At 57.6% G+C, this 230,686-nt stretch carries 191 protein-coding genes, 8 pseudogenes and 2 riboswitches (1 of these 201 cut by a window edge); of the genes and pseudogenes, 102 read left to right on the plus strand and 97 right to left on the minus strand.

What is annotated here, in order from left to right:
- Positions 1-282 precede the first annotated feature (282 nt).
- The 7 genes and pseudogenes from ABLU88_RS08495 (at position 283) to ABLU88_RS08525 (ending at position 7,816) form a co-directional block, all read left to right on the plus strand.
- Positions 283-1,284: an LLM class flavin-dependent oxidoreductase gene (locus tag ABLU88_RS08495; protein WP_348836308.1), complete on the plus strand. Its 1,002-nt coding sequence runs from the start codon at positions 283-285 to the stop codon at positions 1,282-1,284.
- Entirely contained in the window at positions 1,281-2,402 is a 1,122-nt protein-coding gene (locus ABLU88_RS08500; protein WP_064357553.1) for an amidohydrolase, read from the plus strand. The genes ABLU88_RS08495 and ABLU88_RS08500 overlap by 4 nt, the downstream gene beginning before the upstream one ends.
- Positions 2,403-2,432: 30 nt before the next feature.
- Positions 2,433-4,706 (plus strand): annotated as a pseudogene (locus ABLU88_RS08505) (NtaA/DmoA family FMN-dependent monooxygenase).
- An 11-nt stretch (positions 4,707-4,717) separates the two neighbouring features.
- Positions 4,718-5,227 (plus strand): GNAT family N-acetyltransferase, encoded by a 510-nt coding sequence (locus ABLU88_RS08510; protein WP_348836423.1) that lies wholly within the window; start codon positions 4,718-4,720, stop codon positions 5,225-5,227.
- A 9-nt stretch (positions 5,228-5,236) separates the two neighbouring features.
- Complete coding sequence (locus tag ABLU88_RS08515; protein WP_014229255.1) at positions 5,237-6,163, plus strand: amino acid ABC transporter permease; 927 nt, start codon at positions 5,237-5,239, stop codon at positions 6,161-6,163.
- Positions 6,147-6,926: an amino acid ABC transporter ATP-binding protein gene (locus ABLU88_RS08520; protein ID WP_014838408.1), complete on the plus strand. Its 780-nt coding sequence runs from the start codon at positions 6,147-6,149 to the stop codon at positions 6,924-6,926. Before ABLU88_RS08515 ends, ABLU88_RS08520 begins: the two co-directional genes overlap by 17 nt.
- Positions 6,923-7,816 carry an ABC transporter substrate-binding protein gene (locus tag ABLU88_RS08525; RefSeq protein WP_029946963.1) on the plus strand — a complete coding sequence of 298 codons (894 nt, stop codon included), beginning with the start codon at positions 6,923-6,925 and terminating at the stop codon, positions 7,814-7,816. The genes ABLU88_RS08520 and ABLU88_RS08525 overlap by 4 nt, the downstream gene beginning before the upstream one ends.
- Before the next feature lie 65 nt (positions 7,817-7,881).
- Here ABLU88_RS08525 and ABLU88_RS08530 read toward each other — a convergent pair whose 3' ends face one another.
- The gene (locus ABLU88_RS08530; RefSeq protein ID WP_048263002.1) at positions 7,882-9,192 is read right to left on the minus strand and encodes an MFS transporter; all 1,311 of its coding nucleotides are present in this window, start codon (positions 9,190-9,192) and stop codon (positions 7,882-7,884) included.
- Positions 9,193-9,410: 218 nt separating this feature from the next.
- Positions 9,411-10,607 (minus strand): L-talarate/galactarate dehydratase, encoded by a 1,197-nt coding sequence (locus tag ABLU88_RS08535; protein ID WP_025107872.1) that lies wholly within the window; start codon positions 10,605-10,607, stop codon positions 9,411-9,413.
- Positions 10,608-10,911: 304 nt separating this feature from the next.
- On the opposite strand from ABLU88_RS08535, the gene ABLU88_RS08540 reads away from it, so the two are divergent.
- The 3 genes from ABLU88_RS08540 to pptA all read left to right on the plus strand — a co-directional run bounded on the left by ABLU88_RS08540 (position 10,912) and on the right by pptA (position 12,956).
- The gene (locus ABLU88_RS08540; RefSeq protein ID WP_029946962.1) at positions 10,912-11,916 is read left to right on the plus strand and encodes a LacI family DNA-binding transcriptional regulator; all 1,005 of its coding nucleotides are present in this window, start codon (positions 10,912-10,914) and stop codon (positions 11,914-11,916) included.
- Between the two features lie 125 nt (positions 11,917-12,041).
- Positions 12,042-12,659, plus strand: coding sequence for a glutathione S-transferase family protein (locus ABLU88_RS08545; RefSeq protein ID WP_134898031.1), 618 nt, complete (start codon positions 12,042-12,044; stop codon positions 12,657-12,659).
- Positions 12,660-12,728: 69 nt separating this feature from the next.
- Positions 12,729-12,956 (plus strand): tautomerase PptA, encoded by a 228-nt coding sequence (gene pptA / locus ABLU88_RS08550; RefSeq protein WP_004850668.1) that lies wholly within the window; start codon positions 12,729-12,731, stop codon positions 12,954-12,956.
- A gap of 243 nt (positions 12,957-13,199) precedes the next feature.
- Here the strand turns inward: pptA and ABLU88_RS08555 are convergent, their stop codons facing one another.
- Genes ABLU88_RS08555 through ABLU88_RS08565 form a run of 3 tightly spaced genes read right to left on the minus strand, consistent with a single transcriptional unit; the run spans position 13,200 to position 17,829 of the window.
- Positions 13,200-14,804, minus strand: coding sequence for a carbohydrate porin (locus tag ABLU88_RS08555; RefSeq protein WP_048263006.1), 1,605 nt, complete (start codon positions 14,802-14,804; stop codon positions 13,200-13,202).
- Between the two features lie 44 nt (positions 14,805-14,848).
- Positions 14,849-16,231, minus strand: coding sequence for a glycoside-pentoside-hexuronide (GPH):cation symporter (locus ABLU88_RS08560; RefSeq protein WP_154905563.1), 1,383 nt, complete (start codon positions 16,229-16,231; stop codon positions 14,849-14,851).
- A gap of 26 nt (positions 16,232-16,257) precedes the next feature.
- On the minus strand, positions 16,258-17,829 hold the full coding sequence (locus ABLU88_RS08565) for a family 78 glycoside hydrolase catalytic domain (RefSeq protein WP_154919035.1): 1,572 nt from the start codon (positions 17,827-17,829) through the stop codon (positions 16,258-16,260).
- 254 nt (positions 17,830-18,083) lie between these two features.
- Between ABLU88_RS08565 and ABLU88_RS08570 the strand changes: the two genes are divergently transcribed.
- Positions 18,084-18,854: a helix-turn-helix domain-containing protein gene (locus tag ABLU88_RS08570; RefSeq protein WP_348836310.1), complete on the plus strand. Its 771-nt coding sequence runs from the start codon at positions 18,084-18,086 to the stop codon at positions 18,852-18,854.
- A 145-nt stretch (positions 18,855-18,999) separates the two neighbouring features.
- On the opposite strand, the gene ABLU88_RS08575 is transcribed toward ABLU88_RS08570, so the two are convergent.
- Positions 19,000-19,581 carry a flavin reductase family protein gene (locus ABLU88_RS08575; RefSeq protein WP_004850682.1) on the minus strand — a complete coding sequence of 194 codons (582 nt, stop codon included), beginning with the start codon at positions 19,579-19,581 and terminating at the stop codon, positions 19,000-19,002.
- Between the two features lie 210 nt (positions 19,582-19,791).
- On the opposite strand from ABLU88_RS08575, the gene ABLU88_RS08580 reads away from it, so the two are divergent.
- The 4 genes from ABLU88_RS08580 to nhoA all read left to right on the plus strand — a co-directional run bounded on the left by ABLU88_RS08580 (position 19,792) and on the right by nhoA (position 24,195).
- Positions 19,792-20,496, plus strand: coding sequence for an ABC transporter ATP-binding protein (locus ABLU88_RS08580; protein WP_160740895.1), 705 nt, complete (start codon positions 19,792-19,794; stop codon positions 20,494-20,496).
- Positions 20,493-21,461: an ABC transporter substrate-binding protein gene (locus ABLU88_RS08585; RefSeq protein ID WP_200913541.1), complete on the plus strand. Its 969-nt coding sequence runs from the start codon at positions 20,493-20,495 to the stop codon at positions 21,459-21,461. The genes ABLU88_RS08580 and ABLU88_RS08585 overlap by 4 nt, the downstream gene beginning before the upstream one ends.
- Before the next feature lie 156 nt (positions 21,462-21,617).
- Positions 21,618-23,273 carry an iron ABC transporter permease gene (locus ABLU88_RS08590; RefSeq protein WP_348836311.1) on the plus strand — a complete coding sequence of 552 codons (1,656 nt, stop codon included), beginning with the start codon at positions 21,618-21,620 and terminating at the stop codon, positions 23,271-23,273.
- Positions 23,274-23,349: 76 nt separating this feature from the next.
- Entirely contained in the window at positions 23,350-24,195 is an 846-nt protein-coding gene (nhoA, locus tag ABLU88_RS08595; protein ID WP_032693479.1) for an N-hydroxyarylamine O-acetyltransferase, read from the plus strand.
- Positions 24,196-24,343: 148 nt separating this feature from the next.
- Here nhoA and narI read toward each other — a convergent pair whose 3' ends face one another.
- The 6 genes from narI to ABLU88_RS08625 form a co-directional block, all read right to left on the minus strand.
- Complete coding sequence (gene narI / locus ABLU88_RS08600) at positions 24,344-25,024, minus strand: respiratory nitrate reductase subunit gamma (RefSeq protein ID WP_014838419.1); 681 nt, start codon at positions 25,022-25,024, stop codon at positions 24,344-24,346.
- Complete coding sequence (gene narW / locus ABLU88_RS08605) at positions 25,021-25,716, minus strand: nitrate reductase molybdenum cofactor assembly chaperone (protein ID WP_014229273.1); 696 nt, start codon at positions 25,714-25,716, stop codon at positions 25,021-25,023. Before narW ends, narI begins: the two co-directional genes overlap by 4 nt.
- Positions 25,716-27,260 (minus strand): nitrate reductase subunit beta, encoded by a 1,545-nt coding sequence (narH, locus tag ABLU88_RS08610; RefSeq protein WP_004101903.1) that lies wholly within the window; start codon positions 27,258-27,260, stop codon positions 25,716-25,718. The genes narW and narH overlap by 1 nt, the downstream gene beginning before the upstream one ends.
- Positions 27,257-30,997 (minus strand): nitrate reductase subunit alpha, encoded by a 3,741-nt coding sequence (locus ABLU88_RS08615; RefSeq protein ID WP_348836315.1) that lies wholly within the window; start codon positions 30,995-30,997, stop codon positions 27,257-27,259. Before ABLU88_RS08615 ends, narH begins: the two co-directional genes overlap by 4 nt.
- 93 nt (positions 30,998-31,090) lie before the next feature.
- Positions 31,091-32,479, minus strand: coding sequence for a NarK family nitrate/nitrite MFS transporter (locus ABLU88_RS08620; RefSeq protein ID WP_025108243.1), 1,389 nt, complete (start codon positions 32,477-32,479; stop codon positions 31,091-31,093).
- A 189-nt stretch (positions 32,480-32,668) separates the two neighbouring features.
- Positions 32,669-33,244 (minus strand): TetR family transcriptional regulator, encoded by a 576-nt coding sequence (locus tag ABLU88_RS08625; RefSeq protein ID WP_049069852.1) that lies wholly within the window; start codon positions 33,242-33,244, stop codon positions 32,669-32,671.
- A gap of 118 nt (positions 33,245-33,362) precedes the next feature.
- Here ABLU88_RS08625 and ABLU88_RS08630 point away from each other — a divergent pair, with 118 nt between their 5' ends.
- Positions 33,363-34,853 (plus strand): MFS transporter, encoded by a 1,491-nt coding sequence (locus ABLU88_RS08630; RefSeq protein WP_348836317.1) that lies wholly within the window; start codon positions 33,363-33,365, stop codon positions 34,851-34,853.
- Positions 34,854-34,856: 3 nt separating this feature from the next.
- On the opposite strand, the pseudogene ABLU88_RS08635 reads toward ABLU88_RS08630, so the two are convergent.
- A pseudogene (locus ABLU88_RS08635) lies at positions 34,857-35,694 on the minus strand (IclR family transcriptional regulator C-terminal domain-containing protein).
- 172 nt (positions 35,695-35,866) lie between these two features.
- Here ABLU88_RS08635 and ABLU88_RS08640 point away from each other — a divergent pair.
- The 7 genes from ABLU88_RS08640 to benD all read left to right on the plus strand — a co-directional run bounded on the left by ABLU88_RS08640 (position 35,867) and on the right by benD (position 42,121).
- Positions 35,867-37,033 (plus strand): muconate cycloisomerase family protein, encoded by a 1,167-nt coding sequence (locus ABLU88_RS08640; RefSeq protein ID WP_254539484.1) that lies wholly within the window; start codon positions 35,867-35,869, stop codon positions 37,031-37,033.
- Between the two features lie 12 nt (positions 37,034-37,045).
- The gene (catC, locus tag ABLU88_RS08645) at positions 37,046-37,336 is read left to right on the plus strand and encodes a muconolactone Delta-isomerase (protein ID WP_348836319.1); all 291 of its coding nucleotides are present in this window, start codon (positions 37,046-37,048) and stop codon (positions 37,334-37,336) included.
- A gap of 70 nt (positions 37,337-37,406) precedes the next feature.
- Positions 37,407-38,333, plus strand: coding sequence for a catechol 1,2-dioxygenase (gene catA / locus ABLU88_RS08650; RefSeq protein ID WP_046878381.1), 927 nt, complete (start codon positions 37,407-37,409; stop codon positions 38,331-38,333).
- Positions 38,334-38,438: 105 nt separating this feature from the next.
- Positions 38,439-39,821, plus strand: coding sequence for a Rieske 2Fe-2S domain-containing protein (locus ABLU88_RS08655; protein ID WP_046878380.1), 1,383 nt, complete (start codon positions 38,439-38,441; stop codon positions 39,819-39,821).
- Positions 39,821-40,306, plus strand: coding sequence for an aromatic-ring-hydroxylating dioxygenase subunit beta (locus ABLU88_RS08660; RefSeq protein ID WP_025108250.1), 486 nt, complete (start codon positions 39,821-39,823; stop codon positions 40,304-40,306). Before ABLU88_RS08655 ends, ABLU88_RS08660 begins: the two co-directional genes overlap by 1 nt.
- 9 nt (positions 40,307-40,315) lie before the next feature.
- Positions 40,316-41,332, plus strand: coding sequence for a benzoate 1,2-dioxygenase electron transfer component BenC (gene benC, locus ABLU88_RS08665; protein WP_025108251.1), 1,017 nt, complete (start codon positions 40,316-40,318; stop codon positions 41,330-41,332).
- A 9-nt stretch (positions 41,333-41,341) separates the two neighbouring features.
- Positions 41,342-42,121 carry a benzoate diol dehydrogenase BenD gene (gene benD / locus ABLU88_RS08670; RefSeq protein ID WP_047723862.1) on the plus strand — a complete coding sequence of 260 codons (780 nt, stop codon included), beginning with the start codon at positions 41,342-41,344 and terminating at the stop codon, positions 42,119-42,121.
- Here the strand turns inward: benD and yddG are convergent.
- Positions 42,118-42,996, minus strand: a complete 879-nt coding sequence (gene yddG / locus ABLU88_RS08675; protein WP_004850709.1) for an aromatic amino acid DMT transporter YddG — start codon at positions 42,994-42,996, stop codon at positions 42,118-42,120. The genes benD and yddG overlap by 4 nt on opposite strands.
- A 226-nt stretch (positions 42,997-43,222) precedes the next feature.
- Here yddG and fdnG point away from each other — a divergent pair, with 226 nt between their 5' ends.
- The 4 genes from fdnG (at position 43,223) to araJ (ending at position 49,311) form a co-directional block, all read left to right on the plus strand.
- Positions 43,223-46,270, plus strand: coding sequence for a formate dehydrogenase-N subunit alpha (gene fdnG, locus ABLU88_RS08680; RefSeq protein WP_348836322.1), 3,048 nt, complete (start codon positions 43,223-43,225; stop codon positions 46,268-46,270).
- 11 nt (positions 46,271-46,281) lie between these two features.
- Entirely contained in the window at positions 46,282-47,166 is an 885-nt protein-coding gene (gene fdxH / locus ABLU88_RS08685; RefSeq protein WP_014838425.1) for a formate dehydrogenase subunit beta, read from the plus strand.
- Entirely contained in the window at positions 47,159-47,815 is a 657-nt protein-coding gene (gene fdnI / locus ABLU88_RS08690) for a formate dehydrogenase-N subunit gamma (RefSeq protein ID WP_004120645.1), read from the plus strand. Before fdxH ends, fdnI begins: the two co-directional genes overlap by 8 nt.
- Before the next feature lie 344 nt (positions 47,816-48,159).
- Positions 48,160-49,311, plus strand: coding sequence for an MFS transporter AraJ (gene araJ / locus ABLU88_RS08695; protein ID WP_348836324.1), 1,152 nt, complete (start codon positions 48,160-48,162; stop codon positions 49,309-49,311).
- 16 nt (positions 49,312-49,327) lie between these two features.
- On the opposite strand, the gene ABLU88_RS08700 is transcribed toward araJ, so the two are convergent.
- Genes ABLU88_RS08700 through ABLU88_RS08725 form a run of 6 tightly spaced genes read right to left on the minus strand, consistent with a single transcriptional unit; the run spans position 49,328 to position 56,441 of the window.
- Positions 49,328-50,419, minus strand: a complete 1,092-nt coding sequence (locus tag ABLU88_RS08700) for an alkylhydroperoxidase domain protein (RefSeq protein ID WP_148849961.1) — start codon at positions 50,417-50,419, stop codon at positions 49,328-49,330.
- 9 nt (positions 50,420-50,428) lie between these two features.
- A complete protein-coding gene (locus ABLU88_RS08705; protein ID WP_025108257.1) occupies positions 50,429-51,418 on the minus strand; it encodes a putative FMN-dependent luciferase-like monooxygenase in 990 nt (329 codons plus the stop codon).
- Positions 51,415-53,019, minus strand: a complete 1,605-nt coding sequence (locus tag ABLU88_RS08710; protein ID WP_014229286.1) for an ABC transporter ATP-binding protein — start codon at positions 53,017-53,019, stop codon at positions 51,415-51,417. The genes ABLU88_RS08705 and ABLU88_RS08710 overlap by 4 nt, the downstream gene beginning before the upstream one ends.
- Complete coding sequence (locus tag ABLU88_RS08715) at positions 53,016-53,867, minus strand: ABC transporter permease (protein WP_348836327.1); 852 nt, start codon at positions 53,865-53,867, stop codon at positions 53,016-53,018. The genes ABLU88_RS08710 and ABLU88_RS08715 overlap by 4 nt, the downstream gene beginning before the upstream one ends.
- Positions 53,864-54,808, minus strand: a complete 945-nt coding sequence (locus tag ABLU88_RS08720) for an ABC transporter permease (protein WP_348836328.1) — start codon at positions 54,806-54,808, stop codon at positions 53,864-53,866. Before ABLU88_RS08720 ends, ABLU88_RS08715 begins: the two co-directional genes overlap by 4 nt.
- 10 nt (positions 54,809-54,818) lie before the next feature.
- Positions 54,819-56,441: a TIGR04028 family ABC transporter substrate-binding protein gene (locus ABLU88_RS08725; RefSeq protein WP_025108260.1), complete on the minus strand. Its 1,623-nt coding sequence runs from the start codon at positions 56,439-56,441 to the stop codon at positions 54,819-54,821.
- Between the two features lie 207 nt (positions 56,442-56,648).
- Between ABLU88_RS08725 and ABLU88_RS08730 the strand changes: the two genes are divergently transcribed.
- A complete protein-coding gene (locus ABLU88_RS08730) occupies positions 56,649-57,218 on the plus strand; it encodes a hypothetical protein (protein WP_014229290.1) in 570 nt (189 codons plus the stop codon).
- A 42-nt stretch (positions 57,219-57,260) separates the two neighbouring features.
- Here the strand turns inward: ABLU88_RS08730 and adhP are convergent, their stop codons facing one another.
- Complete coding sequence (gene adhP / locus ABLU88_RS08735) at positions 57,261-58,271, minus strand: alcohol dehydrogenase AdhP (RefSeq protein WP_004120604.1); 1,011 nt, start codon at positions 58,269-58,271, stop codon at positions 57,261-57,263.
- A gap of 256 nt (positions 58,272-58,527) precedes the next feature.
- On the opposite strand from adhP, the gene ABLU88_RS08740 reads away from it, so the two are divergent.
- The 6 genes and pseudogenes from ABLU88_RS08740 to ABLU88_RS08765 all read left to right on the plus strand — a co-directional run.
- Positions 58,528-59,127, plus strand: coding sequence for an inorganic diphosphatase (locus ABLU88_RS08740; RefSeq protein ID WP_014229291.1), 600 nt, complete (start codon positions 58,528-58,530; stop codon positions 59,125-59,127).
- 260 nt (positions 59,128-59,387) lie between these two features.
- Positions 59,388-59,861, plus strand: a pseudogene (locus ABLU88_RS08745) (recombinase family protein).
- A 38-nt stretch (positions 59,862-59,899) separates the two neighbouring features.
- Entirely contained in the window at positions 59,900-60,592 is a 693-nt protein-coding gene (locus tag ABLU88_RS08750; RefSeq protein WP_348836331.1) for a hypothetical protein, read from the plus strand.
- A 2-nt stretch (positions 60,593-60,594) separates the two neighbouring features.
- Complete coding sequence (locus ABLU88_RS08755; RefSeq protein WP_042927132.1) at positions 60,595-60,783, plus strand: hypothetical protein; 189 nt, start codon at positions 60,595-60,597, stop codon at positions 60,781-60,783.
- 54 nt (positions 60,784-60,837) lie between these two features.
- Positions 60,838-61,317: a type VI secretion system tube protein TssD gene (gene tssD, locus ABLU88_RS08760; RefSeq protein ID WP_042934095.1), complete on the plus strand. Its 480-nt coding sequence runs from the start codon at positions 60,838-60,840 to the stop codon at positions 61,315-61,317.
- 77 nt (positions 61,318-61,394) lie between these two features.
- Positions 61,395-61,901: pseudogene (locus ABLU88_RS08765) on the plus strand (GNAT family N-acetyltransferase); the annotation flags it as partial.
- 37 nt (positions 61,902-61,938) lie between these two features.
- Here the strand turns inward: ABLU88_RS08765 and ABLU88_RS08770 are convergent.
- The 4 genes from ABLU88_RS08770 to ABLU88_RS08785 all read right to left on the minus strand — a co-directional run bounded on the left by ABLU88_RS08770 (position 61,939) and on the right by ABLU88_RS08785 (position 67,083).
- Positions 61,939-63,651 carry an ABC-F family ATP-binding cassette domain-containing protein gene (locus tag ABLU88_RS08770; protein ID WP_025108264.1) on the minus strand — a complete coding sequence of 571 codons (1,713 nt, stop codon included), beginning with the start codon at positions 63,649-63,651 and terminating at the stop codon, positions 61,939-61,941.
- Between the two features lie 321 nt (positions 63,652-63,972).
- A complete protein-coding gene (locus tag ABLU88_RS08775) occupies positions 63,973-65,670 on the minus strand; it encodes an NAD-dependent malic enzyme (RefSeq protein WP_049083649.1) in 1,698 nt (565 codons plus the stop codon).
- A gap of 184 nt (positions 65,671-65,854) precedes the next feature.
- A complete protein-coding gene (gene sra / locus ABLU88_RS08780) occupies positions 65,855-65,995 on the minus strand; it encodes a stationary-phase-induced ribosome-associated protein (protein ID WP_004101955.1) in 141 nt (46 codons plus the stop codon).
- 236 nt (positions 65,996-66,231) lie between these two features.
- Positions 66,232-67,083: a Vmh family MBL fold metallo-hydrolase gene (locus ABLU88_RS08785; protein WP_048263040.1), complete on the minus strand. Its 852-nt coding sequence runs from the start codon at positions 67,081-67,083 to the stop codon at positions 66,232-66,234.
- A gap of 114 nt (positions 67,084-67,197) precedes the next feature.
- Between ABLU88_RS08785 and ABLU88_RS08790 the strand changes: the two genes are divergently transcribed.
- From ABLU88_RS08790 to ABLU88_RS08820, 7 genes are all read left to right on the plus strand, one after another.
- Positions 67,198-68,100 (plus strand): LysR family transcriptional regulator, encoded by a 903-nt coding sequence (locus tag ABLU88_RS08790; protein WP_025108266.1) that lies wholly within the window; start codon positions 67,198-67,200, stop codon positions 68,098-68,100.
- On the plus strand, positions 68,100-68,579 hold the full coding sequence (locus ABLU88_RS08795) for a GNAT family N-acetyltransferase (protein WP_032695032.1): 480 nt from the start codon (positions 68,100-68,102) through the stop codon (positions 68,577-68,579). Before ABLU88_RS08790 ends, ABLU88_RS08795 begins: the two co-directional genes overlap by 1 nt.
- 80 nt (positions 68,580-68,659) lie before the next feature.
- A complete protein-coding gene (locus ABLU88_RS08800) occupies positions 68,660-69,091 on the plus strand; it encodes an OsmC family protein (protein ID WP_004138064.1) in 432 nt (143 codons plus the stop codon).
- A 114-nt stretch (positions 69,092-69,205) separates the two neighbouring features.
- Positions 69,206-70,075: an oxygenase MpaB family protein gene (locus ABLU88_RS08805; protein ID WP_348836334.1), complete on the plus strand. Its 870-nt coding sequence runs from the start codon at positions 69,206-69,208 to the stop codon at positions 70,073-70,075.
- 199 nt (positions 70,076-70,274) lie between these two features.
- Entirely contained in the window at positions 70,275-71,183 is a 909-nt protein-coding gene (locus ABLU88_RS08810) for a cation diffusion facilitator family transporter (RefSeq protein ID WP_049104245.1), read from the plus strand.
- A gap of 203 nt (positions 71,184-71,386) precedes the next feature.
- The gene (locus ABLU88_RS08815) at positions 71,387-72,304 is read left to right on the plus strand and encodes a bestrophin family ion channel (protein WP_014229301.1); all 918 of its coding nucleotides are present in this window, start codon (positions 71,387-71,389) and stop codon (positions 72,302-72,304) included.
- 193 nt (positions 72,305-72,497) lie between these two features.
- A complete protein-coding gene (locus ABLU88_RS08820; protein WP_025108271.1) occupies positions 72,498-74,798 on the plus strand; it encodes an FdhF/YdeP family oxidoreductase in 2,301 nt (766 codons plus the stop codon).
- Between the two features lie 44 nt (positions 74,799-74,842).
- Here the strand turns inward: ABLU88_RS08820 and ABLU88_RS08825 are convergent, their stop codons facing one another.
- A complete protein-coding gene (locus ABLU88_RS08825) occupies positions 74,843-75,460 on the minus strand; it encodes a LysE family translocator (RefSeq protein ID WP_014229303.1) in 618 nt (205 codons plus the stop codon).
- 85 nt (positions 75,461-75,545) lie between these two features.
- Positions 75,546-76,346, minus strand: a complete 801-nt coding sequence (locus tag ABLU88_RS08830; RefSeq protein WP_049104247.1) for an AraC family transcriptional regulator — start codon at positions 76,344-76,346, stop codon at positions 75,546-75,548.
- A 156-nt stretch (positions 76,347-76,502) separates the two neighbouring features.
- Here ABLU88_RS08830 and ABLU88_RS08835 point away from each other — a divergent pair, with 156 nt between their 5' ends.
- Complete coding sequence (locus ABLU88_RS08835) at positions 76,503-77,408, plus strand: LysR family transcriptional regulator (protein ID WP_014229305.1); 906 nt, start codon at positions 76,503-76,505, stop codon at positions 77,406-77,408.
- On the opposite strand, the pseudogene ABLU88_RS08840 reads toward ABLU88_RS08835, so the two are convergent.
- Both ABLU88_RS08840 and ABLU88_RS08845 read right to left on the minus strand, forming a co-directional pair.
- A pseudogene (locus ABLU88_RS08840) lies at positions 77,405-77,599 on the minus strand (LysR substrate-binding domain-containing protein); the annotation flags it as partial. The gene ABLU88_RS08835 and the pseudogene ABLU88_RS08840 sit on opposite strands and share 4 nt — an antisense overlap.
- 17 nt (positions 77,600-77,616) lie before the next feature.
- Complete coding sequence (locus tag ABLU88_RS08845) at positions 77,617-79,026, minus strand: MFS transporter (protein WP_025108275.1); 1,410 nt, start codon at positions 79,024-79,026, stop codon at positions 77,617-77,619.
- 288 nt (positions 79,027-79,314) lie between these two features.
- On the opposite strand from ABLU88_RS08845, the gene ABLU88_RS08850 reads away from it, so the two are divergent.
- The 5 genes from ABLU88_RS08850 (at position 79,315) to mgtU (ending at position 84,061) form a co-directional block, all read left to right on the plus strand.
- Entirely contained in the window at positions 79,315-79,854 is a 540-nt protein-coding gene (locus tag ABLU88_RS08850; RefSeq protein ID WP_032749146.1) for an anti-virulence regulator CigR family protein, read from the plus strand.
- 412 nt (positions 79,855-80,266) lie between these two features.
- Positions 80,267-80,962, plus strand: coding sequence for an MgtC family protein (locus ABLU88_RS08855; protein ID WP_025108277.1), 696 nt, complete (start codon positions 80,267-80,269; stop codon positions 80,960-80,962).
- A gap of 155 nt (positions 80,963-81,117) precedes the next feature.
- Positions 81,118-83,850, plus strand: a complete 2,733-nt coding sequence (gene mgtA, locus ABLU88_RS08860; RefSeq protein WP_025108278.1) for a magnesium-translocating P-type ATPase — start codon at positions 81,118-81,120, stop codon at positions 83,848-83,850.
- A gap of 18 nt (positions 83,851-83,868) precedes the next feature.
- The gene (mgtR, locus tag ABLU88_RS08865) at positions 83,869-83,961 is read left to right on the plus strand and encodes a protein MgtR (RefSeq protein ID WP_014229313.1); all 93 of its coding nucleotides are present in this window, start codon (positions 83,869-83,871) and stop codon (positions 83,959-83,961) included.
- A gap of 13 nt (positions 83,962-83,974) precedes the next feature.
- The gene (gene mgtU, locus ABLU88_RS08870) at positions 83,975-84,061 is read left to right on the plus strand and encodes a magnesium transporter protection protein MgtU (protein WP_251009858.1); all 87 of its coding nucleotides are present in this window, start codon (positions 83,975-83,977) and stop codon (positions 84,059-84,061) included.
- A 50-nt stretch (positions 84,062-84,111) separates the two neighbouring features.
- Here the strand turns inward: mgtU and katG are convergent, their stop codons facing one another.
- Entirely contained in the window at positions 84,112-86,295 is a 2,184-nt protein-coding gene (gene katG / locus ABLU88_RS08875; RefSeq protein WP_032695023.1) for a catalase/peroxidase HPI, read from the minus strand.
- 265 nt (positions 86,296-86,560) lie between these two features.
- Complete coding sequence (locus tag ABLU88_RS08880) at positions 86,561-87,493, minus strand: LysR family transcriptional regulator (RefSeq protein ID WP_348836336.1); 933 nt, start codon at positions 87,491-87,493, stop codon at positions 86,561-86,563.
- A gap of 99 nt (positions 87,494-87,592) precedes the next feature.
- Between ABLU88_RS08880 and ABLU88_RS08885 the strand changes: the two genes are divergently transcribed.
- From ABLU88_RS08885 to ABLU88_RS08895, 3 genes are all read left to right on the plus strand, one after another.
- Positions 87,593-88,027: a DMT family transporter gene (locus tag ABLU88_RS08885; protein ID WP_004850792.1), complete on the plus strand. Its 435-nt coding sequence runs from the start codon at positions 87,593-87,595 to the stop codon at positions 88,025-88,027.
- Between the two features lie 9 nt (positions 88,028-88,036).
- Positions 88,037-88,504 carry a DMT family transporter gene (locus tag ABLU88_RS08890; RefSeq protein WP_348836338.1) on the plus strand — a complete coding sequence of 156 codons (468 nt, stop codon included), beginning with the start codon at positions 88,037-88,039 and terminating at the stop codon, positions 88,502-88,504.
- Between the two features lie 149 nt (positions 88,505-88,653).
- Entirely contained in the window at positions 88,654-89,286 is a 633-nt protein-coding gene (locus ABLU88_RS08895; protein ID WP_014229317.1) for a LysE family translocator, read from the plus strand.
- Positions 89,287-89,332: 46 nt separating this feature from the next.
- Here ABLU88_RS08895 and ABLU88_RS08900 read toward each other — a convergent pair whose 3' ends face one another.
- Positions 89,333-90,025, minus strand: a complete 693-nt coding sequence (locus tag ABLU88_RS08900) for a B3/4 domain-containing protein (RefSeq protein WP_154905551.1) — start codon at positions 90,023-90,025, stop codon at positions 89,333-89,335.
- 43 nt (positions 90,026-90,068) lie between these two features.
- On the opposite strand from ABLU88_RS08900, the gene ABLU88_RS08905 reads away from it, so the two are divergent.
- The 10 genes from ABLU88_RS08905 (at position 90,069) to ABLU88_RS08950 (ending at position 103,611) form a co-directional block, all read left to right on the plus strand.
- Positions 90,069-90,671, plus strand: a complete 603-nt coding sequence (locus ABLU88_RS08905) for an XRE family transcriptional regulator (RefSeq protein ID WP_014229319.1) — start codon at positions 90,069-90,071, stop codon at positions 90,669-90,671.
- A 212-nt stretch (positions 90,672-90,883) separates the two neighbouring features.
- Positions 90,884-90,982, plus strand: a riboswitch (guanidine-I (ykkC/yxkD leader).
- A 57-nt stretch (positions 90,983-91,039) separates the two neighbouring features.
- A complete protein-coding gene (locus ABLU88_RS08910; RefSeq protein WP_014838452.1) occupies positions 91,040-92,098 on the plus strand; it encodes a putative urea ABC transporter substrate-binding protein in 1,059 nt (352 codons plus the stop codon).
- A gap of 24 nt (positions 92,099-92,122) precedes the next feature.
- Entirely contained in the window at positions 92,123-92,938 is an 816-nt protein-coding gene (locus ABLU88_RS08915; protein ID WP_009652192.1) for an ABC transporter permease, read from the plus strand.
- A complete protein-coding gene (locus ABLU88_RS08920; RefSeq protein ID WP_009652163.1) occupies positions 92,935-93,711 on the plus strand; it encodes an ABC transporter ATP-binding protein in 777 nt (258 codons plus the stop codon). Before ABLU88_RS08915 ends, ABLU88_RS08920 begins: the two co-directional genes overlap by 4 nt.
- A 4-nt stretch (positions 93,712-93,715) precedes the next feature.
- Positions 93,716-94,444, plus strand: coding sequence for an urea amidolyase associated protein UAAP1 (locus tag ABLU88_RS08925; protein WP_038424496.1), 729 nt, complete (start codon positions 93,716-93,718; stop codon positions 94,442-94,444).
- A gap of 10 nt (positions 94,445-94,454) precedes the next feature.
- Positions 94,455-95,090: an urea amidolyase associated protein UAAP2 gene (locus ABLU88_RS08930; RefSeq protein ID WP_009652130.1), complete on the plus strand. Its 636-nt coding sequence runs from the start codon at positions 94,455-94,457 to the stop codon at positions 95,088-95,090.
- Positions 95,091-95,258: 168 nt separating this feature from the next.
- Positions 95,259-98,864 carry an urea carboxylase gene (gene uca / locus ABLU88_RS08935; protein WP_154905550.1) on the plus strand — a complete coding sequence of 1,202 codons (3,606 nt, stop codon included), beginning with the start codon at positions 95,259-95,261 and terminating at the stop codon, positions 98,862-98,864.
- A complete protein-coding gene (gene atzF, locus ABLU88_RS08940) occupies positions 98,861-100,657 on the plus strand; it encodes an allophanate hydrolase (protein ID WP_348836343.1) in 1,797 nt (598 codons plus the stop codon). Before uca ends, atzF begins: the two co-directional genes overlap by 4 nt.
- Before the next feature lie 186 nt (positions 100,658-100,843).
- Entirely contained in the window at positions 100,844-102,763 is a 1,920-nt protein-coding gene (mrdA, locus tag ABLU88_RS08945; RefSeq protein WP_004850811.1) for a penicillin-binding protein 2, read from the plus strand.
- Positions 102,764-102,867: 104 nt separating this feature from the next.
- The gene (locus tag ABLU88_RS08950) at positions 102,868-103,611 is read left to right on the plus strand and encodes a glutamine amidotransferase (RefSeq protein ID WP_025108285.1); all 744 of its coding nucleotides are present in this window, start codon (positions 102,868-102,870) and stop codon (positions 103,609-103,611) included.
- A 2-nt stretch (positions 103,612-103,613) separates the two neighbouring features.
- Here ABLU88_RS08950 and ABLU88_RS08955 read toward each other — a convergent pair whose 3' ends face one another.
- The gene (locus ABLU88_RS08955) at positions 103,614-104,162 is read right to left on the minus strand and encodes a TetR/AcrR family transcriptional regulator (protein WP_025108286.1); all 549 of its coding nucleotides are present in this window, start codon (positions 104,160-104,162) and stop codon (positions 103,614-103,616) included.
- Between the two features lie 116 nt (positions 104,163-104,278).
- On the opposite strand from ABLU88_RS08955, the gene ABLU88_RS08960 reads away from it, so the two are divergent.
- Complete coding sequence (locus ABLU88_RS08960; protein WP_032719072.1) at positions 104,279-105,067, plus strand: SDR family oxidoreductase; 789 nt, start codon at positions 104,279-104,281, stop codon at positions 105,065-105,067.
- A gap of 187 nt (positions 105,068-105,254) precedes the next feature.
- On the opposite strand, the gene ABLU88_RS08965 is transcribed toward ABLU88_RS08960, so the two are convergent.
- The 9 genes from ABLU88_RS08965 to ABLU88_RS09005 all read right to left on the minus strand — a co-directional run bounded on the left by ABLU88_RS08965 (position 105,255) and on the right by ABLU88_RS09005 (position 115,210).
- Positions 105,255-106,736, minus strand: coding sequence for an aspartate aminotransferase family protein (locus tag ABLU88_RS08965; protein ID WP_177950435.1), 1,482 nt, complete (start codon positions 106,734-106,736; stop codon positions 105,255-105,257).
- Positions 106,737-106,745: 9 nt separating this feature from the next.
- Complete coding sequence (locus ABLU88_RS08970; protein WP_009652210.1) at positions 106,746-108,131, minus strand: diaminobutyrate--2-oxoglutarate transaminase; 1,386 nt, start codon at positions 108,129-108,131, stop codon at positions 106,746-106,748.
- Positions 108,132-108,438: 307 nt separating this feature from the next.
- Positions 108,439-109,374, minus strand: coding sequence for an ABC transporter substrate-binding protein (locus ABLU88_RS08975; RefSeq protein WP_048263072.1), 936 nt, complete (start codon positions 109,372-109,374; stop codon positions 108,439-108,441).
- 24 nt (positions 109,375-109,398) lie between these two features.
- Complete coding sequence (locus tag ABLU88_RS08980; protein WP_004850829.1) at positions 109,399-110,139, minus strand: ABC transporter permease; 741 nt, start codon at positions 110,137-110,139, stop codon at positions 109,399-109,401.
- Complete coding sequence (locus ABLU88_RS08985) at positions 110,136-110,864, minus strand: ABC transporter ATP-binding protein (protein ID WP_032695014.1); 729 nt, start codon at positions 110,862-110,864, stop codon at positions 110,136-110,138. Before ABLU88_RS08985 ends, ABLU88_RS08980 begins: the two co-directional genes overlap by 4 nt.
- Positions 110,861-111,556: a TenA family protein gene (locus ABLU88_RS08990; RefSeq protein ID WP_064374962.1), complete on the minus strand. Its 696-nt coding sequence runs from the start codon at positions 111,554-111,556 to the stop codon at positions 110,861-110,863. The genes ABLU88_RS08985 and ABLU88_RS08990 overlap by 4 nt, the downstream gene beginning before the upstream one ends.
- 69 nt (positions 111,557-111,625) lie before the next feature.
- A riboswitch (TPP riboswitch) is annotated at positions 111,626-111,727 on the minus strand.
- A 153-nt stretch (positions 111,728-111,880) separates the two neighbouring features.
- Positions 111,881-113,053 (minus strand): Gfo/Idh/MocA family oxidoreductase, encoded by a 1,173-nt coding sequence (locus ABLU88_RS08995; protein ID WP_025108379.1) that lies wholly within the window; start codon positions 113,051-113,053, stop codon positions 111,881-111,883.
- Positions 113,054-113,067: 14 nt separating this feature from the next.
- Positions 113,068-113,991, minus strand: a complete 924-nt coding sequence (locus ABLU88_RS09000; RefSeq protein ID WP_348836349.1) for a TIM barrel protein — start codon at positions 113,989-113,991, stop codon at positions 113,068-113,070.
- A gap of 184 nt (positions 113,992-114,175) precedes the next feature.
- Entirely contained in the window at positions 114,176-115,210 is a 1,035-nt protein-coding gene (locus tag ABLU88_RS09005) for a LacI family DNA-binding transcriptional regulator (protein WP_209419929.1), read from the minus strand.
- A gap of 168 nt (positions 115,211-115,378) precedes the next feature.
- Between ABLU88_RS09005 and ABLU88_RS09010 the strand changes: the two genes are divergently transcribed.
- On the plus strand, positions 115,379-116,521 hold the full coding sequence (locus ABLU88_RS09010; protein WP_049083673.1) for an alpha/beta hydrolase: 1,143 nt from the start codon (positions 115,379-115,381) through the stop codon (positions 116,519-116,521).
- 60 nt (positions 116,522-116,581) lie between these two features.
- Here ABLU88_RS09010 and ykgR read toward each other — a convergent pair whose 3' ends face one another.
- Entirely contained in the window at positions 116,582-116,683 is a 102-nt protein-coding gene (ykgR, locus tag ABLU88_RS09015; RefSeq protein ID WP_004137159.1) for a small membrane protein YkgR, read from the minus strand.
- A 200-nt stretch (positions 116,684-116,883) separates the two neighbouring features.
- Between ykgR and ABLU88_RS09020 the strand changes: the two genes are divergently transcribed.
- Positions 116,884-117,309 carry a hypothetical protein gene (locus tag ABLU88_RS09020; protein ID WP_049079855.1) on the plus strand — a complete coding sequence of 142 codons (426 nt, stop codon included), beginning with the start codon at positions 116,884-116,886 and terminating at the stop codon, positions 117,307-117,309.
- 5 nt (positions 117,310-117,314) lie between these two features.
- A complete protein-coding gene (locus ABLU88_RS09025) occupies positions 117,315-117,875 on the plus strand; it encodes an RNA polymerase sigma factor (protein WP_014229338.1) in 561 nt (186 codons plus the stop codon).
- Between the two features lie 57 nt (positions 117,876-117,932).
- Here the strand turns inward: ABLU88_RS09025 and ABLU88_RS09030 are convergent, their stop codons facing one another.
- The 5 genes from ABLU88_RS09030 to ABLU88_RS09050 form a co-directional block, all read right to left on the minus strand.
- On the minus strand, positions 117,933-118,550 hold the full coding sequence (locus ABLU88_RS09030) for a TetR/AcrR family transcriptional regulator (RefSeq protein WP_025108375.1): 618 nt from the start codon (positions 118,548-118,550) through the stop codon (positions 117,933-117,935).
- Positions 118,551-118,561: 11 nt separating this feature from the next.
- Positions 118,562-121,669, minus strand: coding sequence for a multidrug efflux RND transporter permease subunit (locus ABLU88_RS09035; protein ID WP_348836356.1), 3,108 nt, complete (start codon positions 121,667-121,669; stop codon positions 118,562-118,564).
- A 16-nt stretch (positions 121,670-121,685) separates the two neighbouring features.
- Complete coding sequence (locus ABLU88_RS09040) at positions 121,686-122,108, minus strand: hypothetical protein (RefSeq protein ID WP_348836358.1); 423 nt, start codon at positions 122,106-122,108, stop codon at positions 121,686-121,688.
- A gap of 126 nt (positions 122,109-122,234) precedes the next feature.
- Positions 122,235-122,687: a nuclear transport factor 2 family protein gene (locus ABLU88_RS09045; protein ID WP_207172774.1), complete on the minus strand. Its 453-nt coding sequence runs from the start codon at positions 122,685-122,687 to the stop codon at positions 122,235-122,237.
- A 51-nt stretch (positions 122,688-122,738) separates the two neighbouring features.
- Complete coding sequence (locus ABLU88_RS09050; RefSeq protein WP_165795118.1) at positions 122,739-124,028, minus strand: glycoside hydrolase family 10 protein; 1,290 nt, start codon at positions 124,026-124,028, stop codon at positions 122,739-122,741.
- Positions 124,029-124,336: 308 nt separating this feature from the next.
- Here ABLU88_RS09050 and ABLU88_RS09055 point away from each other — a divergent pair, with 308 nt between their 5' ends.
- Both ABLU88_RS09055 and nqrE read left to right on the plus strand, forming a co-directional pair.
- Positions 124,337-125,863: a cyclic diguanylate phosphodiesterase gene (locus ABLU88_RS09055; protein ID WP_348836359.1), complete on the plus strand. Its 1,527-nt coding sequence runs from the start codon at positions 124,337-124,339 to the stop codon at positions 125,861-125,863.
- Between the two features lie 129 nt (positions 125,864-125,992).
- Entirely contained in the window at positions 125,993-126,604 is a 612-nt protein-coding gene (nqrE, locus tag ABLU88_RS09060; protein ID WP_009652200.1) for an NADH:ubiquinone reductase (Na(+)-transporting) subunit E, read from the plus strand.
- Between the two features lie 88 nt (positions 126,605-126,692).
- Here the strand turns inward: nqrE and ivy are convergent, their stop codons facing one another.
- Together ivy and ABLU88_RS09070 are read right to left on the minus strand one after the other, a co-directional pair.
- A complete protein-coding gene (gene ivy / locus ABLU88_RS09065; RefSeq protein ID WP_285925001.1) occupies positions 126,693-127,133 on the minus strand; it encodes an Ivy family C-type lysozyme inhibitor in 441 nt (146 codons plus the stop codon).
- Between the two features lie 57 nt (positions 127,134-127,190).
- Positions 127,191-127,352 carry a YqaE/Pmp3 family membrane protein gene (locus ABLU88_RS09070; RefSeq protein WP_004102047.1) on the minus strand — a complete coding sequence of 54 codons (162 nt, stop codon included), beginning with the start codon at positions 127,350-127,352 and terminating at the stop codon, positions 127,191-127,193.
- Positions 127,353-127,670: 318 nt separating this feature from the next.
- On the opposite strand from ABLU88_RS09070, the gene ABLU88_RS09075 reads away from it, so the two are divergent.
- Positions 127,671-127,901 carry a hypothetical protein gene (locus ABLU88_RS09075; protein WP_348836361.1) on the plus strand — a complete coding sequence of 77 codons (231 nt, stop codon included), beginning with the start codon at positions 127,671-127,673 and terminating at the stop codon, positions 127,899-127,901.
- Positions 127,902-127,954: 53 nt separating this feature from the next.
- Here the strand turns inward: ABLU88_RS09075 and ABLU88_RS09080 are convergent, their stop codons facing one another.
- Both ABLU88_RS09080 and ABLU88_RS09085 read right to left on the minus strand, forming a co-directional pair.
- Complete coding sequence (locus ABLU88_RS09080; RefSeq protein WP_134898058.1) at positions 127,955-128,839, minus strand: SDR family oxidoreductase; 885 nt, start codon at positions 128,837-128,839, stop codon at positions 127,955-127,957.
- 116 nt (positions 128,840-128,955) lie between these two features.
- Positions 128,956-129,483 (minus strand): GNAT family N-acetyltransferase, encoded by a 528-nt coding sequence (locus ABLU88_RS09085; RefSeq protein ID WP_025108366.1) that lies wholly within the window; start codon positions 129,481-129,483, stop codon positions 128,956-128,958.
- Positions 129,484-129,627: 144 nt separating this feature from the next.
- Here ABLU88_RS09085 and treZ point away from each other — a divergent pair, with 144 nt between their 5' ends.
- The 3 genes from treZ to glgX are packed head-to-tail and all read left to right on the plus strand — an operon-like array spanning position 129,628 to position 136,030.
- Positions 129,628-131,415: a malto-oligosyltrehalose trehalohydrolase gene (gene treZ, locus ABLU88_RS09090; protein WP_348836363.1), complete on the plus strand. Its 1,788-nt coding sequence runs from the start codon at positions 129,628-129,630 to the stop codon at positions 131,413-131,415.
- Positions 131,412-133,955 carry a malto-oligosyltrehalose synthase gene (gene treY / locus ABLU88_RS09095; RefSeq protein ID WP_348836364.1) on the plus strand — a complete coding sequence of 848 codons (2,544 nt, stop codon included), beginning with the start codon at positions 131,412-131,414 and terminating at the stop codon, positions 133,953-133,955. Before treZ ends, treY begins: the two co-directional genes overlap by 4 nt.
- A gap of 5 nt (positions 133,956-133,960) precedes the next feature.
- Complete coding sequence (gene glgX / locus ABLU88_RS09100) at positions 133,961-136,030, plus strand: glycogen debranching protein GlgX (protein ID WP_221841956.1); 2,070 nt, start codon at positions 133,961-133,963, stop codon at positions 136,028-136,030.
- A 44-nt stretch (positions 136,031-136,074) separates the two neighbouring features.
- Here glgX and lpdA read toward each other — a convergent pair whose 3' ends face one another.
- Genes lpdA through ABLU88_RS09120 form a run of 4 tightly spaced genes read right to left on the minus strand, consistent with a single transcriptional unit; the run spans position 136,075 to position 140,979 of the window.
- Positions 136,075-137,472: a dihydrolipoyl dehydrogenase gene (gene lpdA / locus ABLU88_RS09105; protein WP_348836366.1), complete on the minus strand. Its 1,398-nt coding sequence runs from the start codon at positions 137,470-137,472 to the stop codon at positions 136,075-136,077.
- Complete coding sequence (locus tag ABLU88_RS09110) at positions 137,456-138,985, minus strand: 2-oxo acid dehydrogenase subunit E2 (RefSeq protein ID WP_348836368.1); 1,530 nt, start codon at positions 138,983-138,985, stop codon at positions 137,456-137,458. The genes lpdA and ABLU88_RS09110 overlap by 17 nt, the downstream gene beginning before the upstream one ends.
- A 3-nt stretch (positions 138,986-138,988) precedes the next feature.
- The gene (locus ABLU88_RS09115) at positions 138,989-140,008 is read right to left on the minus strand and encodes an alpha-ketoacid dehydrogenase subunit beta (protein ID WP_014229353.1); all 1,020 of its coding nucleotides are present in this window, start codon (positions 140,006-140,008) and stop codon (positions 138,989-138,991) included.
- 11 nt (positions 140,009-140,019) lie between these two features.
- Entirely contained in the window at positions 140,020-140,979 is a 960-nt protein-coding gene (locus tag ABLU88_RS09120; protein ID WP_162557587.1) for a thiamine pyrophosphate-dependent dehydrogenase E1 component subunit alpha, read from the minus strand.
- A 253-nt stretch (positions 140,980-141,232) separates the two neighbouring features.
- On the opposite strand from ABLU88_RS09120, the gene ABLU88_RS09125 reads away from it, so the two are divergent.
- On the plus strand, positions 141,233-143,986 hold the full coding sequence (locus ABLU88_RS09125; protein WP_049084061.1) for a LuxR C-terminal-related transcriptional regulator: 2,754 nt from the start codon (positions 141,233-141,235) through the stop codon (positions 143,984-143,986).
- 178 nt (positions 143,987-144,164) lie between these two features.
- Here ABLU88_RS09125 and ABLU88_RS09130 read toward each other — a convergent pair whose 3' ends face one another.
- Positions 144,165-145,079 carry an AraC family transcriptional regulator gene (locus tag ABLU88_RS09130; protein WP_348836371.1) on the minus strand — a complete coding sequence of 305 codons (915 nt, stop codon included), beginning with the start codon at positions 145,077-145,079 and terminating at the stop codon, positions 144,165-144,167.
- 209 nt (positions 145,080-145,288) lie between these two features.
- On the opposite strand from ABLU88_RS09130, the gene ABLU88_RS09135 reads away from it, so the two are divergent.
- Positions 145,289-146,377 carry an alpha/beta hydrolase gene (locus ABLU88_RS09135; protein ID WP_162557583.1) on the plus strand — a complete coding sequence of 363 codons (1,089 nt, stop codon included), beginning with the start codon at positions 145,289-145,291 and terminating at the stop codon, positions 146,375-146,377.
- Positions 146,378-146,461: 84 nt separating this feature from the next.
- Positions 146,462-146,833, plus strand: coding sequence for a DUF2255 family protein (locus ABLU88_RS09140; RefSeq protein ID WP_025108357.1), 372 nt, complete (start codon positions 146,462-146,464; stop codon positions 146,831-146,833).
- 116 nt (positions 146,834-146,949) lie between these two features.
- On the opposite strand, the gene ABLU88_RS09145 is transcribed toward ABLU88_RS09140, so the two are convergent.
- The 3 genes from ABLU88_RS09145 to ABLU88_RS09155 are packed head-to-tail and all read right to left on the minus strand — an operon-like array spanning position 146,950 to position 149,521.
- Positions 146,950-147,795: a pirin family protein gene (locus ABLU88_RS09145; protein WP_049070633.1), complete on the minus strand. Its 846-nt coding sequence runs from the start codon at positions 147,793-147,795 to the stop codon at positions 146,950-146,952.
- 13 nt (positions 147,796-147,808) lie between these two features.
- On the minus strand, positions 147,809-148,861 hold the full coding sequence (locus ABLU88_RS09150; RefSeq protein ID WP_122117936.1) for an LLM class flavin-dependent oxidoreductase: 1,053 nt from the start codon (positions 148,859-148,861) through the stop codon (positions 147,809-147,811).
- Between the two features lie 45 nt (positions 148,862-148,906).
- Positions 148,907-149,521 carry an NAD(P)H-dependent oxidoreductase gene (locus tag ABLU88_RS09155; RefSeq protein ID WP_025108354.1) on the minus strand — a complete coding sequence of 205 codons (615 nt, stop codon included), beginning with the start codon at positions 149,519-149,521 and terminating at the stop codon, positions 148,907-148,909.
- A 135-nt stretch (positions 149,522-149,656) separates the two neighbouring features.
- Here ABLU88_RS09155 and ABLU88_RS09160 point away from each other — a divergent pair, with 135 nt between their 5' ends.
- Both ABLU88_RS09160 and ABLU88_RS09165 read left to right on the plus strand, forming a co-directional pair.
- Positions 149,657-150,559 carry a LysR family transcriptional regulator gene (locus tag ABLU88_RS09160; protein ID WP_025108353.1) on the plus strand — a complete coding sequence of 301 codons (903 nt, stop codon included), beginning with the start codon at positions 149,657-149,659 and terminating at the stop codon, positions 150,557-150,559.
- A gap of 53 nt (positions 150,560-150,612) precedes the next feature.
- Positions 150,613-150,692 (plus strand): annotated as a pseudogene (locus tag ABLU88_RS09165) (flavodoxin family protein); the annotation flags it as partial.
- Positions 150,693-150,732: 40 nt separating this feature from the next.
- Here ABLU88_RS09165 and ABLU88_RS09170 read toward each other — a convergent pair.
- The 9 genes from ABLU88_RS09170 to ABLU88_RS09210 form a co-directional block, all read right to left on the minus strand.
- Positions 150,733-151,302, minus strand: a complete 570-nt coding sequence (locus ABLU88_RS09170) for a histidine phosphatase family protein (RefSeq protein ID WP_064374975.1) — start codon at positions 151,300-151,302, stop codon at positions 150,733-150,735.
- A gap of 4 nt (positions 151,303-151,306) precedes the next feature.
- Entirely contained in the window at positions 151,307-152,062 is a 756-nt protein-coding gene (locus tag ABLU88_RS09175; protein WP_148842233.1) for a CbtA family protein, read from the minus strand.
- Positions 152,063-152,072: 10 nt separating this feature from the next.
- The gene (locus tag ABLU88_RS09180) at positions 152,073-152,282 is read right to left on the minus strand and encodes a CbtB-domain containing protein (RefSeq protein ID WP_004850884.1); all 210 of its coding nucleotides are present in this window, start codon (positions 152,280-152,282) and stop codon (positions 152,073-152,075) included.
- Positions 152,279-152,749: a nitrile hydratase accessory protein gene (locus ABLU88_RS09185; protein ID WP_064374977.1), complete on the minus strand. Its 471-nt coding sequence runs from the start codon at positions 152,747-152,749 to the stop codon at positions 152,279-152,281. Before ABLU88_RS09185 ends, ABLU88_RS09180 begins: the two co-directional genes overlap by 4 nt.
- Complete coding sequence (gene nthB / locus ABLU88_RS09190) at positions 152,746-153,399, minus strand: nitrile hydratase subunit beta (protein ID WP_025108349.1); 654 nt, start codon at positions 153,397-153,399, stop codon at positions 152,746-152,748. Before nthB ends, ABLU88_RS09185 begins: the two co-directional genes overlap by 4 nt.
- A gap of 15 nt (positions 153,400-153,414) precedes the next feature.
- Positions 153,415-154,023 carry a nitrile hydratase subunit alpha gene (gene nthA, locus ABLU88_RS09195; RefSeq protein ID WP_009652266.1) on the minus strand — a complete coding sequence of 203 codons (609 nt, stop codon included), beginning with the start codon at positions 154,021-154,023 and terminating at the stop codon, positions 153,415-153,417.
- Positions 154,024-154,046: 23 nt separating this feature from the next.
- Positions 154,047-155,561, minus strand: a complete 1,515-nt coding sequence (locus ABLU88_RS09200; RefSeq protein ID WP_049083579.1) for an amidase — start codon at positions 155,559-155,561, stop codon at positions 154,047-154,049.
- Positions 155,562-155,696: 135 nt separating this feature from the next.
- Positions 155,697-156,233 carry a group 1 truncated hemoglobin gene (locus ABLU88_RS09205; RefSeq protein ID WP_224262171.1) on the minus strand — a complete coding sequence of 179 codons (537 nt, stop codon included), beginning with the start codon at positions 156,231-156,233 and terminating at the stop codon, positions 155,697-155,699.
- Positions 156,234-157,127 carry a transporter gene (locus ABLU88_RS09210; protein WP_047723909.1) on the minus strand — a complete coding sequence of 298 codons (894 nt, stop codon included), beginning with the start codon at positions 157,125-157,127 and terminating at the stop codon, positions 156,234-156,236.
- Between the two features lie 400 nt (positions 157,128-157,527).
- Between ABLU88_RS09210 and ABLU88_RS09215 the strand changes: the two genes are divergently transcribed.
- On the plus strand, positions 157,528-158,526 hold the full coding sequence (locus ABLU88_RS09215) for an AraC family transcriptional regulator (RefSeq protein WP_014838485.1): 999 nt from the start codon (positions 157,528-157,530) through the stop codon (positions 158,524-158,526).
- A gap of 308 nt (positions 158,527-158,834) precedes the next feature.
- Positions 158,835-159,389, plus strand: a pseudogene (locus ABLU88_RS09220) (ISNCY family transposase); the annotation flags it as partial.
- Between the two features lie 117 nt (positions 159,390-159,506).
- Here the strand turns inward: ABLU88_RS09220 and ABLU88_RS09225 are convergent.
- Positions 159,507-159,860 (minus strand): nuclear transport factor 2 family protein, encoded by a 354-nt coding sequence (locus ABLU88_RS09225; protein ID WP_038423437.1) that lies wholly within the window; start codon positions 159,858-159,860, stop codon positions 159,507-159,509.
- Positions 159,861-159,936: 76 nt separating this feature from the next.
- Between ABLU88_RS09225 and ABLU88_RS09230 the strand changes: the two are divergent.
- Together ABLU88_RS09230 and ABLU88_RS09235 are read left to right on the plus strand one after the other, a co-directional pair.
- Positions 159,937-160,038 (plus strand): annotated as a pseudogene (locus ABLU88_RS09230) (amino acid ABC transporter substrate-binding protein); the annotation flags it as partial.
- Positions 160,039-160,183: 145 nt separating this feature from the next.
- The gene (locus ABLU88_RS09235) at positions 160,184-160,999 is read left to right on the plus strand and encodes an APH(3')-I family aminoglycoside O-phosphotransferase (protein WP_348836375.1); all 816 of its coding nucleotides are present in this window, start codon (positions 160,184-160,186) and stop codon (positions 160,997-160,999) included.
- 136 nt (positions 161,000-161,135) lie between these two features.
- Here ABLU88_RS09235 and ABLU88_RS09240 read toward each other — a convergent pair whose 3' ends face one another.
- Positions 161,136-161,825 (minus strand): LysR substrate-binding domain-containing protein, encoded by a 690-nt coding sequence (locus ABLU88_RS09240; RefSeq protein ID WP_348836376.1) that lies wholly within the window; start codon positions 161,823-161,825, stop codon positions 161,136-161,138.
- On the opposite strand from ABLU88_RS09240, the gene ABLU88_RS09245 reads away from it, so the two are divergent.
- The 3 genes from ABLU88_RS09245 (at position 161,813) to ABLU88_RS09255 (ending at position 163,672) form a co-directional block, all read left to right on the plus strand.
- Positions 161,813-162,181, plus strand: coding sequence for an MFS transporter (locus ABLU88_RS09245; RefSeq protein ID WP_046877578.1), 369 nt, complete (start codon positions 161,813-161,815; stop codon positions 162,179-162,181). The genes ABLU88_RS09240 and ABLU88_RS09245 overlap by 13 nt on opposite strands.
- A gap of 135 nt (positions 162,182-162,316) precedes the next feature.
- Entirely contained in the window at positions 162,317-162,814 is a 498-nt protein-coding gene (locus tag ABLU88_RS09250; protein WP_202019583.1) for a lipocalin-like domain-containing protein, read from the plus strand.
- 270 nt (positions 162,815-163,084) lie between these two features.
- Entirely contained in the window at positions 163,085-163,672 is a 588-nt protein-coding gene (locus ABLU88_RS09255; protein ID WP_048262783.1) for a TetR/AcrR family transcriptional regulator, read from the plus strand.
- A gap of 26 nt (positions 163,673-163,698) precedes the next feature.
- Here ABLU88_RS09255 and ABLU88_RS09260 read toward each other — a convergent pair whose 3' ends face one another.
- The 8 genes from ABLU88_RS09260 to ABLU88_RS09295 all read right to left on the minus strand — a co-directional run bounded on the left by ABLU88_RS09260 (position 163,699) and on the right by ABLU88_RS09295 (position 171,268).
- Complete coding sequence (locus tag ABLU88_RS09260; RefSeq protein WP_053074116.1) at positions 163,699-164,481, minus strand: BPL-N domain-containing protein; 783 nt, start codon at positions 164,479-164,481, stop codon at positions 163,699-163,701.
- Between the two features lie 544 nt (positions 164,482-165,025).
- Entirely contained in the window at positions 165,026-166,048 is a 1,023-nt protein-coding gene (locus ABLU88_RS09265; protein ID WP_044112287.1) for an acyl-CoA--6-aminopenicillanic acid acyl-transferase, read from the minus strand.
- 19 nt (positions 166,049-166,067) lie between these two features.
- Positions 166,068-166,790: a glutamine ABC transporter ATP-binding protein GlnQ gene (gene glnQ / locus ABLU88_RS09270; RefSeq protein ID WP_348836424.1), complete on the minus strand. Its 723-nt coding sequence runs from the start codon at positions 166,788-166,790 to the stop codon at positions 166,068-166,070.
- A 2-nt stretch (positions 166,791-166,792) separates the two neighbouring features.
- Positions 166,793-167,449, minus strand: a complete 657-nt coding sequence (glnP, locus tag ABLU88_RS09275) for a glutamine ABC transporter permease GlnP (protein ID WP_001008622.1) — start codon at positions 167,447-167,449, stop codon at positions 166,793-166,795.
- Positions 167,450-167,501: 52 nt separating this feature from the next.
- Positions 167,502-168,254: a glutamine ABC transporter substrate-binding protein GlnH gene (gene glnH / locus ABLU88_RS09280; protein ID WP_316548036.1), complete on the minus strand. Its 753-nt coding sequence runs from the start codon at positions 168,252-168,254 to the stop codon at positions 167,502-167,504.
- 132 nt (positions 168,255-168,386) lie between these two features.
- Positions 168,387-168,938, minus strand: a complete 552-nt coding sequence (locus tag ABLU88_RS09285) for a hypothetical protein (RefSeq protein ID WP_004850921.1) — start codon at positions 168,936-168,938, stop codon at positions 168,387-168,389.
- Complete coding sequence (locus ABLU88_RS09290) at positions 168,935-170,278, minus strand: aspartate aminotransferase family protein (RefSeq protein ID WP_014229371.1); 1,344 nt, start codon at positions 170,276-170,278, stop codon at positions 168,935-168,937. The genes ABLU88_RS09285 and ABLU88_RS09290 overlap by 4 nt, the downstream gene beginning before the upstream one ends.
- 132 nt (positions 170,279-170,410) lie before the next feature.
- Positions 170,411-171,268 (minus strand): MurR/RpiR family transcriptional regulator, encoded by an 858-nt coding sequence (locus ABLU88_RS09295; RefSeq protein ID WP_049070604.1) that lies wholly within the window; start codon positions 171,266-171,268, stop codon positions 170,411-170,413.
- A 329-nt stretch (positions 171,269-171,597) separates the two neighbouring features.
- Between ABLU88_RS09295 and ABLU88_RS09300 the strand changes: the two genes are divergently transcribed.
- On the plus strand, positions 171,598-172,035 hold the full coding sequence (locus ABLU88_RS09300) for a helix-turn-helix transcriptional regulator (protein ID WP_102802882.1): 438 nt from the start codon (positions 171,598-171,600) through the stop codon (positions 172,033-172,035).
- Positions 172,036-172,108: 73 nt separating this feature from the next.
- Here the strand turns inward: ABLU88_RS09300 and ABLU88_RS09305 are convergent, their stop codons facing one another.
- From ABLU88_RS09305 to pgtC, 5 genes are all read right to left on the minus strand, one after another.
- Positions 172,109-173,476, minus strand: coding sequence for an L-serine ammonia-lyase (locus tag ABLU88_RS09305; protein ID WP_348836381.1), 1,368 nt, complete (start codon positions 173,474-173,476; stop codon positions 172,109-172,111).
- Positions 173,477-173,539: 63 nt separating this feature from the next.
- Complete coding sequence (locus ABLU88_RS09310) at positions 173,540-174,823, minus strand: HAAAP family serine/threonine permease (protein ID WP_014229376.1); 1,284 nt, start codon at positions 174,821-174,823, stop codon at positions 173,540-173,542.
- Between the two features lie 349 nt (positions 174,824-175,172).
- Positions 175,173-176,423 carry a two-component system response regulator PgtA gene (pgtA, locus tag ABLU88_RS09315; protein ID WP_348836425.1) on the minus strand — a complete coding sequence of 417 codons (1,251 nt, stop codon included), beginning with the start codon at positions 176,421-176,423 and terminating at the stop codon, positions 175,173-175,175.
- Positions 176,413-178,419, minus strand: a complete 2,007-nt coding sequence (pgtB, locus tag ABLU88_RS09320; protein WP_102802915.1) for a two-component system sensor histidine kinase PgtB — start codon at positions 178,417-178,419, stop codon at positions 176,413-176,415. The genes pgtA and pgtB overlap by 11 nt, the downstream gene beginning before the upstream one ends.
- On the minus strand, positions 178,419-179,672 hold the full coding sequence (gene pgtC, locus ABLU88_RS09325; protein ID WP_201993955.1) for a phosphoglycerate transport regulator PgtC: 1,254 nt from the start codon (positions 179,670-179,672) through the stop codon (positions 178,419-178,421). Before pgtC ends, pgtB begins: the two co-directional genes overlap by 1 nt.
- A 373-nt stretch (positions 179,673-180,045) precedes the next feature.
- Here pgtC and pgtP point away from each other — a divergent pair, with 373 nt between their 5' ends.
- Positions 180,046-181,437 (plus strand): phosphoglycerate transporter PgtP, encoded by a 1,392-nt coding sequence (pgtP, locus tag ABLU88_RS09330; protein WP_009652152.1) that lies wholly within the window; start codon positions 180,046-180,048, stop codon positions 181,435-181,437.
- Positions 181,438-181,506: 69 nt separating this feature from the next.
- On the opposite strand, the gene ABLU88_RS09335 is transcribed toward pgtP, so the two are convergent.
- From ABLU88_RS09335 to ybtP, 4 genes are read right to left on the minus strand one after another with little or no spacing between them, the layout of a single operon-like run.
- Positions 181,507-182,817: a salicylate synthase gene (locus ABLU88_RS09335; protein WP_025106343.1), complete on the minus strand. Its 1,311-nt coding sequence runs from the start codon at positions 182,815-182,817 to the stop codon at positions 181,507-181,509.
- Positions 182,818-182,844: 27 nt separating this feature from the next.
- Positions 182,845-184,125 (minus strand): yersiniabactin-associated zinc MFS transporter YbtX, encoded by a 1,281-nt coding sequence (gene ybtX / locus ABLU88_RS09340; RefSeq protein WP_025106342.1) that lies wholly within the window; start codon positions 184,123-184,125, stop codon positions 182,845-182,847.
- Positions 184,118-185,920 (minus strand): yersiniabactin ABC transporter ATP-binding/permease protein YbtQ, encoded by a 1,803-nt coding sequence (gene ybtQ / locus ABLU88_RS09345; RefSeq protein ID WP_348836382.1) that lies wholly within the window; start codon positions 185,918-185,920, stop codon positions 184,118-184,120. The genes ybtX and ybtQ overlap by 8 nt, the downstream gene beginning before the upstream one ends.
- A complete protein-coding gene (ybtP, locus tag ABLU88_RS09350; RefSeq protein WP_064378011.1) occupies positions 185,907-187,619 on the minus strand; it encodes a yersiniabactin ABC transporter ATP-binding/permease protein YbtP in 1,713 nt (570 codons plus the stop codon). The genes ybtQ and ybtP overlap by 14 nt, the downstream gene beginning before the upstream one ends.
- A 256-nt stretch (positions 187,620-187,875) precedes the next feature.
- Between ybtP and ybtA the strand changes: the two genes are divergently transcribed.
- The 7 genes from ybtA to fyuA all read left to right on the plus strand — a co-directional run bounded on the left by ybtA (position 187,876) and on the right by fyuA (position 210,305).
- Complete coding sequence (gene ybtA, locus ABLU88_RS09355) at positions 187,876-188,835, plus strand: yersiniabactin transcriptional regulator YbtA (protein ID WP_025106339.1); 960 nt, start codon at positions 187,876-187,878, stop codon at positions 188,833-188,835.
- Between the two features lie 183 nt (positions 188,836-189,018).
- Positions 189,019-195,117: an amino acid adenylation domain-containing protein gene (locus tag ABLU88_RS09360; RefSeq protein ID WP_348836384.1), complete on the plus strand. Its 6,099-nt coding sequence runs from the start codon at positions 189,019-189,021 to the stop codon at positions 195,115-195,117.
- Positions 195,118-195,202: 85 nt separating this feature from the next.
- Positions 195,203-204,679 (plus strand): yersiniabactin polyketide synthase HMWP1, encoded by a 9,477-nt coding sequence (gene irp1 / locus ABLU88_RS09365; protein ID WP_348836385.1) that lies wholly within the window; start codon positions 195,203-195,205, stop codon positions 204,677-204,679.
- Complete coding sequence (locus tag ABLU88_RS09370) at positions 204,676-205,773, plus strand: Gfo/Idh/MocA family oxidoreductase (RefSeq protein ID WP_025106336.1); 1,098 nt, start codon at positions 204,676-204,678, stop codon at positions 205,771-205,773. Before irp1 ends, ABLU88_RS09370 begins: the two co-directional genes overlap by 4 nt.
- Positions 205,770-206,573, plus strand: coding sequence for an alpha/beta fold hydrolase (locus tag ABLU88_RS09375; RefSeq protein ID WP_348836387.1), 804 nt, complete (start codon positions 205,770-205,772; stop codon positions 206,571-206,573). Before ABLU88_RS09370 ends, ABLU88_RS09375 begins: the two co-directional genes overlap by 4 nt.
- Positions 206,574-206,576: 3 nt before the next feature.
- Positions 206,577-208,154 (plus strand): yersiniabactin biosynthesis salycil-AMP ligase YbtE, encoded by a 1,578-nt coding sequence (gene ybtE / locus ABLU88_RS09380; RefSeq protein WP_049079754.1) that lies wholly within the window; start codon positions 206,577-206,579, stop codon positions 208,152-208,154.
- Between the two features lie 129 nt (positions 208,155-208,283).
- Complete coding sequence (gene fyuA, locus ABLU88_RS09385) at positions 208,284-210,305, plus strand: siderophore yersiniabactin receptor FyuA (RefSeq protein ID WP_148849666.1); 2,022 nt, start codon at positions 208,284-208,286, stop codon at positions 210,303-210,305.
- Between the two features lie 168 nt (positions 210,306-210,473).
- Here fyuA and lysM read toward each other — a convergent pair whose 3' ends face one another.
- From lysM to ABLU88_RS09405, 4 genes are all read right to left on the minus strand, one after another.
- Positions 210,474-210,923 carry a peptidoglycan-binding protein LysM gene (gene lysM / locus ABLU88_RS09390; RefSeq protein ID WP_025106332.1) on the minus strand — a complete coding sequence of 150 codons (450 nt, stop codon included), beginning with the start codon at positions 210,921-210,923 and terminating at the stop codon, positions 210,474-210,476.
- A 245-nt stretch (positions 210,924-211,168) separates the two neighbouring features.
- Positions 211,169-211,729: a nucleotidyltransferase family protein gene (locus tag ABLU88_RS09395; protein WP_049083927.1), complete on the minus strand. Its 561-nt coding sequence runs from the start codon at positions 211,727-211,729 to the stop codon at positions 211,169-211,171.
- 97 nt (positions 211,730-211,826) lie between these two features.
- Positions 211,827-212,471: a TenA family protein gene (locus tag ABLU88_RS09400; RefSeq protein WP_109240371.1), complete on the minus strand. Its 645-nt coding sequence runs from the start codon at positions 212,469-212,471 to the stop codon at positions 211,827-211,829.
- Positions 212,471-213,316, minus strand: coding sequence for a BtpA/SgcQ family protein (locus tag ABLU88_RS09405; RefSeq protein ID WP_348836389.1), 846 nt, complete (start codon positions 213,314-213,316; stop codon positions 212,471-212,473). The genes ABLU88_RS09400 and ABLU88_RS09405 overlap by 1 nt, the downstream gene beginning before the upstream one ends.
- Positions 213,317-213,342: 26 nt before the next feature.
- Between ABLU88_RS09405 and ABLU88_RS09410 the strand changes: the two genes are divergently transcribed.
- The gene (locus tag ABLU88_RS09410) at positions 213,343-214,215 is read left to right on the plus strand and encodes a PfkB family carbohydrate kinase (protein ID WP_348836390.1); all 873 of its coding nucleotides are present in this window, start codon (positions 213,343-213,345) and stop codon (positions 214,213-214,215) included.
- Between the two features lies 1 nt (position 214,216).
- On the opposite strand, the gene ABLU88_RS09415 is transcribed toward ABLU88_RS09410, so the two are convergent.
- Entirely contained in the window at positions 214,217-215,170 is a 954-nt protein-coding gene (locus tag ABLU88_RS09415) for a substrate-binding domain-containing protein (protein WP_014229396.1), read from the minus strand.
- 345 nt (positions 215,171-215,515) lie between these two features.
- Between ABLU88_RS09415 and ABLU88_RS09420 the strand changes: the two genes are divergently transcribed.
- From ABLU88_RS09420 to tolA, 7 genes are all read left to right on the plus strand, one after another.
- On the plus strand, positions 215,516-216,538 hold the full coding sequence (locus tag ABLU88_RS09420; protein ID WP_348836392.1) for a LacI family DNA-binding transcriptional regulator: 1,023 nt from the start codon (positions 215,516-215,518) through the stop codon (positions 216,536-216,538).
- Between the two features lie 381 nt (positions 216,539-216,919).
- Entirely contained in the window at positions 216,920-217,666 is a 747-nt protein-coding gene (locus ABLU88_RS09425) for an ATP-binding cassette domain-containing protein (protein ID WP_162557591.1), read from the plus strand.
- Positions 217,667-217,684: 18 nt separating this feature from the next.
- Entirely contained in the window at positions 217,685-218,686 is a 1,002-nt protein-coding gene (locus ABLU88_RS09430; protein ID WP_014229399.1) for an ABC transporter permease, read from the plus strand.
- A 3-nt stretch (positions 218,687-218,689) separates the two neighbouring features.
- A complete protein-coding gene (locus ABLU88_RS09435; protein WP_014229400.1) occupies positions 218,690-219,769 on the plus strand; it encodes a phosphotriesterase-related protein in 1,080 nt (359 codons plus the stop codon).
- A gap of 13 nt (positions 219,770-219,782) precedes the next feature.
- Positions 219,783-220,538, plus strand: coding sequence for a glutamine amidotransferase (locus ABLU88_RS09440; protein ID WP_014838512.1), 756 nt, complete (start codon positions 219,783-219,785; stop codon positions 220,536-220,538).
- Positions 220,538-221,650 carry a M20 family metallopeptidase gene (locus ABLU88_RS09445; protein ID WP_348836393.1) on the plus strand — a complete coding sequence of 371 codons (1,113 nt, stop codon included), beginning with the start codon at positions 220,538-220,540 and terminating at the stop codon, positions 221,648-221,650. Before ABLU88_RS09440 ends, ABLU88_RS09445 begins: the two co-directional genes overlap by 1 nt.
- Before the next feature lie 144 nt (positions 221,651-221,794).
- On the plus strand, positions 221,795-222,223 hold the full coding sequence (gene tolA, locus ABLU88_RS09450; protein ID WP_348836395.1) for a cell envelope integrity protein TolA: 429 nt from the start codon (positions 221,795-221,797) through the stop codon (positions 222,221-222,223).
- A 50-nt stretch (positions 222,224-222,273) separates the two neighbouring features.
- On the opposite strand, the gene ABLU88_RS09455 is transcribed toward tolA, so the two are convergent.
- From ABLU88_RS09455 to ttrS, 4 genes are all read right to left on the minus strand, one after another.
- Positions 222,274-224,271 carry a TonB-dependent receptor gene (locus ABLU88_RS09455; RefSeq protein ID WP_086073937.1) on the minus strand — a complete coding sequence of 666 codons (1,998 nt, stop codon included), beginning with the start codon at positions 224,269-224,271 and terminating at the stop codon, positions 222,274-222,276.
- 9 nt (positions 224,272-224,280) lie between these two features.
- On the minus strand, positions 224,281-225,339 hold the full coding sequence (locus ABLU88_RS09460) for a YncE family protein (RefSeq protein WP_348836396.1): 1,059 nt from the start codon (positions 225,337-225,339) through the stop codon (positions 224,281-224,283).
- Positions 225,340-225,509: 170 nt separating this feature from the next.
- Complete coding sequence (ttrR, locus tag ABLU88_RS09465; RefSeq protein ID WP_014229406.1) at positions 225,510-226,097, minus strand: tetrathionate respiration response regulator TtrR; 588 nt, start codon at positions 226,095-226,097, stop codon at positions 225,510-225,512.
- Positions 226,072-227,844, minus strand: a complete 1,773-nt coding sequence (ttrS, locus tag ABLU88_RS09470) for a tetrathionate respiration histidine kinase TtrS (RefSeq protein WP_348836397.1) — start codon at positions 227,842-227,844, stop codon at positions 226,072-226,074. Before ttrS ends, ttrR begins: the two co-directional genes overlap by 26 nt.
- Before the next feature lie 177 nt (positions 227,845-228,021).
- Here ttrS and ttrB point away from each other — a divergent pair, with 177 nt between their 5' ends.
- The 3 genes in view from ttrB to ttrA are tightly spaced (each overlapping or abutting the next) and all read left to right on the plus strand, a layout consistent with a single transcriptional unit that may run on beyond the window.
- Positions 228,022-228,750, plus strand: a complete 729-nt coding sequence (ttrB, locus tag ABLU88_RS09475; RefSeq protein WP_025106318.1) for a tetrathionate reductase subunit TtrB — start codon at positions 228,022-228,024, stop codon at positions 228,748-228,750.
- Positions 228,751-229,773, plus strand: coding sequence for a tetrathionate reductase subunit TtrC (gene ttrC, locus ABLU88_RS09480; protein WP_025106317.1), 1,023 nt, complete (start codon positions 228,751-228,753; stop codon positions 229,771-229,773).
- Positions 229,766-230,686, plus strand: the start of a protein-coding gene (ttrA, locus tag ABLU88_RS09485; RefSeq protein ID WP_348836398.1) for a tetrathionate reductase subunit TtrA. Its footprint extends 2,145 nt past the window's final position; 921 of the gene's 3,066 nt are visible here — the first part of the coding sequence; its start codon is at positions 229,766-229,768; its stop codon lies off the right edge, out of view. The genes ttrC and ttrA overlap by 8 nt, the downstream gene beginning before the upstream one ends.

Here is a 230,686-nt window from a genome sequence, read left to right on the forward strand (position 1 = left end):
TGGTAACCCGTAGCCCGGGTAAGGCGTTTACGCCGCAACCCGGGGAATATGCCGTAACTTGGCATTGCTGCGGCTTCTTCCCGGCTTGCACAGCTCCTGCCCGGGCTACAGGCCCACAGATTGCTGAGGACGCGTAGCCCGGACAGATGCGCAGCATCGCCTCCGGGGCAGTTACCTCACCGCATATCTAATTTCCGGCAGAGCACATGTAAATAAATTGTTTCTCACCAGCCGCGGGCGCTTCTAATAATGCAGACATGTTAATCCACATGAGCCTGCGAAATGTCTTATCGAATCAGTATCCTGGATAAAAGCCCGCTGGCAGCCGGAGAAACGGCTGCCCAGGCGCTGGCGCGTACATTAACGCTTGCGCAACAGGCGGAAGCCTGGGGCTATCATCGCTTCTGGATAGCCGAACACCACAATACTGACCAGCTCGCCAGTCCGTCGCCAGAGCTGGCCATTGCCTGGATCCTTGGCCAGACCCGCAGGATTCGCGTTGGCTCCGGCGGCGTCATGCTGCAGCACTACAGCCCGTATAAAGTGGCGGAAAACTTCAATATGCTGGCTTCCCTCGCTCCGGGCCGCGTGGATCTGGGCGTGGGCAAAGCCCCTGGCGGACTGCCGCTCTCCACTCGCGCGTTACAGCAGGGGCTTGACCCCCAGCAAAAGGGGCGTTTTGCCGACCAGCTGGCGCAGCTCGACAACTGGCTGTCGCTGACCGAAACCGACGGTGAGGAGAGCGTCCGCGCAACGCCGATCCCGCCGCGTCGCGCCGACGGCTTTCTGCTCGGCGCCAGCCTGGAGAGCGCGCAGCTGGCGGCGCAGCTGGACTGGAACTTCGTCTTCGCCGCCCATCTCAACGGCGATAAGCAGCTGCTGCGCGAGGTGTTAACCCGCTGGCGTGAACTGAGCCGTCGAGACGCGATTATTGCCGTCCAGGTCATCGTGGCCGAAGAGGACGCGACGGCGGCGGAGCTGGCAAAATCCGTCGAAACGTGGGGCGTTGAGCTGGAAAACGGCCAGCGGGTCACCGTCGGCAGCGAAGCGCAGGCGGCCGCCTTTGCCCGTCAGGCGGGCAGCAGGCCGATGCGCATCGCCCGGCGGGAATCGGCGGTGCTGTTCGGCACCCCGGAACAGGTGAAAGCGCAGCTGGATGCCCTGCAGTCGGGCTGGAACATCGACGAATTTATTATCGACACGCCCATTAACGATGGCGCGGCGCGCCTTAACTCCCTGCGCCTGCTGGCCCGGGCGCATTTGAGCGCGGAGGTGCAGCCATGAGCCTTTCCGAACAGTTAATTCGCTGGCGGCGCGAACTGCACCAGTACCCGGAGCTCTCGCTGCAGGAGGTCGACACCACCGCACGTATTCGCGACTGGCTGCAGAGCGGCGGCATCAGCCTGCTGCCTTATGAACTGAAAACCGGCGCGGTTGCCGAAGTGGGCAGCGGCGATAAGGTGATAGCCCTGCGTGCCGATATCGATGCGCTGCCTATCGAAGAGGCGGCCAGCGTGCCGTTTCGCTCGCTGAATGCCGGCGTGATGCACGCCTGCGGGCATGATATTCATACCAGCGTGATCCTTGGCGCGGCCTTACTGCTGAAACAACGCGAAGCGCAGCTGGCGGGACGCGTCCGTATTCTGTTCCAGCCGGCGGAGGAGAGCTTCGGCGGCGCGAAAACCCTGATTCGCGCCGGCGTGCTGGAGGGCGTTTCCGCCATTTTCGGTATGCATAATGAACCGGGTCTGCCGGTGGGCGAATTCGCCACCCGAGGCGGCGCGTTTTACGCCAACGTCGATCGCTTTGTATTTAAGGTGACCGGCAAAGGCGCTCACGCCGCCCGGCCTCATGAAGGGAAGGACGCCATTCTGCTGGCCAGCCAGCTGGTGACCCTGCTGCAAAGCGTCGCCAGCCGCGAAGTGAATACCCTCGATTCCGTGGTGCTTAGCGTCACGCGGATTCAGGGCGGCAATACCTGGAACGTCCTGCCGGAAAGCGTCGAGCTGGAAGGTACGCTGCGCACCCACAGCAGCGCAGTCCAGCAGCGGGTGAAAGCGCGGGTAAGCGAGATTGCCGCCGGCTTCGCCAGCGCCTTTGGCGCGCAGATCGATGTCTTCTGGTACGCCGGGCCGACCGCGCTGGTTAATGATGAGCGCTGGGCCGCTTTCGCCAGCGACGTGGCCGATAAGTCCGGCTACCGCACGCACCATGCGGATCTCCATCTCGGCGGGGAGGATTTTGCCGTTTATCTTCAGCATATTCCCGGCGCGTTCGTCAGCATCGGCAGCGCCAGCGAATTTGGTCTTCACCATCCGGCGTTTAACCCGGATGAGCGTTTAATCGCCCCGGCGGCGCACTACTTTGCCGATCTGGCAGAGCAGGCATTACAAGCACTTTAATTATTCAGGGTCATTGACTAAGGATTAACGATGTCTGAACAACGGCAGCTGCGCATTGGTACCATATTACACGGCGCATCGGGAAATATGTCGGCCTGGCGTCATCCGGCCGCGCTGGCCGACGCCAGTATTAACTTTGAGTTCGTCAAGCAGACGGCGTTAAAAGCGGAAGAGGGCAAGCTCGATTTTATTTTTGTTGCCGATGGCTTATATATTAATGAAAAATCGATCCCGCATTTTTTAAATCGTTTTGAACCGCTCACCGTATTATCCACCCTTGCGGCGGTAACTTCGCGTTTAGGCCTGGTCGGTACCCTGTCGACCTCCTACAGCGAACCCTTTACCACCGCCCGCCAGTTCGCCAGCCTCGATCATCTGAGCGGCGGCCGCGCGGGCTGGAACGTGGTCACCTCGCCGCTGGAAGGTTCAGCAAAAAACTTCTCCCGCGCCCAGCATCCCGATCATGCGCTGCGCTACCGTATTGCCGATGAATATCTGCAGGTTGTCAAAGGCCTGTGGGACTCCTGGGAGCAGGACGCGTTTATTCGTAATAAAGAGAGCGGCCAGTTCTTTGATAAAAACAAGCTGCACACGCTTAATCATCACGGCGATTTCTTTAAAGTAGCCGGTCCGCTAAATATTGCCCGCACGCCGCAGGGCCGGCCCATTATCTTTCAGGCGGGCGCCTCCGATGACGGTAAAAAGTTAGCCGCCAGCCACGCAGACGCTATTTTTACCCATCAGGAGTCGCTGGCGGAGGCGCAGGCCTTTTATCGCGACGTCAAAAGCCAGCTTGCAGCGCACGGCCGCCGGGAGAGCGAACTGCATATCTTCCAGGGCGTCAGCGTCATCGTTGGCGACAGCGCCGACGATGTGGAGCAGCAATACCAGACCACCGCTGCGCTGGTGTCGATTGAAGACGCGCTGAATTATCTCGGCCGCTATTTTGAACATCACGACTTTGCTCAGTATCCGCTGGATGAGGCGTTCCCGGATATCGGCGACCTCGGGCAGAACAGCTTTCGCAGCACCACCGACGAGATAAAACGCAATGCCCGCGAACGCGGCCTGACGCTGCGCCAGGTGGCGCTGGAGGCGGCCAGCCCGCGACCGCGCTTTGCCGGAACCGCTGAAGAGGTGGCGGATGGTCTGCAGCAGTGGTTTGAACAGCGCGCGACGGACGGTTTTATTATCCAGGGCGGTACGCCGGATACCTTCCCGCGCTTTGTGGATCAGGTGGTACCGATTCTTCAGCAGCGCGGACTATTCCGCCGGGAATATCCCGGCACCACGCTGCGCGAAAGCTTAGGGCTGGCAGAGCCCGTGAATCAATTCCAAAAACAATAATAGAGAACACCCGCTATGCAGAAAACGCAGAAAAAATCGCTATTACTGGCGCTGGCGCTGGCCGTTAGCGCGTCATCCTGGGCGCAGAACGTCACGATCAACGGCACCGGCGTGAGCCTCGAAGCCAACAAAACGCCGATTCATACGGCGAAAAACCCGCAGGCTATCGCGCAGCTGCCGAAAGGTCTCCACCTGGCGGTGCCGGGTAAGCTGACGGTCGCGGTCGCCGCGCTGAACTCACCGCCGCTGACCGTGTTTTCTGACGATAACAAAACCCTGCTCGGCAGCGAGGTGGATATCGCCCGCCTGGTGGCCGACAGCCTCGGGCTGGAGCTGAATGTGGTACCCACCTCGTGGGAGGACTGGCCGCTCGGCGTCGCTTCCGGCAAATATGATGCGGCGGTCAGCAATATCACCGTGACCAAAGAGCGCAAAGAGAAGTTTGATTTCGCCACCTACCGCAAAGATTCGCTGGGTTTTTACGTCAAGAGCACCAGTCCGCTGAGCAAAATTGAAAAAGCGGAAGATATTGCCGGGCTGCGGATTATCGTCGGCTCCGGCACCAATCAGGAAGCCATTTTGCTGGCGTGGAACGCCGAGAATCTCAAGAAGGGGCTGAAGCCGTTTACGCCGGTCTACACCAAAGACGACGCCGCCCAGACCCTGGCGCTGCAGTCCGGGCGCGCCGACGCCTTCTTCGGTCCCAACGTGATCGGCGCGTGGAAAGCGGCGCTGACCGGCAAAACCAAGCTGGTAGGCAGCGTTGACGGCGGCTGGCCGAAGGCGGCGCATATTGCCGTGACGGTGAAAAAAGGCAGCGGTCTGGTAGAACCGGTACAGACGGCGCTGAACGGCGCAATCCGCAGCGGCGACTACGCGAAGGTGCTGAACCGCTGGGGGGAAGGCGTGGAGAGCATTCCGCAATCGGAAATCAACCCGGCCGGACTCGGCGACTAACAGGAGGCATGATGAGCGATCTATTCCGCGATGTCTCCCCGGAAGCGCCGGAGCTGCAGCCGATTATTGAGGGCCTGTTCGGCGAGTACGCCGCACGCTACGGCGACTATTTCTCCCGCGATGCCGAAATCGAGCTGACTGAATGGTATCTGGCGCCGCAGGGGCTGTTTATCGTGCTGGAGCGCGAAGGGGACATTATCGCCACCGGCGCGTACAAACCGAAAGATGCCCATACGGCAGAAATCAAACGTATCTGGACCCATCGTCGTCTGCGCCAGCAGGGGCTGGCGGCGAAAGTGGTGCAGGAGCTGGAGCGACGGGCGCTGCTCGCAGGCTACAGCCATATCTATCTGACCACCGGTTTTCGGCAGCCGGAAGCGGTGCGGCTCTACCTGAGCCAGGGCTACGAGGCGCAGTTTGACCTCAGCCGCGATCCGGAAGAGTACAGCCTGCCGCCGTTCGATGGTCGACTGCGCTTTACGAAAGCGCTGGCGGTCAGCGCGCTGAGCCAGAGCGCTTAAGGAGCCAATATGCATACCCAGGAAACGATTAAGGTTGTCCCCGCGCGCTATCCGCTGCGGGCGGTAGGCGCGCTGCTGGCGCTGCTGGTGCTGGCGGTGGTGATTCAATCGGTCGCCTTTAACCCGCGCTGGGAGTGGCGCGTCTTTGCCCGCTGGTTCTTTGACCCGGTGATCCTTGAAGGTCTCGGGCAGACGCTGCTGCTGACCCTGCTGGCGACGGCGCTGAGCGTTATTCTCGGCGGCCTGCTGGCGCTGGCCCGGCTCTCCAGTTCATGGCTGCTGAGCAGCCTGGCCTGGGGCTATATCTGGCTGTTCCGCTCGCTGCCGCTGATCGTGGTGCTGATTATTCTCTACAACTTCTCCTATCTTTACGACACGCTAGCGATAGGCATTCCGTTCACCGCGATTCGCTGGGCCAGCTTTGAGACCATCAACGTACTGGGGCAGTTTTCTACCGCCGTTGTCGGCCTGACCCTGGTGCAAAGCGCCTACACCGCCGAAATTATCCGCGGCGGCTTTCTCGGGGTCGATCACGGGCAGTATGAAGCGGCGGCGGCGCTGGGGCTTCCGGCCAGCCGTCGGACCCTGCGCATTATTCTGCCGCAGGCGCTGCGCACCATTTTACCGGCGGGCTTTAACGAAATTATCAGCCTCGCCAAGGGGACGGCGATGGTTTACGTGCTGGCGATGCCGGAGCTGTTTTACACCATCCAGATGATCTATAACCGCACCCAGGAAGTGATCCCGCTGCTGATGGTCGGCGCCGCATGGTATCTGGCGATCACCAGCGTGCTGTCGCTGATCCAGTATCTGGTCGAGCGCGGACTGGCCCGCAGCGAACGCCGCTCGGCGGTCAATAGCGCCCGCAGCAGCCGCCGCGTTGAGTCCATTCGTCGCCCACAACCCCAGGAGTCCGCCCATGCCCAACTCTCGTAACGGCCATATCTCCATCACCGGCGTCAGCAAATATTTTGGCCGCCATAAAGCGCTTGATGACGTATCGCTGGAAATCGAACCCGGCACGGTGACGGTGATCCTCGGGCCGTCCGGTTCGGGAAAATCGACGCTGCTGCGGGCGATTAATCATCTGGAGCGCGTGGATGAAGGCTTTATTCAGATCGATGGCGACTATATCGGCTATCGCCGTAAAGGCGACAAGCTCTACGAGCTGAAAGAGAAAGAGATCCTCCGCCAGCGGGTTAACGTCGGCTACGTATTTCAGAACTTCAACCTGTTCCCGCATCTGACGGTGCTGGAAAATCTGATTGAAGCCCCCATCGCCCATAAGCAGGCGACCCGCAAAGAGGCGATCGCGCGGGCGTATGAACTGCTGGACGTGGTCGGACTGCGCAATAAAGCCGAGGCCTGGTCGCGGCACCTGTCCGGCGGCCAGCAGCAGCGCATCGCTATTGCCCGGGCGCTGGCGCTTAACCCGCGGGTAATGCTGTTCGATGAACCGACCTCCGCGCTCGACCCTGAGCTGGTGGGGGAAGTGCTGGACGTGATTAAAAAGCTGGCGCGCTCCGGCACCACGCTGGTGGTGGTCACCCATGAAATCGGTTTTGCGAAAGAGGTGGCGGACCGGGTGGTGTTTATGGTCGACGGCAAGATAGTCGAGCAGGGCAGCAGCGACGCCGTGCTGAACCAACCGCAGCATCCGCGTACGCGGCAGTTCTTATCGAGGGTATTAGCGGCATGAGAAACGGACTTTTGGCCCTGACACTACTCTCTTTATCTGCGGCATCGCAGGCGGCTATCGACCTGCGCGCCAACGAGCAGCCGCTGCCGGTGACCCGCGATGAGCAGGCGATCGCGAAGATCCCGGCAAATTACGCCTTCGTCGAGCCGGGTACCTTAACGGTGGCGATTTCGGCGCTCAATTCGCCGCCGCTGGCGCTGTTGGCCAGCGATAACCGCACGCGTATCGGCAGCGACCCGGATATTGCCCGGCTGCTGGCCGGCAGCCTCGGGCTGAAGCTAAAGCTGGTGCCCACCGCCTGGGAGGACTGGCCGCTGGGGATTACTTCCGGACGCTACGACGTCGCGCTGGTCAATATTGCGGTGACCGAGCAGCGGAAAGAGAAGTTTGATTTTGCCACCTATCGCGTTGACTCTCTGGCCTTTTCCGTGAAATCAACCAGCGATATCGCCCGCGTGAGCGGTCCGGCGGATCTCGCGGGTAAAAAAGTGATCGTCGGGTCCGGGACTAACCAGGAGCGGATTTTGCTCGGCTGGAACGCCGAAAACGAAGCCGCCGGGCGGCAACCCGCGCTGCCGGTCTACCTGACCGATGACGCCTCGGGTAACCTCTATATTCAGTCCGGTCGCGCGGACGTGTTCTTTGGGCCGCAGTCGGTGGCGGCCTATAAAGCGGCGCTCAGCGGCAAAACCAAAGTCGTCGGCCTGGGGCCGAAAAAAGCGTACGTTGCCACCACGACCAAAAAGGGCAACGGCCTGGCTCCGGCGCTGCAGGCGGCGCTGAACGGCGCGATTGCTCGCGGCGAGTATCAGAAAGTGCTGGCGCGCTGGGGAGAGCAGGGCGAAGAGGTGACGCAATCGGAAGTGAATCCGCCGGGGATAACCTACTAAAAAACCGCTGTTTCGCAGGAGTGTGATGCGAAACAGCGGAGGCGAATGCTCGCCAGGGTTTTAAATCAGGCGGCGCGCGGGGTCAGCGTCAAACGATCCAGCGGCCCGACGATAAACAGATAGGAGAACAGGCCCAGCACGCCCATGGAACCGACGTACAGGATGGCGTAATCAAAGGAGTGGGTATTAGCGAGGATCACGCCGATAACCAGCGGCGTGATAATACTCGCCAGGTTGCCGCACATGTTGAACACCCCGCCGGCAATTCCCAGCATTTCCTTCGGCGAGGTGTCGCTCAGCACGCACCAGCCGAGGTTACCGAAACCTTTAGCAAAGAAGGCCAGGCTCATGGCGGCGATCACCACCACTTCCGAGGTGGTGTAGTTGGCGACGACAATCACGCAGGAGAGCAGCATGCCGCAGATCACCGGCAGCTTGCGGGCGGTCGTCAGGCTGTAGCCGCGTTTGAGCAGCCAGTCTGAGAATACCCCACCGAGCAGTCCGCCGATAAATCCGGCAATGGCCGGGATACTGGCGACAAAACCGACCTTGAGGATCGACATACCTTTGGCCTGGTAGAGATAGGTGGGAAACCACGTCAGGAAGAACCAGGTAATGGACGTTACGCAGAACTGGCCGATATACACGCCGATCATCATGCGATTAACGCAGACGCTTTTAATCTGCGCGAGGGTTAATTTCTGCTGCGTTTTTTTCGTCCCTAATTCCGGCTCGCCGCCGCCTTCGCGAATATAGTCGAGCTCCTGTTGGTTAATTTTTGGATGATGAGAGGGATCTCTTACTTTTACCAGCCAGAATATTCCCAGCACCACGCCGATAGCGCCAATATAATAAAATACGTAGTGCCAGCTTAAATTATGCAGAATAATCGTCATTAGCGGCGTAATAATTCCCAGGGAAATATACTGCGCGGCCTGATAGACCGAGGTGACGAATCCGCGCTCTTTATTGGGAAACCACTGTACGCTGAGACGGCTGTTAGCGGGGAAGGCGGGGGCTTCAATCGCGCCCATCATCAGGCGCAGAATCACCAGTACGATCAATGGGCTGGCGAACAGATAGATCGTTCCCTGAAACATGGTGACGATCGACCAGCCAATCAGCGCGCAGCCGTAGACCAGCCGCGAACCATATTTATCCAGCAGCCAGCCGCCGGGTATTTGCATAATGACGTAGGAGATACCAAAAACTGAAAAGGCCAGCCCCATCGCCTCGGGATCAAAGCCTAGCTCTTTGCTCATAATAGGCGCGACGACGGACAGCGTTGCCCGGTCGGCATAATTAAATACGGTAGCCAGAAATAAAAACAGTAATATGCCGTAACGCACGTTGCTGCGTTTTAAGGGGGTAGTCATCTTCAACTCCTTTGCAGGGTTGTTTATTGTGGGTACAGTCAATAAGTGGTATTTCCCCGGCAGGGCTACAGGTTTTCAGTCATCTGCGGACCGGTAGCCCGGACAGATGCGCCGCATCGCCTCCGGGAAAACGCGATATTCTCCCGGGGGCGGCGCTTGACGCGCCTTGCCCGGGCTACGGAGCCTTTAGCCCTTGTGCCGCCATCCGGGGAATTCGGTTAAGGGCGTTTACCAAACTCGCAGCTTTGCTGGGTCCAGCGGCGGGCCTGTTCGCTCAGGGTAAAGCCCAGACCGTGGCGTTCGGAAACCCACATCCGCCCGTCGCGCAGCTCCAGCTGTTCGTTAAACAGCGGGTTCAGCCACTCGAAGTGCTCCAGCCACGGCTCGAGCGGGTAGGCGGCGGCGAGATGCAGGTGTACCTCCATCGCAAAGTGCGGGGCCAGCTTGCGACCGTGCTTCGCCGCCAGATCCATAATCTTCAGGAACGGGGAGATCCCGCCGACGCGCGGCGCATCCGGCTGGACAAAGTCGCTGGCGTTGCCGAGGATAAGCTGCTCATGTTCGCGGAAGCTGGTCAGCATCTCGCCGGTGGCAATCGGCGTATCCAGCGCGGCGGCGAGCTGCGCGTGGCCTTCAACATCGTAGGCGTCGAGGGGCTCTTCAATCCAGATCAGATTGAACTGCTCCATTTTGCGCCCCATGCGGATGGCGGTTTCGCGATCCCACTGCTGGTTGGCGTCCACCATCAGCGGGAAGTCATCGCCCAGCACCTCACGCACCGCCGTCAGGCGACGAATATCTTCGGCGGTATTCGGCTGACCGACCTTCAGCTTAATCCCGCCAATTCCGTTCTCACGGGAGATAGCCACGTTTTTTAACACCTGATCCAGCGGCGTATGCAGGAAGCCGCCGGAGGTGTTGTAGCACTGAACGGAATCGCGGTGCGCGCCGAGCAGTTTCGCCAGCGGTAGTCCGGCGCGTTTGGCTTTCATATCCCACAGCGCAATATCAAGAGGGGAGATGGCCTGTACCGCCATACCGCTGCGGCCAACGGATGCGCCGGCCCACAGCAGTTTGGTGTAGATCTTGTCGATATCGTTCGGATCTTCGCCGAGCAGATTATCGGCGATCTCTTTGGCGTGGGCGTAAATGCCCTGGCCGCCCGCACGCTTGGAATAGCTGAAGCCAACGCCTTCAAAGCCGTCCCGGGAGCGGATTTCCGCGATAACGATCGCTACTTCGGTAAGCGGTTTTTGCCGACCGGTCAGAACCTTTGCATCGCTAACGGGGGTCGCCAGCGGCAGAAAGGCCAGCGACAGTTTGACGTGTTCAATGCGGTCGCCGGTTTCAGCGGCGGTTTTGACGCCGGAAGCTTTGGCGTAGGTCACGGACTCGGAATTAGCGCTCGAGGTCATAGTCAGTTCCTTTTCAGTGGTAAAATGTTTGCGCTAACATTTTTAATCGTGAAATTGTCCTGGCGCTACGACAGTGATTTTAATTTGTACAAACGATCACAATTAGCGGTTATAAAGGGTAAAATTATGCAGCTCAGGTCACGATCCAAAAATGTTTGTGAAAAATCACAAATCAAAATGATAGCGATAACATTTTGTGTTTCAGGTATTTGATTCTATTGAGGATGTCGAGGTGAGCGCTGGCAATTGCGCGGGCCATCATCAATAATGCCCACAGAAAACGACTCAACACAGGGGCTTAGTCGTGAAAAGCAGAAAACCGACGCGCGCGCCGACGCTGGATGACGTAGCCCGTAGCGCCGGATTGTCGTCGATGACGGTCAGCCGGGCGCTGAATACGCCGCAGCTGGTGAGGCCAAAAACGGTCGAGAAAGTGATGCAGGCGGTGCAGGCAACGGGCTATATCCCTAACGCGCTGGCCGGCGGCCTGGCCTCCAGGCGCAGCAAGCTGGTGGCCGTGGTGGTGCCGCAAATCAATAACAATATGTTTGTCGATACCATCCAGGCGCTGAGCGATACCCTGGCGGCGCGCGGCTACCATATGCTGCTGTGCGTGGCTGGCTACAGCCGACAGACCGAAGCCGAGCTGGTAGCAACCTTACTCTCCCGGCGTCCGGATGGCGTGGTATTGACCGGCATTCAGCACGCCCCGGCGTTGAAGAAGACGATCCTCAACGCCGCCACGCCGGTGGTGGAAATCTGGGATCTCACCCCGACGCCACTGGATATGCTGGTCGGTTTTTCGCATGAAAAAGTCGGCGAAACCATTGGCGAGTACCTGCTGGAGAAAGGCTACCGCCGCCCGGGTCTGCTGTGGGCCGGCGATGCGCGCGCGACGTTGCGAAAGCAGGGGCTCCGCGCCCGGCTGGCCAAAAACGGCATTGACGATGCGCCGCAGGTCGAGGTGCCGCTTCCGGCATCGCTGGCGCTGGGGCGTCGCGGGCTGGCCGAGCTGCTCGCCGGCGGCGAGTTTGACGTTATCGTCTGCAGCTCCGATACCCTTGCCCAGGGGGCGATTATGGAAGCCGAAAGCCGGGGGCTGCGCGTGCCGCAGGATCTGGCGGTGATCGGTTTTGGCGATCTGGACTTCGCCGCCAGCAACCGTCCGGCCATCACCACCGTCAGCGTCGACCGTCATGCCATCGGCGAGCAGGCGGCCACGCTGCTTGCCGACCGCATAGAAGGCGGAGAAGAAGGGGAAGCGATTATTGATATCGGCTTTCACCTGGTGGCGCGAGAGTCGGCGTAGCTCTGCCGTTTCGCATGTGCGAGGGGGCCTCAATAGCGGCATGGCGTAATCAAATCTATACTGCAAAATTGCTAAACCCGTCGCCGCTCTGTTCCTGAGCGGCAAATTCATCGAGGGCGCAGAATATGATCACCGTCTATGGCGTACCCGGCTGGGGCTCAACAATTAGCGAACTGATGCTGACGCTGGCCGATATCCCGTATCATTTTGTTAACGTTGAGGGCTTTGACCAGCCGGGCCCGCAGCGCGACCGCCTCAAAAAGATAAACCCGCTGTGTCAGGTGCCGACCCTGACGCTTGCAGACGGCAGCGTGATGACCGAATCCGCGGCGATTGCCCTGATGATCCTCGACGTTCGACCGGATCTGGCTCCGGCGCCGGGATCGCCGCAGCGGCATGCCTTTCAGCGTCTGCTCATCTGGCTGGTGGCGAACGTCTATCCCACCTTTACCTTTGCGGATTACCCGGAGCGCTGGGCCGCCGATGCGCCAGAACAGCTGCGGGAAAGCTGCATCAGCTATCGCAAATCGCTCTATCTGTGGCTGGAGGAGCAGCTTGCCGCCGCGCCGTATGCGCTGGGGGCGGAGATAACCCTGCTGGACTGCTATATTGCGGCGATGTGCGCCTGGGGCCCGCGCCGGGAGTGGTTTGCGGCGCAGACGCCAAAATTCTTCGCCGTGGCGGATGCGGTGTATCGCCATCCCAAACTCGAAGCCGTTCTGCGCCGCAACGAGCTGATTTAAAGCACAAAAAGCGATCCGGATGACGCGGGTTATGCTAGTTTTATCGTCCAGACAATAAAGGAGCCTGCTATGCCGCACGTTGATATTAAATGTTTTCCCCGCGACCTGAATGATGAACAAAAAGCGGCGCTGGCCGCCGATATTACCGAGGTGTTGATTCGCCACCTCAACAGCAAAGAGAGTTCAGTGAGCGTGGCCCTGAAGCAGGTTGAGCCGAGCGACTGGCAGCAGGTGTGGGACAGCGAAATCGCCCCGCAGATGGAACAGTTGATTAAGAAACCGGGCTATAGCATGTAACCCGGTTTCTTTCCCGGAGGCGATGCTGCGCATCTGTCCGGGCTACGCGTTCCCGGCGGTTTGCAGTCCGGTAGCCCGGGCAGGCGCTCTGCGCCGCCCCCGGGAGAGAGCGCGGAGTGGCAGAATTTCCCGGAGGCGATGCTGCGCATCTGTCCTGGCTACGCGTTCCCGGCGGTTTGCGGCCCGGTAGCCCGGGCAAGGCGCTCTGCGCCGCCCCCGGGAAGAAGCGCGTGGGCTGCTGTATTAAAACCAAATCTCCGTCTGCACGCCGAAGTTCCAGTTCCCCCCGGCGGTAAAGCCTTTACTGCCGAAATCATCGTTGATCGCGTAGCGATCCAGATCTTTATCCCAGTTCATCCACGTAACAAAGAAACGTATCTCCGGCCGCGCTTTAATATCCAATACATCGCCCACTTTAAACGTCGGGGCGAAGGTCAGCTTGTAAAAATCGCCGCTCACCGCCTGGTATTGATGCACGCCGCTGTCGTAGCGATAGGTTCGGCCGTTGGGATTCAGGTCCATATATTGCCAGGACGCCTCGTACAGCAGGGCGAAGTTGCGGGTGATCCCCTGGGAAACCCGCAGGTTGAAGGTTGCCCAATCGTAGCGGTCCCCGTCGCGATAGCGGTCTTCGCTATGCTGGGCGATAACCGATGGCGCAAGCTGCCAGTTTTTCCCCAGCGGCAAAATACCGTATGACGCAAAGCGCAGAGATTTGGCGTTTTCGGTAAGATCGCCGTCGCTGCCCGGCTGCCGCGCTTCGGCGCCCAGCCCGCCGCCGTACTGCAGGGCGCTCTCCGATACGCCCGGCGCCAGGCCATAAAACCGCTGCTTGTCGTGATACGCCAGCATCGCGTAGTAGCCGTTTTTCGCCGTATTATCGCTGCGCAGGGCGTAGCTGCCGGTCGTCGACGTCGTATCTTTCAGGTCATCGTTACCCTGGGCGGTCATCGCCGTGGTCATCAGCTGCCAGTTGTTCCAGAAGTGGTTGGCGGTAAACATCAGGTTTTGTATATCGTTATCCTGATAGTTATCGCTGCCCAGATCGCCAAAGCTGCGCGCATAGACCGAGTAATCGCCGCGCAGCGTACTGTTCCAGTTGACGTCATTGATCCCGCCGCCTGTACCGCCGAGGAACATAATATCGCTATCGGTAAAGTGGATATCGAAGTTATCGCGGTCGAAACGCTTGCCCGCCCAGATGGAGGCGCTCCTGAACGGCCCGGAAAAATCGGCGAAATTACCCATCTCGACGTACAGCTGGCGCACGTTCAGATGGTGGCTGTCGTTATCCTGCACCCACGGATCCGGGTTGGTCGCGCCGTCGGCAAGCATGGTTTTAAAGTGCGCCCACGACCCGTCGCTGAAGGTCATTTTTTTGCCGAAGCTGAGCTCCACGTAGTTATCTTTCTCATTACCGAGACGGCCAACGTGGGCGTCACCGTTGAGCGAACTGGCCGGCGAGATCCCCGGGCCGCCGCGCGCGCCTTTGCCGTGGCTGTTGACCAGCATTCCGGAGCGGGCGTAGGCGTTAAATTCAAAGCCGTCGGTAAGGCGGGTTTTCGCCAGCTGTTTGTCGGCAGCCTGCTGCTTTTGCTCCGTGGCATCGGTGCGCTGGCTTAACGTCTGCACCTGTTTTTCCGCCGCCGCCGCACGCTGTTCTGCCGCGCTGGTGCGCAGCTCCGCCTGCTGCGCCCGACGTTTAGCCTCTCCGGCCTCCTGCTCCGCATGATTAAGCCGGGCCTCCAGCAGCGCCAGCCGTTGTTCGACGGTGAGCGGAGCCGCATTTGCGCCGTAAGCCGAAAAAAGGGCGCAGCAAACCGCCGCGCTAATCAAAGAGATACGCATATTAATCCTTATTTTTTTCAGAGGTATGAAGGGTGTGCTGCGCCTTACAGGGCGTGGTTTTCTCCGGCGACTGACGACGAGTCCGACGGCGCGCGGCGTCCGGCATCAAGGTCGGCGCGGATCTGTTCATACTGGTCGTCGAGGCGATAGAAGCGGCCAATCCACAGCATTGAGGCGACAATCAGCAGCGCCGGGATATAGAGGTAGCAGGCTTTTATCGCCAGCATCGCGCCGTCGCTTTGGGCCTGATTGGCGATATAGCCGCCGTATGAGAGCAGTACCCCGGTAATAGCGCCCGCGCCCGCCATAGCCACTTTGCCAAGAAAGCCGTTGATAGAGGTTAAGATGCCGGCGGTATTGATGCCGGTTTTCCACACCCCGTAATCCACCGGATCGGCCTGCATGGAGAAGTAAATTGCCGTGCGCTGTCCGGCGCCAAGCGATAGCACCACCGCACCGGCAACCAGGCCCCAGCTGTTAACGCCTGCCGCCATCATCATGCCCATGCCGACCAGGTTGATCGCGCTGGCGACCAGATAAACGTGGCGCTTTTTCATCCGGCTGGCGAGCAGCGGCACGGTGAGGGTACCCAGCAGAGGCACGAAGGTAGAGATCCCGGCGACGATCGCCGTGAGATCGTTATTGCCGACGTAATAATGGAAAAAGTAGACCAGCGCCCCGGTCTGGAAGAAAAACGCGCCCCACATCAGGAAAATATTGATGGCGAAGACGAACCACGGCCGGTTGGCGCGCAGGCTGACCCAGGCGCGTTTTAAGGTCATGCGCTCCTGCGTAATGCTGATATTTTCCTTAACGTTCCGGAAGCTCACCAGCAGGAAGAAGGTGGCAATAACGCCGAAAACCACCGCCGTGTAGAAGAAGCCGTGCTGCTGATTGCCTTTCCCCAGCGCGCCAACCAGCGGCAGAGTGGCGACCGCGACGATGGTCGCGCCGAGCGAACCGAGCAGAATACGCACCGCCGACAGCGTGGTGCGTTCCCGCGAGTCGTTCGTCAGAAACGGCAGCATGGCGCAGAACGGAATGTTGACGATGGTATAGAGAAACGACAGGCACAGATAGGTGACAAAAGCGTAGATCAGCTTACCGGTGGTGCCGAAATCCGGCACGTAGAAGGCCAGAATACACAGCAATCCGAAGGGGATCGCGCCAATAAGCAGATACGGACGACAGCGTCCCCAGCGGGTGGCGGTATTGTCGATAACCAGCCCCATCAGCACGTCGGCAACGCCATCCACCAGACGCGTCACGAGAAACATCAGGCCAACGTAATAGGCGGGCAGGCCCATCACGTCGGTGTAAAAGAACATCAGATAAAGAGAGATCATCTGCCACACGAGGTTGCAGGAGAGGTCGGCGATGCCATAGCCAAGGCGCTGCCGCCACAGGGTAAAGGTTGTTTCTGCCATAAAAATACACTCGCTTATCGTTGTTGTTAAAGTCCGTACTGGCGAATAAACCAGGCCGGGGTGCAGCTCCACGCATGGCAATAACTGTTTATCAGTTTGCTGCCATAAGGGGAAAAATCAGGATGCGCCGGGTCGAAGATTTCCCAGAAGGTATCGGCGCCGTAGTCGACCATGGCTCCCCAGTAGGCTTTGATCTGCGCAATTGCCTCGTCGCGCAGCCCGCACTGCAGAAGGGCGGCGATATAGTGATGACGCAGGTAGGGTGTATTCATGGCGACAGCGGGGGGATTTTTCTCCAGGTTGCGCATGATCTCCCGGCGCTGCTGCGGCGTGCCGACTTCCGCCAGCACCAGCCAGATTTGCGATGCCCAGGAGACCTGCCGCCGGGCGCCGCTGACGTAAAAGCCCTGCTGCGGGTCCCATAACGCATCGAGGGCCGCCGCTTTGAGCTGCTGTAAACGCTGGCGATAGCTTGCGGCCAGCTCAGGTTCGAAACGCTCCGCCAGCCAGACGGCGCGCTGCAGGCAGTAAATCAGTACCCCCTGCGCCGCCGCCTGTTTATTCAGCGACGCCTGCCAGTCGATAAACACCCACCAGTCGTCGCTATCGCGCACAACGCCGGAGGCGTCGCAGCGGGTCAGCGCCAGTTCTACCTGACGACGCGCCGTGGGCCACAGCTCGCGGGCCGTGGCCATATCCTCCGCGCTTTGCAGATAGTTGTAGAGGACGTCGACAAAAAACAATGAATAATCAAAAAGAAAGGTATCGTCCGCAATGACATCCGGCTGCACGAACACGTTGGCCGATACCATGCCGTCCTCGCGAGTATGCCCGGCAAAAAGGTACAGGCAGCGGCGCACCAGATCGTGGCGTGCGAAGGTGACATCGTTGACCAGCGCCTGCAGACGTAAATCGCCGAGCCACAGGCGGCGGTCGCGTTTGGGGCCATCTTCAAACACTTCCTGCATGCAGTTTTGCAGGGTCAGCACGGCAACGTTATCGATGGTCCGGAGCTGCGGGTCGGAGGTTGTCGCCGCCGGGCATGCGCCGCTGGCCGAGGTGACCGCGTTAACCTCAATCTGGGTGAACTGCAGGCGAAACTTGCGCGAAACGGCTTTGACCTCCACCTTCAGATAGCGGAAGCAGTAGCGGCGCGGCAGGTCAATTTCGGCGGGCAGGACATCAAGCCACAGATCCTGCTGCTGCAGCCAGCTGCTGCTGAGCCAGCCCTGATAGTCGCTGAACGGTTCGCACACTTCGCTCAGCGTTTCGCCGAAGGTCAACTGCAGATGGGCCGGAGCGTCCGGCGGACTCCCGGCGCTCTGGCAGAGAAAATGCAGGTAGCCAACGTAGTGGCTGCCAAAATCAATAATGACGCTATCGCCGCTGCTCAGCTCGCGCTGGTAAAGCGCGGCCAGGGTGCTCACCGGCTCGGCGCGCCAGCCGAAGAGCGCCGCGGCGTCGGCGTGGGCTTCGACTACCGCGATCGGCGGGTGTGCCTGACGACTCAGCGCGGGCCGGAGCGCCTCGGCGGTACGTAAAAAATTCGGGTGGCGGGTCATCATGACCTGAGAATTATGCTGAATTGCCTGTGACATACTGCGTCCTCTGTGTTGATTTGTCCGCAGCATAAGACGCCGCCGCCCGCGGCAACCACTCTGGCAATGCCAATGCATCTGGCAAAATGGCACTGATAATGAGATGAGCGGGTCGCCGATCACAATTCCATAAATCTTGCTCGTGGCGGCCGGTTAAATGCATTATCTTGCCCCTGCGCCGTATGCCGTTTTGGACCCGATCGATGATGCTAACCGTTGAGTAATATTTCACCCATCCGCAGGATAAGCTGGGAATGTACGCCAGCGATCCGGAAGATAATAGCCATGAACATAGTCACGAGTTTGCTGAACTGGTGATCGTTGAAGAAGGACACGGCTTACACGTTATTAATGGCCGGCCATTATATATACAGCAGGGTGACGTTTTTTACGTTCAGCCGGGCGATGTTCACTATTATGATGAGCTGGGAACGCTTAAGTTAATTAACGTATTAATTAACCCACTGGTAGAATTTCATTATTTACAGCCTCTCGACATCTTATTGCAGACGTTCTCCGCACGAAAGGCTTCCTGCTACGGCTGGCTGGCGCCGGATACCCGCCATATCTGCAAGGAACTGGTAGATAAAATATTTTCTGCCGAGCTGCGGCGGGGGCAAAATATTGCCATGCGCGAAGCCGCCTTTTTCCAGCTGGTGACGACGATTCTGCATGCGGAAACCGAAGCCGAATATAGCACCACCAAATATAAGCTGCATAAATTGCTGACCTGGCTACAGGAGCATTGTTTTGAAGAACATAACTGGCCGCAGCTGGCGGAGAAATTCCACCTGACCACGCGGACCGCTTTTCGCCATATTAAAGAGGCGACGGGATTGACGCCGGATAATTATTTAAAGCGTCTGCGCTTAGTTTCGGCGCGCGTCAAATTACGCGAGACCGATATGACGATTACCGAAGTGGCTTATTTATGCGGTTTTGCCAACAGCAACCACTTTACCACCTTATATAAAAAGGTCTTTGGCCTGACGCCCAGCGAAGATCGGCGGCGTTTGCTGCGCTAGTTCACCTCCCGGAGGCGATGCTGCGCATCTGTCCGGGCTACGCGCCCTCAGCGGTCTGCGGTCCGGTAGCCCGGGCAAGGCGCTGTGCGCCGCCCCCGGGAGAGACGCGCAGGGTGGTGAAGAATTGCCCCGGAGGCGAGCGGGGCTATTCTTCCGGGGTATTGGCGCGGACGTGGCGGCCGCTGGCAACAAAGTTGCCGGTGCCGAGATGATGGAGGGTATTGATCTTATCGTCGTCGAACTGCCAGCGTCCGCTGACGAACGCGCGCTCATCGGCGGCGGCGGAAACCACTTCGCCAAACAGCGTATCGTACTGCTCCTGAGCCGCCGTTGCCGGCAGCAGTCGGCACTCCATCCATGCAAGACACTTCTCTTCAATCAGCGGCAAGCCCAGCTCCGGACCTTGCACGACCGGGATGCCGTAAGCGTTAAATTTATCCTCATCGCGTCCGCTGATGCTGCCGACCGCGTAGGTCCAACTGGCGGCCTCGACGCCGGGAACGACGATGCCAAATGCGCCGTTGCGCTCAATAATTTCCCGCGTCCAGGCGCTTTTATCTACCACGATGGCCAGCCTCGGCGGAGCGAACTCCACCGGCATCGACCACGCGGCGGCCATGACGTTGCGGCGTTGAGAGTGGGCGTCATAGCTGGTTATCAAAATTGTTGGGCCATGGTTGAGCAGGCGACTGGCGTACTGAAGTTCCACGTGGCGAAAACGGCTCATATGCGTTCCTTGGTAAATGGGTCTGATGCCAGACAACACGTTAATCCGCAATGAAAATGTAATCAATACGTCATCGAGGGTCCCTATAGTCGGCGTCACTAAGTCCCAAAGAGGATAACAATATGTTAGCTCCCCTGAATTTGTCTCAGGTGAGCGCGCGCCGGCGGATGTTGACCGCGGGCAGAGTCTCGCTTTCCCAACGGGAGGGCGATAATGCGCGCGCTTACCAGCATTAAACTCGACGGCGTTTCTTTCGCCTTCGGCGCTCACACCGTGCTTAATCAGATCGATCTGCATATCGATGCGGGCAGCATTGTTGCGCTGCTGGGGCCTTCTGGCTGCGGTAAAAGCACGCTGCTGCGCCTGCTCGCCGGATTAACCGTACCCGCCAGCGGCAGCATTCACTTTGGCGATCGCCTGGTGGCGAAAACCGGCTGGGGCTTGCCGCCGGAGCAGCGCGATCTCGGCATGGTCTTTCAGGATTACGCCCTGTGGCCGCACATGACGGCGGCGCAGAACGTGGCTTTCCCGCTGCGTATGCGCGGCGTCGGGCGTCAGCAGCGACAGCAACGGGTCGAGGAGGCGCTGGCGATGGTCGGTCTCAGCGGCTTCGCCGACCGCAAACCGTCGGGTCTTTCCGGCGGTCAGCAGCAGCGCGTTGCGCTGGCCCGCGCCATCGTCGCAGAACCGCGCGTGCTGCTGTTCGATGAGCCGCTCTCCAATCTCGACAGCGAGCTGCGCGAGTCGCTGTGCCTCGAAATGAGCCGCCTGCTGCGCCAGCTGGGCATCACTGCCGTCTACGTCACCCACGACCGTCGCGAAGCCGAACTGCTGGCCGACAAGATTATTCATTTATCTGCGGGCTGCATTGCCGCCGTCCGCGCCGTGACTTCAACCTCAGGGGAATCCGTATGAAAACCGTTATCACCGTTACCAAAGGAGCCGCGCTCGCGATGATGTTGTCCGCCACCACGATCTCCAGCGCCCAGGCGCTCACCGTCTACACCGCTGGGCCGGGCTCGCTGGCGAAAAACCTTGCCAGCGGCTATGAGAAGAAAACCGGCGTTAAGGTGAATATTTTCCAGGCCACCACCGGTAAGGTGATGGCGCGTCTCGAGGCCGAGCAGGCTAACCCGCAGGCGGATGTGCTGATTTCCGCCTCGTGGGATACGGCGGAAGATTTGCATCACCGCGGCTGGCTGCTGCCGTATCAGAGCGCCAATGCCGATAAGGTCCCGGCGAACCTGAAATCCACCGATTACGTTGCTCAGGGTATTTCGGCCCTGGGGATCGTCTGGAATACCAAAAGCGGCACCCCGGAGCCGAAAGAGTGGCGCGACCTGACCGAAGCGGCGTTCAAAGACAAAGTGACGACGCCGGACCCGGCGCTTTCCGGCGCGTCGCTGGATTTGCTGATCGGGTTACAGAATGGCATGGGCGATAAAGCCTGGGCGCTGTTTGATGCGTTAAAGAAGAATGACATGGTGGTCAGCGGGCCGAACGCCCAGGCGGTAACGCCGGTGATGCAGGGGGCGAAAGCGGCGGTATTCGGCGCGGTTGATTATGTCTCTTACGGCAATATCCATCAGGGCGAATCGCTAAAGGTGATTTTCCCGGCCAGCGGCACGGTCATTGCACCGCGGCCGATGATGATCCTCAAAACCAGCCAGCATGCTGACGACGCAAAAGCCTTCGTTGATTATGTGCTGTCGCCGGAAGGCCAGGCGCTGGTCGCCGACGCCTGGCTTATGCCCGCCCGCAGCGATATTCCGGCGAAGCGCCCGCTGCTCAACGAGCTGAAAATTCTGCCGACCGCAGGCGATGGCAATAGCGAACGTAGCGCGGTGCTTTCCCGCTTTAATACGCTTTTCGCCCAGTAAACCGACTTTTCCCCCGGGCTTCGAAAGTTGGCTCGGGCACATTCCCCGGAGGCGGCGCTGGCGCGCCTGTCCGGGCTACCGGACCGCAGACGGCTGTGACCCGTAGCCCGGCTAAGCGCAGCGCGAGCCGGGTAAGATCGTATCCAGGAATATACCGTGAAACAGAGACTTATTTCAGCGGGCACGCTGGCGGCGCTGCTGGTGCTGGTGGCATTGCCGCTGCTGTTTATTGTCCTCCAGGCAATTTTTCCCCAGTTTAGCGCCGGTTCGCTGGGCGGCGCGTTTAGCGGCGTATCAACGCTGATTGCCGACCCGCAGCTGCCGACGATGCTCGGCGGTACCCTGTGGGTGGCCTGCGGCGTGGCGCTGATGAGCGTGGTCATCGGTCTACCGCTGGGCGTCTTGCGGGGATTGTTTACTATCCCGCTGCCGCGGCTGTGGGATCTGCTCTTTCTGATCCCGTTTCTGACGCCGCCCTATATTGCCGCGCTGTCGTGGATGCTGATGCTGCAAAGTCATGGCTACCTCCAGCAGCTGACTGGCTGGGATCTTAACGATCTGCTTTTTAGCCGCATCGGGATCGTGCTGGTGATGACCCTCAATATCTTTCCGGTGGTCTACTTTGCCGTCTCGCGCAGCCTGTTGGCCAGCGGTCAGCGGCTGGCGATTGTCGCCCGGGTGCACGGCGCCAGCGCCTGGCGAGCGTTCTGGCACATCACGCTGCCGATGCTTTCTCCGGCTCTGGCGGCGGGGATGCTGCTGGCGTTTACCCTGGCCATTGAAGAGTACGGCGTTCCGGCGGCACTGGGGTCGCGGGCAGGGCTGGTCATGCTGACCGTAGGCATTGAGAAAAAGCTCGCCGACTGGCCTGTCGATCTGCCCGGCGCGTCGCTGCTTTCGCTGCTGCTGATCGCGGTGGCGCTGCTGGCCTGGTGGCTGCAAAAACGGCTGACTGGCGATAAAGAGGTCACCAGCGTCCCCGGCAAGCCGGGAGAGAATAGCGGGGCGGAGTTGGGCTGGCTGACGCTTCCGGCGGTGCTAGTGATGGCGGGCGTCGGGGGGCTGGCGGTGGTGATGCCGGGCGCGTCGATGGTGCTGACCAGCCTGATGAGCACGCTGTCGGGCGGTATCCACGCTGACAATGTTACCCTTCGTCATTTTGCCGCGCTGTTTGCTCAGCAGGGCGACGCGCTGTCGGCACTGGCAACCAGCCTTTCGCTGGCGCTGGCTTCGGCAGGGGTTGTCGGCCTGGTGGGGCTGCTCGCCGCCTGGCTGGTTGTGGTGCAAAAAATGAAGGGGAGCGCCTTTGTTGATGCGCTATCGCTGCTACCGGCGGCGCTGCCGGGCGTGGTGGTGGGCGTCGGGCTGATTCTGCTGTGGAACCAGCCGTTCTGGCCGGTGTCCCCCTACAACACCTGGTTTATGCTGCTGCTTTCCTACTGCTGTCTGCTGCTGCCCTGGCCGGTGCGCTACGTCAGCAGCGCGCTGCGTCAGCTTGGCAATAATCTCGAACCCGCGGCGCGGGTGCACGGCGCAACGGCACTGCAGGCGCTGCGACTGATCGTTCTGCCGCTGGTCTTTCCCGCGCTGCTGGCGGCGATGCTGATGGTGTTCGCCGTTGCCTCCCGCGAGCTGGTGACCTCGTTGCTGCTTGCGCCGGCCGGGACGCAAACCGTCTCGGTGTTTATCTGGCGCCAGTTTGAGCAGGGCTCGGCGGGAGAGGGAATGGCAATGGCATCGCTGACGCTCTTTACCGGTCTGGGGCTGATGCTCTGCGCGCTGGCGCTGATGCAGCGGGGCACGCGCGGATAAATACGATCGCACAAAATAGCTGGTCAGGCGAGAAAAACAGGCTATAAATGTCGGACACCGATTGCTGGAGGCATTGATGAGTCCCTTTTTAAGCGCCTATTTTTCTCGTCTGGGCTGGACGGGCACCCCGGACGTTTCACTTCACACCCTGCGCGAACTGCATATTCACCATAACGGCGCGATCCCCTTTGAAAATCTGGATGTGCTGCTGCCCAGAGAGATACATCTCGACGATCGCACCCTCGAAGAGAAGCTGATTCACGGTCGTCGCGGCGGCTACTGCTTCGAGCAAAACGGCCTGCTGGAAAGAGCGCTGCGCGAGATCGGCTTTCCCGTGCGCAGCCTTCTGGGGCGCGTGGTGCTGGCCAATCCGCCGCATATGCCGCCGCGTACCCATCGGCTGCTGCTGGTGGAGGTGGAGGGGGAACGCTGGATTGCCGACGTTGGTTTCGGCGGCCAGACCTTGACCGCGCCGATTAAGCTGCTGGCGGATATAGAACAATCCACCCCGCACGGCGAATATCGCCTGATTTACGAAGGGGAAGAGTGGGCGCTGCAGTTCAGCCATCACGGGCACTGGCAGTCGATGTACCATTTTGATTTAGGTCGCCAGTACGCTTCCGACTATGTGATGGGCAACTTCTGGTCGGCGCACTGGCCGCAGTCGCACTTCCGCCATCATCTGCTGATGTGCCGCCACTTGCCGGACGGCGGCAAAATGACGCTGACCAATTTCCACTTTACCCATTGGGATAAAAACCACGTTGTCGAAAAGCTCGATTTAGCGGACGTTCCGGCGCTGTATGAGGCGCTGCAAACGCGTTTTGGCCTCGGCGTGGATGATGCCAAATACGGCTTTAGCGAAGCGGAGCTGGCGGCGGTGATGGCGGCGTTTGATACCCATCCCGAGGCCGGAAAATAAATATCGTACAGGAACCGTTGGCTGGATAAGGGATGACTGTCAAACGGGGATGTTACCCGGCTTGCGCTACGCTTAGCCGGGCTACGGGGCGCTCCTGTCGCCCGGGTTAGGCGTTTTTGCCGCGACCCGGGATGATTGCGGATTTTGCTCAGCGTCTTGAACGTACCACCTGGTAGCGGCGGGTGAAATATTCAAACGGCGCGCTCCAGACGTGAACCAGCCGGGTGAACGGGAACAGCAGGAAAATCGTCATCCCCAGCACCAGATGCACGCGGAAAACAAAGGCCACGCCGCTGAGCATTTCTGACGAGCCGCCGCGGAAGGTGACGATGCCCTGCGCCCAGCCCACCAGCTTCATCATTTCACTGCCGTCCGGATACTGCGCCGAGAAAGGGATGGTGCTCAGCCCGAGCAGGCACTGAATCAGCAGAATGCTCATGATGATGATATCCGGCGCGGTCGAGGTGGCGCGAACGCGCTGGTTGGTCAAACGACGCCAGAGCAAACCGGCGCCGCCAATCAGCGTCAGGACGCCGCAGACGCCGCCGAGCACCATCGCCATCTGCTGCTTGACCGCAATGGGTAAAAACCAGGCATACATCCAGTGCGGCGTTAACATGCCGAACAGATGGCCAAAGAAAATGCCGAGTATGCCGATATGGAACAGATTCGACCAGATCACCATCCCGCGTTTATCCAGCATCTGGCTGGAGGAGGCGCGCCAGGTGTACTGGCCGTAGTCATAGCGCAGCCAGCTGCCGAGAAAAAAGACCGTCGCGCAGATGTAGGGGTAGATGTCGTAAAAAAAGACGTTCAGATACTGTATCATTTCGGGCCTCCCGCGCTGACGTCGACGTACTGCGGCGCCACGTCCTGGCTAAAGCGTCGTTGATATTGCTGTAACGGTGAGCTGTCACAGGCCGTGGCGTTGTCTTCGATAAATTTCACCTGTTCTTCTTCCCAGACCGCATCCAGCGCCTGCCGGGTGTCATCGCGGGACTCGTTGTTGACCTGCTGCGTGACACTGTCACTTGATAGCGGGATCCCGCCGAGGCTCAGCAGGGCGTCAAACAGCTGATACCAGGGGACACCGCGCTGCTTCAGCCGCCCGCCCAGCAGCGCCAGAATCGGCGCGACGTTTTGCAGACCTTCGCGCGCTTCGTTTTCCGGCAGGATGCTGAGGTATTCCAGATACAGCGGCAGATGGTCGGGAAGCTCGCGACAGTTGAGCACCAGGCCCGCCTTTTCATACTGAGCGAGCAGATCGACCATTGCCTGACCGCGGTCGCGAGACTCGGCGTGCACGTGTTCAAACAGCAGCAGCGACGTGGCGCGGCCCCGGTCGAACACTTCGCACCATTCGGCCTGCTTGTCCAGCAGCGGGGCATTCAGCATCTCCGCGGCGAAGTCGTTGAGCACAGGGGCGTCGTGACGCACCATGCTCAGCACCTCGTCCTTGCACTGCCAAAGAAACTCATCCGGATACTCCATCAGCAGGCCGATCGCTTTGAGGATTTGCATTATTCCCCCTCCGCTTTATCGCGTACTTCGGTGATGTTGATGGCGTCAATGCGGCTACTGTTGAACAGGTTGAATTTGGTGTCGGAGCCGTGGCAGCCGTCGCCGAAGGTAAAGCCGCAGCCGTTGCGCTCGGGGAAGGCGTCGCGCGCCATTTCGCGGTGGCTGGTCGGGATCACGAAGCGGTCCTCGTAGTTGGCGATCGCCAGATAACGGTACATCTCCTCGACCTGCTCAACGCTCAGGCCCACCTCCTCGATGGCGCGAGTATCGGTGACGCCTTCCACCGTTTGCGAGCGCATGTAGTGACGCATCGCCATCATGCGCTTCAGCGCGCGCAGTACCGGGCCGGTATCGCCCGCGCTGAGCATATTGGCGAGATACTGCACCGGAATACGCAGGCTTTCGATGGCCGGAAGCACGCCGTCGCTTTTCGGCAGACCGCCGGCGTCGGCGTAGGACTGAATCGGCGACAGCGGCGGCACGTACCAGACCATTGGCAGGGTGCGGTATTCCGGATGCAGCGGCAGCGCCAGCTTCCAGTCCATCGCCATTTTGTACACCGGCGAGCGCTGGGCGGCATCAATCACGTTTTGTGGAATCCCCTGTTTCAGCGCTTCTTCAATCACCGCCGGGTCGTGGGGGTTGAGGAACACCTCGCACTGCCGCTCGTAGAGGTCGGTTTCGCGCTCGGTGCTGGCGGCCTCTTCAATGCGGTCTGCGTCGTACAACAGCACGCCGAGGTAGCGGATACGTCCCACGCAGGTTTCTGAACAGACGGTGGGCTGTCCGGACTCGATACGCGGGTAGCAGAAGATGCACTTCTCCGATTTGCCGCTTTTCCAGTTGAAGTAGATTTTCTTGTACGGGCAGCCGCTGATGCACAGACGCCAGCCGCGGCATTTGTCCTGGTCGATCAGCACGATGCCGTCTTCTTCACGCTTGTAGATGGCGCCGCTGGGGCAGGTGGCGACGCAGCTCGGGTTCAGGCAGTGCTCGCACAGGCGCGGCAGATACATCATGAAGGTATTTTCAAACTGGCCGTACATCTCCTTCTGAATCTTGTCGAAGTTTCGGTCGCGGGCGCGCTTTTCAAACTCGCCGCCGAGCAGCTCTTCCCAGTTGGGGCCCCAGATGATTTTATCCATCCGCTTGCCGTCGATAAGCGAACGCGGACGGGCGGTGGGCAGGTGTTTTCCCTCCGGCGCGTTGTGCAGATGCTGGTAATCAAAGGTAAAGGGTTCATAGTAGTCGTCGATCTGCGGTATCACCGGATTGGCGAAAATTTTGGTGATGACGCCCATTTTGCCGCCCAGACGCGGGCGTATTTTGCCATTAACATCGCGCACCCAGCCGCCTTCCCACACCTCCTGATCTTCCCAGTTTTTCGGATAGCCAATGCCCGGTTTGGTTTCGACGTTGTTAAACCAGGCGTATTCCATCCCTTCGCGTCCGGTCCAGACGTTTTTACAGGTGACGGAGCAGGTGTGGCAGCCGATGCATTTATCGAGATTGAGAACCATACCGACCTGTGAACGTATTTTCATTTTTTCGCCTCCTGTACCCCATCGCGACCTTCGTCATCCAGCCAGTCAATATTTTTCATTTTGCGGATCATGATGAACTCGTCGCGGTTGGAGCCGACGGTGCCGTAGTAGTTGAAACCGTAAGCCAGCTGGGCGTAGCCGCCAATCATATGGGTCGGTTTCGGGCACACGCGGGTGACCGAGTTATGGATCCCGCCGCGCCGTCCGGTGACTTCCGAGCCCGGAATATTCATCAGGCGCTCCTGCGCGTGGTACATCATGGTCATCCCCGGCGGTACGCGCTGGCTGACCACCGCGCGGGCGGTGAGCGCGCCGTTGGCGTTGAAGGCCTCGATCCAGTCATTATCTTCAATACCCAGCTCGCGAGCGTCGGTTTCGCTGATCCACACGATCGGCCCGCCGCGCGACAGGGTCAGCATCAGCAGGTTTTCGCTGTAGGTGGAGTGGATGCCCCATTTCTGGTGCGGCGTCAGGAAATTGAGCGCTTTTTCCGGGAAGCCGTTAGGCGGAATCGCTTTCATCTGGCTGACGCTGCGGGTGTCAATGGGCGGACGATAAACCACCAGGCTTTCGCCAAAGGCGCGCATCCAGGGGTGATCCTGATACAGCTGCTGGCGGCCGGAAAGGGTACGCCAGGGGATCAGCTCGTGGACGTTGGTATAGCCGGCGTTGTAGGAAACATGCTCGCTCTCGAGGCCGGACCAGGTCGGGCTGGAGATAATTTTGCGCGGCTGGGCCTGAATATCGCGGAAGCGAATTTTTTCATCCTCTTTATTCAGCGCCAGGTGCGTATGCTCGCGGCCGGTAAACTCGCCGAGCGCTTGCCAGGCTTTGACCGCCACCTGGCCATTGGTTTCCGGGGCGAGGGCGAGGATCACTTCCGAGGCGTCAATGGCGCTGTCGATGCGCGGGCGACCTTTGGCCGGGCCGTCCAGCTTGACGTAGTTAAGCTTGCCGAGGAAGTCGACCTCGTTCTGGGTGTTCCAGGTGATGCCTTTACCGCCGTTGCCCAGTTTGTCGAGCAGTGGCCCGAGGGAGGTAAAGCGCTCATACGTCGCCGGATAATCGCGCTCAACGACGGCAATCGACGGCGCGGTTTTACCCGGCGTCAGCTCGCATTCCCCTTTCCGCCAGTCCAGCACGTCGAAGGGCTGCGACAGCTCCGCCGGGGAGTCGTGCTGCAGCGGCACCAGCACAACGTCGGTCTCTTTATCGAGGTGGCCGACGCAGACCTCGGAGAAGGTTTTGGCGATATCTTTGTAAATTTCCCAGTCGCTTTTCGCCTCCCAAGCCGGGTCAACGGCGGCGGAGAGCGGGTGGATAAACGGATGCATATCCGAGGTGTTCATATCGTCTTTTTCATACCAGGTGGCGGTCGGCAGAACGATATCGGAGAACAGGCAGGTACTGGACATGCGGAAATCGAGCGTCACCAGCAGGTCGAGCTTGCCTTCGATGGCCGCGGTCTGCCACTCCACCTCTTCGGGCTTCACGTCATCGCTGGCGCCCAGCTCATCGCCCTGAATACCGCTGTCGGTGCCCAGCAGATATTTGAGCATATACTCGTGGCCCTTGCCGGAAGAGCCCAGCAGGTTGGAGCGCCAGATAAACAGATTACGCGGATGATTTTTGCCGTTATCCGGCTGTTCGCAGGCGAAGCGGATCTCGCCGGACTTCAGCGCCCGGGCGGTGTAGTCGGCGGGAGTCAGTCCGGCCGCGGCGGCCTGCGCCTTGATGGTCAGCGGGTTGACGCCCAGCTGCGGCGCGGAGGGCAGCCAGCCCATGCGCTCGGCGCGAACGTTAAAGTCGATCAGATGGCCGCTGAATTGGCTGGCATCGGCCAGCGGCGACAGCAGCTCCCGGGCGGTCAGCTTTTCATAGCGCCACTGGCTGGCGTGATTGTAAAAAAAGGAGGTGCTGTTCATCTGGCGCGGCGGACGATTCCAGTCAAGGGCGAACGCCAGCGGCAGCCAGCCGGTTTGCGGACGCAGCTTCTCCTGGCCGACATAGTGCGACCAGCCGCCGCCGCTCTGGCCGACGCAGCCGCAGAACACCAGCATATTGATCATCCCCCGGTAGTTCATATCCATGTGGTACCAGTGGTTGACGCCGGCGCCGAGGATAATCATCGACCGTCCGTGGGTTTTATGCGCGGTATCGGCAAATTCACGGGCGATCTGCTCGATGTGCTGGCGCGGGACGCCGGTAATCTGTTCGGCCCACGCCGGGGTATAGGCTTTCATCTCACTGAAGTCCTGCGCGGCGTTGGGATCGTCTAAACCGCGATCGAGTCCGTAGTTGGCGAGAATCAGATCGTAGACGCTAACCACCAGGCCGGATTCACCGTTGGCCAGCGGGAGCTGCTTAACCGGCAGCTGATGCAGCGTCACCGGATCCTGCTTGATGCTGCGAAAGTGCGGGTTTTCGTTGCCGCCGAAGTAGGGAAAGCCCACCGTCACCACGTCGTCAAGGCTATCCAGCAGCGATAGTTTGAGTTCAATGGCTTGCCCGGCGGCCTGCTGTTCAAGGTTCCATTTGCCTTTCTCTCCCCAGCGGAAGCCAATCGAACCGTTGGGCGCCACCAGTTCACCAGCGCTGTTATAGGCGACGGTTTTCCACTCCGGGTTATTGCTTTCGCCCAGCCCGTCAACCAGATCGGCGGCGCGGACCATCCTGCCGGGAACGTAGAAACCCTCCTCGCGACGCTCAAGCATCACCAGCATCGGCATATCGGTGTAGGTGCGGCAGTAGTTGAGGAAATAATCGCTCGGGTTATCAAGGTGAAACGTTTTGAGGATCGCGTGGCCCATCGCCATGGCCAGCGCGCTGTCGGTACCCTGTTTCGGCGCCAGCCACTGGTCGCTGAGCTTGGCTACCTCCGAAAAGTCCGGGGTAATCGCGATGGTTTTGGTGCCCTTGTAGCGCACTTCCGTAAAGAAGTGGGCGTCCGGGGTTCGGGTCTGCGGGACGTTGGAGCCCCAGGCGATAATATAGCTGGAGTTGTACCAGTCGGCGGACTCGGGAACGTCGGTCTGCTCGCCCCAGGTCATTGGCGAGGCGGGGGGAAGGTCGCAGTACCAGTCGTAGAAGCTCAGGCAGGTGCCGCCGAGCAGCGACAGATACCGGGTGCCGGCGGCGTAAGAGACCATCGACATCGCCGGGATCGGCGAAAAGCCCGCCACGCGGTCCGGGCCGTAGTTTTTGATGGTCCAGACGTTAGCGGCGGCAATCAGCTGGTTCAGCTCCTTCCAGCTTGAACGGATAAACCCGCCTTTGCCGCGTACCTGCTTGTAGCTGAGGGTTTTGACCGGGTCCTGCATGATGCTGTCCCACGCCTGCACCGGGTCCGGGTGCTGAGCCAGCGCTTCGCGCCATAGGGCAATCAGCCGCTTGCGCGCCAGCGGATACTTCAGGCGGTTAGCGCTGTAGAGGTACCAGGAGTAGCTTGCGCCGCGCGGGCAGCCGCGGGGTTCGTGGTTGGGCAGGTCCGGGCGGGTGCGGGGGTAGTCCGTTTGCTGAGTTTCCCAGGTGACCAGCCCGTTTTTGACGTAAATTTTCCAGCTGCAGGAGCCTGTGCAGTTCACGCCGTGCGTTGAGCGGACGATTTTGTCGAACTGCCAGCGCTGACGGTAGCTGTCTTCCCAGTCGCGGTTGGTGTTGTACACCTGACCGTGGCCGTTGGCAAAGCTCTCGCCTTTCTGCTTAAAGTAGCGAAAGCGATCCAGTAGTTTACTCATGACCTTCCTCCTGCTCCGATAATGTCCGGCCTGATAAGACCGTACGATCCCCAGGCCGGATAGGGCGTCAGCCGCCACCCGATGAATATGCCGTTATTGTTTTGCCGGTTTACGACGGCCGTAGACCAGCCAGGTCACCAGCACGCAAACCACGTAGAAAACCAGGAAGACCTTCATCGCCCCGACCGGGGAGCCGGTCATCGCCAGCGAGGTACCGAAGGCTTTAGGGATAAAGAAGCCACCAATCGCGCCGATGGCGGAGATAAAGCCGAGCGCCGCCGCGGTGTCGGTCACCGCTTCGTGCTGGGCCTGTTCGTCGCTGCCGCCGCGTTTCTTCACGCTGTCGAGGGTGATTTGGCGAAAGATCACGGCGATCATCTGGAAGGTGGAACCGCTGCCGAGACCGGCGGTCAGGAACAGCCCCATAAACACCACGTAAAAGGCGAGAAAACTGCCTGAGCCGCTGCCGGGGAGGGTGAGAAACAGCAGGCCGGTGAACAGCGCCATCAGCACAAAGTTCACCAGCGTGACCCGTACGCCGCCGAGACGGTCGGATATAATCCCGCCGAAAGAACGCGCCAGCGCGCCGATAAACGGCCCGAAGAAGGCCAGCTTAAGGATGTTAACATCAGGGAACTGCGTTTTCGCCAGCATGGCGAAACCGGCGGAGAAGCCGATAAACGAGCCAAAGGTGGCCAGATAGAGCAGGCTCAGCAGCCACATATGCGGGCGTTTCAGCACCGGCAGTTGCTCGCGAATCGAAGCCTTTGAGCTGGCGATGTCGTTCATTCCTACCCAGGCGGCGAAGGTGGCTATCACCAGCAGCGGAACCCAGACGAGGGCGGCGTTGCTCAGCGCGAGAAGAGAGCCATCCTCCTGAGGCACGCCATGGATGCCAAGAAAAGCGAAGATGGGCAGAAAAATCGCCGCCGGCGCGATCATCTGCATCACGCTGACGCCGAGATTGCCGAGGCCGCCGTTGATACCCAGCGCGCTGCCCTGTTTCGCTTTGGGAAAGAAAAAACTGATATTTCCCATGCTGGAAGCAAAGTTCGCACCGGCAAAACCGCACAGCAGGGCAATGGTGATAAATACCCAAAATGGAGTAGCGGGGTTTTGAATGGCGATACCCAGCCAGATACAGGGCACCACCAGAATAATCGTGCTTAATACCGTCCAGTAGCGCCCGCCAAATATAGGTACCATAAAGGAGTAGGGGACGCGTAATATTGCGCCGGAAAGCGAGGGTAGAGCGGTTAATAAAAAGAGCTGATCGGTGGTGAAATTAAATCCGACTTTATTGAGATTGACGGCGACGGCGCTGAATAGCATCCAGACGCAAAAGGCGAGTAGCAAACAACCTACGGAAATGCAAAGATTTCTGCGCGCTATTTGCTTTCCCTTATTCTCCCAAAACGCCGCATTTTCTGGTTTCCACTCTTTTAAAAGATAATGATTCTTTTTCTCATTTTTGCTCAGCATATTGCCCTCGAATGAACAGTAACCCGTCAAAAAAGAATAAACTGGTAAAACAGCAAATTAATAAAAGAAATAAAATCAGGGATGGGGATGTATCTGTTGTAATAAATGAAGAATAGATAAGAAAAGCGCGCCGAAAGAAGACGCGCGAATATTAGCTCAGGATTATTTGTTACTAAATGTAACTTAAAATTAAAAAAGTTCCATCGAGATAGAATAATTGATATGCCGATTGAAGGCGGCATCATCTATTTCCTGCATTCCCAGCGCATAAATACCGTCGAGGCCGCAGACGAGAGCAATGAGCCGCCAGGCAATGCTTTCCATATCGTCCCTTGGCTTAAACTCACCGGCAGCGGTTCCCTGGCGGATGATCTTCAGGGTCTCTTCATGCCACATGTTCATGGTGAGCAGATAGGCCCCCTTGATATCGCTGTCGCTATCGGCCAGCAGCTGCGCTTCGCGCCACAGGCGAATGTATGGCTCAAGCCTGCCGTCGTCGCTGCCCACCATAGAAAACAGGCGTTCACGCCACGTGGCGTCGTCGGCGACCAGCGGCATATCCATCATTTCGCGGATCAACCGTATGAAGGCATGGGCTTTTAGCTCGCCCGCGGAGGTGAAATGGTGGTGCAGCTGACCGGCGGAGACGCCGGCTTCGGCGGCAATCTGGCGGACGGTCATAGCGCTAAACCCGCCCCGAAGCGCCACGCGCATGGCTGCCAGCACAATAACTTCCCGACGCGCATCGCGATTTAAGTAGCCCATAACGTTAGTGACCCCGGTTTTTTTGGCGATAGTAACAAAAAGTTGGACACTCGTTCAACAATCCGGCAGGATCCGTTTCCTGGACGCTTGTCCAGTTTTAATGTTGAGGGAAAGTAGTATGTCTCGGCAATGGTTGACGCTGATGGCGATTTTGTTGGTTTATATTCCGGTGGCGATTGACGCCACTGTTCTCCATGTGGCTGCGCCAACGCTCAGCGTAGCGCTGGGGACCAGCGGTAACGAGCTGCTGTGGATTATTGATATTTATTCGCTGGTAATGGCCGGTATGGTGCTGCCTATGGGCGCATTGGGCGATAAAATTGGCTTTAAACGGCTGCTGCTGCTCGGCAGCGGTATTTTTGGCACCGCGTCGCTGGCGGCGGCGTTTTCGCCCACGGCAGAGACGCTGATTGCATCCCGCGCGCTGCTGGCGGTGGGGGCGGCAATGATCGTGCCTGCGACCCTGGCCGGGATCCGCAGCACCTTTTCGCAGGCGCACCAGCGTAATATGGCGCTTGGTCTGTGGGCAGCTGTCGGTTCCGGCGGCGCGGCGTTCGGTCCGCTGGTTGGCGGCATGCTGCTGGAGCATTTTTACTGGGGATCGGTTTTCCTGATCAACGTGCCGATCGTCCTGCTGGTGATAGCGATTAATGCCAAAGTGGTGCCGCGTCAGCCCGCGCGGCGCGAGCAGCCGCTTAATCTATTCCAGGCGCTGATCCTGATCGCCGCCATTTTGATGCTGGTCTTTAGTGCCAAAACGGCGCTCAAAGGGCAAATGGCGCTGTGGTTAACCGGGCTGGTGGCACTATCTGGCGCCGCGATGCTGTTCTGGTTCGTGCGCAAACAGCTCTCGGCATCGCGTCCCATGGTCGATATGCGCCTGTTTACCCATCGCATTATTTTAAGCGGCGTGATGATGGCGATGACCGCGCTGATTACGCTGGTGGGTTTTGAACTGCTGATGGCCCAGGAGCTGCAGTTTGTGCACAGCAAAACGCCTTTTGAAGCCGGGCTGTTTATGCTGCCGGTGATGGTGGCGAGCGGTTTCAGCGGGCCCATTGCCGGCATGCTGGTATCGCGGCTGGGGCTGCGCGAGGTCGCCACCGGCGGAATGCTGCTCAGCGCCCTGAGCTTCCTCGGCCTGTCGATGACCGATTTCAGTACTCAGCAGTGGCAGGCCTGGGGACTGATGACGCTGCTGGGCTTCAGCGTCGCCAGCGCGCTGTTGGCCTCCAGCTCGGCGATCATGGCCGCCGCGCCGAAGGAAAAAGCGGCGGCGGCAGGGGCCATCGAAACCATGGCCTATGAGCTGGGCGCGGGACTGGGGATTGCCCTGTTTGGCCTGATCCTGACCCGCAGCTACGCCTCGTCAATTGTTCTGCCGGGTGGAATTGAGGGCGCGGCGGCGGAGCAGGCGTCGTCCTCCATCAGCGAGGCGATTAAGCTGGCGCAGTCGCTGCCCGCCATACCGGCGCAAAGCCTGCTTGAAGCGGCGAAGGCGGCGTTTATTCATTCGCACAGCATCGTGCTGGCGACGGCTGGCGTCCTGCTTCTGCTGCTGGCGGCCGGCATCTGGCGTAGTCTGGCAAAAGCGCCTGAGCTGAATTAACCCTTACAGCTGAAGAGAAAGCGCCATCGCCGCCCGCCGTAGCGGGGCGAGGGCTTTCTCTTTCAGCGCGGCGGCGTTGGTATAGCCTGCCGGAACGCCAACGTTAAGCGCCGCCACCACCTGGCCGCTGCGGGAGAGCAGCGGTACCGCCAGCGAACATAATCCCACCTCAATTTGCCGGTCAGCGAGCGCGTAGCCCTGCATGCGCACTCTGGTGATTTCCTGCCGTAAACCCGGCATATCGCATAGCGTATACGGGGTATAGCGGATCAGATTGGCTCGTGACAGTGTCACTTCAAGCTGTTCTTCCGGCAACGCGCTAAGCAGCACGCGTCCCATCGACGTGGCCCACGCAGGCAGACGGCTGCCGCGGCCGATATCCACGCTGAGCAGGTTATTCACCGCCGCTCTGGCAATATACAGGACGTTATCGCCGTCCAGCGTGGCGGCGGAGCAGGATTCTCCGAGGTTTTTGCCCAGATTATCCAGGGCGCTCTGCGCGACTTTCGCCAGCGGCGTTCCGGCCAGGTAGGCGTGGCCCACCGCCAGCACGCGGGGGAGCAGCTCATAGCTGCGGCCATCCGGGCTATGCACCATACCCAGCGCGGCGAGGGTATAGAGGCAGCGGCGCACAGCCGCGCGGGAGATCTGCGTTTTCTGGCTAAGCTGGGAGATGGTCAGGCGCTGCCGCTGCGGGGTAAACGCGTTAAGGACTTCCAGCCCGCGCGCCAGGGACAGCATAAAGTTAGGGTCGTGTTCAGACTGGCGGGCGCTGAGAGTACCTGGTTTTTTTTCGCTCATACAACCCCTCTTTTATTGAAGATAAAAGTTCATGGGGCATCACTATATCGCGGGTGAAAAATGCGGCGATTCCTTGTTCTGGTTTTACCACGTCGATCACATTATTAACCCCAATTTAACAACCGCGTCGATAATCGCACAACATTTCGATTATCGCCGTTGACCGTCACGATTGGGCAGACCTATTGTCAACAGAATCGTTACCCCGCGTTATGAACAGGGGTATGAAAAGTTATGTATTTCATCACCAGGAAAAAAAGATGACCGCGACCATTGAACGTATTGAAAGCTGGCTGGTAGATATCCCGACCATTCGACCGCACAAACTCTCCATGACCACGATGGGCTGTCAGACGCTGGCGATCGTCCGCATAACCCGTTCGGACGGGATTTGCGGTATTGGCGAAGCCACTACCATCGGTGGATTGAGCTACGGCGTGGAGAGCCCGGAAGCTATCGTGTCGGCGATTAATCATTACCTGACGCCGCTGCTCAAGGGCCAGGCGGCCGATAATCTGAATGTCCTGACCGCGCGGATAAACGGCGCGGTTAAAGGCAATACCTTTGCCAAATCAGCGATCGAAACCGCGTTGCTGGATGCGCAGGGTAAGGCGCTTGGCCTGCCGGTTTCCGCGCTGCTTGGCGGCGCGCTGACGACCTCGCTGCCGGTTCTCTGGACGCTGGCGAGCGGCGATACCGAGAAAGATATTGCCGAGGGGGAAAGGCTGCTGGCGGAGCGTCGCCATCGCGTGTTTAAGCTAAAAATCGGCGCGCGCGAACTGGCGACGGATCTGCGCCACACCCGCGCGATTGTTGAAGCCCTGGGCGATCGGGCCAGCATCCGCGTCGACGTGAATCAGGCGTGGGAAGCCACCGTCGCGGCAAAGGGCTGCCGCGAGCTGGCGGCGATGGGTGTCGATCTGATTGAACAGCCGGTCAGCGCTCAGGACAACGCTGCGCTGGTGCGCCTCAGCCATCACATCGACGCGGCTATTCTGGCCGATGAAGCGGTAGCGACCCATTACGAAGGCTATCGCCTGGCGCAGCAGGGATTCAGCGGGGCCTATGCGCTGAAGATTGCCAAAGCGGGCGGGCCAAACAGCGTGCTGGCGCTGGCGAAGGTGGCGCAAGCGGCGGGAATTGGGCTTTACGGCGGCACGATGCTTGAGGGGACCGTTGGCACACTGGCCTCGCTGCACGCCTGGTCGACGCTACCCCTACAGTGGGGCAGCGAGATGTTTGGCCCGCTATTGCTGAAGGACGATATTGTCAGCGTGCCGCTAACGTTCGCCGAAGGCGAGGTGACGCTACCGCAAGCGCCGGGTCTTGGCGCTGAACTGGATGAAGACAAACTGCGCTTCTATAGCCGCAAAGGATAATGGAGGATTTTTATGCTATTTAAAGTCGATATGACCGTGAATATTCCGCTGGGATTTCCTGCCGACGAAATTGAGGAAATTAAGCAGCGAGAAAAAAAGTATTCACAACAACTTCAGCGCGAAGGTAAATGGCGACATATCTGGCGCGTCGCCGGCCTTTACGCCAATGTCAGTATTTTCGATGTGAAAGATGCTGAAGAGCTGCATCAAATTTTAATGGCTCTACCATTATATCCCTTTATGCAAATTCGCGTGGAGGCGCTCTGTCATCATCCCTCCTCGATTCGCGAAGACGACCGTTAATAAAAAATAATAACTAACCTCGCGCCGAAACTATTCGGCGAATATCCTACAACGATAAGTGAGAAATATTATGAGTAATGCATTCGTACAACAAGATGCTGTGCAACATTTATTGCGTGAAAGTGCGGGTTTAAATGCAACCGGTGGTGACGAGCGTTTTAAAATGATTGTTCATCGTCTGCTGGAAAACCTCTGCACGCTGATTGATGACTATAACGTCACTGAAGAAGAGTTCTGGCATGCGGTGAATTATCTGCATGAATTAGGCGGCCGCCAGGAAGCGGCACTGCTGGCGGCGGGCCTCGGCCTTGAACACTTCCTCGACCTGCGCCAGGACGCGATTGATGCCGCAGCGCAGCGGGAAACCGGCACCCCTCGTACCATTGAAGGCCCGCTGTACGTGGCGAATGCGCCGCTGGCAGACGGACATACCCGCATGGATGATGGTAAAGATGCGGGGGAGGTGATGTGGCTTTATGGCCAGGTTCGCGACACCCAGGGCCACCCGGTAGCTAACGCTATCGTTGATATCTGGCATGCCAATACCCTCGGGAACTACTCTTTCTTCGATCAAAGCCAGAGTGAATATAATCTGCGTCGCCGCATTCGTACCGGCGCCGATGGCTGCTATAGCGTGCGCAGCATTCTGCCATCCGGCTACGGCTGCCCGCCGGATGGGCCAACGCAAAAACTCCTTGACCAGCTGGGGCGTCACGGTAATCGTCCGGCGCATATCCACTTCTTCGTTTCCGCGCCGGGTCATAAACATTTGACCAGCCAAATCAATCTCAACGGCGACAAATACCTGTGGGATGATTTCGCGTTCGCTACCCGCGACGGCCTGATTGCCGATCCGGTAAAAGTCAGCGACCGCGAGCTTATTCAGCGGCGTGAGCTGGAAGGTGAACATACCGAAGTGCGCTTTGATTTTACTCTGTGTAAAGCGCTTAACGCCGATGAAGAACACCGCGGTACGCGCCTGCGTGCGCAGGAGTAACGCGCGGCGTTAATTCTCTTCTCCGGCCAGGCCGTGGTCGGAGAATAAAGCGAAATTGCGACTTCACCGTTTTTCTATTCCTGAATTATGCAGGAGGGCCGACTCATGCAAAAAATGTTCACCACATTAAAAGATAAAATCAACAATGCATTAATTGTTGATCGTGAAAAACATATTTATCGCTGCCATCGCTCAATATTTACCGATCCGCAGCTATTTGATTTTGAAATGAAGCATATTTTTGAAGGGAATTGGCTGTTCCTTGCTCATGAAAGCCAGATTGCGCAGCCTGGAGATTATTACACCCTGACCCTTGGGCGCCAGCCGGTAATAATAACGCGCGATAAAAAGAACGAACTACATGCGCTAATTAACAGCTGCGCCCATCGCGGGGCGATGCTATGTCGTCGCAAAACCGGTAATAAAAGTTCATTTACCTGTCCGTTTCACGGCTGGACGTTCAGTAATAACGGCAAGCTTTTAAAAGCCAAAGATGAAAGTACCGGCGGTTACCCGGAGACTTTCAAGCATGAAGGCTCCCACGACTTAAAGAAGCTGCCGAGGTTTCAATCCTATCGCGGCTTCCTGTTCGGCAGCCTGAATGCCGATGTGCAGCCGCTGGAGGCGTACCTGGGCGAAACCTGCAAAATTATCGACCTGATCGTGGACCAGGCGCCGGAAGGGCTGGAGGTGCTTAACGGATCGTCGAGCTATGTATACGAAGGCAACTGGAAGCTAGGGGCGGAAAACGGTGCTGACGGCTATCACGTTAGCGTGGTCCACTGGAACTACGCTTCCACCATGTCGCGCCGCAACTACGAAGCAGAAGGGACGCACGCGGTAGACGCAAACGGCTGGTCGAAAAGCGTCGGCGGCGGTTACGGCTTTGATAATGGGCATATGCTGCTGTGGACCCGGGTGCTGAACCCGGAAGTGCGGCCGGTCTACGAACATCGTGAACGGCTGCAGGCGGAATTCGGCGAGTCTCGCGCCGGGCAGATGGTCAACGAAACGCGCAACCTGTGCCTCTATCCAAACGTCTACCTGATGGATCAGTTTTCGACGCAGATCCGCGTGATACGCCCCATCGCGGTGGATAAAACCGAAGTCACCATCTGGTGCTTTGCGCCGAAGGGCGAATCTGACCAGGCGCGGGCGCTGCGTATTCGCCAGTATGAGGACTTTTTTAACGTCAGCGGCATGGGAACGCCTGACGATCTGGAAGAGTTCAGCGCCTGCCAGCGCGGCTATCTCGGGGAAAATCTCGCATGGAGCGACCTCAGCCGCGGGGCGCTACATTGGGTCGATGGTCCGGACGAACACGCCCGGCAGGCCGGCTTGCGGCCGCTGCTGAGCGGCGTGAAATCGGAAGACGAAGCTTTGTATATCGCCCACCATCATCACTGGCAAAACGTGATGCTGGCGGCGCTGGAAGCAGAGCAGCGGCGTTACGAGCAGTCGATCACACAACGCGTGGAGGTGGTCTGATGCTCACTCTCGAACAGGTTCGCCAGTTTCTCTATTACGAAGCCCGCCTGCTTGACGACCGCCTGTGGGATGAGTGGCTGAACTGCTACAGTCCACAGGTGGTGTACTGGATGCCCGCCTGGGGGGATGACGACAAGCTCACCCGCGATCCTCAGCGTGAAATTTCGCTGATCTATTACCCGAGCCGCGACGGCCTCGAAGACCGGGTTTACCGCATCAAAACCGAGCGCTCAGGGGCCAGCACCCCGGAACCGCGCACCACCCATATGATCGGCAACGTTGAACTGCTTGGCGAAACCGAACAGGGCATGGAAGTACGCTACAGCTGGGTCACCTACTGTCACCGGTATCAGCAGACGGATACCTGGTTTGGTTCGACCTGCTGCACGCTGAGTGAGGACTCCGGCAAACCGCAAATCATCCGTAAAACCGTGCGCCTGAATAACGATTACATCCGTCAGGTGATTGACGTTTACCATATTTAAGAGGCACTTATGACCTTTAATATTGCTCTCAATTTTGAAGACGGCATCACCCGCTTTATTCAGTGTAACGCCGGGGAGAAAGTTCTCGATGCCGCCTATCGTCAGCAGGTCAATCTGCCGATGGATTGTTCGGACGGCGTTTGCGGCACCTGCAAGTGCCGCTGCGTCAGCGGCGAATATGGCCTGGGCAATGAGTTTCTTGAAGAGGCGCTCAGCGAAGAGGAAGCCGCAGAGCGCCAGGTGCTGACCTGCCAGATGGTGCCAACCAGCGATTGCGTCATTGATGTACCGGCGGCGGCAGCCCGCTGCAAGACCGCGCTGGCGAGCGTGGGCGCGACGGTGAAAGCGGTCAATCTCCTGTCTGACACCGCCATTGAGCTGGCGATCGTGCTGGATGAACCGCTGGACTTCCTGGCGGGTCAGTACATCAATATTCAGGTTCCCGGAACGCCGCAGGTTCGCGCCTATTCGTTTAGCTCCCTGCCTGGTGGGCGTGAGGGTCGCTTCCTGATCCGTAACGTGCCCGGCGGATTGATGAGCCAGTGGCTGACGCAGCGGGCCATTCCCGGCGATCGTCTGACGCTAAGCGGCCCGATGGGCAGCTTTTACCTGCGCGGCGGCGAGCGTCCGCTGCTACTGCTGGCGGGGGGCACCGGCTTAGCGCCGCTGCTATCAATGCTGCAAACGCTGGCCAGCCAGCGCAGCACCCGACCCATCACCTTGCTCTATGGCGTGACCCGCGACTGCGATCTGGTGAAAACTGACGAGCTTGAGGCATTTACCGGTCAGCTTCCCGCGTATCGCTGGCTGCCGGTGGTTGCTGATGCGCAAAGCCAATGCCCGCAGCGCGGTTTTGTTACCGAACATCTTAATGACGCAATACTCAACGACGGGGATGTGGATATCTATCTGTGCGGGCCCCCGCCGATGGTCAATGCGGTAGCCACGGCGCTGCGCGAGAGAGGAATTTCGCCGTCGGGGTTCTGGTATGAAAAATTTATCGCCAGCCAGAGCGCGGCGGCATAAGGAGCAACGATGCGATTTAACCATAAAGTCGTGGCTATTACCGGCGCCGCGCAGGGGATTGGCCGACAGACCGCAGAGCAAGCGGCGCGTGAGGGCGCGCGACTGCTGTTGATTGACCGCTCTCGCTATGTTCATGAACTGGCGGCGGCGCTGAACGACGCCGGTAGCCAGGCGCTGGCGCTGGCGCTGGAAGCCGATCTTGAACAATGGGAAAGCACCGAGCGGGCTTTTGCCGACGGCGTGGCCCATTTTGGCCACCTGGATGTATTGATTAACAACGTCGGCGGCACCATCTGGGCGCGGCCGTTCGCGGAATATCAGCCGGAGCAAATAGAGAAGGAGATTCGCCGCTCGCTGTTTCCGACCCTGTGGGGCTGTCGGGCTGCGCTACCGTGGATGCTGAAGCAGGGCAAAGGCAGTATCGTTAATATTTCGTCGGTGGCGACGGCGGGCGTGAATCGGGTGCCTTATTCCGCAGCGAAAGGCGGCGTTAATGCGCTGACCCGTTCGCTAGCCCTTGAATATAGCGCAAACGGGATCCGCATTAACGCCGTGGCGCCGGGGGGCACCGAGGCGCCAGCGCGCCGGACGCCGCGGAATGAGGAGCTGCCGTCGGCGCAGGAGCAGGCGTGGTATCAGCAGGTGGTCGATCAGACGGTGGCCAGCAGCCTGATGCATCGCTACGGTACGCTGGCGGAGCAGGCCAATGCCATCCTGTTTCTCGCCAGCGATGAGGCCAGCTATATCACCGGCGTGACGCTGCCGGTCGCCGGCGGCGATCTCGGTTAGCGCCGGGTCGCCTGCCAGCAAAGCAGGGAGCCGGCGCACACCATTCCGGCGCCCTGCCAGAACGACCACGACAGCGCGGCGCTGAGCAGTGCCGCCGCCAGCGCCGAGGAGAGCACCGGCGTAAAGTAGGAGGCGGCGGCCAGCAGGCTGACGTTGCCGTGCAGGATCCCGACGTTCCACGCCGCGTAGCCTAATCCCAGGGCAACGGACAGCGCGATCAGTTTGGCTATCACCGGCCAGCTAAAGACCATGGGCGGCTGTTCGCTGAACAGGAACTTTAGCCACAGGGTCAGGGCGGTAAGCAGAACAAAAAGGGTAATCCCGTTTTTGCCCTTCGCGTATTTAGCGGTGACCGTGCAGTAGGCCGCCCAGATAAACGCGCCGATGAACGCCAGAATATAGCTCAGCGGGCTGGAAACCACGTTGCGGGTAATTTCATCTACATTCAGACCATGCTCACCGCCTAATACCCAGGTGACGCCGAATAAAGCGAGAAATAATCCCGGAATAACCAACCAGCTGCTTTTTTGGCCGTTAAACAGAATGGCGAATAAAATCGTCAGGCTGGGCCACAGATAATTAACCATGCCCACTTCAATAGCCTGCTGGCGGCTACCGGCTAATCCGACCGACAGCGCCAGGCAAATTTCATAGCTGACGAACAGCAGGCTCCCTGCCAGTAAATAGGGGCGAGGGATCTGACGTATTTGCGGGAAGCCGACGGTAAAGATCAGCAAAAGGCCGCTCAGGCTGTAGATCATCGCCGCGCCGCCCACCGGACCAAGCCCTTCGCTTACGCCACGAATCAGCCCGACCATGGTGCTCCACAAGACGATAGCGGCCAATCCAATGAGCGTGGCTCTCTTCTTCTCCATATTTAACCTGATGTTGGTTCAAACGCAGTCGGGTTTTATAACACTTTTTTTTCGCTTCCGGGGGATATTTTCCACCGCGCTTAATCCTAATGGAGTAACGAAATTCAACGCGGCTGACTATTAAGGGGTCATGGGTTCAGGACATTGATTTGACGCAAATAAAACAGGGTTATTGCTGTTAATTTCCACTCCCGCAATGAATAAACATCCCGCATGGAGGGGAACAATGGACGTCAGCCGCAGAAAGTTTTTTAAAATCTGCGCAGGCGGTATGGCCGGAACAACAGCCGCTGCATTGGGTTTTGCGCCCAAAATGGCCCTGGCTCAGGCGCGTAATTACAAATTGCTGCGCGCCAAAGAGATCCGCAACACCTGCACATACTGCTCCGTGGGCTGCGGGCTATTAATGTATAGCCTGGGCGACGGCGCGAAAAACGCGAAAGAAGCGATTTACCACATTGAAGGTGACCCGGATCATCCGGTGAGCCGCGGCGCGCTGTGCCCGAAAGGCGCGGGGCTGCTTGACTATGTTCATAGCGATAACCGCCTGCGCTATCCGCAGTACCGCGCGCCGGGTTCGGATACATGGCAGCGCATCTCCTGGGATGACGCGTTTACCCGCATCGCCAAACTGATGAAAGCCGACCGCGACGCCAATTTTATTGAAAAGAACGAACAGGGCGTGACGGTTAACCGCTGGCTGTCCACCGGGATGTTATGTGCCTCTGCGGCCAGTAATGAAACCGGCATGCTGACGCAAAAATTTGTGCGCTCCCTCGGCATGCTGGCGGTAGACAACCAGGCGCGCGTCTGACACGGACCAACGGTAGCAAGTCTTGCTCCAACATTTGGTCGCGGTGCGATGACCAACCACTGGGTTGATATCAAAAACGCTAACGTCGTGGTGGTGATGGGCGGTAACGCCGCCGAAGCCCATCCGGTGGGATTCCGCTGGGCGATGGAGGCGAAAAACAACAACGATGCGACGCTGATTGTCGTCGACCCGCGCTTTACGCGCACGGCGTCGGTGGCCGATATCTATGCGCCTATTCGCTCCGGCACGGACATTACCTTCCTGTCCGGCGTGCTGCTGTACCTGATCGAAAATAACAAAATCAATGCCGAGTACGTTAAACACTACACCAACGCCAACCTGCTGGTGCGCGACGATTTTGCCTTCGAAGATGGCCTGTTCAGCGGCTACGATGCCGAAAAGCGTCAGTACGATAAATCGTCGTGGAACTATCAGTTCGACGAAAACGGCTACGCCATGCGCGACGAGACGCTGCAGCATCCGCGCTGCGTCTGGAACCTGCTGAAGCAGCACGTTTCGCGCTATACGCCGGAGGTGGTGGAGAATATCTGCGGTACGCCAAAGGCGGACTTCCTCAAAGTGTGCGAAGTGCTGGCGTCAACCAGCGCGGCGGACCGAACCACCACCTTCCTTTACGCGCTGGGCTGGACGCAGCATACCGTCGGGGCGCAGAACATCCGTACCATGGCGATGATTCAGCTGCTGCTCGGCAATATGGGGATGGCGGGCGGCGGCGTCAACGCGCTGCGCGGGCACTCCAATATTCAGGGGCTAACCGATTTAGGCCTGCTCTCAACCAGCCTGCCGGGCTACCTGACGCTGCCGTCGGAACAGCAGACGGATCTGCAAAGCTATCTCGCCGCCAATACGCCGAAGGCGACGCTGGCCGAACAGGTGAACTACTGGAGCAACTATCCGAAGTTCTTCGTCAGCCTGATGAAATCGTTCTACGGCGTCGCGGCGCAAAAAGAGAACGACTGGGGCTTCCACTGGCTGCCGAAATGGGACCAGGCTTACGACGTCATCAAATATTTCAATATGATGGATAACGGCAACGTCACGGGCTATATCTGCCAGGGCTTCAATCCGGTGGCTTCATTTCCGGACAAAAACAAGGTGGTCCGCAGCCTGAGCAAGCTGAAGTACATGGTGGTTATCGACCCGCTGGTGACCGAAACGTCGACCTTCTGGCAAAACCACGGCGAGTCGAACGATGTTGACCCGGCGGCGATTCAGACCGAAGTGTTCCGCCTGCCGTCCACCTGCTTCGCCGAAGAGGATGGTTCAATCGCCAACTCCGGGCGCTGGCTGCAGTGGCACTGGAAAGGCCAGGACGCGCCGGGCGAAGCGCGCAACGACGGCGAAATTCTGGCCGGCATTTACCACCGTCTGCGCGAGCTGTATCGCACCGAGGGCGGCAAAGGCGTCGAGCCGCTGCTGAAGATGGGATGGCACTACAAGCAGCCGGATCGTCCGGAATCAGAAGAGGTCGCGAAAGAGAACAACGGCTACGCGCTGGCGGATCTCTTCGACGCTAACGGCGCGCCGCTGGCGAAGAAGGGCCAGCTGTTGAACAGCTTCGCGCTGCTGCGCGATGACGGTACCACCGCGTCGTCCTGCTGGATCTATACCGGCAGCTGGACCGAGCAGGGCAACCAGATGGCCAACCGCGATAACGCCGATCCGTCAGGCCTTGGCAACACGCTCGGCTGGGCATGGGCGTGGCCGCTCAACCGGCGTGTGCTGTACAACCGCGCGTCGTCGGATATTAACGGCAAGCCGTGGGATGCGAAGCGGATGCTGATCCAGTGGAACGGCAGCAAGTGGGTTGGCAACGATATTCCGGACTTCAATACCGCGCCGCCGGGCAGCAAAACCGGGCCGTTTATTATGCAGCCGGAAGGACTGGGACGCCTGTTTGCCCTGAATAAGCTGGCGGAAGGTCCGTTCCCGGAACACTACGAGCCGATGGAAACGCCGCTTGGCACCAACCCGCTGCACCCGAACGTGGTCTCCAGCCCGGTGGTGCGCCTGTATGAAGAGGATGCCCTTCGTTTAGGTAAGAAGGATAAATTCCCGTACGTCGGCACCACCTATCGCCTGACCGAGCATTTTCATACCTGGACCAAGCATGCGCGGCTCAATGCGATTGCGCAGCCGGAACAGTTTGTCGAAATCAGCGAAGGTCTGGCGAAAGCGAAGGGGATTGCCAACGGCGATCGGGTGACGGTCAGCAGCAAGCGCGGCTTTATTCGCGCGGTAGCGGTGGTGACGCGTCGTCTGCAAACGCTCAACGTTAACGGCCAGCAGGTTGAAACCGTCGGGATCCCGCTGCACTGGGGTTTTGAAGGGGTAGCCCGCAAAGGTTACATCGCCAATACCCTGACGCCAAACGTCGGGGATTCCAACTCGCAAACGCCGGAGTACAAGGCGTTTCTGGTCAACATCGAGAAAGCGTAAGGAGCGAATGCATGGCGATGGAAACCCAGGACATTATCAAACGCTCCGCCACCAACCCGATCACGCCCGCGCCGCGCGCGCGGGATTTTAAGGCGGAAGTGGCGAAGCTGATCGATGTCTCCTCCTGCGTAGGCTGTAAAGCCTGCCAGGTGGCCTGTTCCGAGTGGAACGATATCCGCGATGAGGTTGGGCACTGCGTCGGGGTGTACGACAACCCCGCCGATCTGAGCGCCAAATCCTGGACGGTAATGCGCTTTAGCGAAACCGAACAGAACGGCAAGCTGGAGTGGCTGATACGCAAAGACGGCTGCATGCACTGCGAGGACCCGGGCTGCCTGAAGGCGTGCCCGTCCGCCGGGGCGATTATTCAGTACGCTAACGGCATCGTCGACTTTCAGCAGGAGAACTGCATCGGCTGCGGCTACTGCATCGCCGGGTGCCCCTTTAACGTCCCGCGCCTCAATAAAGAGGATAACCGGGTCTATAAGTGCACCCTGTGCGTTGACCGGGTCAGCGTCGGCCAGGAACCGGCCTGCGTGAAAACCTGCCCAACCGGCGCGATTCACTTCGGCAGCAAGAAAGAGATGCTGGAAGTGGCCAACGAGCGCGTGGAAAAGCTGAAGAAACGCGGCTATCCCCATGCCGGGGTGTATAACCCGCCGGGCGTCGGCGGCACCCACGTGATGTACGTGCTGCATCATGCGGACCAGCCGGAGCTGTACCACAACCTGCCGAAAGAGCCGCAGATCGATACGTCGATCAACCTGTGGAAAGGCGCGCTGAAGCCGCTCTCGGCGGTCGGGTTTATCGCCACCTTTGCCGGGCTGATTTATCACTACATCGGGATTGGGCCGAATAAAGAAGCGGATGACGATGAGGAGGAGCATGATGAGTAAATCGAAAATGATTGTGCGCACGAAGTTTATTGACCGCGCCTGTCACTGGACGGTGGTCATCTGCTTTTTCCTGGTGGCGCTATCGGGGATCTCGTTTTTCTTCCCGACGCTGCAGTGGCTGACCGAAACCTTCGGTACGCCGCAGATGGGGCGAATTCTGCATCCGTTCTTCGGGGTACTGATTTTCGTGGCTCTGATGTTTATGTTTGTGCGTTTTGTCCATCACAATATTCCCGACAAGCAGGATATCCCCTGGCTAAAGGGCATTATTGAGGTACTGAAAGGCAACGAGCATAAAGTGGCGCGGGTAGGGAAATATAACGCGGGGCAGAAAATGATGTTCTGGACCATCATGAGCATGATTTTTGTGCTGCTGGTGACCGGCGTGATTATCTGGCGGCCCTGGTTTGCCCACTATTTCCCGATTCAGGTTATTCGCTATAGCCTGCTGATTCACGCGACCTCGGCGATTATTCTTATTCATGCGATTCTGATCCACATGTATATGGCGTTTTGGGTGAAGGGATCGATTAAAGGCATGATCGAAGGGAAGGTGAGTCGCCGCTGGGCGAAGAAGCATCATCCGCGCTGGTATCGCGAGGTGGAGCGTCAGGAAGCGAAGAAAGAGAGCTGTGAAGGGCTGAAGTAAGCGTAACTGAGCAACCCGCTCTGGCTGAAGCCGGAGCGGATCGGCTATTGGTAACAAGGGCGTCAATGGCGGAAATAACTTCGCCTCTGGCGCTTTTTAAGTTACAGATAAAATCTTCGCGCTTGATCGGCTTATTATTAAGGTTTGTCATCATCGGCGAACAAAGCATAAACGTTTAAAATTCAATATTTACCTCAGGAACTGAATAATCAATCTGCCAGTGAGCCTATGAAATAATCACGCCGTTTTATGGATAAATATGCCACCCGGCGTTTTTATCTGGTCTGCCGTTTAATAATGCACAATAATGCCGACGGTATGTTTTATAACAAGTGATTAGTTGTATGAAAAAGACTATTTTTTCGTTAGCGCTTGGCACTTTTGGTCTCGGAATGGCGGAATTTGGCATCATGGGCGTATTACCTGAAATTGCCCGTGACGTCGGAATATCTATTCCCGCCGCGGGCAATATGATCTCCTGGTATGCGCTTGGCGTCGTCATCGGCGCGCCGGTGATGGCGCTGTTCTCCAGCCGTTTTTCGTTAAAAGCGGTGATGCTGTTCCTTGTGGCGCTGTGCGTTATCGGCAATGCCATCTTTACGTTATCTTCCAGCTATTCGATGCTGGCGCTGGGGCGCCTGATCTCCGGTTTCCCGCACGGCGCCTTCTTTGGCGTGGGGGCGATCGTTCTGTCGAAAATTGCGCCGCCGGGGAAGGTCACCGCCGCGGTGGCGGGAATGATTGCCGGAATGACGGTCGCAAATTTGCTGGGGGTTCCCGCCGGAACCTGGCTTGGCCATCAGTTTAGCTGGCGCTATACCTTTCTGGCGATTGCGGTGTTTGACATCGCCGTACTGGTCGCTATCGCCTGGTGGGTGCCCACGCTGTTTGATAAACCGACGACGCGCCTGCGCTCGCAGTTTCATTTTTTAACATCGCCCGCACCGTGGTTAATTTTTGCCGCGACGATGTTCGGCAATGCCGGCGTATTCGCGTGGTTTAGCTATATTAAGCCGTTTATGATTAACGTCTCCGGTTTTGGTGAGAGCGCCATCATAGCCATTATGCTGCTGGCGGGGCTGGGGATGGTTCTGGGGAATTTATTCAGCGGTAAAGTCTCCGTCCGTTATAGCCCGTTACGTATTGCCGCCGTGACGAATGGCGTGATTGTCGTGACTTTATTACTTCTGTTCCTCGTGGGTGAGAATAAAGCCGCCGCATTAACCCTCGCGTTTATTTGCTGCGCGGCCCTGTTTGCCCTGTCGGCACCGCTGCAAATTCTGCTGCTGCAAAATGCGAAGGGCGGCGAGATGCTGGGCGCGGCGGGTGGCCAGATCGCCTTTAATCTCGGCAGCGCCATTGGGGCGCTATTCGGCGGGATGATGATTACGGCCGGTCCTGGCTGGCGTTTCGTTGCCTTACCGGCCGCGCTGCTTTCGTTTCTTGCGCTCAGTTCGCTGCTGATTTATGCCCACCATCAGCGGCGTCTGGCCTGATTAAGCCCGCTGGCAGCTATTCCTGCCACGGCTCGCCGAGGGTCAGCATTAACCGGTTGGCCCAGGCAAAGAAAGCCGCCGATTGCAGTAAATCCAGCCGGGCGAGGGTATCCAGCCCCTGTTGCTCGACGGCGGCAAGGTGGTCAACGGACAGGGAGGGAGGGGTAACGGAAATCGCGGCGGCGAAATCGATCTGCGCCTGCCATCCCGGCGTCTGCCCGTCGCTTAACTGCTCTCCCGGCGTCACCGCCAGCAGCGTCTCTATCGCCGTTTCATCTTTAGCCAGCTGTGCCGCTTTGCGCGCATGCACCGAGGCGCAATAAATACAGCCGTTGATTTTGCTCGCCACCGTTGCCGCCAGCTCGCGCTCAGCGCGCGGCAGGCCGCCGGGAGTATAAAAGATCCCTTTGTCGGTTAACGTACGCTGCTCCAGCACCGGCAGGTTGCGCGCCAGCAGGCGGAAGTAGGGCGAATCGCTGTGGCCGAATTTCGCCAGCAGCGCCTGCTCGTCGGGGGTAAATTCCGCCAGCGGTTTAGCCGCCAGCCAGGGCTCCCAGTGCAGTTCATCGCGGGTGAAGTGCACCGGCGCCTTCTTACCGCTGATGGTTTGCGGCGAGGTATGCCAGAATCCCGCCACCGTCGGGGTTTGTGCGACGTGGATATTTTTGCCGTTAAGCAGGCGCAGCCCGACGACCAGCCGGCTCTGGAAGCTGACAAAAGCGATAAGCTGGGCGAGGGTGACGATGCCGCGCAGGCTCCATCCGGCGCGGATTAAGGCCTCAAGCGCCGACGGCGTGGCCTCCACGGGCGTAAAGGTCAACAGCCGGGCAAAGGCCAGCGCCGGCGCCAGCCGCGGCGATGTGGGGTCGGCAATGCCAAAGCCGGCGTAGTGGGCGGCCAGCGCATCGCTCTCATGCAGCTTCGCCACCCTCGCGGCCACGGCAAAACGCTCGTCGAGCGGAAAGTCGTTATCCTGCTGACCAAACAGCGTTTCATAACTTCCCTGAGCATGGCGGGTGGCCGCCTCGCGCACGGCTCGCGCCGCCGCTAAGGCGGAATCGGGGGCAATTTCTGCCAGTTCGGCCAATATATCCTGACTGAGCGTCATGGTGACTCCTTATCGTATCTGCGGGGCAATATGCTGAGCGATCAGCTCAATGGAACGAAGCGTGTCGCGGTGCGAGGGTTCAACGGAGTGCACCTGAAACGAAATATCGGTTACCCGCCGCAGGACGCTATCGCGGGCCAGCGAAGCGGCGACGTGCTGCGGGTCGCCAACGTGTGCGTCAAGCTGCGGCAAAAAATCAGTGACAGTGTCACCAATAATATCATGACCTGCGGCGCGATGCTGGGCAGCCTGCTGGCGCAGGCCGGGTTCAGCGACCTGCAGCGCATACTGCTGGCTATCGGCGACAAAGGCCGTCCGCGAGGCGAGGATCCTTGGCTCGACGCCCGCCGGCAGCGCGGCGAGATAGGCGTCAATAATCGGATTCTGGATAGCGTCCAGCGGCAGCGTGGGCTGTCCGGCCGGACGCGGCTGCGTGCGCGAGAGCATCAGCCCGTGCCCGGCCTGAGCCGCGCGAACCGCCCCCTCAATGGAAAAGGTGGCAATCCAGATGCGCTCCGCCAGCTGCGGCGCCTGAGGGTACAGATGATTATCCGGGTGCGAGAGCGAATCCCCGCGCCAGGCGCTTTGAATCAGATGCAGGTGTTCGGCAAATACCGCGCTGCGCTGGTCCATCGTCAGCCCGAAGGGTAAAAACGAGGTGGGGGTGCCGCCGGAGCCGAAGCCCACCTCCAGCCGTCCATCGGCGAGCAGATCCAGCACCGCCGCATCCTCCGCCACCCGCAGCGGGTTTTCCATCGGCAGGGTGATAATGGCGGTGCCAAGACGAATGCGCTCGGTGTGCGCCGCGGCGTGGGCGAGAAAGACCAGCGGCGACGGCAGGCCGCCTTCGTGCTCATGAAAATGGTGCTGAGCGATCCACGCGCTGTCGAATCCCAGGCGTTCCGCGTGGCGAATTTGCTCGGTGGCCAGCCGGTAGCGCTCTTTAGGCGTGGCGTGGTCCAGCAGACGGGTGAAAAAGCCCAGTCGTTTACGCGTCATGCAACCTCCTTGCTCGGGGATGAAAAGTGGGGAATCGCGGCGATAAGCTCGCGGGTATAGTCATGCTGCGGGGCGCTGAACAGTCGGCTGACGTCGCCGTGTTCAACCACCTGGCCCGCCCGCAGCACCGTCACGCTGTGGGCGATACGGCGCACCGTCGCCAAATCGTGAGTGATAAACAGATAGCTCAGCCCCAGCTGCTGCTGAAGCTGCTGCAGCAGCGCGAGAATTTGCGCCTGCACCGTGACGTCCAGCGCCGAAGTCGCTTCATCGAGGACAAGGATCGTCGGTTCAAGGATTAAGGCGCGGGCGATGGCCACCCGCTGCCGCTGGCCGCCGGAAAGCTCACGGGCGGTTCGCGACAGCAGCTCCGGAGCGAGCGCCACGCGGGCGGCGACCGTTTCGACGCGCTGGCGCCGCACTTCGGCGTTGAGGCGGTCGAAGTTTTTTAACGGCTCTTCGATAATCTCAAACAGCGTTTGCCGCGGGTCCAGCGAGGCAAAAGGATTCTGGTAAACGAACTGAATTTTACGCCGCAGCTGGCGGAGCGCCTCGCGGCTGAGATGCCCGGCATCGATACCGTCGATAGCGATATGGCCGCTATCGGCCTTTTCGAATCCCAGCAGGATCCGCGCAAGGGTCGTTTTGCCGGAGCCGGACTCGCCGACCAGCGCGTGGGTGCTGCCGCGCTTCACCTCGAAGCTCACGGCGTCCAGCGCCTGCAAATGCGCGCGGCCTAATGAGAAGCGCTTGCTGATGCCCTCCACGCGGATCGCCGGGGTCGCCAGCACGCGCCCGCTGGCCGGGGCAATGGTTAGCGTCGAACCCTGGAGATCGCTCAGCAGCTGGCGGGTATAGGTATGCTGCGGCGTACGTATGACGTCGCCGGTCGCGCCCTGTTCCTGAATCTCGCCGTGGCGAAAGACCAGCAGGCGGTCGGCGCGTTCCGCCGCCAGCGCCAGATCGTGGGTGACGAACAGTACCGCCGTGCCGGACTCCCGGCGAAGCGTATCCAGCAGGTCGAGGATCCTTTTCTGTACCGTCACGTCGAGGGCGCTGGTGGGTTCATCGGCAATGATTAAGTCGGGTTTCAGGGCGATCGCGATAGCAATCAGCACCCGCTGCTTCATACCGCCTGAAAGCTGGTGGGGATATTGATCGATGCGCTGTTCCGGGTGGCTCAGCCCAACTTTGGTCAGCAGCGCCAGCACCTGCGCTTTACGCGCCGCGGCGCTGCTTTTTTGATGCAGACGCAGGATTTCCCCCACCTGCGCGCCGATGGTTTTCACCGGATTCAGGGAGTTGCCCGGATCCTGAGGCACCAGGCTAATCCGCGCGCCGCGCAGGCCGTCGAGGCGTTTAGCGGACCAGCCGCTGATATCTTCGCCATTAATCAAGATACGCCCGCTGTCCCGGCGCGCGTTATCCGCCAGCAGGCCAATAATCGCCTGCGCGGTGGTGGTTTTACCTGAGCCGGATTCACCGACAAACGCCAGCATTTCGCCGCGTTTGACCTGAAAACTCACGTCGTGCACGACCTCGCGCCATTCACGCTGTGAACGATAGCTGATGCGCAGATGCTCTACGCTTAAAACATTCATCGGCGTTCTCCGCTAAATTGACGGCTAATACGGTTGGCGGCGAGCACGACCGCAATCACCGCAATACCGGGCAGGGTGGTCAGCCACCAGGCGGTGGAGAGATAGTTGCGGCCTTCGGCGATCAGCAGACCCCACTCCGGGACCGGCGGCGGCGTGCCGTAGCCGAGAAAGCTCAGGGTCGAGAGCGCCAGAATGGCCTGGCCGAACTGGAGGGTGGCAAAGGCCAGCACCGCGGTGAGCGAGTTGGGCAGAATATGCCGCCAGAAAACGGCGAAAAAGGTGCCGCCGCTGCCGTAGGCCGCTTCGACGAAGTCGCTGTGGCGTACGCGGACCACCTCCGCTCGCGCCAGGCGGGCAAAGCTGGCGACGGCCGCCGCGCCGACCGCGACGGCGGCGTTGAGCGTGCCGAAACCGAGTAGAATGATGACCGTCAGCGACAGCAATAAAGAGGGGATCGCCAGCAGCACGTCGACCAGGCGCATGATTGCCGACTCCACGCGTCCCGCCAGCGCGCCGGCCAGCGTGCCCAGCGCGGTACCGATAAACAGGCCGATCGCCACCGCCGCCAGCGCGGCGGAAAGAGAATGAACGGCGCCGAAGACGATGCGGCTCCACAGATCGCGGCCCAGCTGGTCGGTTCCCAACCAGTGGCCGGCCTGCGGGGCCAGCCGCCGGGCGCCGGGGAACCCTTCCAGCGGGCTATAGTCGGTAAACAGCTGCGGAGCGATAGCCATCAGCGCGGCAACGATCATCACCGCCCAGGCCAGAAGCAGACCGGGCTGAACGCGCCGCGTACGCCAGTTTGACGTGCGGCGGCGCGCGGCGGTTGCGTAATCCACCAGGCTCATACGGCACCTCCGATAACGGTTTTCAGGCGCGGGTCGAACAGCGGCATCAGCAGGTCGACCAGCAGATTAATCAGCACGAAACCGAGGGCAGAGATCATCACCACCGCCTGCAGTACCGCGATATCCTGATTATTGACGGCCTGCTGCGTCAGCAGCCCCAGACCGCCGCGGCCAAACACGGTTTCGGTAATCAGCGCGCCGGCGATCAGTTCCCCCAGCAGCAGACCGGCGATGTTGAGCACCGGCAGCAGGGCGTTGCCGGTAACGTGCCGCCACAGGGCGCCGGTTTCGCTCAGGCCTTTGGCGCGGGCAACGGCGACAAACGGCTGCGCGGCGACCTGATCCAGACTGCGCATCAGGATTTGCGCCAGCGGAGCGGAAATCGGCACCGCGACGGCAATAATGGGCAAAATCAGCCCCTCAATCGGCCCGGGATTGATCACCGGGATCCAGCGCAGCTGAAAGGAGAAAATCTGAATCAGGGCGATGCCGAGCCAGAACGTCGGCAGCGAGATAAACAGCGCCGGCAGGGATTGCAGCGTGTTGCTGAGCCAGCGCAGGCCCGGCAGCCGTGAGGCGAAGGCGAGGGCGAAGGCCAGCGCCACCGCCAGAGCAAAGGCGGGCAGCGCCAGGCTTAATGTTTCCGGCAGGTTGCTGGCGATAAGCGCGCTGACCGGCAGCCCGGCCTGCAGCGAATAGCCAAAATCGCCACGCAGCATGGCCATCAGCGTGTGGAAGTACTGTCTCCACAGCGGGCTATCGGCCCCGTAGGCGAGGCGCATTTCGGCGATCTGCTCAGGGCTGAGCCCCAGATCCGGATTCTGAAACTTGATCAGTACCGCATCGCCGGGCAGCACCTGTAACAGGATGAAGGAGAGGGTAAACGCGGCCCACAGCACCAGTAAACCCTGACCGGACCGCCGCAGAAGATAGTGGCTCATCGCGGGCTCCTTAGTGCTTTTCCAGCCAGGCGCCGTAGAACGACGGGCGGCCTACCGCTTCAAAACTGACGCCTTTCACCCACGGCGCGCCGGCAAAGACCTGCGGCTCTTCAAATATCGGGATTACGTAGGCGTTGTCCAGCAGGTAGCGCTGGGCGTCGCCGGTGAGCTGGAGGCGTTTTTGCGGCTCGACTTCGGCTGAGATCGCGGTCAGCAGCGCGTTGAGCTTATCGTCGCGGAAGCGTTGGACCTTGTCGCTGGAGCCGCCTTTTTGCAGCAGCGCGTCGCGGTTAGCGGGGAAGAACATGCTTTTCACCACGTCAGGGTCGGCGCGGCCCACTTCTGACACGGTAAGCGGCGTTTTCAACGGGTCGAGGCTGTCCAGCGTACGGCTGCCGGCATCACCGGCTTTGACCGCCAGCGCAACGCCGACCTGGCGCCACTGCTGGGCGACAAGCTGGAGTACCTCTTTGTTTTGCGGCTGGGGCAGGGATTCATAGACGGTTAATGCCAGGCGCTGGCCATCTTTGACCCGTATACCGTCGGCGGCCGGTTTCCAGCCCGCCTCATCAAGCAGCTGTTTCGCTTTGGCCGGATCGAAAGCCAGCTTATCGCTGAGGTTAACGTATCCGGCCGCGGTGCTGGCGACGACGGAGGTCGCCTGCGGATAGTTGGCGGAGAACAGGGTTTCAACCACCTGTCTGGCGTCGGTGGCGTGCAGCAGCGCCTGACGAACGCGCAGGTCGGCAACCAGCGGATTATCCGGGCGGAAGCTCAGGCTGTCGTTAACGCCGCGCGTCGGGGCGGCATAGATTTTAAAGCCCCGATCGGTTGCCTGCTTTTCATCATAGGCCTGCACCTGGCGAATAAAATCGGCCTGGCCTGCCAGCAGCGCGCCAACGCGTACGCCATCTTCCGGGGTGACGATATAGGTTATGCCGTCGAGATTCGCTGGCCCCTGCTGGGCGAGGCTTTTCGGCCCCCATTGATAATCCTGACGTGCGACCAGAGCGAGTTCACGTCCCGGCTTTTCATCTTTAACCGTAAAAGGCCCGGAGCCAATAATATGGCGGGCGTCGCCCAGCTCTTCAAAATTTCGCGCCAGGGTGCTCAGGGAAACCAGCCCGGAGCCGATGGTCGCGGTGCCCTGCAGAAATCCCGGCGAGGGCTTTTTAAAGTAGAACTTAACCGTCAGCGGATCGATGACTTCGCTGCGATCGTAGTTATTAATCACCTCGGACACCGGCAGGCGGTGCGCTTTGTTACCGAGACCGTAGGTATCAAAGTTTTTGGCAACCGCATTGGCGTCAAGCGGGGTGCCATCAGAAAAGGTGACGCCAGGGCGAATCTTAAAGGTATATTCGGTTTTATCCGCGTTGGCGCTCCAGCTTTCGGCAATCCACGGTTCGACTTGTAAGGTTTTTGGATTTTGCCAGGTCAGCTTATCGGTTATTTGATTAAGAATACCGCCGTTAGGATAAAAGCCTCCGGCCGGGGGATAAAGATTGGTATGCGGCTGCTGCTCCAGATAAATTAACGTGCCGCCTTTAACCGGCGCGTCGGCGGCCCACGCGGAAAACGCGCCGCTCAAAAAAAATGCCGCCAGCGCGGGCAGGCGAAAACGGGTGTGCATGGTGAATTCCTTTGTTATCTCTTGTTTGGCCATCATCGGGCGCGCGTTTTAACAAAGGAAGTAAGGATTTGCGCTAAGCATTTGCATAAAAAGCATTTATACCCGGCTCGATTTTTAGGGGCTGGTATTTACATACCTTTCAGCTGAAACTCATGCTGAATAATTTAATGACTGAGAGATAGTCAGCGTAATAAAGGGATAGCGACGATGCTGAAGTATTTACTGATGTTGGCGATGACGGTGCTGGCGGGCTGTACCAGCGCACCTAATTTGCCCTCTACCGATACCATTATTAAGGTTAAACCTATTGAGTCGGGCATCATTGCCAATTCAAACAAATACAGCTATCGATTCTTCCGTAAAGGGGTGCCGCAGGAGTACCAGCGTTATAATACTTTCTACGAACGCTTCAATAAGGTCGCATCCGGCGTACGGGTGAATTTTGTCGTGAAACAGCATGAGGTTGTTGCGGAATATCTGGTGGTGCTCGACAAGCGCAGGCTGGATGCCAGTCAGCTAAGTCTGTTAACCAGCCAGTATCACGCGACCGCGCTGGACAACGACCATCTTGGCGTACTGTTTAAAGCGACCGGTTTCTGGTCAACCGTTGATCCCAATGAGCTGGATGACGCTTATCGCCTTGCCAGACCCGTCGTCGTGTCAATTAACGATAAAACGCAGACCATTAGCCCTCTGGGAGAGATCGCCCTGATTCCGCTGGTGCCGCTATTTCCGCTGGTGATGATGTACGGTTGCGCAACGGGGCCGTGCGTGTAAAGGGACAATTAAACCTCTCCCGTAGCGGGAGAGGTCCGAAGATTAGCGGCGGAAATCAATGACCATACGGCCGCGAATCTGTCCCTGTTCCATCTCTTTGAAGATGGCGTTGATATCGCCCAGCGGACGCAGGGTCACTTTCGGTACGACTTTCCCTTCCGCGGCAAACTGGAAGGCTTCGGTCAGGTCCTGACGGGTACCGACCAGCGAACCCACCACTTCGATACCGTCGAGGACCAGACGCGGAATGTCCAGGCTCATCGCTTCCGGAGGCAGGCCTACCGCCACCACGCGTCCACCCGCGCGAACCGCATCCACCGCTGAGTTAAACGCCGCTTTGGCGACGGCGGTTACCACCGCGGCATGCGCGCCGCCGGTTTTCTCATGAATAATTTTGGCTGCGTCTTCGCTGCGGGAGTTGATGGTCAGGTCCGCGCCCATTTCCGCGGCCAGCTTCAGCTGTTCATCATTAACGTCAAGGGCGATGACTTTGGCGTTAAACACGTTTTTGGCATACTGCAGCGCCAGATTGCCGAGGCCGCCGAGGCCATAAATGGCAATCCACTGGCCGGGTTTGATATGTGAGACTTTGACCGCTTTATAGGTGGTGACGCCCGCGCAGGTGATGCTGCTGGCCGCCGCAGAATCGAGCCCGTCCGGCACTTTGACCGCATAATCGGCCATGACGATACACTCTTCCGCCATACCGCCATCCACGGTATAGCCGGCATTTTTCACCGAGCGACACAGCGTTTCGTTGCCGCTGTTACAATATTCACAATGCCCGCAGCCTTCGAAGAACCACGCCACGCTGGCGCGATCGCCCGGCTTCAGAGAATGAACGCCGGGGCCGACCTGCTGCACAACGCCCACGCCTTCATGGCCCAGAATGACCCCGGTTTTATCGCCAAAGTCGCCGTTCTTAACGTGCAGGTCGGTGTGACATACGCCGCAGCAATCCATTTTTAAAAGGGCTTCGCCATGTTGCAGGGGACGAAGCGTTTTTTCCGTAACATTGACCTGATGATCTTGCGTGACGACAGCAGCTTTCATTCTGTTCTCCTTATTGAACATAAGCGTATTAACACAATTTTGTTTTTTACGCATGCTAAGGTTTAGCTTAAATCTTCATTAAATCAAGGAAATAATGGATATTCCTTGCCGGGGTGAGCTTGGCGCGCCGATTTTTTAATCAGATTTATTAATGAAATTCACGTCACATTACTGTCATCGTTACGTCATACACGCTTCATTTGCGGCCTCTATCGTTCTGTTTTTCAATTTCTTATAACGATAGAGCGACACGACAATGCATCTGGTAAAAACACTCCTTGCCTCAGGCCTGCTGCTTTCCGCTACCGTTCAGGCGCAGAACGTACTGGATTTCCCGCAGCCGAAAAACAATCCTGAAGAGTTTTATGCCGTGACCGAAATTCCCGCGGGCGGCATTATCAAATATGAAACCGACGCCAAAACCGGCTTTCTGATCGCCGATCGTTTTCAGTCGATGCCGGTGGCCTATCCGGCTAACTACGGTTCGCTGACGCAATCCCTGGCAGGGGATGGCGATCCGCTGGACGTGGTGTTTTATACCCGCGCGCCGATGGCGCCGGGAACGCTGATTAAGCTGCGCGCGATTGGCGTGCTCAAGATGATTGATGGCGGCGAGAAGGACGACAAAATCATTGCCGTTCCGGCAAGCAAAATCGACCCAACCTACGATGACATCAACACCATCGGCGATCTGCCGAAAATTGAGCAGGAGCGTTTGCAGGCTTTCTTCCGCGTTTACAAACAGCTGCCGGAAGGGCGTAAAAAAGTGGAGCTGAACGGCTTTAACGATGCCGCCGCCGCGAAGCAGGAAATTAAAGCGGCATGGGATGCCTGGAAAGAGAAAAATCCGCAATAAGCGGAAAAACAGGCATCGCCCGGTGCCTGTCGCTTTTTCTTCGCCCTATTATCCGCAGAGCGAGGTAATACGGGGGACTACGCCGGAACCGCCGAAATTTCCGTTACCCTGCGTCCTTTTCTTCAGCCCCAGCGTGGCGACGATGCGCTCGAAATTGCTTTTTTCACGGGTAATAAGTCCAGGTCAATCTCACTGCTGACGTTGTCTCATATCACTGGTACGATATAAATCTCTTTCACGGCCCTTATACGTACATATTTATGACAGAAATATGCATTGGCTATGCCCGATGTTCAACTGACCGCCAGGATCTGGCTCAGGCTCTGGCGGCAGTTCGCCAGGGAGACACGCTGGTCGTACCGAAACTGGACAGGCTGGCCCGTTCAGTTCCGGATGCAAGAGATATTGCTGATGCCCTTCAGGCCCGTGGCGTGAAGCTGGCGCTGGGCAACAGCCTCTACGACCCTGCAGATCCGATGGGTAAGATGTTCTTTAATGTGCTGGCGACGTTTGCCGAGTTTGAAGGCGACCTGATACGTCTTCGCACGCGCGAAGGGATGGCCATCGCCCGGGCTAAAGGAAAACTGCGGGGGAAGCAGCCGAAGCTGTCAGATAAACAGCAGAAAGAGCTTTGCAGGATGCGCGGAAGCGGCGAGTAATCTATCAGCGATCTGGCTGAATTATTCTCCGTCTCCCGCCCCACGGTCTATCGGACGCTTTCCCGTGGGAAATAATGGTTAACCGGATTTAATGAAATAAGCAAGGAGCGGCTATGTACTACAGAAATGAAGTTATAAGTTATTTGCAGGCTAATAAAATTCTTGCGTTAAAACTCGACCAGGCATTAGAGAGTGTAGGAAAAGACGTATCAAATCAGATTGAAAGGATCGGTGCAGGCGCAACGCGTGTGCTGTATTATACATCCTGCTTTACTGATGAATATCAGGACGTATGCCAGAAACAAAAGTCCGAAGATATCCGATTTACTAAAGGCGTTTATCATATTATAAGGCATGGAGGTGTTGTGTATGAAATGCTTAGAATTTACTTTGAAGAAGTATTCCGATACAAAACATCCGATCAACTAGAGCACATCAAACAACTGTTAATGGCAGTAAATATTCATATTGCCGCAAGTTCACTCACAAATACAGGATTTGCTTTAGCAACAGCATCATTTGTCGCTGCAGGCATGAATTTAAGTCTTGAACTCAGTGCACTGGCAGGGAGAAGAGCGGGAGGTGTTGTTGGGGTTATTGGTTTATATGGCGTTGTGCAGAAAGCGGCAGATAGTGCGCGTCGTCTTCATATTACTTGTCCAGCGTACTACTCGGCGCTATATGCACAAGAGCTGGAAATGATGTACTTCCTGATAGAGCCATTGTTTGAACGAGCTGAGGCGTTTAATGCACAATGGGTATCGGATGGTGAGATTGCAGACATCATCACCAGGATGATTCGATAATCATGATGAGTCTTATTAAAAGGTTTTTCAGACGGATATTCAGGTCATTGATATCGATGTACGGTCCTGCCTTATTGACACTTTTATTTGCAATTGTCCTTTTTCAAATTTTCCCTGATGGACCAATATGGCCTGTCCCCATATTCTGCATTTTTGTGATCGTTGTTTTTTATCGATACGTGAAATGGTAATCATCAAAACATCAAAATTTAGCATTGTTTGAAATTTATTTATAAGGAAATGCTATGTCTACACCCGCACATTTATGGCTCGAAGATGAAAATGGTTCGCCGATTGTTGGCAGTTGCCTAATGCCACTTCGCCTGGGTTCAATCGAATTAAAATCATTCTCTCACGGTGTCACTATTCCGGTTGACCCGAGCTGGGGAAAACTTACAGGTACACGCGTTCACCGCCCTATAACGATAGTGAAAGAATTTGATCAGACAACACCACTTCTGTACCGCGCGGTCTGTGAAGGCCGGACCATGAAAAAGGCTACAATTAAGATGTACCGCATTCTGGAATCGGGCATCGAGGCCGAGTATTTCAATATCATTCTTGAAAACGTCAAATTCACAACGGTCGCACCATTCCTGTCTCCTAACGGTATGAGTAGTACTCACCTTGAAACGCTTGAATTGCGTTATGAAGCAATTACATGGAAGTATACGGAGGGTAATATTGTCTATCGTGATTCATGGAACGATCGTTGTTGTGCCTGATGACAAGGGGTACCAAGGGAGGCCATTGCCTCCCTTGGCTCTGACGAGGAGATAAAATGATCGACTTAACCGCCAGGATTGATATCGTTACCGGCTATCGTCCGGGAATGATTGGCCGCATTACGCAGATGCACGGCGAGTACTATGCGAAGCATTATGAATTTGGTCACTTTTTCGAGAGCAAAGTGGCCAGCGGGCTGGCGGAGTTTTCCGGTCGTCTTGAGAAACCGTGCAACCGGGTTTGGCTTGCCGTTCAGGGTGGGCAGATTGTCGGATCGGTGGCGATTGACGGCGAGGATCTTGGTAATAATGAAGCGCATCTGCGCTGGTTTATCCTCGACGATAGCTGCCGGGGAAGCGGTGTTGGCCGACGTCTGCTGAATGAAGCGATGGCCTTTTGCGATAGCCAGAACTTCGCCGCGGTGCGGCTGTGGACCTTCAGCGGGCTGAACGCCGCCCGCAGGCTGTATGAATCCTTCGGCTTTACGCTGGATAAAGCGTGGCAGGGGGACCAGTGGGGGCGGATGATGACCGAGCAGCAGTTTAGTCGGGTCAAACCCAGTTCGCCTGCCGGCGCGGAATAATCTCCCGGCGCGGATCGCCGCGCCGGGAGAGCGCCTGTTAGCCTAATAACGTCGCAATCGTTGTTATCTCCTTACGCCACTGCGCCTGCAGCTGCGGTTTTTGATGTTTTGGCTTGCGCGCCAGATCGTCGGCCAGCAGCTGCTCAAGCGTGACTAACCGCTCCAGCAGCGCATCCTGGTCCTCCTCCGGTTCGCTACTGTTCACCATCACGGCCTGCGTCGCCGGACGACGAACGGCGGTGCGCAAAATCTCATACACCTCTTCGCTGCTGTGCCATTCGCTCAGCCCGCGCTCGTCGATAAGCCAGAAGCGATTGCAGCTGCGGTTAATGAGCTCGCGATCGTGGCTCACCAGCAGCAGGCCGCCGGGATAGTCGCTCAGCGTAGCCGCCAGCGCCGTTTTGCCATCTATATCTAAATGGTTGGTAGGCTCATCCAGCAGCAGCAGGCTATAGCGCGCCAGAGAGAGGCCGACGAACAGCAGGCGCGAACGCTCGCCGCCGCTTAAGGTGGCGACCTTTTGCCCGTGACGCGGCCAGCTGAATCCGGCGGAAATCAGCGCCCGCCTGCGCGCATCCGGGCCTGGTTCAAAGGGCTCCAGCGCGTCGAGAAGGGTATCGTCATCCGCCAGCTGATGCAGGGTCTGGTCGTAATAACCCGGCTTCAGCCGCGGATGCAGGCGCAAACCGCTCTCCGCCGTTTCCTGCTGCATTTGCCGCCACAGCAGACGCAGCAGCGAAGACTTGCCGCCGCCGTTACGGCCCATCACCGCCACCCGATCGCCGCTTTTCAGGCGAGCCAGGCCCGCGGTAAACAGGGCCGGCAGACCGGGCGCGGGGGGAACGGGGAGCTGTTCCATCTCCAGCAGTCGGTCAGCCCGCAGCATGTCGCCGTGGAGCGCCAGCCGCCAGGGGGTGCCCATGGTCAGCTCGGTTTGGCTCTCCTTCAGGCGTTGAACCTGCTTCTCCATCTGCTTGGCTTTGCGGGAGAGATCTTCGTTGTCATAGGTCCGACCCCAGATAGCCAGCCGTTTGGCGCTGGCGGCGACCCGGTCGATCTCCTTTTGCTCGGCTTTATGGCGCTGCGCATCGCTGGCGTCCTGCTCTTCCAGCGCCCGGCGGGCGGCGCTGCAGGGCAGGGAGAAGGCGTGCAGCGTTCTGTCGCGCAGGATCCAACTGGAATTAGTTACAGCATCCAATAAGATATTATCATGCGACACCAGAACGAAGCTCCCCTGCCAGGTTTGCAGGAAGCTTTCCAGCCACAGGAGGGTCGGCAGGTCGAGGTGGTTTCCCGGCTCATCCAGCAGCAGGAGATCCGGCTGCTGAATCAGCGCCCTGGCAAGCAGTAGCCGGGTATGCTGACCGCCGCTCAGGGTTGACGCCCGCTGCGCGGCCTCATCTGGCGTAAAGCCCATCTCTGCCAATAGCCTCTCCGCTTGCCAGCGCTGACTCTCACGCTCAGGGGCGGGAAGTTTCGCCAGTACCACCTGCAGCAGGGGCTGCGCTAACAGCGCATCGGGTAGATGCTGTTCCACACGCGCCATCAGACAGTGACTGGCCAGCGCCACGCTGCCCGAACTGGGCACGATGGTGCCGTCCAGCACCTGTAGCAGGGTACTTTTTCCGCAGCCGTTATAGCCAATCAGGCCAATACGGTCGCCTTTTTTCAGGGTAAAGGAGAGGTTTGTGAACAGCGGGCCAAACGCCGTATCAACATGAAGAGATTGTGCAGTTAGTAATGTGCTCATTGTGAACTTACTCAAGAGTTACAGGCATGTGAATGCCTCGTCAAACATCGCTGACGATAACCCGGTAAGCCCGAGGGAAGGGAGTTAGTCTATGGTTTCTTCGCTCAAGCTGAAGTTATCGCAGCACGATACCGATAACGCTTGAGCAGGTGCGATCGCCAAATGCACGTGAAAAAAACATTTCACAGTACGACATGGGATCCTCCTTTTTTATTCAGTGAGTTGATGGGTGCTGGCAGTGTAGAGGGAGAAAGCGGTTTTGACCAGATGAGAATAAAAAAAGGCCTGCAAAGCAGGCCCCCTGTATGACTCATCTACCGGTTAAATCGACGTGCGCCGGTAGTTCCGGTACTCCGGCTGCCAGAAGTTATCGGCGATCGCCTGCAGCAACGCTTCGGCGGAGGTTTTCACCGCCACGCCCTGTTCCTGGGCGATTTTACCCACCGCAAACGCGATAGCGCGCGAAACGCTCTGAATATCCTTCAGCTCCGGCAGAACCGGGCCTTCACCGTTATTCACCAGCGGCGAATGTTTCGCCAGGGTTTCGCTGGCGGCCATCAGCATCTCATCGGTCACGCGCGATGCGCCCGAAGCGATAACGCCGAGGCCAATTCCCGGGAAAATATAGGAGTTATTGCACTGGGCGATAACGTACTGTTTGCCTTTGAGGGTGACCGGGGCAAACGGGCTGCCGGTGGCGACCAGCGCCGCGCCGTCGGTCCAGCTGAGGATATTCTGCGGCGTGGCTTCCACCCGGGAGGTCGGGTTGGAGAGCGGCATCACGATTGGCCGCGGGCAGTGCTTGTGCATCTCGCGGATAATCTCTTCGGTGAATAGCCCCGGCTGCCCGGAAACGCCGATCAGGATATCCGGTTTGACGTTGCGCACCACGTCGAGCAGCGACAGCACATCATTCGTGGTGTCCCACGTTTGCAGATGCTCACGCTTTTGCACCAGTTTGCTCTGGAACGGCAGCAGGTTCGGCATGGCGTCGGTCAGCAGACCGAAACGGTCAACCATAAAGACGCGTTTACGGGCTTCCTCTTCGCTTAACCCTTCGCGCTGGATTTGCGCGACGATCTGCTCTGCGATACCGCAGCCCGCGGAGCCGGCGCCGAGGAAGACAATTTTCTGCTCGCTCAGCTGGCTGCCCGCGCCGCGGCTGGCGGCGATCAGCGTACCGACGGTGACCGAAGCGGTGCCCTGGATATCATCGTTAAAGGAGCACACTTCGTGGCGATAGCGGTTGAGCAGGGGCATGGCGTTTTTCTGCGCGAAGTCTTCGAACTGCAGCAGTACGTCCGGCCAGCGGGCTTTAATCGCCTGGATAACGTCGTCGACAAACTGATAGTACTCGTCGTCGGTGATGCGCGGGTGGCGCCAGCCCATATACAGCGGATCGTCCAGCAGCTGCTGGTTGTTGGTACCGACGTCCAGCACCACCGGCAGCGTGTAGGCCGGGCTGATACCGCCGCAGGTGGTATACAGCGACAGTTTGCCGATAGGAATGCCCATCCCGCCGATACCCTGGTCACCGAGGCCGAGAATACGTTCGCCGTCGGTCATCACGATAACCTTAACGTTGTGGTTCGGTACGTTTTGCAGAATATCGTCGAGGTTATTGCGGTTCTGATAAGAGATAAACACGCCGCGGGCGCGACGATAGATCTCAGAGAAGCGCTCACAGGCGGCGCCGACGGTCGGGGTGTAGATAACCGGCATCATTTCGTCGAGGTGGTTGCCGACCAGGCGGTAGAACAGCGTTTCGTTGGTATCCTGGATATTGCGCAGGTAGATGTGCTTGTCGATCTCGGTTTTAAATCCCTGGTACTGGATCCACGCGCGTTCGGCCTGTTCTTCGATGGTTTCGACCACTTCCGGCAGCAGGCCCAGCAGGTTGAAGCTGCTGCGCTCTTCCATGCTGAAGGCGCTGCCTTTGTTGAGCAGCGGAAATTCAAGCAGCACGGGGCCGGCGTAAGGGATGTATAGAGAGCGGTTTTTCTTATGAGTGAATTGCATCGCACTAACTCCTTGATAATCGCTTCAGCCCGGGCGCGGCGACAGGCGGGGGGCTGGCAGGGAATGGCAGCGGGCAGAGTATAAAGCAGAAGACATCAAAGGAGGGTAAACATGAGGCCGATAGTCTTAAAAAAACACCATCCCGGGGAGAGGACGGTGTTTTTATCATCATTCAGCTGAAAAGTTAGCCACCGCGGCGCTTGCGGCCGGTGGCGCGAACATGGTTAACCGTGGTTTCCGCATCGCCTTCCAGCAGCACTTTTTTCTGCTGAGAAAGCTTGTAGTTCAGACCAAGAAGATGACGTGCCTGTTGGTTCGATTTCATTCTTACTCCTTTATCCTGTGTCGGTTTCAAGGACAAGCCCGACGGGTGTCGGACGAAATTTAACCCTTAAGTACGCCGCGCATTTTTAGCGCGGCGATAATCATCGTGGCCCATTTTGCCGGGTTTAGCAACGTTGAGTCGGCAGATTAAGAACAGTCTTTTTAGCGGACCCCGGTTCGTCGGCCGGGCAGGAGGTCACCCGCCATCCGGCAGAAAGGCCCGCACGTTAGCCAGTCTTACCACTTCATTTCGCCGGTATTCACTTTGGCGCTCAGTTCCAGCGAACTCTCTTCCGCGAGTCCCGGCCAGCGCTGTTTCATCGCCTTGATAACGCCGGCGGAGTCTTTGTGCGCGTTGAGCGCCTGCTCGAACTGGGTTAGATAATCGCGGGTAAAGGTAATCGCGCGGTCGCCTGCGGGCGGAGTCCCCAGGTAATGGCCGGGGATCACCTGCTGCGGATGCAACGCGGCCATCTCGTCGAGCGTACTTATCCACTGCTGGCGGCTTTCGACGCTCTGGGTATCCGCCGTCCAGACGTGCATGCCCCACGCCACGCCGGTCCCGCCAAGAATGGTTTTATTCGCCGGGATCCAGACATAGGCGGCATAATTTTGCGGCTGGCGGATCTCAACCTTTTCGCCGTCGATGGTGAAGGTGTTTGCCGTCAGCGCTTGCGGGACGTAAACCTGCTTCGGCGCGCCGTCCTTCATCTGCGGGCCCCAGTAGGCCAGTTTGGCCGCTTTGGTTGCGTTAATGTGTTTAACCACTTCCGCGGTCGCCACCACGTTGACATCCGGGAAAGCCTTTACCAGCGGCTCGAGGCCGAAATAGAAGTCCGGATCGCCGGAGGTAATCACGATGCGGGTCAGTTTTTTACCGCTTTTCTTAATCATTTCAACCAGCTTCTCGCCATCTTTGACGCTGAATTGAGCGTCAAACAGCACCGCTTCATGCGGGCCGGAGGCGAGGGTGGAGTTAACCGCGAAGATGCCGTTCTCCTGCGGGTTGTAGGTTTGCAGCGTTAGGGGCGCGGCCAGAACTGACGTGCTGAACAGCGTGGTCGCGATAGCAAGGGCAGATAATTTCATATTCGTTTTCTCTTGGTCAGGTGAATAGGCGCTATTGTACGGATTTCATGATTTGCGAAAATTCCTGAAAAAAGAGATGCTGAGTTTCATAAAACGTGCAGATGGAAATCAGTTATGGATCGGGTTATTGCCGCGCAGGTGTATATGCGCATTTGTGAACTGGGGAGCTTAAGCGCCGCCGCCCGCGCGCTGGGGATGTCGCGTCCGATGGTCAGCCGCTATCTGGAACAGATGGAGCAGTGGGCGGGAACCCGGCTGGTCCATCGCTCAACCCGCAAACTGACGCTCACGGCTGCGGGGGAAAAGGTGCTGCAAAAAACGCGCACCCTGACGCAGCTGTCGGATGAGATCGCCGGGCAAAGCGAGCGTGCGATCCCCAGCGGGACGCTGCGCGTCGCCTGCGCTCACTTTACGGCGATGCAGCTGATTTCGCCGCTGCTACCCGATTTTCTCGCCCGTTATCCGCAGCTGCGCCTTGAGCTGGATATCAATAATCACCCGGTCAGCCTGATCGGCGAACGGATCGACGTGGCGATTCGCATCACCGACAATCCGGAGCCCGGGGCTATCGCCCGCCGCCTTGGCGTGTGTCGTTCGGTGCTGTGCGCGTCGCCGCGCTGGCTTCAGCAGAACGGTCCGCTGCAAACGCCGGAAGATCTCACTCGTCACAACTGCCTGCATTACAGCCATTTTGCCAGCCAGACCTGGCAGTTTAGCGACGCCAGCGGCGAAAACGTGGCGGTGGCGGTTTCCGGCAACCTTAGCGCCGGGATCTCCTCGCTGCTGATGGAGGCGGCGGTCGCCGGCTGCGGCATCGCGATGCTGCCGGAGCTGGAGGCGCAGCGGGCGCTCAACAGCGGGGCGCTGAAACAGGTTTTACCGGCCTGGCGGCCAAAAGCGCTAAGCGTATATGGTATTTACCTTTCACGGGACTATCAGCCAAGCGCGCTGCCGCTGTTTCTCGGTGAGATTCAGCAGAAACTGGCGCAAACTCACGATATAAAAGGAACCCTTTAATGATAGTGCTTCGCCCAATGCGCGCTACGGAGTACCCGGCGTATCTCGACTACTTTATCCCCGACTACGCGGCGGAAATCTCCGCCAATTACGCGCTCTCGCCGGCGGCCGCGTTAGCCCAGGCACAGCGCGAAATCGCCGCGGATCTGCCCGACGGCGTCAATACTCGCGGCCAGGTTTTATGCTGCTTATTCGATGACAGTGACGGCGCGGAAAAGCGGGTCGGCTATCTCTGGTACAAGCCTGACGAAGAAATGCGCTCCGCCTTTATCTGCGATTTTTATATTTATCCGGCGTTTCAGGGACAGGGCCTGGGTAAACAAGCGATGGCGGCTTTTGAGCATGCGCTGAAAAGCCAGGGGATCGGCCAAATTAAACTGCGCGTCGCCGGGGATAATCAGCGCGCGCGCCATCTCTACGACGCCGCGGGTTTCCGCGTTACCGGCGTTAATATGAGTAAAAATATCCCGACGGATTGATCTGAAAAACGCCGCGCGCCGCCCAAATGCCTTAGGGGGTTCTATACTTAACCCTTTCATATCAAAAAAGGAGCGATATTATGGCAATCCATAAGAAAGGTCAGGCGCATTGGGAAGGGGATCTGAAAAGCGGAAAAGGAACCGTCTCGACCGAGAGCGGCGCGCTGAACCAGCAGCCTTATGGTTTTAACACCCGTTTCGAAGGCGTCAAGGGCACCAACCCGGAAGAGCTTATCGGGGCCGCCCATGCCGCCTGTTTCTCCATGGCGCTCTCGCTGATGCTGAGCGAAGAGGGCTACACCGCCACCTCCATTGATACCGTGGCGGTGGTGACGCTGGATAAGTCCGGCGGCGGCTTTGCCATCACCCAAATCGCGCTGCAGAGTAAAATTGTGCTGCCAGGCATTGAGGCCGATGCGTTTGACGGCATCATTCAAAAAGCCAAAGCCGGTTGCCCGGTGTCGCAGGTGCTGAACGCGGAGATAAGCCTCGACTACCAGCTCAATCCATAAGCTCACTGGCGCCCGCTATCGGCGGGCGCTCCTGCCCTAAAAGCCATCGTTGGCAAATGCCCCCGTCGTTAATAAATGCTATCTTTCTCGCTCACGGATCAGAGCAGGTGGGTAATGACCAGCATACGCGGAATGATTGAAGCTCAGGTTCTGGGCTTAACCGGCATGGCGCTAAAAGAGATCGATTTTGAACACCCCAAAGGCGAACCGGGGCTATTTGGTCCGCAGTCGGCCATCTGGCAGGTTCATGGCGATTTTACCTCCATGCTCTGCGGCGGCGTCAGCGCGCTGCTGTTACAGATGCTGCATCCTCTGGCACTGGCGGGCGTCTGGGATCACTCAAATTTCCGCGAAGATATCTTTGGCCGCCTGCGCCGTACCAGCCAGTTTATTTCCGCCACCACCTTTGGTACCACCGCCGAAGCCGAACGGCTGATCGCAAAAGTGCAGGGGATCCACCTGCGGGTGAGCGGCAAGGATAAAGACGGCACGCCCTATCAGGCCAGCGACCCGGCGCTGCTCACCTGGGTTCATGTCGCCGAATGCAGCAGCTTTATGGCCTCGCACCTGCGCTACAAGCGGACCGTGGTCAGCGCTGCCCGCCAGGAGCAGTATTATCAGGAGGCCGCCGAAATTGCCCGCCGCCTTGGCGCTCGGGATATCCCGGTAACGCCGCGTCAGGTTGCCGACTACCTGCAGGATATGCGCCCAACGCTGCGCTGCGATGAGCGAACGCAGGAAGTTGCCGACGTCCTGCTATCGACCCGCCTGCCGGGGCGCCTGAGTCAGCCCGTCGGGCGAATGATGATGCGCGCCGGGATTGACCTTCTGCCGCCGTGGGCGCAGGCGATGCTCAATTTGCCGATGAGTGCGCTGCAGCGGCACAGCGCACGAATTGCGGTACACGGCGTCGCCCGCGTACTGCGCGCGTCGGTGCGTAACGGCGCGTATCATTGCGCAATGCGCCGGATGAATCAGTTTTAATTATTCAGGCTGCGTTTTTACGCCAAAAATATAGCCATGGCTATTATTGTCATGGCTATATTTTTTAAAAACAAACTATTCTCATTTATATATTTGACAGCAATAAAAATAAGTAAATATTCTCTTAACGGCGGCGGATTATTCAGGAAAAATTAAGCCAAATCGCGTACGTTATTTCTTTTTTTACGGGGGAGTCATCATGGCGAAAATGACTGACGATGGTCAGCGCGCCCAGGTTGCGCGTAAAACGACGCTGGTCAGCGTGGTGGTCAATCTTTTTTTATCCAGCGCCCAGGTTCTGGCGGGCGTTTTTTCCGGTTCGCAGGGATTAATTGCCGATGGTATTCATTCTCTTTCCGATTTAGTCGCTGATTTCGTCGTGCTGTTGGCCAATAAAAAAAGCGGCAAACCCTCGGATAGCGATCATCACTACGGACACCGGCGCTATGAAAACGGCGCTTCACTGGTGATTGGCGCGCTGCTGTTACTGGTTGGCGCGGGTATGCTGTGGTCCGCCTGCGGCAAACTGCTGCATCCGGCGTCTATCCCGAGCGTGCATATTACCGCTCTGTGGGTGGCGCTCGCCGCGCTGACCGCCAAAGAGATGTTATTCCGCTATATGCTCAGGGCGGCTAAACAAATTCAGTCGTCCATGCTGATTGCCAACGCCTGGCACGCCCGCTCGGATGCCGCGTCGTCGGTGGTGGTCGCGGTCGGCATCATCGGTAACCTGGCCGGCTTCGCCTGGTTCGATCCGGTGGCCGCGCTGGCCGTCGGCGCGCTGGTCACCCGCATGGGCTATACCTTTTCGTATGACGCCCTCCATGACTTGATGGATCGGTCAGTGGATAGCGACAGCGAGCAGCAGATAATCACCACTATTCTGGCAACGCCCGGCGTCGTGGCGCTGCATGACCTGAAAACCCGACGCGCCGGCGATGGGATCCTGGTCGATGTACATATCGAGGTGCCGGGAGATTTATCGGTGGCGGAAGGGCACGATATTGCGCTGTTGGCCCGCGCGCGGGTGCTAAACAGCCAAAACGTGCTGCATATGATGATTCATATTGACCCTTGCCGCGCGGATAGCGACGCGATTATCGCTTAGGTTATTCCCCTGAACGCTTGAGGGCTTTGTCAGCCTGCGGATAATATTGCCTGTGAAATAAAAAAGGACCATAATCCAGCGGCTATTCTTTCATCGCTGATAAATAGCCGGCTGCCGCCGTGTCGTGTTTTTAAACAATATAAAAATGCAATCGGATAATAGAAAGTATCTATTATTCGTTCGAAACTTCAGGAAGTAAAACAATGATTATCCGGCCAGAACAACACTGGTTCCTTCGCTTGTTTGACTGGCACGGCTCCGTGCTGTCAAAAATCGTCTTTCGCCTGCTGCTTAACCTGATGATGTCGATTATCGCGATCATCAGCTATCAATGGTACGAGCAGCTGGGTATCCATCTTACCGTCGCGCCGTTTAGCCTGCTGGGGATCGCCATTGCCATTTTTCTTGGCTTTCGCAATAGCGCCGGATACAACCGCTTTGTTGAAGCGCGCAATTTGTGGGGAACGGTGCTGATTGCCCAGAGAACGCTGGTGCGCCAGCTGAAGAATATCCTGCCGGCCGAAAGCGCAGCCCATCAACGCCTGGTGAGCTACCTGGTGGCGTTTAGCTGGAGCCTGAAGCATCAGCTGCGCAAGACGGATCCGAGCGCCGATTTAGCGCGTCTGCTGCCGGCGCAAAGCGTGGCGGAAATCCTCGCCAGTTCGATGCCAACCAACCGCATTCTGCTGCTGGCAGGCGATGAGCTTGGGCGCCTGCGCGCAGAAGGGAAGATCGGCGATGTCACCTTCAGCCTGATGGACAATAAGCTTGATGAGCTGGGGCACGCGCTGGGCGGCTGTGAGCGCCTCGCCAGCACCCCGGTGCCCTTTGCCTACACGCTCATTTTGCAGCGCACCGTGTATCTGTTCTGTACGCTGCTGCCGTTTGCGCTGGTCGGCGATCTTCACTATATGACGCCGTTCGTGTCGGTGTTTATCTCCTACACCTTTCTGTCGTGGGATTCGCTGGCGGAAGAGCTGGAGGACCCGTTCGGTACCGCAGCCAACGATTTGCCGCTGAACGCGATGTGTAACACCATTGAGCGCAACCTGCTGGATATGACCGGCCAGCATCCATTACCGGAGAAACTGGCGCCGGATCGCCACTACAATCTGACCTGATTTTTGTATGTTTATTATTCGTTAAATAAGTTAAATCTAACGCGTGATAGATAACATTGATTATACAGTCACCGCCCTGATTGTTATGCTTTCGTTAACAAAAAACGCCCGTTATCCTGGCTGGTAACGGGTGATAAGAGATCGTGCGGCGTTTCACCTGCCATACGCCGCCGAAAGCGCATCAGGAGTGAACATGAGTAACAGAAGACGCGTCGTTCCCGGCGTCCATCCCTATGATGGTCCGGCGGGCGGCTGGGGTGCCTTAAAAGCCACCGCTATCGCCGTTCGTACGCAAATGGATGCGCTCGATGCCCCCGCCACGCTGCTGCGGACCAATCAGCCGGATGGCTTTGATTGTCCCGGCTGCGCCTGGCCCGACAAAGAGCATAAATCGACGTTTCAGTTCTGCGAAAACGGCGCCAAAGCGGTGACCTGGGAAGCCACCAGTAAACGGGTCACGGCTGAGTTTCTCGCGGCTAACACCGTGACGTCGCTGCTGGCGCGCAGCGATTTTGAGCTGGAAGGCTACGGGCGCTTAACCCAGCCCCTGGCCTACGATAAGGCCAGCGATACCCTGCGTCCGGTCTCATGGGACGCGGCGTTTACCCGCATCGGCGCCATTCTTCGTACGCTGCAGCCCAATGAAGTCGAGTTTTATACCTCCGGGCGCGCCTCTAACGAAGTGGCCTTCCTGTTCCAGCTGTTTGCCCGCGAATATGGCACCAACAACTTTCCGGACTGCTCCAATATGTGCCACGAGTCGACCAGCGTCGGCCTGCCGCAGTCCATCGGCATCGGTAAAGGGACGGTCTCCCTCGATGACTTTGATAAGACCGAGCTGGTTATCTCTATCGGCCACAATCCCGGAACCAACCATCCGCGCATGATGGGTACGCTGCACGAACTGGCGCGCCGGGGGGTGCCGATTATCGTCTTCAATCCGCTAAAAGAGCGGGCGCTGGAGCGTTTCGCCGATCCGCAGAACGTCATTGAGATGGCGACCTACGGCTCAACCAACATCGCGTCGACCTATTTCCAGGTCAAAGCGGGCGGCGACGCGGCGGCGCTTAAGGGTATCGCGAAGGCGCTGCTCCGGCTGGAAGCAGAGCAGGGCGAGGTGCTGGATCGGGCGTTTATCGATGAGCATACGCTGGGCTTTACCGAATTTGCGCAGGATGTGAATGCGACGCCGTGGCCGGATATTGAACGCGAGTCCGGCCTGACGCGCGGCGATCTTGAACGGGTAGCGGCGGCTTACGCTAAATCTAACGCCACGATTATCACCTACGGTATGGGCATCACCCAGCACAATAAGGGCACCTCTAATGTACGCCTGATAGCCGACCTGCTGCTGATGCGCGGGAATATCGGCAAGCCGGGAGCCGGGATCTGCCCGCTGCGTGGGCACTCCAACGTACAGGGCAACCGTACCGTCGGCATCACGGAAAAGCCGAGCCCCCAGTTTCTCGCCAGCCTGCAGCGGGTGTTTGGTTTTACGCCGCCGCAGGAGCATGGTCACGATGCGGTAAAAGCGCTACAGGCGATGATCGACGGCGAATCGAAAGCGCTGCTCTGCCTTGGCGGGAACTTCGCGGTGGCTATGCCGGATAGCGAACGGGCTTTTCCGGCGATGCGGGGGCTGGATCTGAGCGTGCATATTGGCACCAAGCTCAATCGCTCGCATCTTCTGGTGGCCAATGAGACCTTTATCCTGCCGTGCCTTGGCCGAACCGAACTCGATATTCAGGAGACGGGACGCCAGTCAATCACCGTGGAAGATTCGATGTCGATGGTGCATGCGTCGTCGGGCAAGCTGAAACCCGGTTCGCCAGAGCTGCGATCGGAGCCGGCGATTGTCGCGGGGATGGCCATGGCGACGCTGCCGGAAAGCAAGGTTGACTGGCTGTCGCTGGTCGCCGACTACGATCGCATTCGCGATCTGATCGAGCAGACCATTCCCGGCTTTGACCAGTACAACCAGCGTATTCGCCATCCCGGCGGTTTTCGCATGCCGCTGCCGCCGACGGAGCGTATCTGGCCGACGCCGACCGGCAAAGCGATGTTTTCCGTTTTTCACGGGGTGCACGAAAACCAGCAGGTAGCAGGGCATGACGTGATGCGCCTGGTGACGCTGCGCAGCCACGATCAGTACAACACCACCATTTACGCCATGGACGACCGCTACCGCGGCGTGTTTGGCCGTCGCGACGTGTTGTTTATGAACGAGCAGGATATGGCTGAGCAGGGATTCGAACACGGCGATCGGGTGGATATCAGCTCCGCGCTGCCGGGCCACCATCAGCGGCTGGAAGATATCACGCTGGTCGCCTACAGCATCGCGCCGGGCACCGTTGCCGCCTATTACCCCGAAGCCAACGTGCTGGTCCCTCTGGATTATCTCGATAAAGAGAGCGGCACGCCGTCGTATAAATCGGCGCCCGTCCGTTTAACGCTGCGCTCGAAAGAGATCCGCGCGCTGGCGGGGCTTCGCTAAAACGCCGTTTGCCCGCGGCGATCGTCGCGTCGTGGGCAAAATCGCTACCTCTGCGCCAGAATCAGCTTAATCCCCAGCCCGACAAAACCGGCGGCAAAGCAGGCTCTCAGCCCCTGTAACACCCGCGGACGCGACAGCACGTATCCGCGCATCGCCGCCGAAAAGGCGCCATAGAGCATAAAAACCAGCAGCGTCATCAGCATAAAAACGGCGCTCAGGATCAGCATTTCCCCGATCGGCGAAGCCGAGCCGCGCTGGATAAACTGCGGCAGAAAGGCGAGAAAGAAGAGCGGCAGCTTAGGGTTAAGCAAATTAATCAGAATCGCGTGGCTGATGACCTGGCGCGGGTTGCGTTGCTCGACGCCCTCCACGTTCAGGCTGCCGCGCTGGGTCAGGGTGGCCCATGCGAGGTACAGCAGCCAGGCGACGCCGGCGTACTTCACCAGCTCGAAGGCGCCGGGGGTACTGTGGAGGATGGCCGCCAGCCCGGTTATCGCCGCCAGCATATGCGGAATAATGCCCAGCGTGCAGCCGAAGGCCGCGGCAAAACTCATGCCTCTGCCCGCCGCCAGGCCGGTGGCAATGGTGTAAAGCGTCCCGGTGCCGGGGGCGATGACCACAATCAGCGAAGTCAAAAGAAACTCAGGGGTGATGAACGCCATGATGTCATTCCTGTTGCAGAGAATCGAGGCCCTGAGTATTTCGCAAAGCCGCGCGCCGGTATTGAACAAAATTGCACAACGTCGGCTAGCGGCTCGCCTGATAGCTGCCTGGGGTCATGGCGAACTGCCTTTGAAACGCGCGGGTCAGATGGCTTTGATCGGCAAAGCCGGCCATGAAGGCGGTATCGGCGGGGGAGTGACCTTCGGCGAGCAGGCGGCGCGCCAGGCGCAGGCGGGCCTGTACCAGATAAGCGTGCGGCGTGATGCCGGTTTCGCGAGCGAAGCCGCGGATCAGCTGAAAGCGGCTGAGACCGCAGAGGGTAGCAAGCTCCTCGAGAGAGATTTTCTCTTCGGGGGCATCATCGAGATATTGCCTGGCCAGCGCGATGGAGGGGGTACCGCTTTTATCAGGCCGCCGTGCGCAGAGATGGTATCGGCTCACCCGCATCAGGCAGAGCAGTAGCGCCTCTTCCACGGCGGTATCCTCGGGGGCGCTGGCGACAATCTCGCTAAACAGCCGCAGCATCAGTCCGCGCAGCTGCGGGTCCTCGACCACCGGGCGCAGGAGAATATCTTCGGCCTTTATCGCCCCCTGAAATTCAGCGGCAACCCGCTCGGGATCGAGATAGATCATCTGCCAGCTGCGCGGGCCATTCAGCGGGATACCGTCGTGCATCTCCCCCGGATTAACCATAATGATATTTCCGGCGGCGGCCTCAATTTTGCCCAGATGGCTCCACGAACGCTGCGCGCCCTGAGTGAAAATCCCGATGCCGAACTGGTCGTGGGAATGGCGCGGAAAACTCTGTTCCGTGACTAACGACATGGCTTCCAGTCCCGGCATGGTGAGCCGGTGCTGCTGAACGTGATGAAGGCGAGTTTTCAACGGTTTCTCCTGCCGGGGCATAGCATGAGTGTAGCCTCAGGCACGCGGGACGAGCAACGGTCGACCGGCGCTTGAATTTCATCAACGCAGAACATAACATTTAGCTAACATTTTGCCTGCTGCGCTGCCAGCAGATTGCGCAAACAGTGGATGATAATGGATATTAAACAGCTTAAGTACCTGATTGCGCTCGACAGAACACGACATTTCGGCCAGGCCGCGGCGGCCTGCCATATCACCCAGCCCACGCTATCGATGCGTATCCGCAATCTTGAAGAAGAACTTAATCTGACGCTGATTCAGCGCGGGCAGCGGTTTGAAGGGTTTACCCCAGAGGGCGAGCGTATTCTGGCCTGGGCGCGAGCGCTGCTGGCGGCGCACGACGGGCTGGAGGCGGAGGCGGCTATCTGTCGCGGGCAGATGGTCGGCCAGCTAAGAGTCGGGATGGTGCCTTTAGCCAGCCTGAATCCGATGCAGCTGATCAAGCCGCTGGCGGATAAATACCCGGAGCTGCAGTTCAGTCTGCTGTCCATGACCTCGGAACAGATTATCGACGGCGTTAGCCGCAACCAGCTGGATCTGGGGATCTGCTATCTGCACCACGTCGATAGCCAACTGTTCAACGTGGTCTGGCTGCCGAATACCCGCATGGGGCTGCTGCACGATAGGCGTCATTATCAGTTTGCCGACGCGACGCCTGAGTGGGATACCCTGGCCGCGCTGCCGCTGGGCTTTCTGACCAAGGGCATGTACTACCGTGAATCGATTGAGATGAGCTTTAAGGCCAAGGGGCTGGCGCCAAAATACGTTTTTGAAAGCGACTCTACGTTTCAGATCATCCAGGCGGTGCAGGCCGGGATCTGCTGTGCGATTATGCCGCTGAACAACGGCCTCGAAGCGCTAAGCGATAATCTGGAAATCAGGCCGATCCCCGAGACGGAGGTCGACTCGATGCTGGCGCTGATCATGCGCAACAAAGAGCCGGTGTCGTCGCTGGCGGAAAAATGCTTCGCCGATGCGCAGGTGATTTTTAGCGAACGCCAGTCGGCTGACGGCGCTTAGCTGGCCATCTGCGACTGGATAAATTCAAGCCAGACGCGCGTTCTGGCGGGCATAAAGTGGCGCTCCCGATAGAGGGCGGAGAGCTGTAACGGCGCCGGCGGCAGCTCCAGCGCGACTTCCTGGAGTTCACCGCGATCGATAAACGGGCGGCAGGGTTTCTCCCCCAGAATAGCGAAGCCAACGCCGGCTAACCCGGCGGCGGCTACCATCAAATATTCTCCAGGCTGATCCCGCGAGTTTTCGGACCAAAGATGCCCACCGACAGCATCACCATCAGCATGCTGGCGACGATAAAGCTAATCACGCCTGGGGTACCGGCGTATTGCAAAATAATGCCGATCAAAATGCTGGTGATCGCCGTCGACAGCCGGCTAAAGGAGTAGCAGAAGCCGACCGCCCGCGCGCGAATGTGGGTCGGGAAAACTTCGGCCTGGTAGGCGTGATAGCTAATGGTCAGCCAGGCGTTTGACCAGGTGATCATAAACCCGCAAATCACCAGCAGCACCGGGCTGTTCTGCAGGGCAAACAGGGTGCCAAACACCACCGTCATCAGCGCGGAAAGCACAATTTGCCATTTGTTTTCAAAACGATGAACGAAGCGGGTGCAGAACAGACAGCCAATCGGATAGGCGAGGGTAATAAAGAACGCATACAGCAGGCTGTGGGTGATGCTCGCCCCCTGGCCGGAAAGCAGGGCCGGTAGCCAGTTGCCGAAGCCAAAGAAGCCGATGGCCTGGAAGAAGTTCATTACCATCAGCATGATCGTACGTTTGCGGTACTGCGGCGCCCAGATCGCTTTAAAGCTTCCCAGCCTGCGCGGGTTATCCTGCCTCTCAACCTGGTGGCGCGGCGAGGGAGAAACGCCGCAGCGCTGTTCCATTTCGCACATCACCTTATGGGCTTCCTCGTGGCGGCCTTTTTCATCCAGCCAGCGCGCCGACTCCGGCAGCTTCTTGCGGATAACCCAGATAATCAGCGAACAGAGCGCGCCGAAGATGATCACCCAGCGCCAGCCGGTCAGGCCGAAAAGGGTAATCGGCACCAGCAGCCACGACATCAGCGCCACGGCGGGAACCGATAAAAACTGAATAAAGAAGGCGAAAGCGAAGGCTTTATTGCGCAGATGCGTCGGCACCCATTCGCTTAAATAGGTGTCGATGGTCACCAGCTCAATGCCGAGACCGACGCCGACCAGAAAGCGGCAGAAGATAACCCCTTCAGCGCTGCTTTGCAGGGCCATCATCAGCGAAAATACGCCGTACCAGGCGAGGGCAAACATAAACGTCAGGCGGCGGCCCAGCTTATCCGCCAGCGGCGCAAGCAGGCTGGCGCCAATAAACAGCCCCATAAAGGTGGACGACGCGAAGGCGGCCTGGTCGGAGATACCGAAGATACCCTGCTCGCCGGTATGGAAAATATCCTCTGCCAGCAGCCCGGTGCTGATATAGCCGGTCTGAAAAAGATCGTACAGCTCGAAGAAGCCGCCCAGCGCCAGGAGGGTGATAAAAGACCACAGGCCAACGGAGGCGGGGAGCGCATCGATGCGAGCGGTCAGGCTGGAGTGGGGATGTCCTGGGGAGGCGAACGCGGCGTCGCCCAGAACCTGGGTGGTAGACATATTATTATTTTCCTCAGATAAAATGTTTGCCTGCTAATGTTATTTGATTGTTAATGGTTTTAAATTTTTAATCGCATCGGGGGAGAGAGATTTGCAGAATAAAATAATGCCAATGTGGTTTGGCTGGCGTTGTGTGCTGGTTTTCGCCTGTGGCCCGGCCGCAGAGTGAAGGAATTCACCATCGGGCCGCCAAGTTTGACCTGAAATAAATTTAAGATAACGAGAGATTGTTGCGCTCAGGTTATTCACCTACATTCAAAGCGAGTACTCCCACTCAGGAAAATAATCATGTCTAGTAAGAAAATTTTACAAGCAGCGCTGGCGGCGGCGCTTTCGCTGTCAATGATGGCTACGCCGGTCTTCGCTAATCCCGGTAACGGCGGTGGCAACGGTGGTGGAAATAGCGGTAACCATGGCAACAGTGGTGGGAATAGCGGTAACCATGGCAATAACGGTAACAACGGCAATAGCGGTAAAAACAACGTTGATAAGGGCAACCAGGGTCATAAAGAAGGAAATTCGGGGCAGAGAAAAAACTACGGCAAACCCGATCATGTCTCCGCTGATATCAGCTTCTCCAGAGCGCGTTCGCTGGCGGTAAACTACGGTTTAACCGGCTATCAGTCGCTGCCGCCGGGAATCGCCAAAAATCTGGCTCGCGGTAAACCCTTACCTCCGGGGATTGCAAAAAAAGCGGTTCCGGCATCGATGCTCAACGAACTGCCTTACTATCCTGGCTATGAATGGCGCGTGGTGGGCCAGGATTTAGTGCTGATCGCGCTGAGTACGGCGATCGTGACGTCGATAATTAATGGCGTCTTTGACTAGTGAATTAACCCCGGTTCGCGCCGGGGTTAATCCTGACGGGCAGGCTTAGCGCATTAAGGTCATTCTAAACAAATCGTCACTAAAGCGAGATTTTAACTTTACTCAAATAATTGAATGACTATAATGAGCACAAATTCACACAGGAGAAATATGTTGGACAGTCACCCTTACTTAAACATCAAGGCAAGCTGACGCTATTTTTTCTGCGCTGCTTGCCAACCGGCGGGCAGCAATCTCCTCATCCAGACGATTGCATCCCATAAAAAATAACGCAGCATGGCTGCGAGGATAATCGTCATGTTCATGTTTAAAAATACATTATTCCCTCCACCGTCAACGCGACGTTAATCGCCTCTCTGGCGACAATTTGTCGTGTGCTTAATAAAGCACGTAGTTAATTCTTCCAGCAAAAATGGAGGAAGCTATGTTGATGTTTCCTTATATCGCAAATTTACTCGCCGCGATGCTGTTGGGCGCACTGATTGGCGCCGAAAGACAGTGGCGTCAGCGGATGGCTGGCCTGCGCACCAATGCGCTGGTCGCCACCGGCGCGGCGGTTTTTATTCTGAGCTCTATCTCCACATCGCCGGATAGTCCGGGACGTATTGCCGCGCAGGTGGTTTCCGGAATTGGTTTTCTCGGCGCCGGGGTCATCATGCGGGAAGGTATGAACGTGCGCGGCCTGAATACCGCGGCAACCCTGTGGTGCTCTGCGGCGATTGGCGTACTGTGTGGCTTAGGCCAGTTCTGGCAAGCGGCGGCGGCAACGCTGATCATCCTGTGCGCCAATATTCTACTGCGCGAAGCGGCGCAGAGAATTAATCAGATCCCCGGCGCGACAGAAGAAGAAAAATGCTACGTCCTGAATATTATCTGTCATAGCGAACATGAAAACGCGATTCGTCAGCTATTGCTTAATATCAGTAAAGAGATGACGCTCAGCTTGCAGGGGCTGGTGTCGATAGCAGCAAAAGAACAAGGACATAAAGAAATCCGCATCGAACTGGTTGGTAATACCGACTCCCGCAAAGCGCGAGATCTTATTATGTCAAGAATTGGCGGTGACGAAAACATTACGTCAGTGCGCTGGTGCGTCGAGGGGAGTTAGCCTCCCTGATATTCTACTCTGGCAATGATTTGTCTAAGGAGGGAATGATGGATATTCCCAGGCAATTAAAGTAATAAGCGTTTAATAACGTAAAAATGAATTATGCATAAGTCAATTATGCAGGGATAACGACGTCTTAAATTTGAGGAGTAATCATGACTGACATGAAAATAGAAAACCGGAAAATAAACCGGTCTGCGTCAGAAAATGATAAGCAGCATAAAAAAAGCTTCGCCATTGAAACCGAGGCATTTAACAGCCCGGATCATACGCTGGCGCGGCTCAACAGCAGCCGTCAGGGGCTCACCACCGAAGATGCCCTTGAACGGCTGAATGAATATGGCCGCAATGAAGTCGCGCACGAGCAGGCGCCGCCGGCGCTAATCCAGCTTTTGCAGGCATTCAATAACCCGTTTATCTATGTCCTGATGGCGCTGGCCGCCGTCAGCTTCGTGACCGATTACTGGCTACCGCTGCGTAACGGCGAAGAGACCGATCTGACCGGGATTATCATTATCGTCACGATGGTCAGCCTGAGCGGGTTATTGCGTTTCTGGCAGGAGTTTCGCACCAACAAAGCGGCGCAGGCGCTGAAATCCATGGTTCGCACCACGGCGACGGTACTGCGTCGCGGTCCTGGTAACATGGGGCCAGCGCAGGAGGAGATTGCCATTGAGGAACTGGTGCCCGGTGACATCATCTTCCTGGCTGCGGGGGATCTGGTTCCGGCGGATGTCCGCCTGCTGGAGTCCCGGGACCTGTTCGTCAGCCAGTCGATACTTAGCGGCGAATCGCTGCCGGTGGAAAAGTATGACGTTCTGGCCAGCGTGTCCGGCAAAGGGTGCGACAGGCTTCCCGAGCCGAACAAAGATAAAAGCCTGCTGGAGATGGGCAATATCTGTCTGATGGGCACCAACGTGACCAGCGGCAGGGCGCAGGCGGTGGTGGTGGCTACCGGAAACCGCACCTGGTTTGGTTCGCTGGCGAAGTCCATTGTCGGTACGCGCACCCAGACGGCGTTCGACCGTGGGGTAAACAGCGTCAGCTGGCTGCTGATCCGTTTTATGCTGGTGATGGTGCCGATTGTGCTGCTGATTAACGGCTTCAGCAAAGGAGACTGGGTTGAGGCATCGCTGTTTGCCCTGGCGGTCGCGGTGGGCCTGACGCCGGAAATGCTGCCGATGATCGTCAGCTCAAACCTGGCGAAAGGCGCTATCGCCATGTCGCGGCGCAAAGTGATCGTCAAGCGGCTGAACGCTATTCAGAACTTTGGCGCCATGGACGTGCTGTGCACCGATAAAACCGGCACGCTGACGCAGGACAATATCATTCTTGAGCATCATCTTGACGTCAGCGGCAGCGAGAGCGACCGGGTGCTGACGCTGGCGTGGCTCAACAGCAGCAGCCAGAGCGGGGCGCGCAACCTGATGGACCGGGCGGTGCTGCGCTTTGGCGAGGGGCGGATTGCGCCAGCGACCAAAGAGCGCTTCGTGAAGCTTGATGAACTGCCGTTTGATTTTGTCCGCCGTCGGGTCTCGGTGTCGGTGGAAGATGTCCGCCACGGCGATAAAAGCCTGATCTGCAAAGGCGCGGTCGAAGAGATGCTGATGGTGGCCACGCATCTGCGCGAAGGCGACCGCGTGGTTGCGCTGGATGAAACCCGCCGCGATCTGCTGTTAGCCAAAACGCAGGATTACAACGCCCAGGGTTTCCGCGTGCTGCTGGTCGCGACCCGCAAGCTGGATGACTCCGCCCTGACAACCCCGCTGTGCGCCGCGGATGAGCAAGGGCTGACGGTCGAAGGGATGCTGACCTTCCTCGATCCGCCGAAGGAGAGCGCGGGAAAAGCGATTACCGCGCTGCGCGATAACGGCGTGGCGGTCAAAGTGTTGACCGGCGATAACCCGGTGGTCACGGCGCGTATTTGCCTGGAAGTGGGGATTGATGCCCACGGTATCCTGACCGGCGCGCAGATTGAAGCGATGACGGATAACGAACTGGAGCGCGAAGTGGAAACGCGTTCGGTATTCGCCAAACTGACGCCGCTGCAGAAGTCGCGCATCCTGAAAACGCTGCAGAAAAACGGCCACACCGTCGGCTTCCTCGGCGATGGCATCAACGATGCGCCGGCGCTGCGCGATGCGGACGTCGGTATTTCCGTCGACAGCGCGGCGGATATCGCCAAAGAGGCATCCGATATCATCCTGCTGGAAAAGGATTTGATGGTGCTGGAAGAAGGGGTGATCAAAGGGCGTGAGACCTTTGGCAATATCATTAAGTACCTGAATATGACCGCCAGCTCTAACTTCGGCAACGTCTTCTCGGTACTGGTGGCCAGCGCGTTTATTCCGTTTCTGCCGATGCTGGCGATTCATCTGCTGATCCAGAACCTGATGTACGATCTCTCTCAGCTCTCGCTGCCGTGGGACAAGATGGATAAGGAATTCCTGCGTAAGCCGCGCAAGTGGGATGCGAAAAATATCGGCCGCTTTATGCTGTGGATTGGCCCGACGTCGTCCATTTTTGATATCACCACCTTCGCGCTGATGTGGTACGTGTTTGCGGCGAATCACGTCGAAGCCCAGGCGCTGTTCCAGTCCGGGTGGTTTATTGAAGGGCTGCTGTCGCAAACGCTGGTGGTGCATATGCTGAGAACGCAGAAAATTCCGTTTATCCAGAGTCGGGCGACGTTGCCGGTGCTGCTCACCACCGCGGTCATTATGGCGATGGGCATCTACATTCCGTTCTCGCCGCTGGGGGCGATGGTCGGGCTGGAGCCGCTGCCGCTGAGCTACTTCCCGTGGCTGATCGCGACGCTGCTCAGCTACTGCCTGGTCGCGCAGGGCATGAAGCGTTTCTATATCAAACGCTTTGGTCAGTGGTTCTGATGATAAGGAGGCGCAGAGATGAATCGTTCTCCGGACACCCTCATCGCGCTGATATTTTTCCTGGTGGGTCTGCTGGTGCTGTTGCTGGCTATCTGGCAAATCCTGTTCTGAAAAAGGGGGCGCGATGCGCAGAGGATCGCTGGATAAAGTCTTTATTCAGGTGGCGATTATTGCGGCCATCATTATTCTGCTGACAATCTGGATTAGATAAGAGGAGCCCGGGCCATTGGCCCGGGTTTAGCATTTCTGCCGGGGAAAGGATTACAGATCGAAGCGGTCGAGGTTCATCACCTTGGTCCATGCGGCAACGAAGTCATTCACGAACTTCTGCCGCGCATCGCTGCAGGCATACACTTCAGCCAGGGCGCGCAGGACGGAGTTGGAGCCAAACACCAGGTCAACGCGGGTAGCGGTATATTTCTCTTCGCCGCTCTTACGGTCGCGGCCGATAAACAGCTCAGCGTGCTCGTCAGCGGCTTTCCAGACGGTGCCCATATCGAGCAGGTTAGCGAAGAAATCATTGCTCAACACCCCCACGCGGTCGGTAAACACGCCGTGTCGGCTGCCGTCGAAGTTCGCGCCCAGCACGCGCAGACCGCCCACCAGTACCGTCATTTCCGGCGCCGTCAGCGTTAACTGCTGCGCTTTATCAATCAGCAGCGTTTCGGTAGAGATGCCGCCGCCAACGCGACGATAGTTGCGGAAACCATCGGCCAGCGGCTGCAGCAGATCCATCGCTTCCACATCGGTCTGATCCTGACGCGCATCGACGCGGCCAGGGGCGAAGGGAACGCTAACCTGAACGCCCGCCGCCGCGGCAGCCTGCTCAATGCCCACCACGCCGGCCAGAACGATAATATCGGCCAGCGACGCTTTACCGGATGCCTGCTGAATCCCCTGCAGGGTCGGCAGCACGCGGGACGCGATGGCGTTTACCGGCCAGGATTTCTGCGGTTCCAGCGCCAGACGCGCGCCGTTGGCGCCGCCGCGTTTATCGCCGCCGCGGAAGGTGGAGGCCGATGCCCAGGCCACGGAAACCAGCTCGCTGACCGAAAGGCCGGCGTCGGCAATGGCGGTTTTCAGCGTCGCGATATCCTCTGCGGTTGGGGTGTGGACCGCCGCCGGTAGCGGATCTTGCCAGATCAGATCTTCTTTCGGCACTTCCGGGCCCATGTAGCGGGACTTCGGCCCCATATCGCGGTGGATAAGTTTAAACCACGCGCGGGCAAAGGCTTCGTTAAAGGCCTGCGGGTCGTTAAGGAAGCGGCGGGAAATCTTGTCGAACTCCGGGTCGAAGCGCAGCGTCAGGTCGGTGACCAGCATGGTCGGCTTGCGTTTTTTCTCCGGATTAAACGGGTCAGGAATGATCTCCGGCGCATCTTTCGCTTCGAACTGAATCGCGCCTGCCGGGCTGCGGGTTTGCACCCACTCATATTTGTACAGGTTTTCGAAGAAGTAGTTGCTCCACTGGGTCGGCGTTTGCGTCCAGACCACTTCCAGACCGGAGGTGATCGCGTCGGCGCCCGCGCCGCTGCCGTAGCTGTTCGCCCAGCCGAGTCCCTGCGCTTCAATCGGCGCCGCTTCCGGCTCTGCGCCAACGTGGCTGGTCACCGCGGAACCGTGGGTTTTGCCCAGCGTATGACCGCCGGCGATCAGCGCGACGATCTCTTCATCATTCATTGCCATATTGCCGAAGGTCGCGCGAATCGCGGAGGCGGCGGAGAGCGGGTCGCCGCTGGCGTTGGGGCCTTCAGGGTTGACGTAAATCAGCCCCATTTCGGTCGCGCCGATGGCCTGCTGATTCAGGCTTTCCGGATGACGATGGGCCAGCCATTCGGTTTCGTTACCCCAGTCGACGTCCAGATCCGGTTCCCAAACGTCTTCACGACCGGCACCGAAGCCAAACGTACGGAAACCGGCATTTTCCAGCGCCACGTTGCCTGCCAGCATATAGAGGTCGGCCCAGGAGATTTTTTGCCCGTATTTTTGTTTTACCGGCCACAGCAGGCGACGGGCTTTGTCGAGGCTGACGTTATCCGGCCAGGAGTTGAGCGGTGCGAAACGCTGCTGGCCGCGGCCCGCGCCGCCGCGCCCGTCAACGGTACGATAGGTACCGGCGCCGTGCCACGCCATACGAATAAACAGCCCGATATAGCTACCCCAGTCCGCTGGCCACCACTCCTGAGAATCGGTGAGCAGGGCGCGCAGATCGGCCTTCAGGGCCGAGTAGTCGAGCTTCTTAAACTCTTCGCGGTAGTTAAAGTGTTCGCCCAGCGGGTTTGAACGATTGGAGTGCTGATTCAGCAGATCCACCCGTAGTTGATTTGGCCACCAGTCGCGGTTGCCGGTGCCACCGCCCGCGCTCTGGGTGGGCGTCGCCGTCTCGGCGTGGAAAGGGCATTTCCCTGCCGACGGGGTATTCGAAGGATCGTTTGACGTGCTCATATCAGGCTCCGTTTGCTTTTGTGAATGCCATTACGATATACACTGCTACCAATAAGCGATATTTGAATGAGTCTACGGATTTAATAGTTATTTCCGTTCAATGCCTTTGTAAAAACCGAACATATATCATTGTTCAATGATTGATTGTTCAGTATTGACTCAACCACAATAGTCGTAACATACGCGTAAAGGAATCGTTAAGACATCATCCCCGCCAGCGAAGACCGATTGTTTGAGTTACGACAATTTTAGTGCGTAAAACGGCTTAGCGCTGCCAGTATAAAGGCGTACCAAAAACGTCGATAAAATAGTCTATTACCGCACGTACGTTTAACGAAGGATGACGGGCGTGAGGGTAGATCGCCGACACCGGCGAGGGGCTGCTGCCGATCGCCGCGCTGTAGTGAGGCATCAGCTGAATCAGCCTTCCAGCCCCCATGGCTTCATTGACCATCCAATCGGGAAAGAGCACCACCCCCATGCCTCCCAGCGCAGCGGTCAGCAGCGCATCGGCGTTATTTGATGCCAGCCGCGGCGTTTGCGGATAGTGAACCCATTCTCCCTCCGCGAGGCGGAACAGCCAGCGGTTAGGTCCATTTGAACCGCTGTAGACCAGCGTGCTGTGATGGCGAAGATCTTCCGGTTTCTCCGGCATGCCGCAGCGCTGCAGATAGTCCGGAGCCGCAACCAGATAGTGATGCTGCATACCCAGTACTCTGGCATGAACGCTGGAGTCCGGCAGGCTGCCGATGCGGAAAATCAGGTCGGTCGCTTCGCGGTGCGGATCGATAAAATCATCGGTCAGCGCCAGCGCAATTTGCATCTGTGGATAGCGCTGCGTCAGCCCCGGCAGCCACGGCGCGATATGGCGCTGGCCAAAATAGACCGGGGCGTTGATCCGCACCAGTCCACCCGGCTCAAGACGACGGTCCTGCAGGTCGCGCCTGGCAACGCTGAACCGTTCGCCGAGCCCTCTGGCATGTTCGGCAAACAGGCGTCCCGCTTCGGTGGGAACCACCGCCCGGGTATTACGATAAAAGAGCTGCTGGCCGAGCGCATCCTCAAGCTGGTGAATGACGCGCGACACCATCGAGGGCGAAACGCCTTCCCGCCTCGCCACCACGGAGAAACTCTGGCTGTCATAGACGGCGATAAACAGCTGTAGCGCCCGAAAATTTACATTACCCGCATCGCTCATTAATGCAATATCCGCAAAAGTGTTTCCCTGATTGTATCGTTTTTCACATTACTTCGCTGCTTTATGCTCTGCCACCCAATCAATAATCGGATATCAACGATGCAGTTATTACTTATTTTTCTTGTGATTGCCGGCGGCATGGGGTTATCCGTGGAAGCCGGACTACTCGGGCCGCTTGCCGGTCAGGTAGGGGACCTGTGGGCCACCTTCAGCATTTTTAGCGTCGGGAGCGCGCTAACCTTTCTGCTGATGCTGCTGTTTGGCCCCAGGCAGGGTCCCTCGTTCTTCTCCTTACCGGGCTGGCAGCTTACCGGAGGCGTACTGGGGCCCATTTACGTCGTCATCTTAACCATCGCCGTACCGGTTATCGGTATCGCCATGACGATGATCGGCATTCTGGCCGGTCAGGTATGCAAAAGCCTGCTGATTGACCACTACGGTCTGTTTGGTTCGGCAAAACGTAAAATCGATGGACGGCGGGTTATCGCGCTGCTGTTTATCATCGTCGCCCTGATTCTGATCGCCACAAGCTGAGGAGTTAACATGAGTAGCATAATGATTTTGCTGGCGCTGGTCGGCGGCGCGATGCTGAGTATGCAGGCGGCGATTAATGGCCGTTTGGGCAGCCTGGTGGGCGTATTTCGCAGCGCGTTTCTCACGTTTGCGGTGGGCGCCTTGATCACGGCGCTGCTGATTTTTTATTTTGCCCCCCATCAGTCGACAACGCTGCTGGATGTGCCGAAATGGCAGCTGCTGGGCGCATTTTGCGGGATTCCCTATATCGTAATTATGGTGGTGGCGGTGCAGCGTATCGGTACCGCGACGGCCACGGTGGCGGTGATTTTTGGCCAACTGGCCATGAGTCTGCTGATCGATAATTTTGGCTGGCTGGGTAACGACGCCATTGCCTTTTCAGCGGGGCGGCTGGGGGCCATCGTCTGTCTGGGGCTGGCGCTGTTCTTTATTTACCGCTCCAGCGCGGCGGCAAAAGCTGAAGATAAGGAGAGTTAGCCCACCTGTTCAGGTGAGTTGTCGCGCATCGCCAACCGCGGTCATACTGTTCGTCACCCTGTGACTGGCGCTTTAGACAGGTACTGTCGGGGAGCATGGGGATCGCCGCCGCGCGCCTGGGCATCACATCACTTTACCGGAGATACGCTATGCCTGAGATACCGTCGCTGCTGACCTTCGCGCTTGTTGCCCTTGGCCTGGTATTGACCCCGGGGCCGAATATGATCTATCTGATTTCGCGCTCGATTTGCCAGGGAAGAAGGGCCGGACTGGTCTCCCTCGGCGGGGTGGCGCTGGGGTTTGTGTTTTATATGCTGTGCGCCGCTTTCGGTATTACCGCACTGATCTTCGCCGTTCCCTACGCTTACGACGCGTTGCGCATCAGCGGCGTGGTCTATCTGCTTTATCTGGCCTGGCAGGCGGTGAAGCCCGGCGGGCGCTCGGTCTTTGCGGTGCGCGACCTGCCTGCCGATAGCGGCCGTAAGCTGTTTATGATGGGCTTTATTACTAACCTGGCGAACCCTAAAATCGCCATCATGTATCTCTCACTGCTGCCGCAGTTTATCTCTCCCGGACACGGCAGCATCCTTGCGCAGTCGCTGGTGCTGGGAGGGACGCAGGCGCTCATTAGCGTAGCGGTTAATGCGCTGATTGTGGTGATGGCCGGGCAGGTGTCGCTGTTTCTCGCGGGGCGCCCGTTATGGCAGCAGTTTCAGCGCTGGCTGATGGCGACGGTGCTGGCGGGGATGGCGGTGAAAATTGCCTTCGAGGCGCGGAAGTAATCGCTGCGCCCGGCGGTGCTACGCTGCCGGGCGCAGGGGAATGGCTTTAGGCCCCTGGCCCTATCAGCTGTGAGCGGATCGTCGCCTCCGGCATCATCTCCAGCAGGCCGTTGCTCAGCATCTCTCCCGCCTCCTGCAGCGCGCTAAGCGGCATTTCCGGCAGGCTTTCAAGAATAAACCACATCCGCGGACTCTCCACGCTCAGACGAGTACGTACTCCCTGTCGCCAGTTCCAGCGTCGGCAGGTCACGCCGCGATCGTCGCCCCAGACCACTTCTCCCGCATCGGGATATTCGTGAACGATCTGCCCCTCTTTGACGGTATCGAACGGTTCGCTGCCGTCCGCGAGCTTGAGGTGCGGGGCGCCAACGTAAGCCGCCAGGTTTTCGCCGCCGACCGGCACGGCGTAGCGCAGGCTCACCGCATTATAGAGATCGACGATGGGATCGATCGCAGCCATCTCGCCATCGCGCAGCACCCGCCTGCGCAAGGCTTCCGCCGAGCAGGGCGTCCGCTTGGGTTTTGCGCCAAAGGCGCGGAATACCTCGTTCCAGGCCTGCAGGTGCGCCTCCGCCCACTGCGGCTCGCCGGCGATAACCGCCTGGCAGGCGGAGCGGAGCGCATCGGACCCGACCAGGGGGGCGCGTACGACAGCGGAAACGACATCAATGCTCAGGGCGCGAAAGCCGGGGGCCAGCGCGGAGACCTGCGGGCTGATTGACGGTAATACGCTATTCATTGGATAATCCTGTAACGACCATTTTAAAGCATAATATCGACCGATGACCAATAAAGTCAATATAACGACCGACGCGGGCGCCGATGCCGCCATGATTAATGAAGCCGTTGCGGCGCGCATTAAGCGCTACCGGGCGGAAAAGAAGATCTCCCTGGATGAGCTGTCGCGACGCGCGGGCGTCAGCAAAGGTATGCTGGTAGACATTGAAGCCTGTAGGGCCAATCCCAGCATTGCGCTGTTGTGCCGTCTGGCCTCGGCGCTGGGCGTTTCCGTGGCCGATTTTGTCAATGTCGCCACCGCGCCGCCGGTAAAGGTGATTGCAGAAGGCGAGATTCCCACGCTGTGGCAGGGCGAGCAGGGCGGCAAGGCGCGGCTCCTTGCCGGTACCAGCGGTCCGGATATGGTTGAGCTCTGGCAGTGGAGCCTCAATCCGGGAGAGATGTTCACATCGCCGGGGCACGGGGAGGGGACGACTGAGCTGCTTTTCGTGACCGAGGGCGCCTTAACCCTGACGGTTAACGACGGGGTCTATCTGATTCGAGAGGGGGATTCCGCCGTCGCGCGTACCGACGCCCCGCATAGCTACGCTAACGCCGGGGATAAGATCGCGCGATTCACCATGACGGTGAGCGAAAAAGCGCGCTAGCAAGCGTTTCCCGGCGAGCGGCTATCGTCCCGACCGCTCGCCGCCTTCACGCCATACGCACCAAATCCATGCAATGCCCCATCATCACTCCCCATTTTTGGGAGCCGCGGCGGCGCCTGCCGTCGTAGGGCTGATTTTACGCGCGCTGCGCGCCTGGCATAGACCTTGCACACTCCTGTTCAGAAGGCAGCGCAACAGACAATTGAGATAACACAATAGCTGGCTAGGGTTCCGGTTCACTCAGGTGAACGTCTGGTCCGAGAGCTGGCGACCTCTGCGAGGTTACACGGCGGGACAAAAGCCCGGGAGACAGCAGCACCGTTGGGTGTCGCGCTGCCCCCGTTTCTCGTGCTAACCAGAGGTCCACCATGAAGACACCGCCGATCCTCCGCTCTCTTATCCTGTCGCTGGCGCTGCTGGCCAGCGTCCCCTCGTTTGCCGCCGTCAAAAAAGAGTTCAACATCTGCTGGACTATCTATGCCGGATGGATGCCCTGGGGCACCATCAGCAACGAAAAGATCATCGATAAATGGGCCAGTAAATACGGCATCAAAATCAATATCGTTCAGCTGAACGACTACATCGAATCCATTAACCAGTACACCGCGGGCCAGTTTGACGGCTGCACCATGACCAACATGGATGCCCTGACCATTCCGGCGGCGGGGGGCGTTGATACCACGGCGCTCATTACCGGCAGCTACTCCGACGGCAACGACGGCGTGGTGCTGAAGGGGGCGGATAAAAAGCTCAGCGATCTGAAAGGCATGGCGGTGTATCTCCCGGAGCTTTCGGTATCGCACTACCTGCTGGTTCGCGGTCTGGAAAAAGCCGGGCTGCAGGAAAAAGACGTCAAAGTGGTCAATACCTCGGATGCGGATATCGTCTCGGCTTTTGGCACCAGCGGCGTACGCGCGGCGGTGGCCTGGAATCCGCAGCTTTCGGTTATCAAAAAGACGCCGCAAACCACGGAGGTCTTTAGCTCTTCGCAGGTTCCCGGCGAGCTGATCGACATGATGGTGGTGAATACTCAGACCCTGAAAGATAACCCGGCGCTGGGTAAAGCCCTGACCGGCGCCTGGTTCGAGATGATGGCCAAAATGCAGGCCGGAGACACGCAAGCGCTAAGCGCAATGGCCGCCGATTCCGGCACCGACCTCGCGGGCTACCGGGCGCAGCTCAAAACAACCCATCTCTTCTGGACGCCTGCCGATACCCTGACGTTTATCTCCTCGCCGGCGCTGGCAAAAACCATGCAGCGGGTGGCGCAGTTCTCTTTTGATAAAGGGCTGCTGGGAGAGGGAGCGCAGAGCGCTGACTTTATCGGCATGACCTTCCCCGGCGGCGTCACCGTCGGCGATACCGCCAACAGCAAACTGCGCTTTGACGACAGCTATCTGAAGCTGGCGGCGGCGGGGCAGCTGTAATGATTGACCTTGGGAGTCCACGCCATGCGCCACATTAACCGCTATCCCCGGCAGGGTATGCGCCTGACGCTGATGCTATTGCCCTTCGTCCTGATGATCGCCGCCTGGTTTATCGGTTCGGCGGTGCGGCTGGAAGCCAACCCGCAGGATAAGCTGCTGCCCGGCCTGTCGCAGATGATCGCGGCCATCGATCGGATGGCCTTCACCCCGGATAAACGCAGCGGCGAGTATCTGCTGTGGGCCGACACGCTGATTAGTATGAGCCGCCTGCTGATTGGTCTGGCGCTCTCGTCGCTGATTGGCCTGGGCATCGGCATCGCCGCCGGCGTGTTCCCGATGTACCGCGCGGCGCTGTCGCCGCTGATGACCGTGGTGTCGATGATCCCGCCGCTGGCGATCCTGCCGGTGCTGTTTATCGTCTTCGGCCTGGATGAGCTATCAAAAGTGATGCTTATCGTCATTGGCATTACGCCGATGCTGGCGCGCGACCTTGAACAGCGGGCGCGGGAAATCCCGGCGGAGCTGTTTATCAAAGCGCAAACCCTCGGCGCCAATAGCTGGACGGTGGTGCTGCGGGTAGTGCTGCCGCAGCTGCTGTCGCGGCTGATAACCTCCCTGCGCCTGCTGCTGGGCTCCGCATGGCTGTTTTTGATCTCCGCCGAGGCTATTTCCGCCACCGCCGGTCTCGGCTATCGCATATTCCTCGTCCGCCGCTATATGGCGATGGACGTGATTATTCCTTACGTCATCTGGATAACCCTGCTGGCGTGGCTGATGGATCTGGCTCTGCGCCAGCTGCACAAAGCCTGTTTCCCGTGGGCGGAAGGAGGCCGGGCATGAGCTTTATCGACATCAAAAATATCTGGCAGGAGTACGGCGACCACGTGGTGCTGGAGCGCATCAATTTGCAGGTGAAAGAGGGCGAGTTCTGTTCGATGGTCGGCGCGTCCGGCTGCGGGAAGTCGACGTTTTTACGCCTGCTGCTCGGCCAGGAAAAGCCGACTCGCGGGGAAATCACCCTCGACGGCCAGCCGCTGGCGGCGGAGCCGGACCGCAGCCGCGGCGTGGTGTTTCAGCGTTATTCGGTTTTCCCGCACCTCAACGTGCTGGATAACGTCGCCATTGGCCTCGAACTCCCGGCGTCACCGCTGTTTGGCCGGCTGTTTGCCGGCAGGAAACGCGACGCGCGCGAACGGGCGCAGCGGATGCTGGAGAAAGTCGGGCTGGGGCACGCGCTGAATAAATATCCGGCGCAGCTCTCCGGCGGGATGCAGCAGCGGCTGGCGATCGCCCAGGCTTTCGTCATGCAGCCGCGCGTACTGCTGCTTGATGAACCCTTCGGCGCGCTGGATCCCGGTATTCGCAAGGATATGCACGGGCTGCTGCTCCAGCTGTGGAGCGAAACGCGGATGACGGTTTTTATGGTCACCCACGACCTCGCGGAGGGCTTCAACCTTGGCACCCGGCTGCTGGTTTTCGACAAAGTGCGCATCGATCCGCAGGCGCCCAACGCCTGGGGGGCGCGCGTTACCTACGATATTCCGCTCAATGAAGCGCGGATGTCGCAGATAACCACCGGCAGCGACAATAACGTTTACGCATTAAGGAGATAGTTTGATGACCGCATTTTTTCACTCATCCCCCAGCCTGCGCGAAGAGCGGCTACCCGGCGGGGCGCACACCTCGTTGATTTTGCGCAAAGGGCAGATTCTGCGCCTGACCGATATCGACGGCGGAGCCAACGTCAGCATGATGATGCTGAATCCCCATGAGAAGAGTGAGCGCCTGAATCTGCCGGATACCCTCAAGGGGCAGCACACCGCGCGCCTGACCGCCGGGCACTGTTTCTACTCCGATATGGGGCGCGTTCTGGCCGGGATTGTTGCCGACAGCTGCGGCTGGCACGACCCGTTCGGCGGGATACTCAACGCCGACGAGACGCGTGAAAAATATGGCGCAGGACGCTACCAGGAGCTGCGCAACGGCTTCTACCGCAACGGCGTCGATAACCTGCTGGTTGAAATGGGTAAATGGGATCTGGGCCTGGAGGACCTGCTGATGGTGGTTAACTTCTTCAGCAAAGTCACCGTCGATGAGGATGGCCGTTTTCAGTTTATTTCCGCCAACAGCCGCGCCGGAGATTACGTTGAGCTGTTTGCGCCGATGGATGTCCTCATGGTGCTGACCGCGCTGCCGCATCCTCAGGACCCTGCCGCTGAGTACGCCCCGCGGCCGATCCAGCTGAGCTGGTACCAGGCTGACGATGCGCAGGCGGCCGCGGAAGCGCTCTTTACCCGCGATGAAAACCAGCGCGCGTTCCTCAACACCCAACTTTTTGCCCTGTAAGGAGGCTGCGATGACCCTGATCGCCAGTAACCGTCGTCCCGAAGATGCCGTCTATCGCCATGTGATCCCGGCAGGGGAGCCCTGGCTGTTTGAGGTACAAAAAGGGCAAACCCTGCGCCTGCTTGACCTCGAAGGCAACCAGGCCATTGATACCCTGTTTTACAACGCCGATAACCCCCGAGAACGCTACGATCCGCAGCGCACGCTGCGCCGCCAGGGCAATGCCTATCTGACCACCGGCAGCGTACTCTATTCCAATCTGGGCAATCCACTGCTGACCATCGTTGCCGACACCTGCGGTCGCCACGATACCCTCGGCGGCGCCTGTGCCCAGGAGAGCAACACCGTGCGCTACGCCCAGGATAAACGCTATATGCACAGCTGTCGGGATAATTTCCTCTGCGCCTGCCTGCACGATGGCCGCCTGCATAAGCGCGATATCGGCGCCAACATTAATTTTTTTATGAACGTCCCGGTGACGCCGGAAGGCGGTCTGACCTTTGAGGACGGGATATCGGCGGCGGGGAAATACGTTGAGCTGCGCGCCGAGTGCAACGCCGTGGTGCTGATTTCCAACTGTCCGCAGTTAAATAATCCCTGCAACGGCTGGAACCCCACGCCCGCCGAGGTGCTGGTATGGAACTGACCCGCTGGCAGCGCTGGCGTCTGCTGGCCTTTCGGCTCTTCGCCGTCCGCGCCGACCGCCTGAACAGTACGCCGACGCGCAAACCTTAAGCGCCGGTTCACCCCGGGGACGACCTCAGGGGAACATCGACTTTTTGCGGGACGACCCGCGACCCTGTGAGTTGCGCTTATGTTTGATACCTTACTGATTGCCAACCGCGGCGCCATCGCCTGCCGCATTCTGCGCACCCTGCGCGCGATGCAGGTGAAAGGCGTCGCCGTCTATTCCGAAGCTGACCTGAGTAGTCTGCATATCCGCGACGCGGATGAAGCGTTAAGCCTCGGCGACGGCCCGGCGGCGCAAACCTATCTGGTGACGGAGAAGATCCTCGCCGCCGCGCAGCAGAGCGGCGCCAAAGCGATCCACCCCGGCTACGGCTTTCTGTCTGAAAACGCGGCCTTCGCCGAGGCCTGCGAGGCGGCGGGGGTGGCGTTTGTCGGCCCCACTCCGCAACAGCTGCGCACCTTCGGCCTGAAGCATACCGCTCGCGCCTTAGCCAAAGCCGAGGGCGTGCCGCTGCTGGAAGGCAGCGAGCTGCTGGCCGACAGCGGCGAAGCCTGCCGGGCGGCTGAGGCGGTGGGCTATCCGGTGATGCTCAAAAGCACCGCCGGCGGCGGCGGGATTGGCATGCGCGTCTGTCGCGACGCCCGTGAGCTGATTGAGGCGTTTGCCGCGGTGCAGCGGCTGGGACAAAACAACTTCAGCGACGGCGGGGTATTTCTCGAAAAATATATCGAACGCGCCCGCCATCTGGAGGTACAAATCTTCGGCGACGGGCGGGGAGAGGTCATCGCGCTCGGCGTGCGCGACTGTTCAGTCCAGCGGCGTAACCAGAAAGTGATTGAAGAGACGCCCGCGCCGAATCTGCCTGAAGGGATGGCGCAGGCGCTATGCGCGGCGGCTATCGCGTTGGGTAAAGCAGTGAGCTACCGCAGCGCCGGGACGGTGGAGTTTGTCTACGACAGCGCGGCGCGGCAGTTTTATTTCCTCGAGGTAAATACCCGGCTTCAGGTCGAACACGGCGTCACGGAGCAGGTGTGGGGCGTTGACCTGGTGCGCTGGATGATTGAGCTGGCGGCGGGGGAACTGCCTCCGCTACCTGAGCTGGCCGCCGGGTTACGGCCCCAGGGCCATGCTATCCAGGCGCGAATTTACGCCGAAGATCCGGGGCGGCAATTCCAGCCTTCTCCCGGACTGTTAACGGACGTCTTCTTTCCGCCGGCGGACGGCGCAGCCCTGCGTATTGACCGCTGGGTGGAAGCCGGGTGCGAAGTCCCGCCATTTTTCGACCCGATGCTGGCGAAAGCGATCGCCTGGCGCCCCAGCCGCGATGAGGCTATCGCCGGCCTGGCGCAGGCGCTGGCGGAGACCCGCCTGTACGGCGTAGAAACTAACCGCGTGTACCTGCAACAAATTCTTGGCTTTGCGCCCTTTACCGAAGGCGAGCCCTGGACCCGCTGCCTTGAGCAGCTGCGCTACCGCGCGGCGACCGTGGAGGTGCTGAGCGCCGGAACCCAGACCAGCGTGCAGGACTATCCGGGACGTTTGGGGTACTGGGCGGTGGGCGTACCGCCGTCGGGGCCGATGGACGATCGCGCCCTGCGTCTCGGTAACCGCCTGCTGGGCAATGCCGAGGGAGCGGCTGCGCTGGAAATCACCCTCAACGGGCCGACCCTGAAATTTAATACCGACGTTCAGGCGGTGGTGTGCGGCGCGCCATTGGCGGTGACGCTCGATGGCGTAGACCAGCCGCTGGACTGCGTATTGACTATTCCGGCGGGGGCGACCCTGAAGCTGGGCGCGATAAGCGGCGCGGGGGTCAGAAGCTATCTCTGCCTGAGCGGCGGCATTCAGGTACCGGACTATCTGGGGAGTAAAAGCACCTTTACCCTCGGCCAGTTTGGCGGCCACGGTGGACGGGCGCTGCGCGGAGGCGACGTGCTGCATCTGGCGCCGCACGCCGCCGCCAGATGCGGGGATCAACTACCCGCCGCGCTACGCACAGCGCTGGCTGAGGTGCGGACGCTGCGGGTGATTTACGGCCCCCACGGCGCGCCGGAATTCTTTGCGCCGGAATATATTGCGACGTTCTTCGCCACGGAGTGGGCGGTCCACTTTAACTCCAGCCGCACCGGCGTGCGCCTGATTGGCCCCAAGCCGCTGTGGGCCCGCGACAGCGGCGGCGAAGCGGGGCTGCATCCGTCGAATATTCACGATAACCCTTACGCGGTGGGCGCGGTCGATTTTACCGGCGATATGCCGGTGATCCTTGGACCGGACGGGCCGAGCCTCGGCGGTTTTGTCTGCCCGGTCACGGTGATTGAAGCCGACCTCTGGCAGTTAGGCCAGCTCAAGGCCGGGGATAAGGTGCGTTTCGTGGCGGTGGATTTACCCACCGCCCGGCGGCTGGCGGAAGGGCGGCGCGCCGAGCTGGCGACCCTAAGTCACCAGGCGATAGCCTGGCAGCCCGCGCCGCTGACGTCGCCTGTCGTGATGACCTGCGGCGAGGCGGACAAACGCCTGGTGGCGCGACTCTCCGGCGATACGCATCTGCTGCTGGAAGCCGGGGAGCCGGAGCTGGATCTGGTTCTGCGTTTCCGCATTCACGCCCTGATGCAGGCCCTGGAAGCGCAATCAAGAGACGGCGCGATCGATATCACCCCGGGGATTCGCTCGCTGCAAATCCATTTTCAGCCGGAAACGTTGCCCCTTGAGACGCTGCTGGCGTGGGTGCGCGGCGAGTGGTCCACGGTCTGCCTGAGCGACGATCTGCAGGTGCCGACGCGCGTGGTGCATCTGCCGCTCTCCTGGGACGATCCGGCCTGCCGCAGGGCAATCGATAAATATATGACCACCGTGCGCCAGGACGCGCCCTGGTGCCCGAGTAATCTGGAATTTATCCGTCGCATCAACGATCTGCCCGATGAACAGGCGGTATGGAATACGGTATTTGACGCCAGCTATCTGGTGATGGGGCTGGGCGATGTTTATCTCGGCGCGCCGGTGGCGACGCCGCTTGACCCGCGCCATCGCCTGGTTACCACCAAGTACAACCCGGCGCGCACCTGGACGGCGGAAAACTCGGTCGGCATCGGCGGGGCCTATCTGTGCGTCTACGGCATGGAGGGGCCCGGCGGCTATCAGTTCGTTGGCCGGACCCTGCAGATGTGGAATCGCTATCGCGAGGTAGCGGATTTTGCCGGCAAACCCTGGCTGCTGCGTTTCTTCGACCAACTGCGTTTCTATCCGGTTTCGGCCGAAGAGCTGCTGCAAATTCGCCGCGATTTCCCGCTCGGACGCTACCCGCTGCGCATTGAGCACAGCACGCTGCGGCTGGCGGAATACCAGCAGTTTCTCCGCCGTGAAGCGCACAGCATCGGCGCGTTTCGCGAGCATCAGCAGCAGGCGTTTAACGCCGAACGCGATCGCTGGATAGCCAGCGGGCAGGCCCATTTTGACAGCCAGGAGAGCGCCGTGGATGAGGGCGGAGACGCGCCGCTGCGGCAGGGTGAACAGGGGGTGGAAAGCCCGATTTCCGGAAACCTGTGGCAAGTACAAACGGCGGCAGGCAGCCGGGTCCGCGCGGGGGATGTGCTGGTCGTGCTGGAGTCGATGAAGATGGAGATCCCGCTGCTGGCCCCCTGCGATGGCGTTATTCAACAGGTTCACGTGCAGCCGGGCAGCGCGGTACGCGCCGGGCAGCGGGTGGCGGTGATTATTGAGGAGAAGGCATGATGCAGCAGACGTTTGATTTACGCCTGGCAACCCTGGCGGAGCGTTACCGCACCGGTAAAACCACACCGCGCAGCGTGCTGGCGGACATCCGCCAGCGGGCGCAGGCGCTTAACCCCGAGTTCCGGTTGTTTATCCATATTCTGAGCGAAGAGGAGCAGGAGCCATTTCTGGCGGCGCTGGATGGCCTTTCGCCGGCCGCGCTGCCGCTGTACGGCGTGCCGTTCGCCATCAAAGACAATATCGATCTGGCGGAGATTGTCACCACCGCGGCCTGTCCGGCGTTTGCGTATCGGGCGGAGCAGAGCGCGACGATTGTCGCTCAGCTGATTGCGCTGGGCGCCGTGCCGGTCGGTAAAACCAATCTCGATCAGTTCGCTACCGGCCTGAACGGTACCCGATCGCCGTACGGTCGCTGCCGCAATAGCTATCATGCGGAGTATCCCTCCGGCGGTTCCAGCGCCGGTTCCGCGCTGGCGGTGGCGCTGGGCGTTGCCAGCTTCTCGTTGGGCACGGATACCGCCGGTAGCGGCCGCGTCCCGGCAGGGCTGAATAACCTGGTGGGTCTGAAGGCCAGTAAAGGGCTGATATCCACCGCAGGGGTGGTCCCCGCCTGTCGTACGTTAGACTGCGTGACCTTTTTCAGCCCCACCGCCGACGAGGCCAGCCAGCTGCTGGCGCTCGTCGCACGGTGCGATCCGCAGGACGCCTGGAGCCGCCGTAATCCTCAGTGGAACAGCCGTCAGGCGTTCGGCAGGCCGTCCGCGGGGTTTCGTTTTGGCGTTCCGCGCGAGCTCAATTTCCTCGGCTGCCGCGCAAGCGAACGCCTGTTTTCCCAGGCCCGGCAACGGCTGACGGCGCTGGGCGGGGTGGCAGTTGAGATTGATTTCACGCCGTTTCTGGCGGCAGCCCGGCTGCTGTATGACGGGCCGTGGGTCGCCGAACGCTACGCGGTGGTCGGTCCGCTGATGGCGCGGCAGCCGGAGGCGGTACTGCCGGTTATTCGCGACGTGCTGGCAAAAGCGCCGGGCACCGACGCCACGGCGACCTTTACGGCGATCTATCAGCTACAGCAGTACAAAGCCCGGTGCGACGCGATACTCGAGACCCTGGACTGCGTGCTGACGCCCACCTATCCGCGCCCGGTGACGCTTGACGAGCTGGAGGCGGAGCCGATCGCGCGCAACGCCGATCTCGGGTACTACACCAACTTTATGAACCTGCTGGACTATGCCGCGGTGAGCGTGCCATGCGGATTTATGCCGGACGGATTGCCTTCGGGCGTCACGCTGTTTGGCCGGGCCTTTACCGACCAGTATTTACTGGGCCTGGCCGATGCGTTTCAGCGCGCTGAGCGGCTGCCGCTGCCGGGCGGAGCGCGGCTGGAGACCCCGCCGCCTGAACGCGTCGCCGGGCATGACCGAATGGCGCTGGTTGTTTGCGGCGCTCATCTTTCTGGCCTGCCGCTTAACGGCCAGCTGCTGGCGCGGGGCGGTCGGCTGCTGCAGGCGACCCGCAGCGCGCCCCACTATCGTTTATACGCTCTCGCGGACGGCAAACGCCCGGCGATGGTTCGCGCCGATAGCGGCGGGGCGTCGATCGCGGTTGAAGTGTGGGAGCTACCCAGCGCGGAGGTCGGTTCGCTGCTGGCGGCCATCCCCGCGCCGCTGGGCCTGGGAAAAGTTGAGCTTGCCGACGGACGCCGGTTAGCGGGCTTTATCTGCGAAGCCAACGGATTAGGCGAAGCCACGGAGATTACCGCCTACGGCGGCTGGCGCGCCTGGCTGGCACGCTAAACTACAACCCCCTCCATCAAGAAGCGATGGAGGGGGTTAGTGACAGTGTCACCTTAAATTTCTAACATGCTGAAACATTTCTGCCAGATCATTAGCAACCTTTCGGTAGGGCTCCCGCTGCGATAACGCTATTCTTCCCCGCTTTTCCCTTTTCAGGCACTTTGTAACCCAGGTAAATGACCGCTAATGTCCCTAATGAGAGATGAAATTCGCGACCATTCAGCGGAAAAGATGCTATTTATCCGCCGTGCCGTCATTGCGTTTCTACTGGTGGTGATTTGCTTCGCCATCCTGATCCTTAATCTTTACCGCCTGCAGGTGGATCAGCACGACTTTTATCAGACGCGTTCAAACCAGAACGACATTAAAATGCTGCCCATCGCGCCGAGCCGGGGGCTGATTTTCGACCGCAACGGCATCCCGCTGGTACAAAATATTACCCTCTACCGTTTGCAGGTGATCCCGAGCAAAATCGCCGATATGACGGCGCTGCTGCAGCAGCTGACGCCGATCGTTGATTTAACCCCGCAGGATATCGCCGACTTCCGCGACGATATGCACCACAACAGCCGCTACAAAGAGGTGACGTTAAAATCGGACCTGAGCGATGTTGAAGTGGCGCGTTTTGCGGTCAATGAGTTTCATTTCCCCGGCGTCACGGTGGAGAGCTATCAGCAGCGCGCTTACCCCTACGGCGCCGAACTGGCGCACGTGGTTGGCTATGTCTCGAAGATCAACGACAGCGATCTGCAAAAGCTGGCCAAAGCCGGGGAAGAAGAGAACTACGCCGCCGACCACAATATCGGCAAGCAGGGCATTGAAGGCTACTACGAGAAAGCGCTGCACGGCACCACCGGCTATCAGGAAGTGGAAGTGGATAACCACGGGCGGGTCGTGCGTCTGCTAAAAGAGGTCCCGCCGGTGGCCGGGAAGAACATCTACCTGACGCTGGATCTGCACCTGCAGCAGTATATCGAATCGGTGCTGAAGGGGCAGCGCGCGGCGGTAGTGGCCGTCGATCCGCGCGATGGCGGCGTGCTGGCCATGGTGTCGAGCCCCAGCTACGATCCCAATCCCTTTGTCAGGGGCATCGGCTATCAGGCCTACCGTTCGCTGCTCGATAACCCGGACCGGCCGCTGATTAACCGGGTCACCCAGGGCCTCTATCCGCCCGCGTCGACGGTGAAGCCCTACATGGCGCTGTCGGCGCTGTCGGCGGGCGTGATCACGCCAACCACCTCCTTCTTCGGCGCGCCGACCTGGACGCTGCCGGGGACCCAGCGCCGCTACCGCGACTGGCTGAAGAGCGGCCACGGCATGCTTAACGTCACCAAAGCGATAGAAGAATCGGCGGATACTTTCTTCTATCAGGTGGCGTTTGAGATGGGTATCGACCGCATTCACGAGTGGCTAAGCAAGTTTGGCTACGGTCAGTCTACCGGCATCGATCTTAACGAGGAGTATGCCGGGGTGCTGCCGAGCCGGGAGTGGAAACAGCGGGTGCATAAAAAACCGTGGTATCAGGGGGATACCATTTCCGTCGGTATCGGTCAGGGCTACTGGATTGCCACGCCGATCCAGATGGTCAAGGCGCTGACGACCCTGATTAACAACGGCAAAGTGCAAAATCCGCATCTGCTTTACTCCATGAAGCAGGGTAATAAGGTCGAGCGCTATCAGCCGCCGCAGGATCTGCCGCAGGTTGGCGATCCGCATTCGCCGTACTGGGGCGTGGTGCGCAACGGCATGTACGGCATGGCGAACCTGCCAAACGGCACCGGCTATAAGCTGTTCCATACCGCGCCGTACCAGATCGCCGCAAAATCCGGGACGTCCCAGGTCTTCAGCCTGAAGGAGAACCAGACCTACAACGCGAAGATGATCCCGGTGCGCCTGCGCGACCATATCTTCTATACCCTGTTCGCCCCCTATCAGCATCCGAAGGTGGCGATGGCGCTGATTCTGGAGAACGGCGGCGGCGATGGCGTGGTTGCGGGACCGACGGCGCGCGCCATCCTCGACCATATCTTCGACCCGGCCAACGCGCCGGCGGAACAGGGCGCGACGTCGACGGTGCCGCAGGTGGAGAGCGCCGACGCGCAGTAAACGTTATTCACTCTGAGCATAAGCGTTAGCGGATTGGTTATTTGCCGCCGCCGGCGCTTTTGCTCATAGTAGCGTTCTGTATTGCTGTGAAAAAAGGCGCTCTGATGTCGTTAAGCCGAAATACGCTTCTTCTTGTACAAACCGGGACTCCGCCGGATGAAATCGTCTCCGACCACGGCGATCTTCCCCTCTGGTTTGGCAATTTACTGGCGCCGTGGCGCAAAAAAATCAGCGTGGCGCGCGTCTATGCCGGAGAGCCGCTTCCCGTGCCGGATAACGCGACCATCGCGGTGATTACCGGCTCCTGGGATATGGTGACCGAACGCCTGCCGTGGAGTGAAATGACCGCGGCCTGGATCCGCGAGGCGATGGCGATAGAGATGCCGCTGTTTGGCGTTTGCTACGGGCATCAGCTGATGGCGCACGCCCTGGGGGGTGAGGTGGACTACCATCCAGCCGGACGCGAAGCCGGGAGTAAAACCATTTCGCTGTCCGCACACGGCCTGGCGGATCGTCTGCTGGCTGACCACCCGGCGCCGTTCAGCGCGCACCTCACGCATATGCAAACGGTCACCCGATTACCGCCAGGGGCGAAGGTGCTGGCTTCGTCGCAGCACGACCCTCACCAGATTGTACGCTACGGCACGCATGCCGTTTCTACGCAGTTTCATCCGGAGATCACCCCGGCGATTGCCCGCTCGCTGATCGCGTTCCGCCAGGCGGCGCTGCGCAACGAGGGGGTTGACCCGGACAGGATGAGTCGTGACGTTGTGGAGAGCCCGGTGGCCTCGGCGATTCTGATCCGCTTTGTCGCAGGCTACCTGCAGCCAGACCTGAACCCGGCTTAACCTCAGCGCTGTTTTTCCGCGAGCCAGGCCGCCGTTTCACCGAGGATTTCGTCGGAAAACGTTGAATCTGCGGTCATCCGCGCCAGAATTAACGCGCCGACCATGGCCGACCAGCTGCCAATCGCCGCGCGGCGGCTGGCTTGAGCGTCCCGATCATCCATCGCTTCACTGAGCTGCGCTATCTGCTGCTGCAGCCGCGCACTCATTTCGTCACGCGCGGGTTCGGACTGGCGGATGGTTTCCGCCGCCAGCGCCGCCAGCGGGCAGCCGCTGGCAAAATTATCCCGATGTTCGGGGGAAAGATAACGCTCGATTTGCGCGACGACGTCGTTTTTCGCCGCGTCGTTCTCTATCTTCAGTTCCGCGAGGGTTTGGGCGATCAGGTCATCCTTCGATTTGAAGTAGCCGTAGAATCCGCCGTGGGTCAGACCGGCTGATTTCATAATATCGGTGACCGTGACCGCGTCAAAACCCCGCTCGCGAAACAACCGCCCGGCGGCGGTCAGGATTGTCTGCTTATTCTCTTCAACCTGTTTTCTGCTCACTCTCATGGCGTCGTCCTGCTGCGAAATTATTTATGATGACCATCATATAACATTATTTACAGCATACCCAGCCCGTGCCATTATACATGACGACCATCATGTATAAATTGAGGAGTACACCTATGAGCAGTGAATCAGCGGTGCTGGTAACCGGCGCATCGACCGGAATTGGCGCAGTCTATGCCGAACGTTTTGCCCGCCGCGGCCATGACCTGGTGCTGGTCGCGCGTAATCACGAGCGGCTGACGGCGCTGGCCGAGCGGCTGCGCGACGAAACCGGCGTTCAGGTCGACATCCTGCAGGCCGACTTAACCCAGGATAGCGACATCGCCGCCGTGGAGCAGCGGCTGCGGGAAGACGCGCGTATCAGGATTCTGGTCAACAATGCCGGCACCTCGATTCCCGGTGATTTCCTCCACCAGAGCAGTGACGATATCACTCGCCTGATTACCCTCAACGTGACCTCTGTGGCTCGCCTGGCGAACGCGATCGCGCCGCGTCTGGCCGAGGCCGGAGAGGGGGCGATTGTCAACATTGCGTCGGTCGTTGGGCTGGGTCCGGAAATGGGGTTGACCGTCTACGGCGCCACGAAAGCCTTTGTGCTGTTTCTCTCGCAGGGGCTCGACGTTGAGCTGAGCGCGAAAGGCGTATACGTTCAGGCGGTACTGCCGGCGGCAACGCGCACCGAGATTTGGCAGCACAGCGGCAAAGACGTGGATACCATTCCCGGCGTCATGGAGGTGGATAAACTGGTGGATGCCGCCCTGGTGGGGTTCGACCGCCGCGAATCGGTGACCATACCGCCGCTGCATGATGAAACGCAGTGGCAGACGCTGAACGCGACGCGTCAGGCCATGCTCCCCGGCTTTGCGCAATCTGAACCCGCGGCCCGTTACCTGTCGCGATCGTGAGTTTGTCGCACCGTGTATCGGAAAGGAGAGTCGATACACGGTGCGACAACATCCCGCCATGTCACGCCCGGCACGGATACAATGCCTCCGAGAAAAATCGTGACAACGTCACAAATTCAGGGCGAAAAACCATTAAAAAAGCCGATAAGGTGAGTTATCGGCTTTCAAGGTTAATGCGAAAACACATTTACTGCGCCAGCAGCTCCTGGGCGGTACGCTCTACCAGACTCAGCAGCACCTTCACGTCCTCTAACGTCACGATCGGGTTCAGCAGCGTCAGCTTCAGACAGGTGACGCCGTTGTGCTCGGTCACGCCGACGTTAGCGCGACCGGAAGCCAGCAGCGCATCGCCAACCCGCTGGTTGAGCAGGGCGATCGCGGCATCGTCGCTGCCCGCCATCTGCTGCGGACGGGAACGGAACAGCACGCTCGCCAGCTGCGGCTGCATGACCAGCTCCAGCGTCGGCTGCGTTTTGACGTAATCCGCCACGTTAAGCGCCATCGTCACGCCGTGATCGATGATTTCCGCGTACTGCTTCTGGCCCAGCGCCTCCAGGCCCATCCACAGCTTCAGCGCGTCGAAGCGGCGGGTGGTCTGCAGCGATTTGGATACCAGGTTCGGTACGCCGTGCTCTTCATCAAACTCAGAGTTCAGATAGGCCGCCTGATAGCGCATCAGCTCATAGTGGCGGGCTTCTTTTAACAGAAACGCGCCGCAGCTGATGGTCTGGAAGAACTGCTTGTGGAAATCCAGGGTGATGGAGTCCACTAAGTCAATGCCGTCCAGACGATCGCGATACTTCTCGGACATCAGCAGGGCGCCGCCCCAGGCCGCGTCAACGTGCAGCCAGATCTGGTGCTCAGCCGCGACGGCCGCAATCTCGCGCAGCGGGTCGATTGCCCCCGCGTCGGTGGTGCCGGCGGTGGCGACGATGGCCATAATCTGTTCGCCGTTAGCCTGCGCCTCGGCGATTTTCGCTTTCAGATCCGCCACGTCCATCCGCGCGAATTCGTCGGTTTTCACCAGCGTCACGGAACGGTAGCCGAGGCCCATCAGCGCCATGTTCTTCTGCACCGAGAAGTGGGCGTTTTCTGAACACAGCACTTTGTACTGACGAATATCGCCCGGCAGACCATCCTGCTGGATGGAATGACCCCGGCGGGCAAAGAAGGCATCGCGCGCCAGCATCAGCCCCATCATGTTGCTCTGGGTGCCGCCGCTGGTGAAAACGCCCGCATCGCCGGCGCCGTAGCCGACCTGATCGCGCAGCCATTCAATCAGCTTGATCTCGATGATGGTGGCTGACGGGCTTTGGTCCCAGGAGTCCATGCTCTGGTTGGTGGCGTTAATCAGCACTTCCGCCGCCTGGCTAATCACCAGGCTCGGGCAGTGCAGATGCGCCACGCACTGCGGGTGATGTACCGACAGGCTGTCTTTCAGGAAGTACTCGATCGCACGTTCAATCGCCGCCTGGTTGCCCAGACCCTGTTCGTTGAAATCAAGGGTGATGCGCTCACGCAGTTCGTCAACGCTTTTCCCCTGATACATTTCAGGCTGCTGCAGCCACTGCGCTACCGCCTGGCTGGTCTGGGCGATCGCTTGCTGGTAGGCATCAATACTTTGCGCGGAACCAGCAAGAATCGGATTCAACTTGGACATTGCGGTCACTTACTCCACTCAGACCGGTTTTACGCCGGCGGCCAGCAGGGCCTGTTCAAATTTGTCGAAGAAAATTTCCAGCTCAGCGTTGCTGATCAGCAGGGACGGCAGCAGACGCAGCACGCAGCCGTGGCGGCCGCCGCGCTCGAGGATCAGACCCGCTTCGAAGCATTTCTTCTGCAGCAGCGCGGAGAGTTCGCCATCCGCCGGGTAGCAGCCCATGTGGTCCGGCGCTTCGTTCGGTTTAACGATCTCGATGCCGATCATCAGGCCCAGACCGCGAACGTGGCCGATAACCGGATAGCGTTTCTGCATCTCGGCCAGCTTGCCTTTCAGCCATTCGCCCTGAGCGGCGGTTTTATCCGCAATGTTATTATCTTTCAGGTGGCGCAGGGTGGTCAGGCCGGTGGCCATCGCCAGCTGGTTGCCGCGGAAGGTGCCGGTATGGTGACCCGGTTCCCAGGCGTCGAACTGCTTTTTGATACCGAGAACGGCCAGCGGCAGACCGCCGCCAACGGCTTTCGACATCACGATAATGTCCGGCTCGATGCCCGCGTGTTCGAAGGCGAAGAATTTACCGGTACGCGCAAAGCCAGCCTGAACTTCATCGATGATCAGCAGAATGCCGTGTTCCTGAGTCACTTTACGGATGCGCTGCAGCCACTCGACCGGAGCCGGGTTCACGCCGCCTTCACCCTGAACGGCTTCCAGGATCACCGCCGCCGGTTTACGCACGCCGCTTTCGACGTCATTGATCAGGTTTTCGAAGTAGTAAGTCAGCGCTTTCACGCCGGCTTCACCGCCGATACCCAGCGGGCAGCGGTACTGGTGCGGGTAAGGCATAAACTGCACTTCCGGCATCATGCCGTTAACCGCCGCTTTTGGCGACAGGTTGCCGGTGACGGACAGCGCGCCGTGGGTCATCCCATGGTAGCCGCCGGAGAAGCTGATCACGGAAGAACGGCCGGTGTATTTTTTCGCCAGCTTCAGCGCCGCTTCCACGGCGTCAGCGCCGGACGGACCGGTGAACTGCAGGCAGTATTCTTTGCCTTCGCCCGGCAGCAGGGAAAGCAGGTATTCAGAGAAGCGATCTTTTAACGGAGTGGTCAGATCGAGAGTATGTAACGGCAAGCCGCTGGTAATGACACTTTGGATGCTCTGCAGCACATCAGGGTGGTTGTGGCCGAGTGCCAGAGTACCTGCGCCGGCAAGGCAGTCCAGATACTGTTTATTATCCGCATCGGTCAGCCAGACGCCTTCCGCTTTGGTAATCGCAAGGGGCAGCTTGCGCGGGTAGCTCCTGACATTCGATTCGAATTCAGCCTGACGGGCCAAAAAGGTATCGTTGTTTGCATCTAATAAATCTGCGCCTAAAGTATCAATACGGACTTTATCCGTCATCATATCACTCCCACAACCAGCGTTACGGTTGAGCGCTGGTTGAATAAATTGGTGTAAGAAATTGAATCGCCATGCATTAAAGCGGGCACAATATATGGCTTTTTAGATACGCATTCAACGTTTTATTGATTAAGGTATATTTACGTTATTTTTACACTGGCAAAAACCAACGTAACCATTTGATTTAAATCAGGTGTTTTAAAGGATAAAAGACCTTTAAAATTGTAATTATTAGTGAGGAAGTTTCTCGTTTTTTAATACTGCCGCGCGGGCATTGCTGGCGAAAAGTTTCCGCCAGCAATGGCATGGCTCAATGCAGCTCAACCGCATAATTTGTTAAAGGTGTGACTTTTTTCACCAACTTATTGTTATATAAAAACTGTTCATAAGCTTCATACCGTGGTTTATCCAGCGCCGCGGGATCGCTGGCAAACAGAGGAAGGGTTTTCAGCCATGCCTGCTTGTTCAGTTCGGTGTTGAGCTCGGGATGCGCGGCGGCAAACGTCTGCCAGGTTTCCTGCGGGTGAGCGCGCAGGTAAGCGACGCCTTTTTGCAGCGCCTTGAGGAAGGCCCTGATTTTCGCCGCGTGGACTTCATCCCGGTTGGCGACAATCACCAGCTCGTCGTAGGCCGGTACGCCGTAATCCTCAACGTTCATCACCTGCGGATCTTTCCCCTGCAGCTTCAGCTCCAGCGCTTCGATATTACGATAGCCGCCAATGACCGCGTCGACCTGTCCGGCCAGCAGGGCGCTGGTCAGCTGGAAGTTAACATTGATGAGCTTGATGCTTTTGGGATCGATTTTCGCATGCTGCGCCATGGTGGCCAGCGTCGCCTGTTCGATGCCGCTCACCGAATACCCCACTTTTTTGCCCTGCAGATCGGCGGGAGATTTTATGCTTTTATCCAGCGCGATCACCGTATTCAGCGGCGAATTAATCAGCGTGCCGACGCGGACCAGCGGCAGCCCTTCATCAGCAAAAAAATGCACCTGCGGCTGGTAGGTAATCGCCAGGTCCGCCTGGCGGGCGGCGACCAGCCGCGGCGGCAGCGCCGGGTCGGACGGCGGCACAATCTTGACGTCCAGCCCCGCGTCTTTAAAGGCGCCAATCTGTTCGGCCACCAGGATCGGCGCGTGGTCGGGATTGATATACCAGTCCAGCACCAGAGTGAGTTTCTCGTTGGCCAGCGCCTGACCGCTGAACAGCGCGGCAATCGTCATACCGGCATAAACACGTTTACGCATGATTAGTCCTTTTATTTAAGAGCGTTATTCCGGCGTCCAGTTAATCAGCCGGTGTAAGAAAGCATCCACCGCCAGCCAGAGCAGGACGGTCAGTAGCACCAGAATAAACAGGGCCGCAAAGCAGATATCGGTTTGCAGACGGGCGTTGGCGTTAAGCATCACGTAGCCCAATCCTTCGGCTGAACCGACCCATTCGCCGATGATCGCCCCGATGGGGGCGACGGCGGCCGCCATCCGCAGGCCGGAACCGAGGGCCGGAAGGGCAGCCATCAGGCGAACGTGGCGCAGCTGCGCGCCAAAAGAGGCCCCCATCGTGCGCGCCAGATCGAGATAGTCGTGGTTAACCCGGCGCAGACCGTCGAAAAACGCCGAGGTGACGGGAAAGAAAATCACCAGCACCGCCATCATGACCTTGGCGCTCATGCCGAAACCGAACCACAGCACCAGCAGCGGGGCAAGGGCGAAAACCGGGATCGCCTGACTGGTCAGCACCAGCGGCATCAGCCAGCGCTGAAGGCGAGGCGAGACAATCATGCACAGCGCCAGGATCACGCCGAGCAGAACGCCGAGCGCGAGGCCGCTGAGGATCTCGCTTAATGTGATCAGCGTGTGTTCGCCGAGGTACGCGCGGTTGACCCACAGAGCGCTTGCCACCGCCGAGGGGGAAGGCAGCAGGAAAGCGGGAATGCCGCTGCGGGTCGCCAGCCACCAGAGCAGCAGCAGGCCGCAGAACACCACGGCGGCGCGAAACAGTTTTGCGCTCATCCGTTAGCCCTTATGAGCTGTTGCAGCAGCTCCGCCTGGCTGGCCAACAGCGCCGGGTCGTCCGGCGCGCGCGGCGGCATGCCGGAGAGGTGATGCCCGTCGTCAATCCCGCCGGGAGCGGGGGAAAGGACCAGCAGACGGTGGCTCAGGCGGCAGGCTTCCATCGGGTCGTGGGTGATCAGCACGACGGTGCGGTTTACCAGCAGCCCGGCGGCCAGGGTCTGAATGCGCGTGCGGGTAATCGTGTCGAGCGCGGAAAAGGGCTCGTCCATCAGCACGATGGGCCGGTCTTCGTAGAGCGTACGCGCCAGCGCCGCACGCTGGCGCATGCCGCCTGAGAGGGCGGCCGGGCGGTCGCCGGCGCAGTGTTCGAGGCCAACCTGCTGTAACAGCGCGGCAACCCGCCGATGGTCCACGCGCTCCCCGCGCAGACGCGCGCCAAGCGAGACGTTATCGCGCACGCTTAACCACGGATACAGCAGATCTTTTTGCCCCATCCACGCCAGCCGCTTGTCTATTGGCTGCCCGTCGCTGGCGCGAACCTCACCGGCGGTGGCTTTTGCCAGCCCGGCGATAATACGCAGCAGGCTGGTCTTTCCGGCGCCGCTGGCCCCCAGCAGCGATACCCACTGGCCGCCGGGGATAGTGAACGTCAGATTGTCGAAGATCTGCCGCGAGCCAAAGCGCAGGCCCAGGCCGCGCACCTCAATTCCGGGAGCCGTCACGCCGGGCGCTCCGCGACGGCGTTAAGGCCCATCTGCCAGAAGTTAGCCTCCAGACGCGTGGCGGTGGTGAAAATAGCGCTGAGTTCAGCGAAACGCGCCTCGCCGCCGCGCTGCTGCCAGAGGGTTTCCAGCAGGCCGATGGCGTTATTGACGCCGTTCAGGTAACCCTCATCGCCGTAGTTGCGGATCCACGAGGCATAAGTATTGTCAGCTAAGTGGGTCGCCGGATCGTGCAGCAGGCCGAGGCCGATTTCCGCGTAGCCGGCAACGCAGGGCATCAGCGCCGCCAGCAGATCCAGGGCGTCGCCGGAGTGGCCGATGTCCAGTACGTAGCGGGTGTAGTTGACGGTTTCCGCGGCTTCCGTTTCGGCGGCCATCGTCGCTTCATCCAGCCCCCATTCCCGGCAGTAGCCAACGTGGAGCGGCAGTTCGTCGAGAATGGCGTTCATCGACGCGGCGGCAGCGCGCATTTCCGCCAGGGTGCGCAGCTTGCTGACCAGCAGGGCGTAGCTGCGGGCGAAGTGGATCAGAAACAGATAGTCCTGCGTCAGATAGCGGCGAAAAGCGGGCTCGGGGAGGGTACCGTCGGCGAGCTGGCGCAGGAAGGGGTGGGCGACGTAGTGCTGCCAGTCGGCGCCGGCCTGCTGACGCAGACGACCATAAATACCCTGGGTAAACGCGGGAAGAATCACAGGACCTCCTGAAAAAAGGGAGATCCGGGCGTGCTGAAAGAAGTGTGAACAGGCAATGGCGCAAAACTGGCGGAAATGCCGACCCGTCCCTTCGCTGGCATGACCCAGATCAGGTTCAAAGGGTTCGGCTTACGCCATCTCAGCCCTCACGGGACACCCCTCGGTTTGGCCCCTGTTATACGACATTCCCTTTTTGATTACAATGCTGTGAATTTTATGAGGAAAGGTGACGTTGTCACGTGTGAGTGTCGCGAGAAAGGGCTTTTTTGCATCGTGGCAGCCCGGCGGCGGCTGATGCCTTGCCGGGCGCGTATTATCAAAGGATCAGTGAAATTCTACCCAGCTGGCGCCGCTGTCTGCTGAACGTACGCACTTCTCGACCCAGTGCACGCCGAGCGCCCCGGCTCTGGCATCCGGATACCAGAAGTTTTCCAGCAAAGCGGCGTCGCGACGGTCGGTGGCATCCATGGCGATGGCAAAGCGGCGATACAGATTCGACCAGGCCTCAAACAGCCCTTCGGGATGGCCGCCGCCGATCCGGTCGTCCTGCAGTGCCAGCGGATCGAGATAGGACATTCCGCGTTCGAGGATGCGCACCGGCTCGCCCTGAATTTCGTAGCGCAGCTGGTTCGGCTGTTCATCCCACCACTCCAGGCTGGCTTTCTCCCCGACGATGCGGACTTTCTGTCCGTGCATTGAGCCGCTGTTGACCGCCGAGCACCACATCGACCCTACGGCGCCGTTGTCGTACTCCATCAGCACATGCGCGTTATCCTCCAGCGGCGCGCGGCTTTTGACAAAGCTCTGGCGGGAGCACATCAGGCGAGTGATATTGAGCTTCGGCGCCATGGTCTCCGCCAGGAACAGCGGGTGGGTGGCCAGATCGCCCAGCACGTAGCTGGGACCGACAAATTTCGGGTCCACCCGCCAGCGGGTGCTGGGGTTATCCTGCTCTACCGGCTGGTTATGGAAACCGTGGGCGAACTGCATATTGATGATGCGGATCTCGCCCAGCAGCCCCTGTTCAATCATCTGCCGCGCCTGGAGAATCAGCTGATGCCCGGCGTAGCCGTAGGTGACGCCGATGATTTTGCGCTGTTTTTCGCTCAGGGCCACCAGCGCATCGGCCTCTTCGCCGGTAAAACAGAGCGGTTTTTCGCAGACCACATGCAGTCCGGCCTCCAGAGCCGCGCGGCAAATGGCGTAGTGGGTGTTGTTTGGCGTGGCGATGGAGACCGCTTCAATGCCGTCTTCCCGCGCCGCCTCTTCGCGAAACAACGTTTCGTAGTCGGGGTAACAGCGCCCGGCCTCCACGCCCAGCTGCTGGCCAAACTCGCGCCCGCGCCGGGGGTCAATATCAAAGGCTCCGGCCAGCAGGGTAAACGATCCGTCACGCAGCGCCGCAGAGCGGTGAATATAGCCAATCTGGCTGCTTCCGCCGCCGCCCACCATGCCCCAGCGCAAGGAGCGGCCAACAGGTTTAATACCGTTAATCATGTGTTTTCTCCCGATTAAAAACCAACCGAGCGCAGGTAGCGCAGGCTTTCCGTGACCGCCTGCAGGCTGCCCTCGACGTTGCGCGGATCGCGCTCTTGCTCAATGGTGATCCAGCCCTGATAGCCCCGCTTGTCGAGAAAGGCGCGCACCGCCGGATAATCAATGGCGCCGCTGCCGAGCGGGCACATCACCCCCTCCGCGCAGGCGGAGAAGAAGTCGATGCCGCGGGAAATCACGCTCCTGAACACCTGCGGGTCGACATCTTTAAAGTGCAGGTAGTCAAGGCGGTCAAAATGGCGATCCAGCCAGCTGATGGGGTCCATGCCCGAATAGAAGAGATGGCCGGTGTCGAGACATAAACCGGCTACGTCATGGGGGATTTGTGCCGCCAGCAGATCGATTTCATCGGCAAACTCAATGCAGCCGCCGGCATGAGGATGGATAACCGGGCGAACGCCGTACTCCTGCCACGCCAGTCGGCTGATGGTCACAATGTGGTCGACCATCCGCTGCCAGTCGGCGGGTGACAGGCGGGGAGCCAGCTCGCCGCGCCCGGCATATTTCGCCCGCTGCGGATTGCCGAAATCAATAATGACCAGATAAGGCGGCTGGAAGGGGTTGCCCGGCGTCTTTTCCGCCGACGGCACCTGCGACAGGTTGCGGCAGAGGTTATGCGTCAGTTCGACAATATTCGCGAAGTTCTCTTCGCTGACCAGATCGTCGAAGATCGTTCCGGCAACCAGCGACAGCCCCTGTTTATTCAGCGCTGCGCTGAGTTCATCGGCCCGGGTCGGCAGATAGCTCCACGGGCCCAGTTCAATGCTTTTATAACCGGCGGTCGCCGCTTCTTCCAGTACCTGGGACCACGGCGGCAGGTAAGGGTTTTTGGGATCATCGACGCCCCAGCTGCACGGCGCGTTGGCAATATGTATGGTCATGATGGCTTCCTTTTCAGATGAGGAGAAAACATGACCAGTATTGAATGAAAATTTCATATCCAACAATGATGAAATTTAAATTCTTTGATGGGATTCAAGGTTTATTTTGATAGTATAAATGATGGCTTTTTATCAAAAGCAGCGCTGAAGCGGGGCGCGGCGACTTTACCCGCGCCTGCGGCAATCAGAGGTTTTCTTTAGTGAGGAGGTCAAACGGCTGCAGAGCGTTGATAAACGCCACCTGCGGCTGGCTGGCGGCGTGGACAAACGCGTTGATGGTGGCGGCGGCAAATTCGTCAAGCCGATGGGTAAGCATGAGATCGATAGTGCCGTCAATTAGCGCCAGCTCGCCGCTATCCACCGGGCCATGACAAATCAGGGTGACCTGATGCTGGCGCTGGCGCGCGCGCAGGGCGGCGACAATCCCTTCCACGCCGCCGCAGGGCGCGTAAATGGCCTTCAGAGCGGGGTACTGTTGCAGCATTTCTTCCGTAACCTGGCGCGCGACATCGGCGCGTTCGTGGCTGCGCACCGGTTCAAGCACCCGATCGCCTTTGCCCTGTTCACGCAGGTAGGAGCGAAAACTTATCTCGCAGCTTTCCTGACAAATAAACCGATTATCGCCGACGATAATGCCAATTTCGCCGTCGTCGTGGCACAGCCTGTCCACCGCCCAACCGGCGGTGCGGCCCGCTTTCTGGTTATCCAGCCCGATATAGCCGGTACGCTGCGGGATGCTCATATCGGAGAGCAGGGTGAAGACGCGGACGCCTTTCTCGATGGCCTGCACGACCGCATGGCGGATAAGCGGATTATCCAGCGCAACAATACCGATAACGTCGACCGTATCGCTCAGACGGGCGATCGCGGCGGCCATATCGTCGATGGCGTTAATATCATAATGCAGAAAAGCGGGGGCCTGCGCCGGGCTATGCCACGGTAACGCCGCCTGCTCCAGCGCCTGCGCCAGCTGATGGTAAAACGAGTGTGACTGCTGTAGCAGAATGAAGCCCATTCTGAGGGCTACCGCCGGCCGATCCGCCGCCAGCCGATAGCGGGATTGCTCCAGCGCGAAGCCTAAGCGCCGCGCGGATTCCAGCACTTTACGTTCGGTGCTCTCTTTCACGGGCGTGCGTTTATTGAGCACCCTGTCCACCGTCGCGATACCGACTCTGGCCTCTTTGGCGATATCCGCCATGGTGACTTTTTTTGCTGACATGATTCTCTTCCCTTGAGGGTAATGATAAAAAGCTATCATTATTGTAACAGGCAAACAGCGAGGCGGGTCAGACTTCAGGAAAATCATTTCGCCGCACTGGCTTCATTGACCTGATATTCAACCGCCAGGGTCTACACTAAGTGCATCCCCACTCAGGAACAGGATGTTATGACGTATTCCCTCTCAAAAAAATTCCTCGCCGCCACCTCTGCGCTGCTACTGCTCTCCATGAGCGCGGTCCCGGCCAGCGCCGCCGCCGATAATAGCGACGCGGTCTCTCCGCTCAGCGCCGGAAATGGCTTAAGCGAAGCGGCAAAGCAGTATCTCCTGCGCTATCCCTCCCGCAGCGGCGTGGACGGCAAAACCGCCCGCGAAGATACCGCCGCGGTCTTTATTCCGTTTGGCGCCACCCCGGAAGGGGGATGGCCGGTTGTGGTCTGGGCCCACGGTACCGTGGGCGTGGCTAATCACTGCGCGCCGTCGTTAAACCCGCGCAGCGATCGCGATAAGCAGTACCTGAACACCTGGCTGTCGCTGGGCTACGCGGTGGTCGCGCCGGATTATGCCGGTCTGGGTTCGTCTGGCCTGCACCATTATCTTAATGCCCGCGGCGAAGCGTGGAGCGTGCTTGATAGCGTTCGCGCCGCCCTGAAACAGTTCCCGCTGAAAAATGAACTCATTCTGGTCGGACAGTCGCAGGGCGCGCACGCCGCGTTCGCCAGCGCCGGATATCAACCCCACTACGCGCCGGAGCTGAATGTTCGCGCAACGGTGCTGACCGGGACGCCGTATTTTGAGAAGGGGACCACCGCAGCCGACATTCTTCCGCCGGCAGGCGGCAAAGCGCCGATCGGCGGCGACCCGAAAATACCCTATATTTTCTATATTTACCTCTCGGCTGCCGATAGCAACCCGCAGCTCAATCCGGCTGATTATTTCCAGGATAAAGCGCTGCCGCTGCTGAAAGAGGCGAGCAATTTATGCATTACGCCGCTCAACGATGAAGTGATGAAGGCCGGTCTGAATGCGGCTAACGCCCTGAAGCCGGGGGTGGATTCGCTGTTAAACGCCAGCGTGGGCGCCATGCTCTACCCGACGCTGAAAATCGATCACCCGGTGTTTATCGGTATCGGCAGCGCGGATATTAACGTGCCGACGGCAATGCAAAAACGCTTTGCGGACGCGGTGAAAAGCGCGGGAACCCGTGCGGACGTGCATATTTATGAGGGGCTGGATCATAGCGGTACGGTTAACCCGTCTTTACGCGACTCAGTGCCGTTTTTGATTAAGACGCTCAACGATAAGCGGTAGCGGCGAAGGGATGATGAGCCGCCCTGAGCAAGGGGCGGTTCAGTACAGGTATGGCGTCGATTACCAGTATTTGGGGATCAGATAGCCATACATAACGACGGCGACAACAATCATCAGCGTAATAATCGCCCAGTCGGCTTTTAGTGATTTTACCGCGTTCATAAGTTCCTCTTTTTCAATGAATCACCGGGTAACGTTACCGCCGTCGCGCCTGCATGTAGGTGATAGAGATCACATAAAAAATATTTGTCATACAAATAAAGTGTGTCAATTTTTTTACTCTTCTCAGCAATATTTTGCCCGCTCATTCGTCTACCTCCGCACAGGGTAATTATTCAATAGCGTAATGAGGTAAACAGACGATGAGAGATATCGATATGCACGGTCAGCACCACCATCACCGCTTTGGCCGCCACAGAATGGCGAAGCCGCTTCTTATCGGCGTGGCGCTAATCGCCATACTTGGGCTGCTGGTGATGTCGCTGTGGAATGCGCTGCTGCCGGCCATCCTTGGGGTGAAGAGTATTGGCTTCTGGCAGGCGTTAGGGATTCTGGCGCTGTCGCGGATCCTGTTCGGCGGCCTCGGTTTTCGCCCGGGCATGTTTGGCATGGGGCACGCCCGGCGTCGGATGCATGAACGCTGGATGAACATGAGCCCGGAGCAGCGCGATGAGTTTGTGCAGCGCTTTGGCCACCGCGGGCATCGCGGCCACTGCGGCTGGCGCGACCGCCGCAGCGAGCATGCTCCGCAGCAGGAGAGTTCGCCTAAAAGCGCGGATCCCGAGTGAGCACAATGAAAAACAGGATCGTGGCGCCATCACGGCTTGTTTCCGCCCTCGATGCCTGCCGGTCGCGGCTGAAGGCTTTTATTCGCGGACGGACCCCGCTGCGCGATGAGGCGGACGATATCCTGCAGGAAGTGACGTATCAGCTCATTCGCGTCGAGCAGCCGGTGGAGAATATCGCCGCCTGGTTGTTCCGGGCGGCGCGTAACGAGATGACCGACAGGGCAAGAAAAAAGCGCGAGCTGCCGCTGGCGGGCGGTTTCAGCGACGAGGAGGAGGGCGATTTTCCCGAGGATGAGCTGGCCGAAACGCTGTTTGGCGTTGCGCAAACGCCGGAGGATGAGTATCTGAAAGCGCTGCTCTGGGAGGAATTAAGTCAGGCGCTCTCGGAGCTGCCGCCCGCCCAGCGTGAAGCCTTTGAGAAAACCGAACTGCATGGCTACAGCTACCGGGAGCTGGCAGAGGAGTCCGGCGTCAGCGAACAGGCGCTGCTCTCACGTAAGCATAAAGCGGTACTCTACCTTCGTACCCGCCTGCGCGCGCTGTACGATGAACTGCTGGCCAGTTAGGCATTCTCCGGCTCCTGCTGCAGGGGCCGGAGAGGTGCGTTTAAGCCGCTGATTGAATTATTGCCTGTAGCCCCAGGCCGTGAGGAAGGCGCTAATCGCGCATTCGGCGAGCTGCTCCAGCCTCTCTGGCGCCACCGCTTTTTGCGCAATTAAGGCCCCCGGCAGCGGATAGCCCATAATCGCGCCGAGAAACGCCGTCGCCTCTAGCTCCGGCTCGCTGAGGGTCAGCAGACCTTCGTCTTGTTTCTGCGCCAGGATATCGCTCAGCGCCTGCAGTACGCGGCCTGAGGGGCGCTGTTCGAGCGTGACGTAAAGCTCGGGCTTTTGCACCAGCACCTGGATCAGCAGGCGCTGAAAGTGAATATTCTCCGGCGCATAAAAGTGTTGTTGCACCACTTTCGCAAACCCGCGCAGCAGCGCGGGAAGATCCTGCTGACGATCCTGCAAAAGCTGGCGCAGGGGCGGCTGCATGGTGTCATTGAGAAACGCGAACGTCTCCAGCAGCAGCGCGTCTTTGCCGCCGGGAAAATGGCTGTACAGGGTCGGGCGCGTGGTACCCGCTTCGGCGGCAATGGTATCCAGCGACACATCAAGCCCGTGGCTGAGAAACAGCTCACGGGCGGTTTGTAAAATGCGTGGGCGGGCTTTCATTGGCCGCCCGCGTTGATTTCCCATCAATTGAGTCCTTACCGTTTGCGCCCTTTAAGGCGCATCATTCCTTGCTGTACCAGCAGGAAAAAGAGTGGAACGAAGAGCAAGGTCAGCAGCGTCCCGGTGAGCATACCGCCGATCACCGCGGCGCCAATCTCACGCTGGCTGGAAGCGCCGGCGCCGGTAGAGAGTACCAGAGGGATAACGCCGACAACAAATGCAAGTGAGGTCATCACGATGGGGCGCAAGCGCAGGCGAGCGCCCTCCAGCGCCGCGTCGGCCAGCGTTTTACCTTGCTGAAACCGCGCCAGGGCGAACTCAACGATCAGAATCGCGTTTTTGGCGGAAAGCCCCATGGTCGTCAGCATACCGACCTGAAAGTAGATATCGTTTTCGTATCCGGCGAGCAACGAAGCGCTCACGGCCCCAAGAATGCCTAACGGGACGATCAGCAGTACGGCGACAGGAATCGACCAGCTTTCATATAAGGCGGCGAGACACAAAAACATAAAGGCCAGCGACGCCAGGTATACCCATAACGTCTGCACTGAGGAGGTCTGCTCCTGCCAGGATAAACCGCTCCATTGCCTTTCAAACCCGCTCAGCTCGCCCACCAGTTCGGACATCGTCGCCATCGCCGCACCGGAACTGACGCCCGGCGCCGCGTTTCCCTGAAACTGCACGGCCGACAGTCCGTTAAACCGCTGGAGCATTTGCGGCCCGGTGGTCCAGCGGAATGATGAGAAGCTGTCGAAGGAGGCCATGTTGTTGCTGTCGCCGCGGACAAACCAGGCGGATAAATTATCCGGCGTCGAACGCCAGGCCGCATCCCCCTGCATATACACGCGCTTAACGCGCCCGCGGTCGATAAAATCGTTGATGTACACGCCGCCCCAGGCCGCAGAAAGGGTGCTATTGATGGCGGCCTGATCCAGCCCCTGGGCCTGGGCTTTTTGTCTGTCGATATCCACCTGCAGCTGCGCTTTCTCCTCCAGACTATTAATTCGCACGGCGTCCAGCGTCGGGGTTTGCCTGGCGGCAGTGAGGAGGGTGGTTTGCGCCTCGATGAGCGCCTGGCGGCCGTTTTCCGCGCTGTCCTGCAGCCAGAGTTCAAAGCCGCTCGACTGCCCGAGTCCGCGTACGGTAGGCGGCGACATGACGCTGATGGTGGCCAGCCGGGCGTTTTTTAAAAAGTACCGGTTCGCCCGCGCGATAATCGCCTGCGCGCTGTTCTGTTCCCCGGGGCGCGCGTCCCAGTGCTTTAGTTCGGCGAAGGCCATCCCGACGTTCTGCCCGCTGCCGGCGTTGTTTCTGCCGGTGACCATAAAGATGACGTTGAGGTTATCCTCCTCCTCGGCCATGAAATAGCGGGTAATGTCCGCGCCGACCGCCTCGGTCATCGCCATCGGCGAACCGGATGGGAGCGTAAACTGAACCATCACCGCGCCCTGATCCTCTTCGGGCAGAAAGCCGCTGGCCAGCTTCTGATACTGCCAGAGCATTAAAAGCGTCAGCGTCAGGGCCAGCAGCACAAAGCGGAGCGGGCGAACGATTATCCGCCGGAGTATGGCGAGGTAACGGTTCTGGCTGGCGGCGACGCCGCGGTTGAAACAGGTGAAGAATCGCCCTTTTTTAAGGTGCCCGGGTTTAAGCAGATGGGCGCACAGCGTCGGCGTCAGGGTTAACGCCACCAGCGCAGAGAGCGCCATTGCCGAGACGATGGTGACGCTGAACTGGCGGTAGATAATCCCCACCGAGCCGCCGAAAAACGCCATCGGGATAAATACCGCAGAGAGAACCAGCGCGATGCCAATCAGCGCGCCGGTGATCTCATTCATCGAGCGCAGGGTGGCTTCAGGCGGGGTAAGATCCTCCTCCGCCATCAGGCGTTCAACGTTCTCCACCACCACAATGGCGTCATCAACCAGCAAACCGATTGCCAGAACCATCGCAAACAGGGTGAGGGTATTAATGCTGTAGCCCAGCAGGCTGAGGATGCCGAAGGTGCCGAGCAGAACCACCGGCACCGTGAGCGTCGGGATCAGCGTAGCCCGCCAGCTCTGAAGAAAGAGGTACATGACGGCCACCACAAAAAGAATCGCCTCAATCAGCGTACGCACCACGCTTTCAATAGAGACCGTCACGAACGGCGTGCTGTCGCGCGGGTAAGCGGCGACAACGCCTTGCGGAAAGCGCGGCGTCAGGCGTTCGACCTCCGCCCGGATCTTCTCCGCCGTCGCCAGCGCGTTAGCCCCCGATGCCAGCTGAATTGAGATCCCGGCGGAGGGGAAACCGTTGAGCGTGGTTTGGTTTTGATAGTTTTCCGCGCCGATCTCCACCCGGGCGACATCGCGCAGATAGACCACCGAGCCGTCGCTGTGGGTACGCAGGATAATATTTTCGAACTGTTCCGGACGCTCAAGGCGGGACTGGGTGGTGACCGTTGCGTTCAGATACTGCCCCTCCAGCGTGGGCAGCGAACCGATTTCACCGCTGGTGACCTGCGAATTCTGCGCCTCGATGGCGGCCTGCACGTCGGAGGGCATCAGACCGTAGCTGGTCAGCTGCAGCGGATTGAGCCAGATGCGCATTGCATACTGGGCGCCGAAAACGGTGGTTTCTCCGACGCCTTCAACCCGGCTCAGCGGCTCCTGCAGGGAACTGACGAGAAAGTCGCTAATATCGAGGCTGGTTAACGACCGGCTTTGGTCATACAGGGCCACCACCATCAGGCTGTCTCCCTGTGATTTGGTCACCGCGATCCCTTGCTGCTGCACCTCCTGCGGTAAGCGCGTGATAGCCTGATTGACGGCGTTTTGCACCTGTACCTGCGCCATGTCAGGGTTAATGCGCTGATCAAAACTGAGGCTAATGCGCGCCTGGCCCGCTGAACTGCTGCTGGAGGAAAAATAAAGCAGGCCGTCGATGCCTTTAATCTGCTGCTCCAGCACCTGCGTCACGCTGTCTTCCACGGTTTCAGCCGAGGCGCCGGGGTAGTTTGCCGTGACGTTGACGCCGGGCGGGGCGATATCCGGATACTGTTCAACCGGCAGGGTCAGCAGGGCAAGGGCGCCGGCCGCCATAATACAGATGGCGATGACGACGGCGAAAACCGGGCGAAACACAAAAAAGCGAGCCAGCATCGTGGTGCACCTTCGGTCAGTTAAGGGATGCTTGCAGAGCAAACACGGCGGGTGGCGCGTTTATCGCATCGTCGGGCGGAATCGGGGTAAAGGGCAGCCCATGGAATGCCTCATCGTGGACTTTGCTCATCAAGAAGGCGCCGATCTCAGAACATGACGTCGTACGCTGGTACTCACTCCACAGATAGTCGTAGGTTTCAATGCTGAAAATATTCTGCTGCAGTAAAAAGTGCAGATAGCGTTGCCGCTGTTCCACGCGCTGGCTAATGAGCAGGGCGCGACAGCGCCAGGCCTCGGACGGTTCTTGTAGGTGCGAGCAGGCGTCATAGAGCGGGGCGCCCTGCGCGGGCAGGCTGGGTAAAGCGGCGTTCATCGCGCAGGGGAAAATGGCTAATGCAATGAAATAAAAAAGCTTTCCCCATTTTTCTTTGTTAATCATCAGATTCACTCCGCCAGTTTATTTACTTTACAGTAAAGTAAATAAACTGTTTAAACAAGCGTTCATCTGTACGAAGAGTAAACGGGGAAAGCGAGGGGGGATGAGCAGGAAACGCCTGCTCAGGATTTAAAACATGCCGTTGCCGCTGGCGGTTTTTTGCGGAACGTTCTGAGTCACGTCCCAGTGTTCAACGATTTTATGCTGTTCGTCGACGCGGAAGATATCGATAATCGCCCGCGTCACGCCCGGCTCGCGACCGGTGACCTCAACGTGCAGGATCACATGATCGCCGTCGACAAACGCCTGCTTAATTTCGCTGTGCGAGTCGGGATATTTGTTCTTCAGGAAGGCGATAAATTGCTCAAAGCCTCCAACGCCGTCTTTCGCCATCGGGTTATGCTGTACGTAGCGGTCTCCCAAATAGGGTCTGGCGGCGGCAAAGTCTTTGTCATTTAACGCTTTATTATAAAAATCAATAACATTCTTTTTATTCAGCTGTTCATTTTCACTGTTGCCCGCAAAAACGGCGGGCGTCAGAGCGCAGAACAAGGAAAAGGCGACGATCGATTTTTTCAACATACATCCTCCGGTGGGGTTGATACCAGGCTCCTGGCCTGTCAGGTGAGTGCATCAGCTTCCCCAGCGGCTTTTCAGGTAGTTAACGGCCTGCTGGGTTTGCGGCTGATTGAGGTAATTCTCTCTGAATAAAATCGTGCCCTGAATTTGCGGCATGGATTCATTCAGATCAAGCTGCTTTTTCAGCTCCGGCACGCCGCCGCTAATCATCCAGTCAGGTTCGTTCTTCGATGGCTCGCCAACTTTGTACAGCGCCACGCCGATATAGAGGCGGGTACGGGTGGGTTTCACCACGTCAGCCCACCACTTTGCCAGCACATCGTAGCGGGCCGCGTCGCGGGCGAAAGGCCAGTAAATCTGCGGCGCGATGTAGTCCAGCCATCCCTGCTGGACCCAGAGGCGGGTATCGGCATACGACTCATCGTAGGCCGCTGCGCCGCGGGTATCTGAACCCGCCGGATCGTGGGAGCGGTTGCGCCAGACGCCTGCCGGACTGACGCCAAATTCAACATCGGGATTCAGCTGCTTGATGGTGCGGGAAACCTGCTCAATCAGCAGCTGCGTGTTGTGCCGCCGCCAGTCCGCTTTCGCGGCAAAGCCCTGGCCGTACTGCTGGAACGTCCGGTTGTCGTTAAGGGCCGATCCCGGTGATTCGGTGTAGAAGTAATCGTCGAACTGGACGCCGTCAACCGGGTAATGCTCCACAACCTCGGCCACGATGCTGGTGATCCAGTCGCGGACTTCCGGAATGCCCGGATCGAGCACGAAGCGATCGCCGGAGGTGCGAATCCACTCAGGGTGCAGGACGTATACGCTGGCGGGAACCTGCGACAGCGTGCTGTTCAGTTCGGTGACGGTTTTCGGCCGCGTATTGACCGAGACGCGATAGGGGTTAAACCAGGCATGAACGCGCATGCCGCGCTTATGGGCTTCATCCAGCATAAACTTGAGCGGATCGTAGCCCGGATCCTCACCGATTTTGCCGGTCAGCATATCGGACCACGGCAGAATCTTCGATGGCCAGAGCGCGGTGCCATCCGGTTTCACCTGGAAGAAGACGGTGTTAATGCCGAGGCTTTTTAAATTATCCAGCTTGGCAACCAGCGCCTGCTGCTGCAGGGCGATGCGGCGTTCGGCGCTAATGCCGCCATTGACGGATTCCAGCGGCGGCCAGTCGAGGCGCGACACGGTCGTCAGCCAGACGCCGCGCACCGGCTCCTGGCTCTTGGGCAACGTCGGCTGGCGGGCCGCGGGCGGCATGGGCGTGACAAGAGAAACGGGCGGTTTGCTACCGCAGTGGGCCAACAGCAGCGCGGCAGCTATAGCTACCGCGGATATTTTCACCTTGTTCAGAATAAACTTACGAGAGCGGATCGTCATCATATTTGCCAGCTTTTCTGGTCATCGCACAAAAGAGTCATTTTCGTATTATTCGGCTATAAGTCAATCATTTAGCTACAGATGCGGCAGCATAAGCACGCAAACCTCAGACGCAGAAAACGCCTCCTGCGCCGCGCAATGGTTTGCCATGATATATCATTGATATGCATTAAAACTTGATCGGTTCAGGGCGAGTATAAACAGGATTTATTAAAATTTGGCCAAACAATTGACCTTTGGCCTTTTCCGGCGAGTCAAACTGGATTAGCACAATGAACTATTCATCATCACGCCATCGTCTGTGGATACTCCTGTTTCTGATTGCGTTGCTGAGCCTGGGCACCGGGCTTTGCTACTGGCAAATGCAAAAAAAGGTGGATCAAGATATCCATTCGCGCCTGCAGCAGGCGATAGCCAGCCTCGATGTGACTGTCTCCCATGCGGAGCAGGCAGCCGATCTGGCTGAGCCTTTTTATGGTAAAAGCTGTAGCGAGAATGTCCTGACGGAGCTGCGCACGCTGGTGGCCACCATTCCCGATGTGCGCACGGTGAATTTAGGTAAGGATAACGAAATATACTGCACCTCGGTTTTTGGCGGGCGTAAATTTCAGTTCGATCGTCGCCAGTATACGCATGGCGCTCTGCGCCTGCTGAGCGGCAGCGAAATCACGCCGTTTCATCCCTTGATGGTTTACAGCGAACAGGATGAGCGGGGAAATACGATTCTGGTTGGCGTTGACGGCTATTATTTATACAACATTTTGACCGTTCTTGATGGCGATGCGCATCTCTATCTTCAGGTTGGCGATCGGATAATGACCCGCAAAGGGGAAGTGACGGCGACGCCGGATATCAAGGTTCCCGTGCGCCTGGCCTCTGAGCTGTTTACCTATTCGGTTATTGCCGACCGCGGCTACGCCTCTGGCGTCGGTGCGTTTATCCGCTATGAGCAACACACGCTTATCGCCATTATTCTGGCCTCCTTGCTGCTCACCTTTTTATTCAGGAACTACCTCCGCTACCGTAATACGATTGAGTATCAGCTCAGAAAGGCTATCGAACTGAAGCAGCTCAAGCCCTATATTCAGCCAATTATCAACAATGACAGCGGAGCGGTTATCGGCGGTGAGGTGCTGGTGCGCTGGGAACATCCGAAGCAGGGATTTATTGCGCCGGATAAATTTATTTCCGTGGCAGAGCAGACCGGCTTGATTAAAGACGTGACGGCGATTTGCTTTGCCGAGGTGATCCGTCAGCTTCGGCGCCATCAATCCGTTATTCCTGGAGGTCTGTTTATTTGCTTTAACACCAGTTCGGTAAACTTTCAGGACGACGAAATAGTGACCCTGTGCCAGACGTTTATCCAGCAGATGAAAGAGGCGCAAGTCCGCCTTGTTCTGGAGATAACCGAGCGCGAGTCGATCGAAAATACCCGGCAAACATCAGCGGTGACGGACAAACTCAGGCGTATCGGCGTCCAGTTTTCGCTGGATGATTTTGGTACCGGCTACGCGAACTACAGCTACATCCAGCAATTTAATCCTGAGATTATCAAAATCGATAAGGTCTTTACCCTCAACATTGTGACCAACACGGCTTCCGCGCTGGTGGTGAAGAATATGGTTAATCTGGCCAGGAAGTTTCATTGCCAGATTATTGCTGAGGGCATCGAGGATAAGGAGCAGCTCGCGATGCTCAAAAATATGGGGATTACCCTCTATCAGGGCTATTACTTTTCTAAACCGGTGCCGGTCGATGCGTTTATTCAGATGCTTCCTCGCTCGTTTAGCGAGTCATGAAGGCGCTAAAGGCGACGCTCTTGCCCACGCAAAACACAGGAAATTAAAAGGTGATCGACTCGGCAAAACCGAGTAATAATAACCCGTTCAAGCTGAAAATTTGGCATTATTGAGAAACAACTCAACAACATGGAGGTTGTCTTGTTTGAATCTCATCTCAATATTTTTATCCGCGCGGTTTTCGTTGAAAATATGGCGCTCAATTTTTTCCTCGGGATGTGTACTTTTCTCGCTATCTCCAAAAAAATCGATGTCGCATTTCGCCTCGGGGTAACCGTGACGGCGCTGCTGGCCATTGCGACGCCGATTAACAACCTGATTTACCATTACCTGCTGAAAGAGAACGCCCTGATCGAAGGGGTTGACCTGAGCTTCCTCGATTTCATCACGTTTATCGGCGTTCTTGCGGCGCTGGTGCAGATCCTCGAAATGGTGATCGACAAATATTTCCACGCGTTAAACCATGCTCTGGGGCCGTTCCTGCCGCTGTTAACTATCCACTGCGCCATTTTCGGCGCGACGATTTTTATGGTGCAGCGTGAATACAGCTTCCTTGAATCACTGACTTATGGCACCGGATGCGGTATTGGCTGGGCGCTGGCGATTGTGGCGCTGGCCGGCATTCGTGAAAAGCTGAAATATGCCAATATGCCGAAAGGCTTACGCGGTTTAGGCAGCGTATTTATTACCGCCGGCTTAATGTCGCTGGGGTTTATGTCGTTCGCCGGCATCTCGCTGTAGGCTACGCTGAACGTCGGGGGAGAGATTCTGCCGTCCAGACCCTGGGGTTGTACGGCAGAAGGCGCGAAATTATTGCCTCAGCGTTTTACTACGGGTAGTTAAACGCATCCGGATGGTTCTCCAGGCTGCCGCTCAGGGCGGCAAAGAGCACCGTCTTGCCATCGATAGAGCGCTCATCGCTAACATTCAGCCAGGTCAGTGTCTCCTGGGCGGTTTTTTCGTCAACGGCGGAATAAAGCCCGGACATCTGTCCGGATTTTTCCGACCACAGCACGGCGAAGCGCTCCGCTGCGCAGTCGTGGGGTTTGCAGACGCTGAATACCTGATAGACCTCGGCGCCAAGCTTCACCGTCCGGGCAGGCGAGCCCGTGCCGCCGGACTTTATCCAGGCGGGCAGGTTATGCCCTTTAACCATCTGGCTAAAGGCTGCCGGTTCCTTTTTGGCCAGACCGTCCAGCGTCATATCGGTTTGCGCCATGGCGTGGGTGGATGCAGCCAGAAAAGCGATAGCGGTTAAGTGTTTAAGCATAAAATTGCTCCTGCGAACTCTCTGATTCCGTTTGATGACCGGTGATAATGGCTCTGATTAGCTGTTTTTGGTCTGAACCCAAAAAGCGTGGATAAGGCCTGGAATATAGCCGAGGATCGTTAAAATAATATTGAGGATAAACGCCCAACCAAAGCCTTTACCCAGCAGTACGCCAAGCGGGGGTAGAATAATCGTCAACACAATTCGCCAAAAACCCATAATATCTCCCTGTTTAGTGAGTTAGCTCATAATTATTTTAGCGGTTGCGCCTGTTTTTGCAAATTTTAACTTTTTGAATAATAAGACTGCTAATATTACCCGCGCCTCGTTACTACATATTTAATAAATAGAAAAGCCCCAATTCACCTTTCTGACATATATAAGATTATTCCAGGGTGAGGCTTGCGTCAGCGGCGCTGACAAAGCAAGAGTGTTCCATCGTAAACGCATTTAAACGTAAATAAGGAATGCAGGTAACGAGGCGGGAAGTGCGCTACACTGGCGGGGAGATTTATCCCATCATGAAATGGCGGCGGCATGGACAACATTATCCTTTATAAAGTTATCGTCATCCTGACCATTATCGGGTGGGGCTGGAGCATGCTTAGAAGGAAGCAGAAAAAGCAGGTCCTGGAACCCGCTATTGCGCAGGCGAATGCCAGGGAGCATTATCAGTGGCGTTATTTCAGGTGGGGCTGGAGAGTTTTGCAAATCGTCTGCGGTTTTTATTTGCTGATTACCCTCATCCAGTTTCTTCTCTGCGGCTAGCGTTCGCCGCTGCGGCGAGCTGGAACAGCGCGCGACAGCGACGAGCGCTTCTTTTATGCGACGCCGGTACCGCCGTCTGAGCACCAGACCTGACCGGAAGCGTACGAGCAGGCATCTGAGGCGAGGAGAACGTAAAGGGGCGCAATCTCGACCGGCTGTCCCGGTCTGCCGAGCGGCGTATCCTCACCAAACTGCTGAACTTTCTCTTGCGGCTGGCCGCCGCTTGACTGCAGCGGAGTCCAGTACGGGCCGGGCGCCACGGCGTTAACGCGGATACCGCGCGGACCAAGCTGCTTAGCCAGCGATTTGGTAAACGCCACGTTGCAGGCTTTGGTCTGGGCATAATCCAGCAGGATCTCGCTGGGTTTAAACGCCTGCACGGAAGAGGTGTTAATGATCGCCGCCCCCTGAGAGAGATGACGAAGCGCGGCTTTGGTTATCCAGAATGGCGCATAAACGTTGGTTTTAAACGTGGCGTCAAACGCGGCGGTCGTTAACGTCTCAATGGATTCACAATACTGCTGCCTGCCGGCGTTGTTAACCAGAATATCCAGCCCGCCCAGCTCAGCGACCGCCTTTTCAACCAGGGTATCGCAAAATGACTCAATCCGAATATCGCCGGGAATGGCGACGGCTTTTCTTCCCTCGGCCTGGATCAGCGCGATAACGGCAGCCGCGTCGGACTCCTCCTCCGGCAGGTAGCCGATAGCGACATCCGCGCCTTCCCGCGCGTAGGCAATCGCGACAGCCCGACCAATCCCCGAATCACCGCCGGTAATCAGCGCTTTTTTCCCCGCCAGCTTTCCGGAACCGGTATAGCTGGTCTCACCGTGATCGGGAAGGGGCTTCATTTCGGATGCCAGCCCCGGGGGCTGCTGCGGCTGCTCGACAAACGGCGGAAGTGGATAGTGTAGCGTTGGGTTATTTCCTGTTGTCATACCGGCCTCCTTAATAAATGAAATTTAAGATTAGTCAATGACTGCGTTTGGGCGATAAAAAAAGCGCAAACCAGGAATAATTAACATCGTAAAACCAGGAATTATTTACCTGGCTTTTAAGTCAACATGTAATACCAGAACAGCGCAATTTCATCTTTTTCCGGTAACGCGCTGTAGAGATAACGATCGTATCCGCCCAGGGTAAAGCCATAATTTCGGTAGAAAAGGCAGGCGGGAACGTTGACGTTCTGGGTTTCCAGCTTTAATCCCGCCGCGCTCATGCTCCGAGCCCATATATGGGCTGCCGCCATGAGCTTGTTGGCCGCGCCCGTTCTGCGCTGTGAGCGCTCGATGGCGATATAATCCACGGAAATAAATTTGTTCCAGATCAAGGAAGCGGTGATAAATCCGGCCACTTGCCCCGCGTCGGTTTCCGCGATTAAAAATATAGCATCCGGATTAACGCAGTGGTTTTCCAGCGTCTGGATGTCCAGTTCATAGGTTTTATTATAAGCGCTGGGAAGTGTTTCAATTTTCAGATCATTATTGACAAAGGGGCCGGTGGCAATCTGGCTGACGGTGAAGGAAAAATCACAATATTCCAGGCGAGCCAGGTCGGAATTTAATCCTTTACGAATCTGCATAGCATTCCTTGTTTTTTAAGCGATTTATTAATCATAGACAACGTCTTTAAAAATAACAGCCTCGCCATCAACAGCGCACGCGTTTAAACCTGGTCTAATCTTATATTCATGCCGCATTTTCCACAGGTCATTTGAGGATATTTAATGGAATCCAGAGTATTTAAAAAACATTGGGGGGCGGAGTTCATTGCCGCGGACACGGTCCGCTTTCGCGTCTGGGCCGAAGGTCAAAAAACGATGACGCTGAGCCTGACGGGCCGGGATATTCCGATGGACGCTGCGGGAGAGGGCTGGTTCCAGATTGACGTCCCCGGCGTAAAGCATGGTGATGAATATATGCTCCGTTTAGCCGACGGCACGCGCATTCCGGACCCGGCGTCGCGCGCGCAACGCGATGATGTTAACGGCCCCTCGGTGGTCATCGACCCCAGGCGTTTTCAGCCGGTTAACGCTGGCTGGAAAGGGCGTCCGTGGGAAGAAACCGTGATATATGAACTTCATCCGGGCACCTTTACGCCGGATGGCACCTTTCTGGCCGCCATCGAAAAGCTGCCTTATCTGGCGGAGCTGGGGATCACCCAGATAGAGGTCATGCCCGTAGCCCTGTTTGGCGGTTCCCGCGGCTGGGGTTACGACGGCGTATTACTCTATGCGCCGCACGCAGCGTATGGCGCACCGGAGGATTTTCACGCCTTTATTGATGCCGCCCACGGGTTAGGGCTATCGGTGGTTCTCGATATCGTACTGAACCATTTTGGCCCGGAAGGCAACTATCTCTCTCTGCTGTCGCCGGGCTTTTTTCATCAGGACCGGATGACCCCGTGGGGTAACGCTATCGCCTATGAAACCGAGGCCGTGCGGCAGTATATTACCGAGGCGCCGCTGTTCTGGCTGACCGAATACCAGCTTGATGGGCTGCGCTTTGATGCTATCGATCAGATTGAAGATCGCTCCGCCAGGCATGTACTGATAGAAATAGCCGAAAATATCCGCGCCGCGATTCCCGACCGCCACATCCACCTCACCACTGAAGACAGCCGGAACGTGATTTTCCTCCATCCGCGCGATGAGAACGGACAGACGCCGCTCTTTACCGCCGAGTGGAACGATGACTTTCATAACGCCGCCCACGTTTTCGCGACCGGCGAAACGCACGCCTATTATCAGGATTTTGCGCATCAGCCGGCAAAGAATGTCGCAAGGGCGCTGGCCGAAGGGTTTGTCTACCAGGGTGAGCTTTCTGCGCAAACCGGAAAGCCACGCGGCGTGGCCTGCGCCGCTCAGCCGCCGCAGTTTTTTGTCGACTTTATTCAGAATCACGATCAGACCGGGAACCGTGCGCAGGGGGAGAGGCTGATTTCTCTTGCCGGCGCCGGGAAAACGCGCGTTCTGCTCGCGGCATTGCTTCTGTCGCCCCACATTCCTTTGCTGTTTATGGGCGAAGAGTTTGCGGAGACGAACCCCTTTCTGTTCTTTACCGATTTTCATGGCGACCTCGCGAAGGCGGTGCGGGAAGGGCGGGCTAAAGAGTTTGCCGGGCACGCGGGACACGATGCATCAGTCCCTGACCCGAACGATCCCCGGACCTTTATCCGTTCTAAGCTCGACTGGCAGAAGGCGGCAAGCGAGGAGGGGAAAGCCTGGCTACGCTTCACGCGCCACCTTATCCAGCTGCGCCATCGCTACATCGTCCCGCTGCTCGCGGCGGGAGGGGCCGCGGAGGGCATGATCCTGCACGCGGCGGCGCAGGCGCTGGCGGTGAGCTGGCAATTCTCCGGCGGCACGCTCTCCGTGGCGCTGAATATCGGCGAGGAGCGGGCCGCGATGCCGGAAATACCGGGCGAGGTCATTTTTAGCTGGCCGGAGCGGCAGGAGGCGTTATCGCCAAACAGTATTGTTGTCCGTTTTGCACATGGAGAAGCCTCATCATGATCCCTTCCGCAACCTATCGTATTCAGTTCCGTAACGGCATGACCTTCGAACGCGCGGCGGCTCTGGCGCCATATCTCAAAGACCTGGGTATCAGCCATCTTTACGCCTCGCCGATTTTTACGGCAACCAGCGGGTCAACCCATGGCTATGATATTACCGATCCTAACGAGATCGATCCGGCCATCGGGGGCCGCGAAGGGTTTGACCGGATGGTGAAGGCGCTGCGAAACGCGCAAATTGGCCTGATTCTGGATATTGTTCCCAACCATATGGCGACCTCGCTGGAGAATCGCTGGTGGCGGGACGTCATCGAGCAGGGCAAAAACAGCGCCTGGGCCCATTATTTCGATATTGACTGGACGCGTCCCGTTACGCTGCCGTTTCTGGGGGATACCTTTGAGGCGGAGCTGGAGAGCGGGGCTCTCGCGCTAAAACGCGATCCGGAAACCGGGAAGCCGGCGTTCGTCTACTATGACCAGGCCTGGCCCCTGAATCCTCAAACCCTGGCGACAGGTGAGCAACTACTAACATCCCCGGACCGCGACGCCATTCTGGCGCTGCACGAGGCGCAAAGCTGGCGGCTGATGTCCTGGCGGGAAGCGCCCAGGCAGCTCTCCTGGCGGCGCTTTTTTGAAATTACCGGCCTGATTGGCGTCCGGGTTGAAGACCCGGCGGTGTTTGACGACACCCACCGCCTTATCCTTGAACTGGTGCATTCTGGCATCGTCGATGGTCTGCGCATTGACCATATCGATGGCCTTGCCGACCCGCTGGGGTATTTGCAGCGCCTGCGCCAGGCAGCCGGGCCAGAGTGCTACATTACGGTGGAAAAAATCCTCGCCAAAGGCGAGCAGCTGCCCGCCGACTGGCCCGTCTCCGGCACCACAGGATATGAGTTTATCGCTTCGCTGGCGGAAGTGCTGGTGGATGACAATAACCTCGATCAGCTGCAGCAGGTTCATGATGAAGCGCTCGGCGGAGCAATAGATCGCCATACCGCGCTGCGCGAGGCGAAAGGACTGATGGTGGATCGCAATTTTGAGGGTGAATTTACCACCTTATTGCGGCTGGCCACCGAACTGGCGGAGCGTAATAGCATGGCGGTTGAGAGCGACGCGCTGCGCCATGCCTTGCGTGAACTGCTGCTGTCCTTCCCGGTCTATCGTACCTACGGCACCGCCGAAGGACTGACCGCAGGCGATATTACGCTGTTAAACCGGGTGGTTGACCAGGTGAACGCCCGGGAAGACAAACCCGATGCCAGGGCGCTTGAGGTCATTATCGCCATCCTGACCGGCAATCTGCACGAAAGTAGCCTCGACACCGCGTCACTCTTCAGAACCCGGTTTCAGCAGCTGACGGGGCCGTTGATGGCTAAATCGGTCGAGGATACGCTGTTCTTTCGCCATAACCTCGACCTGGCATTGAACGAAGTCGGGGCCGATCCTACTCCTCGCGCTTTTTCTCTCTCTCGTTTTCACCAGGAGATGCGCATTCGTCTTGCCCGCCAGCCCGACGCGCTGCTGGGAACGTCGACGCACGATACTAAACGCGGGGAAGATGCGCGCGCCCGCCTTTACACCCTAACGGAAGCCCCGCAGCTGTGGGCGGAAAACCTTGCGCGCTGGCGTCAGATGAATCAAACCCAGGTGCGTTTTTTGAACGACGGTACGGCGCCGAACGCGGCGGATACGTGGATGATCTATCAGGCGCTCGCCGGCGTGTGGCCTGCAACGCTGCTGCCCGACGATACCGCAGGGCTGAAAGAACTCGAGACGCGTTTTCTTGCTTTTATGGAAAAAGCGCTGCGCGAGGCCAAGCAAAGAACCGACTGGATCGACAGCAATGAAAGCTATGAAAGCGTTGTGCTGAACTATGCGCAACAGCTGTTCGCTGCGGATAATTCGCTCTTTCTCAACGATTTTCACACCGCCCTGCAGCCTTTTATCCGTGCCGGCCTGGTGAACAGCCTCAGCCAGACGGTCATCAAACTGACCGCGCCCGGCGTACCGGATATTTATCAGGGGAGCGAGGCGCTGAACTTCAGCCTTGTCGATCCGGATAACCGACGTGAACCTGACTTCGCCGTCCTGGCGCATAACCTCGATAGCGAAGGCCCTGAGTTGTTTAATAGCGAAAACGCATGGCGAGACGGACAGCTGAAGCAGTACGTCACCGCGTCGTTTCTCAGGTTAAGGCAGCGGCATTCCGCGCTCTTCCATTATGGTGACTGGGTACCATTAAAGGTCACCGGTGACAGGGAAGAGAATCTTATCGCCTACGCGCGCATCAACGACGAGGAGGCCCTTATCGTGGTGGTTCCTCGCCTGGCGTTTGACGTCGCGGCGCACGGATTGGCTGATTCCCCGGTCAGGCTGTGGGGCAACACTGCGGTAGCCATACCCGAAGATCTGGCAGGACGACATTATCGCGATGCGTTAACCGGCGAAAACCGTCTGGTCGAAGAGGCGCTCGATCTGGCGTCAGCAACGGGGTGGTTAGTAACGCTTATTAGTGAAAAGAAAAGTAGAGAGGAATAGTGTCAATGAAAGAAACGTTTGCAATAGAGCCCGGGGACGGCCAGCAGCTGGGGGCTAATTTTGACGGAAAGGGCGTGAACTTTGCGCTGTTTTCAGCGCACGCTGAGCGGGTTGAGCTGTGCTTATTCGATCCTTGCGGAAAAACGGAAATAGCCCGGCTTGAACTACCTGAATATACACACGAAATCTGGCACGGCTACGTACCCGGTCTGCAGCCCGGAGCCTTATACGGTTATCGGGTTTATGGGCCGTACGATCCGGAGAACGGCCATCGCTTTAATCCACACAAATTGCTTATCGATCCCTACGCGCGGGAGCTGGAAGGCGATATTGAATGGAACGATGCGCATTTCGGCTACGAGATGGGCCATGAGGAGAAAGATCTGAGCTTTGATACCCGCGATAGCGCGCCTTTTACGCCAAAATGCAAGGTTGTCGACCCGGATGCCTTCGACTGGCAGGGGGAAAATCGTCCCGACGTCCCCTGGCCGCATGCGGTTATCTACGAAACGCATGTGAAGGGTTTTACCCAGCGCAATCCGGCGCTTCCCCCGGAGCTGCGCGGCACATTTGAGGGGCTTGGGCATCAGGCTTCCGTCGATTATATCAAGAGCCTGGGCATCACCTCCGTTGAGCTGCTTCCCGTACACTGGTTTCCGGACGATCAGCATCTGCTCGACAGAGGGCTAAAAAACTTCTGGGGCTACAATACGCTGGGCTTCTTCGCTCCCGCGTCCCGTTACTATGGACCCGCGGGTATCGCGGGCTTCCGCGACATGGTGCGCGCATTTCATGATGCCGGTATCGAAGTGATCCTTGACGTGGTTTACAACCACACCGCGGAAGGCAATGAGCTGGGACCGACGCTCTCATTTAAAGGCATTGATAATTTTTCCTACTACCGGACGATGCCGGATCAGCATCGCTATTACATAAATGATACCGGGACGGGGAACACGGTGAACACCTCGCATCCCCGGGTGCTGCAGATGGTCATGGATTCGCTACGTTACTGGGCTCAAGCCATGCACGTCGACGGCTTTCGTTTTGATCTGGGGACCATTCTCGGGCGCGAACCCGAAGGCTTCGATCCGCGAGGCGGTTTTTTCGATGCGATAACCCAGGATCCGGTTTTATCGAAGCTTAAACTGATTGGTGAGCCCTGGGATATCGGTCCCGGGGGTTATCAGGTAGGCGGTTTTCCGCCTGGCTGGGGCGAGTGGAACGATAAATATCGTGATACGGTGCGGGAATACTGGAAGGGGGATAATGTTTCCAACGACTTTGCCGCCCGTTTACTGGGCTCCGGCGATCTGTACGATTTACGCGGCCGTCGTCCGTGGTCCAGCGTCAATTTTATTACCGCCCATGACGGCTTTACGTTGAACGATCTGGTTTCGTATAACGAGAAGCATAATGAAGCCAACGGTGAGGACAATAACGACGGGCATAATGACAACCGCTCCTGCAATTATGGCGAAGAAGGCCCGACGGAAAACCAGGATATCGTCGCCGTCCGCGAACGCCAGAAGCGGAATTTCCTGACCACGTTATTGTTCTCCCACGGTACGCCGATGCTGCTGGCCGGCGATGAGTTTGGCCGTTCTCAGCAGGGCAATAATAACGGCTACTGCCAGGACAGCGAGATTTCATGGGTCAACTGGGAAGCACTGTCCGATCAGGACCATGCGTTGCGCCATTTCACCCAGCGTCTGATAGCGCTGCGTGCGGAGCAACCGCTTTTACGCCGTGAAAGCTGGCGTGACGGGCTCGAGATACGCTGGTTTAACGCCGGCGGCGGTCTGCAGCAATCTGAACAATGGGATGAAGGTTCGACGTTAGGTCTCGCCATCAGCCGACCCGATCTTGAACAGGAGGAGGGCATCTGGCATGACGTGCTGATGCTGTTCAATCCCTTTGAGGGCGATGTTCCGTTCCAGATCCCGCAGTTTGGCGAAGGCGGCTGGGTTCTTGAGCTGTCGACCGCTGAAGAAAAAACGGACGGCGTCATCATTACCGAGACAATTGATTTTGTTCTGGCCGGGCGCAGCATTGCCCTTTTCAGACGGCCTTAAAGCCTCAGACAAACCCGGCGTTGAATGCCGGGTTTATATTGTCATTATTGATGCAGCGGCTGACCACTGGCGGCAAGGATGGATTCATGCATGGCTTCAGAAAGTGTTGGATGAGCAAAGATCATCGATAAGAGACTCTCATCTGTGGCCTCCAGATGATGCGCGATACCAAAACCCTGGATCTGTTCAGTGACCTGCTCACCAACCATATGCGCGCCCAGCAGTTCGCCGGTTTCGGCGTCGAAAACAGTCTTTACAAAACCCTCCGTCTCCCCGCTGGCCAGCGCCTTACCATTCCCCTGATATGCGAACTTACCGATCTTGATTGGCCGTCCCGTCTCGCGAGCCTTCGCCTCTGTCAAGCCCAGGCTGGCAACCTGTGGCCGGGCATAGGTACAACCGGGCACATAGTCGCGGTTAAGAGGGCGTACGCCTTTGACGCCAGCCAGCGTCTCGACGCAGATCGCGCCTTCGTGGCTGGCTTTGTGCGCCAGACACGGCGGGCCGGCCACATCGCCGATAGCATAGAGCCCAAATACGTTGGTTCGGCAAGCTGCATCCGTCTTGATAAACCCGCGGTCCAACTCGACTCCCAGCGCTTCCAGCCCCAGGCCTTCCACATTAGGCTGTACGCCCGCTGCCAACAGCACACGTTCGACTTCAAGGGTCTGTTCGGCGCCGGTGGTTTTCAAGGTGCAGCGCACGCCCGTATCGGTGCGCTGTACCTGCGTCAGCAGCGTTTGGCTATGGACGTGTATACCGCGTTTTTCGAACGATTTACGCACGGTAGCGGATACTTCGGCGTCTTCAACGGGCAGAATCTGCGCGGCTTGTTCGACCAGCGTCACGTTACTGCCAAGATCGTTATAAAGGCTGGCGAACTCGACTCCGATGGCCCCTGATCCGATGATTAATAGAGACTCCGGTAAGCGCTCAGGCTGCAGGGCCTCAAAATAGGTCCAGATTCGCTCACCATCTGGCTCTACTCCTGGTAACGCTCGCGGCCGGGCGCCAGTCGCAAGGATCACATGACCAGCGCGATAGTCTCGCTCTTCCCCTCGGGGATCGGCGACCGTTACTTGCCCCTTTCCACGTAGCCGGGCGGTGCCGGTAATGACAGTAACGCCATTTTTCTTCAGCAGGTACTCGACACCTCCGGTCAGCTGTTGCGACACGGCGCGGCTAAACTGCACCAGTTTCTGCACATCGAAACTCACCTCTCTGAGACTAAAACCCAGCCGATCGGCATGCGCAATACTGTGCGCCACCTCTGCACCATGCAGCAGCGCCTTGGTTGGAATGCATCCCCAGTTCAGGCAGATCCCCCCTAAATGCTGCTTTTCCACCAATGCTGTACGAAGCCCTAGCTGGCCGGCACGAATGGCGGCGACATACCCCCCAGGCCCGCCACCTATTATCAGTACATCATATTTTTCGTGCATAGCTCGCCTCCTCGATAAACAACAGCGTCGGTGTTTCAACCAGCCGCTTGAGCGCCTGGAGAAAAGCCGCGCCTGACGCCCCATCGATGACCCGGTGATCGCAGGACAGCGATACGGTCAGTTGATGGCGGACGACGATTTGTCCATCGCGAACTACCGCTCGGGGCTCGCCTGCGCCAATCGCAAGGATCGCGCCCTGGGGTGGGTTTATGATGGCATCAAACTGCCGTACTCCGAGCATGCCCAGGTTTGACACGCTAAAGGTGCCGCCCTGGAATTCTTCGGGCTTGAGCATGCCCGCCCGGGCTTTGGTTATCAGAGAATGAACTTCGTTTGATATGTCGCTTATCGACCTGCTGTTGGCCGAACGTACGATAGGGGTAATTAACCCGTCTGGCAGCGCAACGGCCACGGAAATGTCGGCATCGGCAAAACGGCGGATGCTCTGGGTAGCCTCATCAAACTGTATGTTGACGTCCGGCACGGTTATCAGCGCCATGGCGCAGGCCTTAACCAGCATATCGTTAACCGAAATCTTGACGCCGGGTACTTCGCTGTTGATTTCCTTACGCAATGCTAAGAGTCGCTCCAGATCGAGATCGACGGTCAAACGGAAATGGGGTGCATGTTGCTTGGACATTTGCAAACGGCCAGCGATCGCTCGCCGCATACTGGACATCGGCAACGTCTCAAAGGCTGTCGCTGACGTGGCTTGTGGAGCCCCGGCCTGGGGTAGCCCATCAAGCAGCAAAGCGGCCGCCAGCACATCATCACGGCTCACCCGTCCGAGTGAACCGCTTTTGCGGCAGTCGTGCAGGTTGATCCCCAGTTTGTTGGCCAGACGGCGCGCCAACGGGGTTGCCGATACCTGGCTATCATCGGTATGCGATCGCGGCGCTTTGCCGGAACGAACGGGCGGCGGCGGAGAGGCGATGCGGCCGCCTGCGGCAACGATCGCGCTCTCCAGGTCAGCGACAGAGATACGCTCGCCACGCCCGCTACCCTGGACCTTTTTCAAGTCAACGCCCAACCGCGCAGACTGACGTAACGCATGGGGAGTGGCATTCACCTGAGTCGGATCGGTTATGCCTTGCAGGCTGGTGGGTACCTCGGTCTGCCCAATGGATGCCGCAGGCTTATTGGCGGGGGCTGGTACAATGGAGGGCGCGACGGCCGCTACAGCAGGCTCGGTAGTCTGCGTGGCAGGCGCTGCTGGCTGCGCCGCGGCCAGACTGGCGGCAAAGGCATCCAGTTCAGCATCGCTTACCGAAGAGTCAGCTACCAACGCCAAAACAGCGCCGACCGGGAGGGTATCTCCCACCCGGGCGATTATCCGCCGTAGCGTACCGGCGAAGGGGGCCTCCAGAACATTGACGATTTTGCTGGTCTCAATTTCACAGATTTCCTGCCCTTTGGCGAAGCGGTCACCCTCCTGGATGGCCCACCGCGCGAGCACGCCTTCCTCCATTGAAAGGCCCCACTTCGGCATTTCAAGTGTCCTGATATCGCTCATAGCTTAATCCTCCAGCACTTGACGGACGGCAGCTTCGATACGTTCAACGCCAGGGATCCAGAGTTTTTCGAGAGCAGGGGAGAACGGTACCGGGGTGTGTGGTGGTGTCACCAGAACAACAGGCGCTTTGAGGAAATGGAATGCCTGGGAAGCAATCAGCGCTGCGACATCATGAGCAAAGCCAAAACGCGCGGCTGACTCGTCGACAATGACCACGCGGCCGGTAGAAGCCACTGATTCCAGAATACCTTCTTCGTCCAGAGGCGAGATTGTACGTGGATCGACCACCTCCACCGAGATCCCCTCCCTGGCCAGTTTGTCGGCGACCTGGTTTGCTTTATGTACCATTGCAGACAACGCGATGATGGTGACATCCTCACCTTCACGGGTATAGTTGGCGACGCCCAGGGGCAGGGTATAAATCTCGTCCGGTACCTCGCCCTTGAGGTCATAGAGCATTTTATGCTCGCAGAACACCACCGGATCGTCGTCGCGAATCGACTGGATCAGCAGCCCTTTGACATCATAAGGCGTCGATGGCACAACCACCTTGAGCCCCGGTGTGGTAGCAAAAATATTATAGGGTGACTGCGAATGCTGGGCTGCTGCAGAAAAACCAGCACCGATCATGCCCCGCATCACCAGCGGCGCCTTGGCCTTGCCACCAAACATATAGCGAAACTTTGCCGCCTGGTTGTACAGCGCATCATGGCTAACACCGAAAAAATCCATAAACATCAGCTCCGCCACCGGCCGCAGACCCGTTGCAGCGGCGCCGGCAGCCATGCCGACGATCGCCGACTCCGTAATGGGGGTGTCGATCACCCGGTCGGAGCCGAACTGCGTCCACAGCCCTTTAGTGACTCCGAGCACACCTCCAAAGGCCTCTATCCTTGCTTCTTCGGGCGCATTTCCGCCGTGACCGCCGCGCAAGTCTTCACCAATCAGAACGACGCGTTCGTCGTGCTCCATTTCCTGGGCCAGGGCTTCCTTGACCGCTTCTCGATAGGTTTTTATAGGCATTGTTATCACCCTCAGTATGAGACGTAAACGTCTGTAAGCAGGTCTTCCGGAGCCGGATAGGCAGCGGCGCGCGCTTTGAATACAGCATCATCGACAAGTGCTTCAACCGCCGCATCGATCGCCGCCAGTTCCTCAAGGGAGATGTGTTGTTTGACCCTGGCGGTGAAAATCTTCAGCGGATCATGTTGTTCGCGCAGACGTTGAACTTCGCCCTCAGCGCGGTAAAGCGCCGGATCGCCCTCAAAGTGACCGTGCCAGCGGAAAGCTTTGGCCTCAATCACGCTTGGGCCTCCACCTTCTCGGGCGCGCTTGACGGCCTCTGAGGTGGCATCGTAAACGGCAAAGAAATCTGTGCCATCAACCGTCACTGCCGGTAAACCGAAGCCCGCGGCGCGCCCGGCGATATCACGACCACCGACGGCGTAGTCATGGCCAGTTCCTTCGCCATAACCGTTGTTCTCGAAAATAAAGATGGCAGGGAGTTGCAGCACCACTGCCATGTTGATGGCTTCAAATACCAGGCCCTGATTAGAACCGCCGTCACCGGTAAAAGAGACCCCAACGTTACCGGTCTTGAGGGTTTTGGCCGTCAGAGCAGCGCCGATGGCTAACGGAGGGGCGCCACCCACGATAGCGTTCGCACCCAGCATACCTTTCGACAGATCGGCAATATGCATAGAGCCTCCCTTGCCCCGGCATAATCCGCTGTCCTTACCGAATATTTCAGCCATCATGCCGTGAATATCGCAGCCTTTGGCAATACAGTGGCCATGCCCACGGTGCGTGGACCCAATGAAATCAGCGTTAGTGAGATTTTCGCAGACCCCCACCGCAATGGCTTCCTCACCGGTATAAAGGTGAATGAAGCCCGGAATATCCCCGCTGGTGTTTTCCTGATGCAAACGCTCCTCAAACGTCCGGATTTCGCGCATCTTACGGTAAGCCTGGAGTAAAGCCTGTTTGTTAAGCATCACTTAATTCTCCTCAGTAAAGGTCGTCAGGCGGGGGTTTGACAGGCTGGAAGCCCCTTAACCACGCCGATGCAATGAATCTACGAGTGCGACGAGGAGGTGCGAAGCCACCTTCATGGGGGGGTAGGAGGGGGTTTTCATGCTTGAGGTCAAACTTTATAAATTTTATGTATCTATCGAGAGGGGTGGCTCCATGCCATCCCGGGCTCTGGCGTACAATTGATAAAAAAATAATACGAGTAGATAACTACGGATGAAGCCATCGGATTTGAAAAGTCGCCAGGCAACTTCACTGGTCTCCGGGCCATTGCGGCTGACGAGAGATTTGCCGCTAATCCTGACCAAATTCGTTCCACCACGCTCTTCGATACGGCTGCTACAGCGCTCACGGCTTCTGCTCCTCCTCGATCGCATGCAGCGACGCCGTCTGGGCGTCGTTTGCGCGGGTGCTGGATTTGGCAAAACCACGCTGTTGGCGCAGTGGTATCAGCAAATGATTGCCCAGGGTGAACGCGTTGCCTGGCTTAGCCTCGATGAGGATGATGATGGCGTATGGCAGTTCATTCCTTATCTGCTGCAAGCATTGCGGCCGCTCTATGGCGATTGGGACGCCGACTTTTGGCGCAACATAGAAGAACAGACGCCTTCCAGTTCTCAACAGCTGCTGGCCGGGTTGATTAACCAACTGCATTACTGTCCGCACGACCTGTATCTGATCGTTGATGACTTCCATATGATTAATGATGCTGGTGTATATGAAGCCCTGGGATATTTGCTCAAGCATGCTCCTGCCGCCTTGCACCTGATCATTGGCAGCCGTTTCCACCCCAGTCTCTCTCTGAGCCTGCTTCAGGCACAGGACCAGCTGGTGGAAATCTACGATCGAGACCTGCAATTTACGCTTGAAGAAACCAGAAACTATTTCAGCCAGACGATTGACATACCGCTCAGTAATCAGCATGTACAGCGGCTACTTTCCGCGACAGAGGGGTGGATCGCCGGCATGAAAATCGCTTCGTTATCCCCAGAATTGCTCAATGATCCAGAACATCTGCTGCGCAATATTCGTGGTGGAACCCGCGCTATCGCCCGTTATCTGAAAGAGGTGGTACTTGACCCATTGCCACAGGAAGTTTTTGATTTTCTCGTCAAAACATCGTTTCTTAATCGTTTAAATGCCGGGTTATGTAACGGGGTTACAGAGCGTGATGATAGTGAAGCGATACTGGCATGGATTGAGCGGCACAATCTTTTTTTGTCAGCCCTGGACGAACAAGGCTGCTGGTTTCGCTACCATCCTCTTTTGCAGGAAACCCTGCGAACGATATTGCAGCAGAACAACGATATCAACCTCAAGCACTTACATGAATTAGCCAGTCATTGGTTCGTTGAGCAGAGATTGTGGTCCGAGGCGGTACGCCACGCACTGGCAGCGGGCAAGCCGATCCATAATCCCGGGCAGGATGGCGCGGGCGCGCAGTCGCTGGCGGAAGAAGGGGATATAGATACCCTGGTTTCCTGGATGCATCACTTACCTGCGAGTACTGACCCTTCGCGCATTGACCTGCAAATCAATCTGGCCTGGGCGCTGGCGCACTATTTTCGCTTCGATGAATCGAGGCAGTTACTTGATAATCTTGACCAAATGGTCGTTAATCATCGTGATGATATAACCCCCAACGCCTGGCTCAAATTACGTGTCGTGCGCGCAATTTGCGAAGCTTTTGCCGAGAAAATCCCGGAAAGCCTGGCGATTGTTGAGCCGTTGCTGGCTAAAGTGCCCTGCGGAGACACCTGGGTCGACGGTCTCATATGCAATATTCTGAGCTACTGCCACGTGGTTAACCAGCGCTATAGCGACGCTCTTGAGGTTCAACGGCATATGCCTTGCCCGGAAAGTCCACTAGACAATCTATTTGTCTCGGTTTATCGCGCTTTTATCATCACTCAGTGCCATCTTGGTCAGGGTGACCTGGAGAACGCCTGGGGGCATGCAGAGAATGCATTGCGCCAGGCTGAGCGTTATACCGGCCCTCAGTCGACCAGCGGCGCGACGCTTGCGCCGCTGCTGGCGGAAATGGCTTACGAACGTATGAACCTGGACTCATTAAATACGCTGTTAGCAGACAGACTCGAATTCATCGATCGGTTTGGTCCACCCGACGCCCTGAGTCGCTGCTATACCTACCTTGCGCGCCAGGCCTTGAATGACGATATGCCGCATGAGGCAGAACGGCTGCTGGAACACGCGCAGCGACTAGCGGTGTCTCGAGGATGGCAAAGGCCGCAGGCTTTATTGTTAGCAGAGCAGGCGAGAGTGCGCCTGCAGCGCGCGAATTATCCAGGCGCGGAGCTGCTGCATCGGCAACTCGAACAACTGGCGGCCCGTGCCACAATTGATGCCGAAAACCCCTGTCAACGCGCAATAGCTCAGCATGCCAATGTCAGCCGCAGCCGCCTGCTTCTGGCGTCAGGTCAGGCGCCACAAGCCAGCCTTTTGCTGGGCGAACTCGTGACTGAGCAGGAGCGTCGGGGAGACCGGCTCTCCGCAGCGCGTCTTCGTACGCTATGGTCATTATCATTGTGGAATAGTGGCGAAAACGCGGCGGCCGTGGCTGCATTGCAGCCCGTCCTGCAATTAGCGGCACAACAGCATCTCAAACGTATTTTTCTTGATGCTGGCGATGCCTTGCAGCCTCTGCTTGTCCGTGTACGCGAAACCTCGGCAGCCAGCGAAGGGGATGACCCTTGGCCCGGGAAAGGGAGCGAGTCTGAAGGCAAGCGGATTGAGCATGAAAACCTTGATGTTAACCAGGAGCTCAGTGAGCGAGAGCTGCAGATATTACAGCTCATTGCTGACGGTCAGATGAACAAAGAAATCGCTCGCTCCCTGACTATCTCTACTGAGACGGTGAAATGGCACATCAAGAACATCTACGCCAAGCTCAAAGTCAATAGTCGTACGCAAGCCATGAGTCGGGCTCTGGAAATGAAGTTACTGGATTAATAATGTCAGTGATGCGCGAATATAATCCATAAGTGAATATGTCAATGGCATCTATTAGCTGACTTTTTACGGGCTGCCCGACGAGGGCTGTCTGATTTTGAGTTCAGGTCTTTAGCATCTCCTGTAGCCTTCACGTACAATAGATTTCACCGGGGGAGGCAGAGCAGGGCAGAATTTACTAAAGCCTACCGGCAGACTCTCTCAGCACAGTAATATCCCTCTTGGGTGATTCCCCAAACATCCGCGTATATTCCCGGCTGAAATGGGATAAGCTTTCATAGCCGACAGCATAGGCCGCTGTGGTGACATCGTAATGCTCATTCAGCATCAGTCGCCTTGCTTCATTGAGACGCAGCCATTTCTGATAGCGGAGCGGACTCATTCCCGCAAGCTGTCTGAAATGGTGGTGGAAGGAGGGCGTGCTCATTTGCACGCGACTTGCCAGCTCTTCGACACGCAGAGGCGAAGCAATATTGGTCTTTAACCAGTCGATAGCTTTACCGATACGGTAGCCATGGCCGTCGACTGCCGCAATCTGTCTGAGACGATCGGATCGATCGCTCATCAACAGTCGGTAATGTATCTCCCTCTGAATCAGCGGGCCGAGAACGGGAATGGCTTCGGGTTCGTCCAGCAGTGAAAGCAGGCGGCAGAAAGGCTCCAGTAAAACATCAGTCATGGTTCCTATACCGACCCCCGTTCCCGCATCTCGTTTTTTGACTGGCGGCAGGCATCCCTCGGCAATTAATTCCATCAGTACGCGCTGGTCAAGTTTATAGGCGACGCCGACGCAGGGCCGTGATGGCGATGCCTGTAACACTTCCGAACTGGCTGGCAAGTCGAGGGAGGTGATGAGGAATTTTTCCGTATTATATTCATAAGCTTCACCGCCAACCCACATGATCTTCGCGCCATCAGCCACCAGGACGATACTCGGAGGAACCAGGCAGCTCACCGGAGGGGCGGGTTCGTTGCGCCGGAAGAGTTCCAGCCCTTCAACCGCGGTGGGAAAATCACCGGTACCGGGCGTGCGCTGAGCAATATCCCGGGAGAGCTCGCCGAGTCGTCTCTCAACCGATTTGTCTGAAATCATTCCGTCACGCCTCATATTTGTTAAGTCTGTGCGACGTCGTCAACTTACCCGTTATGAAAAGTGAAATATACGCTTTGGCATCATGTTAATAGGATCAGGCAAATAATGCAGAGTATTTTAATAACAGATTTCATTAGCGACATCCAAAATAGCCATACCGAAATGAGGCGCTGACTACAACCCAACCCGCATCCAATTTGAATGAAGGTATGACTATCATGACGCTAAAAACTTCAACCCGCTTTTTTAATGGCGCACTCCTTGCCGGAGCGCTGGCCATGATTTCCACAGAATCTGCGGTCGCCCAGCCGGCAGCAGGCACAGCAGATTCTTCAGTACGCCTGGTGCAGACGTGGGATAAAACCTTCCCAAGGAGCGACAAAGTGGATCATCAAAAAGTAACTTTTAAAAACCGTTACGGCATTACGCTGGCCGCAGATGTGTATCTTCCTAAAGATCGCGGAAACAAGAAGCTTGCGGCACTGGTTATTTCCGGGCCCTTTGGCGCGGTAAAAGAGCAGGCCTCAGGTCTTTATGCGCAAACCTTAGCCGAGCGCGGATTTGTGACGCTGGCATTTGATCCGTCTTATACCGGCGAAAGCAGTGGGGAACCGCGCAATATCGCGTCACCCGATATTAATACCGAAGACTTTATGGCAGCCGTCGATTTTATTGGGCTGCAATCTTATGTGGACCGTGAACGTATCGGCGTCATCGGTATCTGCGGTATGGGGGGGATCGCGCTGAACGCTGTTGCCGTGGATAAACGCGTAAAAGCGGTTGTTGCCAGCACCATGTATGATATGAGCCGCGTGATGTCAAAGGGCTACAATGACAGCGTAACGCCGGCGCAACGCGAGCAGGCGCTTGAGAAGATGAGCCTTCAGCGCTGGGACGATGCGGCAAACGGTCAACCGGCCTATCAGCCAGCTTACAATAAACTGAAGGGCGGCGAAGCGCAGTTCCTCGTGGAATACGCGGACTACTATATGACCAAACGCGGATATCATCCACGTGCCGTCAACTCCGGAAACTCATGGTCCGTGACAACGCCGATGTCCTTTATGAATTTCCCGCTGATGACGTATATTAAGGAAATCTCTCCGCGCCCAATCCTGTTTGTTCATGGTGAAAAAGCGCATTCGCTTTATTTCTCTAAAACGGCATATGAAGCGGCAAATCAGCCTAAAGAGCTTCTGATTGTGAAAGATGCCACCCATGTTGATTTATATGACCGCATGGATAAGATTCCGTTTGATAACATCACGGCATTTTTTAATAAATACCTTAATAAATAAATCATAACACTGTTCGATATTCTCCGACGCAGTGTTACCAACTTTATAATAGACGAAATAACGTATAGAAAAGAGGAAAGGTTTATGCTCTGGAACCGCGAGCTTTTAGCAAAAATAGATGCGGCGGACGACCTGAAAATCGCGCCGTACCGTCCCGATATGAATACCACCGGCACGCCAACATGGATTTGGGAAGTGACGGTGGATAACCGACTTTTCGTCCGTGCCTATAGCGGTACCCGTTCAAAATGGTATCAGGCAGCACTGTCTCAACGGGCGGGTAAGATAGTGGCTATCGGGCAGGAATTCGACGTACGGTTCGCAAAACCCGCGGACCCGGCTCTTGAAAGTAAAATCGATCGGGCCTACCAGATTAAATATTCCGGCAGCAGCTATGTTTCCGCAATGACGGGAGCTCGCGCCAGAGCGGCTACGGTTGAGATATTACCTTCGTGAATGCCATGCCGTAGAAATACGACATTTTCAGGCGGGACTGCCGCCAGTGATGGCGACAGTTTTATGAGTATGACTACGGCGTGTCATGATTTTTCTTTGAATATCGATGAGAGTTATCAGCGCGATGTAAGCGCACTGAATGACGGGCTGTTGCGAATAGAGGCGATAGTTCGTTCTCCTTCTGCCAGCGAAGCCGCGTTTGTATGGACAGAGGAAGCCTCCCGGATGAGAGGGTAAGGGTGTTTGACCGCTGAACCGATCACAAATTCGGCCGCTTCATGAGCCGTGATGCTGATAGCCCCATGACCTTCTGCGAAAATTGCCAGCTCACGTTCGAGCAGGGTATTTCCGATCTCCAGCTGCCCGGCGTTAGTTGCCAGCCATGCGATATCATGATCTGCCTGCGGCTGATAAGTCCACTTCTGACCATCTGAAAGCCGCACGTGCAGATAAGTCATTGATGTTGGTGAAGGAACTGGACTGGACCTGCCATTGTACTGTCCCAGTAAAATACGGGCTGGGCCATCGTGCATAATAGCTTCAGCTTCGAAATAAAGGCTTTCTGCCGATGCCAGTTCCAGTTCAGGCGGTAAAGCCACCCAGAGCTGAAAACCTCGCATGACTTTCCCCGGTAAGGGCTCACCCGCATGCCAGACCCCACTACCTGCTCGCATCCACTCCACAGAACCATCAGACATGGAACCTTGTTTTCCTGTGGTATCCCCGTAAGTCATACCACCTTCAAAGAAGGCCGTAAGGGTTGCAATACCTGAATGTGAATGAGGTATAAAACCACGGTTATACGGTGGGAAGAACTCAAACAAATCAAGAAAAACAAACGGCTTGATATCATCTCCCAGATCATCCGGGCTCAGTAATCGCGTAATGGGGCCTAATCGATGGCCCTTCGTACGGTAGGCAATGGCGCGATTCACGCCCTGGCTCTCAAGAGAATCGGTCATGATAGATTTTCCTTCAATATACAATTCTGGCTGTGTGCTTTTTTTCACGAAGGGCCGCAGCCACTTCGTGTCCGATAAGTTTGATTGAATGACCCATTGCCTCAGATCCTGCAGTGGCAGCACTCATCTGAAATGACAGCCGGTCAATACCGCCCAGTGATGTCGATATTGCCTGTGCTTTGGCTATCACGGTTGGCGGATCGCCAACGAGGTATGCACCGTCAGGGCTACAGGAGGCATCAAATTGCTCACGCGTCACTGGCCCCCAACCGCGCTCTTTGCCCACTTGTGTGAAAGCATGCAGCCAGCCTGGATAAAACGCGTCTTTTGCTGCTTTCGCGGAGTCAGCCACAAAGCCGGTAACATGTAGCCCCACCCTAAGCTGTTCGCGATGGTAGCCGGCACGAATACCGGCCTGCAGGTAGAGGTCGATTAATGGCCGGAAACGATCGGGTCTGCCCCCGATAATCGCCACCATCAGCGGCAGACCCGCAGCTCCGGCCCGGATGAAGGAGTGCGGTGTTCCGCCAACACCTACCCAAACCGGCAGCGGATTCTGCATTGGCCGGGGATAGACGCCCTGGCCCGTAAGCGCTGGACGGTAACGGCCTGACCATGTGATGTGTGTTTCCCTGACAAGTTGCTGCAAAAGTCCAAGCTTCTCTGTAAATAGAGCGTCATAGTCATCCCTGGAGTGACCAAATAGCGAATAAGCTTCTGCAAAAGAACCACGACCAACGGTGATTTCGGCACGGCCCTGCGAGAGCAGATCCAGGGTGGAGAAGTCCTGAAACAACCTCACCGGATCAACCGTACTGAGAACCGATACCGCGCTGGTTAGTCTGATTTTTTTCGTTCGTGCGGCGGCGGCCGCAAGAATGACTGCAGGTGACGAATCGGCGAAATCAGTACGATGATGTTCACCGACACCGAACACATCTATACCAGCCTCGTCGGCAAGAGTGATTTCCTCCAGTAATGCCGCAAGACGTTCCGCCGGATTAGGTATACGCCCATTGTTCCTTTCAGGTAAAAGTGAAGCGAAACTGTTTATGCCTATTTCCACATTTAACTCCTTGTGTCGGTTTTTCAACGTAACCCCAGTCACGGGTCAGATAACCGTTGTTTCAACCTCGTTCTTCGCCCTGGCAAGTGCCGTTGCTCTGGCGTCATCTCCCAGAGCAAGACCTTCCGCACGAAAAATGGTGATGTCAGAGAGTCCGATGAAATTAAGCGCAGCGGTAAGCAACGTTTCCTGATGGTCAAGATGGGCGACAGGGCTGGTACCGCTGTAAACGCCACCGCGAGTTGAAGCGATATACACTTTTTTACCTGCTGGAAGCAGACCTTCCGGACCATTCGCGGTGTAGTGGAATGTCCTTCCCGCGACAAGTACACGATCCAGCCATGCCTTGAGTTGGCTCGGAAGCGAAAAGTTGTACATCGGAACGCCAATAATAATGATATCCGCTGAGAACAACTCATCGATGTAGGTGCTGCCCAGAGCGATGTCGTTCGCTAACGATTCTGAAGTCGGTGTATTTCCCTGAAACACAGCCAGATGGGCAGGGCTCAAATGCTGTAATTCATCCGCAACAAGATCGCGTCGCAGAAGTGTGGCTCCAGGGTTTAATTTCACTTCTTTAGCGACGATTTCAGCAGTCAGGCTGCGGCTGACAGAGTTGCTACCCAGGATGCTCGAGTCGATATGCAGAATAGTAGTCATATTAAATCTCCGGTGAGTGGACTGTGGTCAACGTAAAAAATAGTGCGCCACCATAATTGCACCTACGAATGCATCTGAACAGCCGTTATAATCTTATGGATACCATCTTGAATTCAGATACATTGGTGAGGGTTTATGCTTGACGGAATATCGCTCGACCAGCTTCGAACATTTGTTGCTGCTGTAGATGAAGGGAGCTTCTCGGCCGCTGCCCGTCGTCTTGGCCGGGCTCAGTCAGCAGCCAGTGAGCTTGTGCGTGGGCTGGAACTGCAATTAGGTGTCACCTTATTCGATCGCTCAGGGCGCTATCCATTGCTGACACCTGCAGGCTCGGCATTGCTTGTCAGCGCGCGAAAAGCCGTTTCTATTGTGGATGCCATGAAATCGCAGGCAAAAGGCATGGCGGCCGGACTGGAACCCGAACTGGCTGTGGTTGTGGATGTCTTTTTTCCCATTGATGCCCTTGCGGGAGTCGCTAAAGAGTTTCGTCAACAGTTCCCGGCAGTACCGCTTCATGTGTACGTAGAAGCTCTTGGCGCTACTTTCCAGCCCGTTCTGGATAGACGAGCCACGGTGGGTATTGTTGGTTTCCTGCCATTGACGCCCCCAGGAATCATCACTGAACCTTTGGTGAATATTCCTTTTGCAATGGTAGCTGCGGCAGAGCACCCACTGGCGGCGTATCCAGGCCCAATCCCGCAGAGTGAACTCGCAAAGCATGTTCAGCTGGTACTGACCGATCGTTCTGAACATTCAAAAGGGCGCGATTTTGGCGTAATGTCTCCCAAAACATGGAAACTCGCTGACCTGTTTGCCAAGCGCGCATTCCTGCTTAATGGACTGGGCTGGGGAGGAATGCCTCTCCACACCGTGCAGACCGATCTGGATAGTGGTCGCCTCGTACGTCTGGCCATTGAGGAAGAACCTCAGGGTGGGGTCAGTATGTTGATGTCAGCAGTGTATCGTGTGGATAATCCGCCAGGCCAGGCAGGCCGCTGGCTTATCGACCAAATAATGGCCTGCTCTAGCCACAGGTAGCTATATCACTGGCTGGTACTTCAGCTCAATGGTGGTTCGCGTAATCTTGAAACCACTGGTTCAATATCATCCCCATGATGAAAGCGTATATGAATGACACGAGGGGAGTGTCGGACCTGATTTATGGAAGGGTTAAAAATGTGACAGACGTCCGTCCGCTGGCTGAACGTGGTCTATTCACTATTTATGTGGCCCTTTAATAAACACAAATTCCAGCGTCGTCCGTCGCTGCGCAACTCGGTGATGCTCAGCGGGTGGATGTCGATACGCGCAAATGAGTGAAGCGGGGCGCCGAGAACGTCGACGATCGTGGCGCGGATTGCGGCGGCAGGCGCAATGGCACAGTGGCGACCTCGAATATCGACGTGTTTAGCCAGCCAACTGCCACAGCGCGCCAGCAGCTGAGCACGTGACTCTCCGCCCGGGGGAGCGGCACCCTCCAGCCAGGCCTGGAACGCTTCGGCGTCTTGCATCATCACCTCATGCACTGGCCGACCGGCCCAGATGCCGTAGTCGGGCTCCGCCAGTTCCGTCACTGGCGTACCCTGTAAAGAGAGCGCGGCGGCGGTTTGCCTGGCGGCGGCGTCCGGGGAGAACCAGACGCGGTGATAACGGGCGACACTGCTTTGTAGCTGGCGCGCCCGTTGCCACTCCCGCGCCTCCAGAGGGTCATCACAGGGAAAGTGTGAACCTCTGGAGGCTGCCGTTTCTCCCTGACAAATCAGCGTTAGCGACGCTCTCATGTTGTTAACCGCGCCGGAAGGCCGGGCGATGTTCGCGTGTCGTCGGCGTGCGTTCGGCTAAAGCACCGAAAGCCACGCCGATGACGCCCCAGAGCACCAGATGCGTGCCGAAGGAACTTATGCGGAAACGCCATAGCAGGTCCGCCGGGAAGTGGTCGGAGACTTCATTCACTGTCGGCATCAGGGCACAAACCACGAGCATCAGCGCCACGGCGAACAGCGTTGCCCACATCATCGCATTCCCTCTGCCGAGGCGCGGCGTGAGCTGATGTGATAACCACGCGGCCGCGATGACGATGCCGATAGAAAGCAACATCATGACGAAATAGAGCCCGGTACGATAGCCGATAGTCTCCGGGTTGCCGACTGCGGGCGGATTGGGCGGGTATTTCAGACCTGGCATCAGGCTCATTGCCAGAAAGCCGCCCAGCGCCAGGCATAACGCCAGCACACGCGGGTCCGATGGCCCAAAGCGCTGGTAGCTAAAGGCCCACGCCAGCGCCAGACCGCCGCCCAGCGCGGCGCCAAACAGCGCCATGCCGGTCATCAGGCCAATCCCGGACTGGGTCTGTCGGCTAAACACCTCTTCTTCTTCGCCGTCTGCTGACGCGCCGTGATGGTGAGCGTGAGCTGATATGCTTTTTTCCAGGCCAATCGCGCGATCGACCTGCGGCTCGCCGAAATGGTGTGCAAAGGCAAATGCCACCATCCCGGCCAGAACGCCGGCCATCATCCCTTTAAATAACAGTTTGCCAATCATTTCCGCCTCCTCAGTGGCAGGGAAAGCCCAGCAGATGACGTGCGTCGTGGAAGAATTCATGCACCTGCGTGCCGGAAAACATCGACGTTGCGCCTTGCTCTGCGCCAACGAAATAGATGGCCAGCAGCGCCAGCAGGGCGGTGAACAGCGCCCAGGGCAGCAGTTTCGCGACAGGAATGGGAGCAGCCGGGGTGTGGGCATTAAGGGTGATATCACTCATGGTGTAACTCCATTATCGATTTTGCTGTTGGTAGCGAGTGCCGGACTCACCGTGACCGGCACGCCCGGCGAAAGGTGATGATGGCTATGTGCCGGCGGGCAACTGGCGTTCGCCAGTACAATCGGCTGGCCGTGGGGCGTGTTGAGATACGCCTTGCGCCACTCCTGCGTCCGTCGGCTGATTTCATCCGGCACCGTCAGGTTGAGTGCCGTCATCATGTTTTCCATCGCCGCCGTCCACTGACGATAGTAGGCATCATTCGCGCTTTCACCCGGTTGCGCCGGCGCCGCGTTGATCTCTTTACTGAATGTCTGTACCCATTCTGCCCACGGGAACAGCCCGGCCCGGTGGAGATGGACTATCAGGGAGAACGCTTTTGCCTGCCAGGGCTTATCGAACACCGGCCCTTCCTCATCGCGCGGTAACCCGAGGGCGGCGTAATCGTGTTGTGCTACCGTATTATTCATGCTTCCTCCAGATAGTCGTCCCACAGATCGATGAACACTTTGTCAGGGCGCGGCTCTCCCCACAGCGCCTGCGCGGTGAAACTGACGCTGTAAACATGTTGGGGATGTTCGCCCAGCCCGTGCGCCGCAGTATCTGGCGTGATAAACACACCGTGAGCGATCTCTATGCGACCGACTTTATCGCGTGCGTAGCGTGGCAGGCGGGTATGGGTGGTCGGGTTGAAATTTTTCGTTCGTACCCAATCGCCCACCCGGAAGCGGGGCGCAACATCGTGACTGACCCGAGCAGACCCGCCGGTGCTGACCACCATCGACACCATCTCCTGCGTCAGCACAGGTGTGCCAGGCTTGCAGGGGGCAGGCTTCGCGCCACCCCACAGTTCTTCAACGGTGATCACCCCCTTTGCCAGCAGCAGCGTTTCGAATGCATGCAGCCAGTGCTCGTAGTAGCTCGACTGCAGATATTCGGTCGGCGCCATACGTTCGATGGCGTGGCGAAATTCATCGACGTTAAAGTGTCCGCCGACGAACAACGAGGCGAACAGAGGAAATACCCGGCGTTCCCACTCATGATGGAAATAGGGCTCGTTTTCCTCGGTAGGGATCGGGCCAAGGCCGTGCATCCCCCCCAGATCATGTATCCCGTTCATGGTTTTCTCCTTTCGTTATGGTGCGCTAACCACACCGGTGCCAATCATCGAATCGCGCGTGATGAGTTCGCTCAACTGCGCTTCGCTCCAGCCTTCCGTGCCTGCCGGACGTTCAGGCAGGACCAGATAGCGCAGCTCGGCGCTGCTGTCCCAGACGCGAATCTCTTTGTTTTCTGGTATGTGTAACCCGAACTCGGCGAGAACGCCGCGCGGGTCGATGACGATACGCGAACGATAGGGCGCTGATTTGTACCACACCGGCGGCAGACCCAGTACCGGCCAGGGGTAGCAGGAACACAGCGTACAAACGGTGACGTTGTGCACGTCCGGCGTGTTCTCCACGACCAGCATGTCTTCGCCCTGTATTCCGGAGAAACCCAGTTCAGCAATAGCGGCAGTGGCGTTTTCCATCAGTCGACGTTTGTATTCCGGGTCGCTCCACGCTCTGGCGACAACCTGTGCGCCGTTTCGGGGGCCGACTTTGTGCTCGTAGGTGTCAATCAGCTCATCCAGCGCAGCCGGGTCGATCAGGCCTTTTTCCTGCAGCAGGGATTCCAGTGCGCGGACGCGTAGCTCGATATCAACGGGGGGTTGGGTATGGTCGTGGTCGTGTTTATGGCTCATTTTAGGCTTCCCGAGAGTTAAGGTTAAAACGTCCGCCAGTCACCGCAGGCTTCGAAAGCGGCGGCGGCCTGATAGAGCGTGTTTTCAGCGTAATGACGTCCTACCAGCATCATGCCAACCGGAAGTCCGTCGACCATGCCACAGGGGATAGACATGGCCGGGTGACCGGTGATGTCCTGCGCAGCGGTGTTACCGATCATTTCGAAAGCGCGCGAGATGTATTCGGTGATGGAGCAGTCCGGGCCTGGTATTGGCTGAGCGAGCACAGGCACGGTAGGCATCACCAGCAGATCGAAATCGCTCAGGGCCCGGTCGTAGCCGGCGCGGGCCCGACGCGCGATATTCTGCGCTCTGGCGTAGTAGCGACCGTTATAGCGCTCCAGCCCATACTGGCCGACGAACATGCAAACTTTGAGCGACGGGGAGAGGGCATCCGCGCTGTCGCGCCATTGCGCGTGTTTGTCCAGCAGGCTGACGTCGTACTGGCCTTCCCAGTTAAAACCCATGCCGTTGCCGTGCATCATCTGGGCGGTCAGACCTTCGCAGCCGATAGGCGACCAAAGCGCGCCCGCCAGATTGTGTTCCGGCACGGAAATTTCGCTAACGATGGCGCCCAGTGCTTGCAGGCGGGCGATGGCGTCCCGCACCTTCGTTTCTACCTGCGGGTCCATATTCGGCAACTGGAATCCCTCGGTCAGAATGCCGATTTTCAGGCCGCGCACACCTTTTCCGAGGGCGGCGGTATAGCTCTCTACAACGGGCGCGTACTGACGCGGGTCAAGCCCGTCACTCCCGGCGATGGTTTCCAGCATCAGTGCGTTGTCGCGCACGTTGGCGGTGATGGGACCGGCGTGGTCGATGGTCGCCTCAATCGGCATGATGCCCGTGTAAGGCACCAGACCGTGGGTCGGTTTCATGCCGTAGGTACCACAGAAGGCGGAAGGGATACGGATGGAACCGCCCTGATCGCAGCCTATCGCCATGTCCACTTCGCCAGCCGCCACCAGTGCGGCGCTGCCGGAGGACGAACCGCCGGAGGAATAGCCATGACGATGGGGATTGTGCACCGGGGCCGGGTCGGAAGTGTGGCTTCCGCCGGAGAGGCAGAAGTGCTCGCAGGTGGCTTTGCCGAGAATCGTCGCCCCGGCATCCAGCAGGCGGGTGGCCACGGTCGCGTCGTAGGATGGGACGAAACCTTCGAGCGTGGAGGCGCCGTTCATCATCGGTACGCCGGCGAGCGAGACATTGTCTTTCAGAGCGATGGTCCGCCCGGCCAGCGCGCCAGTCGCTGCACCTTTTACCTCCGTTTTGTAATACCAGGCATTGAGCGGATTGTCCTCGCCAGTCGGACGATAGCCGGCGGCGCGCGGATAGCGGACCTCCGGGATATCGTCGGGAAGGGAGTCGATCAGATCGTAAGCGTCGAAGTTAGCCTGCATCACCGCCAGATATTCCTCGGCCTGCGCCGGCGTCAGGCTGATATGCAGCCGACTGGCAAGCTCCTGGAGTTGTTCAGCAGTGGGACGTTGAATAGCCATGTTGTTTCCTTTTTTCTGTGTTTGCTCATGCGCCTGTCTTGAACATAAGCCCGGAATGCCATCCTGACTTGGTTATCCGGGTCAGTCGTTTGGCTGAAATGGACACCCGCGCAGCCTGTGGGTGTCCGTAAGGTGTTAAGACGGCTTATCGGCTTTAGGCCAGTGGATACCGACACTTTTCATGCCTTTGGTCACGTCCATGTCCGGATGTGAGAGCACCACGTCGCGATACGAAGGACTGCCGATGACCGCGGGCTTGAATTGGGTCAGGAAAGCGTTGACCTCTTCACGAATATCCTGCGGTACATTGAAGTTTTCGTAACACTCGTCTATAGACTCGAATACGGCTTTCCAGTGCACCTCGGTCAGCCCCATGCCGCGGTGCGCGGTCACCATATCTCGTCCCCGATAGACGGTGTTGCCACCCCAGTGCTTGCACAAGAAATCAACGAAGTTGATATGCTCTTTCTGAAATGAAGACTCGGACACGTGCGCCCAGATATGGCCGATGTCGGGATGCTTCATACAGGTCTTCAACACTTCGCCTGCGAAGGCGTAGACGGCGTCATATCCGCCGAGACGTTCATAGAGAGACGGCTTTTGCTGCTGTTCGCTCATGGTGGATTTCTCCGTAACATGTGAGTGGAAGGGGGTGCATAGGTCTCTGTTCAATCAGAACAGTTTCATCACGCGCAGGGTGGTGTGGAGATCTTCCTTAAAACCGCCATCGACGTTGATGTCGCGTTGGAGCAAGCCCTGCACTTGCACCGTGGGGGTGATGAATTTCGACAATTCCAGCCTTACCTGATCCGAACGCGTCGCTTGTCCGTTTTCGACGCCGTCGATCTGCTGTTTACCGCCCCACAATTTGGCGTAACCAGCGGAGACGGTCCAGGTGGTGTCTGCGGGCGGCGTCCAGCTTACCCAGCCCTGAAATTGATAGGTGTTGTCTTGTTTGAGGCGACCGGTGCCGATGCCCGTGGCATCGTCGTTGTCGCCATACCACATCGCATCAGCGGACAGCTGCGTGGCGAAACCGTTACCAAGCTGCTGCACGCCGCCAAGCTGCAGATCGAACTTCCAGCGGTTCTCACCGACGTTGAGCGTGCGCCCGGCATCGTAGGAACCGGCAGGGACGTACAGGTAGGGCACGAGGGCGAAGGTGGTGCTGGGGTTGTTCACCAGCCAGACCGGGGCGGCCAGAATGGGGTCGCCCAGGCCGCTGGCGGAATCGAGGCGGGCACCGCCCAGGGAGCCGTTATAAAGACGTCCGTAGGGCATTAGCACCTGCGGCGCGACCGTGAAGCCCCCCACATCCATATAGTGGACGTAACGAAAGATGCTGACGAAGGAGTCCAGCCCGGTGCCTTGCTTAATTTCGTCGCCACCTGTGGGGGTAAAGCTGTCTCGCGTGGCGTAGGTGAAATACGCCAGAATGGCATCGGTACCGGCCGGAGCCGGAATGAGATCCTGTGAGTTGAGATCGACCGCATGGGCCGGGATCGTCGCCAGCCAGAGCGTGCAGGCGACCAGGCTGATACGAGATGTGGTGCCACTAACAGTCATAACGTTACCCTCATGTCTGATATCTCTTGTTTATTTCCCGGTACCAACGTGGCCGGAAGACCTTACGGTTACAGATATTAGGGAGAAATTTGCTGCGTACTTGTTTCATAAGGACAGTCGTTTGGCTGGCAGGGACAACGGGCGGGCAGGCTGAAAAGGCCCATTGCGTGATGCTCCGTCATAGCGCAGATGTGCACACCTTGAGTGCGGTTCTCGCTTTTTCGACGCCATTCGCGACGTGGGACCCCTGGCGCATCGACGGAGCGTCAGCGATATTTCCACTGCCTTAGCGCGGATGCGAGTGAGAGCTGGAGGGACATCTGAGTGCTGGCACGATAGTTGCTATCTGTGAACCCGTGTCTATTATTGATGCGGGAATTAAGGTGCGAGGTGAGCAATTATGAATAGCATCATGCCGTCTGCGGTCTGCTCCCACTATTCGACCATTGGCGTTGCCGAGTCGCGCCGCTTCGAGTATTGGAACGACGTGGTGTTGCGTCACTGCATTCCGGCCGCCAGCGTGCCCATGGCTGGGGTCGACTTTGACGCCCGGCTTGCGGTACGCGGGGTGGGGATGGTGGATATCTGTTCGTTGTCCGCGCCGTTGCACCGCTGGGAACGCACCGCACGTTATCTGAGGCAGGGGCCAGACGACGATCTGTGGCTGGGCTATATGCAAGGCGGGTACGGCCAGCTTGAACAGGGAGGGCGCAAGGCGGCGCTGGCGGCGGATAGTCTGGTGTTATACGACGCCGCGCAGACGTTCAGTTTCAGTCTGGGTGGTGGCGATAACCACCTGGTGCGGATCCCGCGGCATCTGCTGAGTTGTCGTTTGCCGAGGATTGAAACGCTCACCGCTATGGTACTGGACGACAGTCGGCCCGGCGTGATTCCACTGCGTGAAATGCTGCGTCAGGCTACAGCGATGCCCGCGTGTCTGGACAACCCAGATATTTCTGGCCGTTTCTCCCAGACGATGCTGGATCTGCTGGTGCTGAGTCTGGAATTGCAGGATCTGGATAACGTGAGTGCTGAGCGCGATCTGTACGCCAGGATGATGATTTACATTCGGCGGCAGCTTGTCGATCCAGATTTGAACATTGAGAGCCTGGCTCGGGCGCACCATGTATCCATTCGCACCGTCACGCGTGCTTTCGCCCGCCACAAAAAAACGCCGATGGCCGTGATTTGGCAGGAGAGGCTGCGAGCGAGCCGAGAGGCCCTCGAACGCGGACGAGTCAGTAGCGTGTCCCAGGCGGCGCTGGATTTCGGCTTCTCTGATTTCTCTCATTTCAGCCACGCCTTCCGCAAAGCCTTTGGCATCTCGCCTCGCTCATTATTGCCCAAAGAGCAGCAGGGAGCGACGCCATCGAACAGGCACACCGGGTCAGACTCCTGAGTCTGCGCGATATGAGTGCGAGCTGCGCGTGACGGAAGGCGCTCCCAGGCGTTGCGGCGGCAGGTGGATGACACGATGGCGTTAGTTCTTTAGCGACGGGAAATGATTTGAATATCCCGGCTTAGCGCGGGGTAAGGTAAGGATATGGGGGCGCATTGCGGCAGACTCGGCTTCTTTAATGGCATTTAACATAATATACATTATGCGCACTAAGGTAGAGGCAGCAAGATTATGCGGTTTTGATCAGAACTCAGATTAACCATCCCGGGATTCTGCTCTGGCCCATTCAGCGCAGTTTTTTACTTTGGATGAAGTTAACCCATGTTGTCGACCGGCACCTGACAACGCAGATGCCCGCGCAGCGCCACGGTATCTCCGCTCGTCAGTGCCGGCGTCTTCTGTCGCGTTACCGTGAATCTGGCCCGCTTTGTATGGCTAACCGCCGTTGAGGAACCCTGAGCAATAACCAGCTGCCTGATGGTTTTGCACAGTACGCGCTCAATATAATCCGAGATCGCTATACCGACTTTGGGCCGACGCTTGCATGTGTGAAACTCGCAGAACTGCACGATGTTCACCTGTCCAAAGAGACCGTCCGTTCACTCATGGTCAAAGCCGGTCTCCGGATCCCCCGCAAACAACGTGCGCCGAAAATTCAGCAGCCACGCTATCGCCGGGCCTGCTGCGGCGAACTGAGCCAGATTGATGGCTGCGACCATCACTGGTTCGAGAACCGTGCACCCGCCTGTACCGCACTGATCTACGTCGACGACGCGACGAGCCACCTGATGCAGCTTCGATTTGTAAAACCGGAATCGACATTCACCTATTTTGAGGCCACCCGGGGCTACCTGGAAAAGCACGATCACATTATACGATGGTGTAAAGAATCCACAGATAGGTTAAGGGAAGTTATTATGCTTCCCTTAATGCACACTTTAAGAAATTTGCAAGCTATTCATATAAGGTATATATGAATTTTATTCAATAGGTAAATTGTGCTGTTTTAAGAAAGATAGCTTATCCCAATAGCCTCTTTGAAATATAATTTTATTATTTACTATTTGAAAAAAACCGCAACCCCTCAAACCTAATGGGGCACGCCACTCTAAAATTGCCCATTGTCCATCTTCGAAAATGTTTTCAACGATACAAACCATTTCTGGAAAAGAAAAATCTTGTTCAAACATTTTCTTTATAGCCTCTTTCCCAATAACTGGCTCATTGGCTACCTGATGGTTTATTGCATTATCATCATATAATTCTGAAATAGTTTCTACATCTGCATTATTAAATGCGTCAACCCATTGGCAAAGTATTTCTTTTGGCGTCATATAAATTACCTCCAGACCTGTAAATAATTCTTTTTCATAGCATAACATCAAAATCCTATCAAGCTCAAAATTTATTGGCACGCTCGATGCCATGTTCCTCGACTACGAAGCGGCCAAAGATTATGCGATCCGCTTCAGGCTAGTCACGGCGGCGAATATCCCTTCTTTCGGAGCGCCAGAATGATGTTGGTCTGGCCGGATTTTCACATGGCGGGAACCACGTTGTGTCTCAAAATCTCTGATGTTACATTGCACAAGATAAAAATATATCATCATGAACAATAAAACTGTCTGCTTACATAAACAGTAATACAAGGGGTGTTATGAGCCATATTCAACGGGAAACGTCTTGCTCGAGGCCGCGATTAAATTCCAACCTGGATGCTGATTTATATGGGTATAGATGGGCTCGCGATAATGTCGGGCAATCAGGTGCGACAATCTATCGATTGTATGGGAAGCCCGATGCGCCAGAGTTGTTTCTGAAACATGGCAAAGGTAGCGTTGCCAATGATGTTACAGATGAGATGGTCAGACTAAACTGGCTGACGGCATTTATGCCTCTTCCGACCATCAAGCATTTTATCCGTACTCCTGATGATGCATGGTTACTCACCACTGCGATCCCCGGGAAAACAGCATTCCAGGTATTAGAAGAATATCCTGATTCAGGTGAAAATATTGTTGATGCGCTGGCAGCGTTCCTGCGCCGGTTGCATTCGATTCCTGTTTGTAATTGTCCTTTTAACAGCGATCGCGTATTTCGTCTCGCTCAGGCGCAATCACGAATGAATAACGGTTTGGTTGATGCGAGTGATTTTGATGACGAGCGTAATGGCTGGCCTGTTGAACAAGTCTGGAAAGAAATGCATAAGCTTTTGCCATTCTCACCGGATTCAGTCGTCACTCATGGTGATTTCTCACTTGATAACCTTATTTTTGACGAGGGGAAATTAATAGGTTGTATTGATGTTGGACGAGTCGGAATCACAGACCGATACCAGGATCTTGCCATCCTATGGAACTGCCTCGGTGAGTTTTCTCCTTCATTACAGAAACGGCTTTTTCAAAAATATGGTATTGATAATCCTGATATGAATAAATTGCAGTTTCATTTGATGCTCGATGAGTTTTTCTAATCAGAATTGGTTAATTGGTTGTAACACTGGCAGAGCATTACGCTGACTTGACGGGACGGCGCTTCCCTACCCTCATGGCCGCCTCCCAGGAATCGACCCAGGTGCTTATCGTGGACATAATCCTTTACTCATAAATTTATCTTATTCCATTATTGTACCTGTCACGCAAAACTTGCAGAAAAGCCATAAACGCAGGAGAATCCTGTCGGCGGTGAGGATAATAAATATGGTAGCCGTCAAAATATGGACACCACTCGGTCAGAACAGCAATCAGCTTGCCGCTTTTGATATATCCATCTGCAACATACTCGGGAATATAGGCAATCCCCAGCCCGTCTAATGCTGCATCGAGCTGATGAATCGTGCTGTTCGCAATATATTGCCCTTTGACTTTCAGACTGAATTTCTGAGCATCTTTCTCGAATTCCCAGGCGTACAATCCACTCGTATCAGAATAGCGGACGTTAATGCAGTTGTGGTTCAAAAGATCCTGCGGCTTCCTGGGCTTAGCATAACGCTTAAAATAATCTGGTGCAGCAACAACAAGCTGGCGCCAGTTCTGGCTTATTTTTGCGGCAATCATATCATTATTCAGAACATCGCCCGGACGAATCCCGGCATCAAAACGCTGATCAACAATATCTGTAAATCCATAGTCAATGCCGATTTCAATCTGAATATCTGGGTAGCGACTCAGAAAGTCCGGTAATACAGGACGGATCAAATACTGGATAACATCATCTGCCGCCGTGAGGCGTATGACGCCAGTGGGTTTTTCCCTAAGCTCACTCAACCGACTAATATTTACGTAAAATGGTACTGGCATCGCTGGCTATATTTTCTATCGTCTCATTATTCCTGGGGCTGTTCTCTTATACACCCGCCATTCTTATTGTAGGTAGCGCTGTATGGGGTGTGACATTTGGTGGTGCTGCAACGCTGTTGAATACCGCACTTGCCGATGCGGCGGAAGATGGTGCTGATGTAGCGATCTCCATGACGGTGGTGAGCTGGAACGCGGCGATTGCCCTGGGGGGGATTACCGGAGGAATTATCCTTCAGGGCCCCGGCGTCAATGGTTTGCCTTGGGTCATTCTGATACTGGCCCTGGTCAGTTTTCTGATTGTAAAAATCAACAGTGAATATGCATTCCCACACCCCATTCGGGACGAAGCCGAATGATCGCATCAGCTACAAGGAGAATTAGTCATATCGCTTATCAGGATAAGCTATTCAGCTATCTTCAAAAGGTCACAGGAATCAAAATCCTATAATCAGCCGTTCAGATTTCTAATCATAAAACAATGGAGAATATATATGCGTTTTTACATCAAGGTTGCGGTCATTCTTTTTATGGCCACCCGGGTTATACCCGTCATGGCCAATGGCAATAGTGTCCAGCCGGTTTGTACAGAGAAAGGTGCCTTATCAGGGAAAGACAGCAACCAGTCCGCCCTGATTGGCGCGTGGAAAATGGTCAAATTTGAAACCGGGACTGGTGAAGAATTGAAAGAGATACCTTACACCGGACAACTTATTATCACCGATGCCGGAACCTTGTCTGCGCAAGCAAGCAATCCGGACAAAACAGTACCTGACTCCGCCTATACGGTAAATGGTTATGAAGCACTTTATGGTGATATTAAAATTGACGATGTTGCCGGGCGTTTCATCTTAACGGTGAATTCTGCACTTGCCAGTGGATTAATTGGTCAAAAAATGGAGCGCGCTTTTCATTTAACAGGAAATAAACTTGAACTGTCGCCTGTCGATAAAGGTGAAGGCTGGCGTGTGACCTACGAGCGCTACAGATAGTATAATGGCATAACGGTGCGCCGGTTTGTGCCGCGCTGACCCGGCTGGCTTCCCTGCTCTACCTACGAACGCCTCTCGGAAATCGTTCAGGGAGCAATCGCAGATGTAAGAAACCGCCACGCCATGATGGTAACGTTCACCGTCCTGTGTAAAACCCAGTCATTGCCTCTGGTCATGACTGTGTAGTAAATTTGGCTGTTGATTAGGTGCAGAGCAATGATAGAGCGTTTTCTGCGACACGATAATTTTACGCACTATGAAGGTTAAATTTTGAAAGCAACAAATTTTTCGGAACTAATAAAAATAGCCGCTCTGCAGCTTTTTAGAGAAAAAGGATTCAACAATGTCTCCACCCGCGATCTTACACAAAAGCTTAATATTTCAAGGAGCCACATCTATCATTATTATAGTAACTGGGAAACATTAAAAAAATCGGCCATAAAATATATGTTTGATAATGACATCGAGGAATGTCATGCAACGTTTAATGCCTCGGAAAGTATGAGCCCAACTGACAGGGTCAGGCTGTATATCAAAACGCTGTTACCTGATGCGCCATCAGCGCACTGGCTGCTCTACCTTGAACTCTGGCCGATGGCCGCGCGCGACGATGATTATGCTAATTTGGTCCATAATCAATCACTCCAATGGATCTATATACTCGAAGAAATCATCGACTCCGGAATTAATGAGGGCGAGTTTTCCTCGATAAACGCTTCGGTATCCGCCAGACAAATAAATGCATTAATAGATGGATACTCGAGTATGCTGATCCTCGATTATTCAAAAGAAAAAAGAACCGCTTTTCTTAATGAAATATATGAGATTTCTTTTAAAATCCTTGGCAAACCCTTCTGAAGCGCATGAAAAACCCGCAGTAGAAATTAGCGCTTGTTTATGCCCAGATAGCTTAAAATACGTTTCATTTTACTTTCCGCTGTGGTGTTCCCCGCAACGCGGGCATCTATCCATGTCTCATCGGCTTCAGGGTGAGGGCCTGATAATATGACATGTCCTTCCCCATATTGATATCTGGCGATAGCGACATCCCCATTGTCGTAATAAGCTATCGCCTGGAACCCAGCGTTTGAGGTTGTGTTGTTCAGATAGGGGCCATCCTGATAGTAAAAAGGTTCCTGTTTATTATTCCATTTCACTTGCAAGGTGTAATCCCCCTCATCATAGGCGCGTGAACCAGGTCTTCCCACTTCTGACTCAAGGGGAGCATCAATGAGCCCAATCCAGTCTTTATCGGCAAGATATGCCCCCATGCAAATACCAATAAAATCTTTGCCGCTTTTCACAAATTGACGGATAGCCTCAGCGCCATCATCACCAATGACGTCATAAGAACCGGGTATATCCTGACCGCCGCCGGGTTGAATGTAGATATCGAATTTTTTAAGCGTTTGCTCATTCACTTTCAGCGTTTCTTTTTCACCCACATAAGCGATGTTCAGCGGCAGGCCAGTACCGACGAGCGATTTCACCACCATTTCTGAACACCCCGCGCACCCGGCGTCTCCCCTATAAACAGCGATACGATAACTTTTTGATGGTGAGGCATTTGCTGAGGTTGGTGCGGAAAAAATAGAGAAAGTAAAAGCCAGAGCAAGGGTAATCATATTTGCTCTCTTCAACTGAGTTTCCTGGAAAAAAAGTGGCATCACGCTATTCCCCTTGTCATAGAGTGTTTTGTAAATCATTAAGAACCATTTTTACCATTCTAAATGCATGACATAAAATTAGAGCAGTCGCTCAAATTTAACTTTGGCGTTGATTTTGTCAAGCGTTTTTAAGCGCGGCAAAAAAAAGTTAATACGTAAAAAAGTGTAACTTTGACAAAGTTGTATAAATTTTTTAGTGAGATGCAGGCGACATACGAAAGGATAAGAAAGCAGAAACAGCGGTAACCTTGAAATCATCAACTAAGGTGTAAGGGCTAATTAACAGGCGATGTCCTGAAAGCCATACTTAACTGAACAAGACATTTTGTTTTTCGTAGTATGTCCGTGAGAGTATGCTTCGGCACGCACGAGGCAGATGAGAAACGGCGATGGCCCGAATCGTATAGAGACACAAACCTGAAATTCCGGACACTGCGCTTCAGGACATCGCTCAAGACGCCGATATCTGGCAGTATCCGGACGGTACTATCGAACGCCGGGCCAACGGTACTACCCTGCCCTTTATGACTGACGACCTGCTATCTCACCCACGCACTTCTCCCTGAAATTTAGCATCGTCGCGGTTAATGTCGAAAATTTGCCACCTGACGTGGTTGGCATCGAGGGTGAAAACTGCCGTGGCGAGGGTGTTCTCCTCATCCGGATCGTCGGCAGCCAGCCGGTAAATTGGCAGTTCGGCGTCATGGGTATCTGAGAGAATGGCTTTTGCCGCCGCGGCGTCAAACGGAGGTTGCGTTTCCCGCCACTGCACGAGGCGTAACTGCCGCGACGCTGAACTGTCGGTAACGATCTGCTCAACGCCAGCCAGTGCCGCATGCACCAGATGGTTGGCATGCCCGGTTACCGTCGTCAGGGGGAGAACGGAACAGCCTTGACCGGTGGCCTCAACGCTGAACAGCCGCGTATCGCCCAGCTGCCCGAGCGTATGGTGAAACGCCCCGGATCGCGGCTGGCCGGTAAGTATAGTGATGGCCTCGTCGAGGGTGTTCGCATTCAGCGAGGCGCGAGCCAGGATCTGACGCGGTAATCCCTGCGGACGATGCACTGCACGGATGTTATTCACCGTGTTAACGACACCTTTTTCATTCACCGCAAAGGTGTGGCCGCAAATCGACCCCGGATAGGCAAAACTCGTAAAGCTCAGACCGCGACTCGGGGTAATGGTAGCCAGCAAGCATTCATCCCGTAACTGAGGAAAACCGTCTTCATTGTGCGCGATAATCCGCTCGCCTGCGGCGTTTACCCCGGCCACCGTCGTACAGCCATCCGACGTTGAGCGCACCAGATCGCCACGGCAGTTCCAGGCAAAGACCTGATCAACAGTAGCCTCCAGCCCCTGCGCCAACCCCTCCAGCTCCTGCCAGATGAGCGGATAATGCCGCTGCACCTCGGTGCGCATTAACCGGGTCTCAGGGGATGCCTGCAGGGTCATCACCGTTTGCCACAATGGCGTGAGCATCAGTTTCTGATGCCATGCTTCACGGCCAAGCTCGCCAAGGCGAAGGCCAATCTCAAACGGGGAACCACTGATGTCGATTTTCTTCATGGGATGGATTCACTTATGTTCAGGAAACGTGCTGTAAAAATTCTTTCAGGCGCGGATTGCTACTGGCATTCAGCAGGATATCAGGTGGGCCATCTTCAGCAATGGTTCCACCATCGATAAAAATCAATCGAGAGGCCACATCGCGTGCAAAGCCAATCTCGTGCGTCACTATAACCATCGTCATCCCTTCATCCGCCAGTGAACGCATCACTTTTAATACTTCATGGCGCAACTCCGGATCGAGCGCAGAGGTTGGCTCATCAAACAGCATCATTTTCGGTTTCACCGCCAGCGCGCGGGCGATAGCCACGCGCTGCTGCTGGCCGCCTGAAAGCTCCGACGGATAGTGCTCGGCCCGTTCGCCCAGGCCGACACGTTCCAGCAGCGCCAGCGCCTGTTCGCGGGCTGCCGCTTGACTCATTTTGCGTACGCGAATAGGCCCAAACATCACATTTTCCAGCGCCGTCAGATGCGGAAACAGATGAAACTGCTGGAATACCATCCCCGCTTCGCGGCGGATTTCGCACTCGTTGACGTGAGGATCGGTCAGGTGCATTCCGGCAACCAACAAAGTGCCGGAGGAGATCTCTTCCAGCTTGTTGATACAACGCAGCAGCGTCGATTTACCTGAACCTGAAGGACCGATAATCACGACCACTTCACCGGCATCAATTTCCAGATTGATATCGTGCAGCACCTGGGTGGTGCCGAAATGTTTAGCGACCGCGCTAAATTCAACCATGCTCATAAAATATGGATCCTTTTCTCCAGTTGCTTCAGCAGGAAGCTCAGGCACAGGGTGACGGCAAGATAAATCAGGGCTACCGCTGTCCAGACCTCAAGGGCACGGAAGTTCCCGGCGATGATCTCCTGCCCCTGGCGCGTTAATTCCGCGACGCCGATAACAATGAACAGCGAGGTGTCTTTAATGCTGATAATCCACTGGTTGCCCAACGCCGGGATCATGCGGCGCAGGGCCAGCGGCATAATCACATGCCATAGCGTTGCGCGCTGCGATAATCCCATCGCCAGACTGGCTTCTTTAAATCCTCTATTGATGGACAAAATTGCGCCGCGCGTAATTTCCGCAATATACGCGCCGGAGTTAATAATAATGGTGACCATCGCGGCCGTGATAGGGTCGATACGAACAGGCAGAATCATTGGCAAGGCAAAATAGATAAACATCACCTGTACCATAATTGGCGTGCCGCGAATCAGCTCGACAAAAATTAATGATAACGTTTTCGCGATACCGCCTCCCAGTGCACGACAGATTCCTGCCAGCAGACCGATGATAAAGCCGCCCGCCAAACCGACCATAGAGATCAATATTGTCAGCTGCAGCCCCTGTAATAATAACGGCAGGGATTCCCATATATATTTCGTTTCGAAATTCATAATGCAGTCTATTACTCTCGGTTCTGGCCGGGGTTACCCGGCCCGGCGGGGATTATTTAGGTTGCTTGTTAAACCATTTGAAATAAATCTTGTCGTAGGTGCCATCCGCGCGTAATGCCTTTAACGCGGCATCGACCTTCGGCGTCAGGCTGCTGTTTTTCTGCAGGGCAAAACCGTATTTCTGCGGCAGAATGCTGTCCGTTTCCCCGGTCGATTTAACCTTACCGCCACCTGCGGTTTTCACGTAGTAGAGCACGTTCGGGGAGTCGTGAACGACCGCGTCCAGATTGCCTGCCTGCAGGTCGAGATAGGCGTTATCAATATTGGGGAATTCGACATAATTGGCTTTATATTTGGATTTCATAAAACTGGCCGCGGCGGTGCCCTGCTTCAGCCCCACTTTTTTACCGGCCAACTCGCTGAATTTGGTGATGGAATCATCACCACTTTTCACCGCCATTAAGAGATCTGCATCGTAGTAACCGTCGCTAAAATCAACGACCTGTTTGCGGGCATCGGTAATGGTGATCCCGGCCATTGCCACATCTAAATTACGCGATTGCAGCCCAGGAATTAAACCGCCAAAATCCATAGGGCGTAATTCGTAGCTGACATTCATTTTCTTCGCAATGGCTTCCCATAAATCGATATCAAAACCAACATATTTATTGCCTTGTTTAAATTCAAAGGGAACGAAGGCGGTATCCACACCGATTAATAATTTATCTTGTGCCATGACGGCAAAACTCGCCGAACAGGCAACCAGTGCCAGGGTAATCTTTAATTTTTTCAATAATGCAGACATAATAATCCTCAGCGTAATTAAGACAGCAGACAGGAGTTTTCGCGCAATACCCTAAAACTGATATTGGCGTTGAGAATAAAAACAGTATCCCTACATTCGCACGCGATATAAAAATAAAGGCGTGCGAATTATTTATGCGGGAAGAATAAAATCCCTGGTGTCGGGTACTGGCGTCTGCGCGCCGTTCATAATCATTGAAAGAAAGCTGTAATAACCGTTGATGCCTATCAGATCGACAACGCCCTTTTCCCCCCAGAGATCGATTGCCTGTTGCCAGATATCATCGCTGACTTTTTTATGCTGATGCAGCTGCTGGCAAAAATGGTAAACCACCCATTCATCAGCCGCCAGCGCCTCTGGTTGACGCCGTTCATTGATTGCCTGCACCGCCTGCGCCGGGATCCCTTTTTCCCTGGCTATTGGCGCATGAATGGCCCACTCAACCGGCTGCGACCAGTGACGTGCGGTCAGCAGGATGGCCAGTTCCGACAACCGCTGCCCCAGCGCGCTACGGTAGCGCAGATACTCCCCCATTCGCTGCGCATGGGCCATCAGTTCCGGGCTGCGCAACAACGGTTCAAACGGCGGCAGCAGCGCGCCGCGCGGCCCGTTGATAATCTCCTCCGCAAGCTGGCGTTGTTCATCGCTCCACTGCTGTTCTGACAGCGCAGGTAAACGGTTCATGGCTGACGTCTCATCAGTTTATGCGTCTCTTCGCTGATGACCTTGTGCAGGGTATCCACCACGAAATCGAGTTCTGACCGGCTGACAATAAACGGCGGCGCAATCAGAATATGATCGCCCCGCTGGCCATCAATGGTTCCGCCCATCGGATAGACCAGCAGCCCGTGCGCCATGCACTGCGCTTTGATAGCCGCATGCAGCTTCAGCAGCGGATCGAATGCCGTTTTGCGCTCTTTATCGCATACCAGCTCCACGCCGGCGAACAAACCGCGACCGCGCGTATCACCGACATACGGTAATCCGCCGAGCACATCATGCAGCGCCTGCTGCAAATACGCGCCCTGCTGCTGCACCTGCTCGAGCAAACGATCTCGCTCGATAACCTGCTGCACGGCCAGCGCAGCCGCTGCGGCTGTCGGGTGGCAGATGTAGGTGTGACCATGCTGGAACATTCCGCTACCGGCTTGCAGCGCGGCGACGATTTGCTCACTGGCCAGCACTGCGCCAATGGGCTGATAACCCCCGCCTAAACCTTTTGCGATGGTCACGATGTCAGGGACAACGCCATCCTGTTCAAAGGCGTGCAACGTGCCGGTACGGCCCATGCCGCACATCACCTCATCGGCGATATACAGAATGCCGTATTTATCACACAGCCGACGAACGCCTTGCAGATAACCCGGCGTAGGCGGCATTGCGCCGGTGGTTGCGCCAACCACCGTTTCGGCGATAAAACCGATAATTTTTTCCGGCCCGGCGTCCAGAATTGCCGCTTCGAGTTCGCCAAGTAAGCGCTCGGTATATTGCTGCTGGCTTTCACCCGCCTCACGGTCACGGTACTCATTACAGGCCGACACGCGCACCACATCCATCAGCAGCGGCGCGAACTGGCGGCGGCGCCACTCGTTACCGCCAACGGCCAGCGCACCCAGCGTATTGCCGTGGTAGCTTTGTTTACGGGCAATAAATAGCGTGCGATCCGGCTGCCCGATCTCCACAAAATACTGGCGCGCCAGCTTCAGCGCCGTTTCAACCGCTTCCGATCCGCCGGAGACGAAATAGGCATAGTTCAGGGAACCGGGCGCGGTGCGGACAAGCTGCTCTGCCAGTTGTTCCACCGTATCGCTGGTGAAAAAGCTGGTGTGGGCATAGGCCAACCGATCGATCTGCCGGTGCATCGCTGCCAGCACATCCGGGTGGGCATGACCCAGACAAGAAACCGCCGCCCCGCCGCAGGCGTCCAGATAGCGTTGACCACTGGCATCGGTGATGTAAGCGCCCTGGGCACTGACTGCCACTGCCGGGGTGGTACGGAGGCTGCGGTGAATGATTTGACTCATGCTTTTATCCTGCTTTAGAAATCGCTTTCGCGTAAGTTGAAAGCATCTTGCAGGATCCATTTGAATCTCGTCAATTCAATAATGATTCAAATGTATTTAATTTTCTTATGATAAAAGCAAATGAATCATTTATCAGGATTTATCGGGCATCACATACGCCCCGGAGCGTTGCAGATAACGTTCTGCGCTCTCAATTTTATTCACCGCCTCCCTACCGTGGCGGGCAACCAGCATCGCCAGCAAACACTCGGCGACGCCCATACCGGACACTATCGAAGGGAAAAAAGAGGGGCTGCTGAGGGAGAAAAGCAACGTGCAGTCCGCCGTTTGCGCCAGCGGCGAAACCGGAGAGTCGGTGATGGCGATAATCCGTGCCCCGGCCTGCCTGGCTGCATTGAGAACGTCGAGAGATTCGCGGGAATAGGGAGAAAAGCTGGTCAATAGCAGGCAGTCTTCCGCGTTGATCTCACGGGTGAAGACTTCGATATTACTGGCCAGCCCGTCAATCAGCGACACCTGGCGATTGAACAATCGATAGACATAAAACAACGACCAGGCGATAGGAAAGCTGGCGCGGAAGCCGCAAATATAGACCTGCTTCGCTTCATCCAGCAACGTAACCGCTTGCTGCATAGCGTGTTGATTCTCTGCCTGAGTGAATGCCAGATTGGCCTGATGCGCGAGGAACACCTCTTCGTACAGCGCGGGCTGCGTCCCTTTGGCGATCAATTTTTCAGCCTTAGATACATATGTATCATTTCCTAAGCCGAGATCGTCGATAAATGCGCTTTTCAGCTCCCGCCAACCGTTATAGCCCAGACGCTGCGCCAGGCGTAGCAGCGTGGCAGGCTTAACGCCGGCTTCCGCGGCGAAGGCGCGCATTGATTGCACCACCAGTTGGTTGGCATTTTGCAGGGAAAATTCCGCCGCGCGCTGGAGTTCGGGCGACAGCAGGCTGAATTGGCTCACAATATTTTCACGAAGATTCATGGCGTATCGTTATCATCCGTAAGAGTGGCTGCGGCGAAACCGGGCCGCAGAAAGGGATATATATAACCATAATTCGCCGTAATTGCATTATGGCAGAGACGGAGGCTCATCCCTGCGCCACGGAGTATCGCCCCAGGCGATTGATCCGAAGCCTCTTTATTCGGCGCCTGAAACCGCGGGATTCGCAGGAGCGACCCTATACCCAACTCTTTGATGGCATTGGCAAAAAACATTGTCGCCGCTATCGCAAAAGAGAAATTATTCGCTTTATTTATAAATTGGCTTGCTAAATAATTAGTCAGGTTTTATTACGCAGTAGAGGAATTAAGATGCGTTTCAGTACCATGCCCGACAGTGAAATTATTTCTGAACTGTGCCGAAGAATTAAAGAAACGCGTATACAGCTGGGCCTGTCACAGATTGAGCTGGCCGAACGCGCTCAGGTCGGCGCGGCAACCATTAAACGCGTTGAATTAGGCGAATCCGTTACCCTCAGTACGCTGATTGGTATTTTGCGCGGTCTCGATCGGCTGCATCAGCTGGAGTCGATTTTATTTGACTCGCACATGCGTACATTTAAGGCGCAGCTCAATGCCGAAACCCCTTCCCGTATCCGTATTCGGAAAAAAACGCATCAGCCAAAAGAGAAATTGCCCGCCGCTGCCCAGACCAACGAGGCTGACGCCACGATTAACGAATGGTACACCTCATCGGCTTCTAACAGCGTGGTGTGGTCTTTTACGCCGTCCGACGGAGAGAAAAAATAACAGGCTTCAGGCGATTTTAAAGTCCAGGGAAGAGAAAACCGCCTGCGGCTCAGGCAGGCGGTTTTTAGGGGGCTCAGGATTCACACACCGCGACTTTAATCGCCAGACCGCCCCGGGCGGTTTCACGGTACTTGGCGTTCATATCTTTGCCCGTCTCAAACATCGTTTCGATAACTTTATCCAGTGAGACTTTCGGATCGCTGGTACGGTACATCGCCATACTGGCCGAGTTTATCGCCTTCACTGCCGCAATCGCGTTACGCTCGATGCACGGCACCTGCACCTGGCCGGCCACCGGATCGCAGGTCAGGCCGAGGTTATGCTCCATGCCGATCTCCGCGGCGATGCACACCTTCTCCGGACTGCCACCCAGCAGCTCGGCCAGTCCGGCTGACGCCATCGAGCAGGCCACGCCCACTTCACCCTGACAACCGACCTCTGCCCCGGAAATGGAGGCATTCATCTTGTACAGAATGCCTATTGCGCCCGCCGTCAGGAAATAGCGCATATAGATTTCCGGCGTCACCTCTTTGATAAAACGATCGTAATAGGCCAGTACCGCCGGGACAATGCCGCAGGCGCCGTTGGTCGGCGCGGTTACCACTCGCCCGCCCGACGCGTTCTCTTCCCCCACCGCCATGGCGAACATATTGACCCAATCCATCGCGCTCAGTGGCGTAATCGACTGGCTCTGCGGTGCCAGCACGCGGTGCAGCGCAGAAGCCCGGCGCGGCACTTTCAGCGGCCCCGGTAAAATACCTTCCGTATTCATCCCCCGGTTAATGGCGTTTCTCATGGTCTCCCAGATTTTCGCCATATTTTGCTCAACGGTCTCCCGGCCGTGGCGGGCGATCTCGTTTTTTATCATCACGGCGGAAATCGACAGGCAGTTGTTCTGACAGTGCGCCAGCAGGTTGCGGGCAGAATAGAACGGGAACGGAATATCAACCTCCGCCTCCAGGTTCTTACCAAAGTTTTCCTCCGTGACGATAAAACCGCCGCCGATGGAATAGTAAGTCTGGAAGTGGACGATTTTGCCATCGCAAAACGCCGTAATGCTCATCCCGTTTTCGTGCAGCGGCAGAAACTCATTGTGAAAGCGCATGCATTCCGCCACCGGGAACTGTATCTCGCGCTGGCCTTCTTCAATAAACAGACGATGCATGGTGTTGACATCGCGAATAATGCCCGGAATGGCGTCGATATCAACGGTATCCGGTAGATACCCTGACAGACCAAGAATAATGGCGATATCGGTATGGTGACCTTTACCCGTCAATGAGAGGGAACCATACACATCCACCACCAGCCGAGTCACTTTATGCAGCAGGCCTTTTTCCTGCAGGGTATCAACAAACTGTTTTCCCGCTTTCATCGGCCCAACGGTATGCGAGCTGGACGGCCCGATGCTGATTTTGAAAATATCGAAAACGCTAATCATATGGCACCCACGCGGTTACATAGCAAAACGGATGCGCCGCCGGTGACAGGCGGCGCTGAAAACTTAGCTGAACAGAGAGAAGAAAATAGCGGAGATGGCGATCAGTCCCATCACCACCACAAACGCGTTACTGATGTGGCCGCTGTACTTGCGCATGGCCGGTACTTTGTTGATGGCATACATTGGCATCAGGAACAGAATCATCGCGATGACCGGGCCGCCCAGCGTTTCAATCATCCCCAGGATGCTGGGGTTCAGGGTGGCAACAATCCAGGTGGTCACCAGCATGAACAGCGCGGTGATCTTGTTCAGTTTGTTGATTTCGATCGATTTGCCTTTTCCGCGCAGTGACTTAATCACCATGCCGTTGAAGCCTTCACGCGCGCCGAGGTAGTGGCCGAGGAAGGATTTAGTAATCGCAATCATCGCGATGATCGGCGCCATCCAGGCTATCACCGGCGCGTTAAAGTGGTTCGCCAGATATGAGAGGATGGAGATGTTCTGCGCTTTCGCTTCCGCCAGGTTTTCCGGGGAGAGGCTCAGTACGCAGCTGAACACAAAGAACATCACCGTCAGCACCATCATGATGTGGGCGAAGCCCAGAATACGGGAGCATTTGCGCTCGGCGTCCTGGCCATATTCTTCACGTTTAGCCACCGCAAATGAGGAGATAATCGGCGAATGGTTGAAGGAGAAGACCATGACCGGGATGGCCAGCCACAGGGTCATCCACAGACCATTTCCCGTTGCCGAAGCGCTGCTCAGCGACAACGTATCCAGTACCGCGCCGTTCCATTGCGGGATCAAATACAGCGCCAATATCATCAACGCGAACACGAACGGAAACACCAGCACGCTCATGGCCTTAACAATCATTTTTTCGCCAAAACGGACAATCCCCATCATGCCGACAATTAAAATCAGCGACAAAATAGCGCGCGGCGGAGACACCAGACCAAGCTGGTGAGTAATAAAGCTGTCGACGGTGTTGGTAATAGCAACGCTATAAACCAGCAGAATCGGATAAATAGCGAAGAAATAAAGCAGCGTGATAAGCTTACCTGCACCGGTGCCGAAATGTTCTTCCACCACTTCGGTAATATCTTCTCCCGGATTTTTGCCCGACAGGACAAAACGGGTTAAACCGCGGTGGGCAAAAAAGGTCATCGGGAAGGCAAGAATGGCCATGATGATTAACGGAATTAAACCGCCGACCCCGGCGTTAATTGGCAGGAAAAGCACCCCTGCACCAATTGCGGTACCGTACAGGCCCAGCATCCACACGGTATCACTTTTTCTCCAGCCGCTGCTCTCGCGAGCAACGAGGGTATTTTGAACGGTTTCCATAATATGGCCTCAGTAATATAGAGTAGGGTCAAATTAATTTGACTCTGATTCAGGTAATAAAACGCTGTGTTTGTTTGGCTATTTTATAAAATGCAACTATGCTGATTCACTAACAGCGATCACATAACCTGATTTATAGTGGCACCTTTTAACGCATCAAAATTAGTACTGAAATCTTATTATTTTTTAAAGTATCATTTTTAATACGTTATTATTTGTATGGGTGTACTTAACGTGCTGGATATTTATATAATTCACGTGCAGAGATAACAACCACTATTTGTCATACGATTAATAAAACGCAAAAAATCAGGGGCAAGGAAATAGACACCCTCCCCCTCAATTTTCGCTAAAAGCCCTTGTAGTGCTCTTTACTCAGGCCATATTTCTTCATTCTGAGATAGAGTTTTTTACGCGGAATAAGCAGATACTCCGCCACTTCATTAATGCGCCCCTGATGGAGATTCAGCGCTTCGGTGATGATCTGCCGCTCTACGTCCTCAACCCGTCGATCGAGCGGCGTCGGCTCGCCGACATGCATCAGCGGATTCACCGTATCCGCGAGCGGTAATACCCCCACCGCAAACAGTTCGGCAGCGTTCGCCAGTTCGCGGACGTTGTTCGGCCACGCCCGACGTATCATCCCTTTTAACAGATGGCTATCCACCTCCGGGACGGGATGATTCAGTCGCTGACAGGTTTTTTGCAAATAGTGGTGGAACAGCGGCTCGATATCATCAGGCCGCCTTGACAGCGGCAGGCAGGCAATTTGCGTCATCGCGAAGCAGTAATAGAGCTCCGCCACGATCTGGCTACTGCCCGCCAGCGCCACTAGCGACGCGCTGCCGATACCAATCAGGCGAAAAGGCCGCTTCTCATGGCTCTGCGCCTGTACCAGCAGATGTTGTTGCTCATGAGTCAGGTGCTCCGGGTGGCTTAATACCAGCGTTCCGCCCTGCGCCTGCGCGATCGCGTCATTCAGCTTATGGGCGTTGGCCGCAGTCAGTTCGCAGTAGACAAAAGGGCCTTCGGCGTTACGCCCCAGCTGGTGCAGGTAACGTGCGCCGGTCATACGCCCGGTTCCCGCTTCGCCGTAAAGCCAGACCGCAATATCCGTCTCTGCCAGCTGCTGTAAACGCTGGCGATACTGTTCCGTCCATTCGCTGCGCCCGATCAGCTCAACCCGTAATTTTTGCTGGCCGTACTGGCGACGCGCGATCACCGCTTGCCGCTGGCGCAACGCGGCGTCCACCAGCGAGAGCAGCTTACCCGGATCGACCGGCTTTTGCAGAAAATCCCAGGCCCCCTTTTTCACCGCATCCACCGCCATCGGTACGTCGCCATGACCGGTGATAAGCAGAATCGGCAGCTGCTCGTCATCCTGATGAAACAGCGTCATCAAATCGATGCCGGAGCAGCCGGGCATGCAGACATCGCTCAGCACAATGCCGGGCCAGTCCTTCTGCACCCACGCCCGCGCATCAAAGGGGTTATCGCAGGCGTGGACGTGATAACCCGCTTGCTCAAGCAGCTGCGTATAGGCATCCAGCACGTCGCGATCATCATCAATCAGCAGAATCGAACACTCATTACTCAACATCATTTACATCCGTTAAATTAAATTGCAGCACCACGCAGGCATTGCGCGTTAACGTCGACGCCAGGCGCAGCGTCCCTTCCATTTGCGTCATCAGCGAAACAGAAATCGACAGCCCAATCCCCAGCCCCACATCTTTGCTGGTGGTGAACGGCTTCAGCAGTGACGGTAGCAAGGCCGCAGGCCAGCCGGGACCGTTATCGGCAATCAACACGCACAGGGTGTCGCCGTGGATTTGCCAGCTCACCGTTATTTTCGCCGCGTTCGGACAGGCGTCGAGCGCATTCGACAGTACGTTGACCAGCACCTGATGAACCCGCACTTCATCGCCGCGGATCCAGACGGTTTCATCCGGTATCTCCAGCGTCCCCTGCTGCGGCTTATGGCGCATCGCCAGCAGTTCCCACGCCACCGTAAACGTCTGACGCAAATCAACCGGATGCAGCGGCGTTTCCAGTTCAGCGCGGCGGGTAAACTGACGCAGCGAGCGGATAATCGCGTCAATGCGGTTAATCAACCCTTCCGCTTTACTTAATGTCGCCCGCGCCTGCGCCGTCTGTCCCTGCTCAATCGCCCGTCCTGCCGTAAACAGATACATCGACAGCGCGTTCAGCGGCTGGTTGATCTCATGCGCCAGGGTGGTCATCGTCTGCCCCACCACCGCCAGTTTAGCGGTCTGGATCAGCTCGTCCTGGGTGGCACGAAGATCGGCCTCAATCGTTTTTCGCTCGCCAATCTCCTGTTCAAGCTGCTGTTTTTGCGCGTTAAGCTGACCCAGCGTATGGCGAAGCAAACCGGCAATACGCCCCAGCTCATCCCGGCCATAAACCGGAATGGTGGCATCCGTCCGGCCTAAACCAATCTGCACCACCGCCTGGTTCAGCGCGGTAAAGCGTTTCACCAGCCGCGATCGGATGAAATAATGATTCAGCACCCACGCCAGCAGCAGCGCCAGCAGCGTCGCCACCAGAATCAACCCGCCGCTCACGCGGACAATCTGTCCCATACGCTGATTAAACATCTGCATTTGCTGATGACTGCTGCCAAGCTGGGCTTCAAGCAGCGTCCTGAAACGCCCCAGCGTGGCTTCTCTGGCGCGACTGGCGTCCACTAACGCTTTTTGCGCCGTCACGTAGTCGCGCATGGTATCCGGCATCTTATTTTTCACCATGCCGATTTCCAGCAGCTCATCAATCGTTTGTCGCAGCGTGATCGTGCTCGGCCAGTCGTCTAGCGCGCGAATATTTTCATCCGACGTTTTCTTCAGGTTTTCGAGATAGCGGATATGCGTCTCCACCAGCATGCCGTCATCATTTCCGGATTTCAGTTCATTAAGCCTGTCGCGCAGGTCGTCAACGATTTGATTCTCAATGCGGGCCAGCGTATAGACCTGCTGCTGTTCGTTCTGGACTTCTCTGGAACGCTTCAGGTACTGCGCCGCGTCGCCCTGGCGGGCTTCTATCTGATCGAGCAGCGTTCCCTGCTGCCAGGTAAAGTCCTGCACCAGTGAATTCAGCTCAGTGGTAAAATCATCGTGCAGCCAGTCGATACGCGCCGAGAGTTCCCCCACCTTTTCGCGTACCAGAAACATGTTGTAGAGCACGCGATCCAGCTCCGAGAGCAGCGCGCGGCTGTCCTGTAAAATCACCGCCAGCTGCTGGCGTTCCGCGGGCGACAAGCCCTGGCTCAGCCGCTCGATTTTATCCAGATGCTGAATAATCTGGTTACGCAGCTGCAGACGCACCGTTGTATTCGGCGCCAGCAGAAATTCATTCAGCTGATCGACCACCAGATTGAGATTGCCTTCAATCAGAAAAGCAGAGTGGATGCGGGGAAAATACTCGTCCAGCGAATAGCGTATCTGCGAGCTTTGCTCATGCCATGAATAGAGGCTGACGCTGCTGACAATCAGCGTCAGCAGCGCGCCCATCAGAAAGGCCCCGCGCAGGCTGCTGCTGATACTGATTTGCCGCAGACGTTGCAGTATGGAACGGGCCATCATTTCAGCTCTTCCAGTTTATTGATCGCCTGCCGCTGGTTGTTGAGAAACCAGAGCTGCCACTCCATCATTTGCTGCTCCGCAAAGCTCTTATTATCGAACTTAGCCAGCCAGGCTTCATCCTCGCTGCTTGCCGGATCGACCGGGACGCCGGTTAGCAGCGCGCGTATTTCGGGCAGCGGACGCTTAAGGCGAGCCTCCGCGCTGTGCAGCGCTCGCCAGGCATCTTTCAGCTGGGCGAGACGAAAGCTGATCGCCGTATCAAACATCCGCTGAACCAGACGCTGACGCTTAAGGATCAGACGATAGTTCAGCGGCGGTTGATTCATCAGCACCTCCTGCTGCGCCGCCCGTGGATTGCCAGCCGTCAGCGGCGTCACCGGGTATTTCCCGGTATTCGCGTCGGCGAGGATCCGCTGGCCTTCCGGGCTCAGCATATAGCGAATAAACCGCCGCGCCTCGCTGGCGTGCTGGCTATTTTTGAGCACCGCGACGTAGGTAGGCGACACCGCCGACTGCGGAAAATAGATAAAGGCAAGGTGCGGATCGTTCAGCAACAGATTGGCATAGTTATCAATCACCGGACCGGCTACGCCCAGCCCGCTTTTGATCTTATCCGCCACGCCAAAGCTGCGGGATGAAATCGTCACCAGATTTCCCGCGCTTGCCAGCAGCGTTTGCCATCCCTTAAGCCAGCCCTTTTGTTGCAGCAGCGACTCCACCATCAGATGATTAGTGTCCGAGCGCGACGGGCTGCTCATCAGCAGCGCCCCCTGATATCGGGGATCGGTGAGATCGTCCCAGTCCGCTGGCGCAGGCAGATGCCGCGTCGCCAGCGCCGAGCGGTTAATCAGCAAGCCAAACCCCGACATCGCCACGGCAACGGAGGTGGCGCGGATGGATTCCGGCACCAGGCGTTGACTGGCCGCCGGCGCGCCGCTGAACGGCGCCAGCTTTTGATGCTCCTGAAGATGCTGCAGCAGCATCGGTGATGAGGTCAGGACCAGATCAACGTTCTCCGCATTTGCCGTATCAAGCAGCTGTTCCAGCGAGGCGCTGGTGCGGTTGAGGGTGCGAATCATCACCGACCCCGGCTCCGTTTGCCAGCGTGCGATAATCCACGCGGTGGCGCTGGGGGAAAATGTTGTCGCCATCACCAGTTCGTTCCCATGCGCCGCACAGGAGCTGAATCCGGCGGCCAGCAGCAGCAACGCAAGCGTTTTGCCGGGCGCCCGACTCCACCGCAGAAACATGTTTGTGATCCCGTTCATAAATATTGAAATACCGAAAAAAGAGCGTTGAGACAAAACTTACCCGTTTATGACTTCTAGCGGATTAATCACCGCTAGCCTCGAAATAGCCGCGCTGGCCGCCGGGAATATCAGCAAACATTACCAGATAATGAATGTGGAATTTGTTAATATCCGCACACGCCTGACATAAAATTAGCGGGAAATTAATTATTCGCTATTTCATTGATGCTCAATGCGTTAAAAATAACCCCTGAATTCATTAATTTGAGTCAGTTTTGACCCATTTCGACGATTTGAGTTTTCTGACCACTTATTTCACTCTTCATGCCGAATACTCCTGATGTTCATATCAATATAAAATACAGGTGACGACATGTTATCAATATTAAAAAAAGGGCCGTCGGCAAATAAAGTGCCGGCTGAGAAAATTCAGGCAACTTATGGCCGCTACCGCATGCAGGCGCTGCTAAGCGTATTTCTGGGTTATCTGGCGTACTATATTGTGCGCAACAATTTCACCTTATCCACGCCTTATCTGAAAGAGCAGTTAGATCTGAGCGCCACCCAGATCGGTTTGCTCAGCAGCTGTATGCTCATTGCGTACGGGATCAGCAAAGGCGTTATGAGCAGCCTGGCGGATAAAGCCAGCCCGAAAGTCTTTATGGCCTGCGGCCTGGTGCTGTGCGCGATCGTCAACGTCGGGTTGGGGTTCAGCACCGCATTCTGGATCTTCGCTGCGCTGGTCGTTCTGAACGGTCTGTTTCAGGGGATGGGCGTCGGCCCCTCTTTTATCACCATCGCTAACTGGTTCCCTCGCCGGGAGCGCGGTCGCGTGGGGGCTTTCTGGAACATTTCCCATAACGTCGGCGGCGGGATTGTCGCCCCAATCGTCGGCGCCGCGTTTGCGATTCTCGGTACCGAGCACTGGCAGAGCGCCAGCTACATTGTCCCGGCCTGCGTGGCGGTGGTGTTCGCCATCAGCGTACTGGCGCTGGGTAAAGGTTCGCCGCGCGAGGAAGGCCTGCCTGCGCTGGAAGAGATGATGCCGGAAGAAAAGGTCGTGCTTAACGCTAAACACGCGGTAAAAGCGCCGGAGAATATGAGCGCATTCCAGATCTTCTGCACCTACGTTCTGCGCAACAAAAACGCCTGGTATGTCTCCCTTGTGGACGTGTTTGTCTATATGGTGCGTTTCGGCATGATCAGCTGGCTGCCTATCTATCTGCTGACGGTGAAACATTTTTCCAAAGAGCAGATGAGCGTCGCGTTCCTGTTCTTTGAATGGGCGGCGATTCCGTCGACCCTGCTGGCGGGCTGGCTCTCCGACAAGCTGTTCAAAGGACGGCGCATGCCGCTTGCCATGATCTGTATGGCGCTGATTTTTGTCTGCCTGATCGGCTACTGGAAAAGCGAATCCCTGCTGATGGTGACGGTGTTCGCGGCGATCGTGGGCTGCCTGATTTACGTGCCGCAGTTTCTGGCCTCCGTGCAGACCATGGAAATTGTTCCCAGCTTTGCCGTCGGCTCCGCCGTGGGACTGCGCGGATTTATGAGCTACATCTTTGGCGCATCGTTAGGCACCAGCCTGTTTGGCGTGATGGTGGATAAAATGGGCTGGCACGGCGGGTTCTATCTGCTGATGGGCGGGATCGTCTGCTGCATTCTGTTCTGCTACCTCTCTCATCGCGGCGCGCTGGAGCTTGAGCAACAGCGTAAGAACACGCAGCAGCAAGAAGCCGAGCTGGCGCTGGCCGACGCACAATAAGCGCCTGAACCCGGCAAAAGAGAGTGCCAGCCTGCTGGCACTTTTAACCTTAAACTGGGTCGATAACCGTCACGCGGGCACCTTTAAATAGGGCGCAATGCTCGCTAATTTCTCCCGGGTTTCCGTCAGTTCGCGTTCCGGCGTAGATTGCGCGATGATACCCGCCCCCGCCTGTATCCAGCAGCGCTGGCTATCCTGAAACACGGAACGCAGTACTAACGCCGCATCGAAGCGCGTATCTTCCAGCAGCAGGATTGCGCCTGAATAGAGCTCCCGCGGCGTTTTTTCAATTTGCATGATCGCGTTGAGGGCCGCTTTTTTAGGGATACCTGACGCGGTAATTGACGGAAACAGCACGGTAAACGCATCCCAGGCATCCTTATCTTCCGCGAGCTGGCCGCTGACGCCAGACCCCAGATGCTGGACGCTGCCGCGCTGGCGAACCGACATCAAATCCTCGACCACCACGCTGCCGGGCTGGCAAACCGCCTCCAGTTCGGCAATGGCTTCTTTGACCGAGAGGATATGCTCAAGCACCTCTTTACCGTCGTGCAGCAGCTCCCTCTCATTTGCCTGATTATGCGCCGTATCGCCCATGCGATCGCGGGTGCCCGCCAGCGGTTCAGTGACCACTTTCTTTCCCGTCACCGACATCACCAGTTCCGGACTAAAACCCAGCGCCTCGCGTCCTTGCTGGCGAAACATAAACGTACGGGTGGGCGTGTTGGCCTGTCGTCCATATAGCAGCGTAGCGGGCATATCAATTCGCGCTGGCAGAGGAATCGCGCGTGAGACGATGACTTTAACGTAATCGCCGCGGCGGATCGCCGAAACGGCGCGCGCAACCTGCTGTTTATACGCTTCACCGTCCAGGGCGGTATCCACAACCATTGGCCCGCATGGTGTCTCCGTATCGACCTCTTTTACCCACTCGCACAGACGGCGGCATCCGTCGGCGGAGTCCGCGTAAACGGTAACATTTCCCTTCTCAAAAATAAGTTCTTCACGGGGAGCGGTTAACGTTAGCAGCGGCCACTCGCCGGCATCAAAGGCCATACCCCGCGCATGGGCCGCAAAGTTGAACCCAACCTGGCCATATACCCGGCATCCTCTCACCCGCGGATGCGTCATAAAACGACGCGCGCAGTCGGTAATCGAATCTACCGCCCACTTTTGTTCTCCGGCATCATCAATGAATGTCGCCTGGGTGCCGTCGGCATTAATCTGCAGTTGCGCCTGGCATCCTTTACCTATGTACCAGCAAGGTTGGCGCTCATAGACATAGCACTCTTCATCTCCGAACTGACGTAAGACGCCAGAAATCATCGGTAGCCATTGCTCCTCTGGTAACGCCAGGTGTAAAAATTCACTGATTTTCATCCCTTACCTCTCTGTGTTATTCCCGGATCAATCAATTGAGCTTGTCATCAGTTCTTTTGCCGAACGCAGTCGGATAGAAACAATCCACGCCGCCAGCAACGTGAATACGCCGGCAAACAGGAAGCAGGCCGCATAGCCAAAGCGCTGCGCGACAACGCCGCCGACTACGCCGGCCAGAATGGCGATGGCGGCGTCAGTACATTGAAAGAGCGTAAAATCGACACCGGCCTGCAAAGGCGAAGAAAGCGCCATCAGCGTGGCGTAAAGACAGACCAACGCGCAGGCCAGCGAAACAGATTGAACAACGATCAACCCCTGGAGAATCGGCAGCAGTAGAGGACCCGGCGCTATCAGCAGCGTCATCACTACCGCCAGCAGCGCGATGCCCTGCACGCCATAAGCCGCAAACAGCGCTCTGCCGGGTGAGAGGCATTTCATCAGCAATCCACCCGCCAGCGTTCCGGCTATGCCCGCCGCAATATTACCGCCGCTGAACAGCGCGCCGAGCGCTGACATGCTCAGACCATGATCCAACAGCAGCGGCGCCAGAAGAGGCAGCACAAACCGCATGCCGGAATTCAGCATCAATACCAGCATTAAGCCCAGACGAGCCTGTCGCCTTCTAAGCGCATAACCCAATGCCGGAACATGCGGAACAGATGCTGCGCGCGTTGGTTCGGCAATGCGCCACAGGGGTACGGATAAGACCAGGATCAGCGCCGCCATCATCAGCATGGCCGCAGGCCAGCCGACGGTCGCCGACAACATCAGAAACACCCCGCCGCCGCACATCATTCCCAGATAGCTGCCGCCGACCTGCACGCTGTTTCCCCAACCGTACCCTGCGCGGGTCAGCTGATCGACGCAAAAACCGTCGCTGGCGATATCAATAGTGGAGGCGACTGTACCCGCCACCATAAACAGCGCAAATAGCGCGACGACTAGCGTTTCGGGCAATCCGCCTTCTCGCCCTGTCCCGCCAATCGCGGCGGCAATAGCCAGGATCGCCGCGAGCGCAGCCTGCCCGCGCAGGATCAGCATGCGGGAACGGCGCTGCGGGCTGCCAGGAGGTAGCCGCCAGCGCTCGACCCACGGCGCCCAAATAAACTTCAGCGCCCAGGGCAGCATAAACAGCGTTGTCGCCCCGGCAAGCGCAAGCGATCCCCCAGCAGCGCGCACCAGCGCGGGCAAGGACTGCATCGAGAGCGCCGATACCAGACTCTGTGTCACATAGATGCCGGCAATGGCGAAAATCACCCGCCCGGTGGTTAACGTCAGCGGTTTCACATTCGACGGAACGTCACTCATGCGCCACCTCCTCTGACGTGGAACCCCCTTCGGCGCGCCAGGCGCGGGCGGCCATTTGCGCGTGCCACAGCGCCTGGTAACGCCCATGAAGAGAGAGCAGCTGCCCATGGGTGCCCTGTTCAACCACTTTTCCCTCCTCCATCACCAGGATGTTTCCGGCCCCGACGATGGTAGACAGGCGATGGGCGATAATAATCACCGTCCGGTTGTGAACCAGATTATCGATAGCTTTCTGTACCGCCAGCTCGCTATCGATATCCAGCGCGGCGGTCGGCTCATCAAGAATGACGATTGGCGCATCTTTCAATAAGGCCCTGGCAATGGAAATCCGCTGGCGCTCGCCGCCCGATAGCTGTCCGCCCATCTCGCCCATTGGCGTCAGCCAGCCTTGAGGAAGGCGGGTAATGAATTCAAGACACTGCGCCGCGCGGGCGGCCTCTTCCACTTCCTGCTGGGTCGCCTGCGGGCGCGCAATCAGGATGTTCGCCAGCAATGTGTCATCAAACAGCCAGACATCCTGGAAAACGACGGAAATCAGGCTGTTGAGCTGCTCCGCCGTCAGGCGACGAATATCGACGCCGCCGATAGAAATCCGCCCTTGCTGCGGATCGGCATAGCGCATTAACAGTTTGCTGACCGTGGTTTTACCTGCGCCGGAAGCGCCCACCAGCGCGCTCATACTGGCCGCCGGAAAGGTTAAAGAGAGGTCATTGAGCGCGGGAGCGCCGCTGTCGTCATAGCGGTAATGAATATTGTCAAAGCGGATATCATAACGTTCCGGCATCTCCCCGCGTTCGGCAACGGGAAGCGGCGCGATCGCCATAAATTGCTCAATACGCTTTAAGGCGCTGGCAATCAGTTCCACCACCGAGGTGTAGCTGATAAACATGGCCATCGGTTCAGCGAAACGCATAATCATCGCGGCGGCGGCAATCAGAAAGGCGAGGTTCAATGTGCCCGTGACCACCCAGATAATTCCGCACAACACCACCACCTGTAGTCCCAGCTCCACAACGCCGGCGATCAGCATCGTCGCGCCCGCGCTCTGGCGGTGAGTGCGGGTCTGTAAGTTTTCCAGAGCATTAAAATGATCCCGCAGCGCCCGGCTTTTATCGGCATCGCTACCGCAGGCACGCAATACCATCATCCCCTGCGCAAATTCAACAATATCCCCGCTCAGCCGCTGGTGCGCTTCGCCCAGGGTCTGCATTTGTCGCCGCATCGCCGGGCGGCGCCAGTAATAAAACGGCGCCAGCAAAGGGAAGATCAGCAGCATCACCAGCCCCAGCCGCCAGTCGATCCACAATGTCGCCAGCGACGCCGTCAGCGGCGTGACGATGGTCAGCAGTAAAATATTGGCTATCGCAATCACATAATTGAGGTTTTCATCCACGGAGCCCAGCAACAAGGCGTTCGTTTCGCCCGCTCTGCCGCGCTGGAGCCTCTCCAGCGGCACGCGGCGTAATTGTTCGCCCAGGCGCAGGCGCAGCTCATGGGTGGCCTGCGCCAGATGCCCGCGGTATTCAAAGCCCAGCCCATACCAGCGGAGCGCCAGCGTCACCAACGCCGCAATGCTGAAGGCCAAAGCCCAGTGAAGAAGCCGCGATGCTTCATTCCGTAGCAGCGCATCAACGATCGGATAGAGACAGGCGAAGGCGATCCCCTGCATCAATGCCGCCAGCAGCAGAGCAACCAGACTGCGCCGCAGCGTTCCCGCCTGACTGCCCACGCTGGAGATAAGCTGGCGCCAGATCGCGCGCCAGGCCAGATTATCCACCGGGTTAGTGTCTTTCATTTTGCACCGCCTCTTCCTGCGTTCCACCCGGCGCCCACTGCTGCGCCTGCTGATAGCGTTGCCATAGCCGTTGATACAGGCCACCCTGCGCCAACAGCTGCCCGTGGCTCCCGCTTTCCCGGAGCTGACCGTCGGAAAACAGCAATATCACATCGGCCTGAGTCACCATGGAGAGACGATGCGCGACCATGATGACCGTCCGGCCGCGCATGGCCGCCGCGAGGGCTTTGATAAGCGCCGCTTCACCTTCCGGATCGGCAAACGCCGTCGCTTCATCAAGCACCAGAATGGAACGATCCTGCAAAAGCGCCCGGGCGATGGTGATGCGCTGCCGCTGCCCGCCGGAGAGAAATACCCCTCGTTCCCCGACCCGCGTGCTGTAACCCTCCGGCAACGCGCTTATAAACTCATGCGCCTGCGCCACTCTGGCCGCCGCTATCACCGATTCCAGCGGCGTATCCGGCGCGCCCAGACGGATGTTATTGGCGATCGTGTCGGCAAAAAGAAAGTTGTCCTGAAACACAAACGAGATTTGCTTCATCAGGGTCTCTATCCGCATATCGCGCAGATCCACGCCGCCAATACGAATATGGCCTTTGTCGGGATCGGCGTAACGCAGTAGCAGCCGCGCCACGGTGCTTTTCCCGGCGCCGCTTGGCCCTACCAGCGCCACAATTTGCCCGACAGGCACGTGAAAGCTCACCTCCTGCAACGCGGCGCCAGTCCGCGCTTGCGGATAATGAAAGCTTACCTGCTCAAAGGTGATACTCGCCTCTTCCGGCTGTCGATCGGCTCGCGGGCGCGAGAGTTCCGGCATCGCGAGAACCTGATAGATACGCTGAACGCTTAAACGCGTTTGCGCGACCAGGTTATTAAGCATCATCATCGGCATTACCGCTTCGGCCATTCCGCTGGCTATCAGTAAAACGGCTACCCAGGCGATAAAATCGAGACTGCCAGCGTGCAGCAGGCCGTATCCGCACCATATAAGAACGAATATGGTCGGCAGCGGGTTCAGAATTGAGAATGAAAAGCGCGCTGAAAATCCGGCCTGCCGATACCAGCTTTTGAGCACATCGACCCACTCTTCGAGGGCATGTTGATAGCGCAAAAAGCTGGTACTGCCGCTATCAAAGGTCCTCACCACCGGCATGGCCTGTACGAACTCAATCACCGCGGCGCTGACCCGTTCACGCGCCTGATGATAGCGCTGAGCCATGTTTTCCGAGCGCTGACGGGCGAGTACCAGCACCACCGAACCAAACGCCAGTACCCCCAGCGTCGCGATGGCGAGTCGCCAGTCCAGCCAGAATACGAGAACAACAGTCGCCAGCGGCATGATTATGGCGCGGGCATAGAGCGGCGTGCTGTCAGCAACAAAAATATGTAACGACTTCACATCATCCAGCATTACTTTCGCCACCGATCCGCTGCCCATTTGCTGTAACGCGCCCGGCGCAAGCTGTAGGGTCTTGCGGGCTAATCTGCTGCGCAGAATATTCTCCAGATGGAAAGCCGCATAATGAGAGGTATTGAACGCCTGCAGGCGCAGGATAAAGGTCGCTATCACGCAGCCGACTACGCCGCTCAGCGGCCAGACGGGGATGATGTCAGGCGCCCCGCGCAGATCGCGCAGGCACCATGCCAGAAAAAGCAGCGCCCCCAGGCTGGTGAAGGCCGCCAGCCCCGCCAGCGCCATAGCCAGGAGCACCTTCCGGCGAACCGGGGTAATCACCTGCCAAAGAGGAAATCGGGACAGCGATTCAGTGTTGGATGAGTGAGATGACATGGGAGTGGCTGATTTTCCTGATGAATTTTTATGGACGCCAAAAACACTATTTCAAGGTGGCGTTCCGGGAATTAATGTGAATAATAACCATTATCAATTACTCATCTACCCCATTCGGTTCTATTTATACCCGCATTGGTCTAAGCCACAGGGAGATAACCCGGTCATGACGGAGTCACCACAAACGCAATCTGCAATCTCTATTCACCAGCTAGTGGTTGGAAAACCCGCGAACGATGGCGCTATTCCTGCCCAGTGTGAGCTGCTGCGCTGCTCTTTGCAGGAAGGTATGGATATTTTGCTCTGGCGGGGCCACTTTGCTCAGCCCGAGACGTTGCAGCTGCACGACGACCTGGGCAGGATTAACTTCTCTTGCATTCTGGAAGGCACATCGCGCTTTGCGATCCAGGGGCTCAGCCGCCACACCGACTGGGAACTCGCGCGCGATCGTCATTACATTACCCATACGCCAGACTGCCGCGGCAGCGCCTCCTACTGCGGCCGGTTCGAGAGCATTACGCTCTCTTTCAGCCCTGAAGCCCTCGCGCTGTGGGTGCCGGATATTAGCTCGGTCATTAAAAATAAGATCGACTCCCACTGCTGTTGCCAGCAGCAGCGTTGTAATGCTGAAACCCACCTAACGGCTCAGGCCCTGCGTCACGCGCTGATGCGGATGCACGGCGGCTTCAGTCATGAACAAAAACCGTCGACGTTATGGCTACAGGGACAAAGTCTGGTGATGCTCAGCCTGGTGCTGGATGAACATCGCGAGGACGCCAGCTGTTCCTCCTGCCACTTCAATCCGATGGAACGCCAGAAACTGCTGCGGGCAAAGGATCTGCTGCTGGCCGATTTGACGCAGGCGCCGGGGGTCACCGAACTCGCCAGAGAGTCCGGTTTAAGCGTGCTTAAAATTAAGCGGGGATTTCGCGTTCTGTTCAACAACAGCGTCTATGGTCTTTTTCAGGCTGAACGCATGCAGGAGGCAAGAAGACGGCTGGCCAATGGCAATACTTCCGTTATGACGGTGGCGGCGGATCTAGGCTATGCCAACGCCAGCCATTTCTCCGCCGCATTTCAGAAGCAGTTTGGCGTCACCCCGTCGACCTTCAAACGTCTGATCTAACCAGGGCTTACCCCAGAAACTCCTCCGTTAACAAGGCCCGGATTCGCCATCCGGGCCTTGTTTTTTGCCGACCGTAAACCGAAACGGGCACAAATAAACCCGATTCGGGTAGCGCTCAATTGTTAATAATAATTATTCTCATATAAGCAATGCTTTTGGTATGACGTGCCATCAGGAGGAAGAATGATTTCTGGCGCCCCCTCTCAGGATCCGCTGTTATCGGACAACGGCGAAGCGGCCGATTATCAACAATTACGCGAACTGTTAATACAGGAACTGAATGTAGCGCCGCAGCAGTTACAGGAAGAGAGCAATCTGATCCAGGCGGGCCTGGACTCCATAAGATTAATGAGATGGTTACACTGGTTTCGTAAAAAGGGCTACCGCCTCACCCTTCGCGAGCTGTATGCCGCCCCCACGTTGGCAGCATGGCGCCAGCTGATGCGCAGCCGTTCGGGTGAAAAACCGGATGATGCAAGCTCCCCGGCGGACGCGGCGTGGCCAGTCATGAGCGAGGGTACCCCCTTCCCGCTGACGCCGGTACAGCATGCCTATCTGACGGGCCGAATGCCCGGACAGACGCTGGGCGGCGTCGGTTGCCATCTGTATCAGGAGTTTGCCGGCCATGATCTGACGGCGCCAAAGCTGGAGCAGGCCATCACGATCTTACTGCAACGCCACCCGATGCTGCATATCGCCTTTCGCGCCGACGGGCAGCAGGTCTGGCTACCGCAGCCATACTGGAACGGCGTCACCGTTCATGATTTACGCCAGACCGACGAGGCAAGCCGCCAGGCCTATCTGGAAACATTGCGCCAGCGCCTGAGCCACCGTCTTTTACGCGTGGAAATGGGCGAAACCTTTGATTTCCAGTTGACGCTCTTGCCGGACAATCGCCACCGCCTCCATGTCAATATCGACCTGCTGATTATGGATGCTTCCAGCTTTACGCTGTTTTTCGATGAACTTAACGCCCTGCTGGCCGGAGAGTCGCTGCCGCCCGGCGACCCCCGCTATGATTTCCGCGCTTATCTGCTGCATCAGCAGAAGATCAATCAGCCGCTGCTCGACAAAGCGCGCGCGTACTGGCTGGCGAAAGCATCGATGCTGCCACCCGCGCCGGTTTTACCGCTAGCCTGCGAACCCGCCACGCTGCGTGAAGTCCGTAATACCCGACGCCGCATGATTGTCCCGACAACACGCTGGAACGCCTTTAGCCAACGGGCCGGTGAGAATGGCGTGACGCCGACAATGGCGCTGGCGACCTGTTTTGCTGCCGTTCTGGGGCGCTGGGGCGGCCTGACGCGGCTGCTGCTCAATATCACGTTATTTGACCGCCAGCCGCTGCACCCGGCGGTTGACGAAATGCTTGCCGACTTCACCAATATTCTTCTGCTGGATACCGCCTGCGATGGCGATACCGTCAGCAACCTGGCGCGTAAAAACCAGCTCACGTTTACTGAGGACTGGGATCATCGCCACTGGTCCGGCGTCGAGCTCCTTCGTGAACTCAAACGCCAGCAAAGCCATCCCCACGGCGCCCCGGTGGTATTTACCAGCAATCTGGGGCGCTCCCTGTACAGCAGCCGCGCCGAGTCGCCGCTGGGCGAACCGGAATGGGGCATCTCGCAGACGCCGCAGGTCTGGATAGATCATCTGGCGTTCGAGCATCGGGGCGAGGTCTGGCTACAATGGGATAGCAATGACGCGTTGTTCCCACCGGCGCTGGTCGAGACGTTGTTCAACGCCTACTGCCAGCTGATTAACCAACTCTGCGATGATGAAAGCGCCTGGAAGAAGTCGTTCGCGGACAGGATGCCCCAAAGCCAGCGGGAGATACGTCAACGGGTTAACGCAACCGACGCTCCCGTTCCTCAGGGCTTGCTGCATGAAGGCATTTTCCGCATCGCCCTCCGGCAACCGCAGGCGCTGGCGGTAACGGACGCGCATTATCAGTGGAATTATCGTGAGCTGACCGAGAATGCGCGCCGCTGCGCTGGCAGGTTAATCGCGTGCGGGGTTCAGCCCGGCGACAATGTCGCTATTACAATGTCGAAAGGCGCGGGACAGCTGGTTGCGGTCCTCGCCGTTCTGCTGTCCGGGGCGGTGTACGTTCCGGTTTCGCTCGACCAGCCCGCCGCGCGGCGCGGGAAAATCTACGCCGACGCCAACGTCCGGCTGGTGCTCACCTGCCAGCACGACGCCAGCGCCTGGTCAGACGATATTTCCCACCTGACCTGGCAGCAGGCCATCGAGGCGGAGCCGCTAGCCGACCAGGTGGCGCGCGCGCCGACGCAGCCGGCCTACATTATCTATACCTCCGGGTCGACCGGCACGCCGAAAGGCGTGGTCATTTCTCACCGTGCAGCGCTGAATACCTGCTGCGATATCAATACCCGTTACCAGGTGGGTCCCGGGGACAGAGTGCTGGCCCTCTCCGCCCTGCATTTTGATTTATCGGTTTACGACATTTTTGGCGTTCTGAGCGCAGGCGGCGCGCTGGTTATCGTTATGGAAAATCAACGGCGCGATCCCCGCGCATGGTGCGAATTGATCCAGCGTCATCAGGTTACGCTCTGGAACAGCGTCCCGGCGCTGTTCGATATGCTGTTGACCTGGTGTGAAGGTTTCGCCGACGCCGCGCCGGAGAAACTGCGGGCGGTCATGCTTTCCGGCGACTGGATCGGCCTCGATCTTCCTGCCCGCTATCACGCCTTCCACCCCCAGGGACAGTTTATCGCCATGGGCGGCGCCACCGAGGCGTCTATCTGGTCTAACGCCTGTGAAATTAACCGGGTCCCTGACCACTGGCGCGCCATCCCTTATGGTTTTCCGCTGGCCAACCAACGTTACCGGGTGGTGGATGAACTGGGCCGGGACTGCCCGGACTGGGTACCGGGCGAATTGTGGATTGGCGGTATCGGGGTCGCGGAAGGCTACTTTAACGATCCTGTACGCAGCGAGCAGCAGTTTGTAACGCAATCGAACGCGCGCTGGTATCGCACCGGCGATCTCGGGTGCTACTGGCCAGACGGTACGTTAGAGTTCCTCGGTCGTCGCGATAAGCAGGTCAAAGTCGGGGGATATCGCATCGAGCTGGGTGAAATCGAAAGCGCGCTCAGCCAGCTGGCGGGAGTGAAACAGTCAACCGTTGTGGCGATCGGCGAAAAAGAAAAGACCCTGGCGGCCTGGGTTGTGCCTCAGGGTTCTGCTTTCTGTGTTACCCATCATCGGGACCCGGCGCTGCCCCAGGAGTGGCGCGGGCTTGCCGGAACGCTGCCCTGCTGTGTCTGCCCCCCGGAAATCTCCGCAGGCCAGGTCGCTGATTTTCTTCAGCATCGCCTGTTAAAACTGAAACCGGGTCAAACTCCTGGCGCCGATCCTCTTCCCCTGATGAATGCTCTCGCTATCCAGCCTCGCTGGCGGGCCGTGGTGGAACGCTGGTTAGCCTTTCTCGTGACCCAACAGCGGCTGCAGCCCGCCGCTGAGGGTTATCAGGTTTGTGCGGGGGAAGCGCCGGACAATGACCCTCCTTCTTTCAGCGGGCATGACCTCACCTTAACGCAAATCCTTCGCGGCGTTCGCCACGAACTGTCATTACTGAACGATGCGCGGTGGTCGCCGGAAAGTCTGGCTTTCGACCATCCGGCCAGCGCCCTGTATATCGAGGAACTGGCGACAATCTGTCAACAGCTTTCCCGGCGTTTACAGCGCCCGGTACGCCTGCTAGAGGTGGGTGTCCGCACCGCCCGCGCCGCAGAGTGCCTGCTAACCCGGCTCAGCGCTGACGAGATTGAGTATGTCGGGCTTGAGCACAGCCAGGAGCTGCTGCTGAGCGCCCGACAGCGGCTTGCACCGTGGTCTGACGCCCGTCTGGCCCTCTGGAGTGCAGACACGCTGGCGGCGCATGCTCATTCGGCGGACATTATCTGGCTGAATAACGCCCTGCATCGTCTGCTGCCGGAAGAGCCCGGGCTCCTCGCGGCATTACAGCAGCTGGCCGTTCCAGGCGCGCTGCTCTATGTGTTGGAGTTTCGTCAGTTAACGCCCTCCGCCCTGCTCAGCACGCTTCTGTTAACCGATGGTCAGCCCGAAGCCTTACTTCACAATAGCGCTGACTGGGGGGCGATATTTACCGCCGCCGCTTTCAACTGCCAGCACGGCGATGAAGTCGAGGGATTGCAGCGCTTCCTCGTACAATGCCCCGTTAGCCAGGTACACCGCGATCCTCGTCAGCTGCAGTCCGCTCTCGCCGAACGTCTGCCGGGGTGGATGGTACCGAAACGGATCTTCTTACTTGACGCCTTACCGCTGACGGCGAACGGCAAAATTGACTATCAGACGCTAAAGCGCTGTCATACCCCGGAAGCTGAAAACCGGACTGAAGCGGATTTACCCCTGGGCGATATTGAGAAGCAGGTTGCCGTCATCTGGCAGCCGCTCTTGTCGATGGGCGCCGTCAGCAGAGAAACCGACTTCTTCCAGCATGGCGGTGATAGCCTGCTAGCCACCAGGCTGATCGGACAGCTCCACCAGGCGGGTTATGAAGCACGATTAAGCGACCTGTTTAATCACCCCCGGCTGGCTGATTTTGCCGCCACGCTGCGTAAAACCGACCTCCCTGTTGAACAACCCTTTGTCCACTCCCCTGAAGAACGCTACCGGCCTTTCGCGCTGACTGATGTGCAGCAGGCTTACCTGGTCGGGCGTCAGCCGGGCTTTGCCCTTGGCGGCGTAGGCTCACACTTCTTTGTTGAATTTGAAATTGCCGATCTGGATATTCACCGGCTGGAGAAGGTCTGGAACCGGTTAATCGCCCGCCACGATATGCTGCGCGCCGTGGTGCGGGATGGACAACAGCGGGTTCTCGAACAGACTCCCCCGTGGGTGATACCCGCGCACATCCTGCACAGCCCCGAAGAGGCGCTGCAGGTACGCGACAGACTGGCGCATCAGGTTCTCAACCCTGAAGTCTGGCCGGTATTCGATCTCCAGGTCGGGTTCGTCGACGGGATGCCCGCCCGCCTGTGGCTGTGTCTGGATAACCTGTTGCTTGACGGGTTGAGCATGCAGATCCTGTTGTCGGAACTGGAACACGGCTATCGCTATCCGCAGCAGCTGCCGCCGCCGCTTCCTGTTACCTTCAGGGATTATCTGCAGCAACCCGCGCTGCGGACGCCCAATCCCGACTCTCTGGCATGGTGGCAAACGCAGCTTGATGATATTCCTCCGGCGCCTGCGTTACCGCTACGCTGCTTGCCTCAGGACGTTGAGACGCCGCGCTTCGCACGGCTCAATGGGGCAATGGACAGCGCGCGCTGGCGTCGCCTGAAACAGCGGGCGGCTGACGCTCATCTCACCCCGTCGGCCGTACTGTTATCCGTGTGGTCAACGGTTCTTGCTGCATGGAGCGCAAAGCCCGATTTCACGCTTAACCTTACGCTTTTCGACAGACGACCGCTGCACCCGCAAATCAACCAGATCCTGGGCGACTTTACTTCGCTGATGCTGCTGAGCTGGCATCCCGGCGAGAGCTGGCTGCAAAGCGCGCGGTTATTACAGCAGCGACTAAGCGAGAGCCTCAACCACCGCGATGTGTCGGCAATACGCGTGATGCGGCAACTGGCGCGGCGGCAAAACGTACCGGCTGTCCCAATGCCCGTCGTCTTTACCAGCGCGCTGGGCTTTGAGCAGGATAACTTCCTTGCCCGGCGCAATCTGCTCAAACCGGTGTGGGGTATATCCCAGACGCCGCAGGTCTGGCTCGATCACCAGGTTTATGAATCCGAAGGGGAACTGCGCTTTAACTGGGATTTTGTCGCCGCCCTGTTTCCTGACGGGCAGGTGGAGCGCCAGTTTGCACAGTATAGCGCGTTGCTTAACCGAATGGCGGAGGATGACTGCAGCTGGCAACTGCCGCTCGCCGACCTGGCCCCCCCGCTTAAGATCACGGAGCAACGCGCCCGCCGGCTACGCCCTGAGCGCGCTCAACCGCGGATCGCGGCGAACGAGAGCAGCGTCAGCCTGATTTGCGACGCCTTTCGCGAGGTGGTTGGCGAGCCTGTCGCACCCGCAGAGAACTTTTTTGAGGCGGGCGCCACGTCGCTGAATCTGGTGCAGCTGCACGTCTTGTTACAACGTCACGAATTCGCCGCCCTGACGCTGCTTGACCTGTTCACTCACCCTTCTCCTGTCGCGCTGGCCAATTATCTCGCCGGCGTAGCCCTGGAGGAGAAAACCAAACGCGTGCGGCCGGTTCGCCGGCGTCAGCGGCGCATTTGACGCGAAACAAACTGACTTTTCCCGGACGCCATCGCCAACGCATGGCGCGCCACTGACTTTGTCAATTTAGGAAACGGGACCGATTATGGATAACTTGCGCTTCTCTTCTGCGCCAACAGCAGATTCCATTGATGCATCGATCGCTCAACGCTACCCGGACTGCGAACCTGTCGCAGTCATCGGCTACGCCTGCCATTTTCCTGAAGCGCCGGATGGCGAAACCTTCTGGCGAAATCTGCTGGAAGGCCGCGAATGCAGCCGACGCTTTACGCGCGAAGCGCTTCTGGCCGCCGGGCTGGATACCGCCATTATTGACGATCCTTGTTACGTCAATATTGGAACGGTTTTAGACAACGCTGACTGCTTCGATGCCACCCTGTTTGGCTATTCGCGGCAGGAAGCGGAGTCGATAGACCCCCAGCAGCGCCTGTTTTTACAGGCGGTCTGGCATGCGCTGGAGCATGCAGGTTACGCCCCGGGCGCCGTCCCCCATAAGACCGGCGTTTTCGCCTCTTCGCGGATGAGCACCTATCCCGGCCGCGAAGCCCTGAACGTGACAGAGGTCGCACAGGTCAAAGGCCTGCAGTCTCTGATGGGCAATGACAAGGACTATATAGCCACCCGCGCGGCCTACAAACTCAATCTGCACGGCCCGGCGTTATCGGTACAGACCGCCTGCTCCAGTTCGCTGGTTGCGGTCCATCTGGCCTGCGAAAGCCTGCGCGCAGGCGAATCCGATATGGAGGTAGCCGGCGGAGTGGCGCTTTCCTTCCCCCAACAGGCGGGTTACCGCTACCAGCCCGGGATGATTTTCTCTCCCGACGGCCACTGTCGCCCTTTTGACGCCTCGGCAGAGGGCACCTGGGCCGGCAACGGTCTCGGCTGCGTGGTGCTGCGTCGCCTGAAGGACGCGCTGCTGTCAGGCGATCCGATTATCGCGGTGATCCTCTCCAGCGCGGTCAACAACGACGGAAACAGAAAAGTGGGTTATACCGCGCCGTCGGTGGCAGGACAGCAAGCGGTCATCGAAGAGGCGTTAATGCTGGCGGCCATCGACGACAGGCAGATCGGCTACATTGAAACCCACGGTACCGGCACGCCGCTGGGAGACGCGATTGAAATAGAAGCCCTGCGCAACGTCTACGCTCCCCGCCCGCCGCAACAGCGCTGCGCGCTGGGTTCCGTGAAGAGCAACGTTGGTCACCTGGATACCGCGGCGGGCATTGCCGGACTGCTGAAAACCGTTCTGGCGGTCAGTCGCGGAAAAATTCCGCCAATGCTGAATTTTCACACGCCAAACCCGGCGCTTAAGCTCGAGGAAAGCCCCTTTACCGTGCCGGTGACGGCGCAGGAGTGGCAGGACGAAGTGCGCTACGCGGGCGTCTCCTCCTTCGGTATTGGCGGCACCAACTGCCATATGATCGTCGCTTCGCTGCCCGACGAACTCAACATAAGCTACCCCGCCGCGGATGACGGCAGCAAGAGTTCCGCGCTGTTGCTCAGCGCCGCCAGCGACACCGCGTTGCGGCAGCTGGCAGCGGACTATGCCGCGGCGCTGAGGGAAAACGCGGATGCCAACAATCTGGCCTTCACGGCGTTACGCGCGCGCCGTCTCGATCTTCCCTTCCGCCTGGCGGCGCCATTAAATCATGACACCGCCGCCGCGCTCAGCGCCTGGGCTGGCGCGAAATCGACTTCGCCGGTCTATAGCGGCCACGGCGCCAGCGGCAAACAGGTGTGGCTGTTTACCGGGCAGGGTTCGCACTGGCGCACTATGGGCCAGTCTCTGTACCAGCACTCAACGGCGTTTGCCGATACGCTGGAGCGCTGTTTTGCCGCCTGTCGCGACATGCTCACGCCTTCGCTACGGGAAGCGATGTTTAATCCCGATTCAGCGCAGCTTGACAATATGGCCTGGGCCCAGCCGGCGATTGTCGCGTTCGAAATCGCGATGGCGGCCCACTGGCGCGCTGAAGGACTGAAGGCCGACTTCGCCATGGGTCACTCCGTCGGCGAATTTGCCGCTGCCGTTGTCTGCGGACACTATACCATTGAGCAGGTCATGCCGCTGGTATGTCGGCGCGGCGCGCTGATGCAGCTGTGCGCAAGCGGCGCGATGGTGGCGGTATTTGCGCAAGAAGAGGCGCTGATGCCGTTGGCCCGTCAGTTCGAGCTGGATCTCGCCGCCAACAATGGCACCCGGCATACGGTCTTTTCCGGGCCGGAAGCCCGTATCGCGGAGTTTTGCGCCGCGCTTTCGCAACACGAGATCGACTATCGTCGCCTGAGCGTAACCGGCGCGGCGCACTCCGCTTTACTTGAACCAATACTCGATCGCTTCCAGGAGGCCTGCGCGGGTCTGCTCGCCGAGCCGGGACAAATACCGCTGATTTCCACGCTTACCGCCGAACTCATTGACGAGGCGACGCTCAACCAGGCGGATTACTGGCGCCGCCATATGCGCCAGCCGGTACGTTTTATTCAGAGTATTCAGGCGGCGCGCAAGCTCGGTGCCCGCGTTTTTGTTGAAATGGGGCCCGACGCCCAGCTGATTGCCTCCGGACAGCGCGAATACCGCGATGACGCTTACTGGATAGCCAGCGCCCGGCGTAAACAGGAGGCGAGCGCTGTCCTGAATCAGGCGCTTCTCCAGCTATACGCGGCCGGCGTCACCTTACCGTGGGCCGATCTTCTGGCAGGCGATGGGCAACGTATCTCCGCGCCATGCTATCCGTTTGCGACCGAGCGTTACTGGAAAGAACGCGCCACCTCCGCCTGCGAGCCTGCCGATGCTGTGCTTGCCGCTGGATTAGAGGTGGCCAACAGCGCCGCGACAGCGCTCGAACTCCCCCGTCTGGAGGCGCTTAAACAGTGCGCCACGCGACTGCACGCCATCTATGTCGATCGGCTGGTACAACGCTGTACGGGCGATGCGATAGATAACGGCGTGGACGCCATCACCATTATGCGCCATGGACGACTGATGCCCCGCTACCAGCAGCTGCTTCAGCGCCTGCTAAATAACTGCGTGGTCGACGGCGACTACCGCTGTGCTGAGGGGCGCTACTACCGCGCCCGCCCCATTGAACATCAGCAGCGGGAAATTCTGCTGACGGAACTCGCCGATTATTGTGAAGGTTATCAGGCTATCCCCGATACCATCGCCCGTGCCGGCGATCGGTTATACGACATGATGAGCGGCGCGGAAGAGCCGGTGGCGATTATCTTCCCGCAAGGCGCTTCCGACGGCGTAGAGGTGCTATATCAGGAATTCAGCTTTGGCCGCTATTTCAACCAGATTGCCGCCGGGGTACTACGGGGTATCGTCCAGGCGCGTCAGCCCCATCAGCCGCTGCGCATTCTTGAAGTCGGCGGCGGAACCGGCGGCACCACCGCATGGCTGCTGCCTGAACTCAAAGACGTACCGGCGCTGGAGTACCACTTCACCGATATCTCCGCACTGTTCACCCGCCGCGCGCAGCAGAAATTCGCCGACTATGACTTTGTGCATTACGACGAGCTGGATCTCGAACAAGAGGCGCAGTCTCAGGGCTTTGCGGCGCAGTCTTACGATCTTATCGTCGCGGCTAACGTGATCCATGCCACGCGCCATATCGGTCGAACCCTCGATAATCTGCGTCCCTTGCTCAAGCCGGGTGGGCGCCTGCTGATGCGCGAAATCACCCAGCCAATGCGTCTGTTTGATTTCGTTTTCGGCCCGCTGGTCCTCCCGCTACAGGATATCGACGCCCGCGAAGGCGAGCTCTTCCTCACCCCCCATCAGTGGCAGCAGCAGTGCCGCCGCGCCGGATTCTGCAAAATAGCGTGGCTACCGCAGGACGACAGCCCGACCGCCGGTATGAGCGAACATATCATTCTCGCCACCCTGCCCGGCCAGGAGATGTCCACGTCATCAGAATCCGCGCTGGAACAGACGTTGCCGGATAACCCTGATTATCTCGCCGACTGGTCCGATTGCGCAGGTCAGCCGGAACGGTTTACCGCCCGCTGGCAGGAGGCCTGGCGGCGCCTCTCCGCGCGGCACGGCGACGATTCCCCCGTGAAACCGCCCCTCGTTACCGCCCCGCAATGGCTGGGGGAGGTGCGCTTAAGCTGGCGAAACGCAGCCTTTTCCCGCGGCGAGATGCGCGTGGAAGCCCGTCATCCAGACGGCAAGTGGCTGCCGCTGGCGCCCGACGCGCCTCTTCCTGCGCCGCAGACGCATTATCATTGGCGCTGGAGGCCCCTTTGCATCGACAGTAATAGCCGCCCGCTGGTATTCCGTCTCAGCGCCGGTACCCTTGCCTACGAAGAGGCGCTGGCGCAATACGGCATTCTTCACGATCCGCAGGCCCCTTCTGTCCTGATGATTGTCGACGAGAGCGAGGAGACGCTGGCGTTAGCGACGCAGGTGAAAGAGGCGCTCACCGCCAGCCCAGGCGGCTTGATTGTCGTCACCCGCCGCGCGTGGCGAATCGAGGAAAACGAGGCGCTATCAGCGGCCCATCACGCGCTGTGGGCTATGCTTCGCGTCGCGGCCAACGAACAGCCGGAACGGTTAATCGCCGCTATCGATATGGCTGAAAACGCCTCGTGGGAAACGCTGCGTCAAGGATTAAGCGCTGTTTCATTGTCACAACGCTGGCTTGCAGCCCGGGATAACGGCTTCTGGCTCCCTTCGCTGGCGCCCAATGCGGGATGCGCCGCCGAATTACCGGCGAAGGTGTTTGCCGGCGATAACCGCTGGCATCTGGTGACCGGGGCGTTTGGCGGACTGGGCCGCCTTGCCGTGAACTGGCTCAGAGAAAAAGGGGCGCGCCGCATCGCGCTACTGGCGCCGCGCGTGGATGCGTCATGGCCAGGCGACACAGCGGACGTGGAGATTCGCGTCTGCCGTTGTGATGTGGGTGATGCCGGAGAGCTGGCCCGTGTTCTTGATGAACTGGTGACCAGCGGCGGCATTGCCGGAGCGATTCATACCGCTGGCGTATTGGCTGATGGGCCCTTGCAGGAACTCGATGACCACCAGCTGGCCGCCGTTTTCGCGGTCAAAGCGCAGGCGGCAAGCCAGCTATTACAAACGCTGGGCAACCACGACGCCCGTTATCTGATTCTCTATTCGTCCGCTGCCGCCGCCCTCGGCGCGCCAGGCCAGAGCGCCCATGCGCTGGCCTGCGGTTATCTTGACGGGCTCGCCCAGCAGTTCTCCTCCCTTGATACGCCGAAAGTGCTCTCCATCGCCTGGGGCGCATGGGGAGAAAGCGGCCGGGCGGCTACGACAGAGATGCTGACGACCCTTGCCGATCGTGGCATGGGCGCGTTAAGCGATGCCGAGGGGCGCTGGCACCTTGAACAAGCGGTGATGCGCGGCGCCGCCTGGCGACTGGCCATGCGCGTTTTCACCGACAAAATGCCCCCGCTGCAGCAGGCTCTGTTTAACGCCGCAGCAACAGAACACGCCGCGATTCCGGCCGCGACTCCCGCTGATAACCATGCTTTTCACGGTAGCATCAGCGATAAAGCGGCGGTGATGACATGGCTGAAAAATCGCATTGCGGTGCAGCTAAGACTGAACGATCCTGCTTCGCTGAACGCAGATCAGGATCTGTTACAGCTGGGAATGGACTCGCTGCTCTTTCTTGAACTCAGCAGCGATATTCAACATGACCTGGGTGTACGCATCAACGCGGAACGGGCGTGGCAGGATCTCTCGCCGCACGGGCTCACACAGCTTATCTGTTCTCAGGCAGAGACGGCGCCTGCCGTATCGCCGCCGGAAGCGTTGCAGCACGATGCCGCTGAGCGTTACGCGCCCTTCCCGTTGACGCCGATTCAGCATGCCTACTGGTTGGGCAGAACCCATCTTATTGGCTATGGCGGCGTTGCCTGTCACGTGCTGTTTGAATGGGATAAACGCCACGATGAGTTCGATCTCGCCGTACTGGAGAAAGCATGGAACCAGCTCATTGCCCGCCACGATATGCTGCGGATGGTGGTGGATGCAGATGGACAACAGCGCGTTCTGGCGACAACCCCGACGTATCGTATCCCGCGCGACGATCTGCGCGCGCTTTCCCCGCAAGAGCAGTGCCAGGCGCTGGAAAAACGGCGCCATGAACTGAGCTATCGCGTTTTACCTGCCGACCAGTGGCCGCTCTTTGAGCTGGTGGTCAGCGAAATCGACGATTGCCGCTACCGCCTGCACATGAACCTCGATCTTCTGCAGTTCGATGTGCAGAGCTTTAAAGTCATGATGGACGATTTGGCCCAGGTATGGCGCGGAGAAACGCTGCCGCCGCTCGATATCACCTTCCGCGATTACGTGATGGCTGAACAGGCGCGCCGACAAACAACAGCATGGCACGATGCCTGGGATTACTGGCAGGAAAAACTGCCGCAACTGCCTTCAGCGCCGGAACTGCCGGTGGTGGAGACTCCGCCGGAAACCCCGCACTTCACCACGTTCACTTCGACGCTTGATAGACAAGAGTGGCAGGCGGCGAAACAACGCTGGCAGCAGCAGGGCCTCACCCCCTCCGCCGCGCTGCTCACGCTGTTTGCCGCCACCCTTGAGCGCTGGAGCCGTACCACGGCATTTACGCTGAACCTGACGTTCTTCAATCGCCAGCCGATCCACCCGCAAATCAATCAGTTGATCGGGGATTTTACCTCCGTCACGCTGGTTGATTTTAACTTCTCAACGCCGCTAACGCTGCAGGAGCAGATGCAACGGACCCAGCAGCGTCTCTGGCAAAACATGGCGCACAGCGAAGTGAACGGCGTTGAGGCGATCCGCGAGCTGGGGCGCCAGCGCGGATCCCAGCGTCAACCGCTGATGCCGGTGGTGTTCACCAGCATGCTGGGGATGACGCTGGAAGGAATGGCTATCGACCGGGCAATGAGTCATCTGTTCGGCGAACCCTGCTATGTCTTTACGCAAACGCCGCAGGTCTGGCTGGATCATCAGGTGATGGAGAGCGATGGCGCGTTGACGTTTAGCTGGTACTGCATGGATAACGTGCTGGAACCGGGCGCGGCTGAAGCGATGTTTAATGACTACTGCGCCATCCTGCAGGCCGCCATTGCCACCCCTGAAGGCCTGAAGACCATGGACAGCGGCATTGCCGAACACATTCCCCGCCGCCGCTGGCCGCTGAACGCGCAGACAGACTACGATCTGCGGGATATTGAGCAAGCGGCGCAGGAATACCCCGGCATCCAACAGGCCAGAGCGCAATTAAGCGAAAATGGCGCGTTAACCCTGGATATCGTTATGACCGAGGATCCACCGCCCTCAGCGCCGTTACATGATGAGCACGATCTCGCCTCACTGGCGCTGCCGTTGCCTGAACAGACGCAACTTGACGAGCTGGAAGCGACCTGGCGCTGGCTGGAGGCGCGTGCGCTGCAGGGGATTGCCGCAACGCTACATCGCCACCGTCTGTTCACCACCCCGGAGGTTGCCCACCCATTTGGCAAAATAGTACAGGCGCTGGGCGCGCAAGCGTCACACCGGCGCCTGCTACGCCAGTGGCTGCAGTGTCTGGCGGAAAGAGAATGGTTAGTGCGCGAGGGGGATAGCTGGCGCTGCCGCATTCCGCTCAGCGAAATTCCCGAACCTCACGAAGCTTGCCCGCAAACCCACTGGAGCCAGGCGCTGGCGCAGTATCTTGACGCCTGCATCGCCCGGCACGACGACCTCTTCTCCGGGCAGTGTTCGCCGCTGGAACTGCTGTTCAACGAGTCGTTGCGCGTAACCGACGCGCTGTATCGCGAAAACCCCGCCAGCGCTTGTCTGAATCGCTATACCGCGCAGATTGCCGCCCTTTGCGGCGCAGAACGGATCCTCGAGGTGGGCGCCGGAACCGCAGCCACCGCGGAACCGGTGCTGAAGGCCACGCGAAACACGCGGCTGTCATACCACTTCACGGATGTCTCCGCGCAGTTCCTCAACGACGCCCGAACCCGTTTCCACGATGAATCGCGGGTGTCTTACGCCTTATTCGATATCAACCAGCCGCTGGATTTTACCGCCCACCCCGAGGCGGGTTACGACCTGATTATTGCCGTCAACGTGCTTCACGACGCCAGCCATGTCGTACAGTCGTTGCGCCGATTAAAGCGGTTGCTGAAAGCCGGCGGACGTCTGCTGATCGTTGAAGCGACGGAACGAAACAGCGTATTCCAGCTGGCGAGCGTCGGCTTTATCGAAGGGTTAAGCGGATACCGCGATTTCCGCCGCCGGGATGAAAAACCTATGCTCACCCGTTCGGCATGGCAGGAAGTGCTTGTGCAGGCCGGTTTTGCCAACGAACTGGCCTGGCCGCCGCAGGAATCGTCGCCGCTGCGCCAGCATCTGCTGGTCGCACGTTCGCCTGGGGTGAATCGCCCGGATAAAGCAGCCGTGAGCCGCTATCTGCAGCAGCGTTTTGGCGCCACCCTGCCCGCGTTGCAGATCCGGCAGCGAGAAACGTTATTTACTCCGCTATCGGCCCCGCCTGACGCACAGATTGCGCCAGCTGAATCGACACCGAGCTCCGGGGGAGATCCGGCGCTGGAAAAACAGGTCGCTGAACTCTGGCAAACGCTGCTGTCTCGCCCCGTGTCCAGACATCACGACTTTTTCGCGCTGGGCGGCGACAGCCTGATGGCGACAAGGATGGTCGCGCAGCTGAACCGCAGAGGAATTGCCAGCGCCAGCCTTCAGGATCTGTTCACCCATTCAACGCTCAGCGACTTCTGCGCCCATCTGCAGGCCTGTTCGTCGGCAGAGGAGAATCCTGTGCCCATTTGCCAGGGCGGTGGCGGCGAAACGTTGTTTGTTTTCCATGCTTCAGACGGCGATATCAGCGCCTGGCTGCCGCTCGCCAGCGCGCTGAATATGCCCGTTTTCGGCCTGCAGGCAAAATCGCCGCAGCGTTTTGCCACGCTTGATCGGATGATCGATGAGTATGTCGCGAGTATCCGCCGCCAGCAGCCGCACGGCCCTTATGTTCTGGCGGGTTGGTCGTATGGCGCTTTTCTTGCGGCGGGCGCCGCGCAGCGCCTGGATGCCAAAGGCGAGCAGGTACGGCTGGCGTTAATCGATCCCGTGTGTCGACAGGATTTTCGTTGCGCAAACCGGACGGCCCTGCTGCGGCTGTTAGCCGAAGGAGATACGCCGCTGGCGCTGCCGGAACATTTCGATCGGCTGACGCCCGACCGCCAGCTTGCCTATTTTATCGACCTTGCCAAAACAGCGGGAATAATGGCGCAAAACCTGACGCTACAGGCGGCGGAAGCGTGGATCGACAACATCGCGCATCTGCTGCGCTTACTGACCGAGCATACGCCGGACGAAACCGTTCCGCTCCCCTGTCTCATCGTGCATGCCGCGATGAGACCCGCGCGCTGGACGCCAGCGGAAACCGAATGGCAAACCTGGATAGACCGCGCCGACAGCTATGCGATTAAAGCCAGCCATTGGCAAATCATGCTGGAGCCCCCCCACGTTCAGACCTGTGCGCAGCATATCAAGCGCTGGCTCGGCGCAACCTCAACGCAACCGGAGAACACGTTATGATGTCGTCCGCCGCCCCTAAGCTACGCGTACTGATTGTGGGCGCTAAATTTGGAGAAATGTACCTCAACGCCTTTATGCAGCCCCAGGAGGGGTTGGAACTGGTTGGTCTTCTGTCCCAGGGAAGCGCGCGATCGAGAGAGCTGGCCTATGCGTTTGGAATCCCGCTGTATACCTCGCCGGAACAGATCGCCGAGATGCCGGATATCGCCTGTATCGTCGTGCGCTCAACCGTCGCCGGCGGGAGCGGAACCCAGCTTGCCCGGCACTTTTTGACCCGCGGCGTGCACGTGATTCAGGAGCATCCCCTCCACCCGGATGACGTCCGTTCTTTACAAGCGCTGGCGCAGGAACGGGGCCGCTGCTATTGGGTCAACACGTTTTATCCGCACGCGCGTGCGGGTCGCGCCTGGCTCGGGGATGCGCAGCGGTTACGTCGCAGCCTGGATCAGGCGCCGTCGGTTGCTCACGCTACCACCAGCCGACAGTTGCTCTACTCCACGCTGGATTTGTTGTTGCTGGCGCTAGAGGTTGATGCCGCCAGCGTGGCGTGCGAAGTGGTCGGTAGCTTTAGCGACTTTCACTGTCTGAGACTTTTCTGGCCGGCGGGAGAAGCCTGTCTGCTACTTCAGCGCTATCTCGATCCTGACGATCCTGATATGCACAGCCTGATTATGCACCGTTTGCTGCTGGGCTGGCCGGAAGGTCATCTTTCGCTGGAGGCAAGCTACGGCCCCGTAGTCTGGTCATCCAGCCTGTTTGTCGCAGAACATCAGGCGAATGTTCGTAGTCTCTACCGCAGGCCGGAGATCCTGCGCGACCCGCCGGGTCAGACGCGCAGCGCGGCTCCCCTGAGCTGGCGTGATTGCTGTGAAACCGCCGGACCGGAGGGGGTCGGCAGGTTGCTACAGCAGCTGCGCTGCCATCTGGCGGGTGGAAATCTGCCGGCGGCCTGCCACTCCGCTCATCAGCTGGCGGTGTCGTACCTATGGCAGCAGATTTTACGCGCGACCGGCAATGCCGAGATCCGACACCTGAAGCCGCCACGTCACGACCGGTTAACGGCTTTCTACCGCCACGATGAGGAGTCCCGGTGATGCAATCTACCATGTGTATACCGTTATGGCCCGCCCGCAACGCCAGTACGGCGCATCTGGTGATGTGCCCCTTCGCGGGCGGCAGCAGTAGCGCGTTTCGCCGCTGGCGAGACCACCCCATGGCGGAGATCGTGCTTTCCCTGGTGACCTGGCCGGGGCGCGATCGCCTGCGCCATCTGGCGCCGCTCAGCAGCATTACGCAACTGGCGTCGCTGCTGGCGGACGAACTGGAAGAGAGCGTATCGCCTGACGCCCCGCTTTTACTTGCCGGGCACAGCATGGGCGCGCAGGTGGCGTTTGAAACCTGCCGGCTTCTGGAACAACGGGGGCTTCCCCCGCAAGGGCTGATTATTTCCGGCTGCCATGCCCCTCATCTGCATTCCCGGCGCAGGCTCAGCGACCGCGATGATGCCGACTTTATCGCTGAACTGATCGATATCGGCGGATGTTCGCCTGAACTACAGGAAAACAAGGAGCTACTGTCGCTATTTCTTCCTCTTCTGCGCGCTGATTTTTACGCTACTGAGCACTATCACTACGACTCGCTCGACGATTTTCCGCCGCTGCGCACGCCTGCGCTGCTCGTGTGCGGCAGCCGCGATCGTGAAGCCTCCTGGCCGGAGATGGAGGCCTGGCGTCCGTGGCTGAACCATATCGCAGGCGAGGTGGTGATTGACGGCGACCATTTTTATCTGCTGCAACAATCCAGGGCCTTTTTTACGCAGATTATTCACCATTTTCCCCACGTATTTTCTGCGACGACCGCTTTGCAAAATCGGTCCTGCACTTCAGAAAGGTGACGCATGCACTCTTCTTTTGATTCTCTAATAAAACAGTATCCCTTCCCCATTGCTGAACAGCTGCGCCACTGGGCGGCTCGCTATCCCTCGCGAACTGCTGTCGTTGATGCCAAAGGCTCGCTGACCTACAGCGCGCTCGATCTTCGGGTCGATGAGCTTGCTGCAGGGTTATACTCGCTGGGTTTGCGTCCGGGAGAACATGTGCTTATCCAGCTCCCCAACGGCAACGCATTTGTGATCCTGCTGTTCGCGCTGTTAAGACTGGGCGTTATCCCTGTTCTGGCGATGCCCTCGCAGCGGGCGCTGGATATTGACGCGCTGATCGCGCTGGCGCAACCGGCCGCTTATGTGATTCACGGAGAAAGCCACGCGGACCTGGCCCGCCAGATGGCGCGCAAACACGCCTGCCTGCGGCAAGTTCTGGTCGCAGGTGAGACCGAAGGCGACGATTTTACGCCGCTCTTCTCGCTGCGCGGCGAACGGCAGGCGTGGCCGCAGCCCGATGCTGCCGGCACCGCGCTGCTGCTGCTCTCAGGCGGCACCACCGGGACGCCAAAGCTTATCCCGCGACGGCACGCTGACTATAGCTATAACTTCAGCGCCTCCGCCGAACTGTGCGGCCTTAAGCCACAGAGCGTGTATCTCGCCGTCCTCCCCGTGGCGCATAACTTTCCGCTGGCCTGCCCCGGTATTCTGGGAACCCTTGCCTGCGGCGGAAAGGTGGTATTGACCGACAGCGCCAGCTGCGATGAGGTGATGCCTTTAATCGCTGAACAAGGCGTGACCCACGTCGCCCTGGTACCGGCGCTGGCGCAGCTCTGGGTGCAGGCCAGAGAGTGGGAAGACAGCGATCTCTCTTCGCTACGCGTCATTCAGGTGGGCGGCGCCCGGCTTGACCCAACGCTTGCTGAGCAGGTTATCTCGACGTTTGATTGTCCCCTGCAACAGGTATTCGGTATGGCGGAAGGCCTGCTCTGCTTTACCCGGTTGGACGATCCTCTGGCCACCGTTCTCCACAGCCAGGGGCGCCCTATGTCTCCCCTGGATGAAATTCACGTCGTTGACGAAGAGGAGAACGACGTTGCGCCCGGCGAAACGGGACAGTTATTAACGCGCGGTCCTTATACTATTACGGGCTATTATCGCGCTCCCGAGCACAATGCGCGGGCCTTTACCGCGCAAGGATTTTACCGTACGGGCGACAATGTCAGGCTCGATGAGGCGGGAAATCTGTACGTTGAGGGGCGTATAAAAGAGCAGATCAACCGCGCCGGAGAGAAAATAGCCGCTGCGGAAGTGGAATCGGTGCTGATGCGTCTGGAAGACGTAAAGGATTGCGCCGTGGTCGCCGCGCCGGACAAGCTGCTTGGCGAGCGGATATGCGCGTTTATCATCGCGCAACGCACTCCCTCTGACTATCAACAGCTGCGTCAAAAGCTGGTCCGAATGGGGATCAGCGCGTGGAAGATTCCCGATCAAATTGAGTTTCTGACCCACTGGCCGCTCACCGCCGTCGGCAAGGTAGATAAAAAGCGCCTGACGGCGCTCGCCATTGAGCGTTATCGCCATTCAGCCCAATAAGCGCCCCGCTACCCGAAACAGGTGGAAATAAACCCGTTTCGGGTAGCAGTGCAATTAGAAATAGTTATCATTTTCAATTCACCATTATCGGTATTTTGGCGTCTCGCCGTTTTTCAGGGATTCATAACAATGAAAATGACACGGTTTTATCCTCTGGTTCTGGGGGGATTTTTACTCCCGGCCGCTGTTCATAGCCAAACCTCACAGCAAGACGAAAGCACGTTGGTGGTCACCGCCAGCAAACAGTCTTCCCGCTCGGCATCAGCCAATAATGTCTCTTCTACCGTTATCAGCGCGACGGAGTTAAGCGACGCGGGCGTTACCGCCAGTGACAAACTCCCCAGAGTGTTGCCTGGGCTGAATATTGAAAATAGCGGCAACATGCTTTTTTCAACGATCTCCCTACGCGGCATCTCTTCGGCCCAGGACTTTTATAACCCCGCCGTTACCCTGTATGTCGATGGCGTCCCGCAGCTTTCGACCAACACCATCCAGGCGCTGACCGATGTGCAAAGCGTGGAGCTGCTGCGAGGACCGCAGGGCACCTTGTATGGCAAAAGCGCCCAGGGCGGGATCATTAACATCGTCACCCAGCAGCCGGACAGCACGCCGCGCGGCTATATTGAAGGCGGCGTCAGCAGTCGTGACAGTTATCGAAGCAAACTCAACCTGAGCGGCCCGATTCAGGATGGCCTGTTATACGGCAGCGTGACCCTTTTACGCCAGGTTGATGACGGCGAGATGATTAACCCCTCGACCGGTAGCGATGATTTAGGCGGTACCCGCGCCAGTATCGGGAATGTGAAACTGCGTCTGGCGCCGGACGACCAGCCCTGGGAAATGGGGTTTTCCGCCTCGCGCGAATGCACTCGCGCTACACAGGATGCCTACGTGGCATGGAATGATCTCAAGAGCCGTACGCTATCTCTCGGCGAGGGTTCACCGGACCCGTACCTACGGCGCTGTACTGACAGCCAGACGCTAAGCGGTAAATACGCTACCGATGACTGGGTGTTCAATCTGATCGGCGCCTGGCAGCAGCAGAATTATTCCCGGACCTTCCCTTCCGGCTCGTTGATCGTCAATATGCCCCAGCGCTGGAACCAGGATGTGCAGGAGCTACGCGCCGCCACCCTCGGCGATACGCGTACCGTGGATATGGTATTTGGATTGTACCGGCAGAACACCCGCGAAAAGCTAAATTCCGCCTACGATATGCCGACGATGCCCTATTTAAGCAGCACCGGCTATACCACCGCTGAAACCCTTGCCGCCTACAGCGATCTGACCTGGCATTTAACCGAACGTTTTGACATCGGCGGCGGTGTGCGTTTCTCGCATGATAAAGCCAGCACGCAGTATCACGGCAGCATGCTGGGAAACCCATTTGGCGACCAGGGTAAAAGCAATGACGACCGGGTGCTCGGACAGCTCTCCGCAGGCTATCTGCTGACCGACGACTGGCGAGTATATACCCGCGTCGCCCAGGGATATAAACCTTCCGGATATAATATCGTGCCTACCGCAGGTCTTGATGCCAAACCGTTCAACGCGGAAAAATCCATCAACTATGAAATTGGCACCCGTTACGACACCGCCGATGTCACGCTGCAAGCCGCCACCTTTTATACCCACACCAAAGATATGCAGCTCTACTCTGGCCCGGTCGGAATGCAGACCTTAAGCAATGCGGGGAGAGCCGACGCCACCGGCGTTGAGCTGGAAGCGAAATGGCGGTTTGCCCCCGGCTGGTCATGGGATATCAATGGCAACATGATCCGTTCCGAATTCACCAACGACAGCGAGCTGTACCACGGCAACCGGGTGCCGTTCGTACCGCGTTACGGCGCGGGAAGCAGCGTGAATGGCGTGATTGATACGCGCTATGGCGCACTGATGCCCCGGCTGGCGGTTAATCTGGTGGGGCCGCACTATTTCGATGGCGACAACCAGCTGCGGCAAGGCGCCTACGCCACCCTGGACAGCAGCATTGGCTGGCAGGCGACGGAACGGATGAATATTTCCGTCTATGTCGATAACCTGTTCGACCGTCGTTACCGTACCTATGGATATATGAACGGCAGCAGCGCCGTCGCGCAGGTTAATATGGGCCGCACCGTCGGTATCAATACGCGAATTGATTTCTTCTGATCCAACGATACAGGGATGCAATAATCGCATCCCTGTCATCACCGAATTTAACTCGTTGACGTCAGGAAAACGCCTGGGACAACCCCAGCCAGCAACAAAACCTATATTGTCACTGGCCGGCCTTGAAGATAATTCCATCGGCCTGCTGCTGCCGAAGGAATTCAGCGCTTACTTCGCCGGAATAATCAGCACCTGACCCGGATAGATTTTATCGGGATGCGTCAGCATCGGTTTGTTGGCTTCAAAAATACGTTGGTAGTCATTAGCAGAGCCATACATCGCTTTAGAGATGGCGCTCAGGGTGTCGCCGGATTTCACCGTATAATAACGACTTTCCGCCCCGCTTTGCGTCACCTTCACGCTATCATTAACCTGACCAACGCCGGTGACGTTACCTACCGCCACCAGAATTTTTTCCTTATCTTCTTGCGAACCGACATCGCCGGTAACCGTCGCGGTGCCGTCGTCCGCAACATCAATATTGACCTTTTCGGCACCGGGCAGATTAAGACCATCAATATGTTTTTTCAGCTTGTCGGCCTTATCTTCCTTGCTGCCGCCGGAGACGGCGTCCCATATTTTCTCGCCCGCTTCTTTGACAAAATTTAATAATCCCATCGTTCCATACCTCCATTACTGTTTCACGATCAAATATTCATCAGACCGGTTAAGCCCATTTCCAGGATGTCGGTTCTGCTACCCCAGAGCGGCAACCGCCTGAAGCAGCACAACCTGCCATCAAAGTATAATCAATAAGCGTCAACGTGCAGGATATTTGCCCGGATACGGCAGGAAAATCGGTACTCTGCCCAGGGGGCATGACATAAAATCAGGCGTTAACCCGCAGTGATGGCGAAAACGGCTCAGGTCGGGACAATCAGCTGCAGGCCTGGATAGCGCTGCAGCCAGCGTTTTTCCGCGACGCGCTGGCTGAAAATAGCCAGCTTATGCTGCGCAAATACCGGCGTGGGCCGCAGACGGAGTGCAAACAGATCGTCCAGCCCGTAGGGCGCAATAACCTCAATAAGCCCTGAACGTCCCATTCTGACCGCGATAGCCGTCGCCGTTTCAGGCCAGTACAGCAACGCATTCTCCGTGGAGTGATAAGGTTTATTACCGTTACGTTGATGCATTCTGGCCTGGTTCTTCACCGACCAGTTAAAGGCGGATGATTGCTGGCTCAGCCTCTCTTCCAGCGCCCTATCGTCGGCGGCGCTGCCGCTTTTCGCGTCGAACCAGACAACATCCACATCACCCGAAACTGGCCTTTGCCCGTAGCCGTGCAGATGATCCCAGACCGCATCCCTGACAAAGCCGGCGCCAATCCAGCCATCGCTGAGTTCCAGCGCCTGAACGGCGTACAGCGCGTTCATTCTTACCGGGTCGTTTAACAATAATCTCTGCAATTCATCCTGATAGTTCATGATTTCCCTGAAACGGTGATTAACCTGAGTATGCGTCCAACCATAGTATCAACGTTCAGGGGGCGCCGCTTCGGCGCCCCCTTTGTTTAGCGCACGACTACTCCTCGTACGCAGCGTGATGGAAATCAATTTCCCACTGCAGCACATCACCGTAAAGCGCCGACAGCGCCTGCTTTTCGCTTTCACTCAGCGCCATGGCGCAGCGGTCGAGTTCGTTCTTCAGCCAGAGCGCCTGCTGATAAAATTCGTCCTCCGCGTGCATTTCCACCCAGCGACGCACGTCAGCATCGCTCTGGCGATGTTCGCTCGCCCGTCGGCACCAGAAATAATACATCCACTCCGCACCGAACATCAGGGTAACGATCTGCTCATAGCTTCCCTGCCGGGCCGTCCGCAGCATGCCGTCGCGAAAGCGCCGCACGCCGGGCAGATCGTCCGGATAATCAGCGGGAGTTATCCGCCGTTCTGATAACACCTGTTCAAACCATGCAATCTGCGTGTCAACCAGGGCATTCAGGACGCCAATAAGCCAGCGCTGCTGATGAATACCCGGCGCCTTGCTAACCCCGAGAGCAAAAATCGCGATTGCCGTCGCGACAAAGTTGCCCTCAAACACCAGATAGCGGTTAAAGACGGCTGTCGGCAGACGATCCTGTTCGATATCAGTCACAAAACGGTGCTGCTGCATCGCCTGCCACGCCGGTTGATGTTCGCGCAGCAGGCGTTCGCTAAACGCTTCCATTATGCTTCCTCCAGCGCAGCCTGAGCGACCGACATAAAATGCCTCACCCGGGCCAGCTCAACATCGTTCCACCAGACGCCATCGACCTTCATCGTACTGGCCACAATGACCCCCTGGGTCCGCCCGAGGATCTGACTCACGTTGGCGGGCGTCACCCCGGAGCCCACCAGCAGCGGTAGCTCCGTCGCCGCGCGGATCTCGTCAATTTCCTCCATCGTTGCGCTATCGCCCGTGCGCTGGCCGGTCGCAATTACCGCGTCGGCCTCGAAGAAATCCACGTCGCGCGTGAGCTCCTGAATCGAACGATCGGCAACGATGGCGTGGCTACCGTGCTTGACGTGGCTATCGGCAAAGACGCGAATATGTTCAGCGCGCAGCATGCTGCGATAGCGCAGCGCCTTAGCGGCCGCTCCTTCAATAAATCCTTCATTGGCGATATAGGCGTTGGCCCACTGGTTTACGCGGACGAAATCGGCCCCGCCCGCCAGGGCGATCGCCATCGCCGGGATCGCCGCGTTCGCCAGGACATTAATGCCCAGCGGCACACCAAAACGCTCGCGAACTTTCTCGGTAATCACCGCCATCAGCGCAGAGGTTTCATGACCGATATCCTCAGGTTTGGAAAAAGGAATATCACCATGGTTTTCAATAATCAGGCCGTGAACGCCGCCCGAAATATAATTTTCGGCATCGCGAAGCGCACGTTCAACAATACCAGAGACTGATTTCCCTCGATATTTCGGCGTGCCGGGAAAAGGATCGGAATGAATAACACCAATAACAACTTTATTACGTGAAAAAATAGCTTGTATTGCATTCGTTTTTTCTGCTGAGATAGCAACCATCTTATCCATCCTGTTAAGGGAACACTATGCGTGTTTACGTTACTGGTAATATTACCGTAGATGAAACCTGGTCCATTCCGGATATACCGAAAAAAGGCGAGTCCATTCACGGCATTAAAGTTTCGCAGGATATCGGCGGTAAAGGCGCGAATCAGGCGATTATATTATCCCGCTGCGGAGTCGACACGCGATTAATTGCCGCCACGGGAAATGACAGCAACGGCGAGTGGATCCGTCAACAGATAAAAAATGAACCACTGACGCTACTACCCGACGGCCATTTCAATCAACATAGCGACACCTCGATTATTTTAAATAGCGCTGATGGCGACAATGCCATCATTACCACGACGGCCGCAGCCGATACGTTCAGCCTTGATGATATTATTCCGCATATGGCGGAGGCCGCCGCGGGCGATATCCTGCTACAGCAGGGCAATTTCTCCCTGGATAAAACCCGGGCGCTGTTCCAGTACGCCAAGGCCCGCGGTATGACAACGGTATTCAACCCCTCGCCTGTCAATCCTGACTTTTGCCATCTGTGGCCGCTCATCGACATCGCGGTGGTTAATGAATCCGAGGCCGAGCAGCTTAAGCCTTACGGCGTGAAAACCTTAGTGGTCACCCAGGGCGCGGCAGGCGCCTGGCTGGTTCAGGCGGGTCAGCGCCAGTTTTGCCCCGCCGTCCCCGCCGAGGTGCTAGACACCACCGGCGCTGGCGACACGTTCCTCGCGGTGATGCTGGCGTCCTCGATCCTGCGCGGCGTCGAGCCGGATGCGCTGGCGCTGGCGCACGCCAGCCGCGCTGCCGCCATTACCGTTAGCCGTCGGGGGACGCTCAGCGCGTTTCCCGACGGCCATGAACTCACCGCTCTGTTAGCCGTGAACGGCGCGCGCTGACCTACTTGAACAGCGAACGATAGGTATCGACGTTCGCTTTGGTTACCACCGTGGCCGGAACCAGAATGGTTTTCGGCACGGTTTTACCTGCGGTGATAGCGTTCAGCGCATTCAGGGCTTCGGCCCCCATCTTTTCCGGGTCCTGCTGCAGAACGGCGGTGACGTAGCCGCCGTCAATACCGGAAATCGCCTTCGCCGTCAGATCCCAGCCAAAGACTTTAATATCTTTCTGGCGCCCCTGGTTTTCCACGGCGGCGATAGCGCCCAGCAGAGCGGGTTCGCCAGTGGCATAGATCGCCGTCAGATCGGGGTTGCCGGTAATCAGGTTCTCCGCCGCGGTCATTGCTTTATCCTGTACGTTCTGGCCGTCGACCACGTTAGCGATGGTAATTTTCGGATTGCTTTTCAGCGTCTCTTCAAACCCTTTCTGCCGCTGGTTCTGAATGGCCGAGTTCAGCGCGCCGACAATACCCAGCCGCGCCTGGCCGCCCATCTCTTTCTGCACGTAGTCCACGAAGTATTGACCAATAATTCTGCCACCTTCGATATTATCAACGCCAACCTGAGCCGCCTGCGGCCCGGCCGGTAATACGGCATCAATCGCAATCACTGGAATGTTAGCGGCGGCCGCTTCTTTTACCGCGGGCATAATTCCGTTAACGTCAATCGCGGCAACCAGAATGCCTTTAACGCCTTGCTGAATATAGTTTTCTATCGCGTCGTTTTGCGCCACGGGATTATCGTTAGAGTTAAAAATAACTAGATCCTTGCCGCTGGCTTTGGCCGCATCCTGCGCGCCTTTATTCATCAGATTAAAGAACAGGGCCTGCTGATTGATTTGTACCAGCGCATAAGTTGGACCGGCGGCGCCGGCGGCAGAAATAAAACTCATTGATGCCAGCATCGTGGTGGCGACAGCAAGTAAACGCAGTTTTCCGGTGTGAAATAACATCATCAGTATCCTCGTCGGGAATAGTTGATAGCCAGCAGAGTTCCGCGCCGCATGCAAACGCAGAAGGATTATTTTTTTGGCGGGCAAATATCGTCTATATGGCCAGAACAATCATCGACCGTTCGGCGGATACCTGCTTAATTTCATTCCGGCAACCGGTCCGTGTCGGTGCGCGACTGGAATGAATTAAACGGGTTTGGGAATGACTTCCCGGATGATGCGGTAAACTGCCTATACAATTCTCCGCAGATTAAATTTTGTCAAGCATTTATTTCCGGTTATTGTTAGCAGAGAAATTGCTGTATCCACCGCGCTTAACTATGTTACAGATAGCCGATTCTGGCAGAAATGGCGCAGGAAATGAGTATAAAACGCGTATTGTTATCCGATGTGGCAAAGCTTGCGGGGCTGTCGAAGGCAACCCTGTCGCGCTATATGAACAACAGTATTGTGCTACCGCAGGACACCATCGATCGCATCGAAACCGCCATTCGCGAACTGGACTATCGCGGCAATAGCCTGGCACGCCGTCTTAGCAAAGGCGGCAGCGAAACGCTCGGCCTGGTGCTCCCCGATATTACCAACCCCTTCTTTGCCGAACTGGCCGATGCCGCCGAAGAGGCCGCTTCTGCCAGCGGTTACAGCCTGGTGCTGTGTATCACCCGCAACAACCCGGAAAAAGAGTGCCAGTTTATCCGCTGGCTGGATACCTGCCAGGTCGACGGCCTGCTGTTCACCACCAACCGCCCCGATAACGGCCTGCTGCGCAAAGAAGTCCAGCGTCACGAACGCATTGTCCTGCTGGATGAAGATATTCCCGGCAGTAAGGTGCCGAAAGTGTTTGCCGATAACGTCCAGGGCGGGCGGATCGCCACCGAAAAACTGATCGCCGCCGGGCATCGCCATATCGCTTTCGTCGGCGGCCCGGACAAGCTGATGAGCGTACGCGAGCGCTATCAGGGCTTCTGCACCGCGATGGAGCAGGCCGGCCTGAGCTGGCCGCCCGAATGGGTCATGTACGGTGACTACCAGCGCGAGTTTGGCCAGCAAGCGCTGCGGACCCTGTTCAGCCAGCCGGTTCGCCCGACCGCCGTCTTCGCCGCCAGCGACTATCTGGTGCTCGGCCTGCTCGACGGTCTGCGCGCCAGCGGGCTCCAGGCGCCGGAGGCGCTATCGTTAGTCGGCTTCGATGACGCCAACTATGCCGATTTTACCCAGCCGCGGATTTCCACTATCCGCCAGCCCGCCCGGGAACTGGGCCGCACCGCGGTGAACATCATGATGCGTCTGCTGAACGACGATCGGGATATCCCGGCGGAAACCCGCCTGCCGGTAGAGTGGATTAGCCGCGACTCGATCAAGATCTGTTAAGCACATCCCAAAATGGCGCAAATGTGCTCACTTTTGGCGCAAAAAAACGATCAATTAACATTTTATTCACTATAATCAGTAAACCGGTTTACCGGAGCGTAATAAATAAACTCTATTTATTACATAAGGTTAAATCACAGGGCTGCTGTGTTGTTCCTGCCCTGGCACGGATGCTGCAATGTTCTTACTGGCGAACAAATATCTTACATAGCGTTTGTCCTGACTGTGCTGGCGAGTGCTCTATTCCGCAGGTAAACCGGTTTACTAGCATGTAAACCGTGTCGGATAGCATCTCTCCCGCAGGATGGCGAACATTTTCCCGGCAACAGCGATGGGAGTTATCAGATGCAGCAGCCACAAACTACCCCGCCAAGGGTGGAGATGATCAATATCACCAAGACCTACGGGTCGATACGTTCATTGCGCGGAGTCAACCTTGAGCTGGCTCCGGGCGAGGTGCTGGGCTTAGTGGGCGATAACGGCGCGGGGAAATCGACCCTGACCAAAGTGCTCTCTGGCGCGGTGATCCCCTCCAGCGGCACGATTCGTATCGACGGTGAACAGCAGCAGTTTACTAATCCGGCCGATTCACGCCGCTGCCATATCGAGATGGTGTATCAGGATCTGTCGCTCTGCGACACGGTCGACGTCGCGGGCAATCTGTTTATGGGCCGCGAGCCGATGAAATCACTCCTCGGTATCCCCTTCCTCGATGAGGCAAGAATGCACGCCGATGCCAGGGAGATGCTAAAAGGGCTCGGGATCTCCATTCCCGATACCCGGCTGCTGGTGCGAAATCTCTCCGGCGGCCAGCGCCAGGCCATTGCCATCGCCCGCGCGGCGGCCTTTGACCCGAAGGTGCTGATTATGGATGAACCCACCGCCGCGCTGGCCGTCGCGGAAGTCGAAGCGGTGCTGGAGCTTATTCGCCGCGTTTCCGCTCGCGGGGTGAGCGTGATTCTGATTACCCACCGCCTGCAGGACCTGTTCCTGGTCTGTGACCGGATCATGGTGATGTATGAAGGTACCAACGTCGCCGACAGACGGGTGGCCGACACCAGCCTGAGCGATATCGTTAACCTGATTGTGGGCGAAAAATTCACCGCCCGCTCTGCGGCTGCACATTGAGGTAACAGGATGAGTATCATGAACTTAAGCAGCTCCCGCATGATCCAGCATTCGCTGCCGCGCCGCCTGCTGCATAACCACTCCGGCGTGGTCAGCATCGCGCTCTTTTTCGTCTTCTGCTGCGTGGTGTTTTCGCTGATCACCAGCAACTTTCTCACCGGCACCAACTGGCTCAACATCATCCGTCAGAGCGCCCCGCTGCTGATTGTCGCGACGGCGATGACCCTGGTCATTACCACCGGCGGTATCGATCTGTCGGTGGGCTCCACCCTCGCGCTGGTCGGCGCGCTTTCCGCTATCGCCCTGAATAACTGGGGGCTGCCGTGGCCGGTGGTACTGCTCGGCGGCCTGCTGCTCGGCGGATTGGTGGGCGCCATCAACGGCTTCTTTATCGCCTATGAAGGCATTCCGGCGTTTATCGTCACGCTCGCCACCCTGGCCGTGGTTCGCGGCATCGCGCTGCTGGTCACCCAGGGCTACTCGATTCCGGTTCCGGCTGACAGCCTGTTTACCTTTATAGGACGCGCGTGGGTAGTCGGTATCCCCATGCCCGCGCTGATCGGCATTATGATTCTGGTAATCGGGCATATTGTTCTCAATCATATGCGCTTTGGCCGCTACGTGACCGCTATCGGCGCTAACGCCGAAGGCGCGCGACGCAGCGGCATTAATACCAAAGCGGTCACCATGAAGGTCTATATCATCAGCGGGATGGCCGCCGCGCTGGCGGGGATGATCATTACCGCGCGCCTCGGCAGCGGCTCCTCCAACCAGGGCGAAGGCTTTGAACTGCAGGTTATTGCTGCCGTTGTGCTTGGCAGTACCAGCCTGTTTGGCGGCTTCGGTACCATTATCGGTACGCTGCTGGGCGCGCTGTCGATTGCGGTCATTCAGAACGGGCTGATTCTGTCGCATATTTCGCCGTTTTACACCCAGATAGCCACCGGCACCATTATCCTGCTGGCGATCTGGCTGAACACCCGCATTCTCAACCCCACGCGCTCCGCGGCAAAAGGATAGCTGATGAAAGGATCAATTTTTCGCCACCCCACTCCGCTGCCGCTTGGCGTCAGCAGCGGTTACGTGATGACGGTGCTTGGCCCGCTGCCGATTAGCGAAATGGGGGTTACCCTGATGCATGAACATATTCTGCTGGATGCCTCCGGCAAATGGGTACCGCCCTGCTGCTGTAGCGATCGCCATCTTGCCGAAATGCCGGTGAAAATGGAAAACCTCGGCGAACTGTCGCTGAATCCGCTGATGAGCCGCGATAACTGCCAGCTGTTTGACGTCGACGTCGCGATTGAAGAGCTGACGAAATATCGCGCCCTTGGCGGAGAAACGGTGGTCGACCCGACCAATATCGGTATTGGCCGCGATCCCAAAGCGCTGGCGCGTATCGCCCGTCTGACCGGTCTGAACATTATTATGGGCACCGGCCTCTATCTGGAACCTTCGCACCCCGAGTGGGTAAGAACCAGCAGCGTCGAACAGCTGACCGAACGGCTGATTTACGATCTGGGCGGCGCGGAGGAGAAACCGGAGGTGCTCGCCGGGCTCATCGGCGAAATCGGGATCTCGAGCCGCTTTACGCCGGATGAGGAGAAATCGCTGCGCGCTGCGGGCCGGGCCAGCGCCGCGACCGGCGTGCCGATCGAGGTCCATCTGCCCGGCTGGGAGCGGCTGGGCCATCGGGTGCTGGATATTCTCGAACAGGAAGGCGCCGATTTACGCCATACCGTCCTGTGCCATATGAATCCCAGCTTTGCCGATAAGCGCTACCAGCGGGAGCTGGCGCAGCGCGGGGCGTTTCTCGAATACGACATGATCGGCATGAGCTATTACTACGCCGACGAGTCGGCGCAGTCGCCCTCCGACGAGGAGAACGCCCGCGCGATTCGCGAACTGATTGACGACGGCTATATCCAGCAAATACTGCTGTCGCAGGACGTCTTCCTGAAAACCATGCTCACCCGCTACGGCGGCCACGGTTACGGCTACATACTCAAGCATTTTGTTCCCCGCCTGCGGCGCCACGGCGTCAGCGGCGAACAGCTTGAAACCTTGATGATTGGAAATCCCCAACGGGTCTTTGGCGGATAAAAGGAAAGTCATAATGCAGAAAAAAATCTTACTGGTCGGTGAATCCTGGACCAGCACCTCAACGCACGTTAAAGGCTTCGACCAGTTTGCCACCGCCACCTGGCACACCGGCGCAACGGATTTTCTGGCCGCGCTCGCGGACAGTGCCTACGCCATTACCTATATGCCCGCCCACGCGGCGGCGACAGACTTTCCGCTGACGCTGGAAGCGCTGCAGCAGTGGGATGCGATTATTCTTTCGGATATTGGCGCCAATACGCTGCTGCTGCATCCGGACACCTGGCTGAAAAGCCGCCGAACCGCCAACCGTCTGACGCTGCTGCATGACTACGTGGCTGGCGGCGGCTCGCTGATGATGATTGGTGGCTATTACAGCTTCCAGGGGATTAACGGCGGCGCGCGCTATCGCCATACCGCGGTGGAGAAAGTTCTGCCGGTCCGCTGTCTGGCGTGGGACGATCGCATTGAAACCCCGGAGGGTTGCTATGCCGAAGTGACGGAATCCCACGCCCTGTTCAATGATATTCCGGGCGAATGGCCGTGGCTGCTGGGCTATAACGAAGTAGAAATGCATCCGGAAGGCAAACTGCTGGCGACGGTCGCCGGTACCGGTCATCCGCTGCTGGCCATTCGCGAGTATCAACAGGGTCGCTCGCTGGTGTGGACCAGCGATATGTCGGCACACTGGCTGCCGGAAGAATTTGCTCAATGGCCCGGCTATCGCCAGCTGTGGATTAACTGCCTTGACTGGCTGACGGAACGTCGCTGATGGCCGCCACCCTTGAGCTCGCCCGGCAGCTGCTGGGCTTTAACACCATCAACCCGCCGGGCAGCGAAGCAGACTGCATGCGGTTCTTCGCCGACTGGCTTAACGATCGCGGTTTTGCGGTTTCGCTGTCGTCGTTCGGCGAGGGACGCTGCAATCTTATCGCCAGGCTGCCCGGGGCGAAGACCGGTAAACCGCTGGCCTTTACCGGTCATCTGGATACCGTGCCGCTGGGAAATGCCCGGTGGCAGTACGATCCTTTCGGCTCGCAGATAGAAGACGGGCGTCTTTATGGCCGCGGGTCCAGCGATATGAAAGCGGCGATAGCGGCGTTTGCCGTCGCCTGCGTTCATCAGCGGGAAAAGATCCTCGCCGGACGCGGCGCGGTATTGCTGATTACCGGCGGAGAAGAGACCGGCTGCGACGGCGCAAGGGCGTTGATCGCCTCCGCGACGTTGCCGGACGTGGGCGCGCTGATCGTCGGTGAGCCCACCGCCAACTATCCGGCGATCGGCCATAAAGGCGCGCTCTGGCTACGCTGCGAAACGCGGGGAAAAACCGCCCACGGCGCGATGCCGGAGCTGGGGATAAATGCTATCTATCTTGCGGCGGATGCGCTGGGTAAGATTCAGCATTTTTCCCCTGGCGCGGCGCACCCGCTGATGAAGCAGCCCACCCTCAACGTCGGACGCATCGAAGGCGGACTCAATATTAATTCCGTGCCGGACCGCACGCTTTTTGATGTCGATATCCGCAGCGCGCCCAATTTACAGCACGCCACTATCCGGCAGCGCTTGACCACGCTGCTTGGCGAAAGCGTCACGGTATCCACGCTGGTCGACCTGCCCGCCGTACTGAGCCGGGAGGATCATGCGTGGATTAAGCAGGTTTATCAGCGCTGCCAGCCGCTGCACGCTAAGCCGATTGAACCGCGCGTGGTGCCCTACTTTACCGACGCCTCGCTGCTGCTGCCTGCGTTGGGCGATCCACCCTGTATTATTCTCGGTCCCGGCGAGCCGTCTATGGCCCATCAGACCGACGAGTACTGCCTGCTCAGCCGGCTGGAGGAGGCTGAGCAGCTATACGGAGACATTATCCGCGACTGGATGGCGTAGCCGCCCGCGGCGAAGGCAAAGAATGAGTGACAGTGTCACTTTAAAGCGCATACCAGGCGATCGGCGTTTGAATAATATCGCGGAATAACAGAGGATAACCGTCTCGCGTCAGAAACGCATCATCACCAGCAAGGAGGCATTACCATGTCCGAGAAAATCCGCCCGGTGCTCATTTGCACTCTCTCTTTACTTCTTTCCGCCTGCTCGGGTAGTGCTTCTGTGCCGGATAGCGCCGAAGACGCGAAGGTATCGGCAGAAGTGGATAAGATGTTTCGCGATTATCAAACGGGTTCAGATCAATCACCGCAGGCCAACGTCTCACGCTATCTGACGCAGGTCCAGAGGGCTATCTTCGCGAAAATAGACCAGCCGGCGTCCTGGCAGGGGCAAAAATGCTCGGTGCGCTTAACGCTACAGCGTGACGGGACGGTGCATAATCCAGCGGTCGAAAGCGGCGATCCGGCGTTATGCGCGGCGGTAATGTCCGCGCTGAAAGAAGCCAAAATTCCGCCCGCGCCGGATGAAAAAACCTATCAGACATTCAGTCATGTGGTTCTGGACTTCAGGCCCTGAGAGCTTTTTTTGCATTTTATCGCAGGGGCTATTCGGCCCCTGCACGATTTTCAGAACTCCACGCGGCCGCCGAAATTATAGCGTCGCCCTTCCAGCATCGCCTTCTGCCGGTAAGCGGTAGTGTAAACCGGGTTCACATCAAACAGATTGTAGATACCGCTCATCAGCGTGACGTGCTTACTCAGGCGATAACGCACGCCTAGATCTACCAGCGCATAGGCATCCGTTGAGCTGGACTTGCCGATATCCGGCGATCTGCTGCGCCAGCTCGCCTTGGTCCACAGTTCAAGATCGGAAGCGGTGTTCCACGTCAGCGAAACGTTGGCCATACTGCTGGGGAAATCGCTAAGCGCATAACCCTTATACTCACCGCTTTTTTGTTCACTGTGGGTATAGGTATAGTTGGCGTTCGCTTTCAGCGCTGCGGTCACCTGCCAGTCGCCGTTCAGCTCCAGTCCGTAGATCTCCGCATCCCCGACGTTAATGTATTGCGACACGCTATCCGCGGTATAGCCGTTGTATTGGCATTGCCGGGTAGCCGAGGCGGTACAGATGGTATGGTCGCTGATTTTGTCTTTAAATTTGGTATGAAAAAGCGTGGCGTCGAGCGCCAGCGCATCCTGCTGCCAGTACACGCCCAGCTCGGTGTTGATGCTCTGCTCCGGTTTGAGATCGTCGTTGCCGATACCAATCTCAGAATAGGGATAAGCGCCGTAGACGCTGGTAAAGCCGGCGTTGTTCTGGCGCAGGTCCGGTTTTTTATAGCCGGCGGATACGCCACCTTTCAGCGCCCAGCTTTCGTCAATGGTCCAGTTGCCGTAGAGCTTAGGCGTAACGTGATAGCCAAAATAGCTGTCATGATCCAGGCGCGCAGAGGTGGTCAACGTGAAGTCCGGTACAATCATCCACGCGTCTTCAGCAAAAACCGCCCAGCCGTGACGGGTGATTTTACTCACCGGGGTGACCCCGGGCGCCTGCTTGTCCGCAATACCAAAGGTGTCATTCAGCTCATTGCGCGTGAAGTTTACGCCTAGCGTCAGCTTGTGATCGGCCAGCGTAAAGGTGTTCGCGCTATTGGCCTCAAAATTATTCTGCTTGATAAACTGCGAGTCCATGCCGGGCACGCGGTACTCCGTACGGGCCTTTTCGTAGCTGATAAAGTTCTTCACCTCCACCAGGTCATCACCGTACCAGGCATGCTGTGACAGCGAGACCGCATCGCGGTCAAAGCCCCAGTACCACGCTTTATCGTTATGGGTTTTCTCCTGATTGCCTTTGGAGGCGTTCAGATCCCAGAGCTGGGTATCGGTTGGCGAAAGAGAAATTGTGGCGTCCAGATTCCCCGCCTGATGCTTAACAAAACGTTCTTGGGTCGGGCTGTCATCATCGCGACGGTCAAGATAGTCAGCCCCCACGCTGACGCCGAGTTTGCCCGGTACGACGGGCCCCATAAAGAAGGCGTTTGTCTGGTTAGTATTGCCGTATTCGCTTTTCTCCTGCAGGAAGTAATTATCCTCCAGCACCCCCGTCCATTTTTCGAGGTTATACGCCTTTTTGGTGATGACGTTGACCACACCGCCGATAGAGTCAGAGCCGTACAGCGATGACATAGGCCCGCGAATCACCTCCACCCGCTCAATGGCGGCCAGCGGCGGCATAAAAGCGGCTTCAGACCCAATGTGATGCCCATAAGGTCGCGATTCGCGGGTAGACTGCTTGATACCGTTCACCATAAACGAGGTATAGGTCGAATCCATACCGCGCATCTGTACATCGCCGGTCGCCAGGCTGCCGTGGCCGTTGCCCACCAGCACGCCCGGCATCTCGCGCAACGCTTCCGTGACGTTCTGATTGGAACGGGTATTCAGCGCCTTCTCATCGAGCACCGAGATCGTCGCCGGCGCCTCGCGCCTCTCCTGGCTGAATCCCGTGGCGGTAACTACCATCTGTTCTTCATTTATCCCTGCGCCATCAGCGGCGTAGGCTGCCGCGGGCAGATTGACGAAGGCGAGCGCCATCGCCACGTCTATGCGTGTCTTCATCGCCACAAAAAGTCCTTAGAATTGAGTGAGATCGATCTTGAGAACGTAGTCAGGCCGATCGCTTTTTTCGTCCTGTTTGACGCTGGCGTAAAGCGTTCCGCCATCCGCAGAAAGGACCAGGCTGTTGGGCATCGCCGCCGTTTTGAGGGTGTGCTTGAGACGATGGGTTCGCGCATCGATGACGCTAATCGAGCGATCGTTGCGATGGGTCACGTAGATTTCTTCGCGCTTGGCGTTATAGAGCACAGCGACCGAGTTTGGCGAAGCGATACGATCGACCAGCTTGCCGGAGTCCAGCCGCACCACCAGCACATCGCGGGTGTTGGTATCGGCGATATATCCAACTCCGGCGGCGCTGTTCAGGGCGATATTGAGGAAATAGTGCTCAGCGTCAGCCGGATCGACCTTCACGCGGGAAATTAACGTCGACGTTTTGCCGTCCAGGGTAGCCAACTCCCCGTTGCCGGTGACCGCATAGACTTTTTCGCCCGATGCATCAACGGCAAACCCTACGGGGTCGATGTTCTTCAGCGTGTCAATCAGCTGCTGCTTGCGGGTATCGACCACCCAGAGCAGGCCCTGGCCTTTGCGCCCGATCCCTGACACATACAAACGCTGGTTTAGCTTATCCAGCACCACTTCGCGGACGTGGGCCTGTTTCGCAGGATCTGAATCATCGCTGAGCTGAATAGTGTTAATCACCTTATTGGTCAGCGCATCCAGAAGCGTTAGCGAGCCATCCAGCGCGTTACCCAAATACAGGATGTGATTTTCTTCATCCAGGGAGAGCGCGAAGGCGCGGCGTTCGGTAACGATTTTCTCATCAATCCGCAGAGAATCCGCCGCCAGTCGAAAGACCAGTCCCGCGGTTTTATCTTTATCAAACGAGGGCGCGGAGGCGGCGTAGAGCGTCTTCTGGCCGTTATCATAGGCCAGCTCGTAAACGCCGTGGCCGAGAGCCTGAGCGTGGAATTCCCGCTCGGTGAAATCCTTAGCCGAGGCGGAGGGAGCATGCAGGGAAAACGAAATGACCAGCGCGAGGCGCGCGGCCTGCTTCAGGGATGCGGTAGACATGTAATTTTTCTTTACAGTAGCTTACGGAATGCAAACACTAATGAAAATAAATATCATTTGCAATTGCATTCATCTCCATCTTCCCTACCAATTTTTGTGTTCTGATATTAACCGCCGTTTTTTGTTCCCGCCGGGAGCTCTCCACGCTTCATTCATCGGAATCATTAAAATCACGCGATAATCGGCTGTAAGATGCTGACTAACTCCGCCAGACTCCCCGCCTGCATCTTTTCCATCACCCTCGCCCGATGGACCTCCACCGTGCGTACGGCAATGTTCATTATCTCCGCAATCTCCCGATTCATCAGCCCTTTCACCACCAGCAGCGCAAGCTCCCGCTCTTTGGGCGTTAGCTGCTGATAGCAGTCCACGTTCTTTTGCCGCGCAAACCGCTCGCCTGAGGCCGCCAGGCCGTGTTCCAGCGCCGTTTGTAGCGGCTTCACCGACACCGGCTTTTGCAGAAAATCCACCGCGCCGCGTTTCATCTGTTCTACCGCCATAGGTACGTCGCCATGTCCGGTCAGAAAAACCACCGCCAGGGTGCTGCCGCGCTGACGCAGCGCCTCATGTACTGCCTGACCGTCCAGCGCCGGCATCCGCATATCCAGCAGGACAACGCCGGTCCGGAAGAGATCGGCCTGCGCGAGGAAGACGCCCCCCTCTGCCCAGCACATCACCTCGTAGCCCAGGCTTTCCAGTAAAAAAGCACATGCCTGGGTCACCGCCAGGTCGTCATCCAGTAGATGAATTATCGCCATTGCCGCTCCGCGCTCCTTGTTGCATGAATGTCAGTTCCACGGCGACACCGGGTCGTCCATCGGGCGCCGTTTGATTTGCCAGGCTTATTTCCCCCCGGACATAGCGGACCAGCCGCTGACAGATAACCAGCCCAAGCCCCATCCCCTCTTGTCGACTGGTCACAAACGGCTGGAATGCCTGAGCAAGCTGCGCCCCGGCGATACCACCGCCGTTATCCTGCAGGACGATCTTCACGCCTCCGGCATCGCGAACGGCATCAATCCACAGCATCTTCGCCCCGGCCTGCGCCGCATTGAGGATCAGATTCGCCAGCACCTGTTCAAGCAGAACCGGCGGTAAGACGAGCGTTAACGGGCGATCGACATCGCTGTTGAGCAACAGCCCGGGAAACTGCTGCGGCATTCGCAGCCACTGCCAGACATGGTCAATAGCCTGACGAACGCTGATACGTTCCCAGTTCTCCGCTCGTCCTGGCTCCCCGTGCGCCTGGCTGACCCAATGGCGCAGATTGCGCAGCGTTTCCGCCCCGCGCTGAGCCTGTTGATCGATGTGGCCCAGCGCGGGCAGTAAGGGATGCTGCGGATCCTGTTTCTGCAAACGGATCGTACAACCCTGCGCATAGTGGCGGATGGCCGACAGCGGCTGATTTAACTCGTGGGCAAAGCCTGAGGTCATCTCACCCAATACGCTCATCTGTCTTGCCGTTTGCAGCGCCAGCTCCTGCTCGCGCAGCCGGATAGCGTTGCGTTCAAGCTGCCTGCCGCGCCGCCGCACCAGCAGCATCACCCAGATATAATTCAGCGTCAGCAACAGCAGCGTCAGCCCGATGCCGCCCATGATTAACCGGTGCTGGATAAGCCAGTTTTTCACCTCCAGCCATAGCCGTCGCTGCTGAGGGTGCTGTTGAACTTCGCTCAGCAACGCTTCCACCTGACGGGTCGAAGCGGGCGCGCCCCAGTGAAAGACGGCGTTATCCGGGGCATTGAGCAAGGCGCGGGTCACGCGATCCGCCAGCGCGTCGCTCACCGCCGGCAGCGCGGCAAACGACCAGTCGGGATACAGCGGGGTACTGGTTAAACAAGGTATCGCCGCCAGCCCCTCGATGACCGCGGTAAAATCGGCTTTATTTACCAGTCCCTCATCAGCCATTTTTTCCAGCAGGCACACCGGAACAATCGCCGCCTGCACTGCCCGTTCACGCAGCAGATAGATCAGCGCATCCGCGGGGAATCCGCTAAAACGCAGATGCAGATCGCGTTCCGGCCGCAGCCCGGCATCGCTCAGCGCCTTGTATCCCAATAAATAGCCGCCGAAGGCCTGAGGATCGATGGCCCCTACCGTTTTGCCGATCAGGTCGGCCGGCGACGAAATACCGCTGTCGCGACGAGTCAAAATGACGCTGCCGATAACGTTGCTTGTCCCGAGTGAAGAGCGCAAAGAGGCCAGCCAGCGCAGCGAAGAATGACTATTCAGCTGGACAAACTGCGCCGGATTGGTCACCACAAACTGCACCGAGCCGTTATTGACCGCCTCCTGCATCTGCTGCAGATCGAGCGGCTGAATATGGAACTGCTGATCCGTAAGCTGCTGATTGAGCATCACCTCCAGCGGCTGCCAGTGGCTGCGGGTTAAGACCTCGCCGCGCATGGCCAGAACGCCGATATTCCACGACGCCGCCCACCCGCTGCTGTTCAGCAGGAGCGCCGTCACCAGCAGCGCCAGACGCTGCACCTTTTTCGCTCTCACCCGATTATCCCTGTTCATTATGTTGTTTTAGATCAACAACCCGCCGGGTATGTGGTTAACCACAATAGAGCTGACCCCGCCGCGATTTTTACACTGTAAATCATCAACATTGTTTATTCATCACATGCAAAACAATGACGTGACAAATGTTTCGTTATTGCTGCGCGAGGGAAAAATATGGACAGCAGTAAACGACAGTTTCTGGCGCAGCTGGGCGTTCTCACCGCCGGCGCGTCTCTGGTGCCGCTGGCGGAGGCGAAATTTCCCTTTTCGCCGGCCCGCCGCGAAGGCGCCTCCGGTCATCGCTATGCCATGCTGGTTGACCTGCGACGCTGCATCGGCTGCCAGGCCTGCACCGTCAGTTGCGCAATCGAAAATCAGACGCCGCAGGGGGCGTTTCGTACTCACGTCAATCAGTATCAGGTGCAGTTGGGCGATCGGGTCACCAACGTCCTGCTACCGCGGCTGTGCAACCATTGTGATAACCCGCCCTGCGTGCCGGTCTGCCCGGTGCAGGCCACCTTTCAGCGCCAGGATGGCATTGTGGTGGTGGATAACACCCGCTGCGTCGGCTGCGCCTACTGCGTCCAGGCCTGCCCCTATGACGCGCGTTTTATCAACCATGAGACACAAACCGCCGATAAGTGCACCTTCTGCGTTCATCGCCTGGAAGCCGGGCTGCTCCCCGCCTGCGTCGAGTCCTGCGTCGGCGGCGCGCGGATCGTCGGCGATATCCAGGACCGTCAAAGCCGTATCTCGCAGACGCTCGCCCTGCACCATGACGCCATCAAGGTGCTGAAGCCGGAAAACGGTACCGTCCCCCACGTTTTCTATCTCGGACTGGACGAGGCGTTTGTTACTCCGCTGATGGGACATGCCCAACCCGCGCTCTGGCAGGAGGTATGAATGAGCCAAACCATGATCATTGAGGAAGTGCTGGCCCGTCCGCAGGAGGTGAGCTGGCTACCGTGGGCGGTGCAGTATTTCTTTTTCATCGGCATTGCCGCCTGCGCGGCGCTGTTTGGCTGCCTGCTTCACTGGCGCAAAAGACACGATGCGAAGCTGGAACGGCTGACGCTGCTGATTGCTCTGACCTGCGCGATTACCGCGCCGCTGGCGCTGACGGCGGACCTGCATCAAACCGCCCGCTTCTGGCACTTTTACGCCTATCCCACGCCCTGGTCGTGGATGCCTTGGGGGGCGCTGTTTCTGCCGCTATTCACCCTCTTTCTGGGCCTGTGGTTTGCGGTACGGCAGTTAGGTCTGCTGCGCAATAGAAGTGACAGCGTCACAAAATGGCTGGCGCTGGCCAGCGCGCTTACCGCGACGGGGCTGCTGCTTTACACCGGACGCGAAGTCTCCGTGGTTCAGGCCCGCCCGGTCTGGTTCAGCTACGCCTTTGTGCTGGCGATGTTCTTTAGCGCGCTGCAAACCTTTTTCGCCCTGCTGATTGTCGCGGTACGCAATGATTTTCAATGCCAAAGGCAGTTGGCGATATGGCAGCTCTCAGCGCTTATGCTGCTGGCCGTCATCGTGGCGATCTGGGTCAGCGGTGATACCCTTTCCGGCTCGGCTATTCGTCAGTGGCTGGTCATTTCGCCTTCAGCTCGTCATTACGCGATCGGCTGGCTGGCATGCTGGCTTATTTCATTGATCTTTTGCGCGCTTGCCCTGCGTTATCCACTGACGCTGCCCGTTCGTGCCCTGCTGGCCGTCAGCGCCATGGCGCTGAGCTGGCTGATGCGCTGGACGCTGCTGATTCAGGGGCAAACCATCCCCAAATTTAATGCCCAGTTTAATCCCTATACCCTGCCGGTCGGTACCGACGGCTGGCTCGCTATCCTTGGCACCTTCGGCCTGTGGATTGCGCTGCTCATTATTGTCCGTGAAACCGTAAACGGACTCGCAAGGAGAAGGCAACATGGCTAATTTAATCCGTCGTCAGTGGCTCAAAGTCGGCCTCGCCGCAGGCGGTCTGGCGTCTTTCGCCCTGAGCTATCGCGAGGTGGCAAAGCGCGCCCTTGACGGCCTGCTCAGCGGTACATCCGGTAAAGTGACCCGCGATCGTATTTTCGCTAATGCGCTGATCCCGGAAGCCAATGCAAATACCGGCTGGCAACAAAATCCTCGGCAGGTTATCTCGATGACCCAATGTTTTGGCTGCTGGACGCAGTGCGGCGTTCGGGTGCGGGTGGATAGCGAGAAAGGCCAGGTACTGCGCATTGCCGGCAACCCTTATCACCCGCTTTCTCATGAGCACCACCTCAACTCTTCCATTCCTTTTTCAACCGCCATGGCGCAGCTGGCGGGTGAAAGCGGACTTGATGCCCGCTCTACCGCCTGCGCGCGCGGCGCCACGCAGCTCGAGGGACTCTATAGCCCGCTGCGGCTCCTTGAGCCGATGAAGCGCGCGGGTAAACGCGGCGAAGGGAAATGGCAGCGCATCAGCTTTGAACAACTGGTGAAAGAGGTGGTTGAAGGCGGCGATCTGTTTGGCGAGGGGCACGTTGATGGTCTGCGCGCGATTCACGATCCGATCGCCCCCGTTGACCCCCGGCATCCGGGATTCGGCCCAAAAACCAACCAGCTACTGGTCACCAACACCAGCGACGACGGGCGCGATACCTTTTTACGCCGTTTTGCGCTGAACAGCTTCGGCAGTAAAAACTTCGGCGCACATGGTTCCTACTGCGGGCTGGCCTATCGCGCGGGCTCCGGCGCCTTAATGGGCGATCTGGATAAAAACCCGCACGTGAAGCCCGACTGGGATAACGTTGAGTTCGCCCTGTTTATGGGAACGTCGCCCGCCCAGTCAGGCAACCCCTTTAAACGCCAGGCCAGG

The organism is Klebsiella sp. GW_Kp182, assembly GCF_040062275.1.
Lineage (GTDB): Bacteria > Pseudomonadota > Gammaproteobacteria > Enterobacterales > Enterobacteriaceae > Klebsiella > Klebsiella michiganensis.

Coding starts and splice junctions, on each gene's coding strand:
- ABLU88_RS08495 (WP_348836308.1), top strand. CDS start 283: ATGTCTTATCGAATCAGTATCCTGGATAAAAGCCCGCTGGCAGCCGGA.
- ABLU88_RS08500 (WP_064357553.1), top strand. CDS start 1,281: ATGAGCCTTTCCGAACAGTTAATTCGCTGGCGGCGCGAACTGCACCAG.
- ABLU88_RS08510 (WP_348836423.1), top strand. CDS start 4,718: ATGAGCGATCTATTCCGCGATGTCTCCCCGGAAGCGCCGGAGCTGCAG.
- ABLU88_RS08515 (WP_014229255.1), top strand. CDS start 5,237: ATGCATACCCAGGAAACGATTAAGGTTGTCCCCGCGCGCTATCCGCTG.
- ABLU88_RS08520 (WP_014838408.1), top strand. CDS start 6,147: ATGCCCAACTCTCGTAACGGCCATATCTCCATCACCGGCGTCAGCAAA.
- ABLU88_RS08525 (WP_029946963.1), top strand. CDS start 6,923: ATGAGAAACGGACTTTTGGCCCTGACACTACTCTCTTTATCTGCGGCA.
- ABLU88_RS08530 (WP_048263002.1), bottom strand. CDS start 9,192: ATGACTACCCCCTTAAAACGCAGCAACGTGCGTTACGGCATATTACTG.
- ABLU88_RS08535 (WP_025107872.1), bottom strand. CDS start 10,607: ATGACCTCGAGCGCTAATTCCGAGTCCGTGACCTACGCCAAAGCTTCC.
- ABLU88_RS08545 (WP_134898031.1), top strand. CDS start 12,042: ATGATCACCGTCTATGGCGTACCCGGCTGGGGCTCAACAATTAGCGAA.
- pptA (WP_004850668.1), top strand. CDS start 12,729: ATGCCGCACGTTGATATTAAATGTTTTCCCCGCGACCTGAATGATGAA.
- ABLU88_RS08555 (WP_048263006.1), bottom strand. CDS start 14,804: ATGCGTATCTCTTTGATTAGCGCGGCGGTTTGCTGCGCCCTTTTTTCG.
- ABLU88_RS08560 (WP_154905563.1), bottom strand. CDS start 16,231: ATGGCAGAAACAACCTTTACCCTGTGGCGGCAGCGCCTTGGCTATGGC.
- ABLU88_RS08565 (WP_154919035.1), bottom strand. CDS start 17,829: ATGTCACAGGCAATTCAGCATAATTCTCAGGTCATGATGACCCGCCAC.
- ABLU88_RS08570 (WP_348836310.1), top strand. CDS start 18,084: ATGTACGCCAGCGATCCGGAAGATAATAGCCATGAACATAGTCACGAG.
- ABLU88_RS08575 (WP_004850682.1), bottom strand. CDS start 19,581: ATGAGCCGTTTTCGCCACGTGGAACTTCAGTACGCCAGTCGCCTGCTC.
- ABLU88_RS08585 (WP_200913541.1), top strand. CDS start 20,493: ATGAAAACCGTTATCACCGTTACCAAAGGAGCCGCGCTCGCGATGATG.
- nhoA (WP_032693479.1), top strand. CDS start 23,350: ATGAGTCCCTTTTTAAGCGCCTATTTTTCTCGTCTGGGCTGGACGGGC.
- narI (WP_014838419.1), bottom strand. CDS start 25,024: ATGATACAGTATCTGAACGTCTTTTTTTACGACATCTACCCCTACATC.
- narW (WP_014229273.1), bottom strand. CDS start 25,716: ATGCAAATCCTCAAAGCGATCGGCCTGCTGATGGAGTATCCGGATGAG.
- narH (WP_004101903.1), bottom strand. CDS start 27,260: ATGAAAATACGTTCACAGGTCGGTATGGTTCTCAATCTCGATAAATGC.
- ABLU88_RS08615 (WP_348836315.1), bottom strand. CDS start 30,997: ATGAGTAAACTACTGGATCGCTTTCGCTACTTTAAGCAGAAAGGCGAG.
- ABLU88_RS08620 (WP_025108243.1), bottom strand. CDS start 32,479: ATGCTGAGCAAAAATGAGAAAAAGAATCATTATCTTTTAAAAGAGTGG.
- ABLU88_RS08625 (WP_049069852.1), bottom strand. CDS start 33,244: ATGGGCTACTTAAATCGCGATGCGCGTCGGGAAGTTATTGTGCTGGCA.
- ABLU88_RS08630 (WP_348836317.1), top strand. CDS start 33,363: ATGTCTCGGCAATGGTTGACGCTGATGGCGATTTTGTTGGTTTATATT.
- ABLU88_RS08640 (WP_254539484.1), top strand. CDS start 35,867: ATGAACAGGGGTATGAAAAGTTATGTATTTCATCACCAGGAAAAAAAG.
- catC (WP_348836319.1), top strand. CDS start 37,046: ATGCTATTTAAAGTCGATATGACCGTGAATATTCCGCTGGGATTTCCT.
- catA (WP_046878381.1), top strand. CDS start 37,407: ATGAGTAATGCATTCGTACAACAAGATGCTGTGCAACATTTATTGCGT.
- ABLU88_RS08655 (WP_046878380.1), top strand. CDS start 38,439: ATGCAAAAAATGTTCACCACATTAAAAGATAAAATCAACAATGCATTA.
- ABLU88_RS08660 (WP_025108250.1), top strand. CDS start 39,821: ATGCTCACTCTCGAACAGGTTCGCCAGTTTCTCTATTACGAAGCCCGC.
- benC (WP_025108251.1), top strand. CDS start 40,316: ATGACCTTTAATATTGCTCTCAATTTTGAAGACGGCATCACCCGCTTT.
- benD (WP_047723862.1), top strand. CDS start 41,342: ATGCGATTTAACCATAAAGTCGTGGCTATTACCGGCGCCGCGCAGGGG.
- yddG (WP_004850709.1), bottom strand. CDS start 42,996: ATGGAGAAGAAGAGAGCCACGCTCATTGGATTGGCCGCTATCGTCTTG.
- fdxH (WP_014838425.1), top strand. CDS start 46,282: ATGGCGATGGAAACCCAGGACATTATCAAACGCTCCGCCACCAACCCG.
- fdnI (WP_004120645.1), top strand. CDS start 47,159: ATGAGTAAATCGAAAATGATTGTGCGCACGAAGTTTATTGACCGCGCC.
- araJ (WP_348836324.1), top strand. CDS start 48,160: ATGAAAAAGACTATTTTTTCGTTAGCGCTTGGCACTTTTGGTCTCGGA.
- ABLU88_RS08700 (WP_148849961.1), bottom strand. CDS start 50,419: ATGACGCTCAGTCAGGATATATTGGCCGAACTGGCAGAAATTGCCCCC.
- ABLU88_RS08705 (WP_025108257.1), bottom strand. CDS start 51,418: ATGACGCGTAAACGACTGGGCTTTTTCACCCGTCTGCTGGACCACGCC.
- ABLU88_RS08710 (WP_014229286.1), bottom strand. CDS start 53,019: ATGAATGTTTTAAGCGTAGAGCATCTGCGCATCAGCTATCGTTCACAG.
- ABLU88_RS08715 (WP_348836327.1), bottom strand. CDS start 53,867: ATGAGCCTGGTGGATTACGCAACCGCCGCGCGCCGCCGCACGTCAAAC.
- ABLU88_RS08720 (WP_348836328.1), bottom strand. CDS start 54,808: ATGAGCCACTATCTTCTGCGGCGGTCCGGTCAGGGTTTACTGGTGCTG.
- ABLU88_RS08725 (WP_025108260.1), bottom strand. CDS start 56,441: ATGCACACCCGTTTTCGCCTGCCCGCGCTGGCGGCATTTTTTTTGAGC.
- ABLU88_RS08730 (WP_014229290.1), top strand. CDS start 56,649: ATGCTGAAGTATTTACTGATGTTGGCGATGACGGTGCTGGCGGGCTGT.
- adhP (WP_004120604.1), bottom strand. CDS start 58,271: ATGAAAGCTGCTGTCGTCACGCAAGATCATCAGGTCAATGTTACGGAA.
- ABLU88_RS08740 (WP_014229291.1), top strand. CDS start 58,528: ATGCATCTGGTAAAAACACTCCTTGCCTCAGGCCTGCTGCTTTCCGCT.
- ABLU88_RS08750 (WP_348836331.1), top strand. CDS start 59,900: ATGTACTACAGAAATGAAGTTATAAGTTATTTGCAGGCTAATAAAATT.
- ABLU88_RS08755 (WP_042927132.1), top strand. CDS start 60,595: ATGATGAGTCTTATTAAAAGGTTTTTCAGACGGATATTCAGGTCATTG.
- tssD (WP_042934095.1), top strand. CDS start 60,838: ATGTCTACACCCGCACATTTATGGCTCGAAGATGAAAATGGTTCGCCG.
- ABLU88_RS08770 (WP_025108264.1), bottom strand. CDS start 63,651: ATGAGCACATTACTAACTGCACAATCTCTTCATGTTGATACGGCGTTT.
- ABLU88_RS08775 (WP_049083649.1), bottom strand. CDS start 65,670: ATGCAATTCACTCATAAGAAAAACCGCTCTCTATACATCCCTTACGCC.
- sra (WP_004101955.1), bottom strand. CDS start 65,995: ATGAAATCGAACCAACAGGCACGTCATCTTCTTGGTCTGAACTACAAG.
- ABLU88_RS08785 (WP_048263040.1), bottom strand. CDS start 67,083: ATGAAATTATCTGCCCTTGCTATCGCGACCACGCTGTTCAGCACGTCA.
- ABLU88_RS08790 (WP_025108266.1), top strand. CDS start 67,198: ATGGATCGGGTTATTGCCGCGCAGGTGTATATGCGCATTTGTGAACTG.
- ABLU88_RS08795 (WP_032695032.1), top strand. CDS start 68,100: ATGATAGTGCTTCGCCCAATGCGCGCTACGGAGTACCCGGCGTATCTC.
- ABLU88_RS08800 (WP_004138064.1), top strand. CDS start 68,660: ATGGCAATCCATAAGAAAGGTCAGGCGCATTGGGAAGGGGATCTGAAA.
- ABLU88_RS08805 (WP_348836334.1), top strand. CDS start 69,206: ATGACCAGCATACGCGGAATGATTGAAGCTCAGGTTCTGGGCTTAACC.
- ABLU88_RS08810 (WP_049104245.1), top strand. CDS start 70,275: ATGGCGAAAATGACTGACGATGGTCAGCGCGCCCAGGTTGCGCGTAAA.
- ABLU88_RS08815 (WP_014229301.1), top strand. CDS start 71,387: ATGATTATCCGGCCAGAACAACACTGGTTCCTTCGCTTGTTTGACTGG.
- ABLU88_RS08820 (WP_025108271.1), top strand. CDS start 72,498: ATGAGTAACAGAAGACGCGTCGTTCCCGGCGTCCATCCCTATGATGGT.
- ABLU88_RS08825 (WP_014229303.1), bottom strand. CDS start 75,460: ATGGCGTTCATCACCCCTGAGTTTCTTTTGACTTCGCTGATTGTGGTC.
- ABLU88_RS08835 (WP_014229305.1), top strand. CDS start 76,503: ATGGATATTAAACAGCTTAAGTACCTGATTGCGCTCGACAGAACACGA.
- ABLU88_RS08845 (WP_025108275.1), bottom strand. CDS start 79,026: ATGTCTACCACCCAGGTTCTGGGCGACGCCGCGTTCGCCTCCCCAGGA.
- ABLU88_RS08850 (WP_032749146.1), top strand. CDS start 79,315: ATGTCTAGTAAGAAAATTTTACAAGCAGCGCTGGCGGCGGCGCTTTCG.
- ABLU88_RS08855 (WP_025108277.1), top strand. CDS start 80,267: ATGGAGGAAGCTATGTTGATGTTTCCTTATATCGCAAATTTACTCGCC.
- mgtA (WP_025108278.1), top strand. CDS start 81,118: ATGACTGACATGAAAATAGAAAACCGGAAAATAAACCGGTCTGCGTCA.
- mgtR (WP_014229313.1), top strand. CDS start 83,869: ATGAATCGTTCTCCGGACACCCTCATCGCGCTGATATTTTTCCTGGTG.
- mgtU (WP_251009858.1), top strand. CDS start 83,975: ATGCGCAGAGGATCGCTGGATAAAGTCTTTATTCAGGTGGCGATTATT.
- katG (WP_032695023.1), bottom strand. CDS start 86,295: ATGAGCACGTCAAACGATCCTTCGAATACCCCGTCGGCAGGGAAATGC.
- ABLU88_RS08880 (WP_348836336.1), bottom strand. CDS start 87,493: ATGAGCGATGCGGGTAATGTAAATTTTCGGGCGCTACAGCTGTTTATC.
- ABLU88_RS08885 (WP_004850792.1), top strand. CDS start 87,593: ATGCAGTTATTACTTATTTTTCTTGTGATTGCCGGCGGCATGGGGTTA.
- ABLU88_RS08890 (WP_348836338.1), top strand. CDS start 88,037: ATGAGTAGCATAATGATTTTGCTGGCGCTGGTCGGCGGCGCGATGCTG.
- ABLU88_RS08895 (WP_014229317.1), top strand. CDS start 88,654: ATGCCTGAGATACCGTCGCTGCTGACCTTCGCGCTTGTTGCCCTTGGC.
- ABLU88_RS08900 (WP_154905551.1), bottom strand. CDS start 90,025: ATGAATAGCGTATTACCGTCAATCAGCCCGCAGGTCTCCGCGCTGGCC.
- ABLU88_RS08905 (WP_014229319.1), top strand. CDS start 90,069: ATGACCAATAAAGTCAATATAACGACCGACGCGGGCGCCGATGCCGCC.
- ABLU88_RS08910 (WP_014838452.1), top strand. CDS start 91,040: ATGAAGACACCGCCGATCCTCCGCTCTCTTATCCTGTCGCTGGCGCTG.
- ABLU88_RS08915 (WP_009652192.1), top strand. CDS start 92,123: ATGCGCCACATTAACCGCTATCCCCGGCAGGGTATGCGCCTGACGCTG.
- ABLU88_RS08920 (WP_009652163.1), top strand. CDS start 92,935: ATGAGCTTTATCGACATCAAAAATATCTGGCAGGAGTACGGCGACCAC.
- ABLU88_RS08925 (WP_038424496.1), top strand. CDS start 93,716: ATGACCGCATTTTTTCACTCATCCCCCAGCCTGCGCGAAGAGCGGCTA.
- ABLU88_RS08930 (WP_009652130.1), top strand. CDS start 94,455: ATGACCCTGATCGCCAGTAACCGTCGTCCCGAAGATGCCGTCTATCGC.
- uca (WP_154905550.1), top strand. CDS start 95,259: ATGTTTGATACCTTACTGATTGCCAACCGCGGCGCCATCGCCTGCCGC.
- atzF (WP_348836343.1), top strand. CDS start 98,861: ATGATGCAGCAGACGTTTGATTTACGCCTGGCAACCCTGGCGGAGCGT.
- mrdA (WP_004850811.1), top strand. CDS start 100,844: ATGTCCCTAATGAGAGATGAAATTCGCGACCATTCAGCGGAAAAGATG.
- ABLU88_RS08950 (WP_025108285.1), top strand. CDS start 102,868: ATGTCGTTAAGCCGAAATACGCTTCTTCTTGTACAAACCGGGACTCCG.
- ABLU88_RS08955 (WP_025108286.1), bottom strand. CDS start 104,162: ATGAGAGTGAGCAGAAAACAGGTTGAAGAGAATAAGCAGACAATCCTG.
- ABLU88_RS08960 (WP_032719072.1), top strand. CDS start 104,279: ATGAGCAGTGAATCAGCGGTGCTGGTAACCGGCGCATCGACCGGAATT.
- ABLU88_RS08970 (WP_009652210.1), bottom strand. CDS start 108,131: ATGATGACGGATAAAGTCCGTATTGATACTTTAGGCGCAGATTTATTA.
- ABLU88_RS08975 (WP_048263072.1), bottom strand. CDS start 109,374: ATGCGTAAACGTGTTTATGCCGGTATGACGATTGCCGCGCTGTTCAGC.
- ABLU88_RS08980 (WP_004850829.1), bottom strand. CDS start 110,139: ATGAGCGCAAAACTGTTTCGCGCCGCCGTGGTGTTCTGCGGCCTGCTG.
- ABLU88_RS08995 (WP_025108379.1), bottom strand. CDS start 113,053: ATGATTAACGGTATTAAACCTGTTGGCCGCTCCTTGCGCTGGGGCATG.
- ABLU88_RS09000 (WP_348836349.1), bottom strand. CDS start 113,991: ATGACCATACATATTGCCAACGCGCCGTGCAGCTGGGGCGTCGATGAT.
- ABLU88_RS09005 (WP_209419929.1), bottom strand. CDS start 115,210: ATGTCAGCAAAAAAAGTCACCATGGCGGATATCGCCAAAGAGGCCAGA.
- ABLU88_RS09010 (WP_049083673.1), top strand. CDS start 115,379: ATGACGTATTCCCTCTCAAAAAAATTCCTCGCCGCCACCTCTGCGCTG.
- ykgR (WP_004137159.1), bottom strand. CDS start 116,683: ATGAACGCGGTAAAATCACTAAAAGCCGACTGGGCGATTATTACGCTG.
- ABLU88_RS09020 (WP_049079855.1), top strand. CDS start 116,884: ATGAGAGATATCGATATGCACGGTCAGCACCACCATCACCGCTTTGGC.
- ABLU88_RS09025 (WP_014229338.1), top strand. CDS start 117,315: ATGAAAAACAGGATCGTGGCGCCATCACGGCTTGTTTCCGCCCTCGAT.
- ABLU88_RS09030 (WP_025108375.1), bottom strand. CDS start 118,550: ATGGGAAATCAACGCGGGCGGCCAATGAAAGCCCGCCCACGCATTTTA.
- ABLU88_RS09035 (WP_348836356.1), bottom strand. CDS start 121,669: ATGCTGGCTCGCTTTTTTGTGTTTCGCCCGGTTTTCGCCGTCGTCATC.
- ABLU88_RS09040 (WP_348836358.1), bottom strand. CDS start 122,108: ATGATTAACAAAGAAAAATGGGGAAAGCTTTTTTATTTCATTGCATTA.
- ABLU88_RS09045 (WP_207172774.1), bottom strand. CDS start 122,687: ATGTTGAAAAAATCGATCGTCGCCTTTTCCTTGTTCTGCGCTCTGACG.
- ABLU88_RS09055 (WP_348836359.1), top strand. CDS start 124,337: ATGAACTATTCATCATCACGCCATCGTCTGTGGATACTCCTGTTTCTG.
- nqrE (WP_009652200.1), top strand. CDS start 125,993: ATGGAGGTTGTCTTGTTTGAATCTCATCTCAATATTTTTATCCGCGCG.
- ivy (WP_285925001.1), bottom strand. CDS start 127,133: ATGCTTAAACACTTAACCGCTATCGCTTTTCTGGCTGCATCCACCCAC.
- ABLU88_RS09070 (WP_004102047.1), bottom strand. CDS start 127,352: ATGGGTTTTTGGCGAATTGTGTTGACGATTATTCTACCCCCGCTTGGC.
- ABLU88_RS09075 (WP_348836361.1), top strand. CDS start 127,671: ATGGACAACATTATCCTTTATAAAGTTATCGTCATCCTGACCATTATC.
- ABLU88_RS09080 (WP_134898058.1), bottom strand. CDS start 128,839: ATGACAACAGGAAATAACCCAACGCTACACTATCCACTTCCGCCGTTT.
- ABLU88_RS09085 (WP_025108366.1), bottom strand. CDS start 129,483: ATGCAGATTCGTAAAGGATTAAATTCCGACCTGGCTCGCCTGGAATAT.
- treZ (WP_348836363.1), top strand. CDS start 129,628: ATGGAATCCAGAGTATTTAAAAAACATTGGGGGGCGGAGTTCATTGCC.
- treY (WP_348836364.1), top strand. CDS start 131,412: ATGATCCCTTCCGCAACCTATCGTATTCAGTTCCGTAACGGCATGACC.
- glgX (WP_221841956.1), top strand. CDS start 133,961: ATGAAAGAAACGTTTGCAATAGAGCCCGGGGACGGCCAGCAGCTGGGG.
- lpdA (WP_348836366.1), bottom strand. CDS start 137,472: ATGCACGAAAAATATGATGTACTGATAATAGGTGGCGGGCCTGGGGGG.
- ABLU88_RS09110 (WP_348836368.1), bottom strand. CDS start 138,985: ATGAGCGATATCAGGACACTTGAAATGCCGAAGTGGGGCCTTTCAATG.
- ABLU88_RS09115 (WP_014229353.1), bottom strand. CDS start 140,008: ATGCCTATAAAAACCTATCGAGAAGCGGTCAAGGAAGCCCTGGCCCAG.
- ABLU88_RS09120 (WP_162557587.1), bottom strand. CDS start 140,979: ATGCTTAACAAACAGGCTTTACTCCAGGCTTACCGTAAGATGCGCGAA.
- ABLU88_RS09125 (WP_049084061.1), top strand. CDS start 141,233: ATGAAGCCATCGGATTTGAAAAGTCGCCAGGCAACTTCACTGGTCTCC.
- ABLU88_RS09130 (WP_348836371.1), bottom strand. CDS start 145,079: ATGATTTCAGACAAATCGGTTGAGAGACGACTCGGCGAGCTCTCCCGG.
- ABLU88_RS09135 (WP_162557583.1), top strand. CDS start 145,289: ATGACTATCATGACGCTAAAAACTTCAACCCGCTTTTTTAATGGCGCA.
- ABLU88_RS09140 (WP_025108357.1), top strand. CDS start 146,462: ATGCTCTGGAACCGCGAGCTTTTAGCAAAAATAGATGCGGCGGACGAC.
- ABLU88_RS09145 (WP_049070633.1), bottom strand. CDS start 147,795: ATGACCGATTCTCTTGAGAGCCAGGGCGTGAATCGCGCCATTGCCTAC.
- ABLU88_RS09155 (WP_025108354.1), bottom strand. CDS start 149,521: ATGACTACTATTCTGCATATCGACTCGAGCATCCTGGGTAGCAACTCT.
- ABLU88_RS09160 (WP_025108353.1), top strand. CDS start 149,657: ATGCTTGACGGAATATCGCTCGACCAGCTTCGAACATTTGTTGCTGCT.
- ABLU88_RS09170 (WP_064374975.1), bottom strand. CDS start 151,302: ATGAGAGCGTCGCTAACGCTGATTTGTCAGGGAGAAACGGCAGCCTCC.
- ABLU88_RS09175 (WP_148842233.1), bottom strand. CDS start 152,062: ATGATTGGCAAACTGTTATTTAAAGGGATGATGGCCGGCGTTCTGGCC.
- ABLU88_RS09180 (WP_004850884.1), bottom strand. CDS start 152,282: ATGAGTGATATCACCCTTAATGCCCACACCCCGGCTGCTCCCATTCCT.
- ABLU88_RS09185 (WP_064374977.1), bottom strand. CDS start 152,749: ATGAATAATACGGTAGCACAACACGATTACGCCGCCCTCGGGTTACCG.
- nthB (WP_025108349.1), bottom strand. CDS start 153,399: ATGAACGGGATACATGATCTGGGGGGGATGCACGGCCTTGGCCCGATC.
- nthA (WP_009652266.1), bottom strand. CDS start 154,023: ATGAGCCATAAACACGACCACGACCATACCCAACCCCCCGTTGATATC.
- ABLU88_RS09200 (WP_049083579.1), bottom strand. CDS start 155,561: ATGGCTATTCAACGTCCCACTGCTGAACAACTCCAGGAGCTTGCCAGT.
- ABLU88_RS09210 (WP_047723909.1), bottom strand. CDS start 157,127: ATGACTGTTAGTGGCACCACATCTCGTATCAGCCTGGTCGCCTGCACG.
- ABLU88_RS09215 (WP_014838485.1), top strand. CDS start 157,528: ATGAATAGCATCATGCCGTCTGCGGTCTGCTCCCACTATTCGACCATT.
- ABLU88_RS09225 (WP_038423437.1), bottom strand. CDS start 159,860: ATGACGCCAAAAGAAATACTTTGCCAATGGGTTGACGCATTTAATAAT.
- ABLU88_RS09235 (WP_348836375.1), top strand. CDS start 160,184: ATGAGCCATATTCAACGGGAAACGTCTTGCTCGAGGCCGCGATTAAAT.
- ABLU88_RS09245 (WP_046877578.1), top strand. CDS start 161,813: ATGGTACTGGCATCGCTGGCTATATTTTCTATCGTCTCATTATTCCTG.
- ABLU88_RS09240 (WP_348836376.1), bottom strand. CDS start 161,825: ATGCCAGTACCATTTTACGTAAATATTAGTCGGTTGAGTGAGCTTAGG.
- ABLU88_RS09250 (WP_202019583.1), top strand. CDS start 162,317: ATGCGTTTTTACATCAAGGTTGCGGTCATTCTTTTTATGGCCACCCGG.
- ABLU88_RS09260 (WP_053074116.1), bottom strand. CDS start 164,481: ATGCCACTTTTTTTCCAGGAAACTCAGTTGAAGAGAGCAAATATGATT.
- ABLU88_RS09265 (WP_044112287.1), bottom strand. CDS start 166,048: ATGAAGAAAATCGACATCAGTGGTTCCCCGTTTGAGATTGGCCTTCGC.
- glnQ (WP_348836424.1), bottom strand. CDS start 166,790: ATGGTTGAATTTAGCGCGGTCGCTAAACATTTCGGCACCACCCAGGTG.
- glnP (WP_001008622.1), bottom strand. CDS start 167,449: ATGAATTTCGAAACGAAATATATATGGGAATCCCTGCCGTTATTATTA.
- glnH (WP_316548036.1), bottom strand. CDS start 168,254: ATGTCTGCATTATTGAAAAAATTAAAGATTACCCTGGCACTGGTTGCC.
- ABLU88_RS09285 (WP_004850921.1), bottom strand. CDS start 168,938: ATGAACCGTTTACCTGCGCTGTCAGAACAGCAGTGGAGCGATGAACAA.
- ABLU88_RS09290 (WP_014229371.1), bottom strand. CDS start 170,278: ATGAGTCAAATCATTCACCGCAGCCTCCGTACCACCCCGGCAGTGGCA.
- ABLU88_RS09295 (WP_049070604.1), bottom strand. CDS start 171,268: ATGAATCTTCGTGAAAATATTGTGAGCCAATTCAGCCTGCTGTCGCCC.
- ABLU88_RS09300 (WP_102802882.1), top strand. CDS start 171,598: ATGCGTTTCAGTACCATGCCCGACAGTGAAATTATTTCTGAACTGTGC.
- ABLU88_RS09305 (WP_348836381.1), bottom strand. CDS start 173,476: ATGATTAGCGTTTTCGATATTTTCAAAATCAGCATCGGGCCGTCCAGC.
- ABLU88_RS09310 (WP_014229376.1), bottom strand. CDS start 174,823: ATGGAAACCGTTCAAAATACCCTCGTTGCTCGCGAGAGCAGCGGCTGG.
- pgtA (WP_348836425.1), bottom strand. CDS start 176,423: ATGTTGAGTAATGAGTGTTCGATTCTGCTGATTGATGATGATCGCGAC.
- pgtB (WP_102802915.1), bottom strand. CDS start 178,419: ATGGCCCGTTCCATACTGCAACGTCTGCGGCAAATCAGTATCAGCAGC.
- pgtC (WP_201993955.1), bottom strand. CDS start 179,672: ATGTTTCTGCGGTGGAGTCGGGCGCCCGGCAAAACGCTTGCGTTGCTG.
- pgtP (WP_009652152.1), top strand. CDS start 180,046: ATGTTATCAATATTAAAAAAAGGGCCGTCGGCAAATAAAGTGCCGGCT.
- ABLU88_RS09335 (WP_025106343.1), bottom strand. CDS start 182,817: ATGAAAATCAGTGAATTTTTACACCTGGCGTTACCAGAGGAGCAATGG.
- ybtX (WP_025106342.1), bottom strand. CDS start 184,125: ATGAGTGACGTTCCGTCGAATGTGAAACCGCTGACGTTAACCACCGGG.
- ybtQ (WP_348836382.1), bottom strand. CDS start 185,920: ATGAAAGACACTAACCCGGTGGATAATCTGGCCTGGCGCGCGATCTGG.
- ybtP (WP_064378011.1), bottom strand. CDS start 187,619: ATGGCGCTGGCGGGGCTGGCGGCCTTCACCAGCCTGGGGGCGCTGCTT.
- ybtA (WP_025106339.1), top strand. CDS start 187,876: ATGACGGAGTCACCACAAACGCAATCTGCAATCTCTATTCACCAGCTA.
- ABLU88_RS09360 (WP_348836384.1), top strand. CDS start 189,019: ATGATTTCTGGCGCCCCCTCTCAGGATCCGCTGTTATCGGACAACGGC.
- irp1 (WP_348836385.1), top strand. CDS start 195,203: ATGGATAACTTGCGCTTCTCTTCTGCGCCAACAGCAGATTCCATTGAT.
- ABLU88_RS09370 (WP_025106336.1), top strand. CDS start 204,676: ATGATGTCGTCCGCCGCCCCTAAGCTACGCGTACTGATTGTGGGCGCT.
- ybtE (WP_049079754.1), top strand. CDS start 206,577: ATGCACTCTTCTTTTGATTCTCTAATAAAACAGTATCCCTTCCCCATT.
- fyuA (WP_148849666.1), top strand. CDS start 208,284: ATGAAAATGACACGGTTTTATCCTCTGGTTCTGGGGGGATTTTTACTC.
- lysM (WP_025106332.1), bottom strand. CDS start 210,923: ATGGGATTATTAAATTTTGTCAAAGAAGCGGGCGAGAAAATATGGGAC.
- ABLU88_RS09395 (WP_049083927.1), bottom strand. CDS start 211,729: ATGAACTATCAGGATGAATTGCAGAGATTATTGTTAAACGACCCGGTA.
- ABLU88_RS09400 (WP_109240371.1), bottom strand. CDS start 212,471: ATGGAAGCGTTTAGCGAACGCCTGCTGCGCGAACATCAACCGGCGTGG.
- ABLU88_RS09405 (WP_348836389.1), bottom strand. CDS start 213,316: ATGGTTGCTATCTCAGCAGAAAAAACGAATGCAATACAAGCTATTTTT.
- ABLU88_RS09410 (WP_348836390.1), top strand. CDS start 213,343: ATGCGTGTTTACGTTACTGGTAATATTACCGTAGATGAAACCTGGTCC.
- ABLU88_RS09415 (WP_014229396.1), bottom strand. CDS start 215,170: ATGATGTTATTTCACACCGGAAAACTGCGTTTACTTGCTGTCGCCACC.
- ABLU88_RS09420 (WP_348836392.1), top strand. CDS start 215,516: ATGGCGCAGGAAATGAGTATAAAACGCGTATTGTTATCCGATGTGGCA.
- ABLU88_RS09425 (WP_162557591.1), top strand. CDS start 216,920: ATGATCAATATCACCAAGACCTACGGGTCGATACGTTCATTGCGCGGA.
- ABLU88_RS09430 (WP_014229399.1), top strand. CDS start 217,685: ATGAACTTAAGCAGCTCCCGCATGATCCAGCATTCGCTGCCGCGCCGC.
- ABLU88_RS09435 (WP_014229400.1), top strand. CDS start 218,690: ATGAAAGGATCAATTTTTCGCCACCCCACTCCGCTGCCGCTTGGCGTC.
- ABLU88_RS09440 (WP_014838512.1), top strand. CDS start 219,783: ATGCAGAAAAAAATCTTACTGGTCGGTGAATCCTGGACCAGCACCTCA.
- ABLU88_RS09445 (WP_348836393.1), top strand. CDS start 220,538: ATGGCCGCCACCCTTGAGCTCGCCCGGCAGCTGCTGGGCTTTAACACC.
- tolA (WP_348836395.1), top strand. CDS start 221,795: ATGTCCGAGAAAATCCGCCCGGTGCTCATTTGCACTCTCTCTTTACTT.
- ABLU88_RS09460 (WP_348836396.1), bottom strand. CDS start 225,339: ATGTCTACCGCATCCCTGAAGCAGGCCGCGCGCCTCGCGCTGGTCATT.
- ttrR (WP_014229406.1), bottom strand. CDS start 226,097: ATGGCGATAATTCATCTACTGGATGACGACCTGGCGGTGACCCAGGCA.
- ttrB (WP_025106318.1), top strand. CDS start 228,022: ATGGACAGCAGTAAACGACAGTTTCTGGCGCAGCTGGGCGTTCTCACC.
- ttrC (WP_025106317.1), top strand. CDS start 228,751: ATGAGCCAAACCATGATCATTGAGGAAGTGCTGGCCCGTCCGCAGGAG.